Source organism: Chitinophaga sp. 01L420 (assembly GCF_056399985.1).
In genome coordinates, this window is record NZ_JBFTSK010000013.1 from 1 (window position 1) to 230,686 (window position 230,686).

Consider the following 230,686-nt stretch of genomic DNA (forward strand, 5'->3'; position numbering starts at 1 on the left):
TGCTTGTTCATATGCGAAAATTTTTACTTTTGCAATCCGTATAAATTTTTAACTTAAAATCAGTAACCTAATTTATGGCTACCACCGCAGATATCAGAACAGGATTAATAATCAAGCTGGATAACAGTTTGTATTCTGTTGTAGAGTTTGGTCAGAACAAAACCGCCCGTGCAGCCGCAAAGGTTTGGGCTAAATTGAAGGGCGTTGACAATAGCCGTTCCATAGAGCACACCTGGAACTCAGGTGATACAATCTATCCCATCCGCATTGAAAAGAAAGCTTTCCAGTATTTATATAAAGACGATACCGGCTACAACTTCATGGACAATGAAACGTTTGAGCAGATTGCTATGCCGGAAACAGCCATTGATGCGCCACAGTTCCTGAAAGAAGGACAGGAAGTAAGTGTGCAGATCAACACAGAAACTGAGCAATACATGGCAGTGGAATTACCTGATAAAATTGTTGTATTGGTTACCTATTCTGAGCCTGGTGTTAAAGGTGATACGGCTACCCGTACCCTGAAACCAGCTACTGTTGAAACCGGAGCTACCGTAATGGTGCCACTGTTTGTGGATGAAGGAGAATTGATCCGTGTGAACACAAAGAATGGCGAATATATTGAAAGAGTAAAAGCATAAATCATTTGGAGTGCTGATTTTTTGGAGAGGAATTTTGTTTCTGAGGGGGTATTCTTTCTGAAACAAAATTCCTGACCGCGTAAATCAGTCGTCCATCATATTCTATATTTCTAAACCAAAAACTGTCTACATGGACTTTAAACAGATTCAGGAACTGGTAAAAATGATCAACAAATCAAATATCAGTGAACTGAGCATTGAACAGGACAAGTTTAAGATTACAATAAAGCAGAAGGATAACGAAGTACAACAGGTAATCACTGTTCCTGCAACCATGGCACCCGTACAGGCGGCCACCGCTGTAGCTCCTGCAGCAGTAGCCAACACCGCAGCACCGGCAGCTACACCAGCTCCTGTTAAAGCGGACAACCTGGTAACCATCAAATCTCCCATGATTGGTACCTTTTACCGCAGCGCCGGTCCGGATAAAGCCGCTTTCGTAAATGTTGGCGACGAAGTTACTTCCGGCAAAGTAGTGTGCATCATCGAAGCAATGAAGTTATTCAACGAAATAGAGAGTGAAGTAAGTGGTAAAATCGTGAAAGTACTGGTAGATGACGCATCTCCGGTAGAATATGATCAACCTTTATTCTTAGTTGAACCGTAATAATAGACATTAGCTTTTAGCTGTTAGCCTTTAGCCTTCCATAATCGGAGTACTAAAGGCGCTAACAGCTAAAAGCTAATGGCTAACAGCTAACAGCTATTATCAACTTATTAAGGAAAACAATGTTCAAAAAAATATTGATTGCCAACCGTGGTGAAATTGCCCTTCGGATTATCCGTACCTGTAAGGAAATGGGTATCAAAACGGTGGCAGTTTATTCTACAGCAGATAAAGATAGTCTGCATGTGAAATTTGCCGATGAAGCAGTATGCATAGGCAAACCACAAAGCACTGAGTCTTATCTGAACATCCCTCACCTGATGGCGGCTGCTGAAATCACCAATGCAGACGCTATCCACCCCGGATACGGCTTCCTGGCAGAAAATGCCCGTTTCGCTGAAATCTGTGGTGAACACGGTATTAAGTTTATCGGCCCTACTCCGGAAATGATCCGCAGAATGGGTGATAAGATGACTGCCAAGGAAACCATGATTGCTGCTGGTGTACCGGTTATTCCAGGATCTGAAGGATTACTTCAGAGCGTGGAAGAAGCCAGAACAATCGCCAGAAGCATGGGCCTCCCGGTAATCATCAAAGCTACTGCCGGTGGTGGTGGTAAAGGTATGCGCGTGGTATGGGATGAGAATGAGCTTGAAACCGCCTACAACATGGCTAAGAATGAAGCCCGTGCCTCTTTCAGTAACGATGGTATCTACATGGAGAAATTCGTGGAAGAACCCCGTCACATCGAAATCCAGGTAGCGGGTGATCAATACGGTAAAGTATGTCATCTCAGTGAAAGAGATTGCTCTATTCAGCGTCGTCACCAGAAGCTGGTAGAAGAATCTCCTTCTCCGTTTATGACGCCTGAACTGCGTGAGAAAATGGGTGAAGCAGCTATCAAGGCCGCCAGTGCTATCAACTACGAAAGTGTTGGTACCATTGAGTTCCTGGTAGATAAACACCGCAATTTCTACTTCATGGAAATGAATACACGTATCCAGGTAGAACACGGGGTAACAGAAGAAGTCATCAACTTCGACCTGGTAAAAGAACAGATCAAGATTGCTGCAGGCATTCCTATCTCCGGAAAAAATTATACACCACAGATGCATGCCATCGAGTGTCGTATCAATGCGGAAGATCCTTACAACGATTTCCGTCCTTCTCCGGGCAAAATTACTACACTGCATATTCCTGGTGGTCACGGTGTGCGGGTTGATTCCCACATCTACGCTGGTTATGTAATTCCTCCTTATTACGATTCCATGGTAGCGAAAATTATTACCATGGCGCAAACCCGCGAAGAAGCCATCAATACGATGGAACGCGCGCTGAGCGAGTTCGTGATCGAAGGTGTTAAAACAACTATTCCTTTCCATCAGCAGCTGATGCGCGATGAAAACTTCCGTAAAGGTAACTTTACCACCAAGTTTACTGAGACGTTCAAGCTGGTATAACGGTAACGGATATACTATTTAAAAAAGGCCTCCTGATCAGGAGGCCTTTTTTAATGTTTTTTACATCCGTTGAGAGTGAGGGTTATTGACGTCCATAGAAAATTTCGTACGCCCTTACGGGGTATAATAAAAATGATTGTGAATCCATTTTAGGATTTTTAAAAGGGACTTTTACCGGTAAACCATAGCTGTTATAAGAATCAGCAATAAATGGATTGTTTCTGCTATAATCGAGATTAAAGAATTGCCAGAGAGGATGCAACAGGTTTGGATTCACCTTATTATCGTACACTGGAAATACATCATTTGACACGGTGCTACCGTTAGGATATAAGATCAAAGTATTGATCTTATAGGCATTACCGGATGCATTATAAAAGTAGGAGGTGGTTCGCATTTCAAAAAGATCCTCCACGAGAAGGAAGCGTTTATCTATCACCTGGGTAATCCTGTCGAGGTGATCGTAAGCATATTTTCTGACGAAGAAAAGATAACGGGCATCAACAACAGTAAGGGTTTTTCTGTCGTAGTTGCCGTATGCAAACACACTATCTGAAATAACTCTTTTTTTATTATCACAAACACATTTATGGGCCGTTTCAAACTCAGTGCTTTCATCATAATAGGCGCCTATTACTATTTTAAGTGCGTTTTGAGCATCATAGCCCAGCAGGTATTGGGGATAGTTTTCGGTGATGACCCGGCCGGCTATGTGGATGGGATTGTGTCTGGAGTTGTAGGTAATGTGAAAGGTATCCTTCGGGATGCCGTTGACCGTCTCTGCGCCAAATCCAGTGATTTCATAATGCGAGGGGTCGGGTAAACAGATTGGTGGTTTAACGCAATGGCTGAACAGGACTACAAACAGTAAAATCATAGCACAACGTGCCAGGGGATAATTCTTTGTCATGTTTTAAATGTTTTTTTGGTTAAAAAATAATGATCAATGGGAGCGTCCGGAGGTAGGAAGGATGTAAACATATTTTAGTGGAAGTGTTGGAAGAGTATACTTGTCATGGTGCCTGCAAAGCAGATTCCAATGGTCATTACTGCCAGGGATAAATGTCTTTTCACAAGTAAAAATTAAGGTGGTATTTATGGGTTAAACACTACCAGGGCTAAGGGTTAAAGGGTTGCTGCAATAATTTACGATAGTAATAGTGAGGTGGTTCAGTAACAGGGTAATTAAATCTAAGGAGAAATATTAACAAAACAAAGCCCCGGATGAAAATCCGGGGCTAATCATACACCAAAACAATCTTACGGTTTTATCGCAAGAAAAGCAGCTCTCTGTATTTAGGCAGTGCCCATTTTTTGTCATCCACCAGGAACTCCAGTTTGTCGGAGTGGTAGCGGATTACATCAAAGTACGGCTTAATCTTTTCACAGTAATCAATCGCTTTCTGACGGCTGTCGGTGAGCTTGTTAGCTACCTTACGCGCCTCGATCATAGCCTGTACATTTTCACTAATGGCATTAATATGTTCAGCTATTTTAGCAGCAATTTGTGTTTGAGCTTTAACAGCATCATCGCCTAAACCAATTTCTTTCAGTCCGCGGATGTTAGTTACCAAGTCATTTACATAACTGATAGCTGACGGCAGGATGGTGTTGGTAGCGAGGTCGCCGATAACGCGGGCTTCGATCTGCACTTTCTTCACATAATCTTCCAGCAGTATTTCGTGGCGTGCGTGCAGTTCTTTTTCGTTGTAAACGCCGGTATCTGTATAAAGTTTGGCAGCTTTAGCAGTCACCATAGCATCCAGTGCTTTTGGTGTGGTTTTAACGTTAGGTAAACCTCTTTTTTCTGCTTCTTTTTCCCACTCTTCACTGTATCCGTCGCCTTCGAACAGTATTTTTTCCGAATCTACAATATATTTCCGAAGAGTTTGCATAATTGCAATCTCTTTTTTCTCGCCTTTTTCGATCAGACCATCTACTTCAACTTTGAAGTCAGTCAGTGTTTTTGCAACGATAGTATTCAATACAGTCATGGCAGAAGCACAGTTGGCAGAGGAACCTACCGCGCGGAATTCAAACTTGTTGCCGGTGAAAGCAAAAGGAGAAGTACGGTTACGGTCAGTGTTGTCCAGCAGCAGTTCCGGAATGTGACGGTGCAGGTCCAGTTTCAGGATAGCTTCGTCTTGTTCGTCGAACTTGTTGTTAACACGGTTTTTAACTTCCTGCAGTACATCAAACAGGTATTTACCTGAGAATACAGAGATAATAGCAGGAGGCGCTTCGTTGGCACCTAAGCGGAAGTCATTGCTGGGAGAAGCAATAGCAGCTCTCATCAGATCAGCATAGTCATGAACCGCTTTAATGGTGTTTACAAAGAAAGTGAGGAACATCAGGTTGGTCTTCGGTGTTTTACCGGGAGCCAGCAGGTTTACACCGGTATCGGTGGACATGCTCCAGTTGTTGTGTTTACCGGAACCGTTGATGCCTGCAAAAGGTTTTTCGTGCAGTAATACTTTCAGTTTGTGACGTTTAGCCACTTTATTCATTACATCCATCAACAGAGAGTTGTGATCTACTGCGATGTTTACTTCTTCAAATATAGGAGCACACTCAAACTGAGAAGGTGCTACTTCATTATGACGCGTTCTTAAAGGAATACCCAGTTTGTAAGATTCTACTTCGAAATCGCGCATGTAAGCGTAAGCACGCTCAGGGATAGCACCGAAGTAATGATCTTCCAGCTGCTGACCTTTGGAAGGAGCGTGACCAACAACGGTACGACCAGTCATGATCAGATCAGGACGGGCGTTAGCCATTGTTTCGTCTACCAGGAAGTATTCCTGTTCCCAACCCAGGGTACCAGTTACTTTAGTAACGTTCTTATCGAAATAGTTACATACGTCTACTGCAGCTTTGTCCATAGCAGCCAGTGCTTTCAGCAATGGAGCTTTGTAATCCAGCGATTCGCCGGTGTAGGCAACAAAGATAGTAGGTATGCAGAGTGTTTTACCATAACCCTGTTCCAGGATGAAGGCGGGAGAGGAAGGATCCCAGGCAGTGTAGCCGCGGGCTTCGAAGGTAGCTCTCAAACCACCGTTAGGGAAACTGGAAGCATCTGGTTCCTGTTGTACCAGTGCATCTCCATCAAAAGTTTCCAATGCAGTACCATCACCTTTCAGCGTGAAAAATGAATCGTGCTTTTCTGCGGTAGTGCCGGTCAATGGCTGAAACCAGTGTGTGTAGTGAGTCACACCTTTTTTCATCGCCCATGCTTTCATGCCTGAAGCGATCTGCTCGGACATTTTACGTTCCAGCTTGGTGCCATTTTTAACAGAGTTCATCAGGCTCTTATAAGCCTCATCGCTCAGATATTCCCGAACAACTTTACCAGAGAAAACATTGCTGCCAAATACATCGGTAATTTTACCGTTATGTTCGGTGAGAGTGGAGTCTACGCCAGCTAATCCTTCCAGCGCTTTGAAACGTAACGATTGCATGCTGTAAATTATTTTACACAAAAGAACGCATCCGTAGCTATAAATGCAAATAAATTGTTCATTTTAACTGAAAAATTACATTTAGGGCTTTAAAAGAGCTGTTTTTTTGCTGTTTCGTTAAATATTTATGCTTCACTTGTCTTTAATCTGATGAATTTAAAAATTAATAATATGATGTGGTGGAACTAAAAATTTACCAATTGAAGCCAGGCGGCAACCTCTTGGCATTTGCAGGAAAAACATGTACTTTTGCGACTTCTTTTAAATTACTCGTTTTTTATACTTAAATACATGCAAACCACCGTAGAAATTGCTGAACAGCTAGGACTTACCGCTGACGAGTTTGAACGAATTATATCCATTTTAGGCCGTACCCCCAACTTTACAGAATTAAGTATGTATTCTGTAATGTGGAGTGAGCACTGCTCTTACAAAAATTCAATCGTTTGGCTGAAATCCCTGCCCCGCGATGGTGACAGGCTGCTGGTAAAAGCAGGAGAAGAAAATGCCGGTCTGGTAGATATTGGTGATGGCTACGCGGTTGTATTTAAAATAGAGTCGCATAACCACCCATCCGCTATCGAACCTTTCCAGGGCGCTGCAACAGGTGTTGGTGGTATTCACCGCGATATCTTTACAATGGGCGCTCGTCCTATCGCTGCACTCAACTCATTGCGCTTCGGTAATATTAATGATAAGAAAACACAACACCTGGTAAAAGGTATTGTACATGGTATAGGCCACTACGGTAACTGCTTCGGTGTTCCTACTGTAGGTGGTGAAGTTTATTTCGAAGACTGCTACGGTACTAACCCACTGGTAAACGCATTCAGCGCAGGTATCGTAAAAGTAGGACAAACCGTTTCCGCTACTTCTTATGGTGAAGGCAACCCTGTTTTCATCGTAGGTTCTGCTACTGGAAAAGATGGTATCGGTGGTGCTTCTTTCGCTTCTGCCAATATCACAGAAGACAGCGCGGAAGATTTACCGGCTGTTCAGGTAGGTGATCCTTTCCAGGAAAAGAAATTACTGGAAGCCTGTCTTGAAATCATCAAAACAAACGCCATCATCGGTATGCAGGATATGGGCGCAGCCGGTATTACCTGCTCCACTGCAGAAATGAGCGCTAAAGGCGAACACGGTATGAAGATCTGGTTAGATAAAGTACCTACCCGCCAGAAAGATATGAAAGGATGGGAAATGCTGCTGAGCGAAAGCCAGGAACGCATGCTGATTGTTGTGAAGAAAGGCGAAGAAAAACCAGTACTGGATATCTTCGAAAAATGGGACCTGCACTGCGTACAAATCGGTGAAGTAACCAAAGATAAAAACCTGAAGTTCTATATGAACGGCGAACTGGAAGCAGACGTTCCTGCTGAAAGTATGGTACTGGGTGGCGGCGCTCCCCAATATCACCGTGCTTATACTGAACCAGCTTATTTCGCTAAAATTAAAGCATTTAATATCCACAACATTCCTGATACAGAGCACCCGCATTTTGTAGCAGAAAGAATGGTGGCCCTGCCTAACATTGCTTCCAAACGCTGGATCTACAACCAGTACGATAGCATGGTAGGTACTGCGAATGCCAGCACCAATGCACCAAGCGATGCAGCCATCGTATTGGTAAAACCAACCAAGAAAGCTTTGGCAATGACTACCGACTGTAACGGTCGTTATGTATTTGCTGATCCTCATAAAGGCGGACAGATTGCAGTAGCAGAAGCTGCCCGTAACATCGTTTGCTCCGGTGGTGAACCAGTTGCTATTACCAACTGTCTGAACTTCGGTAACCCTTATGATCCGGAAGTTTACTACCAGTTTGTACACGCAGTACAAGGTATGGGTGAAGCCTGCCGCAAGTTTAACACACCTGTTACCGGTGGTAACGTAAGCTTCTACAACCAGTCTCCTGATGGTCCGGTATATCCAACACCAACCATTGGTATGGTGGGTATCCTCGATAGCCTGGATCAGCGTATCACCCTTGATTTCAAGGAAGAAGGCCACCTGGTATACCTGGTAGGTCGCAGCCGCAACGATATCAACAGCTCTGAATACCTGCACAAAATCATTGGTATAGAATACAGCCCTGCACCGCATTTCAACCTCGATGAAGAATTGCACGTACACCAGGCCATCACTAAACTGAATAAAGCAGGACTCATCCGCTCTGCACACGATGTGAGCGACGGTGGTTTATTCGTTACCCTCCTGGAAAGCGCTATGCCTGCAGGAAAAGGCTTTGAACTGACTACCAATAACAAATTCCGTAAAGATGCCTACCTGTTCGGTGAAAGCCAGAGCCGTGTAGTAGTAACCGTTAGACCGGAAGATAAAGAGAAGTTCGAAGCACTGATGCACGGTCTGGTAGACGCATCTGATACTTCCGTACGTTACGAGAAACTGGGCGTTGTTACCGGCGAACACATCAAAGTAAACGGTGAAGACTGGGGCAATGTAAGTACCTGGAAGAAATCATACGACACCGCTATTGAAGAACACCTGAAGAAATAGTTTCTTCATCTCAGATAATTAAAAAGGGTTCGCATATCATATGCGAACCCTTTTTCTATTTAGGTAATTACACACACCAAAGCCAAAATAAAAAATTGCTTCCTAGCTATGTTAAATCCTGTTGTGTACTTTAATAATGTATTTTCTGCGATACCAGATCAGGAAACCGGAAACGGATAATACGCCTGGGGTTAAGGCAAGGAGTGAATAAATGATTTTTAATGCAATACCGCCGTAATTACCAAAGTGAAGCGGTGCTATACAGGCGTTGAATTTATCGCCAAAGGAGGCTTTACTGAAATTCACTGTTTTTTTTATGCTGCCGCCGGCATCTATAAATACAGATGAGGAATACTCACCAAAGAAGGCGGATTCGTGTGCATGTCCCAGTATTCTGAGGGGATCGCCGGCTTTTTTGGGTGGGCGTACTCCCATTATTTCGAAGCCGGGTATACTGGCTTTTGCTTTTGCCAGGAGTGGTTCATAATCACCGGTGAAAGGAACGGCTTCAAAACTGGCTTTGGGATTTTTCCGGGAGTCCAGCACTTTCAGCTCCATCATAAAGCCGGTAAAGGAAATCAGCAGATTAAACAGCAGTGCCCATACACCGAGGATGCGGTGCAGGTTCCGCCAGCGCCGGGTGGGGTTATTCCATTCCAGTTTTACCCGGAAAGTCAGCACTTTGACAATGGCATTCCGGTAAATAAATATGCCGGTGAGAACGGATAGGAATAGCGCTATTGCTGCAATGAGGACAATCGTAGCCCCTGTTTTACCATTCAGAAGGGTGAAGTGAAGGTATAGGACGTAGCCCGTTAAATGGTCTGTATTGGAGTATTGCTGTAATATTTTGCCGGTGTATGGGTTTAGGAAGACGTATACTTTATGATCTGCTGCATATTCGGCCCTCAGCACAATGCTTTCGTCGGGCGCCTGTGGTAGTCTTACGAAAAAGAGGTAGGGGTTACCGGGAAGTGCCTGCCGGGCGTCCTGCATCAGATCATGTAGTGGCCTGGATTGTGTTGCTGAGGTAACGTGGTAGGCGTTGGCATACTGCGCATGGTCTATTTCATCACTGAAAACCAGCATACTGCCGGTAATGCTTAACAGCAGTAGCAGGATGCCGGCTATTAAACCTATGATCCGGTGTATCCGGAAAAACTGTTTACTCCATTGAAGTTTCAATTCCTATCGTTTAATGATCCCTTTATCAGTTGACGGCAGCATTACCCGGACGTGGGCGGTCAACGAATGTGCTATAGACGTATTCCGGCGCCCTGCCTTTACCAGCCATAATGGTTAAAGGCCTGAGTATGTTTTGCTTCCGCCGCAAAGTTATCACGCTAAAGGTGGGAAGCGCTTACGCAAAAGGGAATTTTTTTGATCATATTGGGAAAAAACGGGCCTTTTTACATTTGAGTGATATATTACCGCAGTGTTAATCTTTAACAACCTGTTAACAAAATCCAACGGATGTGTTATAGAATTTGCTAAAATCTCCCCTATTTTTGATAAGTATCAATGAAAAGAAATACTGAATTAAAATAAAACCTATTTTATAAAATATTTGGAATCACTTGGTTATTCCAATTTCTATGAAAACCATTTGTTCTCTACCATGTCCTGATGAAATCTAATGAAAAATTACACCTAGTGAAAGAACGATTTGAGTAAGGGCTGAGTAAAATCAGCCCTTTTGTTTTTTAGCCCTTTATTGACTTACCTTATTGCTATGACCCCTCTGGCCTTTTCCCATTTTAAATAGAAAAGCCTTCCTGAAGAGCAGGAAGGCTTTTAATATTATGATCGGTGTGACTGTTATACCATTGGGATTTCAGCCACCTGGTAAACTTTTTCATCCAGTTTAGCCTTGGTTTCGCTGAATGCCTGGAGTGTGAGTTCAATATCCTCATAGCTGTGTGCAGCCGTAGGAATCAGGCGGTAAATGATCTGTCCTTTAGGAATAACCGGGTATACCACGATAGAGCAGAAAATGTTATAGTTTTCGCGCAGATCGAGGCACATAGCAGTAGCTTCCGGAATGTCGCCCTGCAGGTAAATCGGTGTTACGGGTGAATTGGTTCTGCCAATGTTGAATCCACGTTCTTTCAATCCATTCTGCAGTTTATTCACATTATCCCACAGTTTCGCTTTCATTTCAGGATGCTGACGCATCAGCTGTACACGTTTCAGGTGTCCGATAACGATAGGTAAAGGAATGGATTTAGCGAAGATCTGTGAGCGCATGTTATAGCGCAGGAAGTTGATGATTTGTTTTTCGCCGCTGATGAAAGCACCGATAGAAGCACCTGATTTTGCGAAGGTATTGAACAGCAGATCGATCTGGTCCTGTACACCCTGCTCTTCGCCGGTACCGGCACCGGTTTTACCCATTGTGCCAAAGCCGTGCGCATCATCTACGAGTAAACGGAACTCATATTTGGATTTAAAAGAAGCAATTTCTTTCAGTTTACCCTGGTCACCGGCCATACCAAATACGCCTTCTGTTACCACGAGTATACCACCGCCCTGGGTTTTAGCCAGTTCAGTTGCACGCTTCATCTGTTTGTCGAAATCTTCCATATCGTTATGCTTGAACACATAACGTTTGCCGGGATGCAGGCGTAAACCATCCAGGATACTGGCGTGGCATTCTGCATCATATACAATTACGTCTCTGCGGCCCACGATGGCGTCAATAGCGCTCATGATACCCTGGTAGCCGTAGTTTAATAAAGTAGTAGCTTCTTTGCCCATGTAGTCGGACAATTCGTTTTCCAGCTGCTCATGGTAGTTGGTGTTACCACTCATCATACGCGCTCCCATTGGAGACGCCATTCCGTAGTCGGCGGCAGCCTGAGCGTCGGTAGCACGTACTTCCGGGTGGTTGGCTAAACCCAGATAGTTGTTAAGGCTCCAGACAATTTTTTCATTGCCCCGGAAATTCATGCGGGGGCCTATTTCTCCTTCCAGTTTAGGAAATGCGAAATAGCCATGGGCTCTGTCTGAATGTTCCCCGATAGGGCCCAGATGTTTCAGCAGTTTCTCGAAAATATCCATACGATATATTATGTAATGGTTAATTCATTCCATTTAAAATGGACACAAAGGTATTAAAATATTACTTTTTGTAAACTTGGTTTACATTTGGCGCGTCTCCGAAAACAAATTATTTGCTAAGCAGCAACGCCTTATGTCGTTGTATTACAGTGATTTTTAAATATTTACGATCTGATGAAATTTACACATTTCCTGACAGCGGCCCTCCTGTTGTCCGCAACAGCTACGAGGGCGCAAAAAGCGACCTCTCCCAAACCTTTTAACCATCTCGCTGCTTCCAAAACCACCAAAATGTCTGCCAGACCTAAGCTGGTAGTGGGCGTGGTGGTAGACCAGATGCGCTGGGACTACCTTTACCGCTATGGTAACCGCTATGGCGCAGGAGGATTTAAAAGATTGCTGCAGGAAGGTTTTTCCTGTGAAAATACGCTGATCAACTATACCCCTACTATAACGGCCTGTGGTCATACCTGCGTATACACCGGCTCTGTTCCTGCTATCCATGGTATTATCGGTAACACATGGTACAGTCCCGAACTGGGCCGCACCATGTATTGCGCCGAAGATACAACTGTTAGCACAGTTGGCAGCAATTCTGCTGCAGGTAAAATGAGTCCGCGTAATATGCTGGTCACTACCATCGGTGATGAACTCCGGGTATCCAATAATTTTCAGAGCAAAGTAGTAGGCGTAGCGATCAAAGACCGTGGCGCCATTTTGCCGGCCGGACACAGTGCCAACGCGGCTTTCTGGTATGATGGCAGTACTGGTAACTGGGTGAGCAGCACGTATTATATGAGAGAGTTGCCAGTATGGGCGCAGGAATTTAATAAACAGCAATTCCCGCAGCAATATCTCAGTAAACCTTGGACTACCCTGTACCCGGTATCTACCTATACCCTTAGTACAGCAGATGAAAAACCCTATGAAGGCAAATATAAAAATGCCACCAATACTTCGTTCCCGCATAACCTGAGTGATATTTCCAATACGGCTATTTCTGCTTCACCCTTTGGTAATACCATGACCCTGGAATTTGCTAAAAAGGCGCTGGAAGCCTATGATATGGGTAAAGGCAATGTCACCGATTTTCTGGCGGTAAGTCTTTCTTCCACGGATTATGTAGGTCATCAGTTCGGGCCTAATTCCGTAGAAATTGAAGATACTTATCTGCGCCTGGACCAGGATCTGGCCACGCTGTTCAAATACCTGGATGCTAAGGTAGGCAAGGGGCAATATCTCTTTTTTATTACCGCAGATCATGGGGTAGCACATGTACCGGGTTTTATGGAAGAAAACAAGCTGCCTGGTGGTACCTGGGATGAGCCGGCTGCCATAAAGGACCTCAACGACCTGGTGGCTGCTAAGTTTGGTGTAAAAGGAGCAATAAAAGGATCCGATAACTACCAGCTGTGGCTGGATCATGACGGTATTGCGCAGGCAGGGAAAAATGAAGCCGATATCCGGCAGCTGATCATTGCCCGTTTGCTGAAATCACCGGCTATCGCCAAAGCTTTTCCCATCGAAAACCTGATGACGACTACTTTGCCGGAGCCAATGCGTACGATGTTGTCTAACGGTTTTAACACCAAAAGAAGTGGTGATATCCAGGTGATATTAACCCCTGGCTATATTGATGGTGGCAAAACCGGTACTACACACGGTTTGTGGTATCCTTATGATGCACATATTCCGCTGGTATGGATGGGTTGGGGTATTCATCCCGGCAAAACCAACCGTACCGTTGGTATGACAGATATTACACCTACGCTGGCTGCATTATTACATATTCAGATGCCCAGCGGTAATGTAGGGCAGGTAATACAGGAGATTACCCATTAAATTTTTTTTGCTTAGATTGCCATAAACAAGGTTGTTTTTAATTCTTTGTTTATGGCTTTTTCTTTTTTACAATATACTGTAGCGGATCGTATCGCTACCATCGCCTTAAATCGTCCTGAAAAGCGGAATGCGCTGAATGGCCAATTTGTAGCGGAGTTACGGGAAGCCTTCCGGGCTGCGGAAGCCGATGAGGCGGTGAAAGTGATCATTTTGAAGGGAAATGGCGAGGCATTTTGTGCCGGCGCCGACCTGGAGTACTTGCAGCAACTGCAAAAAAATACCTATGCAGAAAATCTCACTGATTCCCGGGAACTGATGCAGTTATTCCGGGAGATTTACGACCTTGATAAGATTGTAATTGCTCAGGTGGAAGGACACGCGATTGCCGGGGGCTGCGGGTTAGTGACCCTTTGTGACCTGAGTTACGCCGTACCGGAAGCCTTGCTGGGCTATACAGAAGTAAAGATTGGCTTTATTCCTGCGCTGGTGGCGGTTTTTCTGGTTCGTAAAATAGGAGAGGGCAGGTCCCGCGAATTGCTGCTGACCGGGAAACTGGTAATGGCAGAAAAAGCGGCTACGGATGGCCTGATCACTGCGGTGGTACCTGCAGCAGAAATTAATACCTATGTAGCTAAAGTGGCTGGCAGCCTGTGTAAGGAGGCCTCCGCCAACTCACTGAAAGTAACCAAAAAACTGATTGGCACAGTGTTGGACTTACCATTAGCGGAAGGGTTGCTGCATGCATCAGCATTGAATGCAGAAACCCGTGGACACGATGACTGTAAACGCGGCATCGCTGCTTTTTTAAATAAGGAAAAGTTTACCTGGTAGTTAGTTTATCAACCATAACTATACCGCCATTCAACTAATACACCACACTATGTCATACCGGTTGTTATTAACTTTTATCTTGGCATGTTGCGCGGGCTCATTGCTGGCGCAGCGTACTGTTTCAGATGCGAAAATTATTTACAAAATGGAGCTGCCACCAGAGCAGCTGCAAATGGATGCCATGCTGGAAGGCAGCACCTTTACCCAATATATGCGTGGGCCACTGAGCAGGATAGATATGAATTTCAATATCGTTCATTATACCTATCTCATTAACAGTAAAACTGAAACTATGACCACGCTGATTGATCAGCATGGCAATAAATACCTGATCCGGGCTGGTAAAGATCAGTACAACAAGGACCTGAAACAATATGAAAATATTCAGTTTAAGGATCAGTCAGATACCAAGGAGATAGCAGGGTATACTTGTAGAAAGGCGATTGGCACCATGCCGGATGGCCAGACTTTCGAGGTATTTTATGCCACTGACCTGATACCGGAAAACAAGCAATATAACCGTCGTTTTGTGAATTTGAAGGGTATTCCCCTGGAGTTTGAAATTTTGACCAAAACCGGTGCTAAAACGCGCGTAATTGCCACCAAAGTAGATTTGTATCCGATTCCTGCTTCTTATTTTGATGTGCCTAAAACAGGCTATAAAGAGGTAAGTCAGGAAGAGTTGAAGAATATGTAGTTTTTTTGTCTTTGTTCAGGATTTTACTGATTTAGATGATTTTCCGGTTTTTTACTTGATTTTATAAGATTAGCGAAGATAGATGAGGGAGATCCACATTGATCTTCGCTAATCTTTTTAAATCCTGGAAATGGATCCCATTGAAAATCAGGTAGATAGCGTAAAATCATTATAGTCAACATTACCTTTTCATTATGTAGACTATGTCGATGATATGCCTGGAATAGGCTATGTGCCTATAGGGGGACTGCAGTAGAGGTGGACTTGATGTGGAAGATGGCTTCATTTCAGTTGAATGACAGATAGTTATGCGTGAATAAAGACAGAAAAACGTGAAAATCATCTGACAAAAAAAGAGCCGGTTAAAAAGCTGTATAACTTTTTAACCGGCCCATATTGTAATTGAAGAAACGTAAAGTTTATTACCCTTTCTTGAGTGGCAGAATAATCTGCAATTTCTGAAAGTTCATATTTCCGGGTGGTTGTGATTGCACCTGGACATTAGAAGGAACAATATAAGTAACGTTACCCTTAGTATAGGTCATGACCGCTTTAAGGTTGATTACGTTATTAGTACTATTGACATTGTTGGTATTAAACTTAAAGTCTGAGCTGAAAGTACCGGAGTAGCGGTAAGCTGCGTCCAGGCTCAGGTTGGTTTTAGGCATAGCAGTATTCAACACAAAGTGTTGACTGTCAGCCGTTTTTTTCGACTTGTCTTTGTCGTTATCGGAGGGCAAAAAGCTATTATTCGCCAGGGCATTGAGAGCAAAAAACGCCATAGCGCCCGCCAACAAGCAAGACAATGAAAAAGTGCGTGATATGTATGTTTTCGCTTTCATTGTGACACAAATGTACAAACTTTTTGATATATTATATAACATATTCTTAACGCAAGATACGATTAAATCACAAGGAAATGTTAAAAAATATTTAAAAGGTCATTTTCACCCCATATTTGGGGATAAATAAAAGTACTATATTTACAGTAATGAGTAAAGACTTTTCCTTTTTAAACGAAGATTTTGATGATCTGAGAGACTTGTTGCAGCAGTTTGAAAATCTCAGGGCTGGTAAGTCTCATTCTTTTTTGGACGAAGATTCATTTGAACAGATCATAGACTATTATGACGAGCATGACGAAATGCCGATCGCATTGCAGGCCGCAGAAATAGCCATCGAACAATTCCCCTATTCTTCTACATTACTACTTAAAAAGGCCAACTTACTGATAGAAACCAAAAAGTACAAGGAAGCATTGGATTTGCTGGAGAAAGCAGAAGTACTGGACCGCACTGACATTAATCTTTATATACTGCAGACCGATGTTTACCTGGCGCTGAATCAGCATCAGAAAGCTGCCAGTGTGCTGGAAGAACAAATAGAACAGTTTTCGGGAGAAGACAGGACGGAGTTGTTACTGGAACTGGCCGATGTATATGATGACTGGGAAGAATTTGAAAAAGTATTTGATTGCCTGAAAATGGCACTGGAATATGATCCCAACAGTGAAGAAGCCTTGCATAAGATCTGCTTCTGGACAGAGTTTACCGGTCGTAATGAAGAGAGTATCCGTTTGCACAATGCTATTATAGACGAGCATCCCTTTAACCAGCTGGCCTGGTTTAACCTGGGCACTGCTTTTCAGGGACTGAAGTTATACGAGAAGGCCATAGATGCTTACCAGTATGCGGTAGCAATTGATGAAAAATTCGATTATGCGTACCGGAATATGGGAGATGCGTATATCCGCCTGCGTAAGTATGCTGAAGCCATTGAAGTGCTCCAGAAACACCTGGAAATAGCTAAACCGGAGGATGTTATCTATGAGGCTATCGGGCATTGTTACGAGAGACAGCGCAAATTTACCCAGGCCCGCTATTATTACAGGAAGGCATCGCATCTGAGTCCGAGCGATGATAAGCTGTATTATAAGATTGCGGTGGCCTATATGATGGAAGCCAACTGGGAAAATGCAGCCAAATCGTTGCTGAGTGCACTTAAAATAAACAAAACCAACGCCGAATATAATATGAGCCTGGGTGAATGCTACCTGGAGCTGGGAAAAAACAAAGACGCACTGGTTCATTTTATGAATGCGGTACGTACCCGGCCGAAGAGCGCAGTTACCTGGCAGGAGCTGTTAAAAGGGTTGTATGTGTCCGGATTCCTGGAAGAAGCCCTGGTACAGCTGTCAATAGCTGAGGAAAAGGCAGGCCGTAAGCCCATATTTATCTACTACCGGGCAGCCATTTTGATCGCTATGGGGAAAACCAAAGAGGGTTTGTTGCATCTGGAAACAGCTTTGCAGCAGGCGCCAAAAATTGTCAAAAAGCTCGTAGAGCTTGACCCTGCTGTGTTACAGCATGTGAGTGTGGTGGATCTGATTGCGCAATACCGCCGCAAACGTTAACCAATGTTATTTACTTTAATAAAATAAAGTATACTTCTTATTTTTGCGCCGGCTTTTAATTGTCATGGACAAAAGTCAACAGTATTTCCGGTTACTAAAATTGCATCTACGCTATCCCGAAGTGCCTGGCGAAAATTAGTATGTGTTTTACTGACCAATAAGAAGATAAAAATATTTCAAATGAATTTTAATCTGACACAAATCCCGGAAAGGACAAAGAAGCCCCGTACACATGGCTTAACCATGGTAATGGATAAGGGCCTTAGTTTGGAAGAAGCACGAAATTTTTTATCGGCAGCAGGTCCTCATATTGATATCCTGAAACTGGGTTTTGGCACTGCGTATGTTACGCCCAACCTGCGCGCAAAAATTGAACTTTACCAGGCAGCAAACATCCCTGTATACTTTGGCGGAACCCTGTTTGAAGCCTTTGTTATCCGTAACCAATTTGAGGAGTACATTAAGGTAGTAAAGGATTACGGCATCAGCTACATGGAAGTTTCTGACGGTTCTATCACTATCCCGCATGCTGAAAAATGCGGTTATATTGAGAAACTCGCTAAAATCGGGTTGGTACTAAGTGAAGTAGGGTCTAAAGACGCTGAACACATCATCCCACCCTATAAATGGATTGAGTTGATGAGCGCTGAACTGGCAGCCGGAGCCACCTATGTGATAGCCGAAGCCCGGGAAAGCGGTAACGTTGGTATTTATCGCGGTAGCGGTGAAGTACGCGAAGGTCTGGTACAGGAAATCCTGACACAGATACCCGCAGAAAAAATTATCTGGGAAGCACCACAAAAAGCCCAACAGCTTTACTTCCTGGAACTCGTAGGATGTAATGCCAACCTGGGTAATCTGGCGCCTAATGAAGTTATTTCCCTGGAAGCTATGCGTATTGGCTTAAGAGGAGATACGTTTAACCTGTTTTTAGATAGAGAATAGTTTTTTAATAATTACGAATCTCAAATTACGAATTACGGATTTGTGGGGAGATGGTAAACGCAACATCTTCCCACAAATCCGTAATTCGTAATTTGAAATTCGTAATTTTCAATTATTGGGTTCATGAAGATTTACGGACTTATTGGCTATCCGCTTAGCCACTCTTTTTCAAAAGGGTTCTTTAAAGAAAAATTTGAAAAGGAACAGATCACTGGCTGCCAGTATGAAAACTTCCCGATACCCGGTATCTCCGAATTCAGCACACTGCTGGAGCAACATCCGCAGCTCAACGGATTAAACGTTACCATTCCCTACAAAGAAGTAGTCATCCCTTTCCTGGATGAACTCAGCAAAGCGGCTGCACAAATAGGCGCCGTTAACTGCATTCATTTTAAAGACGGGAAGAAAACAGGCTATAATACAGATGTAATCGGGTTTACAAAATCATTGCAGCCATTACTGCAATCCCACCATACCAGCGCCCTGGTGCTGGGTACCGGTGGTGCCGCCAAAGCGATTATGTATGCACTGGAGCAACTGGGTATTACGTACACCGTAGTAAGCCGTCAGCCGGTTAACGGCGCGATATCTTATGACGCACTGGACCAGGCAACCGTTGCAGCACATACCATTATTGTCAATACTACCCCTTTAGGCATGTATCCCAAAGTAGATACGTTTCCTGAAATACCTTATCAATACCTTACCTCCAGGCACCTGTTGTATGACCTCGTGTATAATCCGGCAGAAACCGCCTTTTTACAAAAAGGAACTGCACAAGGTGCTACCACTAAAAACGGACATGAAATGCTGATCCTGCAAGCGGAAGCGTCATGGGAAATATGGAGCAGCTGTTAGCCATTAGCTTTTAGCTTTTAGCAAAATGCAGCGGAGATAAACATATATTATGTTCTCCGCTGCATTTTGCTAAAAGCTAAAAGCTAATGGCTAACAGCTACTCCGGCTTAATCATATAATACATACAGGTAGTCACAAAATTCCTGAAGAAAGGAATGGCTGCAATGGGCTTCCACTGTACTCTTGCGCTTACACCGAATTTATATTTATAGATGGGATTGATCAGATAAAATCTGCGTTGGGTAATTTTATAGTGCTGACGTTTTACGATGCGCTCAAAGCGTTCTATAGAAATGCCGGTCGACTTCACATCCATCAGATCCACGACTACATCATCTCCTTCACCAAACAGCCGCAATACTCCTTTGTACAAGGGTCTTGGCAGCAAGTGAATATAAGGCACCATGCTGAGGAACTTGTTGGCGCAGATCTGCTGATGGCCTCCATGTGGCATATACCACGGTGGAAACCCAAAATAAACCTGTCCCTGGGGGGTGAGTAATTGCTTCAGATGCCCGATGATTTTTTCCTGGTCAGGAATGTGTTCGATGGCATCTTTCAAAATAATTACATCAAAAGAATGCTGGAATTCTCCCAGGAAGTCAAGATCATAGATGTTTTTGGCGATCAGCTTTAATTGTCCACCATCCAGGTATTGTTGAAGGAAATTCTTAGCCAGTTCGATACGGTCAGGTGCAAGATCCACGCCCACACAGTTGCAGCCCTTTTCCAGGAAGGGGATCAGCACCCCGCCTTCTCCACATCCAACTTCCATTACCCGCAGGCCTTCCAGTTTCGGAAATTCCTGCTGTATGAATGGCAGCACGTAGTCACGCGAATTGTCTACCTGTTGCTTGTGCCGTAGTGTTGCGTCTAAATGATGTTCTAATGCCATGTATTTGAAAATTGCGTGAATTTAATAAAAAGCCATTAGCTTTTAGCTTTTAGCTTTTAGCAAATGCAGCGGAGACAAACATATATTATGTTCTACGCTGCATTTGCTAAAAGCTAAAAGCTAATGGCTAAATGCTATTTATTATCTTTGCGCCATGCAAACGAACGAAAATATTAATTACCAGGAAGGAGCCGTGATATTGATCAACAAGCCATTAACATGGACTTCCTTCGATGTAGTGCGTAAGATAAGAAATACCACCAAAGCAAAAATAGGTCACGCCGGCACGCTGGACCCATTGGCTACCGGACTGCTGATTTGCTGCACCGGGAAAATGACAAAGAAAATTAATGAATACCAGGCCCAGGAGAAGGAATATACCGGCACTTTCACATTAGGAGCTACCACACCCACTTTTGACAAAGAATCCGAGCCTGAAAATTTTAAAGACATCAGTCATCTTGATGAAGCTGCTATACTGGCAGCTACCCAGCCTTTTATCGGGGAAATCATGCAGTTACCTCCCATTCACTCTGCCATTAAACAAAATGGTAAGCCTATCTATCTGCTGGCCAGGAAAGGGGTAGATGTAAAAGTGGAACCACGCAAATTAACTATTTCGGAATTTGAGATCACCAAAATTGACTTACCGGAAGTACATTTCAGGGTGGTGTGCAGCACGGGCACGTATATACGTTCACTGGCGAATGACTATGGTGCTACACTGGGTTGTGGTGCTTATCTGAGCAGTCTTTGCAGAACACGTATCGGTAATTTCAAACTGTCGGATGCTACTGACATGGCTGATTTCATTGCTGCCAACACCGTCCCTAAAACGGATAACCAATAGCAATATTCCAGATAATATTATCACGCCGCCATCTACTGTCTTTCAAATCCCATTGGCTCAGATACCAGCCGTTTTTATTGCCGGTAAAGTACGGAACTTTCAATGGGATACCCCAATCCAAACGGATGAGGAAGAAAGAGAAATCCAACCGCAGACCCGCGCCCGTTCCTATTGCCAGATCATGATATAACTGGCTGAACTGGAATTCGGAGCCGGGTCTGGAGGGATCATTCCGGATCATCCAGATATTACCCATGTCCAGGAAGGTAGCCCCTTTGAGGTTGATAGTACCTCCAAACATTCGTAACAGATCGAAACGGTATTCCACATTGCCCTCCAGCTTCATATCACCTGTTTGATCAGGGAATGTTTGTGCGCTAGGGGTAGGGGAGTTATCCTTGTAGGAGCCGGGCCCCAGTGTACGTAAGCGCCAGGCGCGGATACTGTTGGGGCCACCGGAAGTGAACTGTCTTACATAAGGTAACACCTGTGAATAACTATACGGGATGCCTATCCCGGCATAAGTCCGGGTAGCAAGACCGCTGTGCAGTCCCAGTTTCCAGTAGTGGCGGTAATCTGCTTCTATCTTTACAAAATTGGAAATATTAACATTGGTCAGTGTTTCCAGGTTGGTTTTATGCCCGCTGACACTGTTCATCAGGCTGTTGATGCCGCTCAGCCAAAGCCCGGACTCTTCTATGTTTATCCGGAAGTAGCTGTAGTGGCGCTGATGGAGTAAATCCTGGTTGCTATAGATGTAAGAAACACTTTCTCCACCGATCAAGGCCGGCTCAAAACTACGTCTCAGGTAAGGATTGGCATTTACTACGCTGTCCCGGAAAGTTGGATCCAGGCTAACACCCACATAGTTCAATGTGATAGGCCTGATGATCCAGCGTTTGTACAATGTTTCGTTCCAATCATAGCCGTACGAGGCATTGATACTGGTGACATCAAATTTCTCAACACGTGACAGGTAATTGGCGCCCAGTGTTAACCGGGTTTTGACGTTAGACCTGGCGGATTGTTTAATGTTAAATGGCAGTGCAAAACGTGGCCAGGTAAGGCCTATTTCTCCGCCAAACTGTTTGGATTGCAGGTCCCATCCGGATTTCTGACGTATCAGCTCAATGCCGGTATTCAGGGCCATACCTAGCTGGGTAGCCGTATTATTCAGATTGATGTGGCGGTAGTTGAGGGTAATACCGGATCCCAGCGTATAGTCGGAACTGTTACTTAACTCAAAGCTGAGTCCCAGTTCCTGTTTGCGGCGTGGTGTCAGGAACACGTAAGCATCCAGTGTTTTAACAGAATCTTTCCGCTCTTTGTACTGGAGCGTAACAAATTGCCAGATGCCGATGTCGTATAATTTATTGACTGTATTGGTATACTGTTGCAGGGAATAAGTTTCTCCCGGTCTTAGTAATATAGATTTAGAAAGAATTTTGGGTTTCAGTATCTCCTGGTGATAACGAATGTTGATATACTTGCGGTTATCATGTTTCAGGGTGCTGTCGTTTGGATTGCCATTCAGCGAAAAATCGGGGTAGGCATAAATCTTACCGATATGATATTGTTGCCAGGTGCCGATGGTGTCTTCCGGGTTTTTGATATGGATTTCCACGTCCATGGTCAGTTTATCCCGTCCTTTGTTTTCGTTGAAGATATTCACGAGTCCTTCAAAAGGGTTGAGGGTATTGCGGAACAGGGATTTATTCAATGTATCCACACTGTATTCTATCGCATCGCGGTTAAACTGATAGTAGCCGGCATCTTTGATCAGCCGGGTTAACCTTTCCCTTTCGCTGCCAAGGGTCGCCGATTTAAAAACCACGCCTTTCTGTACGAGTGATAATTTTTCATTGGCTTTTACAATGTTTAAAATTGCAGTATCGGGTATAACGTAGGTAATTTTATCTATGACGAAGTTTTTGCCGGTATTTACCTGGTAGGTAACACTGGTTTTTTTACGTTTGGTTTTAGCCTCATAGTTTACGGTAGCATAAAAGAAGCCTTGGTTATGGAGGTAGCTGCTCATGCGTTCCACCGACTCTTTGGATTTGGTGGAATCATATACTACGGGTTCTTCGAGGTTTCGTTTTGACAGGACCAGGTTCCAGAACCAGTTTGATTTTTTCTCGTTATACTTCTGGTTATAGAGCCAGACTTTTATGCGGGTGGTCAGTAATTTTTTGTTGGGTTGCTGTGTCATCAGCGATTTCGAAGAGAGGGAGCTGCGGAGATCCTGTTTTTCGGAGTTGAGTACTTCTCCCTTTACATCTACTTTACTGCTGGTATATAATGTTTGATCCTTTTGAAGGTATTTGGTGTTGGAACATGCCGCCAACGTGAATATTACAGCTAATAGCAGCAATTGTTTCAGCAGTAAAATTCTGGATTTGGGAAGCAGCTGCATCACGGGCGAAAACGTTATTAGTAATTTTTAAAGCCATTCCTGACGAACCGGATACCATGCCTCTTCTTGGCTGATTAAAAGAAATCGTGTAGGTTTGGCCCCATGTTGTCAAAGGCGCAAATTAAATATATTCAATCATTACAGCACAAAAAAAACAGGCAAAAATCCAGCCAGTATGTAGCAGAGGGTGACAAGATCGTGCAGGAGCTGCTACAGGCGGGCATGCCCGTGAAAGGAGTATTTGCAACAGCCGATTGGCTGGAGCAACATACGGCCTTGCTGGACAGGTTACCTGCGGGTGCAGCGGCAGAAGTGGATGCAACAATACTGAAACAATTGTCTTCCCTCACCACACCCAACAGGGCAATGGCTTTGCTGGATATGCCGGCGGCGGCCAATCCGCTTCCTGCAGCAGGTACTGTGGCGCTGGTGCTGGAAGCCATACAGGATCCCGGTAATATGGGAACGCTGATTCGTATCGCCGACTGGTTTGGTATACCACAGATTATTTGTTCCCCGGATTGTGTGGATGTATATAATCCTAAGACCATACAAGCTACCATGGGTAGTATTATCCGGGTACGTATAGCCGAATACGATATAAAGGAGTTGTTGCAGCAAACTAAACTTTCTTCCTATGCAGCTACCCTGCATGGTAAGAATATCGCTGATTTTCCGGCCATGAAAGAAGGTATTATCCTGATTGGTAATGAAGGAAGGGGATTAACGGAAGAAGTAATAGCACTGGCTACCCACCGGATCACCATTCCCCGTCTCGGTGGCGCCGAATCATTAAATGCTGCAGTGGCAGCAGGTATTATCTGTGGCAGGTTGCTTATTTAAAATATCATGATACCCCGTATACTGTTTATAAGTTTGTTTGTGTTAACTGCTGCCTGTCATCATCCTGTACAGCGAAAAGTAACGCCTGCCTTTTATTACTGGAAACAAACCTGGAATGGGAACACCAAAGAACAGGCATATGTACAGCAGCTGCCGGCCAAGCGCTTATACATCAAGTTATTTGATGTGGACGTAGACGAGGTGACGAAAGCACCCGTACCGGTAGCCATTTTCAGACAATCGGCTCCCTTGCCCGCCACTGTGGACATTGTGCCGGTGGTGTTCCTGATGAATGAAGTATGGGCGCATCCGGATACGGCACTTGCCGGCAAAGTAGCAAAACTGATGGGGGAATTATGCGATCGTATGCCAGGCGTGCATATCCCTGAAATACAGCTGGACTGCGACTGGACAGAGCGCAGCCGGGATGCCTATTTCTCCTTTATAAAGCAAATCAAACAAACACCTTTCTTTCAGCAGCGGCGTATATCGGCCACCATCCGTATGTACCAGGTGAAATATGCGGTACGTACTGGAATTCCACCGGTAGACAAAGGGCTGCTGATGTGTTACAATATGGGTGACCTCCGTAAGCCCGGCGCACATAATTCTATTCTGGACCTGGAGGTGATGGAGTCCTACCTGGGAGAGCATCGGGTTGCCAGATATCCCTTACCTTTGGACATTGCGTTACCCCTTTTCGAATGGAGTGTTTTATTCCGTAATGATATCGGGTATGCAGGGATCTTAAGGAATGTTGGAGAAACGGAATTGCAAAATGCGGCCCTTTTTGCCCCAGGCCCACCACAGCTGTACACCGTACAACAGGATACACTACTGAATGGCTATCCATTAAAGAAAGGAAATGTTATCCGGCGGGAAACTATTGATCCTTTAACACTGGAATCTTCCGCAAAGTTGGTGGCAAAACAGCTACCCACAAAAGATCCGGTTATTATATTTTATCATCTTGATTCGCTTACGCTTCAAAATTATCCCTTGGATGAACTACAAAAAATTATTCGTTTTTTTAATTAGCTTTTGTGCTGTTTTCTTTGGCAATGTGATCTACACCTTATCGTGTGGTCCCTCGCCAGATCCTTATGATTATTATATCTCCTTTTATAGTCCTTATTCAAAAGGAGGAGGATATGAACCATTTTATTATACTTCACTGAGCAATTTTTACGGTGATCCTACGCCTTCTGAGGAAACCGCTAACGTGGGGGACTGGCAAAATTATACTGGCAGTAAGGTAACGGCGAAGGATATACGCGAATGTATTTATACTTATAAGGTGGAGCAGTTGTCGGCGATTGCTATCGGCAGTAATGTGTTACCGGATAGTGTAAAACAAAATTCTTTTGCACAGTTTTTATTGAAAGATAAAAACCGGGAAGCAGCCCGTTATTTATTATTTGCCAAAACCTGCGAACCCGCCGTTATCAACGCTGACCCATGGTCTGCGCCCGACAGAAATAATGGTTTGCTGGGAGATCTGTATACAGAAGGCGAAGGGTTGTACAATAAAACCACAGATGAAGATATCCGTGAACGTTATGCTTTTCAGTTGATCCGCCTACAGCATTACCGTAAAGATTACCGGGATGCCATCACTTCTTTCGATAAATTTTTTGAAGGGAAAGATAATTCCTCATTAGTCTATTTCAAAGCGTTGGCCCTGAAAGCGGGTGCCTTATTGCGTTTAAAGGATTCCGTGCAGAGTGCGTATTTATTTTCGCGCGTATTTGAAAAAGCACCGTCTCTGCGGACTTCCTGTTTTACCAGCTTAATGTGGACTAACACCAGCAATAACCAGGTGTATCCGTTGTGTAAAGACAATCACGAAAAAGCCACTGTAGCCGCCATTTACGGGTTTGCCAACTCAGAGCCGGATGTTGCCGCGCTGCGCAATGTATACGGTTTTGATCCCGCTTCTCCTGCATTAAATATATTGCTGGCCAGGGAAATTAATAAACTGGAAGATGCATACTTCAGCCCGTATCTGAGCGAAGGACAGTCAGTCGGATTAATCAGCATGCATGACTACTCTACGGAAGAGAAAAAGAAGATGACCACGCGGTTAAGCACGCTGCAAACCGTGATAGATAGCTTCGTGAATAAGGGTAAATTGAAAGATATGGACCTGTGGCGGGTGTCATCTGCCTATATTTCCTATATCCGTAAAGACTACCCGGCTGCAAAGACCCGGTTGGAAGAAGTGAAAACAAAAGACGGGGAAGTAAAAGATCAGTGGGAAATTGTTAACCTGTTGGTAAATATCAACCAACAGAAAACAATAGATAGCGCCTTCGAATCACGTTTACTGGCTTCTTTTAAATGGCTGGATGCTAAAACACCTCCGGAAAAAAATCATCGTGATGACTGGTGGAGTATGCCGGACAAAACTTACTTTTTTAAGAAAACCTATCGCAACCTGTTATTTGCCATCCTGGCTCCCCGCTATCATCAGCAGGGAGACGTGGTGAAAGAAGCACTGATCAGGGGGCGCTGCGATTCGTTGCAGATAAACGATTATTTTGTTTCTGGTCAGACTGCGGTATCCCAGGTGAGTGATGATATGAAGTCTGCAGAACTGATCCGGCTGAATAATTTTCTGCATCAACCGGTGAAGACTCCGTATGAGTTGTACCTGGCGGGCTTCTTCCCCCAAAACCTGAATATGAACAGGATCATTGGAGAAAGCTATGTGCGCGTGCATGATTTCAGCAATGCGCGTGACTGGTTTAAAAAAGTACCGGCTGTTGCGCAGGCTACTTCTTACCAGGTATTCCGGGAACAGCTGGAGGACTTTGGAGAAGACACCGCTGAACTGGGCTATACCAAAGGCATTACGCAACAACAGTTTTGTGATCGCATGGTGCAGTTGCAGGAAAAAATGAAAACAGCGCCGGTGTCACCCAAAGTATATTACGATTATGCGTCTGCGTTATTCAGCATCTCTTATTATGGGAGAACATGGTTTTTCGTGAAGGATTACCGTCCCTCTACGCAGTGGTATACGACCAAGTGTGATAAAGATCCGTTTGAAAAACAGTATTTCGGTTGCTATGGAGCAGAAACCTATTACTTAAAGGCAGCGCAGGCCAGTACAGACAAGGAGTTCAGGGCCCGGTGTGCATTTATGGCGGCGCGTTGTTCACAGAAGCATACCGCTGAAAATGAGGATAGCGATAAATACATTTCTGCGTTGATACATAACCGTTATTTCCCCTTACTGACAGGTAGTTTTGTGCAAACTAGTTTTTACCACCAGGTATATGGTCAGTGCAGTTACCTGCGCGACTATGTAAAAAGTACCCGTAAGAAATAACTACTTAAACTGTATGGCCTTTACCGGCGTTATGCGTTTGATAATTAAGGACGGGAGCAGCAATATCAAAGTACAAATCAGGAAGGTGCCTAAGTTAATCAACAGGATATCTACCCAATGTATAGAGATGGCTGCTACCGACATATAGTACGACTCTTCCGGTAATTTGAATATGCCGGTGCTTTGTTGCAGGAAAGCGATGCCCAGTCCAAAGAAATCGCCGATCAGGATACCCAGTATCACGATATAAGCGGCCTGGAAAACAAACACCTGTTGAATATTCCAGTTGCGCATTCCCAGTGCTTTGGCAATGCCTATCATGTTGGTACGTTCCAGGATCAGGATGAGTATGGCGGTGATCATGTTGATGATGGCCACTATGGTCATGATGATGATGATGATCAATTCGTTCTGGTTCTGCAGCTGCAGCCAATCGAAGATGTTGGGATAAATATCCCGTACGGTGCGGGTAAACAGCTGGTCCGATAACAGGTTCCTGTCCATATACCTGGCCGTGGTATCCATCTTGCGGTAATCGTTGAGTGTTATTTCGTAACCGCCTACCTGTGTGGGTTCCCAGTCGTTCATTTTACGAACCAGGTTCAGATCACCGATTACATATGTTTTATCGTATTCTTCTATACCTGTTTTAAATATGCCCGTCACCGTTAACTTGCGGGCTCTGGGAGGTAATCCGCCACCCTGAATAAAATAGATAATGGCTTTATCATTTACTTTTAGCTGCAACTGTGTGGCCATGTATTCAGATATCATGATTTCGGGTGAATAGGCGGAGTCGTTAAACTGCAGGAGGTTGCCCGATTGGAGGAAACGCCTTAGCTGTGGCCAGTCGTAGCCTTTATCTACCCCTTTGAAAATGACCCCATCTATTTCCTTTTCTGATTTGATGATAGCAGACTTGGTAGCGTAATTACTGATTGTTTTAATGCCTGGTGCCAGTTTAATACTGTCTAGCAGGCTGTTTCTGCCGGTGAAAGGAATTTCTTCTGTCAGTGGTCCGGCATTGGGTTGGTATTCATTGACATGGATATGGCCCCAGAAGCTGAATATCTTTTCCTGAATCACTTGTTGAAACCCGTTTACCAATGCTGTTGCCAGTATCATTACCGCTACGCTCACCGCGGTGGCGGCTACTGCTATATTGATGATGAACTTGGAAAAAGTGGATCCCTTATTGAAAGCAATCCTTCTGGCAATAAAAAATGATAAACGCATGGAACAAATATATAGGGAAAAGCGGAAAGCGTAAAGCAGAAAGCAAAAAGCTATTGTAGCGGGCGATGGCAGGGCCTAAATTGTTTTATCTTCGCCGGGATCATTCGTTACAATAGCTTTTTGCTTTTTGTCTTCAGCTTTTCGCTTTCCATTAATAGTCGTACCTTAATTAATCAATTACCTCGTATGCGTACAGCAGCATTTTTCATAATAGCCATTGCTTCCTGTTTGTTCAGCAATAACATAGCAGCACAGGTAGATGCTATTACCCCGGACCATGTATACTACAACAACATCAGATCTGTAAAATTCAGCCAGGCAGGCGATCCTCTTAGTATGCCGATGTATACTATTGGCACCGGAGAGAAGCTGGAACTATCTTTTGATGACATGGATAATGATGTGAAAAACTATTATTATTCTTTTGTGCTTTGTAATGCAGACTGGACGCCGGCACCAGTGAATCAGTTTGATTATATGCGGGGCTTCTCCGAAACGAGAATACTGAACTATAAGTTATCCAGTGTTTCGCTGGCGCGCTATACTCACTACAGCGTGCAGCTGCCAGGCACCAACAGTTATCCGGTGAAATCGGGCAACTACCTGTTGAAGATTTACCTGGACAGCGATACCTCTCAACTGGCTTTTACCCGCCGGATGTTTGTAGTGGAAAATAAAGCTGGTATTTCGGGGTTTATACAAAGTCCCATTGCACCAAAGCTATTCCGTACTTATCAGAAGATCAATTTCGAAGTAAACACCGGCTCTTTAAATATTCAGAATCCATTTGATCAGATAAAGGTGGTGATATTGCAGAACTATCGTTGGGATAATGCGCTGACTACCCTCAAGCCTCAGTTTATCAATGGCAACGTATTAAAGTATAATGCGGAGCAGGATTGTGTGGTGCCTGCAGGAAAGGAATTCCGGTGGATAGATTTACGCAGTTTCCGTTTGCAAACGGAGCGTGTGCAGCGATCCGAGTATCATAATAACAGCACCGATGTATTCGCGGTGCCTGATCACGAAAGGGCAGATAAAGTATACCAGTTTATTAAAGATATTAACGGTAAATATTACCTGGCTACACTGGATGATTATGATCCTAATTTTGAAGGGGATTATGCGTCAGTGCATTTCTCTTTTGTAGCACCAGAGCCATATGCAGGCTACGATGTATATATATTCGGGGAGCTTACCAACTACGAATGTAATAAAAACAGCAGACTGACTTATAATGGCGCCAGCCGTGCCTATGAAGGCACGCTTTTCCTGAAGCAGGGCTATTATAATTACATTTATGGATTGGTAGATAAAACACAGCCCAATGCAAAATTCAATACAGAGCTGACAGAAGGTGATTACTGGGAAACGGAGAATAATTATACTATCCTGTTGTATTACCGGGCATTGGGTGGCAGGTCTGATGAGTTGGTATCCTCTATCACATTGAATTCTATTCTGAACAGAAAATAGTAATGAAAGCGAATTTAAAAAGGGAGATGATCATATCATCTCCCTTTTGCATTATCATTAGTTGATGCTCTGTCTTAGTTTTACAATATTGGCAGCACCGCGTTTGATGATGATGCGGGTACCTCTTTCATAAGTAAAGTAGCGGTAAAACCAGTTAATGAATACCACCAGTTTATTTCTGAATCCCAATAAGCTCATGAGATGCACTATCATCCACGCTATCCAGGCAAGGTAGCCGCTCATGCGCATGCCGGCAAATTCGGCTACGGCTCTGTTGCGGCCAATGGTGGCCATGCTGCCAAGATCCTTGTAATTAAAGCCTTTCATGGGTTTGTGGTTCAGAGACAGCCGTAAGTTATTCGCTACATTTTTACCTTGTTGAATCGCTACCTGTGCTACCATCGGATAACCTTTAGGGAAGCGGGGATCGTTGGTCATTTGTGCAATGTCGCCGATGGCGTACACATTGGTAAAGCCTTTTACCTGGTTTAGTTCATTTACAATTACCCGGCCGTTGGGAAGTATAATATCAGCAGGGATTCCTTTTACAGGAATGCCTTTTACGCCGGCAGACCAAAGGAGAGATTGTGTTTGTATCACTTCTCCGGTGCTGAGGGTAACCGTTTTTCCGTCATATTCTTTTACACCGGTATTGGTCATTACACGTACGCCTATATCCTGCAAGGCTTCCAGTGTTTTTTGAGATGTTTTTTCGCTGAAGGAAGCGAGTAACTTAGGGCCTGCTTCAATGAGGTATACATTCATTAACGACTGAGGTAAGGTAGGGTAGTCTTTGGGCATAATGTATTTGCGTAATTCCGCAAAAGCGCCCGCCAGTTCCACACCGGTAGGACCGCCACCCACCATCACAAAATTGAGTTTGGGTTTGATTTCTTCCGGATTTTGCAGCAACAGGCTTTCCTCAAATTGTTTTACAACGTAGTTCCTGATCTGTACTGCTTCAATCAGCGATTTCATACCAATCGCATTATCTTCTATATCCTTATTGCCGAAGAAGTTGGTATTGCTACCGGTAGCGAAAACGAGGTAGTCGTAGTGTATTTCACCGATACCTGTTTCCAGTATATTTTCTTCTGCGCGAAGGCCGGTTACTTCTGCCATGCGGAAAACCAGGTTTTGTTGTTTCTGGAATATACCGCGTAATGGAAAAGCGATACTATCTGGTTCCAGGCCGGCAGTGGATACCTGGTATAGCAGGGGCTGAAAAAGGTGGTAGTTATTTCTGTCCAGTAACACTACCTGAACAGGTACGTGTTTAAGCTGTTTGGCCAAGTTTACGCCGCCGAATCCACCGCCTACAATAACGATTCGCGGTTGCTTAGTGTCCGGTATGTTGGGCTGAATCATAATTCGTCAATTTATAATTACGATGATATGGTATTTAACTGGTGGTCCGCAAGTTGTGGGCAAACGGTGTACCATCGTTAAATATTCTCAAAGTTACGAAACTTTCAGAAAAAAATGAAAGTTATGTTTTTGTTTTAGCTAAAATTATGTAGAATCATATGTTTTGTAAGATGTAAAAAGATCAGGGGCTACTGGTAATACATCGTTTACCGGTAGCCCCTGATCTTTTATGTTATTTCCTGAAATTTAATAATCAGACCACAACTATTGCAGGCAGTATTTATAAATAAAAGCTGCTGCTGCAGCACCTGCCAGCGGTCCCAATATGGGGATCCAGGCGTAACCCCAGTCGCTGTCACGTTTTCCTGAAATAGGCAGGAGGAAGTGCATTATTCTGGGTCCCAGGTCACGGGCAGGATTGATAGCATAACCGGTAGGGCCACCGAGAGACAAGCCGATGGAAAGCACTACAAAGGCTACCGGTAGCGCATCGAGGGAGCCTAAACCCACAGTAGGGCCGGTAATGAAGCAGATGGCCAGTATGAATACCATGGTGGCCAGAAACTCCGTGAGGAAGTTGTATTTAGGGTTTCGGATAGCCGGAATGGTACAAAACACGCCGAGTTTGGTATTGGCATCGGGTGTTTCATCGAAATGTTTTTTGTAGCAAAGCCATACCAGCAGGGCGCCCAGCATGGTACCGACCAATTGAGCGGCTACATAACCGGGTACTTTTTCCCAGGGGAATTTTCCCTGCAAAGCTGCTGAAAATGTAACAGCCGGATTGAGATGGGCGCCACTGTATTTGGCGGTAGCATATACGCCAATAAATACGGCCATGGCCCAGCCCATGGTGATTACCATCCAGCCTCCCTGGTTGCCTTTTGATTTGTTGAGTATAACGCTTGCAACCACACCATCTCCCAGTACAATGATAAATGCGGTTCCTAAAACTTCTGCTAAATAAGGTGACATAAGTTGAACAAAATATTAAGTAACGTGGAAAAATATTATTCTTCAGTCCAGGCCTGTGCTGCTCTGATGGCGCGTTTCCAGTCGCTGCATAATCTTTTGCTTTCAGCGTCCTCCATAGTCGCATCAAAGGTGGCATCTATCTTCCATTGCTTTGCGATGGTTTCAATACTATCCCAGTAGCCAACAGCGAGTCCTGCGAGGTAAGCAGCGCCCAGTGCGGTCGTTTCTGTGATAACAGGGCGTACAACGCGGAGATGGGTAATATCTGCCTGGAATTGCATGAGCAGGTTATTTTTGGTAGCGCCGCCATCTACGCGTATTTCTGTGATGGGCATGCCTGCATCTGCTTCCATAGCCTTTAGTACATCCATGGTTTGAAAGGCAATACTATCCAGTGCTGCGCGGGCAATGTGTGCAGCGGTAGAGCCCCTGGTGAGCCCTACCATCGTGCCGCGTGCGTGTTGATTCCAGTAAGGCGCACCCAAACCGGCAAATGCAGGCACCAGGTACACACCATCGCTGTGAGGCACAGTGGCAGCCAGTTTTTCCACATCGGCAGAATGGCGGATAATGCCCAGTCCATCGCGGAGCCATTGTACTACGGCGCCACCGATAAAGATGCTGCCTTCCAGTGCATAGCTGGTTTTACCATTGATTTGCCAGGCTACGGTGGTAAGCAGGTTGTTTTTGGAAGGAATGGGTTTGTCGCCGGTATTCAACACCATAAAACAACCGGTACCATAAGTATTCTTGATCATGCCGGGTTGTGTGCATAACTGTCCGAACAGGGCAGCCTGTTGATCTCCGGCAATACCGGCAATAGGAATACGATAGGGGGTGAGATTGGCTTCTGAGTATCCGTATACTTCACTGGATTGTTTTACTTCCGGCAACATAGCAGCAGGAATATCAAAGAGTGCTAATAATTCCGGATCCCATTTCATGTCGTGGATATTAAACAACAATGTGCGGGAGGCATTACTCACATCGGTAATGTGGAGCTTGCCGTTGGAGAAATTCCATACCAGCCAGCTGTCTACTGTACCAAATGCGAGCTCGCCGTTTTCTGCTCTTTTACGGGCATCGGGTATACTGTCGAGCAGCCATTTAATTTTGGTGCCGGAGAAGTAAGCATCCAGGCGCAAGCCTGTTTTATCTTTTATGAGTTGTTCTTTCCCTTCTTTGATTAATGAATCGCAATAGGCGGCGGTGCGGCGATCCTGCCATACGATGGCGTTATGAATAGGTTTGCCGGTTTTTTTATCCCAAACAATGGTGGTTTCGCGTTGATTGGTGATGCCAATGGCGGCGATATCTTCACCGGTTACCCTTGCTTTCAGTATGACTTCTGCGGCTACGCTGGCTTGTGAAGTCCATATTTCCATCGCATCATGTTCCACCCATCCCGGTTGCGGAAATATTTGTTTGAATTCTTTCTGGGCAACAGCTTTGATGCTGCCATCGTGATCAAAAATAATAGCGCGGGAACTGGTGGTGCCCTGGTCCAGCGAAAGGATATATTTTCCCATTGGGTTCTCTGTTTATTGCGTGTTGGGTGTACGTGGATATTATCTTTGAATTTAAAATAAATTATCCAACAAAACACTATCATCTTCCAGACAGCAAAATATAACCTGGGATGAGGGCAAAAAAAATCCCCGGCGCAATTACTGCACCGGGGATACACCATCTAAAAAAATATCGTGAGATTACATTTTCTTGGCATCTTCGAGGAACTTCGCCAGACCGATATCCGTTAACGGGTGCTTCAGCAGACCCAGGATAGAATCTAACGGGCAGGTACATACGTCAGCACCTACTTCTGCACATTTCACAATGTGGAGTGCGCTACGGATAGAAGCTGCGAGAATTTCTGTTTTGAAGCCCTGTAAGCTGTAGATCTGTGCAATTTGCGCGATCAGTTCTACACCATCCCAGTTGGTATCGTCAATACGACCAATGAATGGAGATACATAAGCAGCACCTGCTTTAGCAGCCAGGATAGCCTGACCAGCAGAAAATACCAGGGTACAGTTTGTTCTGATACCGTTATCAGTAAACCATTTGATGGCTTTTACACCGTCTTTTATCATTGGAACTTTCACCACGATATTCGGGTGAATAGCAGCCAGTTTCTTACCTTCTTCAATAATAGATTTGAAATCTGTGGAGAGCACTTCAGCACTTACATCACCATCTACAATTTCGCAGATGTCTTCGTAATGCTTGATAATAGCAGCTTCGCCTTTAATACCTTCTTTAGCCATCAGAGATGGATTGGTGGTTACACCATCGAGAACGCCGAGATCGTGAGCTTCCTGTATTTGCGCCAGATTAGCTGTATCAATAAAGAATTTCATACTATATAAATTAGTTGTCAGGAAATGAACCGTTTGTGGAAGGTGCTGTCATTAGTGAAAGAGGTGGAGAAAATAGCAACCAGATACTATTGACAAGCAACTAATGACAATAAAAAAAGAAAAAAAAAGGCAAGTTACTTATATCGCACCGCTACAACCACCTACCCTTGCTACATTCCTGTCCTGGGGGAGTTCAGTAGGAGCTGGTCGTATAAGACTTGCCGGTTGCAAAGGTAATATAATGTGTTGAATCTCCAAATATTAGGCAGAAAAAAGTTGAAATTATTTTTTGAACCGTATTTATACGCATTCTTTTAATGTTAATAATGTTAGGAGTATGTATATAGCGGGAAAATATATATATTTGGTAAACAGGGTTATCCCCCAAAGAAAGATTGTTAAACTTGGAACTTCAAAACAACTTAAACCTATTTTATGCAAACAACCACCTATGAAGGCGGCAGTGCCTTCGCAGTGCTATTTAGCGGCGTATTTCTTGTCTTCGCCCTAATTCTCATTGCCATCATTTTCATCAGTCTCTGGAAAATATTTGAGAAAGCAGGTCAGGAAGGCTGGAAAGCTATCATTCCTATTTACAACCTCTACATCCTTACCGTCATTGTTGGTAAACCATGGTGGTGGATGCTGCTGATGTGTATTCCTTACATCGGTGCGATCTGGGGTATCTGGATAACTAACCTGCTCAGCAAAAGCTTTGGAAAAACTGAAGGCTTTACGGTAGGACTGGTTCTCCTGGGTATTGTATTTTATCCTATCCTGGCATTTGACCGTACTATTGTGTACAAAGGCCCGGCTGGTGATCCAACCCGTTTTAATCACGTAAACGATGATCTGAATTCGATAGGTAAATCTATCTGATGCAGCTAGCTAGATAAAAAAAGGCGGCCCGTTGAAGGCCGCCTTTTTTAATTATTCCTGGTGGTGTAATAATTGTAGTCGTTGAGCACCGTTTCCAGGAAGTAAGTATGTGGCAGGTCAGATTCAATGTGCAACACATCTTTTACCCGGTATGCCACCCTGGCGGCCAGTTCGTCATCCTTCGCCATCAGCGCACGATCCAGCAGTTCCTTCACTTTATTCATATCCCTGTCGGATAATTTCATGATCTGTGGAAACTGAGGTTTATAGTCACTATTGGAAAGATCCCGGAAGATGGTTTCTTCTATACTGCCTTTTCGTTTGGTACTGATCACAATGGTGCCAGCAATTAAATCGCCTAAACGTTGATTATATGGTGTGCGCACAATCGTTATCAGTGGTATGAGTACCGGTAAAAGCGCCATGAAATACAATGGCGTTTCAATGATCCGGAATATCCATCTTATCAGGTGCTGACTAATACTGGGCGCATTTCCTGTCATACTCACCACCTGTATATGCAATATTTTTTTCCCGGGTGTAGACCCGTTCATACTGATTTCTGTAATAGGAAAATAAAACGTGACTGGTATAAAAACCAGGAGTATGTATATCACCATATGGGCATCCATCTCCAGCCGGAAAGAGGTGAGCACTGAATAAGCCAACAGGATATAGCAGGCGCGTATGGCAAAATCAATCAGCCACGCTAAAAAACGCTTCACGATATCTGCCGATTCAAATTCGAGATCTATATTGAAAGAAGTTGGTATTTTTATATCTGCCATAGTCAAATTTACATATTTGTTTATATATTGTTAAACGATTTAGTATGTTTGCCGGTATTCCCCCATTAGTAACCCATTACTGTAGGTAATATCTGTATTTAAAAGGGAAAGAAGAACTCAATATGAGAGAATCGCTGTTTATCAAAAAAAATTTGTCCCGCTGGAAGCAATACCAGGAGGAGCCCACAGATGACCCTGATGAAATGGCGGAAAGATTTGTGTCAGTATTAGATGATCTGTCTTACGCTAAAACTTTTTATAGCTTCAGTAAGGTAACCCGTTATATAAACGGCCTGGCAGCAGGTATTTACCATCGTATTTATCAGAACCGCAAAGAAGATGTAGGTCGCTTTCAGCTGTTTTTTAAATACGAATTACCACTGCTGTTTCGCAGGTATCACCGCCTGTTATTATTCACTTTATGTTTTTTCCTGCTCTTCTGTATTATCGGCGCCTTTTCATCGGCACATGATGAAACTTTTGTGCGGGGTGTACTCGGAGACGAGTATGTAAATATGACTGAACGTAATATTGCCAATAAAGATCCCTTTGGCGTATATAAAGACGGCGATCCGTTAGGCATGTTTTTCCGCATCGCGATCAACAACATACAGGTATCTTTCTATTGCTATGTAGGCGGTATTTTCCTGGGTGTCGGCTCCCTGTATCTGCTTATACGGAATGGGGTGATGCTGGGTGTTTTTCAATACTTGTTTTTTACACATGGTCTGGGCTGGAAATCAATCCTGGTCATCTGGATTCATGGTACTTTGGAAATATCCAGTATCGTTATTGCAGCCTGCGCCGGTATTATATTGGGCAAAAGCATTCTTTTTCCCGGCACGCGCACACGGTTAGCCTCCCTGCGCAAAGGCGCCAAAGATGGCATTAAGATCATGGTAACTTTAATACCTGTATTTATAGTAGCAGCATTCCTGGAGAGCTTTGTAACCCGGCATACTGGAATGCCGCTGGTGTTAAGTCTTTTTATCTTGTTGTCATCGCTGAGTTTTATACTGGGCTATTTCATTTTTTATCCCATTTACCTGCATAAAAAAGGATATCGTTTAAATGCGGAAGGGAAAGTCTTCATCCCATTTACCCTTTCAAAGCAGTAACATGAAGAAATATTTGGGGCTAAAAATAGGTTTGCTGCTGTTGCTTTGTCTCCCTTTAAAAAGTATAGCGCAATACGACAGCACAGTAACACCGGAAACTGCTATTACCCAGGAGACCGATAGTGTACCGACAGCGGCAGGCGCCGATGTTGATGCAGATACCGAAGAATACGCAGACGAAACTGCTTATCATGAGATGCGTTACATCTCAGATTCTCTGGTAAAAGCGCTGAAAGAAAATAAGAAGCTGCAGTACTATGATATAAAAAAGGAGCCTCCAAAACGGTTGCCATGGCTGGAAAGATTCCTGGCTGCGATGTTTAATTCTATCAGTGCTATCCGCTTTGTACTTATGATTTTGTTGCTGGCAGGACTAGGATTTTTGTTGTACCGTTATATGAAAGTTAATGGTATGACCATCTTCCGTAAGGCGAAACTAATAGATGGTCTGACGGAGATACAGGAAGAAGAACTGCAAAGCGGAGAGGAATATGAGGAGAAAATAAAAACAGCTATTGCGGCCGGAGATACAAGACAGGCCATACGCTGGTGGTACCTGTATACCCTGTTTCAGCTGGCCGGCCGGCAAATGATTGTGGCGGGCCGGGAAAAAACCAATAATGACTACCTGCTTAGTATGCGTAGCTCTCCCTACTATAAAAAGTTTGCCACACTGACGTTGGACTATGAATATATCTGGTATGGTGGGTTTGAGGTGAGTGAAGATGATTTCAGGAATATTAACCAGGAGTTCAGGGATTTTAATAACGCAATAGGAAAAGCTTCGTGAAGACTAAATCCATTTATATCATCATAGGATCGGTTGTACTATTATTTATAGTACTGATGATCATTGGAGGCAATTTTTCCATTAACCCGGAAGAGCAATCTACTGATATGTCCCGGTCTTCTTTTTCCAGTAAGGATAAGAAAGCGGGCGGCGCTTACGCCGCTTTTAAGATGCTGCCAGAACTGTTTTCCAAACATTCTATACAGGTGGTGACTAAACCTTTTGCACGCACCTACGAAAAGGAAACGGAACTGAAGTATAGCGGCAACACCTATATACTGGTGGCTAACGAGCTGTTTACAACAGAAAAAGATGTAGATGCCATGCTGGAATATGTATCACCTGGCAATGAACTGTTTATTGCAGTAAATAACCCGGATCCTTATTTAGCCAAACAGCTGAATTTTAAGGTGGTGGAAAGTGATAACCTGCAGCATCAGAAAGCAGGTGTGGTACAGCGTTACGAGGATACAGCGGTGCCCGTAGATACCAGCTTCTCTTATGAAGGGATGATCAGCGGCAATTATTTCTCTGGTACAGACAGTACTACAACAACAACGCTGGGCTATAACTATAAAAACAAACCCAATTTTATTCGTATTGCCTATAGCCGTGGGTACATTTATCTTTTGTTGAATCCGTATACCTTCACTAATTATTTTTTACTGCATAAACATAATGTAGCTGCACTGGAAATGCAGACTGCTTATTTGCAAAATTCAGCCGGCAATGTATACTGGGACGATTTTTATAGTGGTCAGCATAGTGCACAGGCGGGCGATTTTAGCGAGTGGCAGGTACTAATGCGCTATCCGGCTATGCGCTGGGCATTGTGGCTGGGCGTAGCATTGCTGCTATTATATGTATTGTTTGAAAGCAAACGCAGACAACGGATTATTCCTGATAAACCGGTATTTAATAACACCTCCGTTGAATTTGTGGATGCGATAGGGCAGTTGTATTATCAGCAGCATAACAACTTTAATCTGGCGCATAAAATGATCCTTCATTTGCTGGAGTATATCCGTACCCGTTATTATCTGAATACCAATATACTGAATGAAGAATTTGTAGCGGCGTTGTCGCGGAAATCTACCATATCGGAAGCGGATATCAGAACGTTATTACAGATGATGCATCATGTGCAGCTGGAAGGCAATATAAGTGATGATTACCTGAAGGAATTTTATAAACGCATTCAACTATTTTATTTAAACACGAAATAAATAATGGACACCAATACATTTCAACCCAGGACTGATTTTTCTGCTTTGCATGAAGGTGTGGAAGCGATCAGGGAGCAAATAGCAAAAGTAATTGTAGGGCAGCATCAGATGGTAGATTTGCTGATTGCAGGTTTACTTACACAGGGGCATGTGCTGATCGAAGGCGTTCCTGGCGTGGCTAAGACACTGACGGCTAAACTACTGGCACAGTGCGTGGATGCGGATTTCAGCCGTATACAGTTTACGCCGGACCTGATGCCAGCCGATGTGTTGGGTACTTCCGTATTTAATCCTCAAACAAGGGAATTTGAATATAAGAAAGGACCTATTTTCAGCAACCTGGTATTGATTGATGAAATAAACCGCGCCCCGGCCAAAACACAGTCTGCCTTGTTTGAAGTAATGGAAGAAAGGCAGATTACCAACGATGGTACTACCTGGTCGCTGGATCGTCCGTTTATGGTGATTGCCACGCAAAATCCGATTGAACAGGAAGGTACTTACCGGCTGCCGGAAGCCCAGTTGGATCGCTTTCTGTTTAAGATAGAAGTGAAGTATCCTGATTTGCAGGAAGAAGTAGCAGTGCTGCGCAGTATTCACCATTTCAGCGGGGAAACAGATCTGACAAAGATGATCAGTAAAGTAGTGACTACTACACAGATCATTGAATACCAGAACCAGGTAAGACAGGTAGTGGTAGATGATAAACTGTTCCATTACATCGCGGCTATTATCAATGAAACACGTATGAACTCATCGCTCTATCTGGGCGCCTCACCTCGTGCATCCATTGCCGTTATGAATTGTGCAAAAGCTACCGCTGCTATGAAGAACAGGGATTTTGTGATTCCTGATGATGTGGTGGAAATGATACCGCATGTATTACGTCATCGTATTATTCTTACGCCTGAAAAGGAAATGGAAGGTATTAAAACAGATGATGTTATTGCGCAGATTATTAAGATGGTGGAAGTACCGAGATAGCAGTTGGCCATTGGCAGTTAGCTATTGGCTGTTTAGCTAAAACTAACGATTAATGGCTGGAAGCTTATGATTAAATGCTAAGAGAATATGTCAGCAACTGTAAAGAATAATTTATACCAGATACTTTTTTTTACTAACCGGCTTTATTTGCTGTTGGGCATAAACGTGCTGTTGTTTATCACTGCATTTTTTATTCCGCGCCTCTACAATATTGCACTCATCGCTTTTATTGTATTGGTAGGAATTGTGTTGCTGGATATGGTATTACTGTTGCTGCGTCCTTCGGGCATTATATCGCTGGAACGTAAAACCAGCAATCGTTTCAGCAATGGAGATGAAAACGAAGTACTGCTTGATTTTCATAACAGGTATCCCTTTCCTGTTTTTGTAAATGTAATTGAAGAATTACCTTTTCAGTTCCAGGAACGTGATTTTTCTTTGCGTGCAAAAGTAGGCGGCGGTGCGGCGCATGTGTTCAGATATGTACTGCGTCCACTGGAAAGAGGTGTTTATCAATTCGGCTATAGTAATGTATTTATTAAAAGTGCATTAGGTATTATCAGTCGCCGGTTTGTATTTAATAACGAACAGGAAGTAAGTGTTTATCCGAGCTTTCATCAGTTGCGTCATTTCGAATTGTATTCCTATATGAACCGGCTGAATGAATTAGGTGTGCATAAACGCCGCATCATCGGGCATAGCATGGAGTTTGATCACATTAAGCCTTATACAAAGGGGGATGATGTGCGGATGTTAAACTGGAAGGCATCTGCCCGCACGGGCAATCTGATGGTGAATAATTATGTGGAAGAAAGATCACAACAGGTATATTCTATCATAGACAAGGGGCGTACCATGAAGATGCCTTTTAATGGATTGTCATTGCTGGATTACGCTATCAACGCTTCGCTGGTATTCAGTAATGTAGCCATCAATAAAGGCGACAAAGCCGGGCTGGTAACATTCACTGAAAATAAAACAGAAGTACTTCCTGCCAGCAATAAAAAAATACAGGTGAATAAGATCCTGGAAATGTTATATGCGCAGGAAACACATTGGCAGGAAAGTGATTATGAGGCATTAAGTGTACAGTTACGCAGTAGTGTATCTACCCGTTCATTGCTGATGGTATACACCAACTTTGAGTCCATGTCGAGTTTGCAGCGGCAGTTACCTTTTCTGCGCCGGCTGGCCCGTTATCACCTGGTGCTGGTGGTATTTTTCGAGAATACAGAATTGAAGAAAATCACGGAGCAACCTGCTTATGATATAGAGGGTATTTACAAGCAAACTATTGCGCAAAAGTTTGCGTACGATAAGAAACTGATTGTAAAGGAGCTGGCGAAATATGGTATCATGTCGCTGTTAAGTCCTCCGGAACAATTGACCCTGAATGTGGTGAATAAATACCTGGAGTTGAAATCACGCATGCTGATATAGTTATTGTCTTCTTTTTCTTTTGTTCCCTTCGGGAGAATTTTTTATCAGCAGGGAATCATTGTCAGGCGCCTGTTTTACGGGGATGACAGACCTCAGGTACATGCGGTCATTTGGTTTATACCATGCTTCTACGGTGACTGTTTTCGAGGAATCATTTTTATCCAGCAATAAGTCCTGCCCTATAATTTTACCGGTAGAGGCAGCAAATCTGATGGTGGTGGTATCTAATGGAAATACTTTTCCGCTGTTGAATTTTCCTTCTACATTCAGGTAAAAACGGATATCCCGTTTAATGCTGTCGGCATAATGGTTAAAGCGGATACCTGTAATATATGGCAGGGTGATTGTCGTTTTTAAGGGGTCGCTATTGCCGGTAGTAACGGTAAGGGTAATACGATAATGATCATTTATAAGCTGCGCTCTGTCGAAGTAAAGTACTCCATTCCGGATAGTTCCATTGTTGCTGCTGATATTTAATTTGTTCCACCGGTAATTGCCTTTGCCGTAGCCGGTGGTGAGCTGGGTGGAGCTGTCGCTGTAGAACAGCTGTATGCCAATAGGAGCGCTGTTATAGAGCTCCGTTACCGCAGTAGCATCGTAACTGCCCTTTATCCTTACCACACCAGGCTGTTGGGCATTTGCCAACAGGGTGATAAAAAGCAGGGAGCAGCAGAGAAGGTATTTTAGCATTCAGCTGTCAGCTTTAGTAAAATGATGGTGAGGAAAACTAACGATGGTTAGTTTCTTACCGCTAATTGTCTGGCTACATATTTACCGAGAATATCAAATTCCAGGTTGATCAGCACGCCGGGTTTTATTTTAGATACGTTGGTATGTTCGTAGGTGTATGGAATGATGGCTACTGAAAACTCATCATTGGTTACATCAAATACAGTAAGACTGATCCCATTCAGGCAAATGCTTCCTTTTTCCACGATGAGGGCGGCAAATTCAAGAGGATAGCGAAAACGGTATAACCAGCTTCCATTCTGTTCCTGGCAGGAAATACATTCTCCTACGCTGTCTACGTGTCCCTGTACCAGGTGGCCATCTATGCGGCCGTTGAATACCATGGCTCTTTCCAGGTTCACGAACTGAGTGGGGGTGAGCTGACCAAGATTCGTTTTTTGCAGGGTTTCTGCTACGGCAACGGTTTCGTAAGTATCTCCCTGGATGTTGGTAACGGTAAGACATACGCCATTATGTGCCACACTCTGGTCTATTTTTAATTCGCCTGCGAGTGGCGTTTGTATCGTTATTACCAGGTTACCACCGTCCTTCCTGGTAGATACTACTTCTGCTAGTGTTTCTATGATTCCTGTAAACATGAAGCGAATTTAAGAAAATTTCTATACCCGGGGTTTCCATGGAATTTCATCCACGCCCAGCTTGTGTCCTACCCAGCGTGCGAGTACAAAAAGGTAATCGCTCAGACGGTTAATATATTTGAGTACCAGTGGTTCGATGAACATATCGTGTTCCTGCATACCTACGCAAAGTCTTTCTGTACGCCGGCAAACGCAGCGGGCAACGTGACAGGTAGATACCGCCACATGGCCTCCCGGCAAAATGAATGATTTCATGACGGGGAGTTCTTCATTCATCTGATCGATGCTTTTCTCCAGCAGTTCGATGTCTGTCTCATGGAGGTCCGGTATTTTTAATTTGGTTTCTTTATCAGGATCACAGGCCAGTGCCGCACCGATGGTAAAAAGACGGTCCTGTACTTCCCGGAGCAGGTGTTTGGTGTCGGGATCTGCGATATAGTCATTGACGAGACCAATGTAGGAATTGAGTTCATCAACAGTGCCGTAAGCTTCAATGCGCACATCACTCTTGGGTACTTTAGTGCCGCCGATGAGGGATGTTTTTCCTTTGTCGCCTGTTTTAGTGTATATCTTGAATGACATGGATAGTATTTAATGCAAATTACGAATTAGGAATTACGAATTACGGAGTTGTGAGTAGATATTTAGCGAAGAATGATTCGCTGTTATCTACTCACAACTCCGTAATTTATAATTCGTAATTCTTTAATGTACTGCGACTTTCTGATTCACCCGGTCGGATTCAATGACGCCATCGCGTAAGCGGATCACGCGTCTGGCATGATCGGCAATATCTTCTTCATGGGTTACCAGTACCACCGTGTTACCGGAGGCATGTATGGCGCCAAAGATCTCCATGATTTCCACGGATGTTTTGGAGTCCAGGTTACCGGTAGGTTCATCTGCCAGGATCAGGGAGGGGTTGTTTACCAGGGCGCGGGCAATGGCCACACGTTGGCACTGTCCACCGGAAAGTTCGTTGGGCTTATGTTTGTAGCGGTCACCCAATCCTACTTTTTCCAGCATGGTGATGGCTCTTTCTGTTCTTTCTTTTTTGTTGATACCGGCGTAGATCAGTGGGATGGCCACATTTTCCAGGGCGGTTAGCCGTGGCATCAGGTTAAACTGCTGAAAAACGAAGCCTATTTCCTTGCCACGTACGGTAGCGAGGTCGTTGTCTTCCATTTTGCTTACATCGTGTCCGCTGAGGATATATCTACCGGCAGTAGGTGTATCGAGGCATCCCAGGATATTCATCAGGGTAGATTTACCGGATCCGGAGGGGCCCATCAGTGCTACATATTCATTTTTAAAAATGTCTAGTGTTACACCTTTGAGTACCGGGAGTTCATTTTTTCCGAGAAAATAGCTTTTCCTGATATCTTCCAGGTGGATGACGGACTTTTGCATGTGGGTTATTTCTTTATAATTTTCGGCACTTTAAAGTATTCCTCGGTAGCTGATGGCGCGTTCTGCAGGGCTTCTTCACGTGTAATACCTGGAATAACCCTGTCTTCACGGAAAACATTATAATCATCTGTAAGATGAAGTAATGGTTTCACGTTAGTCGTATCCAGTTCATTGAGCTTCTCCACGAAGGTGATCATCCGTTGCAGTTCTCCGCGTATCTCCACCTTTTCCTGGTCGTTAAATTCCAGTCTGGCCAGATCCGCCAGTTGTTGCACCAGTGCGTCGTTCACTTCCATAATCAAATTAAATCAAAAGATAATGAAATATAAATGGTAAATATGATAGTGTCCCAAAATTAGGGATAAACGGCCAGAAAAAGCGGAAAGCTTAAAGCAGAAAGCTATGGTGGTCGATAAACAGGGCGGATGGGCATCCGCTTAAATAGCTTTTTGCTTTCTGCTTTAAGCTTTCCGCTTTTTGATTAAATTGCGCCCTGTTATGGCTACTGAAAAAGAAATTGTGGTAAGCGGCATACGCCCCACCGGTTATTTGCATTTAGGCAATTATTTTGGCGCAATCCGTAATTATATCCGGATGCAGGAAGATTTTAACTGCTACTTTTTTGTGGCAGACTGGCATTCGCTGACTACTCATCCGGATCCTAAGGATCTGCCGGGCAATGTAATGCGGGTACTGGCCGAGAATATTGCATCCGGACTGGATCCTGAAAAGGTATCCCTGTACGTACAGAGCGATATTCCTGAGATTTCAGAACTATATCTGCTGATGAATATGCTGGCCTATGTGGGTGAGCTGGAAAAGGTGCCTACTTTCAAAGATAAGGTGCGATTGCAGCCACAGAACGTGAATGCAGGGCTGCTGACTTACCCTGTGCTCATGAGTGTGGATATATTAATTCAGCGTGCAGTAAAAGTGCCGGTGGGTAAAGATCAGGGACAACACCTGGAGATGGCCCGCAACTTTGCGCAGCGCTTTAATCACCGCTATGGAGATCTGTTCCCGGAACCGGAAGCATTCAACTATGGAGATGGCCTGGTGCGTATCCCAAGTCTGGATGGAGAAGGCAAGATGAGTAAGAGTGAAAATGAAATGGCTACTTTGTACCTGGCAGATGAAGATGAAAAGATCATAAAGAAGATCATGAAGGCCAAAACTGACAGTGGTTCAGGTGTACCGGGTGCGCCGATTCCCGAATCAGTACAAAACCTGCTGGATCTGATGAAGCTGGTGACCACAACACCGGATGCCGTATCTTTTTACGAAGAAGCGTGGAGGACCAATGGTAACATCCGTTTTGGTGATATGAAGAAGCAGCTGGGAGAAGATATGGTGAAATTTATTTCCCCTATCCGTGAGAGAGCGAAAGAATTACAGCGGGATACGGATTATTTGAAGAAGATTATGAAAGCCGGTGCAGAGAAGGCAAGAGCGAATGCGGCACAAACTTTGCAACAGGCGAAAAAACTTATTGGTATAAATTATTATTGAAAAAGTCGCGAACTGTAGCTATTTTCAATATTACACCTATCATCGCATGGCAAAACAGAATAAGATTAAGCATATAGCTATCGCCGGAAATATCGGTGCCGGTAAAACTACACTCACAGAAATGCTGTGCAGACATTACAAATGGCACCCGCAGTATGAGGATGTAGAGCACAATCCATATTTGAATGATTTTTATGAAGACATGCCCCGCTGGTCTTTTAACCTGCAGGTATATTTTCTGAACGGCAGATTAAAACAACTGCTGGAAGTGCAGAACGGAAAAGAAACGGTGATCCAGGATCGTACCATCTACGAAGATGCGCACATTTTTGCGCCTAACCTGTATGAAATGGGCCTGATGACCAAACGTGATTTCGATAATTATTTCAACTTTTTTGAAACGCTGAAAAGCATGGTGAAACCACCAGACCTGCTGATCTATCTGCAGGCATCTGTACCTACCCTGGTAGCACAGATTCAGAAGAGGGGAAGAGAATATGAAGAGAATATCCGTTTGGACTATCTGAAACGCCTGAACGAATATTATAACAACTGGATTGAGAAATATAAAGAAGGTCCATTGCTGATTATAGATATCGATAAAAATAAATTTCCGGAAAGCGATGAAGATCTGGGAGAAATTATCTCTAAGATTGATTCACAGTTATACGGATTGTTTTAATCAGCGCGGAGTTTATCCTGGTTCAGGATGATACTGATGTTGATGATTTTATTTTTTTGATTTCGGAAGATATAAAAGCTTAGCGGCGGCAGGTAAGAAAAATTCTTATCGGTTGCCGCTAAGCTTTTTTAATACCATAAAGTAAAATCATCAACATCAGTATCATCCTGAACCAAGACAAAAATTCGCGTGTTTATGTTTCATTAACACTTACCCATAAAACGATTCCTACATTTGTTACCGATGATAGCATTTTGTTGACCCAAACTACCGTAGCTATCAGACGGATTTTTATTGTTAAACCCAACTCCCGGATGAAACAGTTTATGTTGACCCTTATATCCACGTGGTGGATGTCATTGTTGTCGGCGCAACCCTTGCTGATGCCTATAGGAAAAAATACCGGCATTGGCAGCTACAGCCGTCATTTTCAGAATGTAATTGCCGCGTGGACTAATCCTGCCAGTTTATCCTGTTTGCCGGAATTTAGCGCCGGTATTTATTCAGAAAACAGATTCCTGTTGAAAGCAGCTTCTTTGTATGCGGTGATGATCGCTATTCCGGTACCTGCAGGCGCATTTGGTGGTAGTATTGCCCGCTTAGGCAACAGTGCCTGGCATCAGCAACAGCTTAGTGTTGCATATGGCCGTAGCCTGGGACGCAAGGTGGGGATAGGTGTACAGTTTAATTATGAAACGACTGCCGCACTGGGAGCGGGTACGGCCAGTTCGTTTAGCTTTGACGGGGGTATACTGTGGCATTGCAGTGAAAAGCTGCATGCAGGATTGCAAATACGTAAGTCGGCCAATGAACCGGTAATGTATAGTGGCGGCGCCGGTTTTGAGGCATCCCCTGATTTTTTATTAACCGCCGGCGTGATTAGTATGGGCGCAGTTACCAGTATGAAAGCGGTCGCGTATTACCGGATTGTGCGTGCCTTTGCATTGGAAATTGGTATGGCGTCAAGTCCTGCCTATAACAATGCAGCCGTCATATTTTATCTGCGCTCACTACGCATAGATATTGCAGCCGGATTTCATCCGCAGTTAGGTATCACTCCTTCAACCTCACTGATATGGCAGCCCTCCACAGCACCTGCTACAGAATAATTTGTTGCGGATTACTTCTATGCCTGTGCAGAGAAACGAGCGCCCGTCAACAGGAAGAAACGATGCCGGTAGTGATGGAAAATAACCTGGAGAAAGAAGCGGCAGGCACCGAAAGTGTATCGGAAGATGATGCGCAATGGCAGCAGCTGAATGCACTGAGCAGGCATAAAATTCAGCTAAACACGGCGGATGAAGCGACACTGCAATCTATTGGATTGCTGACACCTTTGCAGATCAGTAACTTTTTGCAATACCGTTTACTGTTGGGCGACTTGTTGAGTATCTATGAACTGCAGGCAGTGCCAGGTTTTGAGCCGGAAGTGATCCGGCGTATCCTGCCTTATGTAATGGTAGGTAACGATCTGTCGTCGCATTATACTTTACGTGATTACCTGCATAAGGGCGATCATACGTTTTTGTTACGTTATGCGCGGCCACTGGAAAAAGCGAAGGGATACCTGCATACCGATAGTACACTGCCTGCTTACAGGGGAAGTCCGGATAAATTGTTTATGCGTTATCGTTATAGCTTCCCACGCTATATCAGCTGGGGTGTGGTCATGGAGAAAGATGCGGGTGAAGCACTTTTTAAAGGAGGACAACAACAGGGATTTGATTTTTACAGTGCTCATCTTTTTATCAGGAACTTCCGGAAGATAAAAGCACTGGCATTGGGTGATTATACCGTTAATCTCGGGCAAGGGCTGCTGAACTGGCAATCGCAGGCCTATGGAAAAGGGGCGTCAGTAATGCAGGTAAAGCGGGAGGGAGAAGTGCTGCGGCCGTATACTTCTCCCGGGGAATTTTATTTTTTCAGAGGTGCTGCTATCACGCTGCAGCAACAGCATTGGGAAGTAACTGCTTTTGCTTCCTGGCGTAAACAGGATGGCAGCACAGATACGTTAATGGATGAGGTGATCGCTGCAAGTGTAATCAGCAGCGGGTATCATCGTACTGTTGGTGAAATTGCCAAACGGGGCCTGGTGCAACTATGGAGTGCCGGAGGTAATATCCGGTATACCACTCCCCGTTGGCAGCTGGGAGGAAATGTGATCCGTCATCATTTTTCTCCGGCTTTGCAAAAGGCCATTGCACCATACAATCAATTTGATTTTAACGGTCGTCAGTTGTCGGCAGGCAGTGTGGACTATGCAGCGAGCTGGAAGAATGTTCACCTGTTTGGTGAAGTGGCAGCAAGTGATAATGGTAAACTGGCGATTGTACAGGGCCTGCTCACCAGTGTAGCGCCATCTGTGGATATTTCGCTGGTGTACCGTTACTATGATAAGGCTTACCAATCGCTGTTTGCCAAAGGGTTTGGCGATGGCTATCGCACCGCTAATGAAAATGGTATGTACATGGCGGTAACGGTTAAAATTAATGCACGTTGTAAACTCGATGCCTATGCGGATTTTTTTCGCTTCCCCTGGCTGAAGTACCGTATCAATGCACCTTCTGATGGCAACGATTTTTTTGTGCAGGGGAGTTATACACCCAATAAAAAAATGACGCTGTTGCTCAGGTATAATTACCGGCAGTCCAGTGAAAATACACTGCTCCCGGATAATCCGCTCAAAGTACCTGAGTTGATAACGGCTACGCACCTACGCTTTCAATGGAACTGGCAAATGAACAAACAGCTGAGCACCAAAGCAAGACTGGAATACAGCAGCTCTCAATCGGCTGCGGGCGCACAGCAGGGGTGGATGATTTACCTGGATGCAGGATATCATTTTAGGCGTATACCCTTTACCGTTAGTGGAAGATTATCCCGTTTTCAAACCAGCAGTTACGATTCCCGAATCTATGCTACCGAAAGCAGCGTGTTGTATGAAAATGCTGTATCGCAGCTCTATGGCCAGGGATGGCAGTATTACCTGAACGTGAAATGGAAAGTAAATCGACGACTTTCCGGTTGGGGACGTTTTCATCAGACTATCTATCCGGGGACAGATCAAACAGGCAGTGGCAATGATATCATCAAAGGAAATAAGAAAACCACGTTTCAATTTCAACTGCAGTATGTAATCAGCAGGTGATTTTTTATTTATGTAACCACTTACACTGATTATCAGTTTATTATATGTCCTTTTTTCCTTGTTGTTAAAATAATGTTAAGTGGATGTAGGACAGCATTCTTTTTTTTTCTATCTTGTGTATGTCAACCGAAATCTAAATCATACTTGCTTAATGAGTGAATACTTTCTTCAGGAAGATCAGCTTGTGATAGCCAGGAAACACGCACTAGTTTCAATTATGGTTGACTACAATGAGCAACAAAATCAGCAACTGCTACCTTAGCCCGGAATTAGCCAGACACAATTAGCACATTTCAATAGCCCATGGTCCTGTAATAATATCTGGTTGCCAACAACCAGATATAAATAATCAGTTGTAGCCTTTGAAGGCTGGCTGATTTGATACCCAAACGGAATCGATATTTATACAACCAAAATCTGAACTGATTATGAAAAAAGGTACTTCTCCTTTTACATAGCTGTGATGCCGTAGCCATTTACGGCACTTGATTCCGTATTTCCCGCCCATTGCGGGAATAGGATAGTTTATTGCAATCATGGATCGTACAAATTTGTACGGTACGGAAGATTTATGTCTACACTTTCGCCGGGTGCATGAGAAAACGTCAAATGATATTTGGCGTAATGGCATGCTATTGCCCAATAGTGAAGCAGTTATACGACACAATTTTTTATTTCTTTTTCAACCAAAATTTGAATCTTCTATGAAAAAGGTTTTATTCCTTTTTGCCATGCTTATGGCAATTGTAAGTCTGGCCTACTCGCAGCAGCGGGAGGTTACAGTCACTAGTGATGGCCACCTGATTCGGTTTGCCGCTGTCGGGGTTAAAGGTATCCATACAGGTACCACGGTGCTGCCCAGCCGGGCATATCAATTGAGTGTATCCGATACTTTTTAAAAGAAATATGGATTCATGATATTCAACCAGATCGAACCATACTGAAGGACATAGCGAACATCAGGTATTCAACCAAAATCGAATAACTGTTAACGCCGGCTGGTAATAGCGCTCCGCTTCCCATGTCCGCTCTGGACAATCCAAATTAAAACTAAAACAAAACAATTCGTTTATGAGAAAACCATTCTTATTAACAACGATGTTGCTGCTACTATGTATAGCAACTGCCATCGGGCAAGCAAAACTTATCACAGGGAAAGTCACCGAAACCAACGGAGATGGTGTGCCAGGTGCTACCATCCAATTTAAAGGACACTCAAAGGGTACCGTTTCGGACCTGAATGGTGCCTTTAAACTGGAAGTTCCGAATGGCCAGGTGCTGGTTATTTCTGCCATGGGCTACGAAACGAGAGAGGTTACTGTGAGTGGTAGTACACTGAACGTCAGCCTGGTGAAAACGGAGAAAACCATCAATGAGGTGGTGGTAACTGCATTGGGCATTAGGAGAGAGAAGAAAGCGCTGGGATATGCAGTACAGGAAGTAAAAGGGGCAGAACTTACGCAAACGAATGAAAACAATATTTTAAATTCATTGTCAGGCAGAGCAGCTGGTGTACAGATCACTAACAACGGTGGTGCTGTAGGGTCCAGTACCAGCATCGTGTTACGCGGTTACAACTCTTTCGGTAACAACCAACCGCTGATCGTAGTGGATGGTATTCCGATCAATAACCCGAACACAACGTTAGTGCCGGGTACCATAAGAAACACTTCTACAGATCAACCCACCGCAGTAGATTATGGTAATGGTATCCAGGATATTGATCCGGAAAACGTAGCCTCTATTTCCATCCTGAAAGGCGCTAATGCTGCCGCTTTGTATGGCTACAGGGCAGGAAACGGTGTGATCCTGATTACTACCAAGTCCGGAAAATCTGCCTTCAAAGGTATCGGGTTATCCTACACCGGCGGGATTTCATTCGAAAAACAATACATCCTGCCAGGGTACCAGAATAAATACGGACAGGGATCTACCAGCAGTGAATACTGGTACAATCAGTACAAAAGTCAAACACCAACTAACCCGCTGTCTTACCAGGACTGGGCATTGCAGAACGGATTTGCTTATGTAGATGGAGCAGGAGGGGGAGTAAATGATGGCGCAGATGAAAGCTGGGGACCAAGGCTCGATATAGGACTGAAATTGCCTCAGTACAACAGCCCACTGGATGCCAGTGGTAACAGAACTCCTACTGACTGGGTCTCACATCCTGACAACGTGAAAGATTTTTTCACGACTGGATTTACGCTCAATAACAGTGTGGCAATGACTTCGAATACCAACAGGGGCAGCACGAGGCTTTCACTTGGCCACCAGCGTCAGATGGGCAGTATTCCCAATACGGACCAAACAAGGTATGTTGCCATGCTGAATACTTCACAGAACCTGACCGACAAGTTGAAAGTTGAGGCAATGGCCAACTACATACAAACGCTCAACGAAAATATTGTAGGACAGGGATATAACGAATTCAACCCATTACAGTCAATAGGTAGCTGGTTCGGACGCCAGGTAGACATGAAAGACCTTAAAGATAACTGGTCTAAGTTTATTCCTAATCCCCTGTACCCCGCCGGAGGCGTTCCATACAACTGGAATTTGAACTACCATGATAATCCTTATCTGAGTATGTATAAGAATCAGAATGGACGTACTAAAAATCGTGTGATCGGTTACGCGAGTATTTCATATGATTTCCACAAATGGTTTAACCTGATGGGCCGTATCGGTACCGACTGGTATTCTGAAAACAGGAAACAGATAACAAGCTCTCTCACCACCGCTAATTTTACAACCGGTCAGGGTGGACAGTTTACGGATTGGAGTATTTACCAGAATGAGTTTAATGCGGACCTGATAGCAACTGGTGGAGGAAAACTGGGTCATGATTTCTCCCTGTCCTATACTGCTGGTGGAAACTACCGTGATACGAAATATAAGAGTACTTCAGTTATCGCAAACGATCTGACTGTGCCAGACTTTTTTACGATTGGTAACGCAAAAGGGGGAACGATTAATGCCATGCGTATTTCACAGCTCCGCTCCAATAGCGTATTTGCACAGGCTTCATTGGGATTCCGCAACTGGTTGTACCTGGATGTTACTGGTAGAAATGACTGGAACTCCAGCTTGCCCGCCAGCAACAGAGCTTATTTCTATCCCTCAGCCAGTTTGAGCTGGATTTTCAGCGATGCATTAAACCTGAATAAGTCGTCTGTCTTTACCTTTGGTAAACTCCGCTTAAGCTATGCAGAAGTAGGTAATGGAACAGATCCTTACCAGCTTATCAGGAGTTTTGCACCGGAATCCGGTACATTCCATGGTGTGAGTCTTTATCACGAAGCCTATAGCCTGGCTCCTAAGAACCTGAAACCGGAAAGAGCAAAAAGTACTGAAATTGGTGCTGAGCTGCGCTTCCTGGATAACAGGCTGAATCTGGACGCCACGTATTATAACAAGATAACAAAAGACCAGATCATGCCTGTAGGCATCTCCGCGGCCGCCGGAGCGGATTTCAATTTCATCAATGCCGGCGAGATCCAGAACAAAGGTGTGGAACTGCAATTGAACCTGGGTATCCTGCGTAAGGAGAATGGATTCAATTGGGATATCACTGTTAACTGGGCGAAGAATTCCAGTAAGGTGAATAAACTGTACACCGATCCTACTACTGGCCAGGCACTGAACTGGTTCCAACTGTCCACTGCCTGGGCTGTTACAGTGGGAGCGGTTCCTGGCGAATCTTATGGCGTGATCAGGGGGGCCGACTATGTAACCGATCCCAAATCAGGTGCGGTTGTAGTGAATGCTCAGGGATTGCCAACGTTCGCTAAGGATCAGGTGATTGGTAACATCACACCCGATTGGTTTGGTGGAATCAATAACGCATTTACTTATCGCAATTTCAAACTCAACTTCCTGGTCGATATGAGAAAGGGGGGCGATATATTCAGCGTAACGCAGATGTTCGGTGCTAATACCGGTTCGATGGATTTTACAGCTGATGGTACCCTCCGTGAAACAGGAGTAATATTCGGTAAAGACCTGTTGGCCGACAGAAAAGTAGTAGACGCAAACGGTAATCCCAATACGAAGGTGGTGGCTGCCGACAGGGCCTTTAAATACATTTCTTACGACGGCGCTTCCTCCGGAACCAGGTTCGATATCATAGATGGTACTTTTATAAAACTCCGTACTATCCAATTGGGTTATACACTTCCTGCCAATCTGATAAGCAGGTGGGGATGGTTGAAAGGAGCGGGCGTATCTGTATTTGCGCAGAACGTGGCACTCTTGTATGTTGATAAAAGCAACAAAGCACATATTGACCCGGAAACCGGATTGGGAACGGACCTTACGTCAATCGGCGTGGAAGAATACCAGATTCCTTCAAACAGGAGCATAGGTCTGAAATTAAATCTGAATTTCTAACATAGTAGTGAAGCGGATTGATGATTTAACTAAAATTATTATTATGAAACTGTATAATAGAAGATTTTCGAAATTTATCCTGGCGGGCGCATTGATTTTGATAACTGGCGGAAGTTGCACCAAAAGCTTTGACAGAATAAATGAGAATCCCAATACTCCGGCTAAAGTGCCTGGTAACAATACGCTGGCGTATTCGATTGCTTATTATGGAGAATTCCTTTATGATTTATGGGGAGATATGAATGAACCCGAATGTTTTGGTGGCCACCTGGGTAAGATCCAATATATAGATGAGTCACGTAATGTATACAGGGGAGTAGTGATGGAGAATTTATGGACATATCATTACAGGGTTTTAAATAACCTTCAGATCACCATTAATGATGCTGTAACCAACAATAAAGTGAATGTGCAGGCGGCAGCACTTACTTTTAAGGCCTATGTGGCACAAATAGCCACAGACAGCTGGGGGAACATACCTTACTCCGATGCGCTGAAAGGTAATTCTGGTGTTATTACGCCAAAATATGATGACCAGAAAGCTATTTATGCGTCATTACTGGCGGATCTGAAAACGGCCAATGATCTGTTTGCGAAGAACAGTCCTGATGCGCTGGGGGATGGAGATTTCCTGTTTTCGGGCGACTTAACCAAATGGCGTAAATTCTGCAATTCCGTTCGGTTAAGAGTATCCATCCGTTTAAGCAAGGTGGATCCGGTAACAGCTAAATCCAATATTGAAGAAATTGCCGGGGATCCGGAAAAGTACCCTATCATGACAGACAACGGTGATAATGCGTTCCTGACCTGGCCTGGAGGTAAACCTTACAACGAACCCTGGGCTTCCAATAAATCGGATGATGGCCGCGATGATCATGCTTTAAGCGACACGTTGGTAAATATTCTCAGCCGCTTGAAAGACCCGCGGTTGTCAGTTTATGCCAAACCTGCCAGCGATGGCCAGTTCCGCGGTGTAGGAATTGGCATACCAGATAATGACAGACTGCCTTCCCTTGCGCTGTATTCCAGGATCGGCGCCCGTTTCAGGGACAATAAGCAAGGATTTACGCCGTATATGCGTGTAGCGGAAGTGAAATTCATTCTTGCGGAAGCTGCAGCCAATGGCTGGAACGCAGGTGTTGGTGCGCAGCAAGCCTATGAGGCTGGTATTGACGCCTCTCTCGCAGAGAACCAGATCACCAATGCAGCATATAAAACCAATTCCGGCGTAAAATGGGATGGTGATGTGAAGAAAATATATCTGCAGAAATGGATTGCCCTGTTTAAAGATGGTCATGAAGCGTGGGCGGAAACCAGGAGAACAGATGTCCCCGTATTACCTGCAGCAAAGGGATCTCCTTATCCGGGCCATTCACGTGTATCCTTTCACCTGCCTTATCCCAACAGTGAAACTACATTGAATAGCGCAAATAGCGGCCCTACGGTGGGCCAGGTGAAAGATAACTTCTGGGGCAAGCAAATGTATTGGGACACCAGAACAGGTATAAATTGATGCCTGAAAGACTGATATTGCCTATCCGATATTTAGCGGACAAATTCGATAAAGATGACTAGTAACAGACGCTAATTTGCTGTTTCTAAAAAAAGAGGACTCATTTGAGTCCTCTTTTTCTATTTTTGTACGGCAAAAACGTACAACATGGAAAATCAGGAAGAACAGAATCAGCTTAATATAGAGTTGAATGAAGAAATCGCCGAGGGTCAATATGCGAATCTTGCTATCATTACTCATTCAAACGCCGAATTCGTGGTAGACTTTGTGAATGTGATGCCCGGTCTGCCCAAGGCTAAGGTCAAATCCCGTATAATACTTACCCCGCAGCATGCCAAGCGTTTTATGAAAGCGATGCTGGATAATATCAAAAAATACGAATCTGTACACGGCCCCATCCAGGATCAGGAGCAGGTATCTGTACCTTTGAATTTTGGTGGACCCACCGCTCAGGCTTAATTCGTAGCAGATGGAACATATTTTTTCTTATCATCATTTGAGGGAATTTACCCGCGAGGTATTTATTCACATGGGATGTAGCCTCGAACATGCTGCATTAGCCAGTGAAGTATTGGTATCGGCAGATTTGCGTGGTATAGATTCTCATGGAATAGCCCGTTTATCGGGCTATGTTCGTTTATGGGAGGCAAAGCGGATCAATGCACGTCCTGATATTCGCATTGTGCATGAAACACCCAGCACCGCCGTTATTGATGGGGATGCTGGTTTAGGACTGGTGGTAGCGCCTTTTGCCATGGAAATAGCCATGCAGAAAGCAGCAGCAGTAGGTACCGGTTGGGTAAGCGTGAAAAATTCGAATCATTTTGGTATTGCCGGCTATCATGCTATGATGGCTCTGGAAAGGGATATGATAGGCATGGCCATGACCAATGCCAGTCCGCTGGTAGCACCTACTTTCTCTACAGAGCGAATGTTGGGTACCAACCCTATCGCTGTAGCCATTCCGGCTAAGGAGCAACCAGCTTTCGTGGCTGATTTTGCTACTACCACTGCAGCCAATGGTAAACTGGAGATCCTGCAACGCAAAAATGAAGAAGCACCTTACGGCTGGATACAGGATAAAGAAGGTAACCCCAGCAAAAATCCTCACGAACTTAAGGATGGTGGGGCTTTGTTGCCACTGGGTGGTGATCGCGAACATGGAAGTCATAAGGGGTATTGTTTGGGAGCAATAGTTGATATATTTTCGGCGGTTCTTTCAGGAGCTAATTATGGTCCATGGGCGCCTCCATTTGTGAGTTTTTTGCCATTGGCGCCTGATCCCGTAGGAGAGGGACTGGGACATTTCTTCGGGGCTATGCGTGTAGATGCTTTCAGGCCGGCAGAAGAATTTAAGTTGAATATGGATACCTGGATCAATCGCTTCAGAGCTGCTGAACCGGTAGCAGGGAAAAAAGTGTTGATACCCGGAGATCCGGAAAGAGAAATGCAGCACGAAAGACTGGAAAAGGGAATTCCCGTAATAGCCCCTGTGGTAAAGGATATGAAGGAAGTAGCTGCAAAGTTTAATTTGAATTTTTAAATCATAATCGTTCATAAAAAAACACCAGAAATAAAGCCCATGCTGGATTTCAGGTAGCTAAAGCAAAACAAAACATTCAGATGAAAGTGTTAAAATTTGGTGGAACCTCCGTGGGAAAACCAGAGCGTATGCAGTCGGTATCGCAACTGATCACAGCAGATAATGATCAGAAAATTGTGGTCCTGTCGGCACTGTCAGGCACCACAAATTCCCTTGTGGAAATTAGTCAGTCACTGTCAGGAGGTAAGAAGGAACAGGCGAAGCAGCAGATAGATAAGCTGGAGAACCACTACCGTACCTTTTGCGATGAACTGGTGAAGCAGGAAGCCGGCCGCGCAAATGCCAAGGCGATTGTTGATGAACACTTCGAATTTCTGAACATCATCCTGAAGATATCCTTTAATGAAGCGCTGAATAAAGATATTCTTGCACAAGGTGAATTATTATCTACCCGCCTGTTCTGTGTATATCTCGAAGAAGCCGGTATCCCTGCAGTACTGTTGCCTGCACTGGATTTCATGAGTATTGATGAATTTGAAGAACCGGAAATTCCAAAAATAAAAATTAAACTGGCTAACCTGATCAGCCAGCATAAAGGTCAAACGGTATTTATTACCCAGGGATATATTTGTCGCAATGCACGTGGAGAGGTGGATAACCTGAAACGTGGTGGCAGTGACTATTCTGCATCCCTGATTGGTGCTGCTATCCAGGCAGATGAAGTGCAGATATGGACAGACATTGATGGTATGCACAACAATGATCCGCGTGTGGTGAAAAAAACTTTCCCCATTGAGCAGCTCTCTTTTGATGAGGCGGCGGAACTGGCTTACTTCGGTGCCAAAATCCTCCATCCGGCTTCTATCTGGCCTGCACAACATTTCAATATCCCGGTGAAATTGCTCAATACCATGCAACCGGAAGCCAAAGGCACTATCATCACTGAAATGCCTAATGGTAATGGGGTAAAGGCAATTGCAGCGAAAGATGGCATCATTGCTATTAAAATCAAATCCAGCCGCATGCTGCTGGCATATGGTTTCCTTCGCAAAATTTTTGAAATATTCGAAAAATACCGCACTCCAATTGATATGATCACTACTTCCGAAGTAGCGGTGTCTGTCACGATCGATAACGAGCAATACCTGGATCAGATCCTGAAAGAACTGCAACCATTCGGTACTGTAGAACTGGATTATCATCAAACCATCGTATCTATTGTTGGTAACGAAGTAGCGGCTACTCCTTCTATTATCACCAAATTATTTGATGCCATTGAAGAAATTCCTTTGCGCATGATCTCTTATGGTGGCAGCAGGCACAATATTTCTATCCTGATCAATGGTCAGTTTAAAGAGAAAACATTGCAGGTGCTGAATAAAGGGCTATTTGGTCTGGAATAGACAACGGATATGAACGTATAAAAGAAATGCCACGGATATTTTCCGTGGCATTTCTTTTATACGTTTGAAAATTATTTTTTCAGCCGTTGGTCAAAGACAAATGGCTGTGTATTGACGATTGTAATACTCTCCGCGTCCGGATGAAGGGGATTAATCAGGTAATTATATTCATCTGCTATTACAACAGAGGGAATCCTCAGTACCGCATATTTAGCGGTATCTGCCCATTCATCACCAATGCCCTGCAGCTCTGGATCCGGGCCAAGTGACTGCCAGCCTGAAGGCAGGTCATGTTTGGTCAACACCTTAATGGTGAGGTTATCCGGGATGTTGATAGTAGCAATACAGAAATCCTGTACTATATTTTTCAAAGGAATATGCACGAGCACTTCCAATGCGGATAATGCTCTGCTGCCAGCGGTGTACACAATGGAATGCCCTGGACTGTTCCAGCGTCCTCCGTACAGACGCGCACCTGTTCCACTCAGATCATTGATGTAAGCGCACTTACTGATCCTGTATACTTCCATGTTGATTGATTCGTTGATTTATGCAAAGATGCCATGCTCAATGCGCCCCAGCTCATCTTGTATCAGCTGAAACCCAAAAGTGGTATCTAAAAGCGAAATAGGGGTTTGATAGTTGAAGGCAGGTAAAGATGTTCTCATCCATTCCTTGAAATTTTCAAGCTGACCGAACACTTCGGTCCCGCGTTGATAGAGCTGAGAGAGCAAAATAGCACGCTCAGAGGTATCGGCAGACAATTTTGCATCGTCTGCATAGCGCTGTAGTGTTCTTTCTGAAACATGTACTACCTGCGCCAGTTCTGATAAAGAAAAAGAAAGCTGTCTGCTTAAATTCAATAATGCTAGTTTAATAATTCCACTACGGGAAAGTTGTATAAAATCAAAATAGCCGCTACCGGCAATGAAAGCCGCCCCAGGTGCTTCTACAATCAGTAATGCATTTTCCTGCACGCGGTATCCTTTTACGTGTTTCATAATACCCGACATTTGTCGCAAAAATACAACATTTTGTCGGTTTTATGCTTTTTTATCTTCAAAATACCCAATCTTCCTCATCTTATTGATTTCCAATGTTATTACATCATGTTCTTTCGCCACCTTGCCCTGTAAAACATAAAAACCACCTTTTTGAAAGGGATATTGCCGCAGACTATCAGGGAAATGAACTGTATCCACAAAAGCGCCTTCTTTATCCAGAAAAGTACCAAAACACATGGGCTCTCCTTTATTGCTGCGTAAAAATTTAGTGGTCACCAGGTAGCCCAGAGTTGTAACCGGCAAACCCACATATTTTCCGAACTCACGGGCAGGCATATACGTACTTTGATTGTGTTGCAATACACTGAAAGGCGATTGTAGCGGAAAGCCCAGCAGATCAATCTCATCAAAGGCATCTTCATGCGCATGATACGCCAGGGTAGGGAGTTCACAGTTAACAGTCGTATTTCCAAACAGCGGGAGACTATGGGTATTATTGGTTTCTTTACTTTTTACGAGCATGCTACTTTTCCACAGTAATTCTTTTTTTGTGTAGCCTGTAAAGTTGAAACAGCCAATGCGGATCAGTATTTCCAGTTGCTCCGGCCCTGGTGAAATGCGGTTGGTAAAGTCTTCCAGATGTGCAAATGATCCATAGGTTAACCGGTCGGCCAATATTCTTTCTGCCAGTAATTGTTCGAGTCCTTCTACGTGAATCAGCCCCACATATACATCCTGGCCTTTGATATTTGTGGAATAGTCACTGTTATTAATGCAGGGTGGATGCATGGTTACCCCTGTTTTCTGCAGCTCCCGGAAATAAAGTTCCCGGTTATAAAAGCCGCCAAAGTTATTGATGACCGCCACCATGAACTCTGCCGGGAAATAAGTTTTCAGGTACAAACTCTGATAACTTTCTACTGCAAAACTGGCGGAATGGGCTTTGGAAAAAGAGAAGTTGGCGAAACTGGCTATTTGCCGCCATACTTCCTGCGCCACTTGTGGGGAATGGCCACGTGCGGCACAGTTTTCAAAAAATCTATCTTCTATTTGTTTAAAATTATTAGAGTCTCTATACTTTCCTCCCATGGCACGGCGCAGTGTATCCGCATCTGCCAGTTCCAAACCGGCAAATCGATGGGCTACTTTAATTACATCTTCCTGGTACACCATAATACCAAAAGTTTCTTTCAACAGTTCTTCAATCACCGGGTGCAGGTATTCCACTTTATCGGGATTGCGATATCGTTGCACATATTCTTTCATCATGCCTGATTGTGCTACACCGGGGCGGATAATAGAACTCGCTGCTACCAGTGCCAGATAATTATCGCATCGCAGCTTCAGCAGCAGTTGTCGCATGGCAGGAGATTCTATATAAAAACAGCCAATTGTATTTACGGTGGCCAGGTTATTTTTTACACGGGTATCTATCTGGAATGCTTTGACATTATGGATGTCGATATCCACATGTTTGTTTTCCTTTATGATGTCGATGGCATCGCGTATATGCCCAAGTCCGCGCTGGCTGAGGATATCAAACTTATACAGTCCTATGCGTTCTGCCTGCCACATATCCAGTTGGGCCGTTACAAAACCTTTCGGTGGCAGATAGGTAGTGCAGTAATGATGAATAGGTTCATCACTGATCAATATTCCTCCCGCATGAATGCTGAGATGGTTGGGAAATGCAGGTTTTCTATCCATCAGGTCGCAGTAATGCGCTATTTTTTGATGGATGTCATCTGCCTCCAGTTGAACATGAAATCCATTCTCCAGTATTTTATCAATTTCTTTTTTCGGTAGTCCATATACTTTGCCCAGTTCCCGTATAATGGCATTTGTTTGGAAAGTGGTGACGGTGCCAAGTAACGCCGTATAATCTTTTCCATAGGTATCAAAAACATACCGGATGATATGATCACGATCGCGCCACGAAAAATCAATATCAAAATCCGGTGGAGAACTACGGGAAGGATTAAGAAAGCGTTCAAAATACAGGTCCAGTTCTATGGGATCTACATCCGTAATTTTTGAACAATAGGCAATAATGGAATTAGCGCCGCTGCCCCGGCCAACGTAGAAAAATCCTTGTTCCTGTGCATACCGGATGATATCCCAGGTGATCAGGAAATACGATTCGAAATCCATTTGAGCAACAATGGCCAGCTCTTTTTCAATACGGCTAAGCGCTTCTTCATGATCATCGCCATACCGGTAATACATGCCTTCCATGGCCAGTTCCCGCAATTTGGCGCGGTCTCCTTCCACGCTTCCTGTAAAATGTTTTTTGTTGCGGGGAATGTGAGGGGTTATGTCCATTTCCACCCGGCAGGCTTCCATTATTTCCACTGTATTTTGTACAATATGTGGATAGTCTGAAAAATGGTCCACCATTTTTGAAGGATGTATGAACTGTTCTGCCGGATGGCCCGTCATATCGGGTGTTAGTTGTGAAATAAGAATATTCTGATCTACTGCCCGCAGCAGGCGATGTAGTTCAAAATATTCTTCATCCTGGAAGGTTACTGGTTGCAGAATAACCAGTTTATCCCGGATAGATAAGGTATTTGTTCTGAATAATTTATTACGCTCCCAAGGCTTTATGCCGATCAATTCGTGTGCTGCCAGCGTTTCCGGAGCGCGGCTTCCCCAGGCGTAAATAACAAAGGTATGAGGGATAAAAGGTGCCTGGTGAGGAAAAGGAATTTCCTGTTGCAAATGTTCGGACAGAAAATGGTTGATGGCGTACCAGCCTTGCTGGTTACGTGCCAGCAGGATATATTTAAAATCGTTTTCGTTTCTGCATTCCAGCCCCAGTATAGGTTTAATCAAATATTTATTGCAAAGTTCCACGAACTCCCAGGCATCGGAAGTCATGTTGATATTCGTTAGCGCCAGGGTGCGAATGCCCAGTTCATATGCTTTTTCTACCAGCATTTCTGCATGCATAGTGCCATAGCGTAGGCTGAAAAATGTTTTGCAATTGAGATACATAATTGAATCCGGATTTTTTATCGGGAGATATTGAACTTCACCATGCGATATCATCTACACTCCCGAACGACTGTTATCAGCCAGCGATATTAAACTTTGAAATACGGCATGATATCTTTTTTGGGTGCCGGCTGTTTTTTTCGATCAGGTGGTATCACATTGGTACCTTTCATCAGATACTCCCATCCAAAACGATTTTTGATTTGATCAATAGCCTGATAAAGCGCGATCATTTCTTGTTTATCGTCAAATAAACTGATCTGGTAGTTTCCCTGCACCAGGTGGCTGAAACGTACGCCAATAAGGCGTACCAGCAAACGACGGTCATATAGTTTTTTAAACAGTTCCTTTACTTTTTCCAGCAGCACATGATCGGCACAGCAGTAAGGAATTGACATTTGTTTGGTAACGGTTTCAAAATCGGAATAGCGTAGTTTCAGGGTGATGCAGCCGGTAAGCTTATTTTGCTGTCTTAATTCAAATGCTATTTTTTCCGTCATGCGTACTAATTCAGCATGTAGAAATTCCATGTCAATGGTGTCTGCAGGAAAAGTACTTTCTGTAGAAATAGATTTTTGTTCATAAAAAGGCACTACCGGCGATTCATCGATACCATTGGCTTTTTTCCAAAGCGCTATTCCGGTTTTCCCCATCCATGCTTCCAGCAGGGAGATGGGCACTTCACTCAGTGTTTTCACGGTTTCTACGCCACGGCGCCTTAGCTGGGCACCGGTTTCGCGGCCTACCATCGGAATCTTTTCCACCGCCAGCGGTGCCAGAAAACTTTTCTCTTCGCCAAACAGTATTTCCAGTTGACCGTTTGGCTTAGCCTCATCTGTGGCTACTTTGGAGATCAACTTGTTGGAAGCCAGTCCGAATGAAATAGGTAGCCCTGATTCTTTCATGATGGCTTTCCGCAGCTCTGTAGTCCATTTCAGGGAGCCGAAGAATTTATCCATGCCGGAAAGGTCCAGGTAAAATTCATCGATAGATGATTTCTCATATAACGGTGCTTTGCCGGCAATGATCTCCGTGATCTCCCTGGATTTTGCGCTGTACAATTCCATATCCCCACTACGTACAATGGCATGCGGACAAAGCCGCAATGCTGTTTTCATGGGCATAGCAGAATGAATGCCATAGCGTCTGGCCTCATAGCTGCAGGCAGCTACCACGGCACGATCACTGCTGCCGCCTACCAGCAGCGGTTGTCCGCTTAACCGGCTATCCCGTTGGCATTCCACTGACACAAAAAAGCAGTCAAGGTCGAAATGCGCAATGGTACGCTGTTGTAACGTAATCATAATAACGTTGGTTTATGGATAAACAAAGGACGGAACAGCTAGACCGTATAAAAGCGATACGGATGGCGGACCGGGCAAAGGGAGAGGATAGTAAAGCAGCAGGCCTGCCAGCCGGAATCACTTTTATCTGCGACTGCTAAATTACTAAATATTTTAGTAATACTAATAAATTTAGTAAAATATTATTGAGATTTCTCTAAGAATCAATTTTCGTAACTTTAATAAACATAACTGGCATCCAATATGTAATAGATAAGAGAATGGAAATGAAGGAAAAAGGGAGTATGTGAGTGGTTTTACATTTAAACTTATCTCCAATGAAACAGCCGGATTTTACCAAAGAATTGCTTATCCTCGCGTTACTGCTGGTCCCCATGGGCTACCTGGCTATTGTCTGGAATTCGATACCTGCAGTTGTCTCTACTAATTTAAACGCGTCAGGCGTCCAGGAAATAGGATCAAAGAGAGATTTCCTGTTGCTGATGATCTTCCTGTTTTTTACAAATGCCCTCATCTATTTCCTGTTTCGCTATATTCCGGCTGCAGGAGAAAAGCAGATTACACCGTCTGCCATAGAAGTAGAGCACAAAGAATATTATCGCATTCGATTTTTGATTCATTCTTATCAGGCAGTTTTCACCTGTATTATCATTTTCCTGGTGAGTCAGGGAAAATCGTTCATCATGGAACGCTGGGCATTTATAGGAGTGGGATTGCTGATCACCGGCATTGGTTTTTATCTGCGCAATCTGAAGCCCAACAATTATGTAGGTGTAAGAACACCATGGACACTACAAAGTCCTACTGTATGGACAGAAACACATCTGATGGCCAGTAACCTGTGGGTAAGTGCAGGTGTGGTAATCATCATAGCAGGATTCTTCCTGTCGCTGATCACCGGTGTATTTATCATTTTCTTTGTGGCGATTGTACTGGCTGCATTGCCGTATATCTATTCGTTCAGATTGTACAACAAGGACAAAGGTTAATTAGTTATTCAGTGGTCAATCAATAAAAAGAAAATGGCGTCCCCGACAAGGACGCCATTTTGCGTAATAGCTTTTATTATCTGACTGCCGGGGCAGTTATTAAAACCATCCTTTACCGAGTGCTGCACGGAAAGGCCATGGGATAAGTGCTAGTATCACTATGAGTGCGAGACCAAAGAAGATCAGGCCCAGTTTATGTTTTTGTGCATCGGAGGCTGCTTTCTTTATTTTGGATTTACCGATGTGTACGAGAGCAATGGCAATGATGGCCATCGTTTCATGTTCTACGGTAAAAAATCGTAGTACAGGATCTTTCATCGCAGCGCCCATGTCTGATATGCCGGCTTTAGATAAAGGACTTACGAAGAAAAGAATCAGTCCCACCAACAACTGCAGGTCACAGAATATCATGAAGAAAAGTCCTGCTTTACTGTCTGCTGCAATAAATGGTGTTTTGCCTGTAACGCCCTTTAATGAACGGATAACGGCCCAGATCCCAGCGAGTAATAGCGCCCATCTTAAAAACGAGTGTATATAATTTAACATATCGAGTTGGATTTTACCGGGCAAAAATAAGCGAAGCGACCCGAATATATTTGGTAATTCATAAAAATATTTGCTAATTTTGTTAGCAAGGTACTAAATTATTTAGGTTATGTCCGTAGTATGTCAGAATTTGAAATATCTGCGTAAGCAAAAAGCCTGGACGCAGCAAGAGTTTGCCGATAAACTCGGTATTAAGCGATCCCTGCTGGGTGCATATGAGGAAGAGCGAGCTGAACCTCGTACAGAAATCCTGGAACAGGTAAGTGATATGTTCCGGGTATCTATCGACGATCTGCTCCGCCGCGATCTTGGCTCCCAGAAAGACAGTTTCCTGGAAAAGCGTCGTCAGCTGAAGTTGGGCAGTGCCCGTCAGGCAATACAGTTTGTACCGGTAAAAGCAGCTGCCGGTTATCTCGCTGGTTATAACGATGATGAATTTATAGAGGAACTGAATACGTTTACATTACCTATGCTGGGTGCCGGGGATTACCGGGCCTTTGAAATAGCCGGAGACTCTATGTTGCCGGTTACCTCCGGTTCTGTTATCGTTTGCCATAAGGTAGACGGATGGGAAGAAATTAAGAACAATGAAACCTATGTGGTGATTACTTCCCGTGAAGGCATTGTTTTTAAACGTATCCTGAAGAATAACCGCTCCAAATCAAAAATCACCCTGGTATCAGATAATCCACAGTTTGAGCCATATGGAGTGGAAATGGAGGAGGTGCTGGAATTATGGCAGTCTGATGCCGTCATCAGCAAAGCAGGGCAGCAAAGCCGTATGAGTGTGAACCACCTGGCAGATATGGTTAGCCATCTGCAGGATCAGGTGAGTTTGTTAAAGAAGAAGCTGAAAGACTAAAAGAAACTAAGTTTCGGGGATCTCAGGAAAGATAGGCGCGGTGACTCCGGGTGGATCTCTCCTGAGATTCCTGTTTATATAGCACAGCATCATTGTTGCTCCCGACATGCCGTGATCTGTCAGGAAACAGGGGCTGCTGCCGTCAGTCTTCCACCGTTTGCGTTGCTGCTATCAGATTTGGCCATTGGTCAGCCCATACTACTGTCATCTGTCTCCAATGCCAGCGCCTGTCTTCGGCTTAAATTCCCAATTCTTTCTTAATTTCGGGTTATCTCAGCACATGTTAAATAACCAGCGTATGAGATTTCATGTTTCTTTTGCCGAGTCCTTATCACAATTGCAGAAAAGCGAAGATGACTTCGCGGTATTGTTTGAACACGGTTCCATGCGGGGAATTATCTTTGGCCCGGATGAGATAGACGGACAGGAACCTCATGTTCAGGATGAAATCTACCTGGTAATGCGGGGAAGCGGGGAATTTGAAATGGAGGGTAAAGTGATACACATTGGGGTGGGCGATTTCCTGTTTGTGCCCGCCGGGGCTACACATCGCTTCCGGAATTTTACGGCCGACCTGCTGTTATGGGTGATATTTTACGGTCAGGAGGGAGGGGAGACAGAATAATTCTGATAGTCTTTTGTTTTTTCACAAATCTTGTTTTATCTTTGCGTTCCTAAAAATAAGAGGCAAAAATTATGTTGATCATTGATTCTAAAGATTGCGAAAACATAGACAAGGCGCTTAAAAAATATAAAAAGAAGTTTGAGAAAGCTCGCATATTACTGCAGCTGAGAACGCGCCAGTCTTTTACTAAACCATCTGTTAAACGTCGTAACCAGGTGTTAAAAGCCGTTTACAAGCAACAGTTGGCTACCGGTAAATTTGAAGATTAATATTGCATTGGCAATAAGCTGAATGCAACTCAAAATATTTGATGATTGTAAGGTTATTTAATAACTTTACAATCATCAATCTTTTTGTGTTGAACGAACCATTATATTCCTTAGCAGAGCGCTTTATAGCCTATATCCAGCTCGAAAAACGGTACTCAGCGCATACCTGCACTGCCTATCGCAATGATCTTTTACAGTTTATCGATTATATTACCCTCAGCTACAACAGTACCGCTGTAGAGGACCTTACTCATGTAATGATCCGTAGCTGGCTGGCCCGTCTCATGGAAGATGCCATGACGGCCAAAAGCGTAAACCGCAAAATCTCCACACTCAAATCCTTTTTCAAATATTGTCTGCGTCAGGGTCTGGTCAAACAGTCGCCCATGGCCAAAGTCATTGCGCCCAAAATAAGTCGCCGTTTGCCGGGTTATATTGAGGAGAAGGGGATGCGTGCCCTGGAAGATAATATCAGCCCTGTTTCCCTTACTTCCGTTCCCATTTTTGCCAATGATTTTGAAGGCACTACCCATCGGCTCATTTTTGAAATCTTTTATCAGACAGGTATCCGTTTGTCGGAGCTGATTTCTTTACAGGAGTTCAGGGTAGACAAAGGGAATCTTTCCATTAAGGTAATGGGGAAAGGAGGAAAGGAACGAATCATTCCTATTAGCCAGGGGTTGCTGATGCAAATAGGCGATTATATGGATCAGAAGCGGAGTTATCTGGAAGAATTTGAAGCAGGGGTATTGCTGGTGCATCCACACAGCGGCCAGCGGTTATATCCCAAATATGTGTATCTGACAGTACGGAAATATCTCACAGAACATCAAATCACTACTTTAAAAAAGAAAAGCCCGCATATACTTCGTCATACGTTCGCTACTCATCTCGCAAACAATGGTGCAGATCTGAATGCCATCAAAGAATTGCTGGGTCACTCCAGTCTCGCTGCCACACAGGTTTACACGCACAATACGATTGAGCAGTTGAAGAAAGTATATCAGCAGGCACACCCGAAAGCGTAGCAGTTATTTTTGGCTTTTAACAAAATATTACGCGGCTATTCCGCATTGCATTGCAAAAGTGACTATATTAGTAATCCAGTTCATTATACTAAAAGAGAGTGCCTATGACCTTCCTTTACTAACTAGAACTTAGATTGTTAAATATTTAAAAAATTAGTGCTATGAACGTACAAATTCAAACTGTGCATTTTGATGCTGATTCCAAATTGATCGATCATGTGAACAAGAAACTTCAGAAGTTAAACACCTTTTATGACCGTATCATTAGTGTGGATGTATTTTTAAAAGTGGATAATTTAGCCCATCAAATTAAAGACAAAATAGCCGAGATCCGAGTTCGAATACCCCGTCAGGACTTGTTTGTCAAGCACGAGTCTAAGTCCTTCGAAGAGTCTTTTGACCTTGCCTTCGAATCCCTTGTAGAGCAGGTGAAAAGAAAGAAGGAAAAGAAATTTCAATAATTTTCTGAAATAATTTTGGAAATATTAATCTCTTTGCTACCTTTGCCATCCCGATTCAAAAAGAGGGTCGGTAAAGGTAGCAAAGTTCTTTATGGTAGGGCGTTTTCAGGGAAGCAGATAAATTTTTAAATATTTATAACAAACTGAAAAAAAGATTTTGAGAATTGAAAAATTCGTTTAATTTTGCGCTCTCTTTCAACGAGTTACTTTATTGAAAGAATGTTTTTTGAAAGATGCCAGCATAGCTCAGTTGGCCAGAGCTACTGATTTGTAATCAGTGGGTCGGGGGTTCGAATCCCTCTGCTGGCTCATCGATTTTTATTTGGTTATTGAGATAACCGGATGACAAAATCCAAAGATGTTAGGGCAGGTTCCAGAGCGGCCAAATGGGGCGGACTGTAAATCCGCTGACTACGTCTTCATAGGTTCGAATCCTATCCTGCCCACAAATACAGCGTGTTCCGCTTTTGCCCTTCGCAGAGGCGGAACATAGTTGTTGAGTAGAAGGTGAGTAATTCAGAAGTAGTAGACAGCATACCCTAAACCTGTGGTACAACAGCCTTTTAAAGTTCTTATTTTTATTCTAATAATTCTATAAGTGGAAAGTTGCAGTGTTGTTTGCCGGAAACTTAGTGAATTAAAAATGCGGGAGTAGCTCAGTTGGTAGAGCGACAGCCTTCCAAGCTGTAGGTCGCGGGTTCGAACCTCGTCTCCCGCTCGCATTAAAGCAATTTTTTAAGCTGTTGTAGCTCAGGGGTAGAGCACTTCCTTGGTAAGGAAGAGGTCGTGAGTTCAATTCTCATCAACAGCTCCATTGAATTTTAGAAGAATAGTTGTAGTGACTTTTTTAATCGCCTCAACAAACTCCATAAAATTCGAATTTCGGAATTCGAATTTGTAAATTCTGCACTCCGAAATTAAAACTTAGCGTTGTAGCTCAATGGAAGAGCGACCCATTTTTATTTAGGGGAGGCCATGAGTTCAATTCTCATCAACGGTACAAGTTTGTAAAACCGTTTTTTTAAAACAACAATCAATACAATCTTTACAAACCATCTAAAAAGAAAATACAATGGCAAAAGAAACCTTCAAGCGGGATAAACCCCACGTAAACATTGGTACCATCGGCCACGTGGATCATGGTAAAACTACTTTGACTGCTGCCATTACCACAATTTTGGCAAATAAAGGTCTGGCAGAGAAGAGAGGATATGATGAGATCGATGCTGCTCCTGAAGAAAAAGAAAGAGGTATTACTATCAATACAGCTCACGTTGAGTATCAGACAGTTGCTCGTCACTACGCTCACGTTGACTGTCCTGGTCACGCGGATTATGTGAAGAACATGATCACCGGTGCTGCTCAGATGGACGGTGCTATCCTCGTGGTGGCAGCTACAGATGGTCCTATGCCGCAAACAAGAGAGCACATCCTGCTGGCTCGCCAGGTAGGTGTACCTCGTATCGTGGTATTCATGAATAAAGTTGATCTGGTAGACGATCCAGAACTGCTGGAACTGGTAGAAATCGAAATCCGTGATCTGCTGTCTTCTAACGGTTTTGATGGTGATAACGCTCCAGTTATCCAGGGTTCTGCAACCGGCGCTCTTGCTGGTGACGAAAAATGGGTAGGTGCTATCGACCAACTGATGGAAGCTGTTGATACTTACATCCCACTGCCTCCACGTCCGGTTGATCAACCGTTCCTGATGTCAGTAGAAGATGTATTCTCTATCACAGGTCGTGGTACAGTTGCTACAGGTCGTATCGAACGCGGTCGCATCAAAGTTGGTGAGAACGTTGAAATCGTAGGTCTGCAGGAAGAACCACTGAAATCTACTTGTACTGGTGTTGAGATGTTCAAAAAACTCCTCGACGAAGGTGAAGCAGGTGATAACGCTGGTCTGTTACTCCGCGGTATTGAGAAAACCCAGATCCGTCGTGGTATGGTTATCTGCCAGCCAGGTACTATCAAACCTCACTCCGAATTCAAATGCGAAGTATACGTACTGAGCAAAGAAGAAGGTGGCCGTCACACTCCGTTCTTCAACAAATACCGTCCTCAGTTCTACTTCCGTACTACTGATGTAACAGGTGAAGTTGAATTACCAGCTGGTGTTGAAATGGTTATGCCTGGTGATAACGTTAGTCTGACAGTTAAACTGATCCAGCCTATCGCTATGGACAAAGGTCTGAAGTTCGCTATCCGTGAAGGTGGTCGTACAGTAGGTGCTGGTCAGGTTACTGAAATCCTGAAATAAGCAACTAAATAATATTAAGAAGCCATTAGCTTTGGCGATTAAATGTCAGGAAATTAATATAGATTTGCTGGCTGCTAAAAGCTTACTGCTAATGGCTTTATACACGGGTATGGTGCAACGGTAGCATACGGGTCTCCAAAACCTTTGATCTGGGTTCGAATCCTAGTACCCGTGCAAGGGTTTATAAAAAATAATTAAATGGTTGAATTGTTGCAATAAAACAAGTCAACCATTTTTTAGGCTTTAAACAATTGACCATAAATAGTTAACTTTATAGAATGAATAAGATCAGAAATTATTTCCGCGAGTCTTATCATGAATTGGTTTACAAGGTGTCCTGGCCTACCTGGCAGGAACTCCAGTCATCTACCATGATCGTGCTGATAGCAACAATATTTGTTACTGCGCTCGTTTGGGGTATGGATGCCGCTTCCAATTTTGTGTTAACGCACTATTACGAAATTTTCAAAGCTAAATAAATGGATGCAGCCAATCTTCCTGCTCAGGAAACAAAGTGGTATGTACTCCGCGTTGTTAGTGGCAAGGAAAAAAAAGTGAAGGAATACCTGGATATTGAAGTACGCCGCTCCGATTGGGGTAACGTAATCAGCCAGATTTTCCTGCCGGTAGAAAAAGTATATAAAGTGCTGGCTGGTAAAAAAGTGATGCGCGAAAAAAACTTCTATCCCGGATATGTGATGATCGAAGCGGTTGATGGTAAAATGACCGATGAAGTAATACAGGCCATACGTAATGTATCTGGTGTTATCCACTTCCTCGGAAAGGATAAACCTATCGCACTCCGTAAAGTTGAAGTAAACAAAATGTTAGGTAAAGTGGATGAACTGAGCGATCAGGGATTAACCATGAGTGAACCTTTCATCGTAGGTGAAACCATTAAAATTATTGATGGTCCATTCAACGACTTTAACGGCGTGATCGAAGAAGTAATCGAAGACAAGAAAAAACTGAAAGTAACTGTAAAGATCTTTGGCCGTGCTACTCCGGTAGAGCTGAACTTTATGCAGGTAGAAAAACTTTCTTAATTTTTATACAACATCTTTATTGAAGAGCGTTCCGGAACACCGGAGCGCTTTTCTCATTTACCTATGGCCATGAACATCAAATAACCATGAACATCAAATGCCTGGTAATGGGTGCCACCTGCTTCTTCCTCATCGGAAGCGTAAAGGCCCAGACTGTAGCCCCAAAAACCGTTAAACCAGTGGCCTTTGCCGTTAATTTTGCACGCGTGCCTGATTCGGTGACCGCTACGCCAGCCGCAATGGCGGCCTACCTGGTAGCCCACAACAAAAGCCAGGTTGCCATACTTAAATCCCTTTACAGCTGGATGTCTGACCATATCAGCTATGATATGGTGAATACCTTTAAACCAGATTATTATAAAGATACCGCTGATGCCATCAACAACACCCTGAAAACCCGCATCGCTGTTTGCCAGGGATATGCCAGTCTGTTCATGGACATCTGCCGCCGCGCCAATATTCCCGCGTGGCTGGTGAGCGGATATACACTCAGTGCGGGAAGGCCTAATAATGCCAGTCATGTATGGGTGGCAGTGTTTACAGATAATAAATGGCTGCTGACTGACCCTACCTGGGGATCCGGCTATGCAAGGGATAATGAATATGTGCAACAGATTAACTGGCAACATTTCCTCATAGCTCCAGCTGTATTTATTAAAACACATGTACCCTTTGATCCTTTGTTCCAATTCCAGGACCAGCCCTTACGACACGATGAAATCCGGGATGGAAAATGGACCGCAGGCAGCGGTCGCCCGGTATTCAATTACAGGGATACGCTGGCGGCGTATGCGCTAATGCCGGAATTGGCCCGGGCAGAGAATTCAGTGAACAGAATAATGCAGTATGGCATCACTAACCAGCTGATCTCTGTTGAATTAACCAATCTCCATAATACAATAGCATACAGTAAACAAAAGAAACTGGTAGATGAGCAAAATCAGCAGGCCCATATAATAAATCAGGCCAGCAGTCGCTGTAATGATGTGATTAATTCCTTTAACCGGTATATAATTTTTAGAAACAACCAGTATACCCCGGCAAAGTCTGATAAAGAGATCCGGGAATGGGTGGACGGTATGGCTACAGAACTGAATGACATCACTAAAATGCTCAGTAACGTGAATGCAACGGAGCCTCCTTATACCACCAATAAAATGGAAATAGAAGCTTCTGCTGCCGGACTAAAACAACGTATCGCGGAAGAACAGGTCTTCCTGACGAAATATCTTAAAACAGGAAAATTATTCCGGAAAACCTTGTTTTATAAAATGAACTGGCGATAGCTTCACACAGTTGGATATTCAGATAGAGGAAAAAAAGTTTTCTCTTTTTTTATATTTTTAGGATGGTCCCGGGCCTTGCTCAGACTTTTAAACACCATCTCCCTATATCTTAATTATTATATGAAATCAGTTATTTCTGTCTTGCTGGGGCTGCTGCTGTGTACGTCAGCCAACGCGCAAACCGGCAAATCTGTTAAATCAGCCACTACGCTGGCTATTCCCCAGATACCCGAATCAGCCACCACGTCTCCCGCAGCAATGGCTAAGTGGTTACAGGCGCATACCAGCAATAGTATGGCTTTACAGCAATCATTATTCAGCTGGATGGCTAGTAATATTATCTACGATGTGGCCAATATGAATCAGCCTAACAGTTACAGGGATTCGGCGGCGGCAATGCTCAGAACGTTGCGTGCCCGCAAAGGCTTATGTACAGACTATGCGGTATTATATGCACAGGTATGCCGGGAAGCAGGTATTAATGCTATTGTGGTAACCGGCTACGGTTTGCTGAATGATATTATGATTCCCACGGGTTCACATGATTGGGTAGTGATAAAAAATGGTACGCAGTGGACCATTACAGATCCTACCTGGGGGGCAGGAGCGGTAGATAATGGTCGTTTTATCCAGAAGATCAACTGGAGCTGGTTCCAGGCACTGCCGCAGCTGGCGGTGAAAACGCATATGCCTTATGATCCCCTGTGGCAGATGTTATCATTTCCTTTACGTCATGACGAGCTGAACAGCCAGGGTTTTGCGGCAGCAACGAAACGGTCAGTGTTCGCTTTCAATGATAGTTTGAATGCCTGGTCACGGCAGTCGCGTCTGGAACAGTTGCAACATGCCTCCGCCAGGATCCGGCAGTTTGGCGGGGCAGCGAATCCATTTATTATGACGGAGCTGGACTGGATGGATCAAACCATTAAAGTATTGGCCGCCAACCAGGAGATAGAGGCAAGGAACAGGCGGGTAGACCAGTTTAACGCCGTGAACCGGGATTATACTGAGGTGGTGAAGTTATATAATGAGTATGTGGGCTTCAAGAACAGGCAGTTTTTACCGGAAATGAAGGATGAGTTATTAAAGAAGATGATTGATGGGATTGCCGGCCGGCTGACGGATGCTGAAAAGTCGCTTTCGGGGCTGCATATTCCTGACGATGCGATTAAGCATAATATGGACGAGCTGTTGCAGGCGATAACAGAGATGAAGGGAAAGGTGATGAGTGAGCAGTCTTTTGTAAATAAATATATAAAAACAGAGAAGGGTAAGCGGCGGGAATTGTTTTATGCACAAGTGGCGGAGAAATCGTAACTTTGCCGGCTTCGGATAATAAGGAAAAATTTCGGGTAATGCAATAGATTTGTAAAAAAAATCCTTTCCGAAGCAAAAAGGATGCCCAATTTCAAATACTTTTTGACAATTTCGTAATAATATATACCTTTGCATCCCCTTTAAAAGGTTATTTTAGTTCCTTTTAGTTTTGGGAGTCTTCTGTTTTGCAGGGGGCGTTTAACCAAATTAAATTAAAAAACATGGCAAAAGAGATTTCAACGTACGTGAAATTGCAGGTGAAAGGCGGCCAGGCCAACCCTGCACCTCCAATTGGTCCCGCACTGGGTTCCAAGGGTGTGAACATCATGGAATTCTGCAAACAATTCAATGCCCGCACCCAGGATAAAATGGGTAAAGTATTGCCTGTGTTGCTGACTGTTTACACTGACAAATCATTCGAATTTGTAATTAAAACTCCTCCGGCACCTGTACAGCTGCTGGAAGCTGCTAAATTACAGAGTGGTTCCAAAGAACCAAACCGTAACAAGGTGGGTAAAGTTTCCTGGGCTCAGGTACAGGCTATCGCAGAAGATAAGATGGCTGATCTGAACTGCTTTACGCTGAACAGCGCTATGAAAATGGTAGCTGGTACTGCGCGTAGCATGGGTATTACTGTTGATGGTAAAGCTCCTTGGGAAAACTAATTGTTTCACCCTGTTGAGGCAGGATCTTAAAATCATTTTGACAAATGGCAACTAAAAAGAGAAAAGTAGCTGACGCTAAGCTTGAAAAAAATAAGGTTTACAGCCTGAAAGAAGCTTCTAGCCTGGTTAAAGATATTAACTGTACTAAATTCGACAGCTCTGTCGATTTACATATCCGCTTAGGCGTTGATCCTAAGAAAGCAGATCAAGCCATCCGTGGTTCCGTAACGCTTCCACACGGTACTGGTAAGACTAAGAAGGTTTTAGTGCTCTGCACACCTGATAAAGAAGCTGCTGCAAAAGAGGCAGGTGCTGACTTCGTTGGTCTGGATGAATTTATCCAGAAGATCGAAGCTGGTTGGACTGATGTTGATGTAATCGTAGCTACTCCTTCTGTAATGCCGAAGATCGGTAAACTGGGTAAGATTTTAGGTCCCCGTAACCTGATGCCAAACCCTAAGACCGGTACTGTTACTAACGACGTTGCAGCTGCAGTAAACGATGTTAAAGGCGGTAAAATCACTTTCAAGGTTGATAAAGCTGGTATCATCCACGCTTCTATCGGTCGTGTATCTTTTGCATCTGATAAAATTGAGCAGAACTCTATGGAGCTGATCAGTGCTATCATCAAGCTGAAACCAGCTACTGCAAAAGGTGTTTACCTGAGAGGTCTGTCTATGGCAAGCACCATGAGTCCAGGTATTGTTATCGATACTAAATCTGTTCAAAACTAATTGATCACGAGTTGTAGTCGTTATCTGTAAAGATGGGGCTTGCTACAAACGTTTTAATATGAATAAAGATCAAAAACAAGAAGCGATTGAACTGCTGAAAAGTAAGTTCTCTCAATACAGCAACTTTTATATCACTAATACTGAATCATTATCAGTAGCACAGGTAAATGGCCTGAGGAAAGTATGCTTTGATAAGCAAGTGGAAATGAAGGTGGCTAAAAACACCCTGATCCGCAAGGCACTGGAATCTCTGGATAGCGAAAAGTATGCAGGTTTATTTGAAAGCCTGAGCGGTGTAACAGCCCTGATGTTCTCTGACAGCCCGAAAGAGCCGGCTCTGATCATCTCTGCTTTCCGTAAAGCTAATAACAAGCTGGAAAAGCCAGTATTGAAAGCTGCTTTTGTTGCAGATGAAATCTTCATCGGTGACAACCAACTGGTTCCTTTGACCAACATCAAGACCAAGAACGAGCTTATTGGCGAAGTTATCGGTCTCTTGCAATCACCTGCAAAACGCGTTATCGCTGCTTTGCTGGAAAAAGGCAAGAAAGAAGAAGCTGCGGTGGAAGCACCAGCAGCAGAATAATCCTTTTGGCTTTGGCTTATTCGCTTGCTAAAAGCTAATGGCTAAAGGCTGAAAGCTACATCGGCTTCCAAGTCACAATATAATTAACAACAACATTACAAACATTACATTAAAACATTATAAAATGGCAGACGTAAAAGCATTAGCTGAACAATTAGTAGGTTTAACTGTTAAGGAAGTACAAGAACTGGCAGACGTTCTGAAATCAGAATATGGTATCGAACCAGCTGCTGCTGCAGTTGTGGTATCTGCTGGCGCTGAAGCTGCAGTAGTTGAAGAAAAAACTGCATTCAACGTAGTTCTGAAAGCTGCTGGTGCAAGCAAACTGAACGTTGTTAAGATCGTTAAAGATCTGACCGGCTTAGGTCTGAAAGAAGCGAAAGAACTGGTAGACGGTGCGCCTAAATCTATTAAAGAAGGCGTAAGCAAAGCTGAGGCTGAAGACCTGAAAGCTAAGCTGACTGAAGCTGGTGCTGATGTTGAGATTCAGTAATTCTTTGCTTAAGTATACATCTTTTAAAGGTCAAAAGTGCTTTTGCACTTTTGGCCTTATTCCCTTTGGGAAAGTGTCTTTTTCAGAGAGTCAAAACGGGGAATCACTAATAAGGTGACTTTGACCACGTGCAGAAGGCATAAATAAATTGGGATGGTATTGGCAAAGAAATCTTAATTTCCCTAATTCTTACAAGTCATATAACTGCTAACTTCGAATATGTCTCTAAAAAAAGCCCAAACAAACGAAAGAGTAAATTTTGGAAAGATCAAACAAGTTACTGAGACACCGGATCTGTTGGCTATCCAAATCCAATCTTTCAAGGATTTCTTCCAATTAGAAACCACACCAGACAAGCGAAACAACGAAGGACTTTTTAAAGTATTTAAAGAGAACTTCCCGATTACAGATACCAGAAATATCTTTAATCTGGAATTCCTTGATTATTTCGTGGATCCTCCGCGTTATACCATCGAGGAGTGTATTGAGCGTGGGCTTACTTATTCTGTACCGTTGAAAGCGAAACTCCGCCTCAGCTGTAATGATGAGGAGCATGTGGATTTCCAGACGATTGTCCAGGATGTGTTTTTAGGAAACATTCCTTACATGACTCCAAGAGGTACTTTCGTTATTAATGGTGCTGAGCGCGTGGTTGTATCCCAACTGCATCGTTCACCTGGTGTTTTCTTTGGTCAATCTGTACATCCGAACGGAACCAAGATCTACTCGGCAAGGGTGATCCCGTTCAAGGGCGCATGGATGGAGTTTGCAACGGACATCAACAACGTGATGTATGCTTACATCGACCGTAAGAAGAAATTCCCGGTTACCACCCTGTTGCGTGCCATCGGCTATGAAACAGATAAGGATATCCTGCAGCTGTTTGGCATGGCAGATGAAGTAAAAGCAGACAAAAAAAGTCTTGATAAATATGCCGGCAAAAAGCTGGCTGCCCGTGTTTTAAGAAGCTGGGTAGAAGACTTTGTGGATGAAGATACCGGTGAAGTGGTGAGCATCGAGCGTAATGAAATTATGCTGGAGCGTGATAGCATCCTGGATGAAGCGAATATCGAAACCATCGTAGACATGGGATTGAAAAGCGTTTTCGTACAGAAAGAAGAGGTGAGCGGCGATTTCTCCATCATCTACAATACATTAAATAAGGATACATCTAACTCCGAGCTGGAAGCTGTTCAGCACATCTACCGCCAACTGCGCGGTGCTGATGCGCCGGATGATGAAACTGCAAGGGGTATCATCGATAAATTGTTCTTCTCCGACAAACGTTACGATTTAGGTGACGTAGGTCGTTATAAGATCAACAGAAAATTAGGTCTTCCTACTCCGTTAGACATGAAAGTGCTGACGAAGGATGACATCATCTCCATCATCAAGTACCTGGTACAGCTGACCAATGGTAAAGCAGAAATCGATGATATCGATCACCTGTCTAACCGTCGTGTGCGTACTGTAGGCGAGCAGTTATATGCTCAGTTTGGTGTTGGTCTTGCACGTATGGCACGTACCATCCGTGAAAGAATGAACGTACGTGATAACGAGGTATTTACCCCGGTAGATCTGATCAACGCGAGGACTTTGTCTTCCGTGATCAACTCCTTCTTCGGTACTTCCCAGTTATCTCAGTTCCTGGATCAAACAAACCCGTTATCAGAAATCACGCACAAACGTCGTATTTCCGCTCTCGGACCCGGTGGTCTGAGTCGTGAAAGAGCAGGCTTTGAGGTGCGTGACGTTCACTATAGCCACTACGGCCGTCTTTGTACCATTGAAACACCAGAAGGACCAAACATCGGTCTGATCTCTACACTTTGCGTTCACGCAAAAGTGAATGAAATGGGCTTCATTGAAACACCTTACCGCAAAGTAAGAGACGGTAAAGTAGATATGCATAAAGTGGAGTTCCTGAGTGCTGAAGAGGAAGATTCTGTGAAGATTGCACAGGCGAACGCCCCACTGGATGATAAAGGCCATTTCTTAAACGAAAAAGTAAAATCCCGCGAAACCGGTGACTTCCCTATTCTCGACAGAGAAGATGTGGAATTCATGGACGTGGCGCCTAACCAGATCGTAGGTTTGAGTGCTTCATTGATTCCGTTCCTGGAACATGATGATGCCAACCGTGCGTTGATGGGATCAAACATGCAACGTCAGGCGGTACCATTGCTGAACCCTGAAGTGCCTATCGTAGGTACCGGATTGGAAGGCAAAGCTGCGCGTGACTCCCGTTTGCAGATTACTGCAGATGGTAATGGTGTGATCGAATTTGTGGATGCAAATGAAATTCATGTTCGTTACGAGCGTGATGAAATGCAGAAACTGGTGAGCTTTGAAGACGATCTGATCGTTTACACACTGACCAAATTCGTTAAAACCAACCAAAGCACCTGTATTAACCTCAGACCTTGCGTTAAGAAAGGTCAGCGTGTTAAGGATGGCGACTTCTTAACAGAAGGTTACGCTACCCGCGGTGGTGAGCTGGCACTGGGACGTAACCTGAAGGTAGCGTTCATGCCATGGAAAGGTTACAACTTTGAGGATGCGATCGTAATCTCTGAGCGTGTTGCACGTGAGGATCTGTTTACTTCTATCCACATCGATGAATATGAACTGGAAGTTCGTGATACCAAACTGGGTGAAGAAGAACTGACTCCGGATATTCCTAACGTAAGTGAAGAGGCTACCAAAGACCTCGACCAGAACGGTATCATCCGTGTTGGTGCACACATTAAAGAAGGCGATATTCTGATTGGTAAAATCACTCCGCGTGGTGAATCTGATCCTTCTCCTGAAGAAAAACTCTTAAGAGCGATCTTCGGTGACAAGGCTTCTGATGCGAAAGATGCTTCTCTGAAAGCACCTCCGTCAACAGAAGGTGTGGTGATCGACAAGAAATTGTTCAGTCGCGCCAAGAAAGATAAGAACTCCAAAACCCGTGAGAAAGCAGCTATCGAGAAACTGGAGAAAATTCACCAGAAGAATGCGGAAGATGTGCTGGAAGTGCTGATGAGCAAATTGCTGGTATTACTGAAGGATAAAACCTCTCAGGGTATTACCAACACTTACGGTGAAGTATTGATCTCTAAGGGTTCCAAGTTCTCTCCGAAGAACCTGGTAAATATTGATTTCATGAACGTAAACCCACTGGGCTGGACAACAGACGAAGTGGTGAACGATCAGATCAATACCCTGCTGCATAACTATAACATCAAGTTCAACGAAGAGCTGGGTCGTTACAAACGTGAGAAGTTCAACATCTCTATCGGTGATGAGCTGCCAGCGGGTGTACTGAAACTGGCAAAGGTTTACCTGGCCAGCAAGCGTAAGTTGAAAGTGGGTGATAAGATGGCGGGACGTCACGGTAACAAGGGTATCGTTGCCAAGATTGTGCGTGATGAAGACATGCCTTTCCTGGAAGATGGTACACCACTGGATATCGTACTGAACCCACTCGGGGTACCTTCCCGTATGAACCTTGGACAGATCTACGAAACCGTATTAGGTTGGGCTGGTCTGAAACTGGGTGTACGCTTTGCGACGCCGATCTTTGACGGTGCTACTACAGATGAAATTGCTGATTATATCAAAGAAGCCGGTTTACCTAGCTTCGGTCACGCTTACCTGTGTGATGGTGAAACGGGAGATCGTTTCCACCAGAAGGCAACCGTAGGTGTTATCTATATGCTTAAACTGAGCCACATGGTGGATGATAAGATGCACGCCCGTTCTATCGGACCGTACAGTCTCATTACCCAACAGCCGCTGGGTGGTAAAGCCCAGTTTGGTGGTCAGCGTTTTGGTGAGATGGAGGTGTGGGCACTGGAAGCATATGGTGCATCCAACATCCTGCAGGAACTGCTTACTATTAAATCAGATGATATCGTTGGTCGTGCCAAGGCATATGAATCTATCGTGAAAGGTGACAACATACCTAAAGCAGGTGTGCCTGAATCCTTCAACGTATTGATCCATGAATTGCGTGGTCTGGGTCTGGATCTGAAATTTGACTAAGAGCTTTTAGCTACCAGCCATTAGCAGCGATGCTAATGGCTGATAGCTTGGATATTTCGCAGGAATAAAATTTTTGTCGCTGGCTTATCACCAACGGCTAACAGCTAAAAGCTAATTACAGATGGCTATCAAGAAAGAAAATCGTCCTAAATCAAATTTTAACAGCATTACCATCAGTCTGGCTTCTCCGGATGTTATTCTGGAGCGTTCATACGGTGAGGTGCTGAAACCTGAAACTATCAACTACCGTACTTACAAACCGGAACGTGATGGTTTATTCTGCGAAAGAATATTCGGGCCTGTAAAGGATTACGAATGCTATTGCGGAAAATACAAACGTATCCGTTATAAGGGTATTGTGTGTGATCGCTGCGGTGTAGAGGTAACGGAGAAGAAAGTACGTCGTGAAAGAATGGGCCACATTCGTTTAGTGGTACCCGTTGTACATATATGGTATTTCAAATCCCTGCCTAACAAGATCGGTTACCTGCTTGGAATGTCTTCCAAGAAACTGGAAACCATCGTGTATTACGAAAGATACGTAATCATCCAGGCGGGTATGAAACAGGAGAAAGGCATGAACTACGGTGATTTGCTCACTGAAGAAGAATACCTGGATATCCTGGACACTTTACCAAAAGACAATCAGCTGTTACCGGATGAAGATCCTAACAAGTTTATTGCTAAAATGGGTGCGGAAGCGGTAGAAATGATGCTGGCCCGTATTGATCTGGACAGCCTTTCTTATCAGCTGCGTAACCAGGCGGCTACTGAAACTTCCCAGCAACGTAAAGCGGAAGCGCTGAAACGTCTGAGCGTAGTGGAAGCTTTCCGTGAAGCAAATGGCAGAGTAGAAAACCGTCCTGAATGGATGGTAATGCAATATATCCCGGTGGTACCTCCTGAACTGCGTCCGTTAGTTCCTTTGGATGGTGGCCGTTTCGCGTCTTCCGACCTGAACGACCTTTACCGCAGGGTAATTATCCGTAACAACCGTCTGAAACGTTTGATCGAAATTAAGGCACCTGAGGTGATCCTTCGTAACGAAAAACGTATGCTGCAGGAAGCAGTGGATTCCCTGTTCGACAACTCCCGTAAATCCAACGCGGTGAAAGCGGAAGGTGGTCGTGCACTGAAATCACTGTCAGACGTACTGAAAGGTAAACAAGGTCGTTTCCGTCAGAACTTGCTCGGTAAACGTGTGGATTATTCCGGACGTTCTGTTATCGTGGTAGGACCTGAACTGAAACTGCACGAATGTGGTTTGCCTAAGGATATGGCGGCTGAATTATTCAAACCGTTTATTATCCGTAAACTGATTGAAAGAGGCATCGTTAAAACCGTGAAATCAGCTAAGAAGCTGGTAGATCGTAAAGAAGCGGTGGTTTGGGATATCCTGGAAAACGTATTGAAAGGTCACCCGGTTATGTTAAACCGTGCGCCAACCCTTCACCGTTTGTCCATACAGGCTTTCCAGCCTAAACTGGTGGAAGGTAAAGCGATACAGTTGCACCCACTCGTGTGTTCTGCGTTTAACGCGGATTTCGATGGTGACCAGATGGCGGTACACGTGCCTTTGAGCAACGCTGCTGTTCTGGAAGCCCAACTGCTGATGCTGTCTTCTCACAACATCCTTAACCCGCAGAATGGTACGCCAATCACCCTGCCTTCACAGGACATGGTTCTTGGTTTGTATTACATTACCAAGGGTAAGAAAACGATGGGTGATGTGGTAGTAAGAGGAGAAGGTAAAGCTTTCTACTCTGCGGAAGAAGTAATCATCGCACTGAATGAAGATCGTATCGATCTGCATGCTCACATCCGTGTTAAAGCTGATGTAAGAAACGCAGATGGTTCGCTGGAAAGAAAACTGATCGAAACTACGGTAGGTCGCGTACTGTTCAACCAGCACGTACCTAAAGCAGCCGGTTATGTAAATGCCCTGCTGACCAAGAAATCATTGCGTGAAATCATCGGTGATATCATCAAAGCAACAGATATTCCTAAGACTGCGAAGTTCCTGGATGACATCAAACAATTAGGTTTCCGCATGGCGTTCCGCGGTGGTCTGTCATTTAACATTAATGACCTGATCATCCCAGACGTTAAGCAAGACATGATTGATGGTGCAGCCGGTGAAGTAGAAGAAGTTTGGGATAACTATAACATGGGTCTGATCACCAACAACGAACGCTATAACCAGATCATTGATATCTGGTCACGTGTGGATACGAAGGTGACTGAAACCCTGATCCGTGAGCTGGCAGCAGACAAGCAAGGATTCAACTCTGTATATATGATGTTGGATTCCGGTGCGCGTGGTTCCAAGCAGCAGATCAAACAGCTGGCTGGTATCAGAGGTCTGATGGCCAAGCCGCGTAAGAGTGGATCTACCGGTTCAGAGATCATCGAAAACCCGGTATTGTCCAACTTTAAAGATGGTTTGAACGTATTGGAATACTTCATCTCTACGCACGGTGCCCGTAAGGGTCTTGCGGATACGGCGTTGAAAACAGCGGATGCGGGTTACCTGACCCGTCGTCTGGTGGACGTTGCGCAGGATGTGGTAATTAACGAAGAAGATTGTGGCACCCTCCGTGGTATTGCTACTTCAGCGTTGAAAGATAATGAAGAAGTGATTGAAACCCTGTACGACCGTATTCTTGGACGTACTTCCCTGCACGATGTATTTGATCCTCATAATGATGAAGAACTGATCGTAGGTGCTGGTTTAGAAATCACAGAAGAGATTGCACACAGAATTGAAGAAAGTGCCATTGAAACCGTAGAAATCCGCTCCGTACTGACTTGCGAAAGCCGTCGTGGTGTGTGTGTGAGATGTTACGGTAAAAACCTGGCGAGCGGTTACACTGCACAGAGAGGTGATGCTGTAGGTATCATCGCTGCACAGTCAATCGGTGAGCCTGGTACACAGTTGACACTGCGTACCTTCCACGTGGGTGGTGTGGCCGGTTCTACTTCCGTTGAATCCGGTATGCCAGCTAAGTTTGATGGTACTGTACAATTCGATGGCTTACGTACTACCACCTATGAAAATAATCAGGGTGAAAAAGTACAGATCGTTATCGGTCGTACCGGTGAGTTGCGTATCATGGACGTGAAAAATGATCGTCTGCTGGTAACCAACAATATTCCTTACGGTTCTACCCTGTTGGTAAAAGACGGGCAGAAAGTAGTGAAAGGTGATCTGCTCTGTACATGGGATCCGTTCAACGCCGTTATCGTGTCTGAAATCCCTGGTAGCATTCGTTTCGACAGCATCATTGAAGGTATCACCTTCCGTGAAGAAGCGGACGAACAAACAGGTCACCGTGAGAAAGTGGTAATTGAAACCAAAGACAAAAATAAGATTCCGTCTATCCTGGTAGAAGGTAATAAAGAAGTGAAATCATACAACTTACCAGTAGGTTCGCACATCGTTATCACTGAAGGTGATAAGGTGAGAGCGGGTCAGGTAATTGTGAAGATCCCACGTATTATCGGTAAACTGCGAGATATCACGGGTGGTCTGCCACGTGTAACTGAGCTCTTTGAAGCACGTAACCCAAGCAACCCTGCCATCGTTTCTGAAATTGACGGTGTGGTAGCATTCGGTAACATCAAACGTGGTAACCGCGAAATCATCATCGAAAGCCGTGAAGGTCAGATCAAGAAATACCTGGTGCCATTAACACGTCATATCCTGGTTCAGGATGGTGACTTCGTGAAGGCCGGTACTTCTCTCTCCGATGGTTCTACTACTCCTGCGGATATTCTGTCTATCAAAGGACCGTTTGCCGTACAGGAATACCTGGTAAATGAAATCCAGGAAGTATACCGTTTACAGGGTGTAAAGATCAACGACAAACACATTGAGGTGATCGTTCGTCAAATGATGCGTAAAGTAAACATCGAAGATCCGGGCGATACCCGCTTCCTCGAAGGTGATACTGAAGATAGATTTGACTTCTTTGAAGAAAACGATATGATCTTCGATAAGAAGGTTGTAACGGAAGCAGGTGAATCTGCTAACCTGAAAGCTGGTCAGATAGTGACCCTGCGCCAGGTTCGTGAAGAAAACTCCCTGTTACGTCGTGCAGATAAGAAACTGGTTGAATTCCGTGATGCAAGTCCGGCTACTTCCAGCCCACTCCTGCAGGGTATTACCAAGGCTTCCCTCGGTACCCGTAGCTGGATCTCTGCTGCTTCGTTCCAGGAAACAACCAAAGTACTGTCACAGGCTGCGATCAACGGTAAGACCGATGATATGATGGGTCTGAAGGAGAATGTGATCACAGGTCACCTGATCCCTGCCGGTACTGGTTTACGTGAGTTCGAAAACATGATCGTAGGTTCCAAGGAAGAATACGACATCCTGGCCTCTTCTAAGGAAGTGTTCCAGTTTGATGAAGAAGAATAGTGCTGTAAAGCATTTTCAAACATATAGAAGCGGGTGTCTCCATCTGGAGACACCTAAAACGAAGCGGATTTCATGAAATATCTGATTATTCCAATTATCATTGTGCTGGCATTGCTGGGAGCATGTACGAAGAACAGTGACAGCGCAGTGCCTGATACCCACGGCAACTTTGCATTTGTTAATGCAATCCCTGGTGATGTGCAGTTTAACATCAGGCTGGATACGAATACCTTTGCCAGTAATGTACCTTATAAAACCAGCACCGGGTATAAATCGTACCGGGCGCAGAAGTATAATCTCATCATTACCACCGCTGCCCGACCTGATGTTATTTCCTATAAAGGAGAGATCTTTTTAAGGAATAATCGTTTCTACACTGCGTTTGTAGGAGCGGATAGTCTGAAGAGGCCCATTTTGATTGTTACAGAAGATGATTTGACGCCTTTAAGAGATGATAGCGCAAAGGTCAGGGTAATTGATTTCAGTGAGGGCTTTAAGCCGAACAGAACGCCGCTGGGAATGGATATTTATTTTGGTAAACCTATATTTTTCAAAGGACTTACCTTTCCTGCGCAAACAGCTTTTGCACCATTGGTCGGAGACAGCACTTACACCGTAAATTTCAATTATGTAGATGCCGCCACAGTGCTGAAAACTATTTCATTGAAAACACAAAAAGGCAAAGTGTATACATTGGTAACCGCCGGCTATCCACTGGATCCGGCCAGGTTTGATGTACTGACTATACAACATAATTAAGCAGAAAGCGAAAAGCAGAAAGCTATTGAAGCGAATGATCGAGGCGAATAATTTATTATTCTATTGCCTCCATAATTCGCTTCAATAGCTTTCTGCTTTCCGCATTATGCTTTTCCAAAGCTTTATTTTAATTTAACGGAGTAATTGTCCTGCAAGGGGATGTAAATAAATAAATTGCGCGTTATTTTCAGAGACAAACGTTGGTAATATGAATGACTACAAAAAAATATTCCTGCTTGGAGGAATGGCCATGCTGGGAACTGTAGCAGCAGGCGCACAACAGGCAGCGGCGCCTTATCTGGATGCCTATACGATCCCCGTTAAGAAAAAGAATGCGGTAATAGGAAAGATATATGATAGAAACGGGAAGCTGGGTTCCGCCGTACTCCTGGAAGATAAGTCGGGTTTATTCACGATCAGCGGGAATGAACTGAAACTGAAAAGGAAAGTCAGTGTAGGTGTGGATAGTCATGTTACCTATCCTGTGCGCATTAAAGCTGGGGATGATACCGCTGATTTTCTGCTGGTAGCAGATGATTTTATCCGCAACAAGGTAGTGGCGCACCGGGGCGCCTGGAAGCATCATGAAGGCAGTCAGAATAGCCTTACTTCTCTGAAAGACGCCATCAAGCTGGGTTGTGAAGGATCTGAGTTTGATGTTTGGTTATCTTCAGATGATCAGCTGGTAATATCGCATGATCCGGAGATAGGAGGAAAGAAGGTAGAAGAATCTACCCTGGCGGATTTACAGACCGTACAGTTGAAGAATGGAGATAGGGTGCCAACATTGGAAGAATATATTAACACCATCATGGAGCAGCAAAAAACCAGGCTGGTATTGGAGTTGAAGCCATCTGCCAAAGGGAAAGGGGAGCAGTTAGCTACCCAGGCAGTAGCAATGGTGCACGCCAAAAAAGCACAGGCATGGATGTTTTATATCAGCTTTGACTATAATATCTGCAAGAAAATAAAGGCGCTGGATCCTACGGCGAAGATTGCCTATCTCAATGGAGATAAAACGCCGGCCCAATTGCAGGCAGATGGCATATGGGGACTGGATTACAACCAGCAGGTATTTAAAAAAGATCCGCAGCTGATTGCCACCGCAAGGCAGCAGCAGGTCACCACAAATGCGTGGACTATTGACAATCCGGAGATCATGGATGGATTACTGAAGGATGGTATTGATTTTATTACTACCAACGAGCCTGAAATCCTGTTGGAGAAGGTAAAACATTAATATTAGTTAAAACCGAGCTAAAAAAACTAATCGGAATATGAAAATCCGGTAAAAACGTTATTTTAGCCGTTCCATTTTAAAAATGTACTAAAAAGAAGCAAATCCACCTATTAACATGCGCACTCGTAAACAATTAGTGACTAAAGGATTTATAGCGGCATTAGCAGCCGGATTATTAATGTCTTGCCAGAATAAAGCTGGTAACAACACACCAGCTACCACACCAGCAGCAGGCACAGGTACTCCGGCAGCAGGTAGTTTCAAAATTGCGTATGTAGATTTGGATTCACTGGAAACGCATTTCGAGTATTTCAAGGAAAAGAAGGGCTTGCTGGAACAGAAGCAGCAACAGATGGACAATCAGCTGAAAGGTAAGGCCCGCGCTTTGCAGGCTGAATATGAAGATCTGCAGCGTAAAGCAAATACGCTGACACAGGAACAGGGTGAGGCTGCACAACGTACGCTGATGTCCAAACAACAGCAACTGGAGCAGGAAGCGCAGAACCTGCGTGCTTCTTACGCAGAACAGGAAACTAAATTTAACGAGGAATTGCAGAAAAGATTGGATGATTTCCTGAAGACTTTCAATGCAGACAAGCGTTTCGCTTACATATTCTCTTATCGTAGTAATGCCAGCAACATTCTTTATAAAGATCCTGCTTACGATGTAACAGGGGACGTTATCAAAGGAATGAATGACAATGGTGCTGCTGCGACAAAATAAGCGCATAAAACCATCGAATTTTTTTTCTACCTTATAGTCCCGGTTCCCTTATGAACCGGGATTTTTTATAAACAACCATATGGAAATCAACCAAACTAAATCTTTCAAGCCATCCCTGGGATTGTTAGATGCCACCATGATCGTAGCCGGTTCTATGATAGGTTCCGGTATTTTTATTGTAACGGCCGAGATAGCGCGCAGTGTAGGCGGCGCTGGCTGGATTACTGCCATGTGGGTACTGGCAGGTATCGTTACACTGATTGCCGCCCTGAGTTACGGAGAGCTATCCGGCATGTATCCCAAGGCTGGTGGGCAATATGTATATCTCCGGGAGGCTTACAACCCTTTTATTGCTTTCTTATTTGGCTGGACCCAGTTCGGCGTGATTCAGACTGGTACTATTGCGGCAGTGGCGGTGGCCTTTGCCAAGTTTACCGCTTATCTTATTCCTGCTTTCAGTGAAAAAAATATTTTGTTAGATGCAGGTTTCGTACAGATTTCCGCTGCACAGATAGTGGCCATTGTGTCTATCATCTTACTAACGTTTATCAATACACGTGGTGTTCACCATGGTAAAGTGATACAAACAGTATTTACGCTGGCCAAGCTGTTATCTTTATTTGGACTGATTATTTTCGGATTTGCTGTTGGCGCCAAAGCGGAGATCTGGAACGCTAACTGGCAACATGCCTGGGATGCTGCCGCAGTTACTTCCCAGAATGGAGAGGTAGTCACCGCCGCCTTATCGGGACTGGCTTTATTCGGTGCGATTGCAGTATCCATGAAGGGCTCCCTGTTTTCGAGCGATGCCTGGAACAACGTTACCTTCATTGCGGGAGAAATTAAAAGTCCGGCAAAAAATATTGGTCGTTCCCTGTTCCTCGGAACGCTGATAGTGACGATCATTTATGTGAGCTGTAACCTGATGTACCTGGCAGTATTGCCACTGAATGAAATTGCTTTTGCTGCCAACGACCGTGTAGGTGTAGCAGCGGCCGCAAAAATCTTCGGTTCTTACGGTGCTTATATTATTGCTGTGATGATCATGATTTCCACTTTTGGCTGCAATAATGGTCTGATATTATCCGGGGCAAGGATCTATTATACTATGGCAGAAGATAAGTTGTTTTTCAAAAAAGCCGGGGAGTTAAACAAACACAGTGTGCCTGCCTACGGATTATGGATACAGTGTGCATGGGCGTCTATGCTCTGTCTTACAGGCAGATATAATGACTTGCTGGCGTTGGTAATATTTGGTGTATTGATATTCTATGTGCTGACCATTCTGGGTATTTTCATTTTAAGAAAAAAGCGCCCGGAAATAGAAAGGCCTTACAAGGCTTTTGGTTATCCGGTATTACCACTGATATATATCATCGTGGCATTATCGCTGGCAGCCCTGCTGCTGGTATTTGAAAGCAACTATACCTTACCAGGATTAGGCATTATTTTATTGGGCATTCCGCTCTATTATATCGCGATGGCGCGTCAGCCGAAGGCCTAGTTTAGCTAAAACGGACAAAAAAACCAGATATTTACAACGAAAGTTGTATGAAAAAATGTGGCCACTGCAGTGTATACTGCAGTGGCCACATTTAATTTGCACTAAGACACACGGGACATGGTGATGTCTGAGAATTGAACCCTAATAATTTAGAAAACCCGGTAATTTTAGAGAATATTAAACAAAAGGAATTGTCAACATAAGCAAAGGAAATCCCATAAAAATAGTGGTAAGAGACCACTTCAATTTATGAAATTCAATGTCTGTGATCTGGCCCTGTAATTTGTGACCTGGATTTTTGTTAACAATTGCAGTGATTATTTATTTTTTTATTTATGCCCTCAAACAAAACGTTTAGCCATTAGAGTGATTGATAATTACTTCATGCAAAAAACATTCAAAAAAACATAAACAACTATAAAAATATTATTGCCAACATATGGTGTGTAACAGCATCATTTTAGGGTAAAAAGGAACTTAAGGTGGTATAACCTTGACGGCATTTCAACCCCAAGATAACCATTAAAAGCCTTCACGATTTGCATTCTCGAACATTCACATGACAATCTTTTACAATAAGCGTATGGTTTCTACCATGCGCTTCTTTTTTAGCTATTAGCCATTAGCTGTTAGCTTTTAGGAGGATGCAGGGGCGTTTCGGGGTAAAAAGGGTTGGATTAAATATTTTCGGAATGTTAACTGCTAAACTAACTGCTAAAAGCTAATAGCTAATAGCTGTTTTTTGTACATTTGCGCCATGTTTACACAACTGTGCAATAAGATATTTAACCAGAGTATCGCGGCCTACCACGAGCGCAATGATGTGCATCAGGCTATTTCCAATCCTTATGAAAAGAGCAGTATTGAACACCTGCTTTTCCTGAAAAACTGGATAGACACGGTGCAGTGGCACCTGGAAGATATTATCCGTGATCCTAAAATAGACCCGGTAGAAGCCCTGGGTATTAAACGCTGGATAGACCGTTCCAACCAGGAACGCACCGATGTGGTGGAGTATATTGACAGCTATTTCCTCGAAAAATTCAGTAAAGTGGCGACTGCGGCAGATGCCAGCATTAATACGGAAAGTCCGGCCTGGGCAGTAGACCGTTTGTCTATCCTGGCGCTGAAGATTTATCATATGCAGGAAGAAGCCAGTCGTGCAGATGCTACACCCGAGCACCGGGCGGCCTGTCAGAAGAAACTGGATATTCTCCTTGAACAGCAACAGGATCTGGGAACAGCCATAGAAGCGCTGCTGGCAGATATTGAAGCAGGTAAAAAGTTCATGAAAGTGTACAAGCAGATGAAGATGTATAATGATCCTTCTCTCAATCCCGTTTTATACAAAACCGAAAAATAAACCTGCAATCATTGGGCACTGTTAAAACGATATTGGTTACCCGGTTGTCTGCCTTGGGAGATGTAGCCATGACCATTCCTGTGATGAAGCAGGTACTGGACGATAATCCCGATGTGGAGATTGTTTTTGTGACCAATCGTAACTGGGGTGCGTTGTGTGCAGGAATTCCCGGGCTTACCTTTTTTCCGGCTGATGTAAAAGGAATACATAAAGGGGTAAAAGGTTTATACCGTTTATTCCGCGAGGTAAAAAACGCGTATCGAATCGATGGCGTAGCCGATTTGCATAATGTGCTGCGATCAAAAATTATCCGGACCTTTTTCCGTTTGACTGGTACCCCGGTAGCATCGATAGATAAGGGCCGTGCAGAAAAGAAAGCGCTGACACGCCGGGAGGATAAAGTACTGCAGCCACTTACCCCTACTATTGAGCGTTATGCCGTTGTTTTCAGGCAATTGGGACTTCGTTGTGAAATGGGCAACAAACCCGTTTTTCCGCCCCGTCCTTTGACGGAATCCATTACGGCTGTCACTGGTGTCAAGGGGGCAGAAAAGTGGATAGGAATGGCTCCTTTTGCCACTTACCGCGAGAAAATGTATCCCCTGGAAAAGATGACAGCGGTGCTGGAAATACTGTTGCAGGAACCGAAACAACGGGTACTGCTGATGGGAGGAGGGAAACAGGAAGTAGCACTGCTCACAGAGCTCTCTGCAAAGTATCCGCAAGCTATTGTGATAGCAGGGCGTTTTTCATTAACAGAAGAAATGACGATCATCAGCCAGCTGGATGTGATGATCAGCATGGATTCTGCCAATATGCATCTGGCCTCTTTATTTGGGGTGCCGGTGGTATCTGTTTGGGGCGCTACTCATCCTTTTGCGGGTTTTATGGGATATGCACAACCGGCAGATAATGCTGTACAGATCGATGACCTTTCCTGCCGGCCTTGTTCCGTATTTGGCAACAAACCCTGTTTCAGAGGGGATTATGCCTGTATGGAGTGGATAAAACCGGTACAGATAGCGGAAAAAGTAAATAAAGTGATTTTATAACGTTTACTGTAAAGGATCTTGTTGCCAGGAAGGCATAGAAACCATGCAGATAGTGGGGCGGTGAATAAGCTGAATTTGTGATATAGCACTGTAGCGGGTTTTAAAGGATATTTAAAAAATATTGCAAGTTTTTTTTGCAGAAATAAAAAAAGTTATACTTTTGCCATCCCAAACAACAAGGGTATTGCCCAATAGTATAATGGTAGTACAGCAGATTTTGGTTCTGCTTGTCTTGGTTCGAATCCAGGTTGGGCAACTACTATAAACGAAAAGGCCGGAGAATTTCTCCGGCCTTTTCGTTTACATATCATTAGCTGATTACATTCATTAAAAGGGATCAAGTTGAAAACCTGGGAGATAGTGTAAATTTTAAGCATAAAGTTTATAGGGCATAAAGAACACCCATCATTATAGTTAACATTACCCACAAGATGTATTGTCATTAGGTAGATTCCGTCTGATCTATGCTTGACACCCGCTATGCACCTATAGAAGCACGGCAGTAGAGGTGGACTTGATGTGGACTTGATACGGGGATGACTTCCGGATGTACAACCGAATCAGAAGATGGGACGGAGATCAGAACCAGCCATAGCAGCGCTGTTATAGCAGGCTGTAGCTGTGGAAAGAGATATACTGTTCAAAGGAAGCGGGTATAAACGGTTTTATTCATCAAAATATCTCCCGGAGGTAATATTGTATAATATTCAAATATGGTTCGGGGGGATTTGAGAATGACAAATGGCGTTTAGAGAATATTGAAAAAAAGATATTCCCCAAGTTTTCAACTCAAAAGCAGAAAGCCGCATCACTGCGGCTTTCTGCTTTAAATGAATGCTTTTTAACGCTTAATTACAAGGGCCGAACCATGCCCAGGCAGAAGAAAATCCTGGGTATTGCGCCTGGTTCGTGGTTATTGCCTGATACAGGTTACCGTTGTAAACCACTCTCTGTCCAGGATAATACATGAATCCATAAAAGAATGGGGGTACGCCAACGCAGGAGACTCTGGCAGCAGCCTTTTTAGCTGTAACAGGAGCCTTAGGACCTGCTGCGTTTACGCTGGTCAGGAAAAGGGCAAAACATAACAATAGCAAATAGCTCACTTTGGTTTTCATAAACTAGAATTTAGGTGTATTCAAAAATATCCTGAGCCACCGCTATCTCCTCACAGTGGAAAGGAAATTTATGATGATAACTAATGGGTTCTCTTTCTCACGAAATCACTGCATGTTAATTTTTAGCTATTACAGGGGTAGCACCTATTGGTCCATATATAGGGGCTGTTTGCACGTAGTTAGGGAGCCTTGCATACATTGATCTTGAGTCCACCCACATCTTATCGCCGGAAGGTGTGAGTACGCCGAAGTAAGGCACCAGTTTCCTGTTTTCTTCATTATAGCCAGACATATACACCATAGCACCCTGTTGCACATATAGTACCTGTAGTATTCCTGGTGTAGGTATCTGAGGAGTCGCTGTTTCAGGTGCATAATTTCCGTTTCTGAAATAAACCGTCACATTATTATTACCACTTTTCCGGAACTCAATAGTATTCAGATCAGGATATGAATCCTTGAACATCCCATGCCAGGCAGTACCCGTTAAAGAAGGTGCGGCAGCAGGGAATGACTCCAGTGTAATAGAAATAGGGACATTAGGCTTATTAGCATCCGCAGTGGTGCTGGTGAGTTTTTGTCTGTTTGTGATCAGCATCGTCTGGTGGTCATTAATTTCAGGAAAGTTAACAGTTACGCGAGTGCTGCGGTCTGCGCTGGTACTATCTATGCCCGTGATAACGCCGTTGATGCTATCTTTTTCAATGAATGTGTTGTTGACATTAAACACAAAGAATGAATACAGGATAACAGTGGTATCTGAATTGAATTTAAGACAACAGGGCGGATCGTATTCGCGACCAGGACTTACAATATGATAGGAGCCCACCCACTGCGTGTTTGTCAGGAACGAATGAGCGTTGTTAACTGGCGGCTTCGGTGTGGTGTTATCTTTTTTACAGCCGGTGACTACCAGTATCACTAGTATGATAATAGACGTAAGGTTGAATAATAGTTTCGTTTTCATATCTTTTTAGCATTTAAGAGTGATCTGATTGCACTTTATTTTAGCTTTATTATTGCAGCCGGTCTACATTTTAGCATATAGTTTATCCGCCCGGTTACCGCCACAATGGCTATTATAATGGCAGTGTAAGTAAGCAGCATAAAGCTGGCATAGGAGTAGCTGCCTGTTATGGACAGCTGGCAGATGATTAATATTTGGAGTGGTTCATCTGCCAATTGTTTAAGAGATTTTTTATCAAAGTTTTATAGTAAAAGCATATCAGAAAAGCTTCAGTTAGCCGTTTACAGGATTGAGTGAGCAGGCGGAGAATTATAGCCGCTCCATTCCTGTTTCGAGCAGCTTTTCACCTGCTGCCAGAAAAATTTGTTGCAGATTTTTATTATCAGTAGCTGCCGCGACCTGTTGAAACTCCAGAGCCACTACAGCCAGTTCAATTGCCGACCATTCAGGATGAGGATCCGGATCAGGAGGATAGGGTCCTTTCGGTTTTTTAATTTTCGGCGGATTTGGGCAGAGGTCATCCACAAACCTATTAAGATAATGCGTTACGAAGTCATCAGACTGTTGACTGTCGTTGGGCTGAACGGCTGCGGCCACGTCATGTATGAGAAGAACGCGGTCAATTACTGCACTGGCAAGTGAATGAACAAAGACAATACCTGGTGGAAGTGGTTGTGGATTGAGTGCAACATGTGAAAACGGTCCGCCGCCGAAAATGTCCCATACCTCAGGACGGCGTCTGGCAATCATCCGCCAGGGTTGGACACCTGGTCCGAATGCCACCATAGACTCCAGCGCCTGACGGATGATAGGGCCCCAGGGGCCGGGTGGCTGGGGATCATCAGGATTAGGGTAGGCATCTCCATAAATCAGTTGGCTGGCTAATGAAACCAGCTTTTGCGGGGTGAATGTTGTGATGTTTTTCATAGCATAATTTTTTTTGTAGGTATGCTATTAGTCGTGGTTTAATTATGCAGGGGAAACAACTATTTAATTATTTTTTTTGGATGCCCTGGATGAGCTATCATAATAGGGCGTAAGCAGAAATGAAATGGTGGATAAGCAGGTGCATGCCAGGATTATTAAGAAGCCGTTACGAGTGAATGCCCCGGGAAAGTGTTCAACTTTTTAGCGGCATTACATCAGTAACGGCATTTTCTTCTGTTAAAATTATTACGGAATGACTTTCATCTTTCTGAAATTGTCAAAAATCTCCATGAACATCGTTTCGGTATCTACAAACTCGTGGAACCCTGCTCTTCGTGCTTTGGAGCCATCGGCAAAAAAGTCGTAGTCCCAGGAGAACACAAAGTCCCCGAATTTCCAGGAAGAAACTTCTGCGTAGCTGTATTTCAGGCCATACTTTTCCATCATCGTATTCCACAGCGGTTCTTTATCTGCCATGACTACATCGAGTTGCATCGGTAACGGATCTGCTGCTTCCAGGCCAAAGTAGCGGGCAATACGCGGCCAGAGGTCGGACCAGCGGAACAGGTCACCATTGTTGATATTAAATGCCTGGTTAGTGCCGGCAGGACTTTCTGCTGCCCAGGTGGTGGCTTTGGCGAGGAGATTCGCGTCTGTCATTTCCATCAGCTTATGATAAGCACCTGGTTTGCCCGGGAAACGGAGTGGGAGACCCAGTTCTTTGGAAATGGCAGCGTATACAGCAATGACCATGGCCAGGTTCATAGGGTTACCCAGTGCAAATCCACCTACTACAGAAGGACGTATAGCTGACCAGGTCCAGGATTTCCCCTGCTGCATATCTTCCAGGAAATGCTGCTGCGACATGTTGAATTCCGGTGGCATAAAGCTGCCGGCATCAGTTTCACGGGCGGGCGTTTTAAACGGACCGAGATGGGCGCCATATACTTTGTATCCCTGCATCAGGCTGATGTGCTGTAATTGAGAGGCTACGGGTTCCACTACTTCCACTACGTTCCGGAGCATGGTCATATTAGGTGCTACCAGTGCCGCCCAGCTGTCGCGGTCCTGGTAAGCGGCATAAAATATATGCGTTACCGTAGTCAGGTGTCCCAGTTTCTCCAGGGTATCTTCCCGGCTCATTAAGTCCACTGCAATGTGTTTTACCTGCGCCGTATCTTCCCCACCTCTTCTGGATAAACCAATAATATCCCATGACTGCTGTGTTAGCAGGTAGTCAGATAAATTACGTCCTATTACTCCTTGTGCGCCTACTATCAGTGCTACTTTCCGATTATTATGCTGTTCCATATTACTGTTGTATTTTTAGTATCGATTTTGATAACACAAAGATCGCTACCGGGCAGATCACCACACTTGTACATCACGGGGGATAATTGGTATATTTCAACGAATGAAGAGATACATACAACTTGAGTACCTGAAAGTATCGCACTTTACAGCTACGGAATGGCAACATCCGGTGCATAACCACAATCACTTTGAACTGATTTTTGTGCATCAGGGCAGCGGTACGCATTGTATATCGGGAATGAATTATCCTTATACCGGTCCTTGCCTCTTTTTGCTGGCACCTTGTGATGCCCATCACTTTGAGATCACTACGCCCACCACTTTTACCTTTATTAAGTTCACCAACGTATATCTCCACGGCAGCGGACACCTGCGGTTTCAGCAAAGCTGGAATCAGGAACTGGATAAGTTGCTGCTGCAGGCCCGTGAGCAAAGAATGTTTGGTGCTGATACCAGCAGGATGGAACAGCTGGTGAAGCTGATCACCACAGAATGGCAGGCAGTGCAGGATGAAAATAACGAAACCATTTTCTTCCTGTTACAGGCATTGTTTACCATGATTAAAAAAGCTGGTGACAACGAGTTGCCGCAAAAAGGAGCTGCTAACGGCGCCCGCGTAACGGCTATTCTTCATCATATTCATGAACATATACATCAAACAGATGAAGTGCAGGTAGAACAGCTGGCTGAAATTTTCGGTTACTCGAAACATTACCTGGGTGCTTTTTTTAAGGAACAAACCGGGAGTACACTGCGGGAATATGTGAACCAGTACAAATTACACCTGTTGGAAAACAGGTTGCACTATAGTGCTTTTTCGTTGAAGGAAATCAGTCATGAACTGGGATTCAACGACCAGAGTCATCTGAATAAATTTTTCCGGAAATATCATGGAGTAAGTCCCTCTGCCTATCGTGAGCAGGTGCAGGCGTCCTAGCATAGACACCGGTGTTTTTTAGTAAGCGATTTCAATAATACTCCTGCTTGTTTCCGGATTGTCTATGATGTCAGTGATGTAGGCAGCCAGATCTGCTCTGGAGATGCTGAAAGGTCTTTTGAGGTGTGTATTTATTGCCACTTTATAATGGTTGGTAGGAGCACTGTCTTTTAGCCAGGGCGGGCGCACAATAGTCCAGTTAACCTGGGTGTTACGCAGCAGTTTTTCCATTATCAGCAAGTCTTTATACGAGTGCCTGAAAATTTTCCGGACGATATATTTTATCAGCCATCTTTGCCAAACCGCCATCACAGAATTTATTTCAACGGGTAAAGCGGAGATGCATATTAATCGCTTGCGTTCTGGTTTATCCATGGCATGCAGGATATGTTTCATGCCATCAGAAAATAAAGTAGTTGGCATCCGGGAACGACTGCCAACTGCAGAAATAATGATGTCATGTTGCTGCACCAGGTTGGCAAATGTTTCCGGTTGCGTGATATCCCCTTTTCTAACCAGGAGGTTGGGATGTTGAAAGTTTACTTTTGCCGGGTCACGTGCGATGGCTGTAACATGATATCCTTTGCGGATCAGGTTTTCAGCGATGAGACTTCCGGTACCTCCGGTAATCCCGAAAAGAAGAATATGCTTTTGAGTAGTTTCCATACAATGATTTTAATTAGGAATCTTGTCAGGTCTTACAACACTCACCAAGATGATTAAAAAGAAAAGTATCAGCTGGATAAGGTAAAACCATTGCAGTGCTTCTCTGACCCCAATGGTTTGTGGAATAAAGCTGTTGGCATTTTCGTTAATGATGGCTCTGAATTTATGGCCCAGCTTACTGCCTACAAACATGCCATTCGTTATTAATAGCATTACTAATATCATCTTTATCCTGAACCATAACTGATCCCACCAGGTACCATTTACGAGTGTGAGCATCGTAATGCCTGTTAGCAGCATGATGATGGCGCCTGCCCGAACAAAGGCCCCATACCTGGCCATCAGGGGGAGTAAACCTAAAGACTTGTTATCTCCTTGATCAACCAGTTTCCAGAATATTTTAAAAGTGAGGTAATCTATAGTGGTGGTGCCAGCCATTATTACCAATCCAATGATATGGAAGGCTAATAAAATTTTTAGGGCGAAGTCCATTTTCATCGGGATATTATTTATTTCAATTTGGTAGTATTTATGTAAAAGTAAAACCTTTTAGTATAAATAAACAACTATTTGGTATTTATTTTATTTATTTGCTACTTAAATGAATTAATGATGAATCAAACTGTTGAATTGGTCAGGCTTTGGGGGGAATATGAGCAAAGCCATCCCGGCGCCACCATTGAGGGGTTTTGCCGGAGTACATTAGCAGGATCTATCAGAAAGGAGAAAACCGTGGAACCCGAATGGCAATTGCGACCGGATTTGAATGGTGCGTTAATTAAATTGATCAGCCGCATTGGGAAATTCCAGATGATATACACGAATAAAGCGCTGGAAGGAACCGGATTAGATCAGATCGAGGAGTTTGGAATTATGGTGGCCATCTTTAACGGGAAAGAACCTATTAAGTCGGAGGTGATTTTCAGTAATATGCTGGAACTATCCAGCGGCACTAATATATTAGTAAGGCTGAAAACCAAAAACCTGATCAGTGAATATGATGACCAGGATGATAAAAGGGTAAAGCGACTGCAGATTACAAAGAAAGGAGAAAAAGTATTGAAGGCAGCAAAAGAACAAATTCTCAAAGTGGTGGGAATGCTGGCCCAGGATTTAACGGAAGATGATAAACAATTATGTTTGCAATTGTTGACCCCTATAGACAGCCGTTTTTCTGCTATCATACAAAAACAAAAAGGAAAGCCATTTGATGAAATATATAAGGAGAATACGCTCCCGCGTTGATCACTGTCTCCTGCTTTCAAACGAATACTAATTTACCCCCTGTTTTAAACGATTTTCTCCCCCGGCCTCTTTGGGGAACAGCCCTATATTGCCAACGTTATTTCCACGACTAAGCTGATATTATTAACCCTCATCTTTCACGTTTAAAGTGCTTAATTATGAAACGATTACTATTCTATCTCCCGTTGACCCTCCTTTTTTTCGGCTGTTCAAAAAATATGAAGGAAAATATCCCCAACAGCCTGACAAAGGAGAAAATTGTTACCACTGCCTCGCTGCTGGAGGCAGCCTCCTCCGACTTCAAAGGTGTTAACTGGGCAGATCCGGCAGACAACTTCAAAGATGACTTTGTAGTGCCCAGCGGACTGGTATCTTCCGACAATTACGCCACCACCAAAACCAAAGCAGCTAATATTATTAATGCTTTTAAGCAACGCGGTGCCAACACCATACGTATGCCGATTAATCCACCTTCCGTACTGCAAGCCTGGTGGGGCAGTTATACCGCTGCTATTGACACTGCAGCCAATAGTGGCATGAAAGTAATCCTGTGTTATTGGGAAGGAAGCAGTTCCCGCGATGGTGTAGTCGATAACACTACCCAGTTCTGGAATATGTGGCAAACAGTGGTGAATAAATATATCAATAACAGCAATGTTTATTTTGAAGTTTTTAATGAGCCGCATGGCTATAGTTTATCTAACCTGAACAATTTGTATGCGGACTGGCTCACACATTACCCCAATGTACCTAAAAACAGGATACTGCTGGATGGCGCAGGATATGCGACGGATGTTAATGGCGTAGGTGCTGACAGCAGGCTGAATACCTGCCTGTTATCTTATCACAACTATAGCTGGTTCGACAATAGTAAAACAACCACCGCTGATTGGGAAACGGCGATATCTGGTGTTAGTTATCCCGACAGAACAGTGGTTACAGAATTCGGCATTCCCATGACTAATGGGAAGGACTATCTGGGGGCACCCGGGCAGGACCGTGAAATTGCTTATTTCCAGGGGATGACCAACGGTATACATGCCCGTGGTATGGGTTGCGTATACTGGCCAGGATTAAGAGATGGCGATGGCTACAGCTTATTAACATTAAGTGGTACTACAGTTACTACGAATAATGCATCGGGTCTATCCCGGTTGCAGTATGCCTGGGGTACTAACACGATTACGCAGCCCGCCGGAGTATTTGACGGCAATGCATGGTATAAGGTTGTTTGCCGGCAGAGTAATAAAGGACTTGATGTTAACGGTTCTTCGACTACCAACGGCGGAAGTATTGTGCAATGGGATTATTGGGGTGGTACCAATCAGCAATGGAAATTAACCAGTTTGGGTAATGGGTTGTTTGCCATCACGAACCGTAACAGTAATAAATCGCTGGATGTGAATGGTAGTTCTACAACCGGTGGCGGAGGGATTGTTCAGTGGGATTATTGGGGCGGTACCAATCAACAATGGAAAGTGGTGGATATGGGCTTTGGATATTACCAGGTGACCAATGTCAACAGTGGGCTGGCACTGGATGTGAACGGTGCCTCCAACACCAATGGTGCGGACATTATTCAGTGGTATTGGAGTGGTAATGCCAATCAGCAATGGCAGATTGTAAAGTTATAAATACAAAAATATCATCGGGTTTTTCGCGGAAGAACATTAAGAAGGAGGCTGTCTACAGACAGTCTCCTTCTTAATTAATTAATGTTTGCGGCCACCGGCAACACCCAGTTGTTTCAACATGCGGCCGTGTTCCCACAAGGCATGTATAAAAGTAGGTTGTACCTGGTATGGTAAATTAAATGCTGCTGCCTTTGCCTTTATAATAGGGGCGAGTTTCCGGTAATGCACATGACAAATGCCGGAAAACAGGTGGTGTTCGATCTGGTAATTTAATCCGCCTATGCACCAGGATAATATGCGACTGCGCGGGGCATAGTTGGTCGTATTCACGACTTCATGGATGGCCCAACTGTTTTCCATTCTTTTCACATCATCCACTACTACCGGTGCAGCAAATTCAGACGAAGTCATGACATGTGCCGGCTGGAAAATGCAGGCGAGTAATAATCCTGCAGTAAAGTGCATGAGGAAAAATCCCGTCAGTACCCAATACCAGGGCATACCGGAAAATAATAACGGTAATACGAGAATATATCCATAGTAGAATACCTTGAACACGGAAATTCTGAACATGGCCTGTTTTAACGAAACTTTTTGTTTTATGAGCAGGCCATGATTTTTATAACGTAGTACCTGTAAATAATCTTTGGCGGTCATCCAGAATAAGGTCATCAGCATATAGAAGAACCAGGCGTAGATAAACTGATACCTGTGATACCAATGGCGTGGCTGGTTGGGAGAGAAACGCAGAAATTTAATACTATCAATATCTTCATCTAATCCAGTTACGTTGGTATAGGTATGGTGCAGCACGTTGTGCTGTATTTTCCAGGTAGCGGCATATCCGCCGATTACTTCCAATATATGGCCTATGAAATTATTGACACTTTTTTTCGGAGAAAAGGCGCCATGATTAGCATCGTGCATGATGGTGGCGCCTATGCCAGTCATGCCCAGCCCGGTGAGCAACCACAATCCCAGGTACAGCCAGATATTACCGGCGCCGGCACCTACTACCATTAAAGTATAGGGTACAAAATACAGGGAAAGCATCACGATAGTTTTAATCCACATCTCTCTATTGGCATAAATAGAAATTTTATTGTCGGTGAAATATTCCTGTACCGCAGCCATAGCAGCTTCTATAAAGCTGTTATTACCGCGCGAAGCAAAGCGCACTATATGCCATTCATCTTTTTTCATTTTCATCTTTTAATAAGGAAACAGAAGTATGTAATTGTAAACAAGCAGGAGGAAGAAATGCTATTCATTGTGTAATGGGTGTAAGGTACGGTAATTTGTTTTAGCAGGTATTTAGCAGATTTTATCACTAGTGAAAAAGAAAGTATATTACGGTTTGCACATGCAACAACCTATATATAACTGTCAATTATGGAACACTTGCTTAACGCAGATGCGCTGATCAGTCTTTTGACACTAACCGTACTGGAAATAGTACTTGGTATTGATAACATTGTATTTATTTCTATCCTGGCAGGGAAGCTGCCGGCAGACAAGCAAAAGAAAGCACGGCGCCTGGGATTGGGGCTGGCTATGTTTGTACGTGTTTTATTACTGTTGTCTATCAGCTGGATCATGTCGCTGACAAAACCGCTTTTTAATGTGGGTGACTGGATAGGTATACAACATCCGGATTGGCTGGAAAAGATGGCCATTTCCGGCAGGGATCTTATTTTGCTGATAGGTGGATTGTTCCTGATCTACAAAAGTACCGCTGAGATACATGAAAAACTGGAAGGTGGAGAGCATGGAGAAGCAAAAGGAAAAGCCATGAGATTTGGTCAGGTAATTGTGCAGATATTATTACTGGATATTGTGTTTTCGCTGGATTCTGTCATCACCGCTGTGGGTATGGCAGATCATGTGGAGATCATGATTGCTGCTGTGGTGATAGCAGTAGGTGTAATGATGCTGGCTTCAGAATCCATCAGTCATTTCGTTAACAGACATCCTACAGTGAAAATGCTGGCGTTGTCTTTCCTGCTGCTGATTGGCGTTTCCCTGATTGCAGAAAGTTTTGATCAGCATATTCCCAAAGGATATATTTATTTCGCGATGGCATTCTCCGTATTTATAGAAGTGCTGAACCTGAAAATGAGATCACGTTCGGAAAAGCCAGTGAAGCTACATTCGCCCGAATTACCGGAAAAAGATAAATAAGTATTCATCTGCCGAAAAAATAAAATTATAACAGGAAAGGTTATACGATTTTATTGGGGTGTACTGCTTTCCCGGATAATTAACTTCCCTGGCAGAATAATTTCCAGGTTAGCCGGAAAAGTGGTACACCGTATGTAAGAATGGAATAGCTTTGCCTTTTTACCAGGAACAAAACTATCGTCATGAACTTTTACACACGGAAATGGGTAAAGCCGGAGGATCTGAATGCACATGGAACTTTATTTGGCGGCAGCCTGCTGCGCTGGATCGATGAAGAAGCTGCTATTTATTCCATTATTCAGCTAGGCACCAACCGCTGCGTGACAAAGTACATGTCTGAAATTAACTTTATCAACTCTGCAAAGCAAGGCGATATCGTGGAACTGGGCATCAAGGCCACCCACTTCGGCCGCACCTCACTTACCCTCACCTGCCAGGTGAGAAACAAGATTACACAGAAAACAATTCTCACAGTGGACAGAATGGTGTTTGTCAGTGTAGATGAACATGGAAAACCTGTACCACATGGCAGAACTGCTATCACGTATACGGATGAACGATTGAGAGAAGAATAAACTTATACTTTCAGTCCGCCGAACATACTGAACAGAATGATGCTGAGCACGATCATGGTAATCACCACATAGAGCTTATCTTTTTCTATAGCAAAAGCAATCAGGGAGAAAAAGATGCGGAGAATGGGAGTAGCCAGTAATACGAGTACGCCCAGTTGTATTATTTCGGTGGCGTTGCCGGTAGCTACACCATGGAAGATGCCCCGGAAAGAGGTGTAATCCGCGCCTTCTCCCTTAAACACACTATACTCCGGAATGCTGGCAGCACCTTGCTGTACCAGGTATAAGATGCCTCCCAGCAGCGCAATACAGCTGGCTGTGATGACGCCTATCCTCAGTACCTGGCCAATGAATAATTCAATATCGCGATCTACTAATAATTTCTTCAAAGGTTTCATACTGCTGCTGTTAAAACTGGTGATGTAATCCGTTATAGATCATTTCTATGGCTACAAACGTAATGGCCACTCCAAAAATGATCCGCAACGTAGTAGGGTTGATCAGGGTAAGTATTCTCGCGCCTGTGAAGGCACCGCCCAATACGCCCAGTATCACCGGGAAAGCAATGCCCGGATCTATATATCCCCTCTGCAGGTATACCACTGCACTGGCGGCCGCAGTAACACCTATCATGAAGTTGCTGGTAGTGGTACTTACTTTAAAAGGAATGCGCATGGTGCTGTCCATCGCCAGCACTTTCAAAGCACCGGAGCCAATGCCCAGCAGGCCGGAGAGTACGCCGGCGACCAACATAATAGAAAATCCACCGCCTACATTTTTCAGTTTGTAATTGACTTCGCCGTTAGGTGTGGGATAGCTGCTGTTGAGCTTCAGCAGGTATGATAATTTGCTGCCGGTTTGTTCTGCATGTACATTTTTTTTGCGGATGGTCATGGCCGCAGAAAATATAAGTACTACGCCCAGTAAAATGGCAATGGCATTAACGGGCATAAACACGGCGATGAGTGCACCTACCACCGCACCTGCGGTAGTGGCTATTTCCAGGAACATGCCGAGCCTGATGTTAGTGATGCCTTCTTTTATGTAAGCTGTAGCGGCACCTGAGGAGTTGGCGATAGAAGCCAGCAGTGCGGTACCTATGGCATAACGGATGTCTACATGAAATATAAGCGTGAGCAGGGGAATGAGAATTACGCCGCCGCCTAATCCGGTGATGGAGCCTAAAAGTCCTGCCATGTAAGCGCTTCCCAACAGGATCACGCTAAATATCAGAATATTCATCTTTCAAAATTTAATAATTGTTGTCCAGGATATCTTCCATTACCTGCCGGGATAATTTGGCGTTGCCGCTTTTGATGGCTTTATATAAAGCTTCATGCAAATGGTGACTGATTGCAAAATGGCTGATGCTTTGGGTGTCGCGTTTAGTAAAGAAATCGCGGATCACAACGGTGAAGCTGCGGAACAGGTCTGCCAGTACGTTGTTGCCAGAAGCTTTGGCGATGGCAGTATGAAAGGCAATGTCTGCATCCATGCATTGCTGGTATTGTTGTTCCAGTATGGCTTTTTTGCGTTGTTCCAGCAGGAGTTTCAGCTGATGGATATCTTCTTTGGTATGATTTTCTGCTGCGAGTTTTACGATTTCATAATCCAGCATACGTCTTACCTGGTTAATTTCTTCGAAGTCTGCCCGCCTCAGGCGCTGGTCCAGCGATTCCGCTTTAATGGTTTCATTCACAAAGGTGCCGGCGCCCTGTTGTACCCGCAGTACCCCGCTCATGGCCAGGGTTTTAATCGCTTCCCGGATGGTGGAGCGGCCTACTGCGTATTGTACCATCAGCTCCGGTTCCGCCGGTATTTTCTGTCCTGGCTTGTATTTTCCCTGAGAAATATCTTTCTGTATGGCGTTGATGACGCGGTCTGATAATTTGGATGTTTGATCCATGAATTCACATTTACTGTACAAAGGTATGATGTTTGGTTAAACATCAGATGTTTTATTTTTAAAAGAGAAAAGCGCATTTGTTTTTCGCGATGTACAACATAGTTGTAACATTTTCTGCTTTTGTATAGAGAGATTATTATCTTACCTACTCAAACTCCGGAGCCGGCAACGGCATTAAAATAAAGTACCAAGCAATGCATCGCAGAAATTTTCTACAGGCTGGTTTGCTGACTGCTACCTTTTCTTTACAAGACGTTTATTTTCCTGGCAACGCCTATGCTGCCATCAGCGAGGGATTTATTGTAAATGCCGGAATAGGTGGCAATAATACCGTGGATCTGCTGGGCCGCATAACGCCCGACTGCCTGGAACATAAACCGGAACTGACCATTCTGATGATTGGTACCAATGATATGAATTCCCGCAAGCATATTCCATTACCACAGTATGAAAAAAATCTGCGGGAGATCGTATCAAAAATAGTGGCTATTAAAAGCCGGGTTTTGATGATGACTATCCTGCCGGTATATGAGCCTTATTTGCATATCCGTCACCCGGCGGCTTTTTATGAGCCGGAAGGTCATGCCGAACGAAAACGACAGGTGAATGAAGTGATTCGTAAGGCGGCAGCAGATTACGGGCAGGACCTGCTTGATATGCATTTTATTTTTCAGCAAACAGGCGATATCGGTGAAGGAGCAGAAAGTTTGATTAAAAATGTTGTCAACAGTAACGTAACAGATGGTGTACACCCAACACCGGCTGGCTATAGAACCATGGCAGTGGCCATTTTCGAATACATCCAACTGAAAAAACTACCTCGTAACCGGATCGTTTGTTTCGGTGACAGTATCACTTTCGGCGATGGTGGTATAGAAGGGAAAAGCTATCCCGCGTATCTTAAAAAATTATTATTTGCATGAGAAAGGTAGGTTTACTGATCACTGTACTGTTATTACCCGCTTTATTTTCCCGGGGTACTGCGCCTGTTTATAAGGCAGATGTGATTATTTACGGTGGTACTGCTGCTGCGGTCATTGCCGCGGTGCAGGTACATAAGATGGGGAAAAGTGTGATCGTAGTATCTCCTGATAAACATCTTGGTGGCCTTTCTTCCGGGGGGCTTAGCTTTACTGACACCGGTAATAAATCTGTTATTGGTGGCCTGGCACGGGATTTCTATCACCGTATCTGGCTGCATTACCAGCAACCATCCGCCTGGAACTGGCAAAAGCCTTCTGAGTACGGGAATAAGGGACAAGGTACACCAGCTATGGATGGCGCTGCACGCACCATGTGGATTTTTGAGCCACATGTGGCAGAACAGGTGATGGAAGATTATGTCCGGGAAAATAACCTCGTTATTTACAGGGACGAGTGGCTGAACCGGGAGCAGGGGGTAACAAAGAAGGCCGGCAAAATACAGGCGATCACTACTTTGAGTGGGCATACTTACAGCGGTAAAATATTTATTGACGCCACTTATGAAGGTGATCTGATGGCAGCAGCAGGGGTGAGTTATACCGTGGGCCGGGAGGCAAATGCTACTTATGGCGAGTCCTGGAATGGAATACAGACGGGCGTTTTACATCACGGGCATTATTTTAAACAGCATATCAGTCCTTACCGTATTGCCGGAGATGCCGGCAGTGGGCTGTTGCCAGGTGTATCTGCAGAAAATCCGGGTGAAAAGGGAGCGGCGGATCATAGAATCCAGGCTTATTGTTTTCGTTTGTGCCTGACCGATAACGCTGCCAACCGGATATCTTTTTCCAAACCGGTCGGGTATGATGCCGCTAAATATGAATTGCTGGGCAGGGTGCTGGACAGTGGCTGGAATGAAGTGTTTAATAAATTTGATCTTATCCCCAATCATAAAACCGATGTGAATAACCATGGTCCTTTTAGCATGGATAATATCGGCATGAATTACGACTACCCGGAGGGAAGCTATGCCCGCAGAAAGGAAATTATCCGAGAACACGAAGTGTATCAGCAGGGACTTTTGTATTTTCTGGCCAACGATCGCCGGGTGCCGGCGGCTATTCAGGCTCGTATGAAAACATGGGGCTTATCGGCCGATGAGTTTAAAGATAATGGGAACTGGCCGCATCAGCTATATATCCGGGAGGCCCGGCGTATGAAAGGGGAGTTTGTGATGACAGAGCAGACCGTTGTCGGCAAAAGCGAGGTACCTCAATCCATCGGCATGGGTTCTTATACATTGGATGCGCATAACGCGCAGCGCTATGTGAAAAAAGATGGCTTTGTACAAAATGAAGGAGATATAGGTGTGGATATTAAAGCGCCATATAAAGTGGCTTATGGGGCAATACTACCCCATCAGCAGGAATGCAGTAACCTGTTGGTACCTGTTTGTGTGTCGGCTTCCCATATTGCCTATGGCTCTATCCGGATGGAACCCGTATTTATGATATTGGGGCAAAGTGCTGCCACGGCTGCCGTACTGGCGATTACAGAAAATAAGGCGGTGCAGGAAGTTGATTACGAAAAATTAAAAGCGCAGTTGCTGAAAGACCAGCAGCACCTGGAGACGGGATTGTAAGCGTATTGCGTTCTATCATCCGCTATTCATTAAAAATGCAGTAAACCGGTATTGACCCGGTTTACTGCATTATCTTTTTTTATAATGAAGTAAAAAAAGAATTTGGGGGTAAATTAACAAAAGAGGAAAGGCCGTATATATGCGTTGGTAAGTTCAGGTGTAGGATGCCGGTTTTTCAATTTTTCCATATGATCCTTTTCTATAAATGAACTCTGATGCAAAAATACAGTGCTGTAGCGGTCTTCAGGCATTTGTAGTATCTACAAGGTGACTACAGCATTCCTTTTTTTATATCTACAAAACAACTACAAATAGTATTTTTACGGAATGAACCGTATCAAATGGAGGCTGGTATTTTTGTTATGTGCCATCATTAGCCTGCTATCTACTGCTACTTTAGATGCTCAAACCGTGCTGGATTCATTAAAGCAGGTATTGACGCAACGGACGTTGACACCAGAGGAACAGGTGTTAACAAGATTGAAACTGAGTCGTGCTTTGATAAGCCATGATCATAAAGAAGCGCTTGCAAATGCGCAGGTAGCTTTATCGATGAGTCGTTCTTTAAAGGATAGTAAGTATGCCGCACAATGTCATTCTTCCCTGGTGTCGTTAATGTTTGGACAGGAAGAAGTGAAGAAGGTGCAGCTGCAGCTGGACAGCGCTTTTCTGCTGGCGGAGCAGTCCGGAGATCCGTTGACGATGGAGAATGTATGGTACCGGAAAGGATGGCTGGAAAACAGGATCGGCAAGCCGCATGATGCCGTGAAGAGCTTTCAGCAGGCTTTAAAGTATGGTGTTGGGCAACCGGCCAACAGTTTAGAGACCAGTATTTTATATAATCTTTCTTCCATTTATGCAGACTGGGATGATCTGGAAAACCAGTCGCGCTATGCCTTTGCGACCCTCGATGCCACAAAGCGTTTCCCTGATCCGGATGATATGTGTAATGCTTACCAGGCCATTGCCGGCAGTTATGAGAACCGGTTTGCCCGTGATACCAGTGCCCGGAAGCTGCTGGATTCCTCCCTGTATTACAACCGCATCGCCATACAGTACTACCAGCAAAATAAGAACAGGATCAGCTTCCCGAGTATATTGGGGCTGGTAGCTTTGAATACTGCTAATCTGTATGCGGAATATTTTCCACGCAGCTACCGGGATTCTGCCCTGCATTATCTGCAAATTTCCCTGGAAATAGGCACCGCTACTGATCAGCAGGAGGTCATCGCCAGCAGTTATGGCATGATGAGCAGCTTTGAAATAGAAGATGGACATTATGATCGTGCCTCCCATTTTTTAATGGCAGGGTTGGAAACTTTGCTGAGGTCTACTTCTCCCGATAATAAGGTGATGGCGCATCTCATGAGTGCTTTGTCGGAGGTGGCAGAAAAGAAAGGGGATCTGTTGGGGGCGTTGAACTACTCCCGTGAGCACAGTAAATATTATGCAGCGGCTTTTGACGCAGAAAAAATGTCCATCACCAAAAGACTGGAAGCGCAGTACCAGGCGCAGCAGAGAGAACAGGAGCTGAGTGCTTTACAGGAAAAAGCGGCATTCAATAAAAAGCTGAACATCGTATATGTGATATTGATAGTGGCTTGTATACTGGTGCTGGTATTCCTTTTCCGCTCCTATCATTTCCGGTTGAAATCTACTATTCAGCAGCAGACGTTGCTGGAAAAAGAAAAACAGGATGCCGTATTACAGATGCGGTTGAAGGACGAAGAAGCCAGAGCGCTGGCACTGGAAAAACAGGAAGCCGCCCTGCAGGCAAGACTCCAAAGTGAGGAAGCCGCGCGACTACAGGCTGAACAGCAACTGATGCAGGCCCAGAAAGAACAACTGCAGAAAGACTTACTGGCCGGGGCTTTACAGGTAGAACAGAAGAATGAACTGCTGCAAACATTGCAGGAGAAGCTCTCGGAAAAATCGGGCGATCGTAACCTGGTAGGGCAAATTACGCGTATGATAGATCAGCACCGGCGTATGGATGAAGACTTTGAAACGGCGAAGACAGAGCTGGAAAATATTCATCCGGAATTCTTCAGCCGTCTGCAGGAGAAGGCTGGCAATACCCTGACCCGCCTTGATTTAAAGCATTGCTCTTATATATCCATGGGTTTATCTACCAAAGAAATTTCTTCCAGGATGGGGGTAGCACCCAAAAGTATCCTGATGTCGCGCTACCGGATTAAGCAAAAACTGGGGCTGGGCAAAGAAGAAGGACTGGATGCCTGGTTGATGAATATGGTACAGTAGCTACATATAAAGAATGAGACTGACTATAACAGCCAGTCTCATTCAAGGGTTTACCTCATTCACAAGTAAAGTCTTAACACCCGTATTCTCTTTAGTTCTGCAGGAAAACAAACTTGTTTTCAAACATTTTTCCTATTACAGGTATAGGTTGTTGTACGTTGTTGTTGGCATTGATGATGCCAAAAACCATAAATACCACGGGTAAGAAACCTGCAAAAGAGAGTATACCACTGAGTGCTGCGGGTAAAACGGCGATCACAATTCCAAGCGCAACAGACCAGACGATGCTGGCTATCACGAGTCCCAGGGCTTGTTCCAGGTGATAATTAACCAGGGCACTTCTCTCTTCTTTACTTTTTACATAAGCAATGATCCATCCTATCAGGGTGATGTAAGCAATCATAGCCCATTGATTTGTTTTCATAGTTTGTTACGTTTTTTGGTTTAACGATGATGTATGGCAAAGGTAAAATGACCTGATAGCAGTTGGTGTTTTATGTCTACTACACAATGTCTACACGTTCGGAGATAAGGTACTACAAAGTAACTACATCTATCTTTATAAATTAAAAATCAATTATTTGAACATTTTATTATTCTATATTTTTAGAGAAGCATACACAGCGGGATGGGCAGGCGTGGCACAATGATTGTTGCGCAGCTGGTATGAAAAAAGCAATTATACCTTCCATATTTCAGGTTATTGGTTTGGGAATAGTCACCGGGATGCGTAGTGCGATGGGTCCTGCCTTCACGAGCTATTCATTGAACCAGGAACCTTCCGATAAACTACGTCGCTCACCGCTGGCCTTTATGCAAAAGCCGGTTACTGCGCGTTTTTTACAAACCATGGCGGCAGGGGAGCTGGTGGTAGATAAAGCTCCAGGTACAGGAGATCGTATAGCCGCTGCCGGTATTGCCGGCAGAGCGCTTTCGGGAGCGTTGGTAGGTGCTACCCTTTATCAGGCCAAAGGAGGCAAAGCCTGGAAAGGTGGACTGATAGGCGCCGTGGCAGCAGTAGCTGCTGCCTATGCATTCTTTTATCTGCGCCGGGAAACGGGTCGTAAATTTAAAGTAAGAGATGCCGCATTGGGTGGCGTGGAAGATGCTGTGGCAGTGGGTATAGCGGCAGTGTCGATACGGAAATAATGATCTGTTCCAGGAATTATTTTTTGCAAGTGTTGTTTTATTTAAGAAAAAAACTACATTTGCATCCCGTTAAACAATGCCTAATAGTATAATGGTAGTACGATAGATTTTGGTTCTATTTGTCTAGGTTCGAATCCTGGTTGGGCAACCAAACTAGAGAGAATGGAATTATTTCCATTCTCTCTTTTGTTTTTAGGCCCTAAATCATTGGTTATTTGGTATATATAATTTAGAACTTCGTTTACTCTAAAAGTTCGTAATGCTCTGTTTTCAAAATAGAGTTTATCTGGAAAGCACGAACTTATGATCTCTATTTTTTTATCATTATCAGAGTTTTCATATATAGAATCCAATGAAAGAAGTTTACCAATACCGAGCTTTAGAAGGTTTTTGATATTAGGTTTATCGGCTGACGGGCCGCTTAGCTGAGCTTCTATTTTTTCGATTTCTTGTGTATAGTTAGATTTCATTATGTTGAATTCCTCCGGATCTAATTTTCGGCTGGCGAGTAAATCCCTAATGACAGAGATTTTTCCTTCAAGGTCTTTTATTTGTTTTCCCAATTGTGTCCGGTTTAGAGTTTCTTCTGAGGATTGTTCTTTCCATGCTTGTTGTAGTATGATTTGATATAACTCCATCATTTCTTGCCGGGGTGAATATTTTTTGAGTAACCTGTAAAATTGTTCATTAACATCCTCTGCCCGTTCACGAAACCGACATCCCTTAGAACAATGATAATATGGATATGCCTTTTTATAGCGATTAACACTGCCACTACCCGTAACCAGTTTGCCGCAATTTGGACAAACGATAAGACCTCTTAAAGGTAGAAATAGATTGGCCATGACTTTAGGCTTATAGGATCGTCCACGACCATCTAAAACCTCTTGAACTTCATTAAAAAGCGCTTCACTTATGAGAGGTTGATGTTTGCCTTTAACAAAGACACTTTCCTCTTTCTTGTACTTGGGAATAAATAACTTTCCACAGTAGGCTGGGTTTCTCACAGCCAGCCAAAATTGCGCCCTACTGCGTGTAAACCCTTTTTTCTTAATGAGTTTAAAAATTTGTTCTGTATTGTAAACTTTTCTTGCCACTTCTTCAAAGGCCCATATCATTAGGCTTGCCATTGGTTCAACGGGAATTATGATTTTATTATCATTTTCATCCCGGACATTCTTATATCCAACAGGTGCGCGATTCATGTGCCTTCCTTCTTTCATTGCACGGCGCATACCATGAATGACATTTAAAGAACGTCTGTCATTCTCAACCTCTGGTGCGGCTAGGTAAAAAGCCAGCATCATTTTAGACTCCGGGATTTCCATATCCAAAGGTTGTTCTATGGCTTGTGGTTCTACGCCTAATCTTCTTAAAATGGAGATCATCTGGTAAGCATCACCGGCATTACGGCTAAATCGGTCCCACTTTAAGAACAACACGAAATCAGTTTTGCCACGGTGCCGTTTAAGATCGAGGAGGTAATTCTTCCATTTTGGTCTGTTGAACGTTTTTGCAGAGTGATCCTCAAATATCACCTGCCTGATGGTATATCCTTTTAACTCACAAAACTTTCGCAAGAAATCCTCCTGGCTTCGTTGTGAGTAACCTTTTTCGGCTTGTTCATCTGTAGATACCCGTATATACAGGTCTGCTGTTGTTTCCTTCATCTGTTTGAGTTTTATGTTTATACTTTCGGGTCATTTGAATCCCCCCTTTAATTTTGTGCAGATCTATTGGATAATACATCTTGCAGGTTTTTCCAGGCAGGCTGGAAAACCAGGTATTTAATTAGATCCAGATTGCTTTCATGATAGGTAGTTGCCATGGGTTTAACCCCTAATTTTTGTAATTGGGCAATCCATAGCAATGAGCTTGCAATGTTTCTGGTCAGTCTGTCCCAGTCTGTAAAAAGTAACAGCTCTGGTTTGTCTTTGGATCTGCGTATGTTTTTGATGTACGATGGCCAGGTGTGTTGATTAAATTCGTGTCCGGGTCCACGCACTACAACTGTTTTCCTGATTTTAATTTGGTTCTCCAAACTAAATTTACGGAGCAAACCTTCTTGTGTTTTTAACATTAGGTCTTGCTCTTGATGATCTGCACACCTTGCACGGATCAATAGGTCAGCTACTTTCATTTTCATTTGATTTTAAGTAATGTTCAATTGTTATGTCAGCGAACAGGCATAGTATCTTTAATATTCTTGACGCCATTTCCTCTGTTACAATAATTTCTTTTTTGCGCAGATACTCCTGTACCTTGCTTGGGGTTAATTTTTCCATCTCTCTCACTTATCAAGTTCACAAATCCTTTCAGTGTGAAAGGCCACAAGATCAAATTTACAAAAATGTTGGTGTAAAATATATTATACATCAACATTTAAGAGGTTGTATCACATATTTATTTTATGTTATACTGAAAACAGTGTCCTGATTTGTATATTTTTGAAGTTGCCGAAATGAGGCAGGGGAGGGATTTTTAACTAATTAAAGTAGGGAAATGTCGAAAGTAAGTTATAAGGTCACTGATGATCCAAGATTGCAGGACGTGGATTTCCACGGCCAGGTGGTCAGACCTCTGTATTTTAAACTTGTACACGCCAGGAAGTCCACAACTTTTAAAAGTGTTTTTTTCGATCAGCTCACAAAACCCAAACATGCTCTTCATGTGGGGGCTGCTAAAAAGGCGCCTACTATTGATCAGCTTTTAAAAAAAGAACAACAGGTCATCAACTTCATAGTAGATAAACTTGGGGATTCTTTTTCGTTACCGCTTTTTAAGGAGGCGTATAGCTACTATACGACGGATCTGATCGAAGTCACCGAGGATTTGTTTAATGAATTTCTGAGGGTGTATTTTACTGATGAGGGTGTTCCTTCGTTCGCCAGGAGTTTATTTGAGGGTAATAAAACAGTGGATATTTACCAGGTGGTTGATGATTTAAGAATATGCTTTAAGGCCGAGAGTTATGCTAAATTATTGGATGCTGCTTACAACTTGGCACCTCCTTATCTGGTGTTGCATAGTTTTGCCCGTAAAATTAAAAAATGGCCTGTTATTCTTCCGGTTATAGAATGGGGGCAAAAGGAAACGCAAGAATTATTTATCCAGCACGTCAAAGATAACTTTAAAAAAATCAACCCCGAAACAGCTTTGTACGAAGTTGACCGATACATTAAGGCGATTTCAAAATAAATATATTTACCAATACTCAATAATAAATTCCTTGCGTATGGTTCTTGGAACTGACGAAAAGGACCATTTTAATCTGTCAAATGAAAAAGTATAAGAGGTAGTAAAAAATCGTTACTATCTCTTATACTTTTAAATTGCTTTACGGTAATATACCATCGCATTTTGCAATCAAGAAAATTACTCTTCGCTAATTTTAATTACTGCCAATTGAGGGCAATAAGATTTTCAGTCGTTTCATCTCTTCAAGATTCATTTCCGGTGCATCACTTTCAATCATTTGCTTCTCATAAAAATTAAGCAACTTTTCAATTTCAGGATTGCTATTTAGTTTGGCTGCAATTACGCCCCTGATCATTCGTCTATAATCGTTCATCATATGAACAATCCATTCACCAGGATGGCTGTTTGCTATTTTATCTATTGCAGGAATTTTGCAATTCGTCAGACAATAAGGCAACGCAACTTTGTTAAATTGTTTGATTAATGTCTCCGCAACTCCTGGAATATGATTTTCCTCAAAAATCAATAAGTTCAAACTTTCATTTTTCTTACGAAATATCCCGTCTGGATTAGCGATTAAGGAAGCAATTGAACTACCAATCGTTTTAAAATCTACGTCTTTTTTGAGTTCTGTGTTTACAGTAATTTGTTTGTAGAAAGCTTCAATAGCCTTCACGTTTACCCAAATCATAGGTTCAATTTGAAAACCCTTAGCACCTGTACCTATTATTGTTCTATCGTATATTAACAATTCATACATGAAAATATGATCAGCTTCATTTCTGATCAACCATTGATTTCTCCACTCTGCTTTGAAATTAAATTGTGTACCTACCTTGGCAATTGATTCAATAGTCTTCTGCATTACCTCTTTTTTTGTCATAAACTATTCAATTTTAGACCGGACATAATTTTCCTATAACATGTCGTAGAAACCAAAACTTACATCTTGATTTCAATACAACATTATGCAATTGTTTGGGATTCTTGGGCGAAATGCTCGGCTTATGCAAGAAGTTCAGATCGCTTCAATTTGGAAAGCTTTGCGCTTTCTAAGTTTATTATGATTTGCTTTATAAACAGATCCCTGTTACGAACTTTTTCTTCAAGTGACTTGTACCATTGGTCAAATGGCCCATAAATAAAATCAAATCCAAATGACGGCCATGTAGGACCTACCTCGGACAATTCATCTAAAATTTTTTCCGTACGCTTCCAATCACCAAGATAAACTGAAGTAAATAACTTCGTTTCAAATGCGTTTGCTTCTGGGATAGGCCCTCTTCTCCCTGTTTTTAGCACCTCTGCTATCAATTCAAAAAGGTCATCAATTCTTACATCCTCACTAAATGATATTACCTGATTAGAGGTGTAATTAAAAGCTTTTTCCTTCCACTTCTCATTATCCTTGTAAGGAATATCTAATTGAAATCCATCCTTTTTTTTGATATCTTTTATAACCACCGGTATTTCTAAACAATTACTTTCATCAACTTTCCATAAAGGATAGATTACGAAATGTGGTCTATACTGATCAGTCCTTGGAAGTTTTATAATTTCAATGCCTATAACAATCGGTCCTAAAACTTTATATAATTTTACTTGTGAATAAGCAGTTAACTGTGGAAAACGTTCCAACCAGCTATTGGTTACCTGCTTTTTTTCTATACTACTAATACTCACGGCTGTATTATATGGATTAAATAAGCAGGGAAATTATTTTTTTAGGAAGCTTTCTTTCGGCAATTATAATGTAGACGTAACTTTATAGCAGTTCGTTTACGCCAACTGACGATAGATTTGGGTTACTTTTTGCTACGAATGAAAATTGATTTAGCTCCTTGGTAATCAAATTCCAGCTTATCGTCCAACAAACTGAATATGGTGACTTCTTTATTGGGCATAGATGGTTGGTCAGTAATTAAGTGATTCCCAATTATTTCATAAGTCATCAACATTTCCTGCTGCCGATCATTTTCAATAATAGTGTAAACAAACTCTCCGTTGGCTCTAAATCCAAATGAAGCTCCACTTCCATATAATTGTTGCGTTTCATAATCATTCGGATCGGCCATCCACGTACTAATCAATTCATTTTGTACCATAAAAATTATTTGATTATTCACGAATTACGGTAATTTAATCCTAATTCAAACAATCGTCTCAAAGGGATGGATTGAAGTAGTTATTATAAAGTATTCACAAATCGAACGTGCTCATTAGCGGTATCTTCAAAGGGCTTGCGCCTTGTTGTTTCGAGCATTTCGTGAATAAAATCTCCTAATCTATTATCATTATTCAATTTTAATAAAGTGGTTAAATAAATATACTTATTAATTAAGCTTGTACCAGGAGAATCACTAATAAATGCTGAGATTAAATCATTGTCTGAAATGTGTGCATTAATTGCGGGCATAGCTAGTTTTTTTACTGCAGTTACCACATCAATTATTATGTTGTCAAGGTCATCCGAGTCATTATACTTCCACCAGAAATCTTTTTGTTCAGGCATTAGTCTTCCTATTCGGCTTTCCCAATGATAACGACCTGTTGATGGTTTATTATTTGATGTATCCCGATCAATATTTCTTCTTAGAGCTGTTGACACTATCCCAATGTTTAAGGTGAAAATAGCCTCATACTTGGAACTATCTCTGCTCTTTTGAAAATTGAGTATACCCCAATTATTATCTTTAAATAGATAAAACGTACTATCCTTTTTAATGTATCCTGCCTCTTTTAAAACTAAAGAAACGGAATTTAATATTGATTTGTAATTATCCATATAAGTTGCCAATTTAAAGGTTTTCTAACCAAGTCAACTTTATGATTTTCAAAGGTCAACAGATACCAATCCTTAAGCCGTTGGAGAGTATGATAACGTGATGAGCCCACTTTAGTTTCAATTCCTCCCAAAAGTTTTCCTAAAAAACTAACGTCAATATTAATATGCCTTTTACCCAAAGGCGTCCAATGAGTATGGGGCGCAATACTTTATATAGCTTGACTTGTGATTTAGTCGTTAATTGTGAAAAGCGATTTAACCAGCGTTGAGTAACATTTTATTCTGGCGCAATTACCTGTGAATCATTTATTGTTTTCCTTAAAATACGGATATGTGAATCCATCACTGCATTTTCTCTTCTATAAAGAAATACACTTCATAAAATATAAATGGCAGGCAATAAAAATTCATCACCTGTATAGCCTCATTTATGGAAAAAGATCAGATCGCTTCAGTTTGGAAAGCTTCACGCTTTCTAAATTCTTTGAAATTTGGTTCATAAACAAATTTCGGCTCCTTACTTTTTCCTCCAATGACTTAAACCAATTTTCAAACGATCCAAATTTAAAGTTAAACCCGGCTGGATTCCAATTATTGCCGAGTTGAAATAATTCATCTAAAACACTCTCAGTTAATGGCCAATCCGAAGCGTACACGGCAGAAAATAATCTCAATTCATAATTATTTGCTTCCGCAATCGGTACACGAAAACCTTTTTGCAAGGCTAATTCCGCATATTTCATTAAATAGCTTATTGAAATGTCCTGATCAAAAGGAATAATTTGCTCTGAAGTCGATTCAAATACTTCGATTTCCCATTTTGAATGATCCATATAGGGTATATCGAATTGGCGTCCGTTTTTTCTCACAATTTCAGTTGATATCATTGGCATTTCAAGGCATTTTGTTTCATCTACTTTCCAAAGCGGATAAATCACAAAATGTGGCCGATAGTCTTCACTTCTTGGAACAGTTAATAATTCGATACCAATGATCATAGGACCCAATACTTTATACAATTTTATTTGTGAATATGCAGTTAGCTCAGGAAACTGTGATAACCAACTTGAGGTGATTTGTTTTTTTACAGATGTATTTATTGTCATAGATGTATTATTTCGATAATATAATTTGGGAAATTTCTTTGATATTTTAGCATCTGAGGGGTTTGCATGAATTGTGGTATGGTTTTGCCAGGGTAACCAAACTTCCAATCAAAAATTGTGGTGGATGATCGTTTGAATACGTCAAAAACACCTCTGTCTCCAGGCCCGAAATTAAACTGTTTCCCATATTCAAATCCTCTACTTCCGAAAATATCTTCGTATCGTTTTAGCAGGTCTGTTGCATATTTATGTTTTGCAGTTCCAGCTAATCTTCCTGTCCCACCTACAGACCTTTCTGCTATTTCACCAGCTCTTGTGACTAATTGTAAATCTGTCAATGCAGTACGTCCGACAGCGCTGCTCCCACTTCCAACTGTTCCCCAAACGGTGGCAGCAGCTAGGGTCTTAACGACACCACTGGTAGCCAATCCCTCCAGTCCAAATGTTGCTACTCCTGTTACTACAGGTTCTACATAGTCTGTAACAAATATAAATGATTTTCGATACGCACCCTTAGCATCTCTAAATGCTTGTGCAGTGGTATTATATGCCTCGAACTGGCGCTTTGGGAACCCTCTTTCAACCTCAAACTGCTGGTCAATAGGCTCATCAAGTGGATCAGCTTGTTTTATAGGTATTTTTTGCAGATCATAATTGCGCTTAAATGCTTGCTGTCTTTCTACATAATTTCCAATTTGGACAAAACCATTTGTTGCAAAGGTTTTTATTGCCCCGTCAGTAATTATTTTAGTCAGGGATTTAGCCACCCCACCTCCAAGAACTGGATATGTCCAGCCCCAGCCAACGCCTTCAATAAACGCCCAGATGGGATCATCGCCAAATGGATCATTAAAAGAGATTGGGTTATTGAGATTACTATTGTAGGGGCTGATTCCCGAATAATTATCCGAAGCAGGGTCCATTTGCCACCAGCGACCAATTTGGGGATCAAGTGTCCGATAAAATGCGTCATAATGATTTAGGCCTAATTCAGTTGTCTGCTCTATGCCATTATAATTATTCCTATTCTCAGCATAAGGATTTTTCAATGCTTTGGAACTGATTCCCGCCATGGTCAGCCCAAATGGGTAATAATGGGTTTCTTCCAGTAACGGTCCATTATTGTGAGCTACCACTATGTTATCAAAATATACATCCTGTACACTCTCATTGCTGGTATAGACATAAAAAAAGCCATCTTTTTTTATGATCATTCTTGATGTGGCCAATGTCTGAAGTTGATCGGGGCTTCCCTGTACCTGCCGGACACCACTATTTTCGTCTACCATATTGAGCAGATCGTCAAACAGAACATAGTTAAGATAAGCTTTGGGAAGTGTAGGTTGGTTCTGGCTCGGGTCCTTATCCCTTATGGACTGATAATTTGAAGATGTAAAATTTGTTACCAATGGCGACCCTGCGCCAGTACCATTACCATGCGCGCCATCCGATGGAGAGGAACCTGTTGCGAAAGCTTGTAGCAGAGCGGTCAGCATATTAGCAGCTGTAGTACTGGAAGTACTTGCTGCAGCCGACTTATAAAATGCCTTTGCCCCAAGTTGAATGGTATCACCTGCCATCACCCGTAAAACCAGCGATGGGCCAATTTTCTGAGTGCCAGATCCTGCGTTTAACTTGGCAACATAATCATTTGGAGAGGTTGTACCATCTACTGGATAACCAACTGGTTTTGGGGTTCTGGTACTTTCAATATTGGAAAACAAGGCATTTTCTTTTGGAGAATTACCTGTTTCCATGGTAGCAGTATAGGAGGCGAGGTTAGTCTCTTCGGTCAGCACCATCCGGGTATTGCCAAGATGATCGGCTATGAAATAATCATACACCAGTGCCACTGGCTTTCCGGTAGCATAGGTTGCCCTTATCCGGCCTTCACCATGGGGGAAATAAAGAAGACTGTCATTTTGGTAAACAAAACCCTCTATGTAATCATAGATTTTAATTCCCGGTGAGGTACTCGAAACATCTGTAACCTTCTTTCTCAACCTGTTCCCCATTGCATCGTAGGTATATTCAATGTATCCTTTCCCGAGTATAGTAAGGCTATCAGGCAGATTCAAATAATTATAACGATTTGGACTTAACAGCCGGTTCATGTCCAGGGTAAGGTTTCCATTTGAATCATAAGCATAATCCTGCGATTCATTATTATTGATCTCCTTAAAGTCTCCTAGCTTACTTTGTGGATCATTATTCTTATCGGTTACAAAAAACAATTTATTTGTGTACGGGATATAAGAATATTTAAGACTGTCAATGACTGCAATAGAAAGCCCCTTCATACCTTTCTGCAACAACCCAGAAATATTTCCGTTGCCGTCATAGGCAAGACCTTTTACGGAAAAATCAACTTTATCTGCTGTCCATGCCGTACTACCCTGATTTTGTTGGGTAAAATCGGCCTTTAATATCCTGCCAGCTGTATCATAAGTATAACCAAAGGCTCTTGAAATTCCGTCTCCCCGGCTTTTCCATTTTACGCCGGCGATACTGCCGTCATACTGGCTGGCACTAAATCCATAATCATAGGATAGATCCTCTCCAAACCAGTTGGCAGTACTTCCTGCCGTATTCACAAAGCTGCTGTTAATTGCCTTGAGCTGTCCGTTAATATTATATTCAATGGCCTGTGTTTCTTTGGGTATGGTCTTGTTTTTGATGTTACCCATCTCATCATAGCTGTAGCCGGCAATAATTCGGTTGGTAGTAGTTACATCATTTATCCTGGTACTAATCTCTGTAACCCTTCCAGTTGAATCATAGTTCGTACTTGTTAGTATTCTGGTTTCAGGTGTTACTATGCTATGCGGATTCGTATGACGTAAATAGGTACTTAATACTTTTCCACTGAAATCATACAGGAAGGTAGTAGTTTGCTTTCCCCCGTATATGTTATCTGAAACTGTCTGTAATACCCGGCCTTTATCATTGTAATAAATGGTAGTGGTAAGCCATTGACTGGTGCCCAGTATCTTTGACTTGAGTCCGGTCATCTTGCCCATTACACGGTGACTAATACCGGTATTGGGCATATCATAAAGGTTATTACCCTTTTGTGGCGCTGAAAAATCTCCGGTAAGCGGTGACTGAACACCTGGAAAGGCGTAATTATCATCATAAAAAAACAGGATCTGGTCTGAAGGATTGCCTACTGGAATAAATGGAAACGTCCCGGGAGTTGCACCATCAACGCTGGTCTGCAGTACGTCTCTTGTGGTGCTGGCAGAGTACAGCGAAAGTTTTACAGGACGGTCAAGGTTGTCAAAGTAGGTAAGCATCCATTGGGAATTTCCCTTTAGATTGCCGTCACGTACAAGTACCAGCCTATCCCGCGAGTCGTATACCATTTCTGTAGAATCTACACCTGGAAGTTTTCGAATAATGTTTCGACCCTTTGCATCATAACGATATATTGTACAAAGACCAGCCAGTACATTGGTTACAGACCAGGAAGGATATATCTGTTGTACGGCAAGCGGAGGGATGACAAATCTTAAATTGTTTAACTCGTCATACACAAAATAAGTACATAGCCATCCGGTATGTGATGGGCTGGGACTTGCTGACAGCTGCACCTTCCTAAGAATAATCTTTCCTGACTTATCATAGTATTCTACTAACTGAGCGCCATTTTCAGCTACGGAAACAGATTCTGTCAACTGTCCAGCGCCGTAAAGCTTCGTGGTCATCGGGATTCCAGCTGAAATTTCCCAGATGCGCACTGAGTCTGCGGTGGTATTTACAAAAGTATATTGCTGCCTGTTTTTCTTTCCACCTTCGTTTGCATAACTGTTTCCGGCACCGTAACTTTTAACTATGGTGGAAGATGGTGCCTGTTCAAATACAGCTTGATTATAGAAAATGCTTTCTCCTTTCCCAGATGGGTTCAAAGTTGCATTTTGCATAAACACTTGCTGGCTGTTAAATGGATTGCTTTTAAACTTGCCGTCATTGGTGATCGCATCCGTTTGGACGTATGGCAGGTAACTTATTGGTTGCCTTCCGTAGCCATCATAAATAATGGGCATTACGATATCCTTTCCGGAACTACTGGCTGATTTCACTATGGACTGTAAAGGGCGGTTTAATCCATCTGTATACACAGTGGATTGCCTGACCTCCTGTACTTTCCGCCCAGTTGCAGTAGCTGTAACAGCATCTGTTGTAGGCATAATTGGCTCCCAGGTCCGGATATAGTTTAACGTAGGATTCTGATATGCTGAAGGCTTTGTAATTGGCGAGGCTGGAGGTTGTATTGTCGTCGTGGGACTAACTTGTCCTTTACCAACTGAAAACGTAAAATTGAAAATAACAATTGCCAGCAAAAACCATTTTATATTAATCGAAAACATAGAATTCAATTTCAAGGTGATAGAATTGTAGATAGATAAGGGAGAAATGGCTAACAGGGCCTTTGTTCCAGAATTATCTTCTCACTATAAGTTCCGTCCGGGAATTTATACCAGAATCCCGTCCTACACATATTTGGAACTCCAGGTACCGGTTCAGTAAAATATGTTTTGACTCCAGCTACGCATTTTCCATTTATAACTTTATGATCAAATCCTTCATCAATTCCACAACTGCATTGAGTATTATGGTTGATATAGTTTTGTCCGTTTGCTTTGATATCTTCCAATGCCATTAAATTAGCTGCGTTTTTATCATCTGCTGTGTATTTTCCTGCCTGCACAATATATAAACCTACTCCTGGTGTAAAACCTGGACCACATCCTACCTGCGTAAATTTTTGCGAGAGGGAATCGTTGGTATAAGACTTACCTCCACACATTTCAGGTTGACCGGCATAATTGTAACAAATACGTTGAAGGATATTGCCGTCCTGGTCGCGGATAAAACTAGGTCTACCCAGGTAGTCGTATTCTTTGAAAATGGTATTGCCATTCACGTCAGTTTCTGAGGTGGGACCATACGTGGGATCATAAGTAAAAGTGGTAATGACTGCATCAACCGGATAGATCCTCACCTCGTCTATGGCATCTCCATCCGAAAGTACCATACCGTTGGTATAAGGCTTGGCGTTATAAAGCCATTTACCTGCCAACTGGTAGCGATAATCTACCCGATAGCTCCGCGCGTTTGGAATAGTGAAAGTAGGGGTATAATCTCCTACTTTACAGCCTTTTCCCGCATATGGCTTAATGGCACCTGTATATGGAGTATCCTCAAATCCTTCGTAGCTAAATTCCGATGCTGTGGCCGTGCCAGGGTCTGTAAAATAGGTGTACACTAATTTAAAGGCGTTGTATGGGTGTTTTTTTAGAGCGGTAAGAGTGTAAGTTCCTGCAGGCAGATCGGCAAGGACTTTATATCTTGGAAAGCTATCTGCCCAACTATTGTAATGATCATCCATTCTGAAAACTCTCGTTACATAACATAAAGTTCCTGTATAGCTTTGTACAGGAGTTCCACCTGTTAATGTATAGCTACATAGTGCTCCGTCATAGGTCTGATAATCATCCAAGTGCAGATAGATGGTTCCTGGTTGGGTTAAAGTGATGGTAGCGGTCTTTGTTGTCCCATCTGTTATTAACAAGCTGTCATTGGTCACTGTCCCGGTAGCACCTTTTTTGTCGAGATGTGCTGCATGTGCATTATGCACATAGGCGGTGATCTTCTGTTTTTCATCGCCCGCCTGGCTTCCATACCCCCATTTATATGCTACTTCCGTTCCTCCCTGATTAAAGGTATGTACCAGATTACCATCAGCGTCAAAATTATTAACCTGTTGCTGTTTAATATAGGTAGGTATTCTGTTGAGGACTGTGCCAGTAAACGGACCTGTCTGGCTTTGAGTAAGCGGTGTACTGCTTTGCAGTACATGCAATTGCTCGGGTTTAATATTTCCGTTAGATTGGAACTTATATTCCGTAACTGAAGCATCAATCAGCTTCTGCCCCGTAGCATTGTTTTGTCTGATTTCAGTGGCAACAGGTAAGGATATCATATTTAAATCACTGAAAGCCTTATGCACTGGGAGTTTATTGCCATTATAGTCCTGCGGATAATAGGTAGTAGTTTCAGTGGTGTCTCCAACACTGTTGACTGACTGAACTTTGGAGGGCAAAAGGTTGGAGGGATTATAAGTGTAGGACGTTACCAATTGGGAGAAATTACCAGTACTGTCGTAATCTTTTTTTGTCATGGAAATTAAACTGGTCCTGCCTAGTAACGAAGTATAGTAATCAGAATATAATTCAATTCCTGAAGAATAGGTAGGGAACAGGTATTGAGCACACATTAGCACTGTCTTGGGTTTCCACGCAATACTGTAATTGCCCTGTACAATTGTTTGCGGACTGTAGGAATAAGTAACATCGGATAACAACTTGTTACTTTTCGTGTACTCCTGAATATGTTTTTGCAGGCCATAGACCCAGGGTAGACACCTGGATTTGGTAGCATATGGCTGGCTTTGGGTTGGCACGGTGATCGGGAAATCATCAGGAGATGTAAATTCATAGACCATTTTCCCTATATTATTGGTGGTATCTCCTTCATACACCACAACACGTTTGTAGAGATGCGGCAGTTCGTTGTTCATGGCAGGGTGGCGGCTGAAATCCTGGCTATTGGTAGCATTGACTTGCTGTAAAGCCGGAGGTGGTGTTAATATATTAGTGACCATCGCCACTACAATCATGCAGAACAGGTTTTGTGAAATCAATGCACTAAGCCCTTTAGCACCAACACCAGCCCATAAAGCATAAAGTATCGGTAAGGTGTTAGTAGTAAATGCTATACTGAAGGTAAGATTACCTGCTTTGTAACCAGTACCAGCCGGTGGCAGGACAAACTTGGTGTAATTTGTTTCAGAATAAACAGGGGTTTCATAACCCCAGCCAGAGGAACTACCATCTGGATTAATATATTGGTATTGTTTTATAATTTTCTTTGAGGTATCCACCATATCGAATAAGATGGTCTGTTTTACACGGATTCCTCCGGAAGGCTTTATTACGCCAGAACTCATGGCATAATTATGCTCATATTCGTAAAGTAACATTCCGCCTGTTGGATACTGCACTGATTTTAGTACTCCGGTCAATGCCGACGGCCCAACCTGTCGGTTATTTACGGATGTCAAAACTTTTATGCTGGTGAAACACTCATCTGCAGTATTGTAATTCTGCTCAAAGGTATGGCCGTTGGAATAACCCCAATGGTCCCGTTCAAAAAGGGCACGACCAGGTAAATAGTAACCACCTATCTTATTATAATAAGAGAAGGTAAATGGTGCATCAGGAATATTAAACTTTCCGGTTTTCTGGACCGTCTTTAAACATAATCTTGCATACTTATATTCATCTCCCACAAAGGAGAAGTTAAATGGGCGTGTCGAATCTTTGAAGAAATATTCATACCCGAATTGGTATCCTGAAACGATGTCGGAATCTTTCTTAATCACGATCTGTTTTAAGGCTTTTTCACCGGGAAGGTCAGCTAACTCACCATCATGATAGATCAGGGACACTACCGTCCTGTCATCAGGAAAAGTGATATCTGTAAGTCGCTTCCTTGTACCGGAAAACCATAGCGGTAAACTTTGGGCAGCTCCTTTGGGTTGCCCGTCAATGGTCGATATGGTGTAGATGCCTTCGTAGCCAATGAGGTACTGCATTTTATAGTCGGTGTAATTAAGGGTAATTTTGTGCCCTGAAAGCGGGTCTTTAATTTCTGTCAGATACCAGGCTGTTCTGACGGAATAGTCACTGACATCAAAATAGGGGATAGCCACTGATTGCCCCGATGTTGTCACTATTTGCCGGCCCTTCTTATATTTTATCAGGTTACTTCTTTCGCTGGCGCTGAACGTATACTTAATTCCGGATTCATCTGTGATAATAAATTGGCTGATAGTTGTAATTACGTTACCATCTTCCGGCACTGACAGCTCCCTTTTTTCAATTTTCAGTTTTGAATTATCCATAGGACGTATGGTTTGGTCCTCCCATATGATAAATCTACCTGTCCTGCCACCAAACTGGAATTCAAATATATCCTGCTGCAGGTCGCGGAGTACATCAAAGTCGGGTTGATATTCATCGTCTGAGGCGCCGGCTGGAACAAGGGGGACGTATCCGGCTTTATTACCTATTGGTGTATTACGGGGAAAATAGGGCACCATAAATCCTACTCCTTGTTTGACACCGCCATAGGTTCCTTCTACCTGATCGTCAGGTTCACCAACGGTTCGTCTGACAATCATACCGCCTGCCATCAGATTCCAACCTAAACCTACACTGGATGGAATTTGATTTACCAAGATACCTCCACCACCAGTATAATTCAGGGAGATATCGAAAGATAACCTGCCTCCATCATTATAATTAAATATAGGCAGGCTGTAATTTGCTTTGCCGGTAGGAAGGTCCACCTGCCCGAATGCCGTAGCTGCTATCACAAATTGGAATAGTAGCGCTAAGGGATAACATTTGTGAAACATAGTATTAGGTTTAACTTTAGAATTCAGGAATTAGAAATTATACCCGGTACGGATCTTTATAGGGTCTGTCCTTGGAATATGCTGATTATAGAGGAAATCAAACAGCACCATCACATTCCCTTTTAGTTTACTGTTGATCTTATATTTTTTGCTGATACCGATTAATCCGCTTTGTGTCCATTGCTTTCCAATGCCCTGTGGAATACCGGCATATTCTGGCTGATAATTCTGCTCATAGCCACCGTTCAGGAAAAAAGTGCCTTTGAGCTTCCAGTCGATGAAAGTACGTATACCCATACCCTGGCTGGAAAAATGAATATTATTAAATCCGGTACCCATGCCTAGTTTATACGAAAGGCCAATACCTGCACTCCCGTTTTTGTGAAATTTATAGGCAGCCTGTCCGGCGAGATCACTGGTAGTAGGGAAAAACATATTACTGCGTTGAAACTGTATGTTGCTGCCAAACTCCAACCGTTGCAGAAAAGTTTTGGTTTTCATTTCCTTAGGCTTGAAGTCCGGCATTTCACCAGCGTTGTCTAAATCGGGAAATTTACTTTTCAACTCGTCAAACTTGCTGCGGGCTTCTGCCATTTGCTGGCTCACTGCGGCGCTGGCATTGGGGCCGCTGCCAATACGTTGCTGGATAAGTTGCTCCACCTGGTTGCGGGTTTGTAATCCTTCCAGGCTTTGGGCGGAGGCAGTGGCGCCCTGTATATTAAAGAGACTGGCCAACTGAGAATGCTTTTGTATGAAGTCATTATAGGCGGGTAGTTTCTTTATGACTTCCAACGCCTTCTGTTCGGCTTTCTTCTTATCCTTAAATACTTCTTTATACTCTTTCAGTTGCTGCGCATAGTAGTAGGCTTCTTTGTTCATCTTCTGCAGATCTTTCGTAAACCCGGTATATTGGCTTAATTGTTCTTTCAGTAACTGTTTACGCTCCCGGATATATGCTTTTATCTGTTCTGCCTGGGCGAGTTTATCTTTGAGGTTGTCGACTGATTTTAAGGACCCGCTCAACTTATCGGTGATGCTTTTGGATTGATCGATGAGTCCCTTCGATTGTTTTAAAAAGGCTAAGGAATTACCCAAACTATCAAGATACCCACCAGTCTCAGACTGTGACAGGACACCTGAATACTTACCCAGCTTACCTTTCATACGTGACTTAAGGCTCCCTAATGAATCTATAGAATGTGCAAAAAGATTATTCGCTTTCAGGGAATCTATTCGTTCCAGCCGGCGCCTGAGCTTTTCCTCTTGATTCATAAACCGGCTCAACGCCTGTTCGCTGCGTTTGGAAATCTGCCGCTCCATTTTGTCAGATTTCTGCTTTACCTGCGAAAAATATTTCCCAGGTATTGGGTGCCGATTTAGTAACATTGAATCTTGTGAAATAGCTACAAAAGACATGCACAGTAGGCATGCAGATATTAGGACAGTTTTCATAAAACAGTCGATTTGCTAATATTGGGGAGATTTGATTAAAAATAGCCGGTACACCTGTTATTTGTTTACCTCAAACCAAGTATATAAGCATAGCGATGCCATTACTTCCACTAATAGAGGTCGTTGTTAACAAAGGCGAATTCGGAACTTTGGGCTAAGTTGATACCATCGCAATAATGGCGGACATAGCGGTATTAATAACGGTCAATGGGCTATCAGAGGACATTTGCTTGCCATGTAGTACAGGGTAATAATAAACTTTCATTGTAGGTTTTTTATCGCGTATTAGGATAATTTTATGGACTCTTATTGTTTCCTGTTAACTAAGTACAAATCCTATCTAAAACTTCAATTTGGGATGGAGGGGTAGTAATGCAATTTATTCAATGTATTAATCAGACAACTCGCCCTTAATGGAAGGGACAATAATTCAGAATACAGTGTTTCCTCGTTTTATAACAATCTTCTTACAAGATAAAACACAAAATTTAAATTATTGTCTATCCATCAAAAATGCGTATAAATACGGAAAGGGTAAACTAGATAAGTATTTGTTTGCTATCCTAATCATTTTTCAATTTGTTGAAACAAAAATTGGTTTTCATAGCGCATCCTATTTGCGTAGCTGGTTATTATTGTGAAAACAGAAGGGAGAGCGGATTGCCCATTATACCAAAACCGCAGAAGACGGAAAGCAGACTGTTCTTAAGCCCCAAAGTGAATGGACTATAACGAAATGTCCCCAGATCATCTCAGAACAGACCTGGAATAAAGCAAATAGGATACCTGACGAACAGGAAATAAAAAGTGCACGCTATGGTAGACTCTTAGAATGTTTCAGAAGGCGGTTTAAGATGGCCTTTTTTTAGGATGCTCGCAATGATGGCACGTTTCATCTCCGCCTCCTCATTTGTTATTTGAATATAAGTAATGGTAACCTTATAAGTTTTTTCTGTTTTTTTGAGGGAAGGATTTTTTTGCTTTGGGCAGTCCTTTTACATTCGGGATGCTCGACGTTTATTGTTTTTTCAGTTTTCCCGATTAATTTACCCTGACTATTGTCATTTGAATCTTTCATCATCGCATTAAACATTTTTACTTGGTTCCAATTTATTTAAAACTTAATTCATAGGGGCTTCAATTATAAGACCGAGAAATATAATGCGCCTCCATAGAATTATGATGCTTATGCGGGCAAACAAGGAGATTAGCGCTCTTTTACACAGATATTCTTGTCTTTGTTTTGGGTACATCAAAGATAACTTTAGAGAAATCAGCCACTAGACAGCTTTGCAGGAAGTAGACCGATACATTAAGGCGATCTCAAGATAAGTATATTTGCCAGGACTTGAGTCTGAGTCAGTAAGGAATCAGATAGATAACTCTAATACAATGGGGGGTATTTTAGTCCTTCAATAAGACCTGTTTTTATCAAATACTAAAATATAGGGCAATCAATTAATAATGTCTATATTAACATTGGATTAACACTTCAAAGGTGGTACTTAAGTAAATTCATACCCTAAAGATCCTACAGCCCGGCACTAGTTCAATCAAATTTTTTGACTAATAATAATTTGATCCGTATAGCGTAAGACAGCTCTTGTCTTAGGTTTGGCCTTACCTTACCAAAACCCTCAAAATTAAACTTCTCATGAAGGTTATTTCGCAGTTACAACAAACTTTTCAAGGCATCAAAAGAGTGACATTACACATAGACCAGGTAGGTCATGCAGAAACATCTTTTTTGCTGATTGTGGAGTGACGGCCGCAATTGTTGGATAGAAAATTCGAATGCTGATAAACTTGGATACGCTCCAGTCGTTAGTTTTCGAGTATCCAAATACGAGTGACAAGTCAAGGAGTCCTCGGGTTTAAAATTGTGTTTTTTACCCTTCACTACTAACCTACAACAACATGAAATCGCTATTCGCTTCCATATTAAATGCCGGGATACGGCCTGGATCAACGGAGAATCACTCTGTCCAAATCATCAACAAACTGGCTCTGATAACTGCGGTAATGGTCATATTAATTGGGACTAGTTTGTTCTTTTTCTGTTATTCCTGGGCTTTATTGGCAGGTGTTTATATTGAAGCCATCTGTTTCGCCGGCGTAATCTTTCTCAATAAATTTGGTAAAGCACTGGTTGCAGGAGGAGCAACATTGGTCATTCATTGTTTCTTTGCGCTCTATTTCGGTGCCCTGTTGGGGCCAGCCATGCCAATCTTGCCTCTTGCATTATTTCTACTTACGTTTCTAATTGGTGCCTCCTTTATTGTTTATCGCAGTGATGAAATAAGGATTATTTGCATCATCACAACAGTTATACTTTTTTTGGCCATCGTTTTTAATAACCAGTACCAAGTCATCACCCGGATTCCTTTAAGCGAAGGTAGTGCGAAGATTATAACTATTCTTTGTTGGGTTGGCCTTGGAATCATGATCGTTATTGTGCCATACTACTTTATTACACTAAATGATCAATATTTGGCCGAAATCAAGCGTTTATTGAATGCCTTGGAACAAGCCAATAATGCGAAATCAGTGTATTTGCGGACAACAAATCACGAGTTGCGTACCCCATTAAATTCGGCCTTCTCACTTGCTCAACTTCTGAAAGCCAAATGCGATCAATACCCTGCTGAAACTCAACTGGAGGTGAATGACCTCTATATTTCCTTATGCCAAACCCGTCAGATTGTAAATGATGTACTGGATTTATCTAAAATTGAAGCGGGTAAGATGGACGACCTTGTAATGGAGCCGATTGTCATTCATAATTACATTGAACAATGTATCAGTTTGCATCGCTATAAGGCCAAAGACAGAAAAATATCTATAAAACTGGATTTTGCGCCTACTTTACCAGACTGCATGGTTACCGACAAACTTGCGCTGATGCAGATTATCAATAACTTATGTGGAAATGCTGTAAAGTTCGCTGCCAAAGGAACAAAAGTCGCAATCAATGTCTATCCGGATAATGGCTTTTTGTGTTGTGACATTGAGAATCATGGCATAATACCGGCAGATCAACAAAGTGTGCTGTTTCAGGCATTTCAATCCAGCCGTAATAGCAGCAGTCCAGGGACCGGATTAGGGTTGTTTATCTCTCGGCATTTGGTCGAAAAGGCAGGGGGAAGTCTGGTTTTTAAAACAGGCTATGACAGTACCAGATTTTCCTTTACACTTCCACTGGTGAGCACTGATTCCCGGCCTGTAGCGGAAGAAATGGTCGTATCGGATATGCTTTTTGCAGGTTACCATTTTTTGGTAGTGGAGGACGAAGCCATATCCAGGCGTATACTATCCATATTGAAAAAGAAGGGAGGCATGGTCACTTACGCGGAAAATGGCGAAGAAGCGTTGGAGCTGATCAACGAAGGAAGTTTTGACATGATCATTTCTGACCGGGAAATGCCTGGAATGGACGGAGTAGAGCTTTTAAGACATATCCGCGCCAATCCTAAGTTTCAAGAGTTGCCGGTAATTATTACTACCGGGACTTGTACTCAGGAAGATAAGGAAACAATTTTGGGGGCTGGGGCAAACGGCATTCTGATAAAACCCTATATGTTGAATGATTTATATCAACTGATCCGCCAGAAACTTGCCTTCTCAGAGGTCTAACATGATAAAATTCTGCGGTTAAATTTATTACATTGTGGTAAAACGTAAGTTTTACATCCCGTACTACAATGTATCCGTTCAGCAAATCAGCTATAGCTGCTATTTGCAGAGAACTGCTCCTTGTGTGGCGTTTTATCAAAAACGACATATGGGATACGGTTATCCCTTGCATTATTGCCTTTCTCACCGCTTTTATATATTGCAAAAGACCTTTAAGCGAACTTCCGATAGTCCTTTTATATTCTATAATTTACACGCTTTTATATATTCTCACTTTTTGTGTCTGCAACCAGATCAATTCCGTCCAGGAAGACCGAATCAACAAGCCTGATAGGCCACTGGTTACCGGATTAATCAACAGGCAAGCGGCTTATTACCGTCTAATTTGCTATAATATTCTATTCATGGGTGCTGGAGTATGGTTGCAGATACTTTGGCTTGTTTTGGCTTGGCAGATCACTACGCTATGGCTTTGTCAATGGGGTGGAAGTAATCATTGGGTAACCAAAAACCTGGTGTGTATCAGCATAGGAACGGTTACCCTTCTGGCTGCGGAATGGAAAATCGTGGGGGAAATCAAAGAAAATGTTTGGGCATATATCATTGTGATTAGCTGTTGGGCAGGTTTTGGGCTTCCTTTGCAGGATATGAGAGATCAGCAAGGGGACCAGGTGATGAACAGGAAAACCCTGCCGCTTGCCATTGGGGACACCAACGCCAGGATATATCTATCCGTCTATTTTTTAGTTTTCTCCCCCGCACTCTATTTTGGGATTTTGCTTACCCAGGTACATCTGTCCAGTATCGTTACGAATCATCTGATTCTCACAATTGTTATTCTGGAAACGCTATGGCATTGGGCTATAGCAGCAAGGTTATGGCTCTATAAAAAGCCCGCGGAAGATAACACCACCTATCACTGGTTTGTGTACCTTTTTATTGTAACGATTCCAATGATATGTTTTATCTGATGGCTACTGGTCTTTCAGAAAATCCTTTTTACTTGGGATCTTGGATGTCAGATTTAAGGTATATTCTACTTTTGCCCCCTCTCGGGCTGCTAATTCCAGGCGGGCCATCATATATACGGCTCTGGCAATGTCCTTGTCCCGATCCGTTTTTAATCTTGGATCAAGTGTCAAGTTCTCCTTAATTACCTGGTATCCTTTTATTTTCTCGGCTCGTATGGTCATCTGGTAGGGAAGACCCAGTTCTAGTACTTGGCGATCATATTCCAGGGTATACTGGGTTACCTCACTGGTAATCTCTTCAATAAAAACAAGGAGATAACGCATTTGTCCCTCAATTACAGGGCGAACTTCAACACAATTTGGCATAAGCTATAAAATCTAATTGTTTATAGCATTGGGCAAGTACAAGACAAAAATACTAAAATTATTAGTATTTTTGTCTTGACACATAATTGGGTTCTCTCAATTTGAAATTAGTTAGGGTTAACGATAGCAAACATGCCGGTCTTTAGGATTAATATAGTATTTGACAATGGGAAAGTTTACAATGAACACCACCTGGTTGACGGGGTAGAGTTAGATACCTATTATAGACGCCTGCTAGGGCTTGCGCAAAAGGCTCCTGTGCATATTGTTTCTTTCGATGTGGTGCAAGTATCAGCGTTTTCTCCTGTAGCCAGAGTTATGAGGGACAACAATATTAAACGGATGTCGCGCTATGTTCCGAAAATGCAGCCAAATCAAGCTAGGATGAAACGAAAGAGGCGATTTTAATTGTCTTTCAAACAGAGCTACTATTGATATTTTTGTATGATGAGTATTAAGTTTCTGGCGATATATGGTGATGTTGGAGCGCTGGTGGAAATTGCAAAGACATCAGGAATGGGGGAAGTGGTCTATCAGATTTATTTAAACAGGAGGTATGTGGGGCAGCTAAAAATAAGGGAAGGCGAGTGGGTATTACTTGCCCAGAAACCATGGATGACTATTGATGACATTCAAATCGTGGCTGAAAAAATAATACTACATTGGCGAATAGGAGATTAGAATGGATACAAAAAGCCACCCCTAGAAAGGCGTGGCATATCCAAGAACAAAAAGGATATTTTTCCAGTAATAATATCTATCTGCTCGTACTTGGTATTATTACAGGGGGCAATCTTTGGCCGACTAGAAAACTATTCCTGCCAAGTCATTACCATTCCTTCAAAAAAGGGGATGATCTGTTGTAGATCAGTATCCTTGCTCAGTAGTAACGCACATAATGTACACAACTTAACCGCCTGGTAAGCTCTTTCAGTTTTTTTTGTACAGATTTCGAATGAGATGGTAATGTTTTTCTGATTCATGTCGTATTATTTTTTACGAAGTTAGGTCAGACATGCTGGGGTAAAAACCCCTTTTTCAGGGGAAAAAACCTGTTTTTTAAATAGTGTTTTAACCCCTCGGAATGAGTTGAAATACTATTTTTCAACAATAGTCCTACTTTTTTAAAGGCATATTGCGGCGCAACCAAATTGGTGAAAATGTTATTCGTTTGTTATTCAGTGTGTTGTGTCATCGAGGTTAACAAGTAAAACCCCAGATGGATGGTAAATTGAATCTATACTCCTAAAAGCAGGGCAGGTAGGGCCATCAAAGGCTCCTATTTTCTATGCCAGGATAAAGAAATTTTGATTTGATCTGTACCATTTAACTAAGAAGGATGAAAAGGGTTTTGTTTTTGGCGTGGATACTCATGAGTATCCACGTCCAGGCCAGGCAATACATTAACAATTCGACCAGTCTGTATCTGCAAACGGACAAACATATATACACCCCATCGGAAAGGATTTGGTTTACCGGTTTTATGCTCAATTTGGATACAACAGTTAATTATCATACCCTGTATGTTTCCTTGTTTGATCCCATACTGCACAAGCCTGTTGTTACGGAAAAATTCATATTAAGTTTAGGGGTTTGCTATGGAATGTTGGACCTTCCTGATAGCCTCCATGCGGGTGATTACCCCATCGTAGCATTTACAAATAACTACCTGCTCGACAGTGTTGAGCAAGAGTTTCATCAATGGATATCGGTTCGCAGACCAGGACAGACACCTTATCTGCCGACTCCGGTACGGGGATTTAAAACACATCTGACTGAAAGGATGATCGAAGAATGTAAGCCCAAAGCCGTTATTCAAGGGGATTCTGCTGCATACCATCAGCGAAGTAAAACCAAATGGATGGTGCAGATACAGGACGAGGATGGACGGCCTGTGAGAGGTACTTTTTCTATTTCATGTGTGTTAACCAACAGGCTCCGTCAACCTAGCAGTTGGAATATACGCAGATTCTATTATATCGATCAGCATACTTTTGCCAATCAGCAACCGATTAATACGGGGCCGCATGATGTTCATCCGATCAGTGGATATGTGCTGAAAGGTAAAAAAGAAGTGAGCAAATCGATCCCTATGCTATTGATGACAAGTAGCAATGCTGTTCCCTTTCAGACCAGCAAAAAAGGCACCTTTAAGTTAAAGGCTGAACAGGTGGTCGCCTCATGGAACACGGATGCTTTTTTGAGTATTGCCAAGGGCAATAACAGTTCTAATTTTAAGATCGTTATTTGGGATGACCAGGAGCGAATCGTAAACAATTTGGCAAAAGTCAATTATCCTTATGAGGTTGAAACTGGCCCGGATAGTTTGCTGTTTACAGACAAAGAATTACAGCATATGGATCTGGTGTTGCATCATTCGGATTCCCTGTCGCCTCCTGCAATACAACTTCTGATGGGTGCATCAGATCAGGAATACATGAAAAAAGTAAAACCTGCATACCTGCCTGTTGCCTTTCCACTGGTCGATTATTCCAGGGACAGCACCTTTGAACAAAACCTCAATACGACATTATATTGGAACTATCAACTCACTACCGATGAAGATGGGAAAGCGGAATTCAGTTTTTTTACGGGTGATCTACCAGGGGATTATACTTGTTTGATTCAGGGCATGACTGCACGTGACTACTTTGTTTCCCGCGCGACGTTCAAGGTTTTGTAGCTGTAGATGAACTGGTAGATGTAGTCCATAAAGAATGGCTTTAGCCAAGTCAACATAAATAAAACCTTTGCCCCGGTCCGATTTTGGAGGCTAAAATGCAGGGCCGGTAAGCAAAGGTTTTTCTGTTTTTATTTGCGGATGATCAGGGATTCCAGTTCCGGATCGGATAGCATTCTTTCGATTTCCGAGGCCACTAGATCCTGGACCTCCTGCCGGATGCGGTTATAGTTTTCATCTACTGTAGATTGATCGACATTGCGAATTATGGGAATTGGTTTGTAATTTTTTTCCTCAGCATTGATGGCATCAAAGTCATTGACAATCTGGCAATGGAAAGCCTTCAGATGGCTGGGTTGCTGGGGGGTATCGGCAATCATTCCAACGAATTCACCACTGCTCAGCGCAGAAATTTTAGAAGCAGGAACGGCGTATTCCAGTTGCTTACTTTTGGAAATAGAAGTATCTGAAGCGTTGATCGATAAACTGGTGCGATCCTGGTTGATCTTTCCGATGCGTTCTGAAAGTTGTTTGGCGGAATCACCTGAAACCTGCCCGGAGACAATACTTCCGACCATGTTGATGATCACCTCGGCGCTGTCCTTACCATATTCTTTCCTAACCTGATTTAACTCCTGCAACCCGATGTAGCAACATATCTTATTTTGTCTGCCGGTACTGACGACCATATTTAGCTCAAGGTTCAAGGTGGGCCACTCATCGAAGACCAGCGCGCATTTGACCTTATTTTTCTGGTTGATGATTTTTAAAATGCGGTTGCCATAAAGAGATAATACGGCGCCATAGGTCATGATTTTCTGAGGGTTATTGCCCATGCACAACACGACCGGATGCTGAGGGTTATTGATGTCCAGGTCAAAATCATCACCGCTCAGGACATAGTAAAGTTGGGGACTGGTCAGCCGCGCAAGTGCAATTTTTGCGCTGGCAATCTGGCCTTCCAATTGCTCCATTACATCGGCTTCGTAGGCTTTCAGGAAGGGTGAAATTAGAGCTGAAATTGTTGGTTCTAGCCGCATAACGGAAAACATTTCATCGTATCCGATCTGGATAAATTCCAGCACATGTGGCAGCGTACAGTACTTTCCATCTTGGTATCGGCGCAAATACCAGATGATTGCAGTAACAAAATTGATGGCACTTTCGGTGAAGAACTCGCCTTGTTTCTGGGCCCACTGTTTGTTGAGCCCCAGCAGGATCGTACGTGCGGACTCGCTGGCATCGGTAATGTCTGTCATCCCTTTGGGGTCAAAAACATTGCCTCTATGGGTCCTGCTCAGGTCATCGAAATTGATGAAATAGCAGTCGCTTTTCGCCCCGTATCTATGTTTATTCTTTAGCCAATAATTATACGCGATGATGCTCAGGTCGGGGAACTTGAAATCATAGATCAGCGCGGAAAAGGGTTCTGGCTTACTTAAACTTTGAGAAATGACATGCCTTAAAAAGTACGCTGTTTTCCCACTTCCTGCCGATCCCTGGCAGATCACGGCCCTTTGGGGACTGATGATATTTAAAAATCCTGAGTTGATTTTTCCCTTGTAACGGAACCTGGTGGGCAGGTTAACCGAAAATTCATTTTCAATCAGCCGGGTTTCCTGCGGAAAGGTTTCATTCTCCTGGTTGAAAATATCATCAGCAAGATTGGCCTTAATGATGCGGGAAAGCCAGGTTCCTCCAGTGAGTATAAGGATAAAACCTATAGAAATCATCGCGATATAACAGGTGGTGATCACTGGAATCTGCCACGGGAAAAACAGTAAAAAGTAGGCGGAGAAAAAGATAGCAAGGCCCCAAGTTATATAGGTGAGCGCCTTTTTTAAAGTCATATTTTCGCTCTTGCGGCCCTTGGCACCGATCAAGGAAATGCCGAGAAAACACAGCGCAAAAAGCTTAGACTTATGGAAAAAAGTAAAGAGGCCGGTACGGGAAATATTACCCATTAACCGGTCTGAAAAAGGGGTTACTAGCTGCCAGTGTAAAAAGGCAGCATAGAAGTAATAATATACATGAAGTATTAACAGAACAATACTGATGAATCTAGTCATATCCAGTATTTTCCTTAGCGCTTGTTCATTCTCACCAGTGGCCATCGTATGTTGTTTTAGGGGTTAACAGTTTTATTTTTTCTTTTTTTTCTTTTTTCTTCTGAGCTGAAAGGGAAGCGGCTCATAGACATCTTCAGGTGCAAACAGGATTTCAAAGAATCCTTTCTCACCATCATAGTTGCCTGAATGTCCAGTAGATTGAGGCTCCTCAGTAGTTGTTGGTCCGTTGTTTTTAGGGGTATGACCAGGCATTGCCGGTTTCGCGGATACAGGTGGAAGCGCGGATTTTTGAGAAGCCTTTGAAACAGGAGAAGTCGTAATCGAAGGCTTGCAACGTTGCTGAATGGCGTTTGCACTATAGGCGGGCCCCAGGTCGCCGCCATTTAAAGCACACCGGTTTTTATTGTCGACATAACTAATCCCATAGATCTGCTGCGCTTTATTTTTTAGCAACACGACCCGGATATTTTGTTTGAGCAGTAGCGCTGATAATTCCACAAGGGAAGGCGGGGGCACTTTTTTTAGAGCCAGATCAACTGCATTTTTTATCCGGCTAAGCTGCTCGGCAGTGAATTCATTTTTGTTTCTGAAGTGTTTGCTCAGGTGCTTCAATGTTGCCTCCGTATTCAAAAGACTGGCACGGATGAGTTTTCCTACATGGGTATCACCGGGGCCAATCAAGTGAAAAACCAACCCGTTTTTTTGGTAGATCCTGGAGTCTTTTGTACCCCGGTCAGCGGAAATGTTGTAGCCCTTTAGCACCGCATTCAAGGCCGAAAGGGAAGTGAATTTGTAGTTTTTAAGCACATAATTTAGCCGATCATCAATCGCTTTTCGGGTTTGGGTTTTGCTGTAAATAACCTTGCTTAGGTCTACCGGTGAGAGGTCATATAAACCAGCTTCATGGTCTTTTGCAGGGACGAGTCCATATTTTTTTTCCAGTTCAATACGCGCAGGATTGGACTTTCTTCTGCCGATCATATAGGTGTCTACCAGATCCCCAGCAGCATCAATACGGTGGGTGACAATATGCAGGTGTGGATGGGCCGCATCATGATGCCGGTACATTAAATAGGGTTGATCGCCCAGGCCAATGGCCTGCATATAATCGGTGGCGATCTGTTTCATCAGCTCATCGGATAGCTTTTCGCCTGGTGCAAAGTTCAGAGAGATGTGGAGGCTGGGGCGGGATATTGGACGCTTACTGGCTGTTTTTAGCAGTATATTTAGCCGTTGTTGCTGTGTCATCCGTTCTAATTCCATCGGGAAATTTTCTGCCATCAACAGGTCTGCGGCGCCACTTTCCAGCTTATTATCGTTATAGAAAAAGCTCTTGCGGATGGACTTTCCGGAGTTCACGATTGCGACCATACCGAAGCAGTTTTATGGATGAATTCACGGATGGCACGGATATCGTCCATGAGCAGATTTTGCTCTGATTGGTAGGTGGTTAACCATTTTGCAAACTGAGAATGACGCTTAAGTGTATGCAAAACATGAACAGCCTGGTTGAAGTTATTGGCTACTCCATTCAGGTCTTTTATGAGCTTGGAAAACTCGGTCATCAGAGCGTCTGCAGTATGGTTTCTGTAGCTACCGATTAGGGGTTTTCCCAATAGAATTTTTCTGGCGTAGGTGGATATTTTCCGTTCAGTAGTCTTGGAAAACTGTTTGTTCAGCAGTATATAGTCTACCTCTGAAAGCCGCAAATGCAGCCATTTGGATTTGGTTTCTGATTTTTTCATGCGCACTATTCTTTCTCACTAATCAAATTTGTTCACTGGTAACCGCCCCCGACTTAGGAGGGGGCGGCTGGTTAACTTCCCGGTTGTGATACAACCGAACATCTTGCGGGTTCCAGCACAGCGTGGGACGCCATCCTCTGACCAGGCGGAGGATGGCTAAACCCGGTTACGCTCTGGATAAAAATGCTGGAAACAGGAAGATGGTTTTTGCAGGGTAGAAAATCAGGGGGATAATTTTCTATTCTTTTTTTTAGACAGGCCGAAGTTGCAGTGCAGATCATTAAAATCATCATAATTTCTGTAGACCTGGCTTTTGTCTTTGTACAGGCGTTTATCCAGTGAACGTGCATACTCGGTTACCCTTTTGCCCTGAACGTTATTATCCAGATAAAGATCAACTGTTTTATATTTTTCTAAAACTGGTCGGGCGGATTCAAAGAAAGAAAGACTGTTCAGTACCAGAGCATCACGGTCCTCCCGATCAGTTGGGGGCACCAGGCTCAGGTACGAGAGATAGCTGAAAAAGCCCTCAAAGACAGCGATCCCAACTGCCTGCTGGTCGCCGTGGATGTGGGTGAGGCTTTTGGGTGAAGAGCTGCCTTTAAATTGGGAGTTACGAAGTTCAAAGCCACCTGCGTTATTTTTAAAACCAATGGCAAAATAAGGACGGTCATGCAGACGAAAATGAACTTCCCTGCAATACTCAGTTGCCAACTGGTAGGAAATCCTTCTGTTTGCCAGATAGGAAAGCAAGGCCGGGTGGGAAAGTTGAATGTCTTTGATTACAATGACCTTATCTTTTTCAAGTTCTTCGGGGGTCAGGGATTTACGTTCAGTTTTCGTAAAACCAGGAAGGCTTTGGCGGCTCTGCATACTGATTAAAAACTCACTGACGGTACACCCGTGATAGCGTACTGCAAAATCAACAAAGTTTCCGCCGGATACTTTTTTTCCAGGGGGGACAGCATCACCAAAATCTGCCCAAACATTAAGTTTTCGATCAACTTTGAAGGAAGCTGTTTTTTCATCGCGGAAAGGGGACAAATACCAATAATTCTTTCCAGTGACTTTTTTTGGGAGGTGGCCTAAGCTTGTCAGATAGTCAACTAAATCAAATTTTCGCGCCTGCTCACAGGTTAGCCGTTCACTGTTTTCCATACACACATATTTTTCAATTTCACAATTCAGTGATACAAACTTAAAGGCTGTGAGGGGGAAAACCTTGACCTATGGGATTTTTGATATAGGTTCATTGGTAAGACTGGTGTGTTCGGACATAAAAAAAAGCTGTCCGAAACTATTGACGGACAGCTAAAGAAAAGTTAAAGGTGTTTAACCGATAAACGTGAGGTTAATCCGGCAGCCGTAGGCATTCGATTTGTAAAGGGAAAGCCTGGCCGTCCGATCAAATAACCTAAATGAATGTAATTTTCTACGATAGTCTTTTATCTGTTTATCACCGTCGGAAATGGGATCTATTTCAAAGGCCACACCATCATCTTCAAAATATTTCACAGGTTCGTCATAGAAACTTTGATCATCTGAATACAGGTTTATAAAAACATCCTGGGAAATTAATTTAATCGTCACTGACCTGAAAATAAAATCCCCCAGGTGAAAATTCCTGATCGTATAATTATCTTCCCAATCCTTTTTATAATCATAGCCTGAGAAATCGACCTTTGAGAAACTCAGATCCTTGACCACGTTGGCAATTATTTTATTATTGTAAACCAACTGATTAAATAACGGTAAACCTTGCATTTTTAACAACCTCCAATTCCTTTAGTATATGGCCTAACACTATAAGTACCATAATTGTTTCTATACGTTGCACGTCCACCCAATCTTTCCATGGCAGCTTTTAGAATATTAAGGTAACGGTTTAAAAATATTTCAACAGCTGGTCCGGTTGGTGGTGGCGAAGATTCTACCTGGCTTTCAAATATATCTTCGGCAGCATCTTTTGCCTGAGCAGTAAGTCTTGCGGCTTCGCTTGCGCTGATAAAGGTTCCGTCTGCGCGTGTTCTTGGGAATTCGAAATATAGATTTTTGTCATAGTGCATTCGTACATACTCAATGTGAATTATATTTCCTATCTGATAAGTTGTAATATAATCTATCCGCAGATCTGATACACCACAGCTCTGGTACGTTTCTATTGCAGCAGGCTCATATGCCCACGAAGCACAATTGGATGGGAAATCAGGGTCAGCGTTCCCATTGACTTCAATAGTACCTGTTGTTTGGCTGTCGTCTGTGTATCCGGGGTCACCAGCTCCGCCACCCGGTCCGGTAGGACTGCCGTCACCAGGGTCACCGCCTATTGGAGGGTAGCCGCCTCCGGTATCAATTGGAGGTAGCCCAGTTCCTGGGCCGGGATCGGGAGTAATGATCACCGGATCTAAGGGGATATCTAAGCTACAGCCTTTGCTATCGACCATATCACCGGCAGGCGTGTTCGGGCACTGGTCATCCTTATTAATTACCCCATCCTGATCATCATCTTTATTAGGGTCACCTAAAGATGAACTTTGGAGATTAACCCCTGATAGATTTGAACTTAATCGTTTGCCGTTTTGAACCGCGACCAGACCATGTAGTTTTCCATAAGAATTAAAGAAGATTAACCGGCCATCAAGATGAGCATAGTCAATTTTTTTATCAGCTTTCAGTGTGCTGGGATTTGGAATTGCCTGGACGACCTTACTCTGGACTTTGCCATTGTCCTTCATAACGATCATTTGTATAACTTCGCCTGTTTGCTTTTTATAGTATAAGGTAACGTATAGCGCATTGTGATTTTCTGAAAGACGGTAGCGGTAAACCTTTTCCCAATTCGGTGTAAGGCTCTTATCAAGGAAATTATCATACAGACCCTGATTAAGCGCTTTGGAATATTCTGCCCTTGCTTCGGCTAGGGTCACAGCATCCTTAGCAATAGGATCTTCTGTTGTGTTTATGTCTTTGCCATCTTTTTTACAGGAAGGCACTACCGCCAAAAAGCAAACGCTGATCAGCAGGATTTTTAAATAATTTTTCATGGGTTTTAAGAGATACGTCAATAGAGCAATGGGCTGCTGAATTAACAGTTAATTAGAAAACATAAATACCCTCTAATGAAAACTAGAGGGTATAAAATAGTCTATTAGAAAATCGGGCAGCCGTTAGCGTCCACAAATGTTAAAGGAGGCGTATGCGGACATTTATCCAAAAAATCTGGCACACCGTCTTCGTCTTCATCACCTGGAGACACCATAGAAGTCAAATTTAATGCTTCTGCTGTTGAGGAATGGAACCAGGGATTGACTGAACTTCTGAAAATAGATCTACTGGATGTTGAAAAACTCTGCTCTGAGGATTTAGAAGAATAAGTAAATGAGCTGAGAAGAATGAAAGCGCATAAAGCGAGGGTGTAATTTAATTGAGTTTTCATAATTGAGGGTTAATGTTAAAAAATAATTGAATTTGAATATTACATTTCGAGTGTCATCATAGGCAAACTTATTTAGGTGATACTGACTGCAATGTAAAAATATGAGTTAATATTTTTACATTGAATGTACTTAAAAATTAGGAGTTTATTGTAACAACTGTGTTACCTGGTAATGGATCGATGTTAGGTAGAAATTTTGGATTTGATCCGGTCAAAAAGCTTCTGAAAATTAGGGGTATATTGAATAGAGGGCGTTTTATCATTTAGGCTAATTTGACTTACTTTTAAAATATATTCCCATTCTTCTAAATATGCCCCCTGTTGCAGTATTTCAGAGACGAGTTTGATTTCTTCCGGAGTGCAAGTGTTGGCAAGGAATTTTTCTAGGGTTTGTAGGATTTGAGCATTCATTTGAGCAGCGTTAAGAGTTTCCAATATCGATATTATTGACTAAAATAGTAGAATTTTATTTAATGTTTTAACGTTTGATATCAAAAAAAATTATTCAAAAGCAAACTAGATGCGCATCTTTACTGGAGGTTGTAATTGTTTGACTGTCAGTTGATGGGGAACCTATCTGATTTTTGATATAGGTTAAATTCCTTTTTACAGGTTACTTTTACCTTACGTGAGATTGATAATAAAAATGTGAGGTATGATGACAATGAATGAAAAATTTCAAATGTTCGATGTACTGTTGAGTACACCCGAATGGGCAGGGAATGCCAAGCTTCCGGCTACAGCCAATAGAAAGATTGTGCTGCTGTTTTGCCTAGTTGTAGATAAGGAGATTAAAGAGAAATCAGAACTCTTTAAACTTTTTCCTGAAGGCGTGACTGCTGAGCTAGAAACTTTTATAAGCGAATGTTTGGAAAAAGCCGGACTTCAAGTATTGTATGAAAAGCTAAAAGCATTAAAATAGCGCATTAAGAGTTTGCATAAAGCCGCCTGCCGAGGCGGCTTTATGTATATTTCACTTATTTTTTCCATACTTTCTAAAAGCTGAGATAAATTGGAAAATGAAAAAACCAATCGCGATTTTACTAAATGCGTCCAGGAACAAAGACCAACCCGTATATTGATCCTGTTTTACCAGAAAATCTAACCGATGTGTCAGATCAATGAAAGAAAAATAATAACCGATCAAGGTAGGATCAAAATCAGTAGATTTAAACAACCTGCCTAAACTCAATAGATAAGCAAGATAGAAGATAATAGAAAAACCAAGGAAACCAAAAAATGGTTTTTTGATGGAAAGTCCATGGTCATTGGACAAACTGTTAATAGAAAGTATCTTCCTATCCCACCAGGAAATTCCTTTTACTCTCTTTAAAGCATCATGGGAGATCGCTTGTATTTTCTGCGCTTCATAGTAATTACCAGAATCTTCAAAGGATTTTTTAAGCTGAAGGAATATCTCATAGATGGCCTTATCCTGGTTGCGTGGGATTTTATCAGGGTAATGGACGTTTTCCACCTCTACGAAACCAAAGTTTTTATAAGAATCAGGAAAATCGCAGGAAGTAAACCGTGCTTTAGAGAATTTGGACTTGTAAAAAGAGACAATGGGGTAATCATTAAAAGCGATAGTATCAAAAGTAACATTATCCAGATTGCAACGGTGTATGGCTATCTTTTTTCCGGCCTCACCATCTTTAATACTAGCAATGTTATGAAATGATAATTCCCCTTTTGGCCGGAGGTTATAAATATACCAACTATTGATATTAAGGTTTTCAATATACACTTCTCCGGATGGTTCTCCGGAAATCTCAAAAGATTCTAGGAACACCCCATTAACGATGGTCTGAACATGTTTAGCTTCCTCACTATACTTTAGATTTAAGGATAGCTTGGGCCGTTCGTCTTTATTGGGAATATATTTGACCGCTGTAAACCGGACATTTTTACAATCACTAATAAAATAGCGGTTTGCAACCAGGAATAAGTCATCTGCTAATGAAATTTGAAGGCGGATCAGAAGGAGCTTCCACTTCTTGTGATTAGAGAAGTCGTCAAGGAAGTGAATATTGACCCTATTTACTTTGGTAAGCAATAAGTCATTAAGTAGTAGGCAATTTGTAATTACGATAGAATACAGGTTTTCATTTTCTATTCTCCCTGTGAGCATAGATTCTAAAAATGAAATGGAAATATTCTTGGAAACGATCTCTTGAACGTGGAGTAACCCGATATAACAATTGTGGAATTCGATGAATATTTGAGGGAAAGTGATGTCTTCCAGATTTTCAATGTGGAGTGACCCAAAAATGCAATTGGAGAAATATAGGGTGATTTTGTCCCCGTTGAAGGTTACGTTTTCAAAATCACTTTTTTTTAGCCTTACCGTGGCATTTTGCTCACCGAGATAATTTGTGGTTTGATAGAGGTGAATAGGGAGAACTGTCATAGAGAGCTAAACATTTAAGACTAAATATAGCTTTTTCAAGCTAAACCCATCCATGGCTATTAAATGGCTATAAAAGTGCGATGTGATGTGAATTGGGAGGTCATTTACCCATAGGAAGGTTGGCAGATCTTTGCCAGTCGTAAAGTTATTGAGCCTATTCAGGAACCAGTCTTGTTTATGCCTGAACACCTGGTTTGCAGAGAAAAGCTGGAGCCCGTAGGGCTCAAAAATTTGTCGCTGCCTACAGGCAGTACCGCTTTGGACGCCTGCCATAGATCTCCAAATTCGGGAATCCATGGCGGACGGTTTTGGGTTTATGTTCCTTGCCAACGGCTCAGGATGGCCGGATGTACCAATCGATGAAAAGGAAAAATAAACCCAGTACGATCAGCAGACGGTATAGCCAGCACCATAGCCATTCAAAAATCCTGATCAATAAAAATTGCCAAAAAGGTAAGGGGTGGAAAGGCTCAGTACTTACAGTACGTTCATACTGCCTTTTGCTGGAGCAGAAAAAAAGGATCACGCCAAGACTGGTGGAAGTGAGCGCGATTGTGTGAACACTTGGAATATATGGATTCATGGTTTTAAGTTTTAAGTTGTTTTAAATTCAATAGTTTTCTGTGCAGGTCAGCCCAATACAATTGCCTTTGATGATCACCGGAACGGAAATCGGGATTCTCATGTTGATAATTTTTAAACTCTTCGGCTTGCCGGATCGCGGCTTCTAAATCGGTTACTTTTATCACGTAGTTATTTAAATCTGTGATGTGCATAAATCATCTTTTTAGGCTCAAAATTGAAGGATAAGGGAGGAAGCTTACGTCTACCTCCCTTAATCTCATAAAGGGCGTTATGCAGCCTCTTTTTGCTCTATCTTGGGTGTCATTTTTTTGATCCTGTTTTCTAAATCTTTGATCCGGGGTTTAAGTCTCTTTTGTCGTTTTTTAGCGATTTTGGCCTGATCATTTTCGATCTGCTGTATGCTGATCCCGGATTCACTGGCCAGTTGGTAAAGGGCAATACCGCTGATATTGGTCGGAATTTTGCTTTCCCGTTGTCCATGGATGGCTAAACGGATCATCAGGCAATACTCACTTTCACTTAAAACGGTCAACTTTTGGTAAACCTTTTCCGGGTCGGTGATTCGGGTCAGGTTTTCATCAACCAACAGGCTATTATCGATCCGTGACCGGGTAACATAGTCTAAGGACTGATAGACTAGTAGCCGGGCGGCTGCAAAATCGGCGGCATTTGCAGGGTTAGTAATTTCTGAACTGACTAAGGAATCATTAAAATGCTCGTGTATGTTGAGTTGTACTTTCCCCCGGTCGATTTCTTTTGCCCTGCTTTCCCGCTGGTTGAGTCGTAAAACTTCTCCCTGTAAGAGTTCTGTGGTTTGTGTACCTTGTTTAATTGCCTCCTGTACCTGTTTGGCGGTGGCTTTTTTAGGGCCTTGCTCCCTGCGGACACGCCCAGTGGTAAACAGGACGGCTTGCACAACGGAATAATGAAAACATAAGCCTTTGCTGAATGCACCGGAGGCTGTTTGCTCCTTATAGGCGGCTAAATCTTCGTTGTATTCCTGTAAGGCAAAGTCGTAGCCTGCCTGATCGAAGGATTCTTCCTCCTCCCCGTCTGTGTAATCCTCTACTTCGGGCGGGGTTGGTGGCATGATCAGGTTGATATCATAGGCCGAATATTGGGGCAGTCCTGCGGTCTGGTCTAAGGAATCCACAATGATTTGGTTTTCTTCGGACAGTCGGCCAATACAGATAATGGCCTCTGGGGTGAAATTTTCCACCACCTGCAAGATTTCATTTTTTGTTGTGGTTATACATTTGGAATGATAGCATGCTTTATTTGTGCAGATGGCCTCATCTGCCATTTCAGGAAATAAAGAGTTAAGGGTAGCCGAATTAAAAGGGCAGGTTGAACATGCACCAGCTTGGGGGATCAACTGGCCGTCCTGTACATCAAAAGGAGCATCATTTAAATCATATTTATACCTTCCAATGATATGGCGGAAGCCGTTTGTGCTGAAATTTTCATCTTTCCAGTTGCTACAATGACGTTCAAAAATTTCCTGCTGCGAACTTGGTACAAGTCCGGCCATTTCCATCGCTTCAGAAAGAGAAAGTTTTTCAGCAAAGAATATTTCCTGAAGTGGGATGATTAAAGCTGAAAGTTTCAACCTTGAATAAATAAAGGCTTTGGATTTAGATAACCGTTCTGAAATCTGGGCAATGGTTTTTCCTTCGCGCTGCATCTTTCCGATCCGGTTGGCCTCGTCCATTGGGTGCGGGTTTTCCCGTTGCAAGTTTTCAGACAGGCGCATTTCTTCGGCCTGTTCATCCGTTAAATCCTTGATCACTGCCGGGATAATATCCAGCATAGCGATACGGGCAGCGCGGATGCGTCTTTCCCCGACAACTAGCTCATACCGTCCGGTAGGCATTGGGCGAACCGTAACCGGGGAAATCATCCCGTGCAGGGTCATATCTGTTGCCAGTTCATTTAAAGCGACCGGACAAAAATAAATCCGGTAATTGTCGGGAGATAAATCTACCAGTGAAAGGGAGATGTTTTTTTGCACGATCTGCTGTTCTGTTTCTGGCGTAGTGTTTTTATTTGTCGGTAATTTTTTTATAATCGTAGTCATCGTTTTAGAAATTAAAGTGAATAATTTTTAATCCCTGATTGTATCAGGCTCTTTGGCTTTGCTGCGGAAAGGGAATAATATCCAGTTCTTCCGGGTGGGCAAACAGGTAATCAAACAGAATTTTCAGTTCCTGCTGATCCAATTTTTTTAGGTATTCTTTGCTTTGATAGATAGGGGTAATTTGAATTTCCCGGTCACTTTCAAAAGCCATAGCAACAGGTGTTCCACCAATACCACTATCAATCCACAGACCTACGCAAAGGTCATTACTGTACTGGGTAGCAAGGATTAAAATATCATGTCCGGTCATACCGTCCCCGTCATAGCTTTGCAAAGTTTTTTCATCTTCGAACCATACCCTTGCGAGGCGGTTGAATTTTTGTCCGGTTTGTTTGCTCATCTCCTTAGCGAATTCTAAAGGGGATATTGGCCCGGTTATACTTTGGTCGCCTGTCCATTCAAGCAAGGGTTGTATAGAAAATTTTAAAGTGTTCATCGTGATTTTTTTATGCAGCCCCTTTGGGGGGCTGCTGGTGAATGTTTAATTGAATAGGAAAATTTCCCCGCCTTCTTTTGCAAAACCGGTGCAGAGGTCGAAGGCTTTTTGTGCGCGTTGTTGGCCGAGGCCACCGTAAATGGTGGATTTAATTTTCGTTTCATCGTTTTTAAATTCACACACGTTTTGGTAGTATCCTGTGACGGCATTGTAGGCACCGAAAACCGTTCCTTTGGTGGTTTCCATTTGCTGGCTTTCGCTGGTCATCGCATATTCAAAAACCCGGTCAACGGTGTTTTTATAGCGGGTTGAAGTTTCCTTATATAGGTCTTTTTCAAGTAAAGACATGGTTTCTATATCTGGCACCATCGCCATTTGAATGAGTTTTAAAACTTGCTCGTCTGTGATCCTGATTTTTGCCCAATGGCTAAACACTTCTTGCAATTCGCTGGTGCGGGTGTCTACGAGGTTCATGACTTTGGCTACATCGTTTAAGCGTTGGTGAACGTCTGCACTGTGACGGAAAGAAACGGACATGTCACAATTTCCAAGCGCAGCATTTAATGTATTCTGGCAAACAATGCGTATAGGGGTAAAAGCCGCGGTGATGGCAGATTTCCCGCTGTGTGAGGTGGTGAGAAATAAAAATTTCTCTATCACATCATTGCTCTGACCGATACGGATATAGTCCGGCATTTTGGCGGTTATAAATATCCGCTCTCCGTCTCCCAATGCGCCCGCGGTTTCGTATTTTATCCCTTCACCACCCCCTACAATGGAATCAAAGAAGGCGAAGGCTTCAACGTTTTGAACAATGTGATAATCAGCGGTTAGGTTTTCTCCTAAAACCTGTTCGGTATCGGTGCGGAAAGTGAAAAAACTGTTTTTTGCTTTGGCGGTTCTTCCGCTTGGAAATTCCTGTTTGTGGCGGCCTTTGGCTACGGTGAAATCTAAACCTGCCAGCCGTATGGCTTCGCTGCTGGTGGGGTAGTCCTGTACGATGGCACCGAGTCCGTGCCATGCTTTTTCTTTGACAGAAAAAAAACTATGCCTTCCTAATGATTCTGAATAATTTAAATTATGTGCCATGATAAATATGATTAAAGGGTGAAAGAATGAGGGGGGAACAAGCCCCCCGGATTGGGGGGCGAAGGGATTATGCAGCCACAGGGAACGGCCATACGATTTCATTTTCCAGTTCAACAATTTTCGCCTCATACAGGCTTTTGAGCAGGGACACACAGGCGAAAACCAGACGGGGATTTTTCACGCCATAACGGTGGCCTTTGTCATCGGATACAGAAATAGAGCATCCGGTGAAATACTCGGTTTCGGTGTTTTCCGGCTCTTCTTTGAGTTCTATTTCGAACTCTTTAAGTTTCAAAAAGTCCTCTTTAACCCGGTTTAGCTTTACCGTTTTACGGTGCAGGGCTTCAATGGCTTCCTTACGTTGGTCAAAGTTTAAAGGGATAATCTTTGCTTCTTTGTTTACGGTTTGTTCAGCCCCGCCTGTTGTGTTTTGTTCAGTGGTGGCGTTTGGATCTTGGGTGTCGGTAACGACAGTTAATGTAGGTTTTACGTTTTCTGCGTTCTGGTTTGCGGTTTCCTTGGTTGCTTTTTGCTCTAACTTTTTCATGATTTTAAATTTTAATTGTGATTAATTTTTTTTCTGTCTTTTTTTTTTGCCCCGCCTCTTATTTTTTGGCCTGTGGGAAAAGACATGCAAGGTGAATGTGCTTTTTTATGCCCCGGGCTGAAAAGTCCCGGAGGGTGGATGGCCCCAGCCATCCATTTCGTAGCCCGGGGCATAAAAAAGCACATACCTTAGCATGCCCCTTTTATCCACGCCAAAAAATAAGAGGTGGGGGAAAACCCTTTGCCACCTTGGTGGCAGCTATGAGCTGGTCTTAGAGCAAGAAAGATTTAAGAAGCGATAGATGTTTTTATCAGCAGGTTTACCATTTTAGCGATACGTAAATAGACTGAAAATGGGCAATCCACTAAATCCTGAAAGGGTAGATCCAAATGGAAAATGGAGTAATTGCAAACAGAGGAAGAACAGGTAGAGCTGTAGGAGGATGGAACGGCCAGTTTGGGAGTTTCGCAGAACTGGTGCAGCGAGGCTGATGGGCATTTGCAGAGTGATGCAATGGATTGGATTGGGTTGCGATGGCCCTGATCGGAGAGGTTTGTCAGGGTGGAGACGGAGAGGAATCTGAAGCTGATTTTTCCGATGGGCAGTATAGTTAAGTATAGCTGGATTTTGAATACCGGTGGGACAGCGTACTTTGCTGAGACTAAACGCTTGGGATGGTAAGGGCTCGTGGCCAGACGTCGATAGCGGTAAGGACCTGAAGACTGTTTCTGGCTTTGATCATAGAGGGGGCCGTAAAAAAGAAATGGTGACTAGTGGTGATGGGCAGAATTTAAAACTGAATGAAATACGCTGTATCTTTAAAAAGGTGTTTAAAACTAAAAAACTAGTGTATGGATTTGGATTTAACTAAATGGGAACTCCTAAAGAGTATTCAAATTGAAGATGAATTTGAGGGGTTCGATGATGAAATGATCTTTGAGCTGACAGATGGAACTATCTATTATCAATCGGCCTATAAGTATCATTATCACTATGCGTACAGACCAAATGTGAACATATATTCCGATGGGACTACAATGATCATTGTTCCCGAAGGGATGGATGATTATGCGGAAATACAACAAACCAGGGGAATAAGAAGTAAAATCGTCAGTGATTTCACAGGCTGGTCAGGGGATACAATATTTCAACTTCAAAATGGACAAGTTTGGAAACAGGATAGATACAAGTATAAGTACTTCTATGCCAATAAACCGTATGCAACGATCGTTCAAATTGGAAGTCGTTTTGTGATGATCGTTAAAGGGCACAGCATCAGGGTAAAGAGGATCAAGTAATTTATTTTTAAATGCCTATTTAATCATCACAGCTATTTACATGTAAAAAATAATTACTGAATTTGTCTGTTTCAGCTTTTTTGGGAACTGCTTATCTTGTGAAATTTAATCTGCATATTCGCTTCTACAAAACCTGTAAGTCACTTAATTTCGGTTGCAAATTTGATCTTATGCTATTCCAACTCAGAGCAACGGCTGATGAGGTAAGGTTTGCCGCACTAGTGTGTACTTGCCCCTCAGACCTTCGAAATTTATCAGAATTACCTACAGACAGTTACCTTTCAAAGCATTACCCAAGTTTAAAGCAGCAAGTCGCTGAGCATCTTGAAAAAGGACTTGTAGCAGATTTTACCTATCCCTGGCCGCTGGTCAATGCCGGGTTTGCCAGATTCGAGGCGTCCCGGGTATTTTACAGTTGGCAAGAGCAAGGCTGGATGGCCTATAGCGAGGATGGCACCAGCTTGCTGGACTCACCGCTGCAAAGGAAAACTCTTGCTCCAGGCCATCGTCTATTTAAGGGCTTATACCTGATCAGAAGGATTAAGGTACACCCTTTACTGATGGTTAGAATACCCGATGGCATGTCCAGGATGGAGCATTTGGGGCACCTGATCAAGCCTTCTTTTTCGTTACTGGCTTAACTGGTGCTTTTTTGACGGATTTTTTTCTTGCGGTTGTAGTATCCTTTCTGTCTTTTAAGGCAAGGGTGACCACTTGTTCAGGGCTGAGGTCCAATAACTTTCCGATAGTTACAACGTCATCTAACTTCATGGTTCCAGGCTTATAGATCTTATCGTGCATCGTAGAATACCTGCTTCCGGTATCACTGATGAACTGGGTTATTGGGATCAATTTGCGCAGGAATATTTCCTGGAGGGAGGTGATGTTCCCAATTTCCACCAGTGGCTTAATAAAATCGTATCTACTTTGTTTGCTATTGGCCATTCTTATAGGTTCGTGCTGCAAAATAGCACGGATCGAAGTCAAGTGGTATTTATTATCGCTAATGTTTGGTTATAATCGCTATTGGTAAATTAAATATCGGTAATTGCAACTTAATTATCGGCTTTGTTGTATTTTTATGGTATTTATCGTAAATTGGAGTTGCCAAATGAGTGTAATTTCCAGCAATGATTAAGTTTAGGATGGATTAAAAGCAAAAACGACATTATTTGATCTGTATTAAATAAACCCATTTATCTATGCGGAATATTTTTGCAACGTTTCTTCAACAAGGGGTATCCACCAAAATCACATTACGTAAAAAACCACGTGAACGGCGGTTTGTTATCATTGTAAATGGCGTAAACAGCGAATATGGCCTATCAGATGAAACCAATGAGTTAATTCACCTTGAAGGGCCAGTCCTTGATCCGGCGTTGTTCCCGCAGGTAAATGCGCTGATCCACCAATATTTCGGAAAAACACGGGCCATTGTTAAACTGAATCATGACGATTTTTTAGATTACGATGACGTTTAGAGTAAGCTGTTGAGGTAACTGGGCGGTTCTAGTATGTTTAATATTGTATTATTGCTGAAAATAGAATGATATACTCCTACATGAAAACATCAATAAAATGGAGCTTTGTCATTATGTAGAAAAGATAGTGGGAAGTCCTATTTTAAGGAGATGTACAAGGATGAACTTCACCACTGATCATCCGCTCTAAATTGCAATTAAATATCGTTTCGGGTGCCGCTTTAGTATTAATTGTATATAGCCTGTGGAAAATTTGGACAATTCTGTCATCGACCCTTTGGTCATTGGAATCAATTGGAATTAGCTTTTTCTTTACGGATGTACAAATTTCGAAAATGGTTAGCTCTGTACTCGGACCGTTAGCCCATTGCTGGATCGTGTGGGCTACCAAAAGTTCTAAATGATTGATGCTGATTTGTTGAGGCATGTATCAAACTTTAATTTGCCCTGCAGTGATAAGGTGTCCTGCAGTAGCAGATATCAAACATTAATTTTAAAACCGGCCCAACCTGGAAAGGTCAGGCCCCACATTTCAACCAATATTAAATAAACCTATTTTAAAAATTTCTTTACCGGAGGCATGTCATTTAAAATAGCGGACCAGGCTACACATGAAATATTGCCGCTGGGAATTGCTCACTGTCCTGTCAATAAAGTTTGGGGTAGCAACGGCCATCTGTGTTCTGCTTTGGTTCAGAAGATCAAAACCATAACATTTGACCAGCCAGTTCTTTTGTTTGAAGAGCAGCTTACTGATCCAGCCGTTAACGGTGGTGATAGATCCGGGCAGACCGCTGTTGGTCGAGTACATGCCCGCAGATCCAATCTCGATCCCTGCGGGTAAGAAAAAGACAGCCTTGAGGAATATTCTGTTGTTACTGAAATGATAATAGGCATTGTTTTGCAAAGAATACTGATTGCCACGATAATTGAGTGCGGCCACTGCGCTGAGTTCCAGCCAGGACTTACAGTTCCAGGAAATAGAAATATCATGATTGAGAAATAGACTGCGATTGATGTTTTCTTGCCCATCGATCCATGAAAGGCTACGCCTAAGATCACCGAAGGCGCGGTAAGAAAATGTCAAATGCAATTTCTGGAATCTTTTACCGTAGGTGATCATTGGGGAGAAGGCGCGCGTTCCATCTACATTAATTGGCCTGGTGATTTGTTTACCTGTAGAATCGGTCGTGACTGAGGTAGAGACGCTGTTGTATTCCAAAGTAGCAAAGATTCCGATGGAAAAGGATGTGCCATGGGTGTCGCTGAACATATAGTCCAGGGAAATCCGGCGGCAGTATCCGGGCTTAAGATCCGGGTTACCCAACTGGACCTGTAAAGGGTTCTGCACGGAAATCACAGGGACTACACGGTCGGTGAGGGGCATCAACGGTGAGGTAGACAGATCGGCGTGCATGGCAGACAGTGGGTTAAATGTCCAGCTTAGATTGACCACCGGGGAAAGGTAACTGTAGTGCTGACTAAAGTTAAAAGCATTAGCACTACCGGAACTACTGAAATCATTCAGACTGTAAGTTGCGCCCAGTGTAGCATTGAATTTTCCGATATGATAACTAAACGAAGCGTTCAGGCTTTGGCTGAAGTTCAGGTTTTCAAATCTGTAGGTCAGCGAACTGTCCATGAGTAGATACTTTCCAGAAGGCATGTGATAGTTGCTGGCCAGTTGGTTATTACGGATTTGGTTTCTACCAAGGTTATAGATGGTTTGGAAGTAGAACTTTTTGCTGATGGGTTTATATAACTGGACGCCCAGGGTCAGGTTGTGGGTTCTGGCTGTAGGCTGGATCAACTGGTTGATGGTATCTGCGGGCTGGTTGGCAGCGCGCAGGTTTAAAGAATAATTGTACTGCTGGGACCAGTTGTGATCCAGATCATAATTGATGTTTACCCGAAACATTCCCCCGGATTGAAACTGGCGCGTATATTCTCCAAACAGAAAGGCACGCTGGTTGTCCTGATGCTCGCGGTTTGAAAAGTTACCGTAGGAAAGGGTGTCCAGGGTTGAGGAGCCGGTAGTGCTGAACTGATTGGCGCTGGAAAGATCCGAGCGGGTTAAGAACAGATTGCCGTGAACTGTGAGGTTATTTTTTTCATTAAAGTCATAGCTAAAATTGGTGCCCAGCATATTTGCCTGCATCTTATTTTTTTTAGCCGTTGAATTGTCATAGTAGTAATTTCCTGTGGGGATGAAATTTTCCCGGTGTTGCTGCTCCAGCAGGTCACCATCACGGTCCATACGGTTGTAAGTGAAGTTGAATTTCGCTTTTTTTCTGGCATCAAATCCAGCGCTAAGAGAAATTTTACCATCACGGGTGGTGCCGGGAAAGCGCATGTTCATGTCCATGCTTTCATCAGCAGAAGATGGCAGGGTCATGCTGCTCAGGTTGGCAAAGACAGCGGTGGCCATCAGTTGACTATGTTCCGCGAAACGTGCGGCGCTGCCTCCAACCTTATAGCCGTTTTGGGTGGCATACCCGGCACCGATTTCGCCGTTGATGTGTTTTCTACTCTCCTTGCGGGTGGTGATGTTGATGACCTTTTGAGCTGAACCGGGGGAAAGTCCGGGACTTTGTTTTTTGCTGGTCACCTGTATTTTATCGACCACACTTGCCAGTAGTAAGCGGGAGATTACCTTGGGATCTGCGTTGCCGTCCGGTGCATCCTGGAAGGCAGGGCGCCCGTCAATATAGAGTTCGCGGATGGGCGTACCCTGGAAATAAAAGTTACCATCCAGGTCAACCGAAAGGCCGGGGATCTTTTGAAGTAGGTTTAAAACCGGAGCTTTTTCTGTGGTATAAAAGTCTTTGGCATTAAATTCCATGGTGTCCCCACGCACTTTGACCAGCGGGGTTACCCCTTTGACCTCGACCTGGGAAAGGTCTAGCGGGGACGGGGCAAGCTGAATAGTATCCAGTTGTAAGCGGGAGGTGGTGGCAGGTATTTTAAGTAAAAGGGATTTAGACTGAAAGCCTAAAAAAGATACCGTTATACTATACAGTCCCTCCGGAGGCATGGGAAACATAAAGTCTCCGCTGGCATCTGTTGTTGTTTTTAGCACAAGTGTGCCTATTTGGGCAGATAGGGTCGCTACAGCCTGATTGAGTGGCTTACGGGTCTGTTTATGGGTTACAGTGCCGGAAATTTGGGACATAGCGGGGCATACCACTCCAAGCAGCAGTGCTGATAAAAGTACAAATCGCATTAACGAATAAATTGCGTACGGGCAATCTTCGCTAGAGGCATCGCAAAGAGACCACCTTATACAGGATCAAATAATAGAAATTCTCAGATTAGTTTTTGGAAAATGGGACAGCCTGGTGGCGATCCTTGGAAAATAGCAAGGCTAACCTTTTCAGAGAAAGGAATCATGTTTATAGTTTTTAAGTACATCAGATCAAATTGCATTCGTTCGAACAACCATAAAACAGCAAAAGGGGAATGAAGGGGTATGCGGGGCAAAAAAAAATAAAACATTTTAGGGGAGTGATTAGAATTTATTTTTCTACCAGCGTGGAGATCTGCGCTTGGTCAATGTTTGGGAAACAAAATTGAAAAACAGACAACAATGTCCAGGAATAATTGCATAACATTTATTTTTTGTCCGCCATAGAAAGTTGGGGTCAAAAATTCTTATCTTTTGCCTAGCTGCAAGATCTGTTGCGGGCTATATTTTTTTAGCTATTCCATCATGTTTTTATCAATACACTTTCCGCGTTCTTAGTATGCGGATCATCCGAAAAATAGGATAGAGGGATCTACGTATTTCTTGGATGATATGACGGTGGCTGTTTCTACAGCCGTCCTTTTTTTTAATTACGATATAATTTGATCTGTATGTACTTTGTCCATTATTATGACTATGGCTCTATCGCGGTGCGCGTAGGGATTACAAAAATTAAAGAGATGAATGACCTGAATACAAAGGTCGAATTGGAAAGGATTAAGAACACGATGGAAATGGTCGTGGATACCTTTAGCGAATTAGAAAGCGCTTATGATTTTATTGCCGCTCTTGCTCCACATTGCGACTTTTATTGCTTGAAGGATGCAAAGGGTGTTCATTTGCGGGAATCTGATCTTTGCAGGCAAAGGCGTGAACTGAGTATTGAATTTGAACTTTGCGTGAAAATGAACCATGCAAAATTGTTCCCTCTTTTTAGTGGTTATGATCACCGGTGTTTAAACTAAGTTGCCTGTTAAATCGGTAGTGTCCAGGTGGGCGTTGATTGCAATAGTTGAAAACTATTGCATGATTTCACTAACTAGGGAGCATATATATTTGGTATATTTACCTAGCTCATATGACCATCAACCCCTGACAAGCACGCCCCACCTGCATGTTGAGCATGATTTAATAGAGTAGATGAAATGAAAACCCCCTTTACTGCATTAACAGATGCAGAACTTGCCGATGAATTTAACAAGGGCACCCCAAAAGCCTTTGATGAAATCTATGCGCGTTATTCGTTCAAACTATTCCTACACGCCCGAGGAATGTTACGCAATGAATTGCAGGCAGAGGATGTGGTACAGGATACTTTTGCCACTTTGCTGGAAAGAAAGGGAAATTTTTTATTCCAGGATACCATCAGCGCTTATTTATACCGATCGGTGAGTAACCGCATTTTGAAATTGTTCCGGGCGGAGAAAGTGAAGGGGCGTTACTTGGATGATCTGGCTAAAAAGATACCAGAAGCAGGCACTGCTACTGATGCGTTGGTGTTGGAAAAAGAACTGGCTTCGATCATTGACCGGCATATCGAGCAGTTGCCCGCTAAAATGCGGGAGATCTTTGAACTCAGCCGCAAGCAGCAGTTTAGCCATAAACAAATCTCTCAAAAGGTGGGCAGCAGCGAGGCTACAGTTAAAAAGCAGGTGTATTACGCGCTAAAAATCCTCCGTGGAAAGCTCAGTACGGTAATTACGTTGATGGCGTTAAATGTTATTCTTTGGTTAAGCAACAATCGTTAATCCGGGATAAACCGGCCGAGGTTCGCCAAAGCGGAATTTTATAGGGGTACTATCCTCCTGAGAAAACCGGATCAACAGGGAGTGGACAATCCAGGTAAGAAAAGTATAAGGGGAAAATTTTTAGGAAACTTTAACTGCTTTAAAGCATGAGGTATCAAGAAATGACCGATGCTGAATTAAGCGCACTGATGGTAGAAAAGGATCACAAGGCGTTTTCAGAAATCTATAACCGTTATCAGGCGCTGCTTTGCTGCTATGCTTTTAGAATGACCAAATCTGCTCAGATGGGACTGGATATTGTGCAGGAGGTTTTTTACGCGATATGGAAGAATGTAGAGCAGGTTGATCCCTCCAGGCCGATAGACCGGTATTTGTTTTCCTGCGTAACCAACAGGGTTATCAATGCGATCCGTAATGACAGGGTACGTGGCAACCATCTGGAGCGTTTGGCCCGACACATGAACGATTATCCTGCACCCGATGAAAAGCTGATTGAAAAGCAGCTCCAGGAACAGGTAGAACGGGAGATTAGGTTGCTTCCTGAGAGAATGCGCTACACGTTTGAACTCAGCCGGAAAAACCAATTGAGCTATAAGGAAATTTCTAAGAAAACTGGAACCAGTGAGGGGACGGTGAAAAAGCAGATGTATTATGCCTTGAATATACTGAGAACCAAACTGACCATTGTTAGCTTGCTACTCTATTTACTCCTCTATTAAATACGTATATCAAAAGTACACCAGTTAGGATAATTCTGATCTTTTCAGTTCAATCAATCCCAGGATACGGTTAAAATCCGCAAGTTCAGTTTGATAATCTACCCTAAATTCTTCTTCTATGTCTTTATCCAGCGAGGAACTAAAGGCTGAAGAAAGCTGCTGCAGATCCTTTACCAAAGTGTTCGGATTGCAAGTGCTGATAAATTCCACTACATCCACAATGACCCGAAAAAGAACGATAGGAAAAGTTGGCAGTCCATCTATATGATGGTAGAGGTAAAAGGTATACGAGGCACCTTTATACAAGAACATGGCATGAACGGCGGTTTCTACTTCATCCTCGCCGATTTCAAAGTTATAGAATTTAATCAGTACGTTCTTTTTCAGCAAATCACTGGTATAAGCATAAAAAGTACCTTCCTCTTCCGGTGAATTATCCCCGACCACACCAATACCTTTGGCGTGTAATAATTTTTCCATGATAAAAATTTAGGAACGAAAATAATGTGATTCACGCACATGTGGTGGAATTTTTTTGTTCATATGAAATCTATTAAATGCTCATAATGAGTGGTATATAATCAATTTGAAAAATAATTTAAAAAAAAGCTGTTTTCATCTACCACTTTGTACCTAGTTAAGGGTATTAGCATCATTATTCCCCAAATTGGATGCGGCCATGTCAAAAAAAGAATTAAAGGATCTGTTACTACGCTATGAGGAAGGCAACTGCACTGAGGAAGAAAAACTCCGGGTGAAAAGGTGGTTTTTAGAAATGGCCTCAGAAGAGGTGGACTATCAGACGCTGGAAGGCTTTCCTCAGGTAAGCGAGCGGATCATGAATAGGCTGACCCGTAAAAGGCGAACTTTTAGGATGTGGACCATTGCTGCTGCTGCGGTACTGGCACTGGTGAGTATGTCCTCGATCGCGTACTATTATTTGTTGGTCCGCAAACCAATGAATGAAAATTATGCGGCAACAGCCATTCTGCCAGGTGGGAACAAAGCCATATTGACACTGAGCGGAGGGAAAACGATACACCTGGACGATCTGGTGGTGGGTTCCAAAACCGAGGTCGGGGAAATGGTGATTGAAAAGACGGCTGACGGCAGTATTCAGTATCATAAAAAAGCAGGAACAGCAAGCCCTAATGAATTCACTAACGCTCTTAATACGATTACCACGCCAAGGGGGGGACAATATCAGGTCGTTCTGCCCGATGGCACGAAAGTTTGGCTCAATGCCGCCACAAAGTTAACCTATCCAGTTTCCTTCACGGGGCGTGGGACGCGGGAGATAATTTTGGGCGGCGAAGCCTATTTCGAAGTGGCCAAAGATAAATTACATCCTTTTATAGTTAAAAGTACAGATCAAATTATTACGGTAACCGGCACGCATTTTCATGTGAGCTGTTATTTAAATGAACCTGTGCGCACTACCCTCGCAGAAGGCAGTGTCGAAGTTTATCAAACCGACACCAAGAAAACCCAAAAAATTAAACCAGGACAACAGACTATCCTTAGCAAAGACGGTATCCGCGTAAATGAGGTTAACCCTGAAGATTTCATCGCATGGAAAGATGGATCATTCGTTTTTGACCATACCCCAATCAGGCAGGTGTTACAACAGATCAGCCGATGGTACGATGTTGAGGTGGATTACAGCAATTTGCCGGACGAATATTTTGACGGTGATTTTCCAAGGAGTATTAAGTTACCAGACTTATTGCAAAGAATGCAGGAAACCAGTAATATCAAGATTGGCATAGAAGAAAGGAGGATCAAGATCAAATAATCCCCACAGTTAACCATTAACCACACAACTCATAAGCCCTAAAAAACGAAACCGGAAGTGCCTCTAACACTCCCGGCGGTAGTTAGGTCTTATGTAACATCGAGCGAATCAACATTATTTTCAAACTAACACACCCAAAGATATGGATAAAATTATTCATACCAATGATGGTCTGTACCCATATTTCAGGGAATCAAGACCCGTCAGAAGGAAAAACTACGTCAAATATATAGTCGCCATGAAAATATTTTTACTACTTCTGGCCCTCAGTTTCCACCTCTCGGCAAAGGTGTATTCCCAGCAAATTTCCCTAAATGCGAAGGAAGAATCTTTACGGAGCGTGTTAAAAAGTATCAAAAAGCAAAGCGGCTACGGCTTTTTGCTGGGATCGACCAGCATGAAAGAAGCCAAACCCGTGACCATCTCCCTACATCTAAATTCGGTGGAGGATGCGCTAAAGAAAATCTTTGAAAACCAAAATCTCAGCTATTCGATAGAGGGCAATTTCATTACGGTGCGCCCAAAGCCGGTGGCCGAGAAAAACCTCGGCCCTGCTATGGTGTCTTCCCCTGAGGATAAACGAATATTAATAAAGGGGAAGGTAACCGACCAGAAAAAGAAGCCTCTCGAAGGAGTTAGCATTCGAGTTAAAGAATCTAATAAAGGAACTATAACAGATGCTTACGGCAATTACAGTATTGCTGCCGACCCCACCGATATTTTAGTTTTCACCTATGTTGGATTCTTTACTGTCGAACAAAAGGTTGGAGAAAGAACTGAAATAAATATTACCCTGATTGAAAGCAGCACTGATCTGAAAGAGTTCGGCGTTGTATCCACCGGTTACCAGACTATTCCGCAAGAACGTGTCACCGGATCTTTCGCCTCACCGGATAAAAAAATGTTTGAGGACCGCATATCCACTGATATTTTACCAAAGCTAGAAGGGATTACCAGTGGGCTAGTATTTAACTCACCCGCTATAACTGGAAAAAATGATGCTCAAATCAGCATCAGGGGTCGCAGCACCATCTTTGCAAATGATCAGCCCTTAATCGTTGTGGACAACTTTCCCTATGATGGCAACATTACCGACATCAACCCAAATGATGTAGAAAGTGTTACCGTATTAAAAGATGCGGCAGCAGCCTCGATTTGGGGGGTAAGGGCTGGAAATGGTGTAATCGTAATAACCACCAAACATGGCCGTACCAATCAACCGCTAAAAGTATCATTTAACACCAACTTTACACTAAGCGAAAAACCTAATCTTAAATATGATCCAAACTTTCTGAATTCCAGTGATGAAATCGATGTTGAACAAATGCTTTTTGGTAATGGCTTTTATGATGGACAGATTTCTGATTTATATCATCCGGCATTAACTCCGGTTGTAGATCTGCTCAACAAAGCTAAAAACGGAACTATTACCGATGCTCAGGCTAAAGCACAGATTGACGCCTTGCGGAAAAATGATGTGCGTGATCAACTGTTAAGCACGTTTTACAGACCAAATTTTAACCAGCAATACGCTTTGAATGTCTCCAGTGGTAACGAAAAGACCAGCACTTATTTATCGGCCGGTTATGACCATAACAATACTATGTTAAAAGGAACCAGCTACCAGCGTTTTACGGTAGACTTCAAAAATGATTACAAGATTTTAAAAAATCTCACCCTATCCACTGGCTTGAACTATGTTCAGACCAATAATAAAAGTGACAATACACTTGCTACCTTCTTGCCAGGTGTAAAATATCCATATTTGCAGTTCCGAGATGCAAGCGGAAATGCGCTGCCTATTGCTTATGGTCACTCCAATGATTTTGTAAATTCAGCGATCAGCAACGGTTATTTAGAGTGGAGCTATAACCCCATTAAAGAAATTAACGAGGGATATAATACTAGCAAAACTTTATCTAGTAGTACCAGAGTAACTGCAGGTCTACTTTATCAAATTATTCCAGAACTGAGTGTGGAAGTCAAAGGGCAGTACGGACGGTTTACCAGTGATGGTTCTTCTTATTCCCCGGTGGAAAGCTACTACGCGAGGGATTTAATCAACCAGTACACAGATTTTAGTGGTGGCCCGGTGGTTTATAATATTCCAATCGGAGGAATGCTCAGGGCGAGTAATTCCGCTACCGTATCCAGAAATTTGAGAGGGCAATTAAATTTTAACCAGCAATGGGGTAAACATTACCTAACTGCCATTGCTGGCGTGGAAGGCCGGGAAATAAAAACAGATTACAAAAGCTATAACTATTATGGTTATGATCAATCCACAGCCAGTCAAATTCCTGTAAACTATACAACCATTTTTAATACCAATCCTTTGGGAATGGGGAAAATACCAAATGGTAACAATACAGGGGGCAGCCTTGACCGGTTCCGTTCCTATTTCGGAAATGCGGCCTATACTTTTGCGGGAAAGTATACCCTATCGACGAGTGGAAGAATTGACGGGTCCAATTATTTTGGCGTGGAAACCAACCAAAAAAATGTCCCACTTTGGTCAGTCGGTGGCAAATGGGACATCGATAAGGAGCCATTTTACATTTCAAGTTTGTTTCCTACAATGAAGATCCGGGCAACTTATGGGTACAACGGAAATCTGGACAAAACCCTTGCCGCTGTTACTACTCTTAAATATCCGGGGTTAGTGTCTAGGGCAACAAATGTAATTTATGCCATGGTCAGCAATTATGGTAATCCGGACTTACGCTGGGAAAAAGCAGGGATATTCAACCTGGGTATAGACTTCAGCACAAAACACCAAATCCTGTCCGGAAGTATAGAATATTACCATAAAAAAGGGGTGGATTTAATTGGCGATCTTCAAACTGCGCCAAGCACCGGGGTAATTCAATTCCGAGGCAATTATTCGAATATGAAAGGCAATGGCATCGATGTTAAACTGACCACTCAAAACATAGAGCGTGAGGTCAGTTGGAGAACTACGATTTTATTCAGCTGGGCAACAGATCAGGTAACTAAATATGATGGGGAAAGATTTCCTTCAGATGGTTTATTAGCAGGTAATCAAAATACATACCCTATTGTAGGTAGACCCGTCTATACGATTTATAGCCAAAAATGGGCGGGCCTTGATCCAAAAACCGGCGACCCACAAGGGTATAATGCAAAGGGTGAAGTAAGCAAAGATTATGCAACCCTAAATGCACCAGAATCTTTTGACCAGCTGATTTATAATGGACCAGCCAGACCGGTATATTTTGGCGGTTTAAACAACCGAATCGCCTATAAGAATTTTGCGCTCAATTTTAATATCAGTTATAAACTTGGATATTACTTTAGGAAAAGCAGTATATCCTACCAGCGATTATTTAATAACCAACAAGGTCACCAGGATTTCGAGAAAAGGTGGAAACAAATGGGAGATGAGAAATTCACAAATGTTCCCTCCATGGTTTATCCAAATGATCAGGCGAGAGATGTTTTCTATAGTAATTCCAGCATTATGGTGGATAAAGGTGATCATATCAGATTCCAGGATGTTAGTTTATCTTATGATTTAAGAAAAAGTGAGCTAAAAAGCTTGCCCTTCGATAATCTTCAATTGTATTTCTACGTAAACAATTTAGGAATCCTGTGGCGTGCGAATAAAGATCACATAGATCCCGATTACTCAACTGGAGGCATTCTGTCAGTACGAACTTACTCGCTTGGGGTAAAAGCAAGTTTTTAACAATCAATCCTTCGACCAATCATGAAAAGAAAATATTTACAACTAGCAATATTCCTTATGGGAACTACAAGCATTTGCTGTCAAAAAAACTGGCTGGATGCTAAGCCTGATCAGTCTTTAATCATACCTAAAAATATTTCCGATTATCAGGCCCTTTTGGACAATACTGATGACATTTTTACTTTGCATTCACCAGCATTAGGTGAATTGGCCTCAGATTATTATTATGTTACGGACCAAAAGTGGGCGATTCTTCCAACTCAAGTTGAGAAGAATTCTTATGTGTGGGATACAGATCCTTATAAAGGAGAGACCGTTTTCGATTGGAATTATCCTTTTGAGCAGATCCTAAACACCAATGTCATTCTGGAGGGAATTGAAAAGGTAGAGCATAATCCGTCCAATCAGTCAGCATGGAATGCAGTTAAGGGGAGTGCTTTATTCTTCAGGGCCTTTAATTACTATAATCTGGCCCAGGTTTTTTGTAAGCCCTATCAGAGTACAAGTGCAGAAACAGATTTAGGTCTACCTTTGAGAACTTCACCAGTGATTAAGAGCGAAGTTCAAAGATCCTCGTTAAAGGATACTTATGATTTGATCTATAATGACTTGAATAATGCTTTACCTTTGCTTCCAGATGTGCCTGCATATAAAAATCGTCCATCCAAAAATGCAGCATTAGCATTACTCGCCAGGATAGCGCTTTCAAATGAAGATTATCCAAAAGCATTGGATTACACTAATCAGGTCTTAAAATCAGCCAACCAACTATTGGACTATAACGAGGTTGATTCCACTGCATTTTTTATTTTCCCACAGTTTAATCAAGAAGTAATCTTTCACAGCACCCTTCAACTTTACATTTCTATGGTCTATCTAACTGGTGCAGTTGACAGCAGCTTTTACGCCTCATTTAATTCTGACGACCTGAGAAAGCCGTTATATTTTAAAAAATTCAGGGATCTGTACAGATATTGGGGAAATTATTCAGGTGCCCAAAATCCATTTTTTAATGGACTTTCAACAGATGAAGTCTACCTGATCAATGCAGAAGCCAATATCAGAACGGGAAAAAATGAGCAAGGTATTCAAATCCTGAATAAATTCTTAGAAAAAAGGTTGCGAAAAGAGACATTCATACCCGTGAGCTTCACCACTACAGAAGCAATAATCAAACGAATCATTGAAGAGCGAAAAAAGGAACTTATCGGAAGAGGTCTTAGGTGGTCTGATTTGAGGAGACTTAACAAAGACCAACGATATTCCATTACGTTAAGTAAAATCCTTAATGGCCAAAAATACACCCTCCTCCCAAATGATAAACGATATGTCTTTCCAATACCACAAGACGAAATTAGAAAAGGTGGATTAACGCAAAATTAACCAAAGTGTTAAAAGTATTAAATCAATTGTAAAATGAAAATACCCGAGCTATTGAAAACGGTGATAATGCTCCTATTTATACAAACTTTATTAAATCGGAGTTATGGGCAAGAAAAACTAAAAGTCGGGGATAACCTGCCCAACGTAAGTATAGCCAGGCAAATCAATATGCCTGGCAAAAATAATCTTTCAGAGTATCATGGGAAGTTTGTAATTCTTGATTTTTGGGCTACCTGGTGCGGTCCATGTATCGCGATGTTTCCTAAAACCGACTCTATAGAAAAAAGGTTTAATGGAAAGTTAGAGATCATCGGGGTTACCACAGAGGTAAGAGGCATTGTGGAGAAGTTCTTAACCAGTATGCAAAAAGCCACAAACATCAAGCTTAAAACTATTGTACAGGACAGTACAATACAAAAACTATTTCCTGAGTTTACCTATCCAACTTATGTTTGGATAGACGATCATGGTAAAATATCTGCGATTACTGGAAGAGAAGAAATTACTAGCGATAACTTACAGAAATTTGTTGAAGGCAATAAGGCCCGTTATAAGCAAAAGAGTTTGAGTGAAACTTACCTTATTGATCTTAAACCTGCTTTTCACCAAACTCTTAATTTCGTAGACGAGCAGAAAAATGTAATCAACCGAGCAGAAATTGACAACAGTAAAATTTATTTTCATTCAGTATTTTCTAAATCCATGCCAAATGTCTGGTCTGGAATGCAATTTGAAAAGAATAAATTTACAGCCATTAATTGTGGCCCGTTACTTTTGCTCAGATCTTTTTATGGTCTTCAAAAGCGGTATGGAAGAGACTGCAATAAATTCTTTGCCAAAGGAAAAACGGAGATCAACATTAAAGATACTGTATTAGCTTATCGGTTATATGGTGGTCCCAATTATGATAAATTGGATGAAAATGGTATGATTAAATGGGGGGAGGAAAACGGTATCTGTTATGAAACTATTTACCCTGAAGAATTCTCCCAGGAAAAGAAAGATCAGATCATAGAGCATGATCTCAAAACCTATTACAACGGGATTTACAACCTGGATTTTTCAATCCAACAAAAGAAGATCAAAGGCTATGCTTTGAGTAAAATAAATGAGAAAAATGCCAATGAGAACCTAAAAACTAAGGGAGGAAAAACATACTATTCCACAACTCCATATACCGTAAAATTTACCAATGTAGAACTTATTCATCTTTTTAATATCCTATCTGGTGCATTGAGCAATAATGGGTTTCCAATTATTAGTGAAACGGACCTACAGGAAAAGGTAGATTTAGAAATTAATTGTGATCTGAAAGATGTAAATGCTCTCAATAAGGCATTACTAAAGTACGGATTGACTCTGCGTTTCGGAGAGATACTCACTGATATTTTGGTTATTGATGAGATCAGTTCTGAAAGTACAACAGCTAAAAGCAAATAAAGTAGTTCCAGTCACGGTAAGATCATTTCCCTAAATATTATTCTTTCAACTGTTACTGATTTATAAAGAAACTGAATTTCCCTCCAATGAAAAATATATTAACCCTAATCAACATTATTCTATTCAACTGGCCTCCTTTATTTGGCCAAGAAAAAGCGTCAAATATAATTGACAATCTAAATCCCCAGAATAAGTTGAGCTGGTCAGTGGGGGTAAATTATATCCCAGCATATGCAGTCAACCAGCTAGAATTTTGGCAAAAGGAAACTTTTGACAAAGTAAGCATTGATCAGGAGTTAAGGCTGGCAGAAGTAATTGGTATAAATTCACTCCGGGTTTACCTTCATCATGTGGCATGGCAAGAAAGCCCAAAGGGCTTTAAGAAGAAGGTAAATGAGTTTTTATCTATTTCTTCTTCACATCATATGTCCGTCATCTTTGTTTTTTTCGATGACTGCTGGGTTGATACATATAGCATTGGAAAGCAACATGAGCCTATTCCTTCGGTACATAATAGCAGATGGCTTAAAGACCCTGGAAGTTTGATTGATAGAGAATCGAAACTAATGGATACTTTGGAAATGTACGTGAAGGATGTGATGCAAACTTTTAGCAGGGACCATAGGATTTTGATGTGGGATTTGTATAATGAACCTGGTCATTTTGGTCGTGGAGATAAAAGCTGGCCGTTATTAAAGAATGTGGTGCGTTGGGCGAGGGGGGCGAAAGTCTCCCAACCCCTTACCATCGGCATATGGAATCCTGAATTTTCTGCCTTCAACAAATTTCAGTTGGAAAATTCAGATGTAATTACCTTTCATAATTACAGAGATACGGTTTCTTTAAAACAGGCTTTGGATACGCTGGTAGGGAGAAGCAAAAAAGTGATCTGTACTGAATACATGAAAAGGCCGAATGGAAGTACGTTTGAAAATTGTCTGCCAATTTTTAAAAGCTATGGGGTCAGTGCCATAAGTTGGGGTCTGGTTGCGGGTAAAACCCAAACGAATTATCCGCAGGGTAATAAGGGAGGGGAAGCGGAGCCTGATGTATGGTATCATGATATTTTTAGGAAAGACGGAACGCCTTACGATGTAAAAGAAGTAGACTTTCTTAAAAGCATTACGAAAAAGACTAATGATTGAATAACGTAGTTGGTCACTGGCCACACAATTGAACTTACCGAAAATTATATTCGCCAAAAAAAATTGTATATAAAAATGCAGTTTTGGAAGGTGAAGAGTCGCAATCAGGTATCGTCGTTTGTATCCAAACGGCCTTACAGAATGATTTTTCATTGGTAACACAGCCCGGATTACCGCAACCCGTCCTATAAACATAGTCAACCCTATTTGTGGACCTTACACCTGGATTGATATTATAAAAAGTATAAAAACGTCCTGGTCCATCCTGATTAATAATAGAAATTAGAATTGGACCGGACATGGCGATTAAAGCCGAGACAATTGGCAAGGATGGAAGTTTCATAAATATTTTGCTGTTTATCAAAAGGATTAATGCTATGGAACAAATAGCTTTCCAACGAAAATGGTATGAATGACTGCCAAGGCAGTTGGATGGTCGCCATAGGCCGGAACCACATTTTGCGTAAATACAGCTTTACAATAACTGTTTGCATTTTGCAAGCATGTTGGCGAAATTCCTGGATCTAAATAAACATAATCACCCTTATTGGTAGAGTTAGAGTCGACATTTGTATTCCAGAAAACATAGGATGGACTAGTTGTAGCTGCCTTAAAGGAAAACCCAATTGCTGAAATAAGACTTAAAATAGAGCAGCCAATTGAGAAATTCGGCGTTTTCATATTTCCAATATTTATAGGTGAAAAATAACTAATTAGGGCGAGTTTTTACAACAATCCCAGGTTTTAAAGCTACAGACCATTGTAATTTCCAAAATAAACAGTTTTAATTATTGCCGTTGATGAAGGGGAAGAATTTATAGCTGGTGTGAATATTTGGGTCCATATAGCCTTGCAGTAACTATTATTATTAGAAGCACAATTAGGTCCCACAATACCACCTCTGTAAATATAATCAAACCTATTTGTCGACTTTGTTCCGATGTTTGTATTATAAAATAAATAGGGCGTACCAATTCTAGGAGCAACGGTAAATGCACTACTCAATGCACTAATTAAGGCCAGTACAGCTGAAAGGAGGCTAAAAGATATTCTTTTCATATTAAATATTATTTATTAAAATTTGACAAAAAATGGGGATAGCGTTAGCTATCCCCATAGCCAATTAAAGCCCATTATAAGCACCCAATGTAGCAGTATGAATCGCAGCAGTAGCAGAAGGTGGTTGATTTAAAACAGGAGCAGCAACCTGTGTCCAGATGGCTTTACAGAAGCTATTTACGTTAGCAGCACAAGAAGGAGTGGTAGCTGAACCTCTGTAGATATAATCAGCTTTGAGAGTTGATTTCACCCCTACATTTGTATTGTAGAATGTGTACGGAGTTCCTATTCTAGGAGCTACGGTAAATGCACTGCTCAATGCGCCAACGATAGCCAGTGCTGCTGCACCAAGGCTGAATGTTACTTTTTTCATGATAAACGTATTGACAAAAGTTAATAAATATGCCTACTATGGTTTATACAGGATTTCGGCTTAACCTGTCTTATAGCTATAAAAATTTATTATTTTAAATCATTTTACACCTGTTCCATCATCGAACACCGCACCTCCCAAAACTGTATAAACCAATACCGCAGTAGAGGATGGTGGATTTCCTATAGAAGGGCCAGCGTTCTGGGACCAAATTGCCCGACAATAACTATTATTGTATGCAACACAATACACTTTAGTCTCATCCCAGTAAACATAATCGAGTCTATTGACTGATTGAGTACCAGGATGTGTATTGTAAAAACGGTATGAGGTAAACCTTCTATCCGTTGGTGAATTGAACATTACGGCTGCCAGAATCGGCATTAGAATAAGTTCAATCGTATTTAAAGGAGATTTTAAGTAACTCATAAAATTGAATTCATCGGTGAAATAAAATCAAAAACCAGCCTTGAAATTTCCTACAATATTTCTCCTAAACCCAAAGTGTCGCCCTTTGACAATCAAAATCAATCCCAATATGCTCAATGTCAAGAAAAATACATTTAAGGCTAAATGCTGATGCCAAGTCAATTTAGTGATCACCCCACCGCAACCACATGGAATACGGGGAAAGAAGTTTAATAATATCGCAGCCGTATATGCGGTAAAGGCAAACATCAGAAGTGAAGCTCCCATAAATCCCCATTTTCGTAACGGCTTGTAAATTAGCATTACTGAAATTATGATTTCCACTGTAGGTACTAAATAAACAAATGTATCTGCAAGCCATTTCGGGAAGGGTTGATTTTCCATATCCGCTCTAAACTGCGGTATATCCATAAACTTACTGGTGGCAGCATAGATAAACAGTAAAACCAGTAATCCGCTGCAAAGCTCAATGATTTGATTTCTTCTCATTTTGATACACGATTTTATAGTAATGGATTATTTGATAGTAAAGGAAAACCTAACTCGGGATTTCGATATCTCAGCAAAAAGTGTAATACTCCACCCATTCCTACCAACAGGTCCGCAGTAGGAAACTGTGAATTTTCCACCAACCAGGCCAAATTGCCATCTTTAGTTTTCATGGTATGGGTAACCAAATATTCTTTAATCCAGGTAGCCCGTTGTAACCATTCTGTCATTCCAAGCACCCTGTAGGCTTCTAGATATATCTCTCCTAGCCCTGCCATGCCATGACATTGGGATAAATTATAGTGGATATATTCTTCGGGTAGAGATCTAAGGGCCTTAATTGCCGTGCTTTTGTAAAGCTCGTGGCCAAACACTTCATAGCCTTTAAGAAAGACAAGGGCAACACCTGGAGTACCATTGCACCACCAACCACCATCAAACTTATCTTGAAGGCTATGATTCCATTGAATGTTTGGGCCATCTTCATGGCGTACTTGCAGTAAGTAGTTTAGACCTCTTTTAGCTGCCTCAATTTCTGAACCATCTGGAAAAAAACAGGCATGGTGAAGTAGGTAGTATACGATGCCTGCTATTCCATAGCCGAAAGAAGTGTTTTTTTCAGGCTTTTTGTTTGGGTGAAGCTTTATATCCCAAGACCCATCGGGCAGTTGACTGCTTAAAATCGCTTGATTTATTTTTGTTGTTACCTCTAGAATCGCCTCCTGCGGGATATGTTTTCTGCATATCAGCATAGCCATACCTTGCCCTGAAGCACCACTGATCAGATCTAGGCCAATGGGCTGTGCGTAAAAACCATTTACTAAATTCTCAAGATGTATGACTTGTGCGCCCTCCAGCTTCATATCCGAGGCGCTGACTAATGAGAGAATCAACCCTGCAGAACCAAAATGCAAACCTGGTTGTATACCCTGATGATTAGACAAGCAGAAATCATTGATATAGCCAATAGATTTGGCAAGAACAGCATTGACACTTGTCAGATCTATTTTTGAACTTTTGGCTCTGGCCAATAAATAGATGACTCCCGCTAAACCCTTATGTATGCCTACAAATGTCCTGGTGTTAAAGGACGCATGTATTTCTGTTGCCCCTTGTTCGGAGTATTCGGATTTCCAGTATCCATCAGCTAAAAAACTATCTGAACCCAGGGCATTTATTCCCTGTTGAATGACCTCTTTAAGTTGCAGGTCTGATGTTTCTGCGGATTCGGATATATGAAATCCGGAAATCCCTATCTCTTCAGTAAATGCCCTTAAACCTGTTTTTAACTTGTGTAATGAAATCCTTTTACCTGGATCATTCGCCAAACAGCTTAAGATCAAATCACTCAGGCATTCATTCCTTATAAGAAATCTTAATTTTTGTTGAACTTGTGACAGATCATCCTCCACAATAAAAGCAGGTTCTAATCCTGTGAATACCAAAATCATTAGTGCGCCCAAAGAGTAGATATCAGTGGGATAATCAGGTTTACTTAATCTGTACTGCTCGGGTGACATATAGCCTTTAGTCCCTATTGTAAAGGCTGGAGTAGGAAAGTCCAATTCTTTGGAATATGCCAGCTCTAAATCAATCATGCGAATGGAATCATCCTTAAGGACAATAAAATTTGATGCTGCAATATCCCTATGGATTAAATGCTGCTGGTGCATGATATCTATTGCGTCAACTACTTTTTTAATAAGCGAAAGAAGAGCTAACAATTGTTCTTTTGGTAAACTCCAGCAAGGGCGGTTCTTTAGGATCGTTTGAACCTTTTGGTTTAACGGTAACCCTTTGATAAATTCCATAGCTAAATAGCCGTCACCATCTATTTCAAAGTAATCCAAGGCTTTTGGAACGATATGATGCGGATACAGATTATTTTGTAAATATTGCTGCCAAAGTAATCGGTCTTTCATATCCCTTCCGGCCACATCTGAGATTATATTTTCTCTGCCCTGCTTAATGATACAAGGTTTGAGTGATAATAGGTTTAAATAGTATCCTTTAAGGACATTTCCTTTTATGGTTTGTGATAGGACATTTTTGATTAGAAACTTATTTTTTAAAATGCGTTTGTTATTTAATACTACAGGTATCACCAGATCTGTAAACGGGTTGGAAATTCCATCTGGTGTCCAGCAAGGAACATAATAGTTGTCCTCGATGAAGGTGCCATTGCCGTCCTGAATCTGATCGCCAACACCATTCGCGGTACTGCCGTAACGCGTATAGACTATTCCTCCCAAATGAAAGTCCGAAAGTATTTTAGGACCTTTAAATTTTAGCGATATACTTTTCAGCGAGTCAACGATCTGTCTGGCGTGCAAGTCATTGTCAGGAAAAATGGATATGACTTTTCCAATTTTAAATACGCCATACATTCCTCCATTGAGTGCGTTATGATAATTGTTGTCTTTTATGATTTGGAATGCCGCTTTTGAACTTATCAATATGGGCAAGATTTGCTCAAGCAGTTCTACAGTTTGTGAGGTGATAATGGAGATATGGATGATCCAACCCTGACTGGATTTAGGTTCACCCACCTTTAGAAATATTCCATCCTCATGGTAACTGAGACTATGATCATACAAAATTCTACCATAGCTAATTGTCCTAACATGGAAATGATTACCCTGATTGTTTTTAGGGTCTAATATATTTTCTTCTGTTATGGGAATTTCCTGGTTAGAATTCATCGGTAGTAAAATTAAAATAGTAAGGGCATGGATTCAAAATGTTCCTTATTGATTATAGAATGGCCTGATCGCCCTGTAGTATGAGCGGTGAGTAGGGGAAAGGCCAATACGGATAATGACAACTTAAAGGAATTACCTTTCAGAAGACTATAAGCATCGTAAGATAGGTTTGCGCGAAAGATTCCCCATCAAGGTCAATTCAGCTGAAGTAAAACCTTTTCAGATGTCATTACAACCATTATGAAAAAAGCAAAACTGCCATTACACGGAATTAGTGTTGTGCATGTTCAAACCGGTCTGAGGGTGATGGTGTCTTTATGGCTAAGGTTAAACTCCTAAACTAAAAGGTCAATTCTAATGAGGTGTTCAAGTAAAACTCGTTGTGTCTGTTTCTTTAGGAAAGTTACATTTGATTTTTGACACTTCAAGCAATAAACTCTTATCAAAAACCAGAATCTCTTATCAAAAACCGGGAATTTACTGCGGCCGTTTTTCACTCTGATACTGAGATGGTGTCATTCCGACCACATTGAAAAATGCCCGCGTAAAATTTCCCTGCGCCTTATATCTGGCAGCCAGGGCTACCGATTTTACCGAAAACCCTTGCTGTAGTAATACTCCGGCGGCAACCATGCAGACACGTAGCTGATAATGGTAAAGCCGTTCACCCCACAACTCCTTAAAACCTTTAGTCAGTATGTCTTCAGATAGGCCGGATCGTAGGATCAATTTATTTAAAGGCGTGCGTTCCAAGGGATGACTATCAATAAAAAGTTTGACCTGCTGAATGGCTATTTCATGTTTGTATTTGAGGGTCATTGCACAAGATCGATTTGAATGCTCAAGAAAAGATTAAAACAATCGCTTGGGAATTAATGGTTACTTGGAAAAAATACCAATGGTAAAAATAAGATTTAATTTAATTCTCTGTTATTTCTATCAAAAGGCTAAACTTGATAACTTTGTCAAGTTGCTTCTATTTATTAGAATAAAAGTCCTTGTAGATTTTTTTGCAGTAACTCCGCTTCTTGTTCTATAGATTGCCTCAGTTGATAACTATCAAGGTGTTCACGAAACAATAAATTTAAGCCCTGATTCAGTTTATCTTCGGACAGAGTGGATCTTTGCATCAATTCAGAAATCGAAATTCTTAGTTGCGGTATACTATTGATAAACTTTTTTATTTCCTCATAACTTACTTTTGTTTACGGGTCAGGTTCATCTCGCAGATCTTAAATGATAAAAAATGGTGCAGACAGTCGGCAGGATACAATCTAAATTTATGGAATCCGTAAAATAACGCATCCATTAATCAATTGCACTGGGAATTTTCCCGGTGTTGAAATCCAATTGCAGCACTAAATATAGGAGTTTTAAGTTTTTAACATAGTAAGGATTGTTAACTGAATCCGTTCAAAAACGGATATGTAAAAACGGAATGCGAATACCTACTAATATCGATCTAATACAAATCAGACAAATGTTCACATGATCAATTTCTTAGTTTTATATCAGCCCATATCGACTATTTGTATGGATTTTGAAAATGTAAAGGAATCTCAAAATAACGGGAGAAAAAGAAAGACTGGCATTTATTTCAAAGAAATTTTGCAACCCTAGTTCTTACTGCATTTTTATGGAAAAGAAACTCAAAATAAGCCATCACCTGCCATTTCCATCTCTACTGTATTTCTCATGTTACAACATAATGTAGTTATTTGCGTTCTATGAAATTGATTATTAACGTTTTAACAAAAAAATAAAAAGCAACTATCACATTATGCCCTTACAGGTGAAAAGATTGAAAGGTTTTGCAGGATAACTGGGCTGCCATCCAATTATCCTAAATGCAACACTTGTATTGCTTCTATTGTCTTTTCATTTGGCAGGTTATTCAAATCGTCCATTCAGTATTAACCCAAATCGGAAAAAAATGAAAAAGAATTATGCCCTTCATTCCCTTGAATTGATTACCCAAGAACTAAACACACAATTATCAGTGGCCAAAAGTGAAGAAGAAATTGCCATTGCCATTCAACGGATAAGGAATGAGAAAGTCAACATTTACAATAGTCTACAAAATCAGATTTTCAATTCTAAAGAAGAAGAACATACCAGGCTATTGGTGCGGAAATATTTTAATGCACTGGTTACCCTGATCAACAAAGCTTACCACATGTTACATAATACGCCCGATATTCACGCCAGCAATTATGAAATTCTGGAATTCCTGTCTATCATTTTATTTGAGCTGCAGCAGTTTTTAGAGCTGAGCTATTCTATATTCCTCAATGAGGATGAAAGGGTTCCCATCCCTGAACTTGTTGCCATCAAATCGGAGATACAGACACGCCTACTGTTATTACCAAATGCTTTAAAACAGGGGAATAATCCAGAGAAAATCAGCGAAATTGTCATTGGCATTATAGAAAAATTTATTGAACGCATAGATCGCCATGAGCCAGTGACAGTGAAAGAAGCTGAATATCATACGGGTTTGCTTAGAGCGCTGCTACGACCATCGGAAAATAGAGTATTGCCGGATTGCCCGACCCTTCATGAATTACTTTTTTACTGGAATTGCAATAGTGTGGAATGTATTGTTTACTTCACTACGGGCTTAAAAGCTCTGATGGAACAGGAGAATACGGACGCAGAAAAAATTTCATTTCTGAATGCGCAGTTTAAGCGGCTGCTTCATATGCCGGTTAAGCCTGGAATCATTTATGACAGAAATTATCCAAGTATGAAATCTTATTTTACGGAGTTTATTAAAACTGAGACAGACGATTTAAGAAACGGCATTGAACATGCTGCTCCAGTTACAGACCGGTTACCACTGGAAAATGATAAGGCCACACCGAAGGTTGTCATTAAACTTAGCATTGATCAGATTAGTATCATAGCGTTGTCAGCATATAGAAAAGGTTACATCAGTGCCAAGTCATTTAGCGAAATCACAAGGGCACTGGCCCGAAATGTATCCACGGAACATTCCGCTGAATTAAACTGGAAAAGTGTTCGTGGTAAAGGTTATAATGTGGAACGGCGCGATCAGGAAATTTCAGCGCAGGTTTTGGATGATATTAAGAAAGGAGTTTTTGAGTTTACGTGACCAAATTAAGGATATGATTTTAAGCCGCAGGTGAGAACCTGTGGCTTTTTTTGTGCCTGCTCTAGCCTTATGCCTTAAAAAATGGGTTGCAACTTTGGTTACAAATGAGTCGTTTGGAAAATATTTTTCAAGATTTTTCCCCTGAAACACTTGCTCTAGCTGGGTTGCAAAGGGTTGCAACCAAAATTGCACTTTTCAGAAATTTGGATTCGCAGTTCTTTTGTATCGTAATCAAAACGAAAACGAACCCAAAATTAAAACCCAACGATTATGATTGAACTACCCTACTCCTTTAAAGACATCCTGCTAACTATAGCAGTAGTACTTGTGATTTATTACGGTTATATCATCCTCAGGTATTACCGAAATGAACTGAACGACTTTCTTAAAGGTAAACCCCGCAAGAACAGAGACGATCAGGAAGAGGAGGAAGTGGAAGTGATCGATCCATTTGAGCGCTTCCATGCACCAGTGAATCAGGAACCTATCGCCGATGAAAATTACGTCCTGGCGGAGGAGCTGATTCTTCGGATCAAAGAAATGATTTCGGATTCAGGTGATCAGCAATTGGAAACGCCGGATGTAATGGATTCCTTAAGGGCAGTGGTACAGGAATACCCAACGATTAAAGATGAAATTCTGCGAGCAGGGATTACAGAACTTATCCTGTCAGAAATGAAGATACATGGTTTCATGAGTTCCAGCCGAAGTGAGGTAGATGGATTGTGGAAGAAGGAGCTGGACTAATGGACCATATGCCGGCGGTCCCCCACGATACCCTTCAGTGGGGGAACAAAGGCTAAACGCAGAAAATAACCCCAAGAAAAAGACCCGCTGTCTACTCCCGGCTGTGAAGGCGAATGGTGCGAGTGAAGGAGAGTGCAGATGAGCCGGTCAACTTTTCCCCTTCCTGCCCAAATGGGGCAGGAAGTAAGGAAAAGTAAATAAAAAGAGTTAGCCCAGACCAGTATAGTCATAGGCGGTGAACAATGAATGATTTGCAAAAAGTATTGGCTGCCCGCACACGGGTCATGGTTGGTAGGTGTGATGGTTAGGATCGTGCGTGGCAGCCAATTATTATCCTGATCCGGTAGATAACCGGTCGAAGGATGACGAATTGGAATTAACCTTTAAAAGTGAGATAGAAAATGTGCAGAGAAAAGTTAAGGGGGTTTTCCCGGAAAAAAATTGTGGCAACGGTAATCCTTGCTGTGTTGATTTTACAAGATATAGCCGTGATGGCGCAGGCGGGTAGTGGGACACAGGGAATTGATAAAGCGACTTCCGAGGTCAAAGGTTACTTTGGTTCTGGTGAAAAGCTGATGTATGCTGTTGGTGCGGTCATTGGACTCATCGGCGCGGTGAAGGTCTATCAGAAATGGTCGGGAGGCGATCAGGATACCAGCAAAGTGGCCGCTGCATGGTTTGGAGCCTGTATATTTTTGGTAGTTGTGGCAGCAGTATTAAGAGCATTTTTTGGCATATGAAAGAGAAAATCAAAGAAAGCCTACTTGGCTTTTTACAGGAAAATTATCCTGAGATCGTTCTTCTATTTTCTGAAAGAGGAACCCTATCGCAATACCTGGATGATCGAGTGAATCTGATTGAACCATTGATCGATGAACTTATCCAGCAGGGTGATCATCAGCAGCAGATCATAGATCTATCCATCGCTGAATTAACGGCTTCATTTGGGCCGTCAAAATTCAATTACCTCAAGCAGGTCATGTCTGAAGAATTTCCACAGGAGTATGAGCAGTTTGAGCAGGTCGGTGTACTCAGGTCAGAGCTGACCAATATGATTGTGGTTTGCGGCAATGCGTTTGACGCTTTTGAATTTTCAGAGCAAACCCTTGATGATCATTTTATGAGACATATGGTGATTGCAGAAATGCACGACTATTTAGTCTCCCGTTCACAAAACTGAAGGATATGGGGTATAGCGTAGAGTATTTCGATAAGGTAATATTGGCTCATCATTTATACCGTTTTAATGCTGTCAAGGGGGGACTTGAGGATATGGAGCAAAAAGGGAATTTCCTGCCTTATGATCAGATGGAACTTGCAGGAGATGCGCTGAATTTTATTTACAATAGCAAGAGCCGAAGCATTCATCAGGAAAAGATATTCTATCCTGGTGGGACAGATCACCTGCATAAAGTGAAATTACCTATGGGTGTAGTCAGCATGTTGCACGATCAAAGTTTAAGGGTATACGATCAAATCAATAGGCAAAGCATGTTCCATAAGTGGGGGTTTCAAAAATTGGGGTTGCTTTATTTGGAGCGAGATTTAGGAATGACACCAAGGATTGAATTACCAGATGCTTCCTACTATTTGAATCTAAAGGAAAATGGGCTCGGAAGCGCCTTGAAAACAAAAACAATTCCCTTGGATAATCTGCTCCACAAAGAGGATAAGCACGGTAAATGGGTGGAAGGAATATATAGTACATCTGAAAAAAGGTTCCTGCCGGTTACTCTGGAGCATGACCTGGCCCCTGCTGGGAGCTATTTAATTCAATTTCCGGAGTTTAAAATGATGGACTCCTATGGTGTTGCAGTTAAAGAGGGGAAAAATTCCTACCACTATATAAATGAGTTTCCCATCAAACAAAGTTTTGTTGTTGCAGCATTTAAAATAAGCCAGTCCGGAACGATTGACCTTAGGAACATGATAAAAGAATCGAGCATAGATCTTCTTACCCAGCCTAAAAGGAGACGCGCAAATAAATTGTAGCAACAAGAATCCGGATCAATTGACAAAATGGATAAAGTGAGAACCTTAAAACCAAGTGAACATGGAAAACAGTGTATATGTAGTGAACAAAGGTATTAATAAGTCGATCGAATTTCGTGGGCTTAAAGCACAGTACATCTGGTACCTGGGCGGTGGAGTAGTTGCGTTGTTGATGGTTTTTGCCATGCTGTATATGATCGGTCTGAATACTTATGTATCGCTGTTTATTATCCTGGTCATTGGTGCGGTAATGGTGATGAAAATTTATGCGATGAGTAGTAAGTATGGTGAATTCGGTTTGATGAAGGAATTCGCCAGGCGTAGCATTCCTAAACTGGTGAAGTGTAACAGTCGAAAAGTATTCAGGGATTTACAGATCAAAGGAAAATAAGAATCATGGGTGAGTATATCAAATACAAGAATCAGGAAATCAAGCTGGGAACATGTGAGAGTTTATATTATGCCACTTTGCCTAAATATCTGGCTGCCTACAATGCGGGCCATCTAAGATCGGTGGTTCACAACCTATCTCCATCTGGCTATCTGAATGTGGAGCAGGGGTTTCTCTTCCGGTTTCCCTTTCCGGATGAAGATCATCTGCCTTTGGGGGAATTTCTGCATGGGTTTAACCGGTCGTTGCCCATCGAGGTATCTCCATCGGTATTCAGTGCCATTATGGGGTCTGAACATCAGGGCAGTGGATACTCTTTAGCAATTGAGTTTCAAAAGCCGGTTTACCGTATAGCAGATAAGCAATTGTGTAACGCACTTGTTTTTCGTGATTCAGTCGGTATGCAACTTTATCGGTTAGAAGATGATTATGAGGTTAAGCTGCTGATCGGTGAACTGGTGAAGAACCACATCTCAAAGGAAGTGGATGTAGAAAAGAGAAAATTTTTCCGGCAAATCGGGGCACGTATTCTAAAAGGATACCGCTTGCAAACGCCGGCTTTAAATCTCAGTAGCAAAGTGGAAGTGAAGGTCCCAGGTGTTGATACTCAAAGCAGCGAATCTAGTAGGACAGCAGATTTGACCATGCCTAATGTGGATAAGAAAAGGAAACAACGCACCAGGAAAAGGTGGTGATGAATATAAATTGGTGTTGTAAAAACAACTGAAAGCAGTATAAGAAAGAAATATTGCGGAACAAAAAGAAAAACTGGATTTCTACTACAAGTGCATGAAATCAATCAATCCTGATTGGCAACCCGTACAAAAGGCATCAACAAAAAAAGGAAAGGGCATTTAATTTTTTTGGTTAGTAAGGTTGGCGAAACCCAGATCTACAAATTGGCATTAATGATAAACTAAAATGGAAACAAGACCCAAAACTCTCCCGATTCATAAAATTAAAGGCACTTTTTTTAATGTGGATATCGACAAACGACTGTTCATAAAGACCGGAGTCCCAGGACATGTATTTTCATTTGATGATATGGTTTATAAGGATAACCATTATGAAATGAAGTATGACCTATACCACCAAAGTCCGGCCAAAGATGGTATAAGTGATCCGCAGGATGTGGTGAGCGTAAAAATTCCACAGCTTAAAGATCTGGCGCTGGCCGAGATGTCCGAGAAATATCAGATTCCGGCCTATGAGATGAAAAACAAAACGGATTTTGAAGTGATGGTCGATTTAAAGGCGCTAGGGGAAAGGGAAAAAGGCGTGCTTCCCACTTATGAAATTTTGGATCAGAAATATACTGTTGACCTGGATAGCTATTGCTTCAGGATGGGGAACCATACTATTCCGCTAAAGGGTTTCAAACCTCTGGCAGGTTCTTATGGTGACCGCTATGCTTATATCGACAGCACTACACACCAGTTGGTGAATATAGAGGTTGCCAGCATCAAAGAAATGCCTCCAGAGCATGTCGTGAAGATCGTGATCCCTTCAAATGATCGACTTGATCCTTACTACGTTGGTAAAAACAGGGAGCCAGATTTAAAAACGTACCTGCTGGCCAATCCAATTGTATCAGGGCAAAAAGCGAAAATTATTCCGCTTAGCCAAACCAATATTCCTCAAATCGTGAAATCAAATGTTAACCGAGAATTGCGCGAGCAGTTTGAACAAACCCAAAAATCAAACAAAAGACAATTACGCCGGGGGGTCAGTTAAGACGGTTCTCCGTTTTACGGATCGATAACTGATATCTGTTAACCCTGGATGAATTTTCATCACCAAACCTTGAACAATGGATAAACAAGTAGTGGAATATAAATTAAAGGATACCGTGTTCCTTGTTGACATCCCGCAGATGTGCTTAACCGAGAAGAACAATATAGATAACCGGATATCGGTGCTGGCGATGACCGATAAAAGAACGCATTATGAGTTTGATTATGAGCCGGAAAGTAAAACCCTTAATCCTGTCCATTATCATGATCCAGAAGGGCGCGAAACGGTCAGGGTGCATTTGCCGCAACTGAAGGATCTTGACCCGGATGGTACATGTTCGTTTTTCGGAGTAACGAAGGAGGAATTGGCGCAAACGTGTGATTATGCACTGATGGCAGGTAAAGATCCCTATACCTCCCGCATAAAAAATGGTGTGTTGCCGGTAACTGATCTGGTAGATCATCCTTTTTTTGTTGATCTGCGAATGGGTGTCCTTCGGCCAAAGGATGATTTTTCTACCATGGGGATTGATATTTCAGGTGTTGACCCTTTCGATTATTATCATTCGTTCTTCTATCATGTTCCCAGTCATTCGGAATACTTTCCAGATTCGAGTCTAACCGAACTACCAAAAGATGTGGTCAAGATCATTATTCCTGGGCCGGCACGCCTAGATCCGGTAGGGATGGCACGAATGGAAGGGCAACCTGATGATTTCTATTTAAAAGGCATTCCTATTCATCTATACAGTAGGGCAACGGTCGTACCGCTGGAGTTTACCGAGTTGCCAGAACTGGTAAAGGCGAATGGTGAATTTGTAAAGTTACAACAGCAAAAACAACAACAGGAACACCAGCAGAAGGAGCTGGGCAAAAAAGAAAGGAAAGGATATAAAAGAGGATTCTAGCTCAAAAGAAAAGTCTATTGGTGCTAAAACGGATACACTAATTCTAAACCGTCTAATTATGACAAGGAGACTTCCGGAATATGATTTAAAAGGAACCGCTTTTATTGTAGATGTGGTCAAAATGGAGCTTCGTGAAAAGGAAAACCCTTCCAATGTGATTTCATTTGGGGCCATGTATGATTACAGATCCACCTTCATTCTGGACTATGACCCTGTTACAAAAAACTCTAGGCCCAAAGACTATAGTTATCCTGATAAGGAACGTCAGAAAGGGTTTGTACTTGTCCGCAAATGTGTGTATTAGATCCCGAAGGAGTAGCTGAAATGTATGGTCTGAGCATTGAGCAGGTAAAAGGTAAATGTGATTATGAATTATGGTTGGGCGTTCGTGGGGAAAGTCAACGTATAGAAATGGGCTGGTTGCCAATGCTGGATATCGATGGGGTGGCACATGATGTACATCTGGATATTGGACGAATTCATCCACAGGGAGACCGGTGGGATTTAGGAATTTCACTTGTCTTTGTGTTGGAGGAGAAGCGGCAGCATACTTTTTACTACAACGTGAAAACCTTGCAGGAATATTGGCCTGAGAAGGCTTTAACAGTTCTTCCTAAAGATGTCTACCAGATCACGATTCCCGGTCCTGCAAGATTGGACCCGGTTTGGCTGGCCAGGAAACATAGGGTGGACCCCAGGACTTATTTGAAACGTTACCCTTTGGTGATGTATCGGAAGGCGGAACTGGTTCCTTTAGAACAGACAAAACTGGCAGAACTGGTGAGGAGAAATCTTAAAAAGAAAGTTAAAAGAGCCGCCCGTAAAAAGATAGGGAATTAATGGATGGATGGCAAATTGGTCATATGAATTAAGTAATAGAAAGTGATAGGTGATAAAATAGTTAACCCGATGAATATGGACAACGGTGATAAAGAAATGATGGTTATTCATGGCGATCTGTTTGAATTTAATTCTGGCAAAACAAAGCTCATTGAAGTTGGAAATTCGGAGAATATCCAACATATCGGACACATAAAGAAAGGTGTAGAGACGGTTTCATTTTGGTATGATACCTTAGCGAAGGCTTTAGTACCAATGGATTCGATTAGTTACGCTGATGCTTTGAGCCAGGAACTTCATAAGGTGGACTTTCCGGCGCTACTGTTGCAAAGGGGAGCAGAACTTCCTGAGGGTATTTTGTTTGTTTATAATGAAAAATCCAGGCTGAATGAAAGTGGCTTTCAATATGTGACCGATGAATTGTGCGCGCGGTTTAAAGGTGCGCCTGCAGAAATGAGAATTGATGGGTTAATCTATGAGCTGGATTTAGGGAAAATGGAAGTCCGCCAGAAAGATGACCCTGAAAAGAAATTCATCTTTGGGCCTGAGGCGATGTATCAGCCGTCGGAACAATTTTATAACACGCAAACCAAACAACCGGTTTATCTGAGTTCCAGGATCACTGAATTTCCGGAGCATGTGGTGTGTTTCACCTTTCTACCATTTAAGAACCTTGACCCTATAGGTTATTGCCTGGTCAGCGGCTATCCACCGGCCTGGCTGGTTTGTAAATTCAAATGGAACCCAATATATCTAAATGTGAGATGGAAGCCATTGGAACATACCCGTATCCCTGAACTGGTACGCCGTAATCAGATTGAACAGGAACTTCAGGGGCGTCAGAATAGAGAGGACAGTTTGCCCCGTCAGAACAAAGCATTTAAAAAAATAAAAAGGGGGTTGTAAACCTTAGCACAGATAAACTGAATGGATACAGCGCAATAAACAAGAACAAGAAAATAATTCAACCAAAAAAAGAACAAGTAGGTAAGAAAAATTTAGATGCAAGGTAGATCCCTACCCAAATGATGAAACGGCAATAGTGCCACCCGTAGTGAAAAAGAGTTGTGATGAAAGATAAATGGATGGACGAAATGATGCCCATAATGGGCGTGGAACACGATTTGATCGTTTCCAAACAGGGAGATGTAACGCTGGTATACCAGGCGGAGCTGCCCGAAATTTTTACCCTGAGCGATCAGGATTATGAATCCTTTCACCAAAGTTGGGTGAAGGCAATCAAGGTACTACCGAAATTTTCTGTATTTCATAAACAGGACTGGTTTTTAGATAAAAAATTCGATCCCGAATTTGATAAAAGTCAGGTAAAGGGGCATAGTAGTTTTTTAAATCATGCCAGTAACCGTTTTTTCAATGAGCGTCCATTTCTGGACCACTCCTGTTATATCTACCTAACTAAAAAGCCCCAGGGACGTAAGTTAAGCAGTTCGGTTTTTTCTAATCTGCTTCGCCCTTCGATTGTACCGGATCAAACCGTGAAGGCAGGGGTATTACAAGATTTTTTGGACAACTGCGGTCAGTTCAAACGGATATTGGAAGATAGCGGTTTTGTGAGTTTGAAAAGGGTCAGTGGAGAAGATTTGGTGAGCCATAGCCGAAAGATGGGGCTTATTGAACGTTATTGTTCCTTGTCGGAGAGTGAGCATGATCTGCTGGTCAAGGACATCAGCTTTGATGAGGGCATTCAGGTTGGTCCTCAGCATGTGCAGATCTACACCTTAGGTGATGCTGCCGACCTCCCAGCTCTTTGTGGATCACGGATCAATTATGACCGCTATAGCAGTGACCGGACGAAATTCAGTGTCGGCTTTGCTTCCACGCTGGGACAGCTTTTGGGCTGTTCCCATATTTACAATCAGTTCATCTTTATTGAAGATTCGGCCAAGACGATCCAAAAGCTGGAGACCAAAAGGCTTCGTTTACAGTCCCTGTCTGCTTACTCGCGCGAAAATTTGATTTCACGGGATTCCACGAACGATTTTTTGAATGAAGCGATATCCGAGGGCAGGCTTCCGGTGCGGGCGCATTTCAATATCATGGTTTGGACCAGCGAAAAGGAAGAACTTAAGGATTTGAAAAACCTGGTCAGCTCCGGGCTGGCCCAAATGGACGCAGTAGCGAAAGTGGAAACTGCCGGAGCGCCCCAGATCTTTTGGGCTGGTATCCCTGGTAACAGTGCGGGTTTTCCGATGAACGATTGCTTTGACACCTTTTTAGAGCAAAGCACCTGTTTTCTGAATTTAGAAACCAGTTACCGCAACTCGGTCAGTCCCTTCGGCATCCGTTTGGGCGACCGGCTGACCGGACGGCCTGTGCATGTAGACTTGAGTGATGAGCCTATGAAGAGGGGCTGGATCACCTCGCGCAACCGTTTTATCCTTGGGCCTTCCGGGGGTGACCGGGCCATTTTTAATTAAATGGCCCGGTCACCCCTGAAAATTGGATCAGGAAAAAGCTTTTTTACCAATCACCTCTGCCGCAGTTACTACGAGCAGGGCACGCATATCGTTTTGGTAGATGTAGGGCACTCTTACCGGGGATTATGTGATATGGTGAACGGTTATTATTTCACTTATTCAGAGCAGAACCCGATAAAATTTAATCCTTTTTTTATCGGTCAGGGGGATTCCCTGGACACCGAGAAAAAGGAATCGATCAAAACCTTATTACTGGCCTTATGGAAGTCGGATTCGGATGATTTTAAACGGAGCGAATATGTGGCGTTGAGTAATGCAATTTCCGGCTACTATGATAAACTGGAAACTGGCGGAGATCTATTCCCATGTTTCAATACTTTTTATGAATATCTGAAAGCTGAATTTGTTCCATTGCTTGCCCAGCAAAATGTAAAGGAAAAAGATTTTGATATCAACAACTTTTTGTACGTGCTGCGCCCGTACTACAAAGGCGGCGAATTTGATTACTTGCTGAATGCCACAGAAAACCTGAACCTGCTTCAGGAAAGGCTGATTGTCTTTGAGCTGGACAACATTAAGGATCACCCGATATTGTTTCCTGTGGTGACGATCATCATTATGGAAGTGTTCATCAATAAGATGCGTAAACTCAAAGGAATACGCAAGATGATCCTGATTGAAGAAGCTTGGAAAGCCTTGATGAAAGAGGGGTTTGCAGAGTATATAAAGTATTTGTTTAAGACGGTTAGAAAGTTTTTTGGGGAGGCTATTGTCGTTACCCAGGAGATAGAAGATATCATTTCTTCGCCCATTGTTAAGCAGGCCATTATTAACAACAGTGACTGCAAGATCCTGCTGGATCAAAGCAAATACCAGAATAAGTTTGATCAGATTCAGGACCTGTTGGGTCTGACCGAGAAGGAAAAAGCGCTAGTGTTATCGGTGAATAAAGCCAACGATCCCACCAAAAAGTATAAAGAGGTATTTATCTCATTGGGAGGAATACACTCTAAAGTATACCGCACAGAAGTAAGTCCTGAGGAGTATTTAAGTTACACTACTGAGCAGACTGAAAAGGTTAAAGTGCAAGAGTACGCAGATCGGTTTGGTAGTATACAACGGGGAATTGAAATCCTCGCCAGAGAGTAGTGATAAACAGAATGGAAAATAAGGAAAAAGAACCGGCGAGGTTGGATTATCGGGAGGATCTGCGCCAACTTGAGAAAAATTTGAATGCCTTGGGATATGGTGAATTTAAGATTTCAACACATATTCTTGAAAGAGGTCTATTTAGATATAATCCAATGGAAATAAGAGATTTTGTAGAAAACTACCCTTTTAATCCCGCAGAACACTTGCCATTAAAATTAATCTATCACAAGTTTGGGGGTCAACCCGGAGTGTTTACGCAAAACGCCGATTTGCTCATTAATTATAGTCGGGAAAAGGGCTTCTACATGGACAGTATCTATGCTACAAGATTGTACGAAAATCAGGTTTATCCATCTAAGTATATATACGTTCAAATAGGGATTATTCCCGGTTGCAAGCCCAGATTTCAATTGGTCATTGACCAGCTTGAAAAAGGGGACCAGTATAGAGAACAAATCAATAAAACAAAATTGGAAAGGGTCTTTGAATTCGACCGAGAACTATATCCGACGGCTCCAAAAAAAAGGTTAAGAAGGAAAAAAATAAAGTGATTATTGAATTGAAAAGTGGGTAATCATTGCAAAGTTTACCGTAACGAAGTTTCCTCGGAAGAGTAATTGGCGTATACCACTGAACAAACTGAAAAAATAAAGATCATGGAATACGCGGAGCGGTTCGGTAGTATACAAAGAGGTATTGAGAATCTGGCGCGGGACCAGCAAAATGGTGGAGTGTAGTGTGATGATAGAAATTAATTGACGAAAAATGGACATGCAAATTGAAATTGAAATAGAGGAATTTTTTAAAGACATCAGTGAATTTGCATCCAGTCTTAATGGTAGAGGGTATGATGGTTCATTTTCCACCTGTGGTGGGTACCCGGATGATCTGGAAAAAAGTATTAAACGATATCTGCTTGCTTCGATGTTAGGGAAAGAAATAGGAATGAGGAACGGAATTTCTTTAAGAACGTTTTTGAAATGGAATGGTAGTGATGCGGAAAGTGTGGAAGCTTATTTTAGGATCACTCCGGGTTATCGAAATAAGCTGGTCGTAAGAGAAATGGAAATCATAAGATCTGCCCCTAATCTGGCCGTAATTAATTGCGTAACCCTATTCCCTATAGACATCGAAAAAATACCAACTAAAGTGGAAGGACTTAGAATGGTTGACCCGCCCTTAAAATTGAAATCGAAGCGCAATATGAAGTTGTAAGTGCATCTCTACCATTGGTAATTAAAATGAAAATTAAATAGATAGAAAAGGAGGTGAATGTGAAAAAGGTAATTGTGAGTTTGATACTCCTTATGGGGCTTGTTATGGCCCCCACGCAAAAAGCACATGCGATATGGTGGTGGGTCGTTAAAGCCGCCATTAAAAAAGCGATTCTAGCTGCGGATCTTGCGATCCAGAGGCAGCAAAATAAGGTGATCTGGTTGCAGAATGCCCAGAAAACGATTGAAAATACCATGTCCAAATTAAAACTCGATGATATTTCCAACTGGACAGAAAAGCAGCGTAGTCTGTACAAGAATTACTTCGAGGAATTGAATAAAGTAAAAACAATCATCACTTATTACAAGCGTATAAAAGAGGTCGGAGAAAAACAAATCCAGCTGGTGAATGAATTCAAGCGGGCTTGGAGTTTGATCAGGGATGATAAACATTTCAGGCCCGAGGAAATCAGTGACATGGCGCGGGTGTACCAGGGCATACTGGATGAAACAGTAGCCAATGCGGAGCAGCTGGTTATGGTAGTCAATTCCTTTTCGACAACGATGACCGACGCTAAACGGCTGGTTATTATCGGTGCGGCCAGTGACCAGGTGGACCAGAATTATTCCGATCTGAAGCGCTTCAACGGGGAAAACTACCTGCTTTCTTTATCCCGTTCCAAAAATGAAATAGAAGCGCGGCAGCTTAAGATTATGTATGGTATTAAGGACTAGAGGGAGGTTATGGCAAACAGAATACCTATTCCCCCAGGTAAGGTCTCCCCGGCGATGTGGCGGTTAATGTATGGACGAAATGAAGCACTTGCTTTAGCCACAGAACAGTTTTTAGCTGCCTAGGAGTTTTCGAACATTAAAGTTTATCTGTCAAAAATTAATGTCATGAAGATAGAATTGAAAAGTATCGACTATAACAAATCCTTAAGTGAAACTGCTTATTGTTTTGCAGCGAAGATGTATGTCGATGGGAAATATGTTGCTGATGTGCGAAATCGGGGCAGAGGGATTGTCAACGATTTTGATCCCTGTAAAAAGGAGGATAGAGAAGTTTTAAAAGAGGCAGAGCAGTTTTGTGCTTCGGAGCTGGGAAATCCCCGTGTCAAAAAGGATGATCTGGGTGCCTATTTAAACCTATCCGAATACTCCGATAAAATGGTCTTGGATTACCTCAACAGAAAAGAAGATTTGCGGGTACAGCGGGATATTGATAGGCAGACCAAAAGTGGTTTGGTCTACGGCAACCCTAAAGGAGAGTATTATATCATCGCCTTTGAGATGCCCATAGCAACGATAATCTCCTTGCCCCGAGGTATTGATGTTTTAAAAGGAAAAATCGAAAGACAGGTTGTGCCCCACATTAAAAAGGGGGACCGGCTATTAAATACCAATATTCCTGAACAGGTTTTAAAGGATGCTGGACTTAAGCCTGAGCAGTACACTTTACCTGCCCCAATCGAACAAAAGCAGGCTACTGCAAGGGCCTTAAGAAAGACAAAAGGAAAAAGTGTGTAATCCGGTATCCAGTAATTAGTTGAAGGTAGAAGAAAGAGATTAGTGATGATAATAGAATTAAAAAGTATTGATTTGGATAAGGAATCTAGTGAGTCGGCCTTCGCTTTTTCAGCCAAGCTATATATCGATGGGAAGTATATCGCCGATGTTAGCAACAGCGGAAAGGATAAGGTGAATACAGTAGAACCTAAGACTGCTGGATCTGTTGAGGTCTTAAAGGACGCGGAAAGATTTTGCGCAAGCCATTACATTCATGCAGGTCCGAAAGAAGGGGATCTGATCAACTACGAATTTTTGGAGCGTTATGTCGATAAAATAATGTTTGATCACCTTAACCGGGTAAATCTGGAGAGCCAGCGTACAGGTAGCGGAATGAAAAAAATCAACGCGTCGATTGATGAACTCACTAAGTTTTTATACGGTAAAGGCTACGATGGTTTGTTTACGCTTGAAGGAAAGGGGCCGCAGAAACTACCCGATTTATTAAAAGGCTATATGGCGATGGCCATTGCTGATCCGATGACTTTAACCCTACCTGTAAAGGTTTACACGATTACTTCATTAGCCGATTCAAATGGAAAATACAACCGTTGCGCCTTTGAGGTAGATTATAACTCCAGGGATAAAGTTCACGTGAAGTACTATGAGCTACAACTCATCGGTGAAGGAGAAAAGTACCCGGTTTTCCGGCATTTCCATGAAATTAAACACCGCTCTGAGATTCCCGAAAAATCAAGCGGGATAAAAATGGCAGCCAAATCCTTAAAGCGTAGCAAAAAGGGCTATAGATTTTATTAGCGGTAGTGTACACTAAATGAATGATATAATTAGATAATAGCATGGTGAGGAACAGTGAGCAGGAGATTGTAAAGGCCATCCGATCTAAGGGGTACAATGGGTTGTTTTGGGAGAAAAGCAATTTGGTAGATCTTTCCCAAGCGATAAGCCAAACTTGTTTGAAGGGACATTCCTCGTTACAGGTGCAAACCATTGTACTGTTGGAAGAGTCAGCTCCAACAGGGATACTATGCAAATTCACTTTTGAAAACACGCCATTATTTGGCATACGACTAAACCAAATCAGGATCGAGCAGCGTAATGCTACACAGGATGCGAAATTATTGGTAGCCAACACAATTAATATTCGTCGGCTGTCCCAAATACCGAGCAAAGAAACAGTTATAGAGCTGATCAATGGCCCCAATTTGCGGGTTAAAAAATCACGTTACCGGATGTAGGCAAAGAACAAATGTGGAGTTAACTCATAGCGAATAAAAAATGAAAATAAATGAAAAATACCTGGAAATGTTTACCGAGCAGCTAACGCAAAAAGGTTATGATGGAAAGTTTTATGCCATTCATGTGGAAGAAACAGACCTGAGAAACTGTATCGATGGGTTTTTGGATTTGCAAAATGGTCCGGGAGGTTCTAAATATAAATTTCCGATGAACCTAGGCACTTTTGCTGATGGCGCTCGGTGGGATAATAAATATACTCAGTGCGTTTTTGAGGTGGATTATGACCAGGTTGGTGGTTTATATATTGCCTCAATGGAAGCCTTTCAGCAGTCTGAAAGGGGTGGTGAGGTCGTAGGCATCAAAATAAATGTCGCAGGTGATATCCCGAGCAAAGCTGAACTCCTGGCTATGGATTTCTATGCAGAAAAATTACGGGTTAGGGCAAATGAGAGGATAAGTAAAGGTTTTTCGCGAGGGCCACTGTTGAACGCTGAACATTTGGATCACTTTATTCAGGTATTGAACAGCAAGGGGTATACGGGGAAATTTATGGCGCCTGATGTTTCCGAGCGGGAACTGGCGCATACGATGTTGGCCTATTTGAAGGCAAGACCTGCGGGGATTGGCATTCAGAATGCTTTTCCGGTTTGGATACAGACGATCACCCAGGGTAGTTTGATGACCGATCAACGAACGATATGTATGATGAAGGTACAGTATGACCCGGGCAAGGGGTTTGTTCCTGATCAGTTAAGGATCATACGTTTTGATGCCCGCAAAGGCATGTCCATAAATGAGCCGGAGCCGATTCTTCTAAAATCTATAAACGAATTGCCAGCAGCACAAAAAGCAAATTCCTTGGCAATTAAGAATCAAAAGGCAGAACGTAAAAGAAGAAGAAAAAAATGGTAGTCGCAGAGCGCGGGAAATTTAAATGAACATACATGTTAACCCTAAAAAATTATAGCACGCCCGGCTATCCCATTGAAAATTAAGGACAACGTTAACCCCATGAACATGAAAATTATTATAAGTATTCTATCGCTGGTGATCGTTTTGATATCACCGGCCAGGGCGCAGTTTCTCGGTGGTTTCTTTTCCCAGAAAAAGGAAAACCGGAAGCTGCTGGGCCTCCAGATTGCTGCCCTTCAGGTCTATAAAAGTTATATCAAAAAAGGGTATGACATCATCAGTACAGGCGTGGGCATTATCAATAAGATCAAAACAGGAGATTTCAATTTGCACCGTGACTTTTTTGGCGCGCTGAAAATCGTAAACCCACGCATAAAAAAATACGCAAAGGTCGCTGGAATCATGACCATGTGCGTACAAGCGGTTAACCGTTTAAACGAAACCGGGAAGCTGGCCCGGTCGGATCTGATGAGCAGTTATCGAAAGGAGTTTTTGGAGAAGGTCATTGATCATTTATTAAAAATGCTGGCCGATACCATCGATGAATTAATCTCTCTCATCTCAGACAACCAGCTTGAAATGAAAGATGATGAGCGGATCAAAAGGATAGATCAGTTGTACATGACCGCTGAAGAGCAGTGTTCATTTGTGATGGAACTGGATGATCAGATAAGCCTGATGCTACTGATGAAAAAGAAAATGCAACAGGAAATCCATGGAAGTGAGTTTTTGAATGGGATAGAGCAACCCTAGCCTCCGGGCTAAAATGCTGATGAAACAAGATTTGTGAACGAGAAAATGTGCAGTAATGAGAAAGATTTTGTTAATGATACTGGTTTGCCTTGTGGGCAGCCAGGTTCCCCTACGGGTACACGCGCAGGCTACTGAGGCCGCCCAACTGGCCCTGAATATAGAAAAGTTAGCGCAGCTAAAGTCCATATTGACTACCCTGAAAAAAGGCTATACGATTGTCTCCAAAGGTTATGGTACGGTCAAATCCCTGACTGAGGGAAATTTCAGTCTTCACAAAGTTTTTTTGGATGGCCTGCTACAGGTCAGCCCCGCTGTGAAAAAATACAGGAAGGTCGGCGGTATCCTAGATTTTCAGATCCAGTTGCTTAAGGAATGTAGGATTGCTGTAAGACGGTTCAGTACAACTGCCCTTTTTGGTTCCTCCGAAATCGGCTACATGTCGGGCGTATTTGAATCTGTAGCCTCCGGGAGTTTGAAAAATCTCGATGAGCTTGTAAATGTGGTTACCGCAGGTAAGCTCCGCATGAGCGATGATGAACGGTTAAGCAGTATCGATAAAATATACTCGGACATGGAGGATAAGCTGACTTTCATTCGTGAGTTCAGCGGCACCTGTTCACTGATGGCCCTGAGCCGTAGTAAGGCCAAAAACCAGGTGAATAGCATGGAAACATTGTATGGCATTCAAAACTTACGCTGATGAGAAAGTATATGGTATTGATGGCGTTGCTGTTTTCACTGGCGCCTGTGATGGTCTATGCTGACGGCGGGGTTGCTGACAACCTGCACAGTATGCAAGACGTGCTGAAAGCACTGTACAATGAAATGATGGGGGAATGTGAAAACCTGATTGATGTGTCCAGGGGTATTGCCGGCTTTGCAGCCTTATTTTATATCGCAGCGCGGGTTTGGAAACACCTGTTGAATGCGGAGCCTATTGACTTTCACCCTTTGCTCAGACCTTTCCTGCTGGGTTTTTGCATCAGTTTTTTTCCGATGGTTTTAGGGGTGATGAACGGGCTTCTGGACCCCATTTCTGAGGGTACGGGAGCGATTGTAGAGGGGTCTAATCAAACTGTAAAACTGCTTTTGAAAAAGAAGGAAGCGGCGATTAAAGAAAGCCCGGTCTACCAGATGTATGTTGGGCAGAATGAAACTGGTGACCGAGACCAGTGGTATCGGTACACCCACAACGGAGAAGATCCAAAAGGAGAAAAATGGTATGAAGGCATTGGTAACAGTTTGAAATTTGCGATTGAAAAAGCAACCTATAAGTTTCAAAACTCTGTTAAGGAATGGATGTCGGAGATTCTTCATGTCTTATTCGAAGCTGCTGCCCTTTGTATCAATGCTCTGCGAACATTCCAGTTGATCGTTCTATCTATCCTTGGCCCGCTGGTTTTTGCGATATCGGTCTTTGATGGGCTAGGCCATACCCTTGGGGCCTGGATAGCGAAATACATCAATGTATCCTTATGGTTACCGGTAGCAAATATCTTCGGGGGCATTATAGGAAAGATTCAAGAGAATTTAATCAAGATGGATATCGGACAGATTCAGCAAACCGGGGACACGTTTTTCAGTCCCTCGGATACGGGTTATCTGGTGTTTCTGCTCATCGGAATTGTAGGCTATTTCACAGTGCCTTCTGTCGCTGGCTTTGTTGTGAATGCTGGTGGTGGTGGTGCAATGGTACAGAAACTGACCAGTTTGGCTATGAGCAGTCCCGGAAAGATCGGTGGTGCATTGGATAAGGTAGCAGACATGCGCCAAAACTATAAGGAAGGACAAAGCGGAAAAGAATCCGGCAGCGGCGTTGCCGGGGCGGCCGGGCGTAGCATTGGCCATAGCGCTGCGTACATGGCCAGCAAGATTGCCGGGAATAAGAAATAAAGAAGGAGACGAAACAGGTCAATCAAAAGTTAAAAATAAAAAGATAGAAGGGGGTGTTTTAGTATGTCTATAGCCAACCAGGTACATGTTTTTAACCCCCTTTTTGAACAGTGTGAAAACGAAAAAGTGAAAGAGAAATGTTCCAGAAAATGCAAAATATAGATACCACGTTCCGCTACATCAGGATGTTGAGCGTTGTGGTGATCGTCGGATCGGTCAGCCTTTGCCTGTTCACCGTGTACAAAAGTTATGAGCTGATCAAAAGTAAAAAAGAAAAGGTGTATGTGCTGATCAATGGAAAGGCACTTGAAGCCTATGGGAGTGAACGCAAAGACAATCTTCCGGTGGAGGCCAAAGACCAGGTGAAAATATTCCATAACCTATTTTTTAGTCTTCCACCCGATGATAAAGGTATAGAGGCCACCATCACAAAAGCCTTGTACTTGGCGGATGAATCAGCCAAGCGGCAGTACGATGATCTGAAAGAGGGAAATTATTATGCCAACATCATCAGCTCGAATATCAACCAAACTATTCGGGTGGACAGTGTGCAACTGGACATGAATTCCGTTCCGATCAGCTTTCGCTGCTTCGCGGTCCAAACCCTTACCCGTCCAAGTTCCACTCTTACCCGAAGCCTGATCACTGCGGGACAGTTACGCGAAGTCTCCAGGAGTGAAAATAATTCACATGGGCTATTGATTGAGCGGTGGAATATCGTAGAAAACAAAGACCTCAGTGTTAACCCTCGCTAGCCCCGTCAGGCTAACGATTAATCCCTCAAAGATGATACCCTCAAAAAAAACAGAACTCCCACAGAGAGCCAGCAATAGCGCTCAGGAACTAAGGCGCCAGTCTTTGCTGAAGGAAAAGTTGCAAGCGGAAAAGGGCGGCCCAGACCCCAGGGGCAAAGATAGCTATGGTAAGAAAAAAAAGATTCTGCTGCTGGTGCTGCTGGTCGTGGCACTCAGCGGCTATAATATCTGGCTGATCGTCCACAGTTTTTATGCACCTGCTGGAGGGGGATTAAACATCCGCCAGATCACGACCCCGCTGGCCAATAGCCCTTTTGAAGGTAAATGGTTTGATGGTGTGCAGGACCAGAACATCCACCATAGAATATTGGCTTTTAAGAGCTTTATGGACAGCCTTTCCCGGTCCAAAACGGGACGGTCAGAGTATGACCGGATTATGGCCTCAAGGCCCGGGCTAATGGATAGCCTGCTCCTGTATGAGAATACCTACCAACTGCAAGCTACAATGCCGACTAATCCCTCCGGCCAGATTACAAACCCTAAAAATTGAAATATGAAAACTTTAGAGACAACCCCGCAGGAAAAACAACGCAAACTTTTATTGATCCTGCCAATTCTGACCTTACCCTTCCTGTTGCTGTTGGTCTGGGCACTGAGCAGTTCCACAAAGGAAAAAGAAACCAAAGCCTCTACCGGTAAAGTGAATATGGCTTTGCCTGGTGCAAACTTTGATGCTGATAAACCCCAGGACAAAATGAGCTTCTATGCTCAGGCTACCACGGACAGCAACCGCAGAAGCGAACAGACCAAAAACGATCCGTACTTATCTAATTCCGCGGTGACCACCGGCGGTTCAGCAAACTTTAATCCTTATGGTCCGCAAGCGGCAAACCCTTCTGTAGCAGGCTATCCGGGATATCATGATCCCAATGAGGCGCAGGTTTACCGCAAACTTTCTGAATTGAATACAGCCTTAAATCAGCCAGCTCCGCCAGCGTCTAACCCTTACGGATATACGCCATCAGGTAATGGCAATTCGGGGGTGAATAAGAGTGACTTAGATCGGCTGGAAAATATGATGAATATGATGAGCCAGGGACAGCCTTCTGGAGACCCGGAAATGCAGCAGATCAATGCCATGCTGGAAAAGATCGTGGATATCCAGCACCCGGAACTGGCAAAAGACAAGTTGAAAAATGCTTCGGGACAGAGCCGCGGAAAAATTTATGCGGTGAGGGGCAAAGCGGAGGAAGATATCATCACTGTTATGAACCCGGCTCCGGAAAAAAAAGGTAAACAACAAGCTGCCGCGGGCTTTTTTAGTTTGGCTGATGCTGCTCCGCAAGAGCAGGGGAATACGATTTCAGCGGTGGTGCATGACAATCAGACGATCGTATCTGGTTCTATTGTAAAAATGCGGTTGACCAGTGATATTATGATTGGTGGAGAGCTGATCCCGAAGGATAATTTTGTTTTTGGTCAGGCCCAGATCAACGGGGAGCGTTTGAGCATTGAGATTAACAGCATCCGGTTTAAAGGTTCAATTTATCCGGTAGATCTTTCGGTTTGCGACCTGGATGGTATGCAGGGCATTCATATTCCCGGTGCGATCACCAGGGATATCGCCAAAGAAAACGGCACGGATGTCATGCAGGGCATTGGCCTGAGTAGCATGGACCCAACCTTGGCTACCCAGGCGGCGGCGGCTGGTATTGAGATGAGCAAGGCCCTGATCAAAAGGAAAGTAAAACTCATCAAAGTTACCCTGAAGGCAGGTTATAAACTGCTGCTGAAAAACGACAAGGCAGAAGAAATTAATTAAGTATTCATTATAAAATAAACAGTAGAACATGAGAGAGTGTGTGAGAGTGATCCTGTGTGTGATCATGTTGTTGACCGGGCAACTGGTGCGTGCCCAGAATTTAGTCACCGAGGTGAAGGGAAAAGTAATCCCGATGAACCTGGATATTTCGAAAAGTAAAACCACCAATTTGATTTTTCCTTATCCAGTGAAAAGCGTAGACCGTGGTAACGGAGAGGTGTTGGTACAAAAGGCGAAAGGCGTAGAGAATATCCTTCAGGTCAAAGCGGCGAGTGATACCCTGAAAGAAACCAACCTGACGGTAGTTTGCTCGGATGGGACATTGTATTCCTTTATCGTTCATTATCTGGCCAGTCCTGGGCAATTGAATTTCAGTTTGGGCAAAGTGGTCGCACAAACCCCTTGGGCACTTTTTGCTTCCGGAGACAATAATGAGGCAAAAGTAAATGACCTGGCTACGGCCTTGGGCCATAAGGCACCATTGATCAAAAACATCCGGGCAACAGGTAATGATATTGCTTTGGGTTGTATCGGCCTGTATATTAAGGATGATATCCTGTACTTGCAGATGGAACTGGAAAACAAAAGTACCATAGGCTATAATGTAGACCAGCTCCGGTTTTACATCGAGGATCTAAAGAAAGCTAAACGCACAGCCTCGCAGCAATTACAGCTTTCACCCCTATATGTATCGGGTAATTCCACAGTAATCGGCTCGCACTCCCAGCAAAACATTGTGGTGGCTATGCCCAAATTTACCATACCTGACCAGAAGGTACTGGTGGTTGAGATGATGGAAAAGGAAGGGGGAAGAAATCTGCTGATTAGAATCCGTAACCGCCATTTAATGAATGTGGTTCAGCTATAGCGCTGCCTAATAAAAAGAAAAATAGGACTTCTGCCGTGCAGTTTATCGCTATGGCGGAGGGAGAATGTTAACTCTAAATTTAAGAACATGGTAATCGAGAAAAATGTGAAGTACTTGAATGATCGCGTGAAAATGACTGGTTTTGGAGAAATCTATGAAGCCGAGATTCGCGAGAACATTGGTAAAGGGTTGGATAGTTTCACCATTAATGTGAAGCGTGATTTTGGAGATCAAGATACCAGAGATACAACCGAATCCATATTGCATTTTAACAAAGGTAAAGAGGACTGGTATCATTTCAATAAATATGATACCCGGATTACCACCCGGCCTGACGATATCGCTGCTTCCACCTGGGAGACGGTTAATGTTGACCACAAGTTTAAAAAGAATACGTACACTTTGAAAGAGATGTATAACCTGAAGTTAGGCGGCTCTGTGGAAAAGGAAATTACTTACCTGAAAAAAGACCCGGAGAATGGTGAGGTGGAGATGAAGTTCACTGGTTTTAAAAAGGCGGATTTTCGGGAATTGAACAAATACAACGCCTACCCTAAAATAAATATTCCTTGGCCACTGATGGAAAAACAGTTGCGTGATTCTCATGCAATTAAAAGTTTGAAAGACCCCAAACTAGCCGATGGACTGGTTCGTTCGATGAAAAAGGGCAATGTGCAAAGGGTAACCCTAAAAAATGGAGAAACTGAAATTGTGCGGTGGATCGCCATTGATGCAGAGTTTAAGAAGATCGGCATATATGATGAAAACCCCAGGGTTTATATTTCCAATGAAGAAGCGCTTGCAAAAAAGCTGGCGGCGGCTGAACGGTATATTGCTACCGGGAAGGCGGAAAGCCCTTTCGATACCCCGGAGCCGCCGGCTGCTATTTTAGACCCAGAGAAAAATGCTGCAGGTCATGATGCGAAGGTCATTCAGCTTTATCCAGATGCCCTTGGGGCAAAGACTGTTGTACCAATATCCGGAGAGGTTCCGCCGGATGCCGGAGTTAAACCCGCATTGGAAGGAGAAAAGCAAAAAGGAGGCAACCGTAAAGTAGCCAAAAAGGCCATCCCTCCGGTAAAAGCTCCTGTGAATAAGAAAGGCCCAAAAACAGCTAAGACCACTCCGGCGAGAAAGAAAAAAAACAGCCTTAAAGTTTAGTTATGGCACAGAGAATCAACCGCGTTCATGAAGCGCTAGTGGCCTGGAAAAAGATGGAGGAAAAAAATGTCAACTTATTCCCTCCCGATGTGATGGCAGATCCTGATTATGCAAAATTGAGATTAAAATATCTTGATGAGATTACGGCTAAATTGTCTGTTTCGCCTACAAGAGAAGAAAAAGACAGTTTGAGAATTTTAGCTGTGGAGCGAAAAAAGCTGTTTCAAATAGCATTTCCAGGTAAGCAAGCTCTCAATAAAATCCTGTTCCGGATGCTTCGGCCTTTCAAATCTTTTATGGCACGTAAGGCAGAACAGGTTAGACAAAACCAGCAGTTGGCTAGGATTCAAACCAGTATGCAAAAGGCAGGGTTTGGTGAATATGTTGCTAAGGTTTTCGCCAAGATCAGGCAGGGAGAGAGAAATTTCTCCCTGCCTACCTCGGTCTGCAATCATTATAACGAGCAGGTTTACCACAACCTCAAATTTGCTTATGATGAAGCCTGCGGTCATTCCTTCGATAGTTTTCAAACGAATTACCGTAATGCCTTAAGCCCCGGCATATACAAGAACCAAACTTTCAGTGTTAATGAGACTTCGATGAATTCAAAACGGGCTGAGAATCTGATTGCAGGACGGGCCATACTGGAGTCTGTTTCAGAAAATGGCCAAATTGTACAACAGTGGGTAAAACTGGATACAAAAAAAGATGAACAGGGAAATTTTCTGATGAAAAACATTCCTACCGATACTTTTGATGTCCACGCTCATTGTCAACAGCAATTGCCTTTTTGGAAGAACGTAAACCCATATGAACAATTAAGGGTGGTTGGGAACTTAATGGTAGGAAACCGGTCGGCATTGAATATTGATTACCAGGGAAATCCGCTAAGGGTACAAATTGAAGCTGATCCTGAAAACCGGATGATGAAAGTTTTTGATGAAAAAGGAAAGCCGGTTGATTTGAAAAAATTAGGTGCTAAACCAACTCAAAAAATAGTGGGTAAACAGTTGGATCAAAAAGCCGCACAGAGCCAATCCAAGGGCAGGGCAACTTCTTTTAAATCCACGCAGCAAAAGCCGTCAACCTCTAAACAAGAGGTCTCTAAAAATCAGGCCAGAAGAGAAAAAAAGACCAACAGAAAGAAAACCAAATTATCACATTAGGATTAAGTTATGGATCACCAGTTTCACTTGCTCTCCTTCTTTTGTAAGGTGGTTAACGACCCAAGAATTAGTAAAGCGCATATGGCTGTTTATATGGCGTTGTTTTATTTATGGAGTAAACAACAATTTAAGGGCTTTCTGTTGGTCTATAGCTGGCAGATCATGCCTATTGCAAAGATCTCCACTAGTGGCACTTATTATACGATCATGAAGCAACTGCATGAATATGGGTACTTGGAATATCGACCGTCGTTTTATCGTAAGAAGGCGAGTGAAGTGAACCTGGAGGCCACAGCTATCCATTGAAACTAACCCTATACAAATGAAAGAGGATAATACTATTGAACAGATCAATAGCACCTTTGATGCACTTGGACTTGTTCCGCTTAGTGCAGATGAAAAAGTGCAACAACGCACCGATCCCCGTTCGGTCAATTTTCAAATTTTAAAAAGGCAGTTAAGAGCATTGGGCTTTGGTGATGTTCTTGCAGATAATTTGTGGCATCAAATGCGGGAACAGTCTCCAAGGATTTTGATGCCATATCATACACTGATCGGGCAGGATACAGTTTCCTGCGAGCTTTCTTTTACCAGGTCGGCCAATGGCAATTATTTTTGGGATCATTACACCATCGGGCTTTCAGGTACAGTCGAGCAAACAGGTTTAAAATATAGAAAGCAGACCATTCCGGTTGAATATTATGATACGGCAAGTAGAACATCAAGCCTAAATGAATCTTATAACCTTTTAAAAGGTAGATGGGTAAATAAGCAGATTTGTAATCCTGACGGAGAATACTATAACGATTGGATAAGATACGATATGACTGCGCTCACTACATCAGGGAATTATCTGGTTGACAATTTAGGAAAGGACAAGCCTTTTGATCTTGCCGAAATCACCGCTCAGCTACCTTTGGCAGATTTCGGGCAGCACAATACCCACGAACAGCTTAATCTTTCCCTCGCACAGGGCAATAAGGAAGAGGTGATGGTGCAGCTATCCAGCGGTTCCAGGACCAGGTTTAAAGTGCAGGCAAATCCTTTGCAAAATAAACTGGATATCTTTTTGGGAAACCGAAGGGTCTATATATCAAATAACGGGACGGTAACCATTCCTGGCCTAAAACCTCCACCAACGGATCGGGCCAATGTTGTGCCTGGATATAGAAACCATAACCCGTTATTAAGTGAAAAGAAACGCAATAGGATCAAAAGATGATCAAAATAAAAGTAAAAAATTGTTAGGCGCTTTTGAATTTTTACTAACTTAAATGAAAACCTTTTACGATGAAAAACAACTTTCTAATAGCAATACTACTTGCTTTTATCCTATTGGCAGCAGCGACTCCTAGGGCTGCGGCCCAAACAGTCAGTAAAGTAAAAACGACTATTCCATTTGAATCTCTTGGACTGGCAGAAGTGAAAGCCACTGGAAATAAAAAAAGCGGAATGGTTGAAATCTCCATGCACTTTAAAAACGCGTATTCAAAAATGGCTGGGGTATCACTTGCATTAGGCGGATTTTCTGATTTTGGTATAACCGACTTCAAGGGCCATAAATATAAAGTACATACAGAGGAAAATGCGGTCAATATCAATAAGGGATACTTAAACATTCCTTTTATTGAATTTGGTGATAAAAAATTCAATTGGGTGGCGAAAGTTAAGCAGGAAATTCCTGCAGGTGAAACGCGTAAACTTACCGTCAGGATAAAATCTACCGAAGGCGGAACTTTGGTGATTTCGGATTTACATATCCGGTGCATCCTTTCACTGGATTATGAACATATTGGGGATAAGATATATAAAGTGGAAAACATCCCAGTCGAGTGGAAGTAGCCTTGGCAAATCATCTTCAATAAATAGGATGAGGTGAAAGCGAAATGTGTTAGAATCTAAAAAGTATAAAGTACGATGTCAAACGATGATCTAAAAAAGGAAATTGAAATACAGCAAAAGAAATTCCTTCAGACTATTCTTGATCTTAGGAAACGTAATTTTAGCAAAGGAATTCCATTTTTAATACTATCTGATAAACTTCCTGACGGCCAGTCCTACAATGAATTTGCAGATGGCCGGATAGAACTTGTAAAATTGGTTAAGAAAAAAGGGGAATTTGAAACGGAGCTGGTGAGGGTATTAGAGAGAAAAGAAGCTGACCTTGTTCGTAAGGAAACTGGCTACTTCTCGCAAGTGAATGAAAAGAGGGAAAGAAAAAAGAAGATAATAAAAGGTTGAGTTTACCGAATTCATAAACATAGTTATGCAATAAAACCAGCCCTAAATTCTCGGGGCTGGTTTTTGTCAAATTTAGCTGTTCTTTAACCCGATAGTTGTTTGTTTCGCCTTAGAAAATGTCCTGTTCCAATGTGGAGTTCAATACAAGATCTTTAGGCTTTAATAAAAAGCCCCAGGGTACAATTAGAGTAAAGTGTATTCAGTTATAGGAATGGCCATTGCCATTATAATACACAGCTAATCATCAATAGGTACCATAGACTTTTAAAAATTATTTGATGATTGATTTGCAACGGAATTTTTCTGGATTAGCGACCGGTTTAATCCAAAAAATAACATAATTTACGACTTGTCTTTCAGTAAGTGCCGAAATATCCATCTCAGGTTCTTAATACTTAGACCACCAAAAAATCTCGATTATCTAATAATAATCTATCTCTTCATGAACATTAATTATACTGATTTTCCCGCACTTGCATGGGTAGCATGTGACGATCAATCCTTAGAGGGTTCACCGAAATTTGACAGTTACAGAAGCCAGGAAGCGGCATTTTTAAAAAGGTCAATTGCATTACCATCAATTTTTGATTCTATAGCATCGTATAATTCAATTAAAGACAAATTCTCATCATACACGCATCAAAATTTTCTAATCAGTGAAAGCTTAAAACAAAAAATTCAGAACAAGGAAAGGTTGTGTAAGTTCTGGCAATCAAACTATTTGCGCGATGAAAGGGCCGCTTCCTCCGGTATTGTTATCGTTGATGTGAAAAGAAAAATTCATTATGTCTATATAATTTGGACTGTCGAAGAAACAAAGGATTTAACTGGCGAAGAAGGAAATTATTTTGCCGTCGAATTGTTTCATGGAGATCGGTGTATGGGGTTTGAGGAGGCAATAATATTGACAAGAGGGGGAATAACGATTGCACCTTCGGGCCATTATCGGTTAGGTAAAGGAAAAGAAATGGGAGAATATATTTCATTTGTGTTTGCTGTACTTGGTTATGTAAAATCAAAAGGTGTATCTGTGCCTGTAAACAATGAGATTAACCAAACTAGGGAAATGATCTATTTCGCTGATTATTACCGCAGTGCTGGGACCATACTAGGAAAGGAATTTTATCATGCAAATCCTAATCCGAGTATCAGCTCGCATACCTGTTTACTAAATCGTATCCTTTTTGATGTGGTATTCTATTCTGATGCTCTTAGCGAAAAGGAGATTAAGGATTGGGAAGATAATCAGATGATAAAATCCTATTTTGATTATGTCGAAGGGATTCCCTTCTTTGTCCTTGATTTCGGAAGTTGGAGTATTAAGACACCAATCAACTTAAGATCAATGGCCAGCAATCAGGATATAGAAGAATGGTTGAAAGAGACAGCTAACGTGGTGAGCATTTACATAGTGGATGCGACAACGAACATAATACTTACTGAAAGGATGATCTGCATTAAAACCAGTGATTTACGGGAATGTAAAAAGGTGTTAAAAGAGCAGCTTAGTCTTTATTCAAATGGACTACAAGTACTAGAGAAAATTTACCAAATTGTAGAGAAAAGAAATAATGAACTAATTCTGGCGTCTATAATGAATTGACAAAATCAAGCAGAAATAAAGCAGGATGTCTTACCAACTAACAGGTGAATTTGGTGAAAAAAGAAGCGGAGGTTTAGCCATCTAGCCAACCCCCGCCAATTAACGCTCTCAATGCAAATGTACAAATTATTTTATATGAAATGAATTGAGAAGTGATAATGACGTAAAGAGTAGAAAATGGATATTATTTCTTATTAGAGATGAGTTAAAATATTATTTTTGATAAACGCTTACCAGGTCATTTGAAATATCCCTTAAAAGACCGAATCTAAACTATTATGGAGTTACTATATATCTGGATTGACGATTTCAGGCAAATTAAAAAGCAAGGATTTAGCTTAACCACAAAATTTACTTTCACGGTAACTGAGAATCAAGGCTATCATGACCTTAAAATAAAAAAAAATGAAGCCTATGTTAATTTATACGGTGAGAATATAATGAATGTTACTGCTTTGGTTGGGAAAAATGGATCTGGTAAATCAACCATTTTGAACTGTCTGAAGTTAGTTTATGGGCAACTGGCAAGGCTGACTTCATCTCTTTTTTTTGTTTATCTTGATGCTTCAACAGAGAAAATTCATACTTATTACTACAATAAGGGTGGGACTTCCGATATGCAACCGCTGAAGGTTAGGATTGACCTGAGCAATCAATTCATGGGTGGTTATGAAATACTAAAGGAAAAGCCCTATACCGTTGTTCGCAATGTTGGTGAACATGGGACGGTGGATGGATTGGATATTGATTTTAGTCATCAGGCTTGTGCATATCTTACCAATAGCTTCGATCATCACCGTGAAACGGTCTATGCGGGCATTTACAATGAATCCACAACCCAAAAATTAAATGAATATTTGGATGTTTATATTGCTGCGAAGGAAAGGGCTGCTAAAAATAAAAACGAAGAAGAGCCTAAAATTGAACTTTGGCCGACACATTTAGAAGATTTCTATCGGCGTGAACTGCGGAGAGATGTTAGATTTGTGCAGTTTATTAATGACAAGCTTCCAAACCTGCTTCCCCATTTGCCTACAAGCATGGTAATTAATTTCAACCTCGATGATTATCGATACATGCTAGATAATGACGGTGGAGATCAATTGTTCTATGATGCTGAACGGTTAGCTGATCTCCATAAGCGTGCGATGGGAGAAATAACTTTGTTGGAAAGCCAGAGGGAAGTTTTTCAGGGGTTACTCTATCTATGTACTTTCTATTATGCGTTGCGCAATGAACTTTTTCTACTGAGAAAGAAAGATGACTTTGATATTATCATGGGGCATGTCGGCAATCTAAGAAACATTGATATGTCTGTATTGGATTCTATAAAAGGACTAGTTGATAATCTGATTATGGGGGAAGATAAGTCAACAAAAGGAATTAAAGATCTACTTGGCCCCAGGCTTTTAGATGCCTTTGCAAAGGCAGCACCTAATATATTGGCTAATGAGAAAGCAGATATCTATAATTTTCCTTTCAGTATTGATCATAGATTGTGGAATCTTTTGTCTATTGTTTATGAATTCAGGAATAAAAGCGATTTTGGATTTTTGGACTATAGTTGGTATCCTCCGCTCAGCGCAGGAGAAGAGGCCATACTTACCCACTTTGCTAGGTTATATGAAATTAAAAAGTCAATAGGAACTAGGCCCTTGTTACTACTTGTAGATGAGGTTGAGCTTTATTTTCATCCTGAATGGCAGAAGAATTACGTAAAATATTTGATCGATGCTGTCAAATTGATATTCAAAGATAATTCTGTTCAGATCGTTCTATCAACACATTCTCCATTCGTAGTTTCTGATATTCCAAAGCAAAACCTGATTTTTCTGAAGAAAGATCTAGCGGGTAATTGTACTACGGCAGATGCTGATTTTCAGACAGAAACTTTTGGATCGAACATTCATGAACTGTTGACCAACTCTTTCTTTCTTGAAGATGGATTGATGGGAAAATTTGCCCAAAGTTATATTCATGACTTAATTCAGGAGATCAAGGAAGTTAAGCAGATGACGCGGGAATTATTTGTGGAGCAGTTCAAAAATAGGGTAGCCATCATCGGAGAACAATTTATAAAGACCAAAATTTTGGAACTGATTGCTTCGAAGTCAGATTTTCAACTTGTGGATGAAATTCTGAACGAAAGGGAAAGTGAACTTATGGTATTAAGGCAAATAAGAGCTGAAAAATTTAACGATGATAAAAATCGAAACACCGGCAATTAATCAAATTGCTCAAAGGTACTTCAACAACATTAAAGTAAAGATTAAGGAACGCATTTCGTTTTTTGACACAGTATTTAATGTACTCTTTGGAACTGGAACAGTAGATTCTATAGGAAGACATAGTCTACATGGGAATGCAAAGAAGCCGTTAGTAAATTTTTTATTAGCACCTGCATTTAAGATAGAGAATCAAAATCAATATGACCGCGTTCAACAAGCAAATTTACGGCCTTGGGTAATAAATAACTATCAGATAATTCGTGATATTTTAACTTTTTTAGATGACGATAAAAATTTAAGGGATATTGTTCTTGCTTTACCGGGAGATACCTATGAGGTTGACAGTTCACTGCAAGCGCATTTTGTCATATCTAAAGCCACTCATAAGGAAATATTTGATTTCATCAATACGATCATAAACTATGGCTTTCATTCGGAGTTTGCTTATGACATCGCTGCTGAATTGGGGATAAATACTTGTCCTTATTGCAATAGGACATTCATAAATACAGTTTTCGATGAGCGAAAAAATAAAGTAATCAGGGCTACATTCGATCATTTTTTTTCGCAAGCGGACCATCCATTCTTGTCGCTTAGTTTTTATAATCTTATTCCTTCCTGTCACTGGTGTAATGAAAACCTTAAACTGGCGACTCCCATGGGGTTAGAAACCCATATTCATCCATTTATTGAGGGATACGAAAATGATTGCAAATTCAGAATATTGATTTCAGGCATGTATACTCAGAAGAGCGACCCAAGAAATTATACTGTTGTATTACAGGAAAATATAGATAGACGTAGTGCAAAATATAGGCGAATATTTGGCACATCTCCAGGGGAAGGCAACAATAGCTTGTTTAAAATTCGTGAAATTTATAATTGTCACACAGATATCGTTGGTGAGTTGGTTGTAAAGGCCGATAGATATAGTATAAGTCATTCAGATAGTCTGTTCAAATTATTTGGACTTTTGAATACGAATAAAAGCGAGTTTTATCAGTTTTACTTCGGTAATTACTTTCATACACACAATCACCACAAAAGACCATTTGCTAAATTTACAAGAGACATTGTAGAACAAGTTCTTCCGGATTTCTTTATTTAACTGGCCGGTAGAGAGTGATTATACAAATTGATCAGTAAATTCAGACAAACATATTAAAGTTGCAAGCCCAATCGGGTTATTGAAATGTCTACAAATTTTAATATCTTAATAGGATATTAGCGTTTTATGTCCTCAATTGACCAGTACCAAAATAAGTTAGATAAACTTCAGAACTATCTTGATTTTGCAATAGACGTCTCTAATGCCTCCGGTGGGCAAAAAAATGTACCGTGGTATTTGGTTTCAGCTAATCAACTGTTTATTCGGATGACTATTACTTGCACTTCATTTATTCGATTATGCCCATTTAATAGACTTTTTCCTGCTGATATTGAATTTTGGGATCTACATAGCTTACTTTCAATAGCCAGGAATTTTATCGAAAGCTATCTTATGTTTTATTACATCGGGGTTGAGCCGGTAAGTGAAGATGAATCCAAATTAAGGTACGAGATATTTACTTATCATACCAATATTGAAAAGTATAAGCTTTATAAAGATTATAATGCGCCTCAGGCGGATCTTGAAGAATTTGAAACCAAACTACCTATCGATAAGGAGCGCATCAAAGAAAACGAATTGTTCAATTCTATTGTCGATAGGAATATGAAGGATAGAGTATTGAAAGGTAATACTCCGGCATATTTGTCCAATTTAGAAATTGTGGAAAGGTTACCTTTTGAAACTTATGAATTTAAGCCATTTTATCGTTGGTTTTCAAATCATACACATTCCACCCCATTGGCGGTGCATTCTCTTACGGATGAACGAGGTAGCGGGAATCGAAATGAGGCAGAACTTGCCTATGTAGATATGGCCATAGATTTTATAACCAAATACCTGGTAATTGCAATAGTTAACACAATCGACATATTTCCTCATATTGTGACGGATTTAAATGCAACAAAATTGGAAATTATCCGAAGGGAATACATCGTGTATTCCCAAAATTTATAGCAGTGCTTTTAAACGAACACTTAAATTAATTAATATGAATTCATTTACGACTAGGGTAGAATTACATGCTGCCAAAACTGCTGAGGATTACGAATTGCTTCATAAGGAAATGGAGAAAGTAGGGTTTACTAGAACTATTAAAAGTGACGACCAAAAGACGTATTACTTACCGATGGCCGAATACAATTTTATAGGCACGGCCACCACAGATAATGTTTTTGACCTTGCTTCAAAGGCCGCTAAAAATACTGGAAAAAAATACAGCATTTTAGTGACCAAATCTGCCGGTCGAAAATGGTTAAATCTGGAGCAAGTGAAAGATTAAAATATCATTGCTGTTGTAAGATAATATGAATTCCAATCACCAATATCCCATTGATTCAAATTCAATCCTGCAAAAGGCATATTATTTAATTTGCCTGCTTTATGCGAACAAGGAAATTTCTCGTCAGAGCGATCCTGAAGGATCATTAGCCTTAAGATCGTTGGAAAACCGTTTCTTCCGAAACGAGTTTACCCGACTTCTTATAGAATTAGCTATTGCAGTTAGAGTTCACGATGACCAAATGTCGAATGCTGATCAAAGTGATCCAAAGCGGGCATTATATTTTTCTTTAAAAGCAGAGGTTGATCGGTTAGACTACACGTTATTTGGAGATGAGGAAAAGCCAAGGCTAAAGCTTAGAAGTGTTTGTAATAAAATTATACATTCTGGTGGGTTAAAGTTATCAACCATTGAAGGTTCTGAAGGGCATGAAACTGATTATGCTTATAATGCAGGTGATGATGTTAGATCTATTTCCTGGCGTCATTATAGTGGATATGTTAGGCTTGCGGAAATAAAAAACGGAAAAGAATTAGATAGCTATTTATTAGACGTTAAAATCTTCGTAACGGCAGTGTTTGAAGTGTTTTCCGGGCTTGATAATCACTAATATTCTTAATGATAGAATTTGCACATGCTATTTTACCACTAGATAAATACGTATATATTTGCAGCATGACATATGAAGAACTTTACGAATATTTTACAAATGTGGACTTACCAGAAGGACCAATTTTTTTAAACAAGGCTACAAAAATAGGAGATGTACGCAAATTTGTACAAAGTCATTTAACTTCTATCAACCACAATCCGAATTCTCCAACCGCTAAGGCAGACTATGATCGTCTAATAGAATTAAAAAGTATAATAGAATCACAAAAAACGGAATAAAGTTTTAAAGCTGATTGATAAGTACTTGTGGGGTTTAACTCGCTCCAAAATACTCTTATGCTAATTATTTTGTTATGATTATTTAAATTAATTTAATCGCTGGCCAGAAAGTAATATGGGCCTAAACATGAATTCCGAGTGGTACTAGAATAGTATTTTCGAAATCAGTTAAAATGTGATTTCTACCATGTGCTGAATATGGTATTCTGTCAAAATCCTTCCAAACTTCTTCTAATAGTGAAATGTATTCAGGCGTAATGTCAGGTGTACCAAAATCTACACCTTTGGGATTGTGGAATAGCCGAATTAGCAAATCCCTTGCAGTAGTACAAGCAATATTATCAGGGAACGATGCGTATTCACAATATAGATCAACCACCCTGCTTAGCTGTCTTTTCTTAAAGTCTCTTGATAGTTTACTTTCATCTGCCTGACAAATGGAATGTATACACCATCCCAAACAACGAATTGTATCAATGACTTGATTTTCTGTTTCTTCGTCCTTTGCTAATTCAATCCACCCCAGCATAATATCAAATTGTTGGTAGATTATGTAATGGGCAAATGATGGATACTCGGATTGAGGACTATAGTCATTTACAATTGGAATAATTTCAATTAGATGGTCAATTGTATGTCTGAAATAAAAGAGCCACATGTGCCAACCACTATCCCTATAGATAGTTTCACGAACCATATAATTGAAATATACTGTTGCTATCCAAATTTTATAATTCCACAATTCAGGCTCAAGTTGAGAATCATACTTCCTTATTAAAAATTCTTTTTGTTCAGCGTCAAATTTTAAAGATTTCACTACACCTTCACCAACTGGATACCAAACATTATTTTTAGCAGCAGCTTTTGTATTAACCAATAAACCGGTTAGTATCGGCAAATCAAAATTCTCATTCTTTGACTGAATACTGCTATAAGATTCATTTACAACCTTAAGTTCCTGAATAAATGATTGATTCTTAGACTCAAATAGAATTTCAATATATGCCTTCACTAAATCCTGATTTGTGGCTTTTTCTGTTTCCATACCTATAAAGGCAGTAGCAAACAATTCTGGATACTTCGGAGTTACATTTTTTACAAATGTTTCATCCTGAATTATCTGACCATAAACCAATTCGGCAAATCTCATTCGCTTAGGCTTCGTAAGTTCAACATATTCCTCGTCTGATTTGGTTCTCCTCCTTAAAAGTATGTCTAAGCTTTCTTTTTCAGCTAAATGAGATAGACCGATTAGATATTTTTGAATGTCTGAAATGTGATATTTATTAATGTATTCTACCAATAAGTCAATTTCATTTTCCTTGAGTAGGGACTTGTACAGTCTTATTAGGCTATTTAGTCTGCTTCCTGAAAAATAACCAAATGAAACCTTTACAACTGGATAGCCTATAACAAATAGAGAAATTATATAAGCCCATATTGAAGAGGGAATACCCTTTTCGATCGAAAATATTGACAACGATGCAAACCAATTTTCTTTTAGCCAGTCATATGACATTAAATAAAGAATAATCAGAAGGCTGATTGAAAACAAAATGATTTCTACCTTAGAAAAAAAAAGTAGTATAAAATTTCTTTCTTTTTGAGGGATAAATGACCATATAGCCAAACCCAACCCCAGTATTGTTAAAAAATCAGAAGGCTGCATTCGTTAATTTTTATTTAATTCTAGCTTAACAACATTCTTGCTCTTTTCTTCACGTAAATATGTGTAGAAGATTTGATCAAGATTTAGGGTTATCCAATTATATATTTTTTAATATGGTGGCAGATTCAAACATAGTCTTTCCTGTCATCTTATTTGAAAGTATTAAAATTATTTTGAATTTTGATACTTTATGTGGTTTGTAAACAGATTTCAACCTATGGGGTAGGTTGGCTCATGATGCGGCAGTAGATTGCCAGATCAGAGTTAGTAAATTTTTCTCCAATTAATTTAGGTATGATCGTATATTATCCCAAAAAGGTTATTCAATTTGTCCAAGCTAAAGCGAATTAGTGAAAAGTAATATTGGAGAGGTATTTAAGGAAAATAGCCTCTCCTAATTAGATTCGAATTACGTTTTTTTGACTTCAATCTGCTTAAAATCAATAATTTGCGCTGACTAATCTGCGTAAATCCAAAAGAAAAAGGTTCGGATTTTGTAAAGTTGGGACAACAAAGCAACGCTTCACATCAACATGTGAAGCGTTTTTATTTTCACCCTGTCTCTGCGTTGCAGTGATGTTAGCTGCAGATTATTTTTCGCAGAACCCTTGCGTTTTCCAAAACCCCGTTGTATATTTGTCTACAATTATAGTAGACTAATAGAAATTTACCACCACCAAACGCCGGTACCTCCGGCAAAAAGTCTTTGTCCCACCATACAAAGCAAAGCTGAACGATTCTTTATTGAAGTTGCTTTAATCAAGCAACCGGGAGTTACTATTAAATATTTTCAACCATGAATCAGCTATTGCACAACAATAGACGCAGTAAAAAAGTGAACGCCGGCAAAACAATATCTGTTTGCTGTTGCTGCTGTTGTTGTTGTTAGGCCTTTCCTAATCATCCCAAAATGAATGCATCTGCATGGCGCGTAATACGGCCATCAGGATACTTATTGCCCTGTCTGTCCAACATCTAATTTAATTTGTATGTCCAAAAATTTACGATCCGCAGTCTGGTATGCTGCGCTATTATTCTTCGGCAGCCATGTGTTTGCGCAGGCGCCTGTGTTATTAAAAGGAAAAGTAATTGATAGTAAAACACAGGAAGCGCTGCCCGGCGCCTCCGTACGTGTTAAAAATGGAAAATCAGGGACACAAACAGATGCTACCGGAGCGTATCAGCTAAGTCTGACAACGTTACCAGGTACCATCATCGTCACTTTTGTAGGATATCAACCCCAGGAAGTAGTCATCACAAAGAATGATCTTAATAATGTAATAAAGCTGGAGCAACAGCAGGCTTTATCAGAAGTGGTGGTAACAGCTGTAGGTATAAAAAGCGCCACCAGGTCACTCGGCTACAGCGTAGGCGAAATAAAAGGCGCCGCATTGAAAGACAGCCGCGAACCTAACATTGTATCTGCCCTTAGCGGCAAGGTGCCTGGTGTGCAGATCAATAATTCCGGTGGTTCTCCCGGAGGATCATCTACCATAAAAATCAGGGGGAATAGTTCCTTACTGGGAAGTAATGCACCACTATTTATTTTAGACGGTGTTCCTATTGATAATTCTATACAGGACATACTTCCCATCTCCAACAGTGTTTCCCTGGCCACACCTTCCAATCGCGGGATTGATATTAACCCTGGCGATATTGCCAGTGTAACGGTGCTGAAAGGCCCCGCTGCAGCTGCTTTGTATGGCATCAGGGCCTCCAATGGTGCGGTAGTGATCAACACTAAAAGAGGAACTGCTCTTACAGATAAAACATTTGGTGTGAGCTATAGCGGCTCCTTTACCGTTGATAAAATTAATCGCCGTGTACAACCGCGACAAACCAGTTTCTCCAACGGTATTGGCGGACAATATGTGAAACCTGGCACCACAGGATCTGATGAAAACTGGGGCGCATTACTGGATACATTGACCTACAGTTCACTGCCCAGCAACTTTGATAAAAATGGAACGATTGTAGGAAAGAGTGATCCCAGCTCCAATGGCATTCCGGTAAACAGGTATAATAATATTGATAACTTTTTCGTCAACGGCTATACGAATGATCAGCATATCAGCTTCTATGGCAATACCGGGAATGCAGGATATTATTTCTCCTATGGAAATCTGAAACAGACAGGTATCATTCCTACAACTGATTTTTTCAGGCATACCTTTCGTTTCAATGGTGACTACACGGTGAATGACCGGCTGAAAGTATCCGGTGGACTCAACTACATCAAGGATGGCGCAGACAACCGCGCACTGATGGGTGGATTTAATACGAACGTTGTTCGTGCATTAATTAACTCACCGGCAAATTTTGATATTACAAACGGCTACTCCAGACCCTGGGAACATCCGGAGTCATATAAGCTGCCGCCCACCAGTGCCAAGCCCTGGGGCGACAGCCGTTCCTATGCAAATGGCATCGGATGGGACAATCCATACTGGTCGCTCAACATGAACCCGCAGTCGGATGAACTCAACCGCTTTATCACTTTTGCAGAAGCAAGTCTGGATATCACCAGTTGGTTAAAGGCCACCGCCCGCTATGGTATTGACTATTATACCGATGTAAGAAAAGGCGCTTTTAGTCGTGGTACCTCCGGTGTGGCAACAGGTACCATCAACGATGTGAATTATACCCGGAGAGATAATAACCTGGACGTATTGCTGGTGGCTGACCGGCGAGTGAACAGAGATCTGAACCTGACAGTGGTGGCAGGTTACAATTATTATAATTCCTGGAAGAACCAGGTAAATACCCGCGGTGATGGCCTGACCATCCCCGGCAATTTTAATATCTCCAATGCTTCTTCTACCCAAACATTTAATCAAACTATCCGCAAGAAGCTGGTGGCAGGATATGCGGATGTAAAACTGGATTTCAAGAAGTGGTTATACCTGGAACTGACCGGCAGAAATGAATGGACCTCTACACTGGCAAAAGGTAAGAATGCTTTCTTTTATCCTTCTGCCAGCACCAGTTTCATCTTTACGGATGTGCTGCACTGGAATAACAGCATCCTGAATTTTGGTAAGATCCGCGCTACTTACGCACAGGTAGGAAACGATGCCGATCCTTATTCTCTTGAAACCTACTATGTGCCTACTACCAGTGCCGGCTGGATACAGAGTGCGATCAGCTTTCCTTTTAGTGGAAAGCAGGGGCTCAGTTATAGCTCCACCATCGGTAATCCTGATCTGAAACCAGAACGTATCAGTACCTGGGAAGTTGGACTGGACCTGCATTTCTTCCACGATAAAACACAACTGGAGGCCGTGTATTATAATAACAGCAGTAAAGATCAGATCATTCCGGTTACGCTGCCATACTCTACCGGTGCCGCCTATACGCTTATTAACGCCGGAAATATTGTTAACAGAGGTATAGAAGCAAGTTTGCAACAACGTATTGTTAGCGGCAGAAAATTTTCCTGGACCGCCACCGCGTTGTTTAACAAGAATACCAGCCGGGTGAATTATATCACGGATAATATTTCCAGTGTTAGTTTGGGAGGTATCTGGATGGAAGCACGTGGTCAGGCCGGGCAGCCGTATGGCGTATTTTACGGTACCGATGTGAAACGTAATGCCGCCGGTAAGCCCATCATCAATGACGATCCGTCCAGCGCTAACTATGGCTATCCATTAGTGAATAGTGCGTTTACAAAAATAGGAGACCCCAATCCTGATTTTAATGTGGGCTTGCGGAATGAACTCAGATATGGCGCTTTTACTTTTTCCTTTTTACTGGATGGCCGCTTTGGATTTGACATCTTCAATGCGCCGCGTTTACAGATGGTATTTAACGGTGTAGATGAGTCCACGGTAGCAAGAGGCAGCAAAACTGTTTTTGACGGTGTTACCGCATCGAAAGGAGCACCTAACACGATTGAAGCAGTGTTGTCCCAGGCATGGTACAGAAACACTTTCAATATACAGGGACTTTACGTAGAACATGATCTCTACTGGATCAAACTGAAAGATGTAAACCTGACTTATGCGTTACCGCAGCAAATATTAAAGCCTGCGCATATATCTGCTGCCAGCGTTACGCTGACAGCGAGAAACTTCCTGCTGTCTACCAATTACACCGGCAGTGATCCGGATCTGGGTAGCCGGAATGGTTTGTCGAATGCCGCCGGTATTGATTTCTGGACAACACCCAGCACACAAAGTTATGGCGTGGCATTGAATGTATCTTTTTAACCAACTAAGTAATTCTGAACATGAAAATATATCATCAACACATCGGCCTTTTATTCATTGCAGTGAGTATGCTATTAATACCGGCATCCTGCTCACTGGAAGGAACCAATGTTAACCCCAATGCCTCTACGCAGGTATCTGTGAGTGCCGTACTAACCGGGGCAGAAGTGGCGCTGGGATTTAACCTGGGCGTGAATGCCGGGCTTATTGCCAACATCTATATACAACAGGCTTCCGGCGCCAATGGTGATGCGGCCTCCTTTGATAATTACGCTTCCTCTATTCAATATTTTGATCAGACATGGAGAGGGTTTTATGCGGATGTATTGGATGAACTGAAGATTGTGAAGACGACTGCGGCGCAGCAGAAACTTCCTTATTACAGCGGTATTGCCCGTATACTCAGCACCTACGCTTATGGAACATTAACAGATCTGTTTGGAGATATTCCCTATAGCCAGTCACTCTATGGTAACCATGTTACCAACCCTGTTTATGATAAACAGGAAGATATCTACAAAGCATTGCAGGGACAGCTGGACTCCGCTATCCTGGAGCTTTCTGTTCCTGTCACAGACAACCAGGGCGCGTTACCCGCCACGGATGATGTGATATATGGTGGCAATGTGGAACGCTGGAAATCGTTGGCGTATACGCTGAAAGCAAGATATGCGATACATCTTACTAAAATAAATTCCGTAGAGGCGGCGCAGCAGGTGTTGAAGGCATTATATGACGGTACACGATACAGAGGCATAGCAGATAATTCTTCTGATGCCCTCGTCGTATTTGGCGCTTCTACTACGAACGCGAATCCTTTTTATCAGCAAAATTCCAACAGGCCGGGATGGATAGGACTGGGAGCATCTTTCGTAAATCTGTTAAATGGTAATGAAGTAACGGATGCTGCTACCAAGCCGGAAGGGCTACTGGTAGATCCAAGACGGGCTTATTTCGCTACGCCTTATCCCACCGGCAGCAGTACCTACAGAGGCAGTGCGCCGGGAGTGCCAGGCGCCTTTTCGGTGATCGGCTCTTTTTATGGTACCGCCACTTCACCTGTTATCATCAGCAGTTTCCCGGAAGCAAAATTCCTGGAAGCAGAAGCCAGGTGGCGTATCAGTCCTGCGGATCCATTGGTGAAAACTTCCCTGGAAGCGGCGATACGTTCTTCGTTTCAGCGGGTGATCAGCAACCCCGCCGATCCATATGCTACAGCAGATAAACAAACGGCCTATATAACGGCGAAGACTACACTGAGTGGCGTTGCCAGCAGTGATTTGAATACGATTGTCACTCAAAAATATATCGCGTTATTTCTGCAGCCGGAGGCATGGTCAGATTATCGTCGTACGGGTTATCCGGCGTTGCCGCTGGCCAAGAACGGTACCAGCGTAGCCAATCCCAACGGGCAGATACCACGGCGAATCCCTTATCCGCAGAACGAACAATCACTGAATAAAAATACGCCGGCAGGATCAGGATATCAAACACCTGCACTTTGGTGGGACAAATAATCTATCAGCCAACTTAACTAATTAACAAATGAAATTTTCATCACCTTCCGGACCTTTTATTTCATTGGTCCTGCTGAGCATCACCGCAGGTGCCAATGCGCAGCATAGCCCACAACAGCGTTATGCCGGCAAGATAGGGCCCACACTTTCGCAAACGGTTATTAGTCCTGCTCCATTTAACCCGGTGGCGCCTGCAGGCGCGCCTAATATTATCTACATTATGCTGGATGATGTAGGTTGGGGCGCCAGCAGTGCATTTGGTGGACTGGTATCCACACCGGTTTTCGACAGTCTTGCTAATAATGGCTTACGATATACCAACTTTCATACTACTGCCATCTGTTCACCTACACGTGCTTCGTTGTTAACAGGCCGTAATCACCATTCGGTGAATGTGCCTACGGTAATAGATGCAGCAGTGAATCTGCCAGGGCATAATGGCTATATGCCATTTGAAAAAGGAACCGTGGCGGAAATATTAAGAGAAGATGGTTATAATACGTACGCCGTAGGGAAATGGCATGTTACACCCAGCCCGGACCTTACGCCGGCAGGGCCTTTTAACCGATGGCCTACCGGACGTGGATTTGATGCTTTCTTTGGATTTATGGGTGGGGAAACAGATCAGTATACGCCGGCACTCTGGGAAAATACCGTAAAAGTAGAACCCGACCTGCAGGGAAAGCATCTGACCACGGTATTGGTGGATAAAGCCATTTCCTATATCGCAGGGCAGCATTCTGCCGCACCTGATAAGCCCTTCTTCCTCTATTTTACGCCTGGCGCCACGCATGGTCCGCACCAGGTAGATAAGTCGTGGGTAAACCAATATAAAGGAAAATTTGATGCCGGCTGGGATGCTTACCGGGAGCAGGTATTAGCGCGTCAGAAAAAGCTGGGACTGGTACCTGCCAATGCAACGCTGCCACCACGAAATCCGGGTGTGAAGCCATGGGAATCGCTTTCTCCTACAGAAAAGAAAGTGTTTGCCCGCTTCTTTGAAGTGTATGCGGGATTCTTGTCGCACACCGACTATGAAGTTGGGCGATTAATTAATTATTTACGTGATACTAAACAGCTGGATAATACACTGATTGTGCTCATTATCGGCGACAACGGCGCCAGCAAAGAAGGCGGTCTCAGTGGTCATGTGCATGGCATTAATGAATATATTGACGGTAGTTTATTTACAGAAAGTTACGAGAGCAGAATAAAAGATATCGACAGTTTGTACGATAAAATCGGCAGTGCAGATTCCGGTCCTAATTATCCCGTAGGCTGGGCGCAGGCAGCCAACACACCTTTCCGCTATCTGAAGCAGGATGCCAACAGCGAAGGGGGGACGCGTAACCCACTCATTATTTTTTATCCGAAGCTGATTAAGAAAGGTGGTATCCGTACGCAGTATTCACATGTGAACAGCGTTACTCCTACGGTGCTGGAGCTGGCAGGATTAAGTATTCCCAAAGTCATTAACGGTTATCCACAGGATACACTGGAAGGTATAAGTCTCGCTTATACCGTTAACAACGCCGCTGCTCCAGGCAGACATCATGTACAGTATTATGAAATATCCGGTGGCCGTTCTGTTTATAAAGATGGCTGGAAGGCCGCTGTGAGTCATAGTCGCGGCACTCCTTTCTCTGGCGATAAATGGGAGTTGTACAATCTTGGTGAAGATTTTAATGAGCAACATGACCTGGCTGCCAGCAATCCGGCAAAATTAAAAGAGTTGCAGGATCTTTTTGATGCAGAGGCATGGAAGTATAAAGTGTATCCATTGTTGGGAGATACTTCCCGTGTTACGCCGGCCATTCTTACCAGGGGGCCACTGGATGGACGTGCACGCGCCATCCTGTATCCCGGGCTAACACAGGTGCCTTCACGTTCTGCACCATTTCTTTCTGAACAGTCATTTGAAATTAAAGCAGATGTGGAACTGAATGATGCTAAAAATGAAGGCGTGTTGTTAAGTATTGGCGGCCGTTTTTCCGGGTTCACTTTTTTTGTGCAAAATGGAAAACTGAAAGCAGTACATAACATAAACGGTAAGCTGACAGATCTTACTTCCGGCAAAGATCTTCCCAGCGGTAAAGTGATCCTGCGGTATGCGCTGACTTACTCGCCGGCGCAGCGGTTGACAGATCCGGCAGGTACAGAAGCCTTGTATATCAATGAAGAAAAAGTAGCGGAACGGGCTATCACAAAGGCTGATGCTACCATCACTCCTTATGATGAAGGCCTGGATGTAGGCAGGGATCAGGGTTCTGCGGTATCACCGTTGTATAAGTCGCCCTACAATTTCACCGGTAAGCTTAATCATATAGAAATTATACATCCTTCATCTTTAAAACCTTAATTATGACAATCACAGATGTAGCTATACTGACAAAAAAAATTGCCATTGGGATATTTATATTCCTGGTGCCGTTGGTCATCATTTCGGGTACCATCTGGTTACTGCATTTTTTACTTAATCAACCTCATTAATCACGAAAAAATACATCTTATGACAACAACAGCAAAAACACCAACACAGGTGATTCTGAAGGATTCCCTGATTAGTCTGCTGCTCTATGTATTGCCCATATCGCTGATGTTTGGGTGGTTTTATATCAGTGGCAGCAAGCCATGGGCTGCAGGCACAACGGAACATCTTTCTTTCCGGGCTCCTGCATTTCTTGAAGCAGTATTTAATAACCTCAAAACCTGGGGGCTGCCGGCCATTATGCTGGTGGTGGGTATCGTAGAATTTTCTGTAGGGTTGTATGAAAACAGGTGGACTAAGAATGAACGTATCCTGGATATAGTGTGCTTCATTTTGCCGAGGATTGTGTTGCGTCCTATGATTGCTTATTTTGGATTGCAACTGTTGCCACTGGTACTGCCCAGTGCAAGAGATGCATTTGTGTGGGTGCCGTTCTGGTGGGCTTTTGCGATCATGGCGGTAGCCGATGATCTCACCCAGTACTGGTATCATCGCTTGCATCATCAGTTGCCGCTGTTGTGGAGATTTCATCGTACACATCACTCCGCACCATATATGGGTATGGCGATGACGAGCAGACAGAATATTATTTACACCATGTTTTTTTCGCAGATATACCTGACTGTTACGTTGACTTATTTCGGATTAGGCTATGCCGCCCTTTTTGTAGGCGGTATTAAATCACTGATTACAACAGCGGCTCATTCCAGCATCAAATGGGACAAGCCATTTTATACGATCCGTTGGCTGAATCCCGTTGCCTGGGTGATGGAGCGCCTTATATCCACGCCGGCTACGCATCATGCGCACCATGCAGATACGACTGATGATGGCATCGGAAATTACAAAGGCAATTTTGGAAATATGTTTTTTATCTGGGACCTGATTTTTGGAACCGGCATTATTACGCGTCAATATCCAGCCGCATATGGATTGAAGCATTATAAGGAAGAAGAATGGTATGCGCAATTGTTGTGGCCTATTTTTAAATCGAAGAAAGAGGGGAGTGAGTTGGCTAAGAATGGACCGGAAGTAGGAGATGAGATTCCGGTGGCTGCAGAAGTACCTGTGGCGTTGCCGCAGGTAGGCGTAGTGGCGCAACATGCTGCGGCGGTGTAATGTGTGGAAGGCCGGCGACTGGTCATCATGAATCATCACTATTAAAAGGTTACCCTCGCGGGTAACCTTTTCTGTTTTTGTTAACCGGTTGTTATTTCTGTTTCCTCATTTTTTAAAAAAAAGAAATCAGAGAATGATTAAATTGCCCTTTGTCACAAATACAGGGGATATTGCGCGGTGTCAACTTTCATATAGAAAAAGATTTATTGATCAGGATATCGGAGGGAGATGAGGATGCTTTTCGGGAGCTTTTTTATGGTGTACTTCCGTGGCTGACTCCTTTTGTAGGGAGTATGGTGAAAGCGGAGGAAGGTACCCAGGAGATTGTGCAGGAAACATTTATCCGGATCTGGCTGAGCCGTGATAAGCTGCCTGCGCTGCATGAACCCAAAGCATGGATCATCCGGGTGGCCACTAATGAGTGCTTTACATACTTTCATAAACAGGCTTCCAGGCGTAAAATCAATCACCTGTTCGATGGTATGGCTGTGGTGGATGCTAATGTGGGCGAAGACAGACTACAGGTGCAGGAAACGCAATTGCTGATACAGCGTGCAGTAAATACGCTGCCACCCCAGCGAAAAAAAATCTACCAGATGAGCCGCGAGCAGGGGATGAAAACACAAGAAATAGCGGAGCAGCTACAGTGTTCACACAGCTATGTTAAAAATACCCTTACCGCTGCACTCAGTCATATCCGCGAGTATCTTACCGCCGCGGGAAAAATAATTCCTCTTCTGATTTTATTTTCTTTAAACCGCTGAGTATAAGTGTATTAAGGTGTTGTTTGAGATTATTTTGAAAAAAATAATTACCCCCATGAGTACCAAATTCCTTTTTTGCATTCTTTATCTTATTACGCTGTGTGATTTAATCGCAATGGCGTGTCGCCTGTAATTTTTTACTACACGTTTTTGAAAATTCTATGGAACAAAGAATTGCATATTTATTACAGAAATGCAGCAACAATGATTTGACAGCAGTGGAGGAAGCCGAGTTGAGCGCATTTTTTCTGGATGAAAACAACAGGGAGCTGTTTAACCGGAAGGCGGCAGATCTGGTAGCAGCAATGCCTTCAGGCCAGGAAATAGATAATGCTGTGTGGGAGCCTTTGTTGTTAAATGTGTTGCAGGCAGATAAGGTATTTGATCAGGAAGTAGCCACCGGAAAACTGCGTTACCGGAGATGGTGGGCGTATGCAGCAGCTGCTGTGTTGACGGGTGTTTTAGCGGGATTGGGATTCTGGTGGATAAATGAACCGAAGCAGGCATCGATGCCACTTGTGAGCAATATCGGACCGGGCACTAACAAGGCTATCCTGCAACTATCGAATGGTAGCAGGATTGCGCTTACGGATATGCAGAATGGTGTGGTCGGGAAGCAGGGTGCAGTGCAGGTGGTGAAGCTGGATAGCGGCTTTGTGGCTTATCAGCCGGAGAAAGCCAATAACAGTGGTGCGGAGGAGTATAACACGCTTACAACGCCACGTGGCGGACAGTTTAAAGTAATGCTGCCGGATGGTACGCTGGTGTGGCTCAATGCAGCCAGCTCTTTAAAATATCCTGCTGCCTTTACTGGAAACAAGCGCGTAGTGGAGCTTACCGGGGAAGCTTATTTTGAAGTAGCTGTTAACGCTGGTCAGCCATTTTACATAAAGTCAAAAGGGCAAGAGGTAATGGTACTGGGTACCAGTTTTAATATCAATGCCTACGATGATGAGCCAGTGGCTACCACTACGTTGCTGACTGGTAAGGTAAAAGTAAGCGGAGCATCGTTTTCGGGCATGATGCAGCCCGGTGAACAAATGCAACAGAAAGGCAGCAACAACTGGCAGCTGATAAAGGGAATTGATACGGATAATGTGATTGCATGGAAAAAGGGACTCTTTTCGTTTAACCGGGCAGACGTGACCACCGTGATGCGGCAACTGGCCCGATGGTATGATGTGACAGTAGTATTTGAAACCAATAACAGACAACAGGCATTTGTGGGAGAAATACCGCGTAATGTAAGTCTGGAGAAGGCATTAGAGATTCTTAAATTTAGTGATATACACTATATCGTAACAGGAAGAACCATTAAAATCATTGATTAATCAACCAACTATTATTTATTATCAACCAAAAACCAACCAGCCAGTAATGAAAAAAAATACGTCATGAAACAGAAAACAGAAGTGCTTGCAACACTTCTGTTATTAATCCGGGTTTACCGATAACCATCCGACTAAAGACAGCTTTATCAATTCACCCAAACATTACAAATGTATGCAATTAAGTAATTGCTATAGGCATTTCTTTGCCCGTTCCCTTCTTAAAAAAGCGATGCTCATTATGAGATTGAATTTTTTCCTGATCGTTGGTTTTTGTCTGCATGTAAGTGCTAAAGGGGTATCTCAGGAGATTACATTGTCATTGAAAGAGAGTACACTGGAAAAAGTATTGACAGGTATTAAAAAACAGAGCACTTATCATTTTTTTTACAACGCACAGCTACTACAGGCAGCGACACCTGTGAGCGTTGAATTGCATCATGCTTCGCTAAAGCAGGCATTAGAGAAAAGTATGGAAGGCCAGCCGTTTTCCTGGCATATCGATGAAGACAATAAAATGGTGATCATCGGCAGAAAAGTGATGCCTGGTACCGTTGTCATCGAACAACAGCCTTCCGGCCTTATTATGGGTACGGTAGTGGATGAGTCCGGGCAGGCAGTGCCTGGCGCCACGGTATCCCTCCGGCCTTTCAGTAAAGGAACTGTTACCAACGAAAAAGGCGTATTCACTTTTAAAGGCCTGGCCCCCGGTGACTACCTGCTAACGGTGACCTATGTAGGATACAAGCCGGTGGAGAAAAGTATCAAGGTGACGGATGGTACAATACAGATTACCATATCGCTGAAATCAGCGGTGGTGGATCTGGATGCATCTGTTGTAATAGGCTATGGCACCACTACCAAACGAAATAAAACCGAAGCGATAGCTTCTGTTAATTCCAAACAGCTAACGGAAGATCATTCCAGTATATCGGTTTCCGATATGTTGGTGGGCAGGTTGCCTGGTTTATATGTGCTGAAGTCAGGAGGTGCTCCAGGCGCTGGTTCAGCCATGTATATCCGTGGACTGAGCACCTTTAATAATACTGCTCCGTTGATAGTGATAGATGGTATTCCAGACAGAAGTCTGGATGATCTGAACTACAATGATATCGATGCAGTATCGGTATTAAAGGATGCTTCCGCCATATCGGTATATGGCGCCCGTGCGGCCAATGGCGTAATATTGGTTACTACCAAAAGAGGTGCTGTGGGCAAGGCCAGTATCACCTTCAGCGCTAACATGATTAATCAGCGGCCTACACAATACTATAAACAACTGGACGCCTATCAGTATGCTACACTGTATAACGAATCACTGCAGAATGAAAATCTTTACGAGCCCGGGCAGGGAATGGGTTTCAGCCCGGAGCAGGTACAGAAATATAAAGACGGTTCCGACCCGGATCACTATCCCAATACGGATTGGGTGAAAGAAGTACTGGCTACCTCTATCTGGCAAAGTACCTACAACCTGGCAGCTTCCGGTGGTAATGAAAATATACGTTACTACCTTTCCGGGGGCTACGCAAAGAATGATGGCTTGTTTCCGGTTGAAAATTATGGCCGGTATAACCTGCGTAGCAATATGGAGGCAAAGATTACACGAGATCTGAAAGTGACGATGAACCTCAACGGCTCATTCAGCAAGCGGAATGCAGAAGCGGTATATGGTTCGGAGTACGTGGTCGAAAATGTGTATAACACGCCACCTATACGTGTAAACCGTTTCAGCAATGGTACGTATGCCAATGTACCGGAACAGCGTGGAAATGCTTACCAGCAGTCCAAGGGAGAATCCGGCTACAATCGTTTGAACTCCAATATTTTTAATTCGGTGGTAACATTGCAGTACGATCTGCCATGGATCAAAGGGTTGTCTTTAAAAGGAAATGGTTCCTACGATAAATTTTATTCTTTCAGCAAGAGATTTGCAACGCCATACGATATATATAGCCTTGATGCGGCGGGCAATTTTAGTAAAGCATCTCCTTATCCCACCGCACCCTATCTGAAGGAGGCATTCAGTCAGCGGCAGAGTATCACGCTGGAAGGCGGTGCGCAATACGATGGATCGTTTGGCAAAAACAATGTTTCCGGCATGTTGCTCTACACACAAACCAATGCTAGCGGCGATGATTTTAATACGCAACGTGATGGGTTTATATCTTCCACTTTGTCTGAATTAAGCTTGGGTGATCCTACCAGAGTGAGTAACACTGGTACCGGTACCCAAAATGCCCGGAGAGGGTTGGTAGGCCGTTTCTCATATAACTATGCAGAGCGGTACTTATTCCAGTTTAATTTCCGGTATGATGGATCTGATATTTTTCCACCGGATCACCGGTATGGTTTCTTCCCATCGGTATCTGCCGGCTGGGTAATTTCAGAAGAGCCATTTATGAAAGATATCACCCGCGATCTTGATTTCCTGAAGATAAGGGGTTCCTGGGGGCAGCTGGGTAATGATCGTGTGTCGCCCTACCAGTTTCTGACTACCTATGCTTTAGGTAGTACCGCAGGATATTCACTGGGAGGCGCTTCTCCAGCATTTTACCAGACATTATCTCCCAACGTATTACCTAACCCTGTATTTACCTGGGAACGGGCTGTGATTTCCAATGTAGGGATAGAAGCACATGTAAGAAATGACCTGTTTACTGTGGAAGCAGATTATTTCTATAAACGTACCAAGGATATTCTGGCACCACCTTCTCAGCAGGTGCCGGATGTGATTGGTATTGGATTACCGGATATTAACAACGGCGTTGTGGATACCAGGGGATTCGAAATTGCATTGAGCCATACCAATCATTTGGGCAAGTTCACTTATTTTATTTCGCCTAACATCACGTGCACGCATAATAAAATTGTGAATTATCCTGAGTCCCGGAGTATTCCTGACTGGCAGAAATTAAGTGGTAAATCTATTGGTTTCTTCTATAGTACCGTAGGTTTCAAATACCTTGGTTATGAGTCGGATGGTTTGTACCAGCGTGCGGAGGAAGTTGCCAAAGGGCCCACTCCGCTGTATCCCAATACAGCGCCTGGAGATATCCGTTACAAAGATGTGGATGGCGATGGTGTGATCACGGCTAAAGACCGGGTACCGGTAGGTGCCAATTTCTTCCCGCAGATCCAGTACGGTATCCGCGTTGGCGCCAGTTACAATGGCCTGGAATTGAATGTGCTGTTCCAGGGGGCTGGTAACGTAAAGGGGTATAGCTATTCGTACATGCCCGCTTCCTCCCAGCAACTGGACCGTTGGAGACCTACACATACCGATGCTGCTTATCCCCGTTTATGGTATGATAATCAGAATAATACAGAAGCTTCTGATTACTGGATCGTTAACACGGCATATATCCGTGTGAAAAATATCGAACTGGGTTATAGTCTTCCTGCTTCGGTATTACGTCGCGTGGGTGCTAAAAGTCTTCGTTTAACGGTGAGCGCCAACAATCTCTTCACTTTCACACACTTCAAATTATTCGATCCGGAAAGCGCCGGTCAGGTACGTGATCCGCTGATGAAATCATTTGCAGCCGGTGCAACGCTGCAATTTTGATCTGTGCATAGAATTATTTGAACCACATAATGTTCTCCAATGAAAAGATTAATCAGCTATATATCACTTACGTTGGCATTGGGCATCCTGTCCTGCAACAAAGAGGCACTGAATAAAGGCCCTCTGAATCTTTATAGTGATAATAACATATGGAAAGACAGTGCTTTGATCAGTCGTGCCGTATTACAGGCTTATAGTGGTATTCACAGCATCTATGATGATGCCGGTAACTGGATGCCCTGTGACATCACGGATGAAGCTAAAAGTGCCCGTGCATTCCTGGATTGTAACAAGATCAATGCCGGGCAATATTCACCTTCTTCCAAAATTTATGAAGACTTGTGGATAAACGCCTATACTAATATCCGGGCATGTAATACGGTGTTGTCGCACCTCGATGAAATGCCCCTCAGCAACAGTGGAAAACAACAGATAAAAGGAGAGATGCTGTTTATTCGGGCACTCACCTACCTGGATATTTATTTTACCTTCGGTCGCTTTCCGATTGTCGATAAAGTATTAACGCTGGAGGATGATTTGTCAATACCACGTGGCTCCGTTGATGACTGCGTAGCATTTATGGTGAATGATCTGAATACCGCCGCCACACTATTACCAGAAAGTTATCCCGCTGCGGCCACAGGCAGGGCCACCCGCTTTGCCGCACTGGGCATGAAATGCAGGTTGTTGCTCAATCAAAAAGATTATAGCGGGGCTTCAGGAGTGGCTAAAGAAATCATAGATAAAGGACCTTTTAGTTTATTCCCCGATTATGGAGGGATGTTTTATCCGGAGAATGATGATAACGAAGAAGTGATCTTTAACAAAGAGTATGCAGGTGATCAGAGTGGACAGGTACATGTGCTCGACCAGTATGATAACTCTTCTTATTTTACCGGCTTTGGCAGTGTGGTAGAATGTCCTACCCAAAATCTGGTAGATCAGTACCTGATGACAGATGGTAAGTCCTGGAATCAATCTGATTTATTTGATCCGGCACATCCCTATAACAGTCGGGATCCGCGCTTTCACGCCAGCATCATGTATGATGGTACGAACTGGATGAATACCAACATGGATATGAAACTGGGTTCCGCTATTAATCCGTCTACCTTTGCTACCACCCACACAGGTTATATGCTGCGTAAATTTCTGAATCCGGCTTATGCTTTCTATGGTAATAATACCAATTACCAGAATTGTATTATGCTGCGTTTAGGGGAGATTTACCTGAACTATGCAGAATGCCAGTTGAAATTGAGTAATCCGGAAGAAGCCCGCACCTACATCAACCTGTTACGTAAAAGAGTGAACATGCCGGATATTGCTGCAGGGCAATTAACCTGGGATGCGTATGTACAGGAACGCACCGTAGAGCTGGCCTTTGAAGGACAGCGCTGGAACGATATCAGAAGATGGGCTACCGGTGCTACGATGATTGGTGCCAACATCACCGCAATAAAAATTGGCGAAACAAATGGTGTTAGAACCTATGTTACTGCACCGCTGGAGAAACGCTATTTCGATCCGAAAATGTATTATTTCCCTATTCCGCAATCCATTTTACAGCGGTATCCGGCCGGAAAAGTACTGGAACAAAATCCTGGATGGAATTAATATCATACTATAATTATCCAAAACCAACTATATGAAAATCACGTTTAATCAACTAAGTAAATACCTGCTGGCAGGCGGGGCGCTGCTGGTGCTGCCGGTGTGTTTGGCGGCACAGTCGACAAAGAATAAAGATAGCCTGCGTACAGTCATTAATGCACATCCTGATAATATCGAGGCACATGAGGCTTATCTGCAAGGCAGTTATAAAGACAGTGCCGCGGTTGTAAAACAATACCAGGTATGGATACAGAAATATCCAAAAGTAGCGGCGGTGGCTTACGGGTATGGTAAGTTTTATACGAACCTGGAAAGCCCGGCGGCAAAGCCTTTCCTGCTGAAAGCAGTAGCGCTGGATCCGAAACTGGCGGTGGCCTGGGCGGAGTTAGCCATAGATGCAGAACGTTGGGGCGACTTTAAAAAATCAAATGAATACCTGGCCAAAGCTGTAGCCGCGGAACCCGATAATGCGGATTATCTCTCTTCCTATGCCTACTCTTTTGAAAGCAGTGATCCTGAAAAATATGTAGAGACGAGTAATGAGCTGGTAAAGAAGTTCCCTGAAAGTCAGCGCAGCGCACAGTCGTTATACTGGCTGGCATTCCGTACTGCTGACAGGCAACAAAAACTGGCTATCTACGAACGGCTACGCAAAGATTTTCCGGCAACAAAATTCAGCTGGTCGGGTTATGCCATGTCCGAATACTTTGATGTTTTACTGGCAGATAACCCCGATGCTGCGTTGCTACTGGCCGCAGATCAGGCAAAGCTGCCGGGACTGGAAGCCGAAACCAAAGCCGACTATGAAAAAGATGTACAACTGGCCACACAGTTTGTACAGATACAAAAACTGCTGGACGAAAATAAAGCGGCAGATGCCTCCACGATACTTGCCGCTGTAAAAGTAAAAAAATGGGGTAAACAACCGGAATTACTGGCGTTGCTGAGAGCTAAGGTAGCTGCACAGAGCGGCAATGCACAACAGGCATATGATACGTTGTTAAAGTATTATGTGAAAACGCCAGCCAGATCACTAAAGGAAGCACTGATGGCTTATGGTGAAAAAGCAGGTAAGCCGGAAGCTACTGTGTATACAGATATTCGGCAAAAGCTGACCAGCGCAGCAAAGGACGCCTCGTTTAACTTCGATGCTTATCTGACCCCTGGCAAAGTGACCATGAACGATTACAAAGGAAAAGTAGTATTGCTTACTTTCTGGTTCCCGGGCTGTGGACCTTGCCGGGGCGAATTTCCTCACTTTGAAAGCGTGTTGAAAAATTTTAAAGAAAAACCAGTTTCTTATGTGGGGGTAAATGTTGTAGCGGAACAGGATGCATATGTAATCCCGTTTATAAAAACCAGTGGATATAGCTTTACACCTTTGAAAGATGTGGAAGCAAACCGCCACAATCTCCCGGTAAACGGCGCGCCTACCAATTACCTGATAGATCAGAACGGCCATATCATTTTCAGCAATTTCATGATCCAGAATCATGACGCTGAATTAATGTTACAGGATATGATTCAGTTGTTACTGGGGGCGTAAGGCTTTTTGCTTTCCGCATTAAGCTTTCCGCTTGTAAAACATACATTTACCCGCTTATCATTTAACGAGCAGCGGTAAGTTGATTTTTTATTTGGAAATTTTGTTTTGAAGTCCGTCTTTCAAAACAAAATTTCCAAATGAATTAATGGGTTATTTTTTTTCCTCATGATATTCCTGCTCTGTGTTGATAGACCAGATATTGGATTTGGTAACAATACCATTTGAGATATTGTCTACCGCAACCATGGCCGTGAGCATAGAGTGATCGGAGTTGTTATATTTGTGCATGCCGTTGCGGCCTACGAGGAACAGGTTTTCGAAAGAATCAATATAAGTTTTCAGTTCCTCAAAACGTTCGTAGGTACCCCAGTATGCCGGGTATGTTTTTTCCATTCTGAGTACGGTGGCGTCCAGTACATCTGACTGTTGCGCCAGGCCTATTTTGCAGAGTTCTGTGATGGCCGTTTGCCGGATTTCTTCATCGGACAGTT

General features: G+C 42.7%; 198 protein-coding genes, 8 tRNA genes, 1 other RNA gene and 2 pseudogenes (1 of these 209 cut by a window edge). 139 read left to right on the forward strand and 70 right to left on the reverse strand.

Annotated elements, in window-relative coordinates; genetic code table 11:
- Positions 1–74 precede the first annotated feature (74 nt).
- The 3 genes from efp (at position 75) to accC (ending at position 2,708) form a co-directional block, all read left to right on the forward strand.
- Positions 75–641, forward strand: a complete 567-nt coding sequence (efp, locus tag AC1DP6_RS14135) for an elongation factor P (RefSeq protein ID WP_133808683.1) — start codon at positions 75–77, stop codon at positions 639–641.
- Positions 642–771: 130 nt separating this feature from the next.
- The gene (accB, locus tag AC1DP6_RS14140; RefSeq protein WP_477055410.1) at positions 772–1,248 is read left to right on the forward strand and encodes an acetyl-CoA carboxylase biotin carboxyl carrier protein; all 477 of its coding nucleotides are present in this window, start codon (positions 772–774) and stop codon (positions 1,246–1,248) included.
- Positions 1,249–1,370: 122 nt separating this feature from the next.
- Positions 1,371–2,708 carry an acetyl-CoA carboxylase biotin carboxylase subunit gene (gene accC / locus AC1DP6_RS14145; RefSeq protein ID WP_441572579.1) on the forward strand — a complete coding sequence of 446 codons (1,338 nt, stop codon included), beginning with the start codon at positions 1,371–1,373 and terminating at the stop codon, positions 2,706–2,708.
- A gap of 82 nt (positions 2,709–2,790) precedes the next feature.
- Here accC and AC1DP6_RS14150 read toward each other — a convergent pair whose 3' ends face one another.
- Both AC1DP6_RS14150 and AC1DP6_RS14155 read right to left on the reverse strand, forming a co-directional pair.
- Positions 2,791–3,618, reverse strand: coding sequence for a hypothetical protein (locus AC1DP6_RS14150; protein WP_477055411.1), 828 nt, complete (start codon positions 3,616–3,618; stop codon positions 2,791–2,793).
- 358 nt (positions 3,619–3,976) lie between these two features.
- Positions 3,977–6,166: a glutamine synthetase III family protein gene (locus tag AC1DP6_RS14155; RefSeq protein WP_477055412.1), complete on the reverse strand. Its 2,190-nt coding sequence runs from the start codon at positions 6,164–6,166 to the stop codon at positions 3,977–3,979.
- 291 nt (positions 6,167–6,457) lie between these two features.
- Here AC1DP6_RS14155 and purL point away from each other — a divergent pair, with 291 nt between their 5' ends.
- The gene (gene purL, locus AC1DP6_RS14160; protein ID WP_477055413.1) at positions 6,458–8,683 is read left to right on the forward strand and encodes a phosphoribosylformylglycinamidine synthase subunit PurL; all 2,226 of its coding nucleotides are present in this window, start codon (positions 6,458–6,460) and stop codon (positions 8,681–8,683) included.
- Positions 8,684–8,794: 111 nt separating this feature from the next.
- Here the strand turns inward: purL and AC1DP6_RS14165 are convergent, their stop codons facing one another.
- Both AC1DP6_RS14165 and AC1DP6_RS14170 read right to left on the reverse strand, forming a co-directional pair.
- The gene (locus tag AC1DP6_RS14165) at positions 8,795–9,868 is read right to left on the reverse strand and encodes a PepSY-associated TM helix domain-containing protein (RefSeq protein ID WP_477055414.1); all 1,074 of its coding nucleotides are present in this window, start codon (positions 9,866–9,868) and stop codon (positions 8,795–8,797) included.
- Positions 9,869–10,501: 633 nt separating this feature from the next.
- A complete protein-coding gene (locus AC1DP6_RS14170; RefSeq protein WP_441572573.1) occupies positions 10,502–11,743 on the reverse strand; it encodes an aminotransferase class I/II-fold pyridoxal phosphate-dependent enzyme in 1,242 nt (413 codons plus the stop codon).
- Between the two features lie 174 nt (positions 11,744–11,917).
- Here AC1DP6_RS14170 and pafA point away from each other — a divergent pair, with 174 nt between their 5' ends.
- From pafA to AC1DP6_RS14185, 3 genes are all read left to right on the forward strand, one after another.
- Positions 11,918–13,585 carry an alkaline phosphatase PafA gene (gene pafA, locus AC1DP6_RS14175; protein ID WP_477055415.1) on the forward strand — a complete coding sequence of 556 codons (1,668 nt, stop codon included), beginning with the start codon at positions 11,918–11,920 and terminating at the stop codon, positions 13,583–13,585.
- A gap of 51 nt (positions 13,586–13,636) precedes the next feature.
- The gene (locus tag AC1DP6_RS14180; protein WP_477055416.1) at positions 13,637–14,416 is read left to right on the forward strand and encodes an enoyl-CoA hydratase/isomerase family protein; all 780 of its coding nucleotides are present in this window, start codon (positions 13,637–13,639) and stop codon (positions 14,414–14,416) included.
- A 79-nt stretch (positions 14,417–14,495) separates the two neighbouring features.
- A complete protein-coding gene (locus tag AC1DP6_RS14185; RefSeq protein WP_477021521.1) occupies positions 14,496–15,113 on the forward strand; it encodes a hypothetical protein in 618 nt (205 codons plus the stop codon).
- 422 nt (positions 15,114–15,535) lie between these two features.
- Here the strand turns inward: AC1DP6_RS14185 and AC1DP6_RS14190 are convergent, their stop codons facing one another.
- The gene (locus tag AC1DP6_RS14190) at positions 15,536–15,955 is read right to left on the reverse strand and encodes a hypothetical protein (protein ID WP_477021522.1); all 420 of its coding nucleotides are present in this window, start codon (positions 15,953–15,955) and stop codon (positions 15,536–15,538) included.
- 149 nt (positions 15,956–16,104) lie between these two features.
- Between AC1DP6_RS14190 and AC1DP6_RS14195 the strand changes: the two genes are divergently transcribed.
- The 3 genes from AC1DP6_RS14195 to AC1DP6_RS14205 all read left to right on the forward strand — a co-directional run bounded on the left by AC1DP6_RS14195 (position 16,105) and on the right by AC1DP6_RS14205 (position 19,329).
- Positions 16,105–17,526: a tetratricopeptide repeat protein gene (locus AC1DP6_RS14195; RefSeq protein WP_133808696.1), complete on the forward strand. Its 1,422-nt coding sequence runs from the start codon at positions 16,105–16,107 to the stop codon at positions 17,524–17,526.
- A gap of 180 nt (positions 17,527–17,706) precedes the next feature.
- Entirely contained in the window at positions 17,707–18,471 is a 765-nt protein-coding gene (locus AC1DP6_RS14200; RefSeq protein WP_441572568.1) for a phosphosulfolactate synthase, read from the forward strand.
- Between the two features lie 123 nt (positions 18,472–18,594).
- A complete protein-coding gene (locus AC1DP6_RS14205; RefSeq protein WP_477055417.1) occupies positions 18,595–19,329 on the forward strand; it encodes a shikimate dehydrogenase family protein in 735 nt (244 codons plus the stop codon).
- Positions 19,330–19,426: 97 nt separating this feature from the next.
- On the opposite strand, the gene AC1DP6_RS14210 is transcribed toward AC1DP6_RS14205, so the two are convergent.
- Positions 19,427–20,224 (reverse strand): class I SAM-dependent methyltransferase, encoded by a 798-nt coding sequence (locus tag AC1DP6_RS14210; RefSeq protein WP_477055418.1) that lies wholly within the window; start codon positions 20,222–20,224, stop codon positions 19,427–19,429.
- A gap of 154 nt (positions 20,225–20,378) precedes the next feature.
- Here AC1DP6_RS14210 and truB point away from each other — a divergent pair, with 154 nt between their 5' ends.
- Positions 20,379–21,074, forward strand: a complete 696-nt coding sequence (truB, locus tag AC1DP6_RS14215; RefSeq protein WP_477055419.1) for a tRNA pseudouridine(55) synthase TruB — start codon at positions 20,379–20,381, stop codon at positions 21,072–21,074.
- On the opposite strand, the gene tamL is transcribed toward truB, so the two are convergent.
- On the reverse strand, positions 21,055–23,490 hold the full coding sequence (gene tamL / locus AC1DP6_RS14220) for a translocation and assembly module lipoprotein TamL (RefSeq protein ID WP_477055675.1): 2,436 nt from the start codon (positions 23,488–23,490) through the stop codon (positions 21,055–21,057). The genes truB and tamL overlap by 20 nt on opposite strands.
- A gap of 102 nt (positions 23,491–23,592) precedes the next feature.
- Here tamL and AC1DP6_RS14225 point away from each other — a divergent pair, with 102 nt between their 5' ends.
- From AC1DP6_RS14225 to AC1DP6_RS14235, 3 genes are read left to right on the forward strand one after another with little or no spacing between them, the layout of a single operon-like run.
- Positions 23,593–24,333, forward strand: coding sequence for a TrmH family RNA methyltransferase (locus AC1DP6_RS14225; protein WP_477055420.1), 741 nt, complete (start codon positions 23,593–23,595; stop codon positions 24,331–24,333).
- Between the two features lie 6 nt (positions 24,334–24,339).
- Entirely contained in the window at positions 24,340–25,371 is a 1,032-nt protein-coding gene (locus AC1DP6_RS14230; protein ID WP_477055421.1) for a hypothetical protein, read from the forward strand.
- On the forward strand, positions 25,337–27,667 hold the full coding sequence (locus AC1DP6_RS14235; RefSeq protein WP_477055422.1) for a hypothetical protein: 2,331 nt from the start codon (positions 25,337–25,339) through the stop codon (positions 27,665–27,667). The genes AC1DP6_RS14230 and AC1DP6_RS14235 overlap by 35 nt, the downstream gene beginning before the upstream one ends.
- On the opposite strand, the gene AC1DP6_RS14240 is transcribed toward AC1DP6_RS14235, so the two are convergent.
- Positions 27,668–28,903 (reverse strand): ABC transporter permease, encoded by a 1,236-nt coding sequence (locus AC1DP6_RS14240; protein ID WP_441572561.1) that lies wholly within the window; start codon positions 28,901–28,903, stop codon positions 27,668–27,670. It lies immediately after the preceding gene.
- A 186-nt stretch (positions 28,904–29,089) separates the two neighbouring features.
- Between AC1DP6_RS14240 and AC1DP6_RS14245 the strand changes: the two genes are divergently transcribed.
- A complete protein-coding gene (locus tag AC1DP6_RS14245; RefSeq protein ID WP_477055423.1) occupies positions 29,090–30,379 on the forward strand; it encodes a type IX secretion system plug protein in 1,290 nt (429 codons plus the stop codon).
- A gap of 57 nt (positions 30,380–30,436) precedes the next feature.
- Here AC1DP6_RS14245 and AC1DP6_RS14250 read toward each other — a convergent pair whose 3' ends face one another.
- The 5 genes from AC1DP6_RS14250 to ffs all read right to left on the reverse strand — a co-directional run bounded on the left by AC1DP6_RS14250 (position 30,437) and on the right by ffs (position 35,306).
- Entirely contained in the window at positions 30,437–31,747 is a 1,311-nt protein-coding gene (locus tag AC1DP6_RS14250; RefSeq protein WP_477055424.1) for an NAD(P)/FAD-dependent oxidoreductase, read from the reverse strand.
- 264 nt (positions 31,748–32,011) lie between these two features.
- Positions 32,012–32,722, reverse strand: coding sequence for an MIP/aquaporin family protein (locus tag AC1DP6_RS14255; RefSeq protein ID WP_477055425.1), 711 nt, complete (start codon positions 32,720–32,722; stop codon positions 32,012–32,014).
- 35 nt (positions 32,723–32,757) lie between these two features.
- Positions 32,758–34,251: a glycerol kinase GlpK gene (gene glpK / locus AC1DP6_RS14260; protein WP_477055426.1), complete on the reverse strand. Its 1,494-nt coding sequence runs from the start codon at positions 34,249–34,251 to the stop codon at positions 32,758–32,760.
- A 180-nt stretch (positions 34,252–34,431) separates the two neighbouring features.
- Positions 34,432–35,082, reverse strand: coding sequence for a fructose-6-phosphate aldolase (fsa, locus tag AC1DP6_RS14265; protein ID WP_441572556.1), 651 nt, complete (start codon positions 35,080–35,082; stop codon positions 34,432–34,434).
- A 124-nt stretch (positions 35,083–35,206) separates the two neighbouring features.
- An RNA gene (gene ffs / locus AC1DP6_RS14270) (signal recognition particle sRNA small type) lies at positions 35,207–35,306 on the reverse strand.
- Between the two features lie 211 nt (positions 35,307–35,517).
- Here ffs and AC1DP6_RS14275 point away from each other — a divergent pair.
- A complete protein-coding gene (locus AC1DP6_RS14275) occupies positions 35,518–35,961 on the forward strand; it encodes a DUF5684 domain-containing protein (RefSeq protein ID WP_477021534.1) in 444 nt (147 codons plus the stop codon).
- A 47-nt stretch (positions 35,962–36,008) separates the two neighbouring features.
- Here AC1DP6_RS14275 and AC1DP6_RS14280 read toward each other — a convergent pair whose 3' ends face one another.
- Positions 36,009–36,749, reverse strand: coding sequence for an RDD family protein (locus AC1DP6_RS14280; protein WP_477055427.1), 741 nt, complete (start codon positions 36,747–36,749; stop codon positions 36,009–36,011).
- 122 nt (positions 36,750–36,871) lie between these two features.
- On the opposite strand from AC1DP6_RS14280, the gene AC1DP6_RS14285 reads away from it, so the two are divergent.
- The 5 genes from AC1DP6_RS14285 (at position 36,872) to AC1DP6_RS14305 (ending at position 42,307) form a co-directional block, all read left to right on the forward strand.
- Positions 36,872–37,867: a stage II sporulation protein M gene (locus AC1DP6_RS14285; protein WP_477055428.1), complete on the forward strand. Its 996-nt coding sequence runs from the start codon at positions 36,872–36,874 to the stop codon at positions 37,865–37,867.
- A 1-nt stretch (position 37,868) separates the two neighbouring features.
- Positions 37,869–38,657, forward strand: a complete 789-nt coding sequence (locus AC1DP6_RS14290) for a hypothetical protein (RefSeq protein ID WP_477055429.1) — start codon at positions 37,869–37,871, stop codon at positions 38,655–38,657.
- Positions 38,654–39,883 carry a DUF4350 domain-containing protein gene (locus AC1DP6_RS14295; RefSeq protein ID WP_477055430.1) on the forward strand — a complete coding sequence of 410 codons (1,230 nt, stop codon included), beginning with the start codon at positions 38,654–38,656 and terminating at the stop codon, positions 39,881–39,883. The genes AC1DP6_RS14290 and AC1DP6_RS14295 overlap by 4 nt, the downstream gene beginning before the upstream one ends.
- 3 nt (positions 39,884–39,886) lie before the next feature.
- The gene (locus AC1DP6_RS14300) at positions 39,887–40,867 is read left to right on the forward strand and encodes an AAA family ATPase (protein ID WP_477021539.1); all 981 of its coding nucleotides are present in this window, start codon (positions 39,887–39,889) and stop codon (positions 40,865–40,867) included.
- 87 nt (positions 40,868–40,954) lie between these two features.
- Positions 40,955–42,307, forward strand: a complete 1,353-nt coding sequence (locus AC1DP6_RS14305) for a DUF58 domain-containing protein (RefSeq protein ID WP_477055431.1) — start codon at positions 40,955–40,957, stop codon at positions 42,305–42,307.
- On the opposite strand, the gene AC1DP6_RS14310 is transcribed toward AC1DP6_RS14305, so the two are convergent.
- The 5 genes from AC1DP6_RS14310 to gatC all read right to left on the reverse strand — a co-directional run bounded on the left by AC1DP6_RS14310 (position 42,308) and on the right by gatC (position 45,341).
- On the reverse strand, positions 42,308–42,997 hold the full coding sequence (locus tag AC1DP6_RS14310) for a hypothetical protein (RefSeq protein ID WP_477055432.1): 690 nt from the start codon (positions 42,995–42,997) through the stop codon (positions 42,308–42,310).
- Positions 42,998–43,044: 47 nt separating this feature from the next.
- Positions 43,045–43,635 (reverse strand): riboflavin synthase, encoded by a 591-nt coding sequence (locus AC1DP6_RS14315; protein WP_477055433.1) that lies wholly within the window; start codon positions 43,633–43,635, stop codon positions 43,045–43,047.
- A 21-nt stretch (positions 43,636–43,656) separates the two neighbouring features.
- Positions 43,657–44,217 carry a cob(I)yrinic acid a,c-diamide adenosyltransferase gene (locus tag AC1DP6_RS14320; protein ID WP_477055434.1) on the reverse strand — a complete coding sequence of 187 codons (561 nt, stop codon included), beginning with the start codon at positions 44,215–44,217 and terminating at the stop codon, positions 43,657–43,659.
- Positions 44,218–44,340: 123 nt separating this feature from the next.
- Complete coding sequence (locus AC1DP6_RS14325) at positions 44,341–45,045, reverse strand: ABC transporter ATP-binding protein (RefSeq protein ID WP_477021544.1); 705 nt, start codon at positions 45,043–45,045, stop codon at positions 44,341–44,343.
- Positions 45,046–45,050: 5 nt separating this feature from the next.
- The gene (gatC, locus tag AC1DP6_RS14330) at positions 45,051–45,341 is read right to left on the reverse strand and encodes an Asp-tRNA(Asn)/Glu-tRNA(Gln) amidotransferase subunit GatC (protein ID WP_133808721.1); all 291 of its coding nucleotides are present in this window, start codon (positions 45,339–45,341) and stop codon (positions 45,051–45,053) included.
- 202 nt (positions 45,342–45,543) lie between these two features.
- On the opposite strand from gatC, the gene trpS reads away from it, so the two are divergent.
- From trpS to AC1DP6_RS14380, 10 genes are all read left to right on the forward strand, one after another.
- Positions 45,544–46,554 (forward strand): tryptophan--tRNA ligase, encoded by a 1,011-nt coding sequence (gene trpS / locus AC1DP6_RS14335; RefSeq protein ID WP_477055435.1) that lies wholly within the window; start codon positions 45,544–45,546, stop codon positions 46,552–46,554.
- A gap of 46 nt (positions 46,555–46,600) precedes the next feature.
- Positions 46,601–47,236 carry a deoxynucleoside kinase gene (locus AC1DP6_RS14340; protein WP_133808723.1) on the forward strand — a complete coding sequence of 212 codons (636 nt, stop codon included), beginning with the start codon at positions 46,601–46,603 and terminating at the stop codon, positions 47,234–47,236.
- Between the two features lie 314 nt (positions 47,237–47,550).
- Entirely contained in the window at positions 47,551–48,345 is a 795-nt protein-coding gene (locus tag AC1DP6_RS14345; RefSeq protein ID WP_477055436.1) for a hypothetical protein, read from the forward strand.
- Complete coding sequence (locus AC1DP6_RS14350) at positions 48,312–50,384, forward strand: ComEA family DNA-binding protein (protein WP_477055437.1); 2,073 nt, start codon at positions 48,312–48,314, stop codon at positions 50,382–50,384. Before AC1DP6_RS14345 ends, AC1DP6_RS14350 begins: the two co-directional genes overlap by 34 nt.
- A 704-nt stretch (positions 50,385–51,088) precedes the next feature.
- On the forward strand, positions 51,089–51,283 hold the full coding sequence (locus tag AC1DP6_RS14355) for a hypothetical protein (RefSeq protein ID WP_477055438.1): 195 nt from the start codon (positions 51,089–51,091) through the stop codon (positions 51,281–51,283).
- 172 nt (positions 51,284–51,455) lie between these two features.
- Positions 51,456–54,776, forward strand: a complete 3,321-nt coding sequence (locus AC1DP6_RS14360) for a SusC/RagA family TonB-linked outer membrane protein (RefSeq protein ID WP_477055439.1) — start codon at positions 51,456–51,458, stop codon at positions 54,774–54,776.
- Positions 54,777–54,819: 43 nt separating this feature from the next.
- Positions 54,820–56,289, forward strand: coding sequence for a SusD/RagB family nutrient-binding outer membrane lipoprotein (locus AC1DP6_RS14365; protein ID WP_477055440.1), 1,470 nt, complete (start codon positions 54,820–54,822; stop codon positions 56,287–56,289).
- 147 nt (positions 56,290–56,436) lie between these two features.
- Entirely contained in the window at positions 56,437–56,748 is a 312-nt protein-coding gene (locus AC1DP6_RS14370; protein ID WP_133808729.1) for a DUF3467 domain-containing protein, read from the forward strand.
- 10 nt (positions 56,749–56,758) lie between these two features.
- Positions 56,759–57,832 (forward strand): Ldh family oxidoreductase, encoded by a 1,074-nt coding sequence (locus AC1DP6_RS14375; RefSeq protein WP_477055441.1) that lies wholly within the window; start codon positions 56,759–56,761, stop codon positions 57,830–57,832.
- Positions 57,833–57,912: 80 nt separating this feature from the next.
- Complete coding sequence (locus AC1DP6_RS14380; protein WP_477021552.1) at positions 57,913–59,235, forward strand: aspartate kinase; 1,323 nt, start codon at positions 57,913–57,915, stop codon at positions 59,233–59,235.
- 71 nt (positions 59,236–59,306) lie between these two features.
- Here AC1DP6_RS14380 and AC1DP6_RS14385 read toward each other — a convergent pair whose 3' ends face one another.
- The 4 genes from AC1DP6_RS14385 to dinB form a co-directional block, all read right to left on the reverse strand.
- Positions 59,307–59,765: an RES family NAD+ phosphorylase gene (locus AC1DP6_RS14385; protein ID WP_477055442.1), complete on the reverse strand. Its 459-nt coding sequence runs from the start codon at positions 59,763–59,765 to the stop codon at positions 59,307–59,309.
- Between the two features lie 18 nt (positions 59,766–59,783).
- Positions 59,784–60,236: a type II RES/Xre toxin-antitoxin system antitoxin gene (gene parS / locus AC1DP6_RS14390; RefSeq protein WP_477055443.1), complete on the reverse strand. Its 453-nt coding sequence runs from the start codon at positions 60,234–60,236 to the stop codon at positions 59,784–59,786.
- A 42-nt stretch (positions 60,237–60,278) separates the two neighbouring features.
- A complete protein-coding gene (locus AC1DP6_RS14395) occupies positions 60,279–63,236 on the reverse strand; it encodes a DNA polymerase III subunit alpha (protein ID WP_477055444.1) in 2,958 nt (985 codons plus the stop codon).
- 89 nt (positions 63,237–63,325) lie between these two features.
- Positions 63,326–64,540, reverse strand: a complete 1,215-nt coding sequence (gene dinB, locus AC1DP6_RS14400; protein WP_477021554.1) for a DNA polymerase IV — start codon at positions 64,538–64,540, stop codon at positions 63,326–63,328.
- Positions 64,541–64,554: 14 nt separating this feature from the next.
- On the opposite strand from dinB, the gene AC1DP6_RS14405 reads away from it, so the two are divergent.
- Together AC1DP6_RS14405 and AC1DP6_RS14410 are read left to right on the forward strand one after the other, a co-directional pair.
- Positions 64,555–64,680, forward strand: a complete 126-nt coding sequence (locus tag AC1DP6_RS14405) for a hypothetical protein (RefSeq protein ID WP_441572531.1) — start codon at positions 64,555–64,557, stop codon at positions 64,678–64,680.
- Positions 64,681–64,857: 177 nt separating this feature from the next.
- Positions 64,858–65,529, forward strand: coding sequence for an SdpI family protein (locus AC1DP6_RS14410; protein ID WP_477055445.1), 672 nt, complete (start codon positions 64,858–64,860; stop codon positions 65,527–65,529).
- Between the two features lie 99 nt (positions 65,530–65,628).
- Here AC1DP6_RS14410 and AC1DP6_RS14415 read toward each other — a convergent pair whose 3' ends face one another.
- Entirely contained in the window at positions 65,629–66,075 is a 447-nt protein-coding gene (locus AC1DP6_RS14415; protein ID WP_477055446.1) for a hypothetical protein, read from the reverse strand.
- Between the two features lie 109 nt (positions 66,076–66,184).
- Between AC1DP6_RS14415 and AC1DP6_RS14420 the strand changes: the two genes are divergently transcribed.
- The 29 genes from AC1DP6_RS14420 to AC1DP6_RS14560 all read left to right on the forward strand — a co-directional run bounded on the left by AC1DP6_RS14420 (position 66,185) and on the right by AC1DP6_RS14560 (position 93,054).
- Positions 66,185–66,937 (forward strand): XRE family transcriptional regulator, encoded by a 753-nt coding sequence (locus AC1DP6_RS14420; protein ID WP_441572528.1) that lies wholly within the window; start codon positions 66,185–66,187, stop codon positions 66,935–66,937.
- Between the two features lie 298 nt (positions 66,938–67,235).
- Positions 67,236–67,562: a cupin domain-containing protein gene (locus AC1DP6_RS14425; protein WP_477055447.1), complete on the forward strand. Its 327-nt coding sequence runs from the start codon at positions 67,236–67,238 to the stop codon at positions 67,560–67,562.
- 71 nt (positions 67,563–67,633) lie between these two features.
- Entirely contained in the window at positions 67,634–67,831 is a 198-nt protein-coding gene (rpsU, locus tag AC1DP6_RS14430; RefSeq protein WP_079470678.1) for a 30S ribosomal protein S21, read from the forward strand.
- Between the two features lie 86 nt (positions 67,832–67,917).
- The gene (locus AC1DP6_RS14435) at positions 67,918–68,859 is read left to right on the forward strand and encodes a tyrosine-type recombinase/integrase (protein WP_477055676.1); all 942 of its coding nucleotides are present in this window, start codon (positions 67,918–67,920) and stop codon (positions 68,857–68,859) included.
- A gap of 161 nt (positions 68,860–69,020) precedes the next feature.
- Positions 69,021–69,320 carry an HPF/RaiA family ribosome-associated protein gene (locus AC1DP6_RS14440; protein ID WP_133808740.1) on the forward strand — a complete coding sequence of 100 codons (300 nt, stop codon included), beginning with the start codon at positions 69,021–69,023 and terminating at the stop codon, positions 69,318–69,320.
- Positions 69,321–69,555: 235 nt separating this feature from the next.
- Positions 69,556–69,629: transfer RNA gene (locus AC1DP6_RS14445), tRNA-Thr, on the forward strand.
- Between the two features lie 55 nt (positions 69,630–69,684).
- Positions 69,685–69,766, forward strand: a tRNA-Tyr gene (locus AC1DP6_RS14450).
- Positions 69,767–69,965: 199 nt separating this feature from the next.
- Positions 69,966–70,038, forward strand: a tRNA-Gly gene (locus AC1DP6_RS14455).
- A 21-nt stretch (positions 70,039–70,059) separates the two neighbouring features.
- Positions 70,060–70,134 (forward strand) — tRNA-Thr (locus AC1DP6_RS14460).
- Between the two features lie 112 nt (positions 70,135–70,246).
- Positions 70,247–70,320: transfer RNA gene (locus AC1DP6_RS14465), tRNA-Lys, on the forward strand.
- A gap of 72 nt (positions 70,321–70,392) precedes the next feature.
- On the forward strand, positions 70,393–71,580 hold the full coding sequence (gene tuf / locus AC1DP6_RS14470) for an elongation factor Tu (RefSeq protein ID WP_477055448.1): 1,188 nt from the start codon (positions 70,393–70,395) through the stop codon (positions 71,578–71,580).
- Positions 71,581–71,683: 103 nt separating this feature from the next.
- Positions 71,684–71,754, forward strand: a tRNA-Trp gene (locus AC1DP6_RS14475).
- A 104-nt stretch (positions 71,755–71,858) separates the two neighbouring features.
- Complete coding sequence (secE, locus tag AC1DP6_RS14480) at positions 71,859–72,059, forward strand: preprotein translocase subunit SecE (protein ID WP_106527941.1); 201 nt, start codon at positions 71,859–71,861, stop codon at positions 72,057–72,059.
- A complete protein-coding gene (nusG, locus tag AC1DP6_RS14485; RefSeq protein WP_133808742.1) occupies positions 72,060–72,626 on the forward strand; it encodes a transcription termination/antitermination protein NusG in 567 nt (188 codons plus the stop codon).
- 86 nt (positions 72,627–72,712) lie between these two features.
- A complete protein-coding gene (locus tag AC1DP6_RS14490; protein WP_477055449.1) occupies positions 72,713–73,912 on the forward strand; it encodes a transglutaminase domain-containing protein in 1,200 nt (399 codons plus the stop codon).
- Between the two features lie 120 nt (positions 73,913–74,032).
- Positions 74,033–75,229: a transglutaminase domain-containing protein gene (locus AC1DP6_RS14495; protein WP_477055450.1), complete on the forward strand. Its 1,197-nt coding sequence runs from the start codon at positions 74,033–74,035 to the stop codon at positions 75,227–75,229.
- 221 nt (positions 75,230–75,450) lie between these two features.
- The gene (gene rplK, locus AC1DP6_RS14500; RefSeq protein ID WP_331964243.1) at positions 75,451–75,894 is read left to right on the forward strand and encodes a 50S ribosomal protein L11; all 444 of its coding nucleotides are present in this window, start codon (positions 75,451–75,453) and stop codon (positions 75,892–75,894) included.
- Positions 75,895–75,938: 44 nt separating this feature from the next.
- A complete protein-coding gene (rplA, locus tag AC1DP6_RS14505; RefSeq protein ID WP_133808746.1) occupies positions 75,939–76,628 on the forward strand; it encodes a 50S ribosomal protein L1 in 690 nt (229 codons plus the stop codon).
- A gap of 58 nt (positions 76,629–76,686) precedes the next feature.
- The gene (gene rplJ / locus AC1DP6_RS14510) at positions 76,687–77,214 is read left to right on the forward strand and encodes a 50S ribosomal protein L10 (protein ID WP_477055451.1); all 528 of its coding nucleotides are present in this window, start codon (positions 76,687–76,689) and stop codon (positions 77,212–77,214) included.
- Positions 77,215–77,338: 124 nt separating this feature from the next.
- Positions 77,339–77,707, forward strand: a complete 369-nt coding sequence (gene rplL, locus AC1DP6_RS14515) for a 50S ribosomal protein L7/L12 (RefSeq protein WP_477055452.1) — start codon at positions 77,339–77,341, stop codon at positions 77,705–77,707.
- Between the two features lie 219 nt (positions 77,708–77,926).
- A complete protein-coding gene (gene rpoB / locus AC1DP6_RS14520; protein WP_477021560.1) occupies positions 77,927–81,736 on the forward strand; it encodes a DNA-directed RNA polymerase subunit beta in 3,810 nt (1,269 codons plus the stop codon).
- 121 nt (positions 81,737–81,857) lie between these two features.
- Entirely contained in the window at positions 81,858–86,156 is a 4,299-nt protein-coding gene (gene rpoC / locus AC1DP6_RS14525; RefSeq protein ID WP_477055453.1) for a DNA-directed RNA polymerase subunit beta', read from the forward strand.
- A 72-nt stretch (positions 86,157–86,228) separates the two neighbouring features.
- Entirely contained in the window at positions 86,229–86,915 is a 687-nt protein-coding gene (locus tag AC1DP6_RS14530; protein WP_477055454.1) for a DUF4397 domain-containing protein, read from the forward strand.
- Between the two features lie 208 nt (positions 86,916–87,123).
- A complete protein-coding gene (locus AC1DP6_RS14535) occupies positions 87,124–88,155 on the forward strand; it encodes a glycerophosphodiester phosphodiesterase family protein (protein WP_477055455.1) in 1,032 nt (343 codons plus the stop codon).
- A 115-nt stretch (positions 88,156–88,270) separates the two neighbouring features.
- Positions 88,271–88,879 (forward strand): OmpH/Skp family outer membrane protein, encoded by a 609-nt coding sequence (locus tag AC1DP6_RS14540; protein ID WP_477021565.1) that lies wholly within the window; start codon positions 88,271–88,273, stop codon positions 88,877–88,879.
- Positions 88,880–88,958: 79 nt separating this feature from the next.
- On the forward strand, positions 88,959–90,383 hold the full coding sequence (locus AC1DP6_RS14545) for an APC family permease (RefSeq protein ID WP_477055456.1): 1,425 nt from the start codon (positions 88,959–88,961) through the stop codon (positions 90,381–90,383).
- A 757-nt stretch (positions 90,384–91,140) separates the two neighbouring features.
- Complete coding sequence (locus AC1DP6_RS14550) at positions 91,141–91,746, forward strand: DUF4254 domain-containing protein (RefSeq protein ID WP_441572516.1); 606 nt, start codon at positions 91,141–91,143, stop codon at positions 91,744–91,746.
- Positions 91,747–91,757: 11 nt separating this feature from the next.
- Positions 91,758–92,798, forward strand: coding sequence for a glycosyltransferase family 9 protein (locus tag AC1DP6_RS14555; RefSeq protein ID WP_477055457.1), 1,041 nt, complete (start codon positions 91,758–91,760; stop codon positions 92,796–92,798).
- 185 nt (positions 92,799–92,983) lie between these two features.
- Positions 92,984–93,054 (forward strand) — tRNA-Gln (locus tag AC1DP6_RS14560).
- A 592-nt stretch (positions 93,055–93,646) separates the two neighbouring features.
- Here AC1DP6_RS14560 and AC1DP6_RS14565 read toward each other — a convergent pair.
- The 4 genes from AC1DP6_RS14565 to AC1DP6_RS14580 form a co-directional block, all read right to left on the reverse strand.
- A complete protein-coding gene (locus AC1DP6_RS14565; protein ID WP_477055458.1) occupies positions 93,647–93,916 on the reverse strand; it encodes a hypothetical protein in 270 nt (89 codons plus the stop codon).
- Between the two features lie 115 nt (positions 93,917–94,031).
- Positions 94,032–94,883: a hypothetical protein gene (locus tag AC1DP6_RS14570; RefSeq protein WP_477055459.1), complete on the reverse strand. Its 852-nt coding sequence runs from the start codon at positions 94,881–94,883 to the stop codon at positions 94,032–94,034.
- A gap of 309 nt (positions 94,884–95,192) precedes the next feature.
- The gene (locus AC1DP6_RS14575) at positions 95,193–95,810 is read right to left on the reverse strand and encodes a hypothetical protein (RefSeq protein WP_477055460.1); all 618 of its coding nucleotides are present in this window, start codon (positions 95,808–95,810) and stop codon (positions 95,193–95,195) included.
- A gap of 246 nt (positions 95,811–96,056) precedes the next feature.
- Positions 96,057–97,121, reverse strand: coding sequence for an SDR family oxidoreductase (locus tag AC1DP6_RS14580; protein WP_477055461.1), 1,065 nt, complete (start codon positions 97,119–97,121; stop codon positions 96,057–96,059).
- A gap of 103 nt (positions 97,122–97,224) precedes the next feature.
- Between AC1DP6_RS14580 and AC1DP6_RS14585 the strand changes: the two genes are divergently transcribed.
- A complete protein-coding gene (locus AC1DP6_RS14585) occupies positions 97,225–98,061 on the forward strand; it encodes a helix-turn-helix domain-containing protein (protein WP_477055462.1) in 837 nt (278 codons plus the stop codon).
- Positions 98,062–98,079: 18 nt separating this feature from the next.
- Here the strand turns inward: AC1DP6_RS14585 and AC1DP6_RS14590 are convergent, their stop codons facing one another.
- Positions 98,080–98,727, reverse strand: coding sequence for an NAD(P)-dependent oxidoreductase (locus tag AC1DP6_RS14590; protein WP_477055463.1), 648 nt, complete (start codon positions 98,725–98,727; stop codon positions 98,080–98,082).
- A 9-nt stretch (positions 98,728–98,736) separates the two neighbouring features.
- Positions 98,737–99,225 carry a hypothetical protein gene (locus AC1DP6_RS14595; protein ID WP_477055464.1) on the reverse strand — a complete coding sequence of 163 codons (489 nt, stop codon included), beginning with the start codon at positions 99,223–99,225 and terminating at the stop codon, positions 98,737–98,739.
- A gap of 111 nt (positions 99,226–99,336) precedes the next feature.
- On the opposite strand from AC1DP6_RS14595, the gene AC1DP6_RS14600 reads away from it, so the two are divergent.
- Both AC1DP6_RS14600 and AC1DP6_RS14605 read left to right on the forward strand, forming a co-directional pair.
- The gene (locus tag AC1DP6_RS14600; RefSeq protein WP_477055465.1) at positions 99,337–99,972 is read left to right on the forward strand and encodes a MarR family winged helix-turn-helix transcriptional regulator; all 636 of its coding nucleotides are present in this window, start codon (positions 99,337–99,339) and stop codon (positions 99,970–99,972) included.
- Between the two features lie 158 nt (positions 99,973–100,130).
- The gene (locus AC1DP6_RS14605; RefSeq protein WP_477055466.1) at positions 100,131–101,606 is read left to right on the forward strand and encodes an RICIN domain-containing protein; all 1,476 of its coding nucleotides are present in this window, start codon (positions 100,131–100,133) and stop codon (positions 101,604–101,606) included.
- 78 nt (positions 101,607–101,684) lie between these two features.
- Here AC1DP6_RS14605 and AC1DP6_RS14610 read toward each other — a convergent pair whose 3' ends face one another.
- Positions 101,685–102,809 carry a fatty acid desaturase family protein gene (locus AC1DP6_RS14610; protein ID WP_477055467.1) on the reverse strand — a complete coding sequence of 375 codons (1,125 nt, stop codon included), beginning with the start codon at positions 102,807–102,809 and terminating at the stop codon, positions 101,685–101,687.
- A gap of 189 nt (positions 102,810–102,998) precedes the next feature.
- On the opposite strand from AC1DP6_RS14610, the gene AC1DP6_RS14615 reads away from it, so the two are divergent.
- Both AC1DP6_RS14615 and AC1DP6_RS14620 read left to right on the forward strand, forming a co-directional pair.
- A complete protein-coding gene (locus AC1DP6_RS14615; RefSeq protein WP_477055468.1) occupies positions 102,999–103,787 on the forward strand; it encodes a TerC family protein in 789 nt (262 codons plus the stop codon).
- Positions 103,788–103,969: 182 nt separating this feature from the next.
- Entirely contained in the window at positions 103,970–104,362 is a 393-nt protein-coding gene (locus tag AC1DP6_RS14620) for an acyl-CoA thioesterase (protein WP_441572503.1), read from the forward strand.
- 2 nt (positions 104,363–104,364) lie between these two features.
- Here AC1DP6_RS14620 and AC1DP6_RS14625 read toward each other — a convergent pair whose 3' ends face one another.
- The 3 genes from AC1DP6_RS14625 to AC1DP6_RS14635 are packed head-to-tail and all read right to left on the reverse strand — an operon-like array spanning position 104,365 to position 106,268.
- Positions 104,365–104,760, reverse strand: a complete 396-nt coding sequence (locus AC1DP6_RS14625) for a DUF1634 domain-containing protein (RefSeq protein ID WP_477055469.1) — start codon at positions 104,758–104,760, stop codon at positions 104,365–104,367.
- A gap of 10 nt (positions 104,761–104,770) precedes the next feature.
- Positions 104,771–105,604 (reverse strand): sulfite exporter TauE/SafE family protein, encoded by an 834-nt coding sequence (locus AC1DP6_RS14630; RefSeq protein WP_477055470.1) that lies wholly within the window; start codon positions 105,602–105,604, stop codon positions 104,771–104,773.
- A 10-nt stretch (positions 105,605–105,614) separates the two neighbouring features.
- Positions 105,615–106,268 carry a FadR/GntR family transcriptional regulator gene (locus tag AC1DP6_RS14635; protein ID WP_477055471.1) on the reverse strand — a complete coding sequence of 218 codons (654 nt, stop codon included), beginning with the start codon at positions 106,266–106,268 and terminating at the stop codon, positions 105,615–105,617.
- A gap of 194 nt (positions 106,269–106,462) precedes the next feature.
- Between AC1DP6_RS14635 and AC1DP6_RS14640 the strand changes: the two genes are divergently transcribed.
- The 3 genes from AC1DP6_RS14640 (at position 106,463) to AC1DP6_RS14650 (ending at position 111,096) form a co-directional block, all read left to right on the forward strand.
- Complete coding sequence (locus AC1DP6_RS14640) at positions 106,463–107,191, forward strand: SGNH/GDSL hydrolase family protein (RefSeq protein WP_477055472.1); 729 nt, start codon at positions 106,463–106,465, stop codon at positions 107,189–107,191.
- Entirely contained in the window at positions 107,188–108,834 is a 1,647-nt protein-coding gene (locus tag AC1DP6_RS14645) for an FAD-dependent oxidoreductase (RefSeq protein ID WP_477055473.1), read from the forward strand. Before AC1DP6_RS14640 ends, AC1DP6_RS14645 begins: the two co-directional genes overlap by 4 nt.
- 327 nt (positions 108,835–109,161) lie before the next feature.
- Positions 109,162–111,096 carry a hypothetical protein gene (locus tag AC1DP6_RS14650; protein WP_477055474.1) on the forward strand — a complete coding sequence of 645 codons (1,935 nt, stop codon included), beginning with the start codon at positions 109,162–109,164 and terminating at the stop codon, positions 111,094–111,096.
- Positions 111,097–111,187: 91 nt separating this feature from the next.
- On the opposite strand, the gene AC1DP6_RS14655 is transcribed toward AC1DP6_RS14650, so the two are convergent.
- The gene (locus tag AC1DP6_RS14655) at positions 111,188–111,520 is read right to left on the reverse strand and encodes a magnetosome magnetite crystal formation protein family (RefSeq protein WP_477055475.1); all 333 of its coding nucleotides are present in this window, start codon (positions 111,518–111,520) and stop codon (positions 111,188–111,190) included.
- 242 nt (positions 111,521–111,762) lie between these two features.
- Between AC1DP6_RS14655 and AC1DP6_RS14660 the strand changes: the two genes are divergently transcribed.
- Complete coding sequence (locus AC1DP6_RS14660; protein ID WP_477055476.1) at positions 111,763–112,245, forward strand: hypothetical protein; 483 nt, start codon at positions 111,763–111,765, stop codon at positions 112,243–112,245.
- 77 nt (positions 112,246–112,322) lie between these two features.
- A tRNA-Gln gene (locus tag AC1DP6_RS14665) sits at positions 112,323–112,396 on the forward strand.
- Between the two features lie 730 nt (positions 112,397–113,126).
- Here the strand turns inward: AC1DP6_RS14665 and AC1DP6_RS14670 are convergent.
- A pseudogene (locus tag AC1DP6_RS14670) lies at positions 113,127–113,915 on the reverse strand (recombinase family protein); the annotation flags it as partial.
- A gap of 47 nt (positions 113,916–113,962) precedes the next feature.
- Positions 113,963–114,385 (reverse strand): recombinase family protein, encoded by a 423-nt coding sequence (locus AC1DP6_RS14675; protein ID WP_477055477.1) that lies wholly within the window; start codon positions 114,383–114,385, stop codon positions 113,963–113,965.
- Between the two features lie 362 nt (positions 114,386–114,747).
- Between AC1DP6_RS14675 and AC1DP6_RS14680 the strand changes: the two genes are divergently transcribed.
- Entirely contained in the window at positions 114,748–115,443 is a 696-nt protein-coding gene (locus AC1DP6_RS14680) for a hypothetical protein (protein WP_477055478.1), read from the forward strand.
- A gap of 193 nt (positions 115,444–115,636) precedes the next feature.
- Here the strand turns inward: AC1DP6_RS14680 and AC1DP6_RS14685 are convergent, their stop codons facing one another.
- The 8 genes from AC1DP6_RS14685 to AC1DP6_RS14720 all read right to left on the reverse strand — a co-directional run bounded on the left by AC1DP6_RS14685 (position 115,637) and on the right by AC1DP6_RS14720 (position 129,139).
- Positions 115,637–116,326, reverse strand: a complete 690-nt coding sequence (locus AC1DP6_RS14685) for a hypothetical protein (protein ID WP_477055479.1) — start codon at positions 116,324–116,326, stop codon at positions 115,637–115,639.
- Between the two features lie 122 nt (positions 116,327–116,448).
- Complete coding sequence (locus tag AC1DP6_RS14690; RefSeq protein WP_477055480.1) at positions 116,449–117,126, reverse strand: hypothetical protein; 678 nt, start codon at positions 117,124–117,126, stop codon at positions 116,449–116,451.
- A 122-nt stretch (positions 117,127–117,248) separates the two neighbouring features.
- On the reverse strand, positions 117,249–117,569 hold the full coding sequence (locus AC1DP6_RS14695; protein WP_477055481.1) for a hypothetical protein: 321 nt from the start codon (positions 117,567–117,569) through the stop codon (positions 117,249–117,251).
- Between the two features lie 62 nt (positions 117,570–117,631).
- On the reverse strand, positions 117,632–118,228 hold the full coding sequence (locus tag AC1DP6_RS14700) for a DUF4304 domain-containing protein (RefSeq protein WP_477055482.1): 597 nt from the start codon (positions 118,226–118,228) through the stop codon (positions 117,632–117,634).
- A gap of 428 nt (positions 118,229–118,656) precedes the next feature.
- Positions 118,657–119,334: a hypothetical protein gene (locus AC1DP6_RS14705; RefSeq protein WP_477055483.1), complete on the reverse strand. Its 678-nt coding sequence runs from the start codon at positions 119,332–119,334 to the stop codon at positions 118,657–118,659.
- Entirely contained in the window at positions 119,331–123,704 is a 4,374-nt protein-coding gene (locus tag AC1DP6_RS14710) for a DUF6443 domain-containing protein (protein WP_477055484.1), read from the reverse strand. The genes AC1DP6_RS14705 and AC1DP6_RS14710 overlap by 4 nt, the downstream gene beginning before the upstream one ends.
- Positions 123,705–123,754: 50 nt before the next feature.
- Positions 123,755–127,819 (reverse strand): DUF5977 domain-containing protein, encoded by a 4,065-nt coding sequence (locus AC1DP6_RS14715; protein WP_477055485.1) that lies wholly within the window; start codon positions 127,817–127,819, stop codon positions 123,755–123,757.
- A gap of 30 nt (positions 127,820–127,849) precedes the next feature.
- Positions 127,850–129,139, reverse strand: a complete 1,290-nt coding sequence (locus tag AC1DP6_RS14720; RefSeq protein ID WP_477055486.1) for a hypothetical protein — start codon at positions 129,137–129,139, stop codon at positions 127,850–127,852.
- Positions 129,140–131,188: 2,049 nt separating this feature from the next.
- Between AC1DP6_RS14720 and AC1DP6_RS14725 the strand changes: the two genes are divergently transcribed.
- Positions 131,189–132,904 (forward strand): ATP-binding response regulator, encoded by a 1,716-nt coding sequence (locus tag AC1DP6_RS14725; RefSeq protein ID WP_477055487.1) that lies wholly within the window; start codon positions 131,189–131,191, stop codon positions 132,902–132,904.
- A gap of 68 nt (positions 132,905–132,972) precedes the next feature.
- Positions 132,973–133,875 carry a UbiA family prenyltransferase gene (locus AC1DP6_RS14730; protein ID WP_477055488.1) on the forward strand — a complete coding sequence of 301 codons (903 nt, stop codon included), beginning with the start codon at positions 132,973–132,975 and terminating at the stop codon, positions 133,873–133,875.
- Positions 133,876–133,878: 3 nt separating this feature from the next.
- Here the strand turns inward: AC1DP6_RS14730 and AC1DP6_RS14735 are convergent, their stop codons facing one another.
- Positions 133,879–134,199, reverse strand: a complete 321-nt coding sequence (locus tag AC1DP6_RS14735) for a hypothetical protein (protein WP_477055489.1) — start codon at positions 134,197–134,199, stop codon at positions 133,879–133,881.
- Between the two features lie 486 nt (positions 134,200–134,685).
- On the opposite strand from AC1DP6_RS14735, the gene AC1DP6_RS14740 reads away from it, so the two are divergent.
- Positions 134,686–134,922: a hypothetical protein gene (locus AC1DP6_RS14740; RefSeq protein ID WP_477055490.1), complete on the forward strand. Its 237-nt coding sequence runs from the start codon at positions 134,686–134,688 to the stop codon at positions 134,920–134,922.
- Positions 134,923–135,580: 658 nt separating this feature from the next.
- Positions 135,581–136,924: a hypothetical protein gene (locus tag AC1DP6_RS14745; RefSeq protein ID WP_477055491.1), complete on the forward strand. Its 1,344-nt coding sequence runs from the start codon at positions 135,581–135,583 to the stop codon at positions 136,922–136,924.
- 128 nt (positions 136,925–137,052) lie between these two features.
- Here AC1DP6_RS14745 and mobC read toward each other — a convergent pair whose 3' ends face one another.
- The 8 genes from mobC to AC1DP6_RS14785 all read right to left on the reverse strand — a co-directional run bounded on the left by mobC (position 137,053) and on the right by AC1DP6_RS14785 (position 144,582).
- Positions 137,053–139,035 (reverse strand): conjugal transfer protein MobC, encoded by a 1,983-nt coding sequence (gene mobC, locus AC1DP6_RS14750; RefSeq protein ID WP_477055492.1) that lies wholly within the window; start codon positions 139,033–139,035, stop codon positions 137,053–137,055.
- A gap of 27 nt (positions 139,036–139,062) precedes the next feature.
- Positions 139,063–140,361, reverse strand: a complete 1,299-nt coding sequence (locus tag AC1DP6_RS14755; protein ID WP_477055493.1) for a relaxase/mobilization nuclease domain-containing protein — start codon at positions 140,359–140,361, stop codon at positions 139,063–139,065.
- Positions 140,346–140,735 carry a plasmid mobilization protein gene (locus AC1DP6_RS14760; protein ID WP_477055494.1) on the reverse strand — a complete coding sequence of 130 codons (390 nt, stop codon included), beginning with the start codon at positions 140,733–140,735 and terminating at the stop codon, positions 140,346–140,348. The genes AC1DP6_RS14755 and AC1DP6_RS14760 overlap by 16 nt, the downstream gene beginning before the upstream one ends.
- A 222-nt stretch (positions 140,736–140,957) precedes the next feature.
- Positions 140,958–141,893, reverse strand: a complete 936-nt coding sequence (locus tag AC1DP6_RS14765; RefSeq protein WP_477055495.1) for a toprim domain-containing protein — start codon at positions 141,891–141,893, stop codon at positions 140,958–140,960.
- A 174-nt stretch (positions 141,894–142,067) separates the two neighbouring features.
- Entirely contained in the window at positions 142,068–142,442 is a 375-nt protein-coding gene (locus tag AC1DP6_RS14770) for a hypothetical protein (RefSeq protein WP_477055496.1), read from the reverse strand.
- Between the two features lie 59 nt (positions 142,443–142,501).
- Positions 142,502–143,779 (reverse strand): hypothetical protein, encoded by a 1,278-nt coding sequence (locus AC1DP6_RS14775; RefSeq protein ID WP_477055497.1) that lies wholly within the window; start codon positions 143,777–143,779, stop codon positions 142,502–142,504.
- Positions 143,780–143,883: 104 nt separating this feature from the next.
- Positions 143,884–144,171 carry a thrombospondin type 3 repeat-containing protein gene (locus AC1DP6_RS14780; protein WP_477055498.1) on the reverse strand — a complete coding sequence of 96 codons (288 nt, stop codon included), beginning with the start codon at positions 144,169–144,171 and terminating at the stop codon, positions 143,884–143,886.
- Positions 144,172–144,354: 183 nt separating this feature from the next.
- A complete protein-coding gene (locus AC1DP6_RS14785) occupies positions 144,355–144,582 on the reverse strand; it encodes a hypothetical protein (RefSeq protein WP_477055499.1) in 228 nt (75 codons plus the stop codon).
- Between the two features lie 244 nt (positions 144,583–144,826).
- Between AC1DP6_RS14785 and AC1DP6_RS14790 the strand changes: the two genes are divergently transcribed.
- Complete coding sequence (locus AC1DP6_RS14790; RefSeq protein ID WP_477055500.1) at positions 144,827–145,093, forward strand: hypothetical protein; 267 nt, start codon at positions 144,827–144,829, stop codon at positions 145,091–145,093.
- Positions 145,094–145,144: 51 nt separating this feature from the next.
- Here AC1DP6_RS14790 and AC1DP6_RS14795 read toward each other — a convergent pair whose 3' ends face one another.
- The 6 genes from AC1DP6_RS14795 to AC1DP6_RS14820 all read right to left on the reverse strand — a co-directional run bounded on the left by AC1DP6_RS14795 (position 145,145) and on the right by AC1DP6_RS14820 (position 151,375).
- Positions 145,145–146,581: a hypothetical protein gene (locus tag AC1DP6_RS14795; RefSeq protein WP_477055501.1), complete on the reverse strand. Its 1,437-nt coding sequence runs from the start codon at positions 146,579–146,581 to the stop codon at positions 145,145–145,147.
- Positions 146,582–147,168: 587 nt separating this feature from the next.
- On the reverse strand, positions 147,169–147,357 hold the full coding sequence (locus AC1DP6_RS14800) for a hypothetical protein (RefSeq protein ID WP_477055502.1): 189 nt from the start codon (positions 147,355–147,357) through the stop codon (positions 147,169–147,171).
- A 77-nt stretch (positions 147,358–147,434) separates the two neighbouring features.
- Positions 147,435–149,243: a ParB/RepB/Spo0J family partition protein gene (locus AC1DP6_RS14805; protein ID WP_477055503.1), complete on the reverse strand. Its 1,809-nt coding sequence runs from the start codon at positions 149,241–149,243 to the stop codon at positions 147,435–147,437.
- Positions 149,244–149,286: 43 nt separating this feature from the next.
- Positions 149,287–149,739 carry a hypothetical protein gene (locus AC1DP6_RS14810; protein ID WP_477055504.1) on the reverse strand — a complete coding sequence of 151 codons (453 nt, stop codon included), beginning with the start codon at positions 149,737–149,739 and terminating at the stop codon, positions 149,287–149,289.
- Positions 149,740–149,784: 45 nt separating this feature from the next.
- The gene (locus AC1DP6_RS14815) at positions 149,785–150,930 is read right to left on the reverse strand and encodes a DUF932 domain-containing protein (protein WP_477055505.1); all 1,146 of its coding nucleotides are present in this window, start codon (positions 150,928–150,930) and stop codon (positions 149,785–149,787) included.
- Positions 150,896–151,375, reverse strand: coding sequence for a hypothetical protein (locus AC1DP6_RS14820; RefSeq protein WP_477055506.1), 480 nt, complete (start codon positions 151,373–151,375; stop codon positions 150,896–150,898). The genes AC1DP6_RS14815 and AC1DP6_RS14820 overlap by 35 nt, the downstream gene beginning before the upstream one ends.
- 851 nt (positions 151,376–152,226) lie before the next feature.
- Here AC1DP6_RS14820 and AC1DP6_RS14825 point away from each other — a divergent pair.
- Both AC1DP6_RS14825 and AC1DP6_RS14830 read left to right on the forward strand, forming a co-directional pair.
- Entirely contained in the window at positions 152,227–152,673 is a 447-nt protein-coding gene (locus tag AC1DP6_RS14825) for a hypothetical protein (RefSeq protein ID WP_477055507.1), read from the forward strand.
- Positions 152,674–152,735: 62 nt separating this feature from the next.
- On the forward strand, positions 152,736–153,314 hold the full coding sequence (locus tag AC1DP6_RS14830) for a hypothetical protein (protein WP_477055508.1): 579 nt from the start codon (positions 152,736–152,738) through the stop codon (positions 153,312–153,314).
- On the opposite strand, the gene AC1DP6_RS14835 is transcribed toward AC1DP6_RS14830, so the two are convergent.
- Positions 153,286–153,660, reverse strand: a complete 375-nt coding sequence (locus tag AC1DP6_RS14835) for a hypothetical protein (RefSeq protein ID WP_477055509.1) — start codon at positions 153,658–153,660, stop codon at positions 153,286–153,288. The two genes, AC1DP6_RS14830 and AC1DP6_RS14835, sit on opposite strands and share 29 nt — an antisense overlap.
- A 215-nt stretch (positions 153,661–153,875) precedes the next feature.
- On the opposite strand from AC1DP6_RS14835, the gene AC1DP6_RS14840 reads away from it, so the two are divergent.
- Complete coding sequence (locus AC1DP6_RS14840) at positions 153,876–154,154, forward strand: hypothetical protein (protein WP_477055510.1); 279 nt, start codon at positions 153,876–153,878, stop codon at positions 154,152–154,154.
- A gap of 583 nt (positions 154,155–154,737) precedes the next feature.
- Here the strand turns inward: AC1DP6_RS14840 and AC1DP6_RS14845 are convergent.
- Complete coding sequence (locus tag AC1DP6_RS14845) at positions 154,738–157,377, reverse strand: outer membrane beta-barrel protein (protein WP_477055511.1); 2,640 nt, start codon at positions 157,375–157,377, stop codon at positions 154,738–154,740.
- A gap of 632 nt (positions 157,378–158,009) precedes the next feature.
- Between AC1DP6_RS14845 and AC1DP6_RS14850 the strand changes: the two genes are divergently transcribed.
- The 3 genes from AC1DP6_RS14850 to AC1DP6_RS14860 all read left to right on the forward strand — a co-directional run bounded on the left by AC1DP6_RS14850 (position 158,010) and on the right by AC1DP6_RS14860 (position 159,865).
- Positions 158,010–158,363 carry a hypothetical protein gene (locus tag AC1DP6_RS14850; protein ID WP_477055512.1) on the forward strand — a complete coding sequence of 118 codons (354 nt, stop codon included), beginning with the start codon at positions 158,010–158,012 and terminating at the stop codon, positions 158,361–158,363.
- 180 nt (positions 158,364–158,543) lie between these two features.
- Positions 158,544–159,146: an RNA polymerase sigma factor gene (locus AC1DP6_RS14855; RefSeq protein ID WP_477055513.1), complete on the forward strand. Its 603-nt coding sequence runs from the start codon at positions 158,544–158,546 to the stop codon at positions 159,144–159,146.
- A 146-nt stretch (positions 159,147–159,292) separates the two neighbouring features.
- The gene (locus tag AC1DP6_RS14860) at positions 159,293–159,865 is read left to right on the forward strand and encodes an RNA polymerase sigma factor (protein WP_477055514.1); all 573 of its coding nucleotides are present in this window, start codon (positions 159,293–159,295) and stop codon (positions 159,863–159,865) included.
- 24 nt (positions 159,866–159,889) lie between these two features.
- Here the strand turns inward: AC1DP6_RS14860 and AC1DP6_RS14865 are convergent, their stop codons facing one another.
- Positions 159,890–160,345: a hypothetical protein gene (locus AC1DP6_RS14865; RefSeq protein WP_477055515.1), complete on the reverse strand. Its 456-nt coding sequence runs from the start codon at positions 160,343–160,345 to the stop codon at positions 159,890–159,892.
- A gap of 199 nt (positions 160,346–160,544) precedes the next feature.
- Here AC1DP6_RS14865 and AC1DP6_RS14870 point away from each other — a divergent pair, with 199 nt between their 5' ends.
- The 5 genes from AC1DP6_RS14870 (at position 160,545) to AC1DP6_RS14890 (ending at position 169,337) form a co-directional block, all read left to right on the forward strand.
- Positions 160,545–161,660, forward strand: a complete 1,116-nt coding sequence (locus AC1DP6_RS14870; RefSeq protein ID WP_477055516.1) for a FecR family protein — start codon at positions 160,545–160,547, stop codon at positions 161,658–161,660.
- Positions 161,661–161,802: 142 nt separating this feature from the next.
- Positions 161,803–165,369 carry a SusC/RagA family TonB-linked outer membrane protein gene (locus AC1DP6_RS14875; protein WP_477055517.1) on the forward strand — a complete coding sequence of 1,189 codons (3,567 nt, stop codon included), beginning with the start codon at positions 161,803–161,805 and terminating at the stop codon, positions 165,367–165,369.
- Positions 165,370–165,390: 21 nt separating this feature from the next.
- The gene (locus tag AC1DP6_RS14880) at positions 165,391–166,752 is read left to right on the forward strand and encodes a RagB/SusD family nutrient uptake outer membrane protein (RefSeq protein WP_477055518.1); all 1,362 of its coding nucleotides are present in this window, start codon (positions 165,391–165,393) and stop codon (positions 166,750–166,752) included.
- Positions 166,753–166,785: 33 nt separating this feature from the next.
- Positions 166,786–168,192, forward strand: coding sequence for a TlpA family protein disulfide reductase (locus tag AC1DP6_RS14885; protein ID WP_477055519.1), 1,407 nt, complete (start codon positions 166,786–166,788; stop codon positions 168,190–168,192).
- Positions 168,193–168,278: 86 nt separating this feature from the next.
- Positions 168,279–169,337 (forward strand): glycoside hydrolase 5 family protein, encoded by a 1,059-nt coding sequence (locus tag AC1DP6_RS14890; protein ID WP_477055520.1) that lies wholly within the window; start codon positions 168,279–168,281, stop codon positions 169,335–169,337.
- Between the two features lie 375 nt (positions 169,338–169,712).
- Here AC1DP6_RS14890 and AC1DP6_RS14895 read toward each other — a convergent pair whose 3' ends face one another.
- From AC1DP6_RS14895 to AC1DP6_RS14915, 5 genes are all read right to left on the reverse strand, one after another.
- Positions 169,713–170,018 carry a hypothetical protein gene (locus AC1DP6_RS14895; RefSeq protein ID WP_477055521.1) on the reverse strand — a complete coding sequence of 102 codons (306 nt, stop codon included), beginning with the start codon at positions 170,016–170,018 and terminating at the stop codon, positions 169,713–169,715.
- 442 nt (positions 170,019–170,460) lie between these two features.
- Positions 170,461–170,769: a hypothetical protein gene (locus tag AC1DP6_RS14900; protein ID WP_477055522.1), complete on the reverse strand. Its 309-nt coding sequence runs from the start codon at positions 170,767–170,769 to the stop codon at positions 170,461–170,463.
- Positions 170,770–171,225: 456 nt separating this feature from the next.
- The gene (locus tag AC1DP6_RS14905; protein ID WP_477055523.1) at positions 171,226–171,687 is read right to left on the reverse strand and encodes a MauE/DoxX family redox-associated membrane protein; all 462 of its coding nucleotides are present in this window, start codon (positions 171,685–171,687) and stop codon (positions 171,226–171,228) included.
- A 14-nt stretch (positions 171,688–171,701) separates the two neighbouring features.
- The gene (locus tag AC1DP6_RS14910) at positions 171,702–174,389 is read right to left on the reverse strand and encodes a lanthionine synthetase LanC family protein (protein ID WP_477055524.1); all 2,688 of its coding nucleotides are present in this window, start codon (positions 174,387–174,389) and stop codon (positions 171,702–171,704) included.
- Positions 174,390–174,866: 477 nt separating this feature from the next.
- Positions 174,867–175,208 (reverse strand): helix-turn-helix domain-containing protein, encoded by a 342-nt coding sequence (locus tag AC1DP6_RS14915; RefSeq protein WP_477055525.1) that lies wholly within the window; start codon positions 175,206–175,208, stop codon positions 174,867–174,869.
- A gap of 1,114 nt (positions 175,209–176,322) precedes the next feature.
- Here AC1DP6_RS14915 and AC1DP6_RS14920 point away from each other — a divergent pair.
- The 40 genes and pseudogenes from AC1DP6_RS14920 to AC1DP6_RS15115 all read left to right on the forward strand — a co-directional run bounded on the left by AC1DP6_RS14920 (position 176,323) and on the right by AC1DP6_RS15115 (position 210,371).
- The gene (locus AC1DP6_RS14920; protein WP_477055526.1) at positions 176,323–177,504 is read left to right on the forward strand and encodes a hypothetical protein; all 1,182 of its coding nucleotides are present in this window, start codon (positions 176,323–176,325) and stop codon (positions 177,502–177,504) included.
- Positions 177,505–177,774: 270 nt separating this feature from the next.
- On the forward strand, positions 177,775–178,251 hold the full coding sequence (locus tag AC1DP6_RS14925; protein ID WP_477055527.1) for a hypothetical protein: 477 nt from the start codon (positions 177,775–177,777) through the stop codon (positions 178,249–178,251).
- A gap of 401 nt (positions 178,252–178,652) precedes the next feature.
- A complete protein-coding gene (locus tag AC1DP6_RS14930; RefSeq protein WP_477055528.1) occupies positions 178,653–178,991 on the forward strand; it encodes a DUF4134 domain-containing protein in 339 nt (112 codons plus the stop codon).
- Complete coding sequence (locus tag AC1DP6_RS14935; RefSeq protein ID WP_477055529.1) at positions 178,988–179,431, forward strand: hypothetical protein; 444 nt, start codon at positions 178,988–178,990, stop codon at positions 179,429–179,431. Before AC1DP6_RS14930 ends, AC1DP6_RS14935 begins: the two co-directional genes overlap by 4 nt.
- 5 nt (positions 179,432–179,436) lie before the next feature.
- Positions 179,437–180,243: a hypothetical protein gene (locus AC1DP6_RS14940; protein ID WP_477055530.1), complete on the forward strand. Its 807-nt coding sequence runs from the start codon at positions 179,437–179,439 to the stop codon at positions 180,241–180,243.
- 61 nt (positions 180,244–180,304) lie between these two features.
- Positions 180,305–180,634 carry a DUF4133 domain-containing protein gene (locus tag AC1DP6_RS14945; RefSeq protein WP_477055531.1) on the forward strand — a complete coding sequence of 110 codons (330 nt, stop codon included), beginning with the start codon at positions 180,305–180,307 and terminating at the stop codon, positions 180,632–180,634.
- 5 nt (positions 180,635–180,639) lie between these two features.
- Positions 180,640–181,329, forward strand: a complete 690-nt coding sequence (locus AC1DP6_RS14950) for a hypothetical protein (protein WP_477055532.1) — start codon at positions 180,640–180,642, stop codon at positions 181,327–181,329.
- Between the two features lie 226 nt (positions 181,330–181,555).
- Positions 181,556–182,368, forward strand: a complete 813-nt coding sequence (locus AC1DP6_RS14955; RefSeq protein WP_477055533.1) for a hypothetical protein — start codon at positions 181,556–181,558, stop codon at positions 182,366–182,368.
- A gap of 76 nt (positions 182,369–182,444) precedes the next feature.
- Positions 182,445–183,275, forward strand: coding sequence for a hypothetical protein (locus tag AC1DP6_RS14960; RefSeq protein WP_477055534.1), 831 nt, complete (start codon positions 182,445–182,447; stop codon positions 183,273–183,275).
- A gap of 58 nt (positions 183,276–183,333) precedes the next feature.
- Positions 183,334–183,579, forward strand: a complete 246-nt coding sequence (locus AC1DP6_RS14965; RefSeq protein WP_477055535.1) for a hypothetical protein — start codon at positions 183,334–183,336, stop codon at positions 183,577–183,579.
- Positions 183,567–184,115, forward strand: a complete 549-nt coding sequence (locus AC1DP6_RS14970) for a hypothetical protein (protein ID WP_477055536.1) — start codon at positions 183,567–183,569, stop codon at positions 184,113–184,115. The genes AC1DP6_RS14965 and AC1DP6_RS14970 overlap by 13 nt, the downstream gene beginning before the upstream one ends.
- Positions 184,116–184,190: 75 nt before the next feature.
- Positions 184,191–185,021 carry a hypothetical protein gene (locus AC1DP6_RS14975; RefSeq protein ID WP_477055537.1) on the forward strand — a complete coding sequence of 277 codons (831 nt, stop codon included), beginning with the start codon at positions 184,191–184,193 and terminating at the stop codon, positions 185,019–185,021.
- 164 nt (positions 185,022–185,185) lie between these two features.
- A pseudogene (locus tag AC1DP6_RS14980) lies at positions 185,186–187,702 on the forward strand (TraG family conjugative transposon ATPase).
- An 11-nt stretch (positions 187,703–187,713) separates the two neighbouring features.
- Complete coding sequence (locus tag AC1DP6_RS14985; RefSeq protein ID WP_477055538.1) at positions 187,714–188,256, forward strand: hypothetical protein; 543 nt, start codon at positions 187,714–187,716, stop codon at positions 188,254–188,256.
- 66 nt (positions 188,257–188,322) lie between these two features.
- A complete protein-coding gene (locus AC1DP6_RS14990) occupies positions 188,323–188,442 on the forward strand; it encodes a TraG/VirB4 family ATPase (protein ID WP_477055539.1) in 120 nt (39 codons plus the stop codon).
- Between the two features lie 28 nt (positions 188,443–188,470).
- Entirely contained in the window at positions 188,471–188,920 is a 450-nt protein-coding gene (locus tag AC1DP6_RS14995) for a hypothetical protein (RefSeq protein ID WP_477055540.1), read from the forward strand.
- Positions 188,921–188,979: 59 nt separating this feature from the next.
- Positions 188,980–189,654 (forward strand): conjugal transfer protein TraI, encoded by a 675-nt coding sequence (locus AC1DP6_RS15000; protein ID WP_477055541.1) that lies wholly within the window; start codon positions 188,980–188,982, stop codon positions 189,652–189,654.
- A 165-nt stretch (positions 189,655–189,819) separates the two neighbouring features.
- A complete protein-coding gene (locus AC1DP6_RS15005; RefSeq protein ID WP_477055542.1) occupies positions 189,820–190,449 on the forward strand; it encodes a hypothetical protein in 630 nt (209 codons plus the stop codon).
- A gap of 45 nt (positions 190,450–190,494) precedes the next feature.
- Entirely contained in the window at positions 190,495–191,247 is a 753-nt protein-coding gene (locus tag AC1DP6_RS15010; RefSeq protein WP_477055543.1) for a hypothetical protein, read from the forward strand.
- A 480-nt stretch (positions 191,248–191,727) separates the two neighbouring features.
- A complete protein-coding gene (locus tag AC1DP6_RS15015) occupies positions 191,728–192,600 on the forward strand; it encodes a hypothetical protein (protein WP_477055544.1) in 873 nt (290 codons plus the stop codon).
- Between the two features lie 105 nt (positions 192,601–192,705).
- Positions 192,706–193,353: a hypothetical protein gene (locus AC1DP6_RS15020; RefSeq protein ID WP_477055545.1), complete on the forward strand. Its 648-nt coding sequence runs from the start codon at positions 192,706–192,708 to the stop codon at positions 193,351–193,353.
- A 55-nt stretch (positions 193,354–193,408) separates the two neighbouring features.
- A complete protein-coding gene (locus AC1DP6_RS15025; protein ID WP_477055546.1) occupies positions 193,409–194,053 on the forward strand; it encodes a TerB family tellurite resistance protein in 645 nt (214 codons plus the stop codon).
- Positions 194,053–195,246: a conjugative transposon protein TraJ gene (traJ, locus tag AC1DP6_RS15030; RefSeq protein WP_477055547.1), complete on the forward strand. Its 1,194-nt coding sequence runs from the start codon at positions 194,053–194,055 to the stop codon at positions 195,244–195,246. The genes AC1DP6_RS15025 and traJ overlap by 1 nt, the downstream gene beginning before the upstream one ends.
- Positions 195,247–195,383: 137 nt before the next feature.
- Complete coding sequence (gene traK, locus AC1DP6_RS15035; protein ID WP_477055548.1) at positions 195,384–196,001, forward strand: conjugative transposon protein TraK; 618 nt, start codon at positions 195,384–195,386, stop codon at positions 195,999–196,001.
- A 31-nt stretch (positions 196,002–196,032) separates the two neighbouring features.
- Positions 196,033–196,551, forward strand: a complete 519-nt coding sequence (locus tag AC1DP6_RS15040; protein WP_477055549.1) for a hypothetical protein — start codon at positions 196,033–196,035, stop codon at positions 196,549–196,551.
- 3 nt (positions 196,552–196,554) lie between these two features.
- A complete protein-coding gene (gene traM, locus AC1DP6_RS15045) occupies positions 196,555–197,823 on the forward strand; it encodes a conjugative transposon protein TraM (RefSeq protein ID WP_477055550.1) in 1,269 nt (422 codons plus the stop codon).
- Between the two features lie 28 nt (positions 197,824–197,851).
- Positions 197,852–198,691, forward strand: coding sequence for a conjugative transposon protein TraN (gene traN / locus AC1DP6_RS15050; RefSeq protein WP_477055551.1), 840 nt, complete (start codon positions 197,852–197,854; stop codon positions 198,689–198,691).
- Positions 198,692–198,778: 87 nt separating this feature from the next.
- A complete protein-coding gene (locus tag AC1DP6_RS15055) occupies positions 198,779–199,852 on the forward strand; it encodes a hypothetical protein (RefSeq protein ID WP_477055552.1) in 1,074 nt (357 codons plus the stop codon).
- 2 nt (positions 199,853–199,854) lie between these two features.
- A complete protein-coding gene (locus AC1DP6_RS15060) occupies positions 199,855–201,018 on the forward strand; it encodes a hypothetical protein (RefSeq protein ID WP_477055553.1) in 1,164 nt (387 codons plus the stop codon).
- An 81-nt stretch (positions 201,019–201,099) separates the two neighbouring features.
- Positions 201,100–201,324: a hypothetical protein gene (locus AC1DP6_RS15065; RefSeq protein WP_477055554.1), complete on the forward strand. Its 225-nt coding sequence runs from the start codon at positions 201,100–201,102 to the stop codon at positions 201,322–201,324.
- Between the two features lie 16 nt (positions 201,325–201,340).
- On the forward strand, positions 201,341–202,240 hold the full coding sequence (locus tag AC1DP6_RS15070; protein ID WP_477055555.1) for a hypothetical protein: 900 nt from the start codon (positions 201,341–201,343) through the stop codon (positions 202,238–202,240).
- Between the two features lie 68 nt (positions 202,241–202,308).
- Complete coding sequence (locus AC1DP6_RS15075; RefSeq protein WP_477055556.1) at positions 202,309–202,860, forward strand: hypothetical protein; 552 nt, start codon at positions 202,309–202,311, stop codon at positions 202,858–202,860.
- Positions 202,861–202,935: 75 nt separating this feature from the next.
- Positions 202,936–203,259 carry a hypothetical protein gene (locus AC1DP6_RS15080; RefSeq protein WP_477055557.1) on the forward strand — a complete coding sequence of 108 codons (324 nt, stop codon included), beginning with the start codon at positions 202,936–202,938 and terminating at the stop codon, positions 203,257–203,259.
- Between the two features lie 442 nt (positions 203,260–203,701).
- The gene (locus AC1DP6_RS15085; protein WP_477055558.1) at positions 203,702–204,862 is read left to right on the forward strand and encodes a hypothetical protein; all 1,161 of its coding nucleotides are present in this window, start codon (positions 203,702–203,704) and stop codon (positions 204,860–204,862) included.
- A gap of 278 nt (positions 204,863–205,140) precedes the next feature.
- The gene (locus AC1DP6_RS15090) at positions 205,141–207,090 is read left to right on the forward strand and encodes an AAA family ATPase (protein WP_477055559.1); all 1,950 of its coding nucleotides are present in this window, start codon (positions 205,141–205,143) and stop codon (positions 207,088–207,090) included.
- Entirely contained in the window at positions 207,062–208,198 is a 1,137-nt protein-coding gene (locus tag AC1DP6_RS15095) for a hypothetical protein (RefSeq protein ID WP_477055560.1), read from the forward strand. Before AC1DP6_RS15090 ends, AC1DP6_RS15095 begins: the two co-directional genes overlap by 29 nt.
- 126 nt (positions 208,199–208,324) lie before the next feature.
- The gene (locus AC1DP6_RS15100; protein ID WP_477055561.1) at positions 208,325–209,155 is read left to right on the forward strand and encodes a DUF5677 domain-containing protein; all 831 of its coding nucleotides are present in this window, start codon (positions 208,325–208,327) and stop codon (positions 209,153–209,155) included.
- A 34-nt stretch (positions 209,156–209,189) separates the two neighbouring features.
- A complete protein-coding gene (locus AC1DP6_RS15105; RefSeq protein WP_477055562.1) occupies positions 209,190–209,480 on the forward strand; it encodes a hypothetical protein in 291 nt (96 codons plus the stop codon).
- A gap of 25 nt (positions 209,481–209,505) precedes the next feature.
- Positions 209,506–210,090 carry a hypothetical protein gene (locus AC1DP6_RS15110; RefSeq protein WP_477055563.1) on the forward strand — a complete coding sequence of 195 codons (585 nt, stop codon included), beginning with the start codon at positions 209,506–209,508 and terminating at the stop codon, positions 210,088–210,090.
- Between the two features lie 8 nt (positions 210,091–210,098).
- Positions 210,099–210,371 carry a DUF6965 family protein gene (locus AC1DP6_RS15115; protein WP_477055564.1) on the forward strand — a complete coding sequence of 91 codons (273 nt, stop codon included), beginning with the start codon at positions 210,099–210,101 and terminating at the stop codon, positions 210,369–210,371.
- Positions 210,372–210,492: 121 nt separating this feature from the next.
- Here AC1DP6_RS15115 and AC1DP6_RS15120 read toward each other — a convergent pair whose 3' ends face one another.
- Positions 210,493–212,040 carry a hypothetical protein gene (locus AC1DP6_RS15120; protein WP_477055565.1) on the reverse strand — a complete coding sequence of 516 codons (1,548 nt, stop codon included), beginning with the start codon at positions 212,038–212,040 and terminating at the stop codon, positions 210,493–210,495.
- Between the two features lie 989 nt (positions 212,041–213,029).
- On the opposite strand from AC1DP6_RS15120, the gene AC1DP6_RS15125 reads away from it, so the two are divergent.
- From AC1DP6_RS15125 to AC1DP6_RS15170, 10 genes are all read left to right on the forward strand, one after another.
- Positions 213,030–216,251: a SusC/RagA family TonB-linked outer membrane protein gene (locus AC1DP6_RS15125; RefSeq protein ID WP_477055566.1), complete on the forward strand. Its 3,222-nt coding sequence runs from the start codon at positions 213,030–213,032 to the stop codon at positions 216,249–216,251.
- A 20-nt stretch (positions 216,252–216,271) separates the two neighbouring features.
- Entirely contained in the window at positions 216,272–217,768 is a 1,497-nt protein-coding gene (locus tag AC1DP6_RS15130; protein ID WP_477055567.1) for a SusD/RagB family nutrient-binding outer membrane lipoprotein, read from the forward strand.
- 28 nt (positions 217,769–217,796) lie between these two features.
- Complete coding sequence (locus AC1DP6_RS15135; protein ID WP_477055568.1) at positions 217,797–220,127, forward strand: arylsulfatase; 2,331 nt, start codon at positions 217,797–217,799, stop codon at positions 220,125–220,127.
- Positions 220,128–220,129: 2 nt separating this feature from the next.
- The gene (locus AC1DP6_RS15140; protein WP_477021598.1) at positions 220,130–220,258 is read left to right on the forward strand and encodes a hypothetical protein; all 129 of its coding nucleotides are present in this window, start codon (positions 220,130–220,132) and stop codon (positions 220,256–220,258) included.
- A gap of 19 nt (positions 220,259–220,277) precedes the next feature.
- On the forward strand, positions 220,278–221,375 hold the full coding sequence (locus tag AC1DP6_RS15145; RefSeq protein ID WP_477055569.1) for a sterol desaturase family protein: 1,098 nt from the start codon (positions 220,278–220,280) through the stop codon (positions 221,373–221,375).
- Between the two features lie 149 nt (positions 221,376–221,524).
- Complete coding sequence (locus tag AC1DP6_RS15150; RefSeq protein WP_477055570.1) at positions 221,525–222,139, forward strand: RNA polymerase sigma factor; 615 nt, start codon at positions 221,525–221,527, stop codon at positions 222,137–222,139.
- A gap of 161 nt (positions 222,140–222,300) precedes the next feature.
- Entirely contained in the window at positions 222,301–223,470 is a 1,170-nt protein-coding gene (locus tag AC1DP6_RS15155; RefSeq protein ID WP_477055571.1) for a FecR family protein, read from the forward strand.
- 238 nt (positions 223,471–223,708) lie between these two features.
- Positions 223,709–227,035 (forward strand): SusC/RagA family TonB-linked outer membrane protein, encoded by a 3,327-nt coding sequence (locus AC1DP6_RS15160; protein WP_477055572.1) that lies wholly within the window; start codon positions 223,709–223,711, stop codon positions 227,033–227,035.
- A 39-nt stretch (positions 227,036–227,074) separates the two neighbouring features.
- Complete coding sequence (locus tag AC1DP6_RS15165) at positions 227,075–228,652, forward strand: RagB/SusD family nutrient uptake outer membrane protein (protein ID WP_477055573.1); 1,578 nt, start codon at positions 227,075–227,077, stop codon at positions 228,650–228,652.
- A 31-nt stretch (positions 228,653–228,683) separates the two neighbouring features.
- Positions 228,684–230,195 carry a redoxin domain-containing protein gene (locus AC1DP6_RS15170; protein ID WP_477055574.1) on the forward strand — a complete coding sequence of 504 codons (1,512 nt, stop codon included), beginning with the start codon at positions 228,684–228,686 and terminating at the stop codon, positions 230,193–230,195.
- 150 nt (positions 230,196–230,345) lie between these two features.
- On the opposite strand, the gene AC1DP6_RS15175 is transcribed toward AC1DP6_RS15170, so the two are convergent.
- Positions 230,346–230,686: the final stretch of an NAD(P)/FAD-dependent oxidoreductase gene (locus AC1DP6_RS15175; protein ID WP_477055575.1), read on the reverse strand. The gene runs 1,264 nt beyond the window's last position; the window shows 341 of its 1,605 coding nt (coding positions 1,265–1,605); the start codon falls outside the window, past its right edge; its stop codon occupies positions 230,346–230,348.

What these genes read in the sequence shown, in the direction of transcription:
- efp (WP_133808683.1), top strand. Translation starts at nt 75, where the DNA reads ATGGCTACCACCGCAGATATCAGAACAGGATTAATAATCAAGCTGGAT.
- accB (WP_477055410.1), top strand. Translation starts at nt 772, where the DNA reads ATGGACTTTAAACAGATTCAGGAACTGGTAAAAATGATCAACAAATCA.
- accC (WP_441572579.1), top strand. Translation starts at nt 1,371, where the DNA reads ATGTTCAAAAAAATATTGATTGCCAACCGTGGTGAAATTGCCCTTCGG.
- AC1DP6_RS14150 (WP_477055411.1), bottom strand. Translation starts at nt 3,618, where the DNA reads ATGACAAAGAATTATCCCCTGGCACGTTGTGCTATGATTTTACTGTTT.
- AC1DP6_RS14155 (WP_477055412.1), bottom strand. Translation starts at nt 6,166, where the DNA reads ATGCAATCGTTACGTTTCAAAGCGCTGGAAGGATTAGCTGGCGTAGAC.
- purL (WP_477055413.1), top strand. Translation starts at nt 6,458, where the DNA reads ATGCAAACCACCGTAGAAATTGCTGAACAGCTAGGACTTACCGCTGAC.
- AC1DP6_RS14170 (WP_441572573.1), bottom strand. Translation starts at nt 11,743, where the DNA reads ATGGATATTTTCGAGAAACTGCTGAAACATCTGGGCCCTATCGGGGAA.
- pafA (WP_477055415.1), top strand. Translation starts at nt 11,918, where the DNA reads ATGAAATTTACACATTTCCTGACAGCGGCCCTCCTGTTGTCCGCAACA.
- AC1DP6_RS14180 (WP_477055416.1), top strand. Translation starts at nt 13,637, where the DNA reads ATGGCTTTTTCTTTTTTACAATATACTGTAGCGGATCGTATCGCTACC.
- AC1DP6_RS14190 (WP_477021522.1), bottom strand. Translation starts at nt 15,955, where the DNA reads ATGAAAGCGAAAACATACATATCACGCACTTTTTCATTGTCTTGCTTG.
- AC1DP6_RS14195 (WP_133808696.1), top strand. Translation starts at nt 16,105, where the DNA reads ATGAGTAAAGACTTTTCCTTTTTAAACGAAGATTTTGATGATCTGAGA.
- AC1DP6_RS14200 (WP_441572568.1), top strand. Translation starts at nt 17,707, where the DNA reads ATGAATTTTAATCTGACACAAATCCCGGAAAGGACAAAGAAGCCCCGT.
- AC1DP6_RS14205 (WP_477055417.1), top strand. Translation starts at nt 18,595, where the DNA reads ATGAAGATTTACGGACTTATTGGCTATCCGCTTAGCCACTCTTTTTCA.
- AC1DP6_RS14210 (WP_477055418.1), bottom strand. Translation starts at nt 20,224, where the DNA reads ATGGCATTAGAACATCATTTAGACGCAACACTACGGCACAAGCAACAG.
- truB (WP_477055419.1), top strand. Translation starts at nt 20,379, where the DNA reads ATGCAAACGAACGAAAATATTAATTACCAGGAAGGAGCCGTGATATTG.
- tamL (WP_477055675.1), bottom strand. Translation starts at nt 23,490, where the DNA reads ATGCAGCTGCTTCCCAAATCCAGAATTTTACTGCTGAAACAATTGCTG.
- AC1DP6_RS14225 (WP_477055420.1), top strand. Translation starts at nt 23,593, where the DNA reads ATGTTGTCAAAGGCGCAAATTAAATATATTCAATCATTACAGCACAAA.
- AC1DP6_RS14230 (WP_477055421.1), top strand. Translation starts at nt 24,340, where the DNA reads ATGATACCCCGTATACTGTTTATAAGTTTGTTTGTGTTAACTGCTGCC.
- AC1DP6_RS14235 (WP_477055422.1), top strand. Translation starts at nt 25,337, where the DNA reads ATGAACTACAAAAAATTATTCGTTTTTTTAATTAGCTTTTGTGCTGTT.
- AC1DP6_RS14240 (WP_441572561.1), bottom strand. Translation starts at nt 28,903, where the DNA reads ATGCGTTTATCATTTTTTATTGCCAGAAGGATTGCTTTCAATAAGGGA.
- AC1DP6_RS14245 (WP_477055423.1), top strand. Translation starts at nt 29,090, where the DNA reads ATGCGTACAGCAGCATTTTTCATAATAGCCATTGCTTCCTGTTTGTTC.
- AC1DP6_RS14250 (WP_477055424.1), bottom strand. Translation starts at nt 31,747, where the DNA reads ATGATTCAGCCCAACATACCGGACACTAAGCAACCGCGAATCGTTATT.
- AC1DP6_RS14255 (WP_477055425.1), bottom strand. Translation starts at nt 32,722, where the DNA reads ATGTCACCTTATTTAGCAGAAGTTTTAGGAACCGCATTTATCATTGTA.
- glpK (WP_477055426.1), bottom strand. Translation starts at nt 34,251, where the DNA reads ATGGGAAAATATATCCTTTCGCTGGACCAGGGCACCACCAGTTCCCGC.
- fsa (WP_441572556.1), bottom strand. Translation starts at nt 35,082, where the DNA reads ATGAAATTCTTTATTGATACAGCTAATCTGGCGCAAATACAGGAAGCT.
- AC1DP6_RS14275 (WP_477021534.1), top strand. Translation starts at nt 35,518, where the DNA reads ATGCAAACAACCACCTATGAAGGCGGCAGTGCCTTCGCAGTGCTATTT.
- AC1DP6_RS14280 (WP_477055427.1), bottom strand. Translation starts at nt 36,749, where the DNA reads ATGGCAGATATAAAAATACCAACTTCTTTCAATATAGATCTCGAATTT.
- AC1DP6_RS14285 (WP_477055428.1), top strand. Translation starts at nt 36,872, where the DNA reads ATGAGAGAATCGCTGTTTATCAAAAAAAATTTGTCCCGCTGGAAGCAA.
- AC1DP6_RS14290 (WP_477055429.1), top strand. Translation starts at nt 37,869, where the DNA reads ATGAAGAAATATTTGGGGCTAAAAATAGGTTTGCTGCTGTTGCTTTGT.
- AC1DP6_RS14300 (WP_477021539.1), top strand. Translation starts at nt 39,887, where the DNA reads ATGGACACCAATACATTTCAACCCAGGACTGATTTTTCTGCTTTGCAT.
- AC1DP6_RS14305 (WP_477055431.1), top strand. Translation starts at nt 40,955, where the DNA reads ATGTCAGCAACTGTAAAGAATAATTTATACCAGATACTTTTTTTTACT.
- AC1DP6_RS14310 (WP_477055432.1), bottom strand. Translation starts at nt 42,997, where the DNA reads ATGCTAAAATACCTTCTCTGCTGCTCCCTGCTTTTTATCACCCTGTTG.
- AC1DP6_RS14315 (WP_477055433.1), bottom strand. Translation starts at nt 43,635, where the DNA reads ATGTTTACAGGAATCATAGAAACACTAGCAGAAGTAGTATCTACCAGG.
- AC1DP6_RS14320 (WP_477055434.1), bottom strand. Translation starts at nt 44,217, where the DNA reads ATGTCATTCAAGATATACACTAAAACAGGCGACAAAGGAAAAACATCC.
- AC1DP6_RS14325 (WP_477021544.1), bottom strand. Translation starts at nt 45,045, where the DNA reads ATGCAAAAGTCCGTCATCCACCTGGAAGATATCAGGAAAAGCTATTTT.
- gatC (WP_133808721.1), bottom strand. Translation starts at nt 45,341, where the DNA reads ATGGAAGTGAACGACGCACTGGTGCAACAACTGGCGGATCTGGCCAGA.
- trpS (WP_477055435.1), top strand. Translation starts at nt 45,544, where the DNA reads ATGGCTACTGAAAAAGAAATTGTGGTAAGCGGCATACGCCCCACCGGT.
- AC1DP6_RS14340 (WP_133808723.1), top strand. Translation starts at nt 46,601, where the DNA reads ATGGCAAAACAGAATAAGATTAAGCATATAGCTATCGCCGGAAATATC.
- AC1DP6_RS14345 (WP_477055436.1), top strand. Translation starts at nt 47,551, where the DNA reads ATGAAACAGTTTATGTTGACCCTTATATCCACGTGGTGGATGTCATTG.
- AC1DP6_RS14350 (WP_477055437.1), top strand. Translation starts at nt 48,312, where the DNA reads ATGGCAGCCCTCCACAGCACCTGCTACAGAATAATTTGTTGCGGATTA.
- AC1DP6_RS14355 (WP_477055438.1), top strand. Translation starts at nt 51,089, where the DNA reads ATGAAAAAGGTTTTATTCCTTTTTGCCATGCTTATGGCAATTGTAAGT.
- AC1DP6_RS14360 (WP_477055439.1), top strand. Translation starts at nt 51,456, where the DNA reads ATGAGAAAACCATTCTTATTAACAACGATGTTGCTGCTACTATGTATA.
- AC1DP6_RS14365 (WP_477055440.1), top strand. Translation starts at nt 54,820, where the DNA reads ATGAAACTGTATAATAGAAGATTTTCGAAATTTATCCTGGCGGGCGCA.
- AC1DP6_RS14370 (WP_133808729.1), top strand. Translation starts at nt 56,437, where the DNA reads ATGGAAAATCAGGAAGAACAGAATCAGCTTAATATAGAGTTGAATGAA.
- AC1DP6_RS14375 (WP_477055441.1), top strand. Translation starts at nt 56,759, where the DNA reads ATGGAACATATTTTTTCTTATCATCATTTGAGGGAATTTACCCGCGAG.
- AC1DP6_RS14380 (WP_477021552.1), top strand. Translation starts at nt 57,913, where the DNA reads ATGAAAGTGTTAAAATTTGGTGGAACCTCCGTGGGAAAACCAGAGCGT.
- AC1DP6_RS14385 (WP_477055442.1), bottom strand. Translation starts at nt 59,765, where the DNA reads ATGGAAGTATACAGGATCAGTAAGTGCGCTTACATCAATGATCTGAGT.
- parS (WP_477055443.1), bottom strand. Translation starts at nt 60,236, where the DNA reads ATGAAACACGTAAAAGGATACCGCGTGCAGGAAAATGCATTACTGATT.
- AC1DP6_RS14395 (WP_477055444.1), bottom strand. Translation starts at nt 63,236, where the DNA reads ATGTATCTCAATTGCAAAACATTTTTCAGCCTACGCTATGGCACTATG.
- dinB (WP_477021554.1), bottom strand. Translation starts at nt 64,540, where the DNA reads ATGATTACGTTACAACAGCGTACCATTGCGCATTTCGACCTTGACTGC.
- AC1DP6_RS14405 (WP_441572531.1), top strand. Translation starts at nt 64,555, where the DNA reads ATGGATAAACAAAGGACGGAACAGCTAGACCGTATAAAAGCGATACGG.
- AC1DP6_RS14410 (WP_477055445.1), top strand. Translation starts at nt 64,858, where the DNA reads ATGAAACAGCCGGATTTTACCAAAGAATTGCTTATCCTCGCGTTACTG.
- AC1DP6_RS14415 (WP_477055446.1), bottom strand. Translation starts at nt 66,075, where the DNA reads ATGTTAAATTATATACACTCGTTTTTAAGATGGGCGCTATTACTCGCT.
- AC1DP6_RS14420 (WP_441572528.1), top strand. Translation starts at nt 66,185, where the DNA reads ATGTCCGTAGTATGTCAGAATTTGAAATATCTGCGTAAGCAAAAAGCC.
- AC1DP6_RS14425 (WP_477055447.1), top strand. Translation starts at nt 67,236, where the DNA reads ATGAGATTTCATGTTTCTTTTGCCGAGTCCTTATCACAATTGCAGAAA.
- rpsU (WP_079470678.1), top strand. Translation starts at nt 67,634, where the DNA reads ATGTTGATCATTGATTCTAAAGATTGCGAAAACATAGACAAGGCGCTT.
- AC1DP6_RS14440 (WP_133808740.1), top strand. Translation starts at nt 69,021, where the DNA reads ATGAACGTACAAATTCAAACTGTGCATTTTGATGCTGATTCCAAATTG.
- tuf (WP_477055448.1), top strand. Translation starts at nt 70,393, where the DNA reads ATGGCAAAAGAAACCTTCAAGCGGGATAAACCCCACGTAAACATTGGT.
- secE (WP_106527941.1), top strand. Translation starts at nt 71,859, where the DNA reads ATGAATAAGATCAGAAATTATTTCCGCGAGTCTTATCATGAATTGGTT.
- nusG (WP_133808742.1), top strand. Translation starts at nt 72,060, where the DNA reads ATGGATGCAGCCAATCTTCCTGCTCAGGAAACAAAGTGGTATGTACTC.
- AC1DP6_RS14490 (WP_477055449.1), top strand. Translation starts at nt 72,713, where the DNA reads ATGAACATCAAATGCCTGGTAATGGGTGCCACCTGCTTCTTCCTCATC.
- AC1DP6_RS14495 (WP_477055450.1), top strand. Translation starts at nt 74,033, where the DNA reads ATGAAATCAGTTATTTCTGTCTTGCTGGGGCTGCTGCTGTGTACGTCA.
- rplK (WP_331964243.1), top strand. Translation starts at nt 75,451, where the DNA reads ATGGCAAAAGAGATTTCAACGTACGTGAAATTGCAGGTGAAAGGCGGC.
- rplA (WP_133808746.1), top strand. Translation starts at nt 75,939, where the DNA reads ATGGCAACTAAAAAGAGAAAAGTAGCTGACGCTAAGCTTGAAAAAAAT.
- rplJ (WP_477055451.1), top strand. Translation starts at nt 76,687, where the DNA reads ATGAATAAAGATCAAAAACAAGAAGCGATTGAACTGCTGAAAAGTAAG.
- rplL (WP_477055452.1), top strand. Translation starts at nt 77,339, where the DNA reads ATGGCAGACGTAAAAGCATTAGCTGAACAATTAGTAGGTTTAACTGTT.
- rpoB (WP_477021560.1), top strand. Translation starts at nt 77,927, where the DNA reads ATGTCTCTAAAAAAAGCCCAAACAAACGAAAGAGTAAATTTTGGAAAG.
- rpoC (WP_477055453.1), top strand. Translation starts at nt 81,858, where the DNA reads ATGGCTATCAAGAAAGAAAATCGTCCTAAATCAAATTTTAACAGCATT.
- AC1DP6_RS14530 (WP_477055454.1), top strand. Translation starts at nt 86,229, where the DNA reads ATGAAATATCTGATTATTCCAATTATCATTGTGCTGGCATTGCTGGGA.
- AC1DP6_RS14535 (WP_477055455.1), top strand. Translation starts at nt 87,124, where the DNA reads ATGAATGACTACAAAAAAATATTCCTGCTTGGAGGAATGGCCATGCTG.
- AC1DP6_RS14540 (WP_477021565.1), top strand. Translation starts at nt 88,271, where the DNA reads ATGCGCACTCGTAAACAATTAGTGACTAAAGGATTTATAGCGGCATTA.
- AC1DP6_RS14545 (WP_477055456.1), top strand. Translation starts at nt 88,959, where the DNA reads ATGGAAATCAACCAAACTAAATCTTTCAAGCCATCCCTGGGATTGTTA.
- AC1DP6_RS14550 (WP_441572516.1), top strand. Translation starts at nt 91,141, where the DNA reads ATGTTTACACAACTGTGCAATAAGATATTTAACCAGAGTATCGCGGCC.
- AC1DP6_RS14565 (WP_477055458.1), bottom strand. Translation starts at nt 93,916, where the DNA reads ATGAAAACCAAAGTGAGCTATTTGCTATTGTTATGTTTTGCCCTTTTC.
- AC1DP6_RS14570 (WP_477055459.1), bottom strand. Translation starts at nt 94,883, where the DNA reads ATGAAAACGAAACTATTATTCAACCTTACGTCTATTATCATACTAGTG.
- AC1DP6_RS14575 (WP_477055460.1), bottom strand. Translation starts at nt 95,810, where the DNA reads ATGAAAAACATCACAACATTCACCCCGCAAAAGCTGGTTTCATTAGCC.
- AC1DP6_RS14580 (WP_477055461.1), bottom strand. Translation starts at nt 97,121, where the DNA reads ATGGAACAGCATAATAATCGGAAAGTAGCACTGATAGTAGGCGCACAA.
- AC1DP6_RS14585 (WP_477055462.1), top strand. Translation starts at nt 97,225, where the DNA reads ATGAAGAGATACATACAACTTGAGTACCTGAAAGTATCGCACTTTACA.
- AC1DP6_RS14590 (WP_477055463.1), bottom strand. Translation starts at nt 98,727, where the DNA reads ATGGAAACTACTCAAAAGCATATTCTTCTTTTCGGGATTACCGGAGGT.
- AC1DP6_RS14595 (WP_477055464.1), bottom strand. Translation starts at nt 99,225, where the DNA reads ATGAAAATGGACTTCGCCCTAAAAATTTTATTAGCCTTCCATATCATT.
- AC1DP6_RS14600 (WP_477055465.1), top strand. Translation starts at nt 99,337, where the DNA reads ATGATGAATCAAACTGTTGAATTGGTCAGGCTTTGGGGGGAATATGAG.
- AC1DP6_RS14605 (WP_477055466.1), top strand. Translation starts at nt 100,131, where the DNA reads ATGAAACGATTACTATTCTATCTCCCGTTGACCCTCCTTTTTTTCGGC.
- AC1DP6_RS14610 (WP_477055467.1), bottom strand. Translation starts at nt 102,809, where the DNA reads ATGAAAAAAGATGAATGGCATATAGTGCGCTTTGCTTCGCGCGGTAAT.
- AC1DP6_RS14615 (WP_477055468.1), top strand. Translation starts at nt 102,999, where the DNA reads ATGGAACACTTGCTTAACGCAGATGCGCTGATCAGTCTTTTGACACTA.
- AC1DP6_RS14620 (WP_441572503.1), top strand. Translation starts at nt 103,970, where the DNA reads ATGAACTTTTACACACGGAAATGGGTAAAGCCGGAGGATCTGAATGCA.
- AC1DP6_RS14625 (WP_477055469.1), bottom strand. Translation starts at nt 104,760, where the DNA reads ATGAAACCTTTGAAGAAATTATTAGTAGATCGCGATATTGAATTATTC.
- AC1DP6_RS14630 (WP_477055470.1), bottom strand. Translation starts at nt 105,604, where the DNA reads ATGAATATTCTGATATTTAGCGTGATCCTGTTGGGAAGCGCTTACATG.
- AC1DP6_RS14635 (WP_477055471.1), bottom strand. Translation starts at nt 106,268, where the DNA reads ATGGATCAAACATCCAAATTATCAGACCGCGTCATCAACGCCATACAG.
- AC1DP6_RS14640 (WP_477055472.1), top strand. Translation starts at nt 106,463, where the DNA reads ATGCATCGCAGAAATTTTCTACAGGCTGGTTTGCTGACTGCTACCTTT.
- AC1DP6_RS14645 (WP_477055473.1), top strand. Translation starts at nt 107,188, where the DNA reads ATGAGAAAGGTAGGTTTACTGATCACTGTACTGTTATTACCCGCTTTA.
- AC1DP6_RS14650 (WP_477055474.1), top strand. Translation starts at nt 109,162, where the DNA reads ATGAACCGTATCAAATGGAGGCTGGTATTTTTGTTATGTGCCATCATT.
- AC1DP6_RS14655 (WP_477055475.1), bottom strand. Translation starts at nt 111,520, where the DNA reads ATGAAAACAAATCAATGGGCTATGATTGCTTACATCACCCTGATAGGA.
- AC1DP6_RS14660 (WP_477055476.1), top strand. Translation starts at nt 111,763, where the DNA reads ATGAAAAAAGCAATTATACCTTCCATATTTCAGGTTATTGGTTTGGGA.
- AC1DP6_RS14675 (WP_477055477.1), bottom strand. Translation starts at nt 114,385, where the DNA reads ATGAAAGTAGCTGACCTATTGATCCGTGCAAGGTGTGCAGATCATCAA.
- AC1DP6_RS14680 (WP_477055478.1), top strand. Translation starts at nt 114,748, where the DNA reads ATGTCGAAAGTAAGTTATAAGGTCACTGATGATCCAAGATTGCAGGAC.
- AC1DP6_RS14685 (WP_477055479.1), bottom strand. Translation starts at nt 116,326, where the DNA reads ATGACAAAAAAAGAGGTAATGCAGAAGACTATTGAATCAATTGCCAAG.
- AC1DP6_RS14700 (WP_477055482.1), bottom strand. Translation starts at nt 118,228, where the DNA reads ATGGATAATTACAAATCAATATTAAATTCCGTTTCTTTAGTTTTAAAA.
- AC1DP6_RS14705 (WP_477055483.1), bottom strand. Translation starts at nt 119,334, where the DNA reads ATGACAATAAATACATCTGTAAAAAAACAAATCACCTCAAGTTGGTTA.
- AC1DP6_RS14710 (WP_477055484.1), bottom strand. Translation starts at nt 123,704, where the DNA reads ATGTTTTCGATTAATATAAAATGGTTTTTGCTGGCAATTGTTATTTTC.
- AC1DP6_RS14715 (WP_477055485.1), bottom strand. Translation starts at nt 127,819, where the DNA reads ATGTTTCACAAATGTTATCCCTTAGCGCTACTATTCCAATTTGTGATA.
- AC1DP6_RS14720 (WP_477055486.1), bottom strand. Translation starts at nt 129,139, where the DNA reads ATGGAGCGGCAGATTTCCAAACGCAGCGAACAGGCGTTGAGCCGGTTT.
- AC1DP6_RS14725 (WP_477055487.1), top strand. Translation starts at nt 131,189, where the DNA reads ATGAAATCGCTATTCGCTTCCATATTAAATGCCGGGATACGGCCTGGA.
- AC1DP6_RS14730 (WP_477055488.1), top strand. Translation starts at nt 132,973, where the DNA reads ATGTATCCGTTCAGCAAATCAGCTATAGCTGCTATTTGCAGAGAACTG.
- AC1DP6_RS14735 (WP_477055489.1), bottom strand. Translation starts at nt 134,199, where the DNA reads ATGCGTTATCTCCTTGTTTTTATTGAAGAGATTACCAGTGAGGTAACC.
- AC1DP6_RS14740 (WP_477055490.1), top strand. Translation starts at nt 134,686, where the DNA reads ATGATGAGTATTAAGTTTCTGGCGATATATGGTGATGTTGGAGCGCTG.
- AC1DP6_RS14745 (WP_477055491.1), top strand. Translation starts at nt 135,581, where the DNA reads ATGAAAAGGGTTTTGTTTTTGGCGTGGATACTCATGAGTATCCACGTC.
- mobC (WP_477055492.1), bottom strand. Translation starts at nt 139,035, where the DNA reads ATGGCCACTGGTGAGAATGAACAAGCGCTAAGGAAAATACTGGATATG.
- AC1DP6_RS14755 (WP_477055493.1), bottom strand. Translation starts at nt 140,361, where the DNA reads ATGGTCGCAATCGTGAACTCCGGAAAGTCCATCCGCAAGAGCTTTTTC.
- AC1DP6_RS14760 (WP_477055494.1), bottom strand. Translation starts at nt 140,735, where the DNA reads ATGAAAAAATCAGAAACCAAATCCAAATGGCTGCATTTGCGGCTTTCA.
- AC1DP6_RS14765 (WP_477055495.1), bottom strand. Translation starts at nt 141,893, where the DNA reads ATGGAAAACAGTGAACGGCTAACCTGTGAGCAGGCGCGAAAATTTGAT.
- AC1DP6_RS14775 (WP_477055497.1), bottom strand. Translation starts at nt 143,779, where the DNA reads ATGAAAAATTATTTAAAAATCCTGCTGATCAGCGTTTGCTTTTTGGCG.
- AC1DP6_RS14780 (WP_477055498.1), bottom strand. Translation starts at nt 144,171, where the DNA reads ATGAAAACTCAATTAAATTACACCCTCGCTTTATGCGCTTTCATTCTT.
- AC1DP6_RS14785 (WP_477055499.1), bottom strand. Translation starts at nt 144,582, where the DNA reads ATGAATGCTCAAATCCTACAAACCCTAGAAAAATTCCTTGCCAACACT.
- AC1DP6_RS14790 (WP_477055500.1), top strand. Translation starts at nt 144,827, where the DNA reads ATGATGACAATGAATGAAAAATTTCAAATGTTCGATGTACTGTTGAGT.
- AC1DP6_RS14795 (WP_477055501.1), bottom strand. Translation starts at nt 146,581, where the DNA reads ATGACAGTTCTCCCTATTCACCTCTATCAAACCACAAATTATCTCGGT.
- AC1DP6_RS14800 (WP_477055502.1), bottom strand. Translation starts at nt 147,357, where the DNA reads ATGCACATCACAGATTTAAATAACTACGTGATAAAAGTAACCGATTTA.
- AC1DP6_RS14805 (WP_477055503.1), bottom strand. Translation starts at nt 149,243, where the DNA reads ATGACTACGATTATAAAAAAATTACCGACAAATAAAAACACTACGCCA.
- AC1DP6_RS14810 (WP_477055504.1), bottom strand. Translation starts at nt 149,739, where the DNA reads ATGAACACTTTAAAATTTTCTATACAACCCTTGCTTGAATGGACAGGC.
- AC1DP6_RS14815 (WP_477055505.1), bottom strand. Translation starts at nt 150,930, where the DNA reads ATGAAATCGTATGGCCGTTCCCTGTGGCTGCATAATCCCTTCGCCCCC.
- AC1DP6_RS14820 (WP_477055506.1), bottom strand. Translation starts at nt 151,375, where the DNA reads ATGAAAAAGTTAGAGCAAAAAGCAACCAAGGAAACCGCAAACCAGAAC.
- AC1DP6_RS14825 (WP_477055507.1), top strand. Translation starts at nt 152,227, where the DNA reads ATGGATTTGGATTTAACTAAATGGGAACTCCTAAAGAGTATTCAAATT.
- AC1DP6_RS14840 (WP_477055510.1), top strand. Translation starts at nt 153,876, where the DNA reads ATGCGGAATATTTTTGCAACGTTTCTTCAACAAGGGGTATCCACCAAA.
- AC1DP6_RS14845 (WP_477055511.1), bottom strand. Translation starts at nt 157,377, where the DNA reads ATGCGATTTGTACTTTTATCAGCACTGCTGCTTGGAGTGGTATGCCCC.
- AC1DP6_RS14850 (WP_477055512.1), top strand. Translation starts at nt 158,010, where the DNA reads ATGTACTTTGTCCATTATTATGACTATGGCTCTATCGCGGTGCGCGTA.
- AC1DP6_RS14855 (WP_477055513.1), top strand. Translation starts at nt 158,544, where the DNA reads ATGAAAACCCCCTTTACTGCATTAACAGATGCAGAACTTGCCGATGAA.
- AC1DP6_RS14860 (WP_477055514.1), top strand. Translation starts at nt 159,293, where the DNA reads ATGAGGTATCAAGAAATGACCGATGCTGAATTAAGCGCACTGATGGTA.
- AC1DP6_RS14865 (WP_477055515.1), bottom strand. Translation starts at nt 160,345, where the DNA reads ATGGAAAAATTATTACACGCCAAAGGTATTGGTGTGGTCGGGGATAAT.
- AC1DP6_RS14870 (WP_477055516.1), top strand. Translation starts at nt 160,545, where the DNA reads ATGTCAAAAAAAGAATTAAAGGATCTGTTACTACGCTATGAGGAAGGC.
- AC1DP6_RS14875 (WP_477055517.1), top strand. Translation starts at nt 161,803, where the DNA reads ATGGATAAAATTATTCATACCAATGATGGTCTGTACCCATATTTCAGG.
- AC1DP6_RS14880 (WP_477055518.1), top strand. Translation starts at nt 165,391, where the DNA reads ATGAAAAGAAAATATTTACAACTAGCAATATTCCTTATGGGAACTACA.
- AC1DP6_RS14885 (WP_477055519.1), top strand. Translation starts at nt 166,786, where the DNA reads ATGAAAATACCCGAGCTATTGAAAACGGTGATAATGCTCCTATTTATA.
- AC1DP6_RS14890 (WP_477055520.1), top strand. Translation starts at nt 168,279, where the DNA reads ATGAAAAATATATTAACCCTAATCAACATTATTCTATTCAACTGGCCT.
- AC1DP6_RS14895 (WP_477055521.1), bottom strand. Translation starts at nt 170,018, where the DNA reads ATGAAAACGCCGAATTTCTCAATTGGCTGCTCTATTTTAAGTCTTATT.
- AC1DP6_RS14900 (WP_477055522.1), bottom strand. Translation starts at nt 170,769, where the DNA reads ATGAAAAAAGTAACATTCAGCCTTGGTGCAGCAGCACTGGCTATCGTT.
- AC1DP6_RS14905 (WP_477055523.1), bottom strand. Translation starts at nt 171,687, where the DNA reads ATGAGAAGAAATCAAATCATTGAGCTTTGCAGCGGATTACTGGTTTTA.
- AC1DP6_RS14910 (WP_477055524.1), bottom strand. Translation starts at nt 174,389, where the DNA reads ATGAATTCTAACCAGGAAATTCCCATAACAGAAGAAAATATATTAGAC.
- AC1DP6_RS14915 (WP_477055525.1), bottom strand. Translation starts at nt 175,208, where the DNA reads ATGACCCTCAAATACAAACATGAAATAGCCATTCAGCAGGTCAAACTT.
- AC1DP6_RS14920 (WP_477055526.1), top strand. Translation starts at nt 176,323, where the DNA reads ATGAAAAAGAATTATGCCCTTCATTCCCTTGAATTGATTACCCAAGAA.
- AC1DP6_RS14925 (WP_477055527.1), top strand. Translation starts at nt 177,775, where the DNA reads ATGATTGAACTACCCTACTCCTTTAAAGACATCCTGCTAACTATAGCA.
- AC1DP6_RS14930 (WP_477055528.1), top strand. Translation starts at nt 178,653, where the DNA reads ATGTGCAGAGAAAAGTTAAGGGGGTTTTCCCGGAAAAAAATTGTGGCA.
- AC1DP6_RS14935 (WP_477055529.1), top strand. Translation starts at nt 178,988, where the DNA reads ATGAAAGAGAAAATCAAAGAAAGCCTACTTGGCTTTTTACAGGAAAAT.
- AC1DP6_RS14940 (WP_477055530.1), top strand. Translation starts at nt 179,437, where the DNA reads ATGGGGTATAGCGTAGAGTATTTCGATAAGGTAATATTGGCTCATCAT.
- AC1DP6_RS14945 (WP_477055531.1), top strand. Translation starts at nt 180,305, where the DNA reads ATGGAAAACAGTGTATATGTAGTGAACAAAGGTATTAATAAGTCGATC.
- AC1DP6_RS14950 (WP_477055532.1), top strand. Translation starts at nt 180,640, where the DNA reads ATGGGTGAGTATATCAAATACAAGAATCAGGAAATCAAGCTGGGAACA.
- AC1DP6_RS14955 (WP_477055533.1), top strand. Translation starts at nt 181,556, where the DNA reads ATGGAAACAAGACCCAAAACTCTCCCGATTCATAAAATTAAAGGCACT.
- AC1DP6_RS14960 (WP_477055534.1), top strand. Translation starts at nt 182,445, where the DNA reads ATGGATAAACAAGTAGTGGAATATAAATTAAAGGATACCGTGTTCCTT.
- AC1DP6_RS14965 (WP_477055535.1), top strand. Translation starts at nt 183,334, where the DNA reads ATGACAAGGAGACTTCCGGAATATGATTTAAAAGGAACCGCTTTTATT.
- AC1DP6_RS14970 (WP_477055536.1), top strand. Translation starts at nt 183,567, where the DNA reads ATGTGTGTATTAGATCCCGAAGGAGTAGCTGAAATGTATGGTCTGAGC.
- AC1DP6_RS14975 (WP_477055537.1), top strand. Translation starts at nt 184,191, where the DNA reads ATGGACAACGGTGATAAAGAAATGATGGTTATTCATGGCGATCTGTTT.
- AC1DP6_RS14985 (WP_477055538.1), top strand. Translation starts at nt 187,714, where the DNA reads ATGGAAAATAAGGAAAAAGAACCGGCGAGGTTGGATTATCGGGAGGAT.
- AC1DP6_RS14995 (WP_477055540.1), top strand. Translation starts at nt 188,471, where the DNA reads ATGGACATGCAAATTGAAATTGAAATAGAGGAATTTTTTAAAGACATC.
- AC1DP6_RS15005 (WP_477055542.1), top strand. Translation starts at nt 189,820, where the DNA reads ATGAAGATAGAATTGAAAAGTATCGACTATAACAAATCCTTAAGTGAA.
- AC1DP6_RS15010 (WP_477055543.1), top strand. Translation starts at nt 190,495, where the DNA reads ATGATAATAGAATTAAAAAGTATTGATTTGGATAAGGAATCTAGTGAG.
- AC1DP6_RS15015 (WP_477055544.1), top strand. Translation starts at nt 191,728, where the DNA reads ATGAAAATAAATGAAAAATACCTGGAAATGTTTACCGAGCAGCTAACG.
- AC1DP6_RS15020 (WP_477055545.1), top strand. Translation starts at nt 192,706, where the DNA reads ATGAAAATTATTATAAGTATTCTATCGCTGGTGATCGTTTTGATATCA.
- AC1DP6_RS15025 (WP_477055546.1), top strand. Translation starts at nt 193,409, where the DNA reads ATGAGAAAGATTTTGTTAATGATACTGGTTTGCCTTGTGGGCAGCCAG.
- traJ (WP_477055547.1), top strand. Translation starts at nt 194,053, where the DNA reads ATGAGAAAGTATATGGTATTGATGGCGTTGCTGTTTTCACTGGCGCCT.
- traK (WP_477055548.1), top strand. Translation starts at nt 195,384, where the DNA reads ATGTTCCAGAAAATGCAAAATATAGATACCACGTTCCGCTACATCAGG.
- AC1DP6_RS15040 (WP_477055549.1), top strand. Translation starts at nt 196,033, where the DNA reads ATGATACCCTCAAAAAAAACAGAACTCCCACAGAGAGCCAGCAATAGC.
- traM (WP_477055550.1), top strand. Translation starts at nt 196,555, where the DNA reads ATGAAAACTTTAGAGACAACCCCGCAGGAAAAACAACGCAAACTTTTA.
- traN (WP_477055551.1), top strand. Translation starts at nt 197,852, where the DNA reads ATGAGAGAGTGTGTGAGAGTGATCCTGTGTGTGATCATGTTGTTGACC.
- AC1DP6_RS15055 (WP_477055552.1), top strand. Translation starts at nt 198,779, where the DNA reads ATGGTAATCGAGAAAAATGTGAAGTACTTGAATGATCGCGTGAAAATG.
- AC1DP6_RS15060 (WP_477055553.1), top strand. Translation starts at nt 199,855, where the DNA reads ATGGCACAGAGAATCAACCGCGTTCATGAAGCGCTAGTGGCCTGGAAA.
- AC1DP6_RS15065 (WP_477055554.1), top strand. Translation starts at nt 201,100, where the DNA reads ATGGCTGTTTATATGGCGTTGTTTTATTTATGGAGTAAACAACAATTT.
- AC1DP6_RS15070 (WP_477055555.1), top strand. Translation starts at nt 201,341, where the DNA reads ATGAAAGAGGATAATACTATTGAACAGATCAATAGCACCTTTGATGCA.
- AC1DP6_RS15075 (WP_477055556.1), top strand. Translation starts at nt 202,309, where the DNA reads ATGAAAAACAACTTTCTAATAGCAATACTACTTGCTTTTATCCTATTG.
- AC1DP6_RS15080 (WP_477055557.1), top strand. Translation starts at nt 202,936, where the DNA reads ATGTCAAACGATGATCTAAAAAAGGAAATTGAAATACAGCAAAAGAAA.
- AC1DP6_RS15085 (WP_477055558.1), top strand. Translation starts at nt 203,702, where the DNA reads ATGAACATTAATTATACTGATTTTCCCGCACTTGCATGGGTAGCATGT.
- AC1DP6_RS15090 (WP_477055559.1), top strand. Translation starts at nt 205,141, where the DNA reads ATGGAGTTACTATATATCTGGATTGACGATTTCAGGCAAATTAAAAAG.
- AC1DP6_RS15095 (WP_477055560.1), top strand. Translation starts at nt 207,062, where the DNA reads ATGATAAAAATCGAAACACCGGCAATTAATCAAATTGCTCAAAGGTAC.
- AC1DP6_RS15100 (WP_477055561.1), top strand. Translation starts at nt 208,325, where the DNA reads ATGTCCTCAATTGACCAGTACCAAAATAAGTTAGATAAACTTCAGAAC.
- AC1DP6_RS15105 (WP_477055562.1), top strand. Translation starts at nt 209,190, where the DNA reads ATGAATTCATTTACGACTAGGGTAGAATTACATGCTGCCAAAACTGCT.
- AC1DP6_RS15110 (WP_477055563.1), top strand. Translation starts at nt 209,506, where the DNA reads ATGAATTCCAATCACCAATATCCCATTGATTCAAATTCAATCCTGCAA.
- AC1DP6_RS15115 (WP_477055564.1), top strand. Translation starts at nt 210,099, where the DNA reads ATGATAGAATTTGCACATGCTATTTTACCACTAGATAAATACGTATAT.
- AC1DP6_RS15120 (WP_477055565.1), bottom strand. Translation starts at nt 212,040, where the DNA reads ATGCAGCCTTCTGATTTTTTAACAATACTGGGGTTGGGTTTGGCTATA.
- AC1DP6_RS15125 (WP_477055566.1), top strand. Translation starts at nt 213,030, where the DNA reads ATGTCCAAAAATTTACGATCCGCAGTCTGGTATGCTGCGCTATTATTC.
- AC1DP6_RS15130 (WP_477055567.1), top strand. Translation starts at nt 216,272, where the DNA reads ATGAAAATATATCATCAACACATCGGCCTTTTATTCATTGCAGTGAGT.
- AC1DP6_RS15135 (WP_477055568.1), top strand. Translation starts at nt 217,797, where the DNA reads ATGAAATTTTCATCACCTTCCGGACCTTTTATTTCATTGGTCCTGCTG.
- AC1DP6_RS15140 (WP_477021598.1), top strand. Translation starts at nt 220,130, where the DNA reads ATGACAATCACAGATGTAGCTATACTGACAAAAAAAATTGCCATTGGG.
- AC1DP6_RS15145 (WP_477055569.1), top strand. Translation starts at nt 220,278, where the DNA reads ATGACAACAACAGCAAAAACACCAACACAGGTGATTCTGAAGGATTCC.
- AC1DP6_RS15155 (WP_477055571.1), top strand. Translation starts at nt 222,301, where the DNA reads ATGGAACAAAGAATTGCATATTTATTACAGAAATGCAGCAACAATGAT.
- AC1DP6_RS15160 (WP_477055572.1), top strand. Translation starts at nt 223,709, where the DNA reads ATGAGATTGAATTTTTTCCTGATCGTTGGTTTTTGTCTGCATGTAAGT.
- AC1DP6_RS15165 (WP_477055573.1), top strand. Translation starts at nt 227,075, where the DNA reads ATGAAAAGATTAATCAGCTATATATCACTTACGTTGGCATTGGGCATC.
- AC1DP6_RS15170 (WP_477055574.1), top strand. Translation starts at nt 228,684, where the DNA reads ATGAAAATCACGTTTAATCAACTAAGTAAATACCTGCTGGCAGGCGGG.